General features: G+C 66.5%; 213 protein-coding genes, 2 tRNA genes, 5 pseudogenes and 3 riboswitches (1 of these 223 running past the window's edge). Of the genes and pseudogenes, 91 read left to right on the top strand and 129 right to left on the bottom strand.

What is annotated here, in order from left to right; translation table 11 throughout:
* The 3 genes from G8760_RS02875 to G8760_RS02865 all read left to right on the top strand — a co-directional run.
* Positions 1–1,031, top strand: partial view of a CocE/NonD family hydrolase gene (locus tag G8760_RS02875; RefSeq protein ID WP_166346334.1) — the 3' portion only. Its footprint begins 610 nt before the window's first position; the window shows 1,031 of its 1,641 coding nt (coding positions 611–1,641); its start codon lies off the left edge, out of view; it ends in the stop codon at positions 1,029–1,031.
* Complete coding sequence (locus tag G8760_RS02870) at positions 1,028–1,687, top strand: GntR family transcriptional regulator (protein WP_166346331.1); 660 nt, start codon at positions 1,028–1,030, stop codon at positions 1,685–1,687. Before G8760_RS02875 ends, G8760_RS02870 begins: the two co-directional genes overlap by 4 nt.
* Before the next feature lie 152 nt (positions 1,688–1,839).
* Entirely contained in the window at positions 1,840–3,279 is a 1,440-nt protein-coding gene (locus tag G8760_RS02865) for an amidohydrolase family protein (protein ID WP_207781953.1), read from the top strand.
* A 163-nt stretch (positions 3,280–3,442) separates the two neighbouring features.
* Here the strand turns inward: G8760_RS02865 and G8760_RS02860 are convergent, their stop codons facing one another.
* Positions 3,443–3,802 (bottom strand): VOC family protein, encoded by a 360-nt coding sequence (locus G8760_RS02860; RefSeq protein ID WP_166346328.1) that lies wholly within the window; start codon positions 3,800–3,802, stop codon positions 3,443–3,445.
* Between the two features lie 82 nt (positions 3,803–3,884).
* Between G8760_RS02860 and G8760_RS02855 the strand changes: the two genes are divergently transcribed.
* Complete coding sequence (locus tag G8760_RS02855; protein WP_166346325.1) at positions 3,885–4,208, top strand: ArsR/SmtB family transcription factor; 324 nt, start codon at positions 3,885–3,887, stop codon at positions 4,206–4,208.
* Positions 4,205–4,591: pseudogene (locus tag G8760_RS30160) on the top strand (SRPBCC family protein); the annotation flags it as partial. The gene G8760_RS02855 and the pseudogene G8760_RS30160, both read left to right, overlap by 4 nt.
* Positions 4,592–4,615: 24 nt before the next feature.
* Here G8760_RS30160 and G8760_RS02845 read toward each other — a convergent pair.
* From G8760_RS02845 to G8760_RS02820, 6 genes are all read right to left on the bottom strand, one after another.
* Complete coding sequence (locus G8760_RS02845; RefSeq protein ID WP_166346322.1) at positions 4,616–7,006, bottom strand: ATP-binding cassette domain-containing protein; 2,391 nt, start codon at positions 7,004–7,006, stop codon at positions 4,616–4,618.
* Between the two features lie 49 nt (positions 7,007–7,055).
* Positions 7,056–7,466 carry a VOC family protein gene (locus G8760_RS02840; protein WP_166346319.1) on the bottom strand — a complete coding sequence of 137 codons (411 nt, stop codon included), beginning with the start codon at positions 7,464–7,466 and terminating at the stop codon, positions 7,056–7,058.
* 5 nt (positions 7,467–7,471) lie between these two features.
* Complete coding sequence (locus tag G8760_RS02835; RefSeq protein WP_207781952.1) at positions 7,472–7,921, bottom strand: helix-turn-helix transcriptional regulator; 450 nt, start codon at positions 7,919–7,921, stop codon at positions 7,472–7,474.
* Between the two features lie 96 nt (positions 7,922–8,017).
* On the bottom strand, positions 8,018–9,190 hold the full coding sequence (locus tag G8760_RS02830; protein WP_166346313.1) for an RNA polymerase sigma factor: 1,173 nt from the start codon (positions 9,188–9,190) through the stop codon (positions 8,018–8,020).
* On the bottom strand, positions 9,187–9,600 hold the full coding sequence (locus G8760_RS02825; RefSeq protein ID WP_166346310.1) for a YciI family protein: 414 nt from the start codon (positions 9,598–9,600) through the stop codon (positions 9,187–9,189). Before G8760_RS02825 ends, G8760_RS02830 begins: the two co-directional genes overlap by 4 nt.
* Before the next feature lie 156 nt (positions 9,601–9,756).
* Positions 9,757–10,188 (bottom strand): PPOX class F420-dependent oxidoreductase, encoded by a 432-nt coding sequence (locus tag G8760_RS02820; protein WP_166346307.1) that lies wholly within the window; start codon positions 10,186–10,188, stop codon positions 9,757–9,759.
* A 151-nt stretch (positions 10,189–10,339) separates the two neighbouring features.
* Here G8760_RS02820 and G8760_RS02815 point away from each other — a divergent pair, with 151 nt between their 5' ends.
* From G8760_RS02815 to G8760_RS02795, 5 genes are all read left to right on the top strand, one after another.
* Positions 10,340–11,278: an ABC transporter ATP-binding protein gene (locus G8760_RS02815; RefSeq protein ID WP_166346304.1), complete on the top strand. Its 939-nt coding sequence runs from the start codon at positions 10,340–10,342 to the stop codon at positions 11,276–11,278.
* Positions 11,275–12,921: an ABC transporter permease gene (locus G8760_RS02810; protein ID WP_207781951.1), complete on the top strand. Its 1,647-nt coding sequence runs from the start codon at positions 11,275–11,277 to the stop codon at positions 12,919–12,921. Before G8760_RS02815 ends, G8760_RS02810 begins: the two co-directional genes overlap by 4 nt.
* A gap of 14 nt (positions 12,922–12,935) precedes the next feature.
* Positions 12,936–13,880, top strand: coding sequence for an NAD-dependent epimerase/dehydratase family protein (locus G8760_RS02805; RefSeq protein ID WP_166346301.1), 945 nt, complete (start codon positions 12,936–12,938; stop codon positions 13,878–13,880).
* A gap of 6 nt (positions 13,881–13,886) precedes the next feature.
* Positions 13,887–14,810, top strand: coding sequence for an RNA polymerase sigma-70 factor (locus tag G8760_RS02800; RefSeq protein ID WP_166346298.1), 924 nt, complete (start codon positions 13,887–13,889; stop codon positions 14,808–14,810).
* A 72-nt stretch (positions 14,811–14,882) separates the two neighbouring features.
* The gene (locus G8760_RS02795; protein WP_166346295.1) at positions 14,883–15,185 is read left to right on the top strand and encodes a DUF1905 domain-containing protein; all 303 of its coding nucleotides are present in this window, start codon (positions 14,883–14,885) and stop codon (positions 15,183–15,185) included.
* 40 nt (positions 15,186–15,225) lie between these two features.
* On the opposite strand, the gene G8760_RS02790 is transcribed toward G8760_RS02795, so the two are convergent.
* Positions 15,226–16,125, bottom strand: a complete 900-nt coding sequence (locus tag G8760_RS02790; protein ID WP_166346292.1) for a LysR family transcriptional regulator — start codon at positions 16,123–16,125, stop codon at positions 15,226–15,228.
* Between the two features lie 208 nt (positions 16,126–16,333).
* Here G8760_RS02790 and G8760_RS02785 point away from each other — a divergent pair, with 208 nt between their 5' ends.
* The 5 genes from G8760_RS02785 to G8760_RS02765 all read left to right on the top strand — a co-directional run bounded on the left by G8760_RS02785 (position 16,334) and on the right by G8760_RS02765 (position 19,806).
* Positions 16,334–17,032, top strand: a complete 699-nt coding sequence (locus tag G8760_RS02785; protein ID WP_166346289.1) for an alpha/beta fold hydrolase — start codon at positions 16,334–16,336, stop codon at positions 17,030–17,032.
* The gene (locus tag G8760_RS02780; RefSeq protein WP_166346286.1) at positions 17,029–17,856 is read left to right on the top strand and encodes an LLM class flavin-dependent oxidoreductase; all 828 of its coding nucleotides are present in this window, start codon (positions 17,029–17,031) and stop codon (positions 17,854–17,856) included. Before G8760_RS02785 ends, G8760_RS02780 begins: the two co-directional genes overlap by 4 nt.
* 1 nt (position 17,857) lies before the next feature.
* Positions 17,858–18,625, top strand: a complete 768-nt coding sequence (locus G8760_RS02775) for a class I SAM-dependent methyltransferase (RefSeq protein WP_246222405.1) — start codon at positions 17,858–17,860, stop codon at positions 18,623–18,625.
* 138 nt (positions 18,626–18,763) lie between these two features.
* Entirely contained in the window at positions 18,764–19,309 is a 546-nt protein-coding gene (locus G8760_RS02770) for a pyridoxamine 5'-phosphate oxidase family protein (protein WP_166346283.1), read from the top strand.
* A 71-nt stretch (positions 19,310–19,380) separates the two neighbouring features.
* Positions 19,381–19,806, top strand: a complete 426-nt coding sequence (locus G8760_RS02765) for a PPOX class F420-dependent oxidoreductase (protein ID WP_207781950.1) — start codon at positions 19,381–19,383, stop codon at positions 19,804–19,806.
* Between the two features lie 91 nt (positions 19,807–19,897).
* Here the strand turns inward: G8760_RS02765 and G8760_RS02760 are convergent, their stop codons facing one another.
* The 4 genes from G8760_RS02760 to G8760_RS02745 form a co-directional block, all read right to left on the bottom strand.
* On the bottom strand, positions 19,898–20,419 hold the full coding sequence (locus G8760_RS02760) for a SigE family RNA polymerase sigma factor (protein ID WP_166346280.1): 522 nt from the start codon (positions 20,417–20,419) through the stop codon (positions 19,898–19,900).
* The gene (locus tag G8760_RS02755; protein WP_166346277.1) at positions 20,409–21,716 is read right to left on the bottom strand and encodes a hypothetical protein; all 1,308 of its coding nucleotides are present in this window, start codon (positions 21,714–21,716) and stop codon (positions 20,409–20,411) included. The genes G8760_RS02760 and G8760_RS02755 overlap by 11 nt, the downstream gene beginning before the upstream one ends.
* Positions 21,717–21,815: 99 nt before the next feature.
* Positions 21,816–22,781, bottom strand: coding sequence for a GlxA family transcriptional regulator (locus tag G8760_RS02750; RefSeq protein WP_166346274.1), 966 nt, complete (start codon positions 22,779–22,781; stop codon positions 21,816–21,818).
* A gap of 124 nt (positions 22,782–22,905) precedes the next feature.
* A complete protein-coding gene (locus G8760_RS02745; RefSeq protein ID WP_166346271.1) occupies positions 22,906–23,049 on the bottom strand; it encodes a hypothetical protein in 144 nt (47 codons plus the stop codon).
* Positions 23,050–23,471: 422 nt separating this feature from the next.
* On the opposite strand from G8760_RS02745, the gene G8760_RS02740 reads away from it, so the two are divergent.
* On the top strand, positions 23,472–24,212 hold the full coding sequence (locus G8760_RS02740) for a hypothetical protein (protein ID WP_166346269.1): 741 nt from the start codon (positions 23,472–23,474) through the stop codon (positions 24,210–24,212).
* Here G8760_RS02740 and G8760_RS02735 read toward each other — a convergent pair.
* The 5 genes from G8760_RS02735 to G8760_RS02715 all read right to left on the bottom strand — a co-directional run bounded on the left by G8760_RS02735 (position 24,209) and on the right by G8760_RS02715 (position 30,835).
* On the bottom strand, positions 24,209–26,377 hold the full coding sequence (locus G8760_RS02735; RefSeq protein ID WP_207781949.1) for an MMPL family transporter: 2,169 nt from the start codon (positions 26,375–26,377) through the stop codon (positions 24,209–24,211). The two genes, G8760_RS02740 and G8760_RS02735, sit on opposite strands and share 4 nt — an antisense overlap.
* 299 nt (positions 26,378–26,676) lie before the next feature.
* Positions 26,677–27,417, bottom strand: a complete 741-nt coding sequence (locus G8760_RS02730) for a maleylpyruvate isomerase family mycothiol-dependent enzyme (RefSeq protein WP_166346266.1) — start codon at positions 27,415–27,417, stop codon at positions 26,677–26,679.
* A 154-nt stretch (positions 27,418–27,571) separates the two neighbouring features.
* Positions 27,572–28,474: an SMP-30/gluconolactonase/LRE family protein gene (locus G8760_RS02725; RefSeq protein WP_166346263.1), complete on the bottom strand. Its 903-nt coding sequence runs from the start codon at positions 28,472–28,474 to the stop codon at positions 27,572–27,574.
* Between the two features lie 700 nt (positions 28,475–29,174).
* Positions 29,175–30,215, bottom strand: coding sequence for a glycoside hydrolase family 113 protein (locus G8760_RS02720; protein WP_166346260.1), 1,041 nt, complete (start codon positions 30,213–30,215; stop codon positions 29,175–29,177).
* Positions 30,215–30,835, bottom strand: a complete 621-nt coding sequence (locus G8760_RS02715; RefSeq protein WP_207781948.1) for a TetR/AcrR family transcriptional regulator — start codon at positions 30,833–30,835, stop codon at positions 30,215–30,217. Before G8760_RS02715 ends, G8760_RS02720 begins: the two co-directional genes overlap by 1 nt.
* A gap of 531 nt (positions 30,836–31,366) precedes the next feature.
* Between G8760_RS02715 and G8760_RS31065 the strand changes: the two are divergent.
* Positions 31,367–31,519 (top strand): annotated as a pseudogene (locus tag G8760_RS31065) (type IV toxin-antitoxin system AbiEi family antitoxin domain-containing protein); the annotation flags it as partial.
* A 72-nt stretch (positions 31,520–31,591) separates the two neighbouring features.
* Here G8760_RS31065 and G8760_RS30155 read toward each other — a convergent pair.
* Positions 31,592–31,930, bottom strand: coding sequence for a hypothetical protein (locus G8760_RS30155; RefSeq protein WP_246222404.1), 339 nt, complete (start codon positions 31,928–31,930; stop codon positions 31,592–31,594).
* A gap of 143 nt (positions 31,931–32,073) precedes the next feature.
* On the opposite strand from G8760_RS30155, the gene G8760_RS02705 reads away from it, so the two are divergent.
* Entirely contained in the window at positions 32,074–32,967 is an 894-nt protein-coding gene (locus G8760_RS02705; RefSeq protein ID WP_166346251.1) for a nucleotidyl transferase AbiEii/AbiGii toxin family protein, read from the top strand.
* Between the two features lie 830 nt (positions 32,968–33,797).
* Here the strand turns inward: G8760_RS02705 and G8760_RS02700 are convergent.
* The 5 genes and pseudogenes from G8760_RS02700 to G8760_RS31060 form a co-directional block, all read right to left on the bottom strand.
* On the bottom strand, positions 33,798–34,694 hold the full coding sequence (locus G8760_RS02700; protein ID WP_207781947.1) for a nucleotidyl transferase AbiEii/AbiGii toxin family protein: 897 nt from the start codon (positions 34,692–34,694) through the stop codon (positions 33,798–33,800).
* Positions 34,691–35,269, bottom strand: a complete 579-nt coding sequence (locus G8760_RS02695) for a hypothetical protein (protein ID WP_166347914.1) — start codon at positions 35,267–35,269, stop codon at positions 34,691–34,693. The genes G8760_RS02700 and G8760_RS02695 overlap by 4 nt, the downstream gene beginning before the upstream one ends.
* A gap of 311 nt (positions 35,270–35,580) precedes the next feature.
* A pseudogene (locus G8760_RS02690) lies at positions 35,581–35,844 on the bottom strand (helix-turn-helix domain-containing protein); the annotation flags it as partial.
* A gap of 40 nt (positions 35,845–35,884) precedes the next feature.
* Positions 35,885–36,298 (bottom strand): DUF433 domain-containing protein, encoded by a 414-nt coding sequence (locus G8760_RS02685; RefSeq protein WP_166346245.1) that lies wholly within the window; start codon positions 36,296–36,298, stop codon positions 35,885–35,887.
* A gap of 30 nt (positions 36,299–36,328) precedes the next feature.
* Positions 36,329–36,505 (bottom strand): hypothetical protein, encoded by a 177-nt coding sequence (locus tag G8760_RS31060; protein WP_425502260.1) that lies wholly within the window; start codon positions 36,503–36,505, stop codon positions 36,329–36,331.
* An 80-nt stretch (positions 36,506–36,585) separates the two neighbouring features.
* Here G8760_RS31060 and G8760_RS02680 point away from each other — a divergent pair, with 80 nt between their 5' ends.
* From G8760_RS02680 to G8760_RS02670, 3 genes and pseudogenes are all read left to right on the top strand, one after another.
* Positions 36,586–37,008: a CopG family transcriptional regulator gene (locus tag G8760_RS02680; RefSeq protein WP_166346242.1), complete on the top strand. Its 423-nt coding sequence runs from the start codon at positions 36,586–36,588 to the stop codon at positions 37,006–37,008.
* A gap of 70 nt (positions 37,009–37,078) precedes the next feature.
* Complete coding sequence (locus G8760_RS02675) at positions 37,079–37,450, top strand: DUF5615 family PIN-like protein (protein ID WP_166346239.1); 372 nt, start codon at positions 37,079–37,081, stop codon at positions 37,448–37,450.
* Between the two features lie 38 nt (positions 37,451–37,488).
* Positions 37,489–38,208 (top strand): annotated as a pseudogene (locus G8760_RS02670) (tyrosine-type recombinase/integrase); the annotation flags it as partial.
* A 76-nt stretch (positions 38,209–38,284) separates the two neighbouring features.
* On the opposite strand, the gene G8760_RS02665 reads toward G8760_RS02670, so the two are convergent.
* The 4 genes from G8760_RS02665 to G8760_RS02650 all read right to left on the bottom strand — a co-directional run bounded on the left by G8760_RS02665 (position 38,285) and on the right by G8760_RS02650 (position 39,902).
* Positions 38,285–38,360, bottom strand: a tRNA-Ala gene (locus tag G8760_RS02665).
* 183 nt (positions 38,361–38,543) lie between these two features.
* Complete coding sequence (locus G8760_RS02660) at positions 38,544–39,293, bottom strand: MerR family transcriptional regulator (protein ID WP_166346233.1); 750 nt, start codon at positions 39,291–39,293, stop codon at positions 38,544–38,546.
* Between the two features lie 116 nt (positions 39,294–39,409).
* Entirely contained in the window at positions 39,410–39,550 is a 141-nt protein-coding gene (locus G8760_RS02655; protein WP_166346230.1) for a DLW-39 family protein, read from the bottom strand.
* Between the two features lie 112 nt (positions 39,551–39,662).
* Entirely contained in the window at positions 39,663–39,902 is a 240-nt protein-coding gene (locus G8760_RS02650; RefSeq protein WP_166346227.1) for a helix-turn-helix domain-containing protein, read from the bottom strand.
* 156 nt (positions 39,903–40,058) lie between these two features.
* On the opposite strand from G8760_RS02650, the gene G8760_RS02645 reads away from it, so the two are divergent.
* The 3 genes from G8760_RS02645 to G8760_RS02635 are packed head-to-tail and all read left to right on the top strand — an operon-like array spanning position 40,059 to position 41,246.
* The gene (locus tag G8760_RS02645; protein ID WP_166346224.1) at positions 40,059–40,391 is read left to right on the top strand and encodes an ArsR/SmtB family transcription factor; all 333 of its coding nucleotides are present in this window, start codon (positions 40,059–40,061) and stop codon (positions 40,389–40,391) included.
* Positions 40,375–40,914 (top strand): SRPBCC family protein, encoded by a 540-nt coding sequence (locus tag G8760_RS02640; protein ID WP_166346221.1) that lies wholly within the window; start codon positions 40,375–40,377, stop codon positions 40,912–40,914. The genes G8760_RS02645 and G8760_RS02640 overlap by 17 nt, the downstream gene beginning before the upstream one ends.
* 26 nt (positions 40,915–40,940) lie before the next feature.
* Positions 40,941–41,246: a thiamine-binding protein gene (locus G8760_RS02635; RefSeq protein ID WP_166346218.1), complete on the top strand. Its 306-nt coding sequence runs from the start codon at positions 40,941–40,943 to the stop codon at positions 41,244–41,246.
* On the opposite strand, the gene G8760_RS02630 is transcribed toward G8760_RS02635, so the two are convergent.
* Entirely contained in the window at positions 41,237–41,731 is a 495-nt protein-coding gene (locus G8760_RS02630) for a YbaK/EbsC family protein (RefSeq protein ID WP_207781944.1), read from the bottom strand. The two genes, G8760_RS02635 and G8760_RS02630, sit on opposite strands and share 10 nt — an antisense overlap.
* 130 nt (positions 41,732–41,861) lie before the next feature.
* Between G8760_RS02630 and G8760_RS02625 the strand changes: the two genes are divergently transcribed.
* The gene (locus G8760_RS02625; RefSeq protein WP_166346215.1) at positions 41,862–42,638 is read left to right on the top strand and encodes an AIM24 family protein; all 777 of its coding nucleotides are present in this window, start codon (positions 41,862–41,864) and stop codon (positions 42,636–42,638) included.
* 27 nt (positions 42,639–42,665) lie between these two features.
* On the opposite strand, the gene G8760_RS02620 is transcribed toward G8760_RS02625, so the two are convergent.
* From G8760_RS02620 to G8760_RS02610, 3 genes are all read right to left on the bottom strand, one after another.
* Positions 42,666–43,322 carry a hypothetical protein gene (locus tag G8760_RS02620; protein ID WP_166346212.1) on the bottom strand — a complete coding sequence of 219 codons (657 nt, stop codon included), beginning with the start codon at positions 43,320–43,322 and terminating at the stop codon, positions 42,666–42,668.
* Positions 43,319–45,382, bottom strand: a complete 2,064-nt coding sequence (locus G8760_RS02615) for a DUF6571 family protein (RefSeq protein WP_166346209.1) — start codon at positions 45,380–45,382, stop codon at positions 43,319–43,321. Before G8760_RS02615 ends, G8760_RS02620 begins: the two co-directional genes overlap by 4 nt.
* Before the next feature lie 63 nt (positions 45,383–45,445).
* Positions 45,446–45,796: a hypothetical protein gene (locus G8760_RS02610; RefSeq protein ID WP_166346206.1), complete on the bottom strand. Its 351-nt coding sequence runs from the start codon at positions 45,794–45,796 to the stop codon at positions 45,446–45,448.
* A gap of 66 nt (positions 45,797–45,862) precedes the next feature.
* Between G8760_RS02610 and cds1 the strand changes: the two genes are divergently transcribed.
* Positions 45,863–46,975 carry an L-cysteine desulfhydrase Cds1 gene (gene cds1, locus G8760_RS02605; protein ID WP_166346203.1) on the top strand — a complete coding sequence of 371 codons (1,113 nt, stop codon included), beginning with the start codon at positions 45,863–45,865 and terminating at the stop codon, positions 46,973–46,975.
* A gap of 46 nt (positions 46,976–47,021) precedes the next feature.
* Here the strand turns inward: cds1 and G8760_RS02600 are convergent.
* The 9 genes from G8760_RS02600 to dnaA form a co-directional block, all read right to left on the bottom strand.
* Positions 47,022–47,095: transfer RNA gene (locus G8760_RS02600), tRNA-Ile, on the bottom strand.
* Between the two features lie 82 nt (positions 47,096–47,177).
* A complete protein-coding gene (locus tag G8760_RS30105; protein ID WP_211198931.1) occupies positions 47,178–48,164 on the bottom strand; it encodes a DUF3566 domain-containing protein in 987 nt (328 codons plus the stop codon).
* Positions 48,161–50,704 carry a DNA gyrase subunit A gene (gene gyrA, locus G8760_RS02590; RefSeq protein ID WP_246222403.1) on the bottom strand — a complete coding sequence of 848 codons (2,544 nt, stop codon included), beginning with the start codon at positions 50,702–50,704 and terminating at the stop codon, positions 48,161–48,163. The genes G8760_RS30105 and gyrA overlap by 4 nt, the downstream gene beginning before the upstream one ends.
* A gap of 25 nt (positions 50,705–50,729) precedes the next feature.
* Complete coding sequence (gene gyrB / locus G8760_RS02585) at positions 50,730–52,733, bottom strand: DNA topoisomerase (ATP-hydrolyzing) subunit B (protein ID WP_207781943.1); 2,004 nt, start codon at positions 52,731–52,733, stop codon at positions 50,730–50,732.
* A gap of 399 nt (positions 52,734–53,132) precedes the next feature.
* Positions 53,133–53,663, bottom strand: a complete 531-nt coding sequence (locus G8760_RS02580; protein WP_166346200.1) for a DciA family protein — start codon at positions 53,661–53,663, stop codon at positions 53,133–53,135.
* Positions 53,660–54,829 carry a DNA replication/repair protein RecF gene (gene recF / locus G8760_RS02575; protein WP_166346197.1) on the bottom strand — a complete coding sequence of 390 codons (1,170 nt, stop codon included), beginning with the start codon at positions 54,827–54,829 and terminating at the stop codon, positions 53,660–53,662. Before recF ends, G8760_RS02580 begins: the two co-directional genes overlap by 4 nt.
* Positions 54,830–54,832: 3 nt before the next feature.
* Positions 54,833–55,753 (bottom strand): phosphogluconate dehydrogenase (NAD(+)-dependent, decarboxylating), encoded by a 921-nt coding sequence (gene gnd, locus G8760_RS02570; RefSeq protein WP_166346194.1) that lies wholly within the window; start codon positions 55,751–55,753, stop codon positions 54,833–54,835.
* Positions 55,754–55,765: 12 nt separating this feature from the next.
* Positions 55,766–56,899, bottom strand: coding sequence for a DNA polymerase III subunit beta (gene dnaN, locus G8760_RS02565; protein WP_166347899.1), 1,134 nt, complete (start codon positions 56,897–56,899; stop codon positions 55,766–55,768).
* Positions 56,900–57,347: 448 nt separating this feature from the next.
* On the bottom strand, positions 57,348–58,853 hold the full coding sequence (gene dnaA / locus G8760_RS02560; RefSeq protein ID WP_207781942.1) for a chromosomal replication initiator protein DnaA: 1,506 nt from the start codon (positions 58,851–58,853) through the stop codon (positions 57,348–57,350).
* A 494-nt stretch (positions 58,854–59,347) separates the two neighbouring features.
* On the opposite strand from dnaA, the gene rpmH reads away from it, so the two are divergent.
* The 9 genes from rpmH (at position 59,348) to G8760_RS02515 (ending at position 66,190) form a co-directional block, all read left to right on the top strand.
* Positions 59,348–59,482, top strand: a complete 135-nt coding sequence (gene rpmH / locus G8760_RS02555; protein ID WP_166346191.1) for a 50S ribosomal protein L34 — start codon at positions 59,348–59,350, stop codon at positions 59,480–59,482.
* 15 nt (positions 59,483–59,497) lie between these two features.
* Positions 59,498–59,848, top strand: a complete 351-nt coding sequence (gene rnpA, locus G8760_RS02550) for a ribonuclease P protein component (RefSeq protein WP_166346188.1) — start codon at positions 59,498–59,500, stop codon at positions 59,846–59,848.
* Positions 59,849–60,175 carry a membrane protein insertion efficiency factor YidD gene (yidD, locus tag G8760_RS02545; RefSeq protein WP_166346185.1) on the top strand — a complete coding sequence of 109 codons (327 nt, stop codon included), beginning with the start codon at positions 59,849–59,851 and terminating at the stop codon, positions 60,173–60,175.
* Between the two features lie 6 nt (positions 60,176–60,181).
* Positions 60,182–61,120, top strand: coding sequence for a membrane protein insertase YidC (gene yidC, locus G8760_RS02540; protein WP_207781941.1), 939 nt, complete (start codon positions 60,182–60,184; stop codon positions 61,118–61,120).
* A gap of 56 nt (positions 61,121–61,176) precedes the next feature.
* Positions 61,177–61,692 (top strand): Jag family protein, encoded by a 516-nt coding sequence (locus tag G8760_RS02535; RefSeq protein ID WP_207781940.1) that lies wholly within the window; start codon positions 61,177–61,179, stop codon positions 61,690–61,692.
* Positions 61,693–61,730: 38 nt separating this feature from the next.
* Positions 61,731–62,351 (top strand): 16S rRNA (guanine(527)-N(7))-methyltransferase RsmG, encoded by a 621-nt coding sequence (rsmG, locus tag G8760_RS02530; RefSeq protein ID WP_207781939.1) that lies wholly within the window; start codon positions 61,731–61,733, stop codon positions 62,349–62,351.
* A 163-nt stretch (positions 62,352–62,514) separates the two neighbouring features.
* Positions 62,515–63,567 carry a ParA family protein gene (locus G8760_RS02525; RefSeq protein WP_425502273.1) on the top strand — a complete coding sequence of 351 codons (1,053 nt, stop codon included), beginning with the start codon at positions 62,515–62,517 and terminating at the stop codon, positions 63,565–63,567.
* Positions 63,564–64,583: a ParB/RepB/Spo0J family partition protein gene (locus tag G8760_RS02520; RefSeq protein ID WP_166346178.1), complete on the top strand. Its 1,020-nt coding sequence runs from the start codon at positions 63,564–63,566 to the stop codon at positions 64,581–64,583. The genes G8760_RS02525 and G8760_RS02520 overlap by 4 nt, the downstream gene beginning before the upstream one ends.
* Positions 64,584–64,777: 194 nt before the next feature.
* Positions 64,778–66,190, top strand: coding sequence for a S1 family peptidase (locus tag G8760_RS02515; protein ID WP_166346175.1), 1,413 nt, complete (start codon positions 64,778–64,780; stop codon positions 66,188–66,190).
* Between the two features lie 119 nt (positions 66,191–66,309).
* On the opposite strand, the gene G8760_RS02510 is transcribed toward G8760_RS02515, so the two are convergent.
* The 10 genes from G8760_RS02510 to G8760_RS02465 form a co-directional block, all read right to left on the bottom strand.
* The gene (locus tag G8760_RS02510; protein WP_166346172.1) at positions 66,310–67,266 is read right to left on the bottom strand and encodes a D-alanine--D-alanine ligase family protein; all 957 of its coding nucleotides are present in this window, start codon (positions 67,264–67,266) and stop codon (positions 66,310–66,312) included.
* A 51-nt stretch (positions 67,267–67,317) separates the two neighbouring features.
* Positions 67,318–68,655, bottom strand: a complete 1,338-nt coding sequence (locus G8760_RS02505) for an aminotransferase-like domain-containing protein (protein ID WP_166346170.1) — start codon at positions 68,653–68,655, stop codon at positions 67,318–67,320.
* A gap of 191 nt (positions 68,656–68,846) precedes the next feature.
* On the bottom strand, positions 68,847–69,248 hold the full coding sequence (locus G8760_RS02500; RefSeq protein WP_166346167.1) for a cupin domain-containing protein: 402 nt from the start codon (positions 69,246–69,248) through the stop codon (positions 68,847–68,849).
* A 119-nt stretch (positions 69,249–69,367) separates the two neighbouring features.
* Positions 69,368–70,504 carry an N-acetylmuramoyl-L-alanine amidase gene (locus tag G8760_RS02495; protein ID WP_166346164.1) on the bottom strand — a complete coding sequence of 379 codons (1,137 nt, stop codon included), beginning with the start codon at positions 70,502–70,504 and terminating at the stop codon, positions 69,368–69,370.
* A gap of 9 nt (positions 70,505–70,513) precedes the next feature.
* Positions 70,514–70,837 carry a thioredoxin gene (gene trxA / locus G8760_RS02490; RefSeq protein ID WP_166346161.1) on the bottom strand — a complete coding sequence of 108 codons (324 nt, stop codon included), beginning with the start codon at positions 70,835–70,837 and terminating at the stop codon, positions 70,514–70,516.
* Between the two features lie 78 nt (positions 70,838–70,915).
* Positions 70,916–71,893 carry a thioredoxin-disulfide reductase gene (gene trxB, locus G8760_RS02485; RefSeq protein WP_166346158.1) on the bottom strand — a complete coding sequence of 326 codons (978 nt, stop codon included), beginning with the start codon at positions 71,891–71,893 and terminating at the stop codon, positions 70,916–70,918.
* Positions 71,894–72,072: 179 nt separating this feature from the next.
* Complete coding sequence (locus G8760_RS02480) at positions 72,073–72,939, bottom strand: anti-sigma factor (RefSeq protein WP_166346155.1); 867 nt, start codon at positions 72,937–72,939, stop codon at positions 72,073–72,075.
* Positions 72,936–73,598 (bottom strand): RNA polymerase sigma factor SigM, encoded by a 663-nt coding sequence (gene sigM, locus G8760_RS02475; protein WP_166346152.1) that lies wholly within the window; start codon positions 73,596–73,598, stop codon positions 72,936–72,938. Before sigM ends, G8760_RS02480 begins: the two co-directional genes overlap by 4 nt.
* Positions 73,595–77,173 carry a murein biosynthesis integral membrane protein MurJ gene (murJ, locus tag G8760_RS02470; protein ID WP_166346150.1) on the bottom strand — a complete coding sequence of 1,193 codons (3,579 nt, stop codon included), beginning with the start codon at positions 77,171–77,173 and terminating at the stop codon, positions 73,595–73,597. The genes sigM and murJ overlap by 4 nt, the downstream gene beginning before the upstream one ends.
* Positions 77,170–79,296: a DUF6049 family protein gene (locus G8760_RS02465; RefSeq protein WP_166346147.1), complete on the bottom strand. Its 2,127-nt coding sequence runs from the start codon at positions 79,294–79,296 to the stop codon at positions 77,170–77,172. Before G8760_RS02465 ends, murJ begins: the two co-directional genes overlap by 4 nt.
* A 258-nt stretch (positions 79,297–79,554) precedes the next feature.
* Between G8760_RS02465 and G8760_RS02460 the strand changes: the two genes are divergently transcribed.
* Positions 79,555–81,078, top strand: a complete 1,524-nt coding sequence (locus G8760_RS02460) for a CCA tRNA nucleotidyltransferase (protein ID WP_166347884.1) — start codon at positions 79,555–79,557, stop codon at positions 81,076–81,078.
* 82 nt (positions 81,079–81,160) lie between these two features.
* On the opposite strand, the gene G8760_RS02455 is transcribed toward G8760_RS02460, so the two are convergent.
* The 7 genes from G8760_RS02455 to G8760_RS02425 form a co-directional block, all read right to left on the bottom strand.
* A complete protein-coding gene (locus tag G8760_RS02455) occupies positions 81,161–82,051 on the bottom strand; it encodes a hypothetical protein (protein WP_166346144.1) in 891 nt (296 codons plus the stop codon).
* Between the two features lie 83 nt (positions 82,052–82,134).
* Positions 82,135–82,731 carry a GTP-binding protein gene (locus G8760_RS02450; protein WP_207781938.1) on the bottom strand — a complete coding sequence of 199 codons (597 nt, stop codon included), beginning with the start codon at positions 82,729–82,731 and terminating at the stop codon, positions 82,135–82,137.
* A complete protein-coding gene (locus G8760_RS30715; protein WP_166346138.1) occupies positions 82,712–83,074 on the bottom strand; it encodes a DUF742 domain-containing protein in 363 nt (120 codons plus the stop codon). Before G8760_RS30715 ends, G8760_RS02450 begins: the two co-directional genes overlap by 20 nt.
* Positions 83,075–83,139: 65 nt before the next feature.
* Entirely contained in the window at positions 83,140–83,535 is a 396-nt protein-coding gene (locus G8760_RS02440) for a roadblock/LC7 domain-containing protein (RefSeq protein ID WP_166346135.1), read from the bottom strand.
* A complete protein-coding gene (locus G8760_RS02435) occupies positions 83,532–86,510 on the bottom strand; it encodes a sensor histidine kinase (protein ID WP_166346132.1) in 2,979 nt (992 codons plus the stop codon). The genes G8760_RS02440 and G8760_RS02435 overlap by 4 nt, the downstream gene beginning before the upstream one ends.
* A gap of 427 nt (positions 86,511–86,937) precedes the next feature.
* A complete protein-coding gene (locus G8760_RS02430) occupies positions 86,938–88,017 on the bottom strand; it encodes an inositol-3-phosphate synthase (protein WP_166346129.1) in 1,080 nt (359 codons plus the stop codon).
* Positions 88,017–88,664 carry a PadR family transcriptional regulator gene (locus G8760_RS02425; protein ID WP_166346126.1) on the bottom strand — a complete coding sequence of 216 codons (648 nt, stop codon included), beginning with the start codon at positions 88,662–88,664 and terminating at the stop codon, positions 88,017–88,019. The genes G8760_RS02430 and G8760_RS02425 overlap by 1 nt, the downstream gene beginning before the upstream one ends.
* A gap of 185 nt (positions 88,665–88,849) precedes the next feature.
* Here G8760_RS02425 and G8760_RS02420 point away from each other — a divergent pair, with 185 nt between their 5' ends.
* From G8760_RS02420 to G8760_RS02400, 5 genes are all read left to right on the top strand, one after another.
* Positions 88,850–91,492 carry a transglycosylase domain-containing protein gene (locus tag G8760_RS02420; protein ID WP_166346123.1) on the top strand — a complete coding sequence of 881 codons (2,643 nt, stop codon included), beginning with the start codon at positions 88,850–88,852 and terminating at the stop codon, positions 91,490–91,492.
* Positions 91,493–91,588: 96 nt separating this feature from the next.
* The gene (locus G8760_RS02415) at positions 91,589–93,013 is read left to right on the top strand and encodes a glycosyltransferase family 87 protein (protein ID WP_166346120.1); all 1,425 of its coding nucleotides are present in this window, start codon (positions 91,589–91,591) and stop codon (positions 93,011–93,013) included.
* Complete coding sequence (locus G8760_RS02410; protein WP_207781936.1) at positions 93,010–94,194, top strand: hypothetical protein; 1,185 nt, start codon at positions 93,010–93,012, stop codon at positions 94,192–94,194. Before G8760_RS02415 ends, G8760_RS02410 begins: the two co-directional genes overlap by 4 nt.
* A 202-nt stretch (positions 94,195–94,396) precedes the next feature.
* Complete coding sequence (locus G8760_RS02405) at positions 94,397–94,897, top strand: GNAT family N-acetyltransferase (RefSeq protein ID WP_166346117.1); 501 nt, start codon at positions 94,397–94,399, stop codon at positions 94,895–94,897.
* Positions 94,898–94,992: 95 nt separating this feature from the next.
* A complete protein-coding gene (locus G8760_RS02400; RefSeq protein WP_166346114.1) occupies positions 94,993–95,478 on the top strand; it encodes a general stress protein in 486 nt (161 codons plus the stop codon).
* A gap of 46 nt (positions 95,479–95,524) precedes the next feature.
* Here the strand turns inward: G8760_RS02400 and G8760_RS02395 are convergent, their stop codons facing one another.
* From G8760_RS02395 to G8760_RS02380, 4 genes are all read right to left on the bottom strand, one after another.
* Positions 95,525–96,556 (bottom strand): alanine racemase, encoded by a 1,032-nt coding sequence (locus G8760_RS02395; RefSeq protein ID WP_166346111.1) that lies wholly within the window; start codon positions 96,554–96,556, stop codon positions 95,525–95,527.
* A gap of 3 nt (positions 96,557–96,559) precedes the next feature.
* Positions 96,560–97,699, bottom strand: coding sequence for a lipid II:glycine glycyltransferase FemX (locus G8760_RS02390; RefSeq protein WP_166346106.1), 1,140 nt, complete (start codon positions 97,697–97,699; stop codon positions 96,560–96,562).
* Between the two features lie 87 nt (positions 97,700–97,786).
* On the bottom strand, positions 97,787–98,578 hold the full coding sequence (locus G8760_RS02385; RefSeq protein WP_166346103.1) for a deoxyribonuclease IV: 792 nt from the start codon (positions 98,576–98,578) through the stop codon (positions 97,787–97,789).
* Between the two features lie 10 nt (positions 98,579–98,588).
* On the bottom strand, positions 98,589–99,866 hold the full coding sequence (locus G8760_RS02380) for an MFS transporter (protein WP_207781935.1): 1,278 nt from the start codon (positions 99,864–99,866) through the stop codon (positions 98,589–98,591).
* A gap of 283 nt (positions 99,867–100,149) precedes the next feature.
* On the opposite strand from G8760_RS02380, the gene rpsF reads away from it, so the two are divergent.
* The 6 genes from rpsF to G8760_RS02350 all read left to right on the top strand — a co-directional run bounded on the left by rpsF (position 100,150) and on the right by G8760_RS02350 (position 104,005).
* Positions 100,150–100,440 (top strand): 30S ribosomal protein S6, encoded by a 291-nt coding sequence (gene rpsF, locus G8760_RS02375; RefSeq protein WP_166346099.1) that lies wholly within the window; start codon positions 100,150–100,152, stop codon positions 100,438–100,440.
* Between the two features lie 62 nt (positions 100,441–100,502).
* The gene (locus G8760_RS02370) at positions 100,503–101,018 is read left to right on the top strand and encodes a single-stranded DNA-binding protein (RefSeq protein ID WP_166346096.1); all 516 of its coding nucleotides are present in this window, start codon (positions 100,503–100,505) and stop codon (positions 101,016–101,018) included.
* A 92-nt stretch (positions 101,019–101,110) separates the two neighbouring features.
* Positions 101,111–101,347 carry a 30S ribosomal protein S18 gene (gene rpsR / locus G8760_RS02365; RefSeq protein ID WP_166346093.1) on the top strand — a complete coding sequence of 79 codons (237 nt, stop codon included), beginning with the start codon at positions 101,111–101,113 and terminating at the stop codon, positions 101,345–101,347.
* 14 nt (positions 101,348–101,361) lie between these two features.
* A complete protein-coding gene (gene rplI, locus G8760_RS02360; protein ID WP_166346090.1) occupies positions 101,362–101,808 on the top strand; it encodes a 50S ribosomal protein L9 in 447 nt (148 codons plus the stop codon).
* Positions 101,809–101,967: 159 nt separating this feature from the next.
* A complete protein-coding gene (locus tag G8760_RS02355) occupies positions 101,968–103,332 on the top strand; it encodes a sensor histidine kinase (RefSeq protein WP_166346087.1) in 1,365 nt (454 codons plus the stop codon).
* Positions 103,319–104,005, top strand: coding sequence for a response regulator (locus G8760_RS02350; RefSeq protein WP_166346084.1), 687 nt, complete (start codon positions 103,319–103,321; stop codon positions 104,003–104,005). Before G8760_RS02355 ends, G8760_RS02350 begins: the two co-directional genes overlap by 14 nt.
* 2,225 nt (positions 104,006–106,230) lie before the next feature.
* On the opposite strand, the gene G8760_RS02345 is transcribed toward G8760_RS02350, so the two are convergent.
* Both G8760_RS02345 and G8760_RS02340 read right to left on the bottom strand, forming a co-directional pair.
* A complete protein-coding gene (locus G8760_RS02345; protein ID WP_207781934.1) occupies positions 106,231–108,213 on the bottom strand; it encodes an ABC1 kinase family protein in 1,983 nt (660 codons plus the stop codon).
* A 152-nt stretch (positions 108,214–108,365) separates the two neighbouring features.
* Entirely contained in the window at positions 108,366–109,709 is a 1,344-nt protein-coding gene (locus G8760_RS02340) for an MATE family efflux transporter (RefSeq protein ID WP_166346081.1), read from the bottom strand.
* A 411-nt stretch (positions 109,710–110,120) separates the two neighbouring features.
* On the opposite strand from G8760_RS02340, the gene dnaB reads away from it, so the two are divergent.
* Entirely contained in the window at positions 110,121–111,482 is a 1,362-nt protein-coding gene (gene dnaB, locus G8760_RS02335; protein ID WP_246222399.1) for a replicative DNA helicase, read from the top strand.
* Positions 111,483–111,503: 21 nt separating this feature from the next.
* On the opposite strand, the gene G8760_RS02330 is transcribed toward dnaB, so the two are convergent.
* Together G8760_RS02330 and G8760_RS02325 are read right to left on the bottom strand one after the other, a co-directional pair.
* Positions 111,504–113,027: an L-lactate permease gene (locus tag G8760_RS02330; protein WP_207781933.1), complete on the bottom strand. Its 1,524-nt coding sequence runs from the start codon at positions 113,025–113,027 to the stop codon at positions 111,504–111,506.
* A 28-nt stretch (positions 113,028–113,055) separates the two neighbouring features.
* Entirely contained in the window at positions 113,056–114,060 is a 1,005-nt protein-coding gene (locus G8760_RS02325) for a 2-hydroxyacid dehydrogenase (RefSeq protein WP_166346078.1), read from the bottom strand.
* Between the two features lie 188 nt (positions 114,061–114,248).
* Here G8760_RS02325 and G8760_RS02320 point away from each other — a divergent pair, with 188 nt between their 5' ends.
* The gene (locus tag G8760_RS02320) at positions 114,249–117,422 is read left to right on the top strand and encodes an AfsR/SARP family transcriptional regulator (protein WP_166346075.1); all 3,174 of its coding nucleotides are present in this window, start codon (positions 114,249–114,251) and stop codon (positions 117,420–117,422) included.
* A gap of 41 nt (positions 117,423–117,463) precedes the next feature.
* Here the strand turns inward: G8760_RS02320 and G8760_RS02315 are convergent, their stop codons facing one another.
* On the bottom strand, positions 117,464–118,252 hold the full coding sequence (locus G8760_RS02315) for an ABC transporter permease (RefSeq protein WP_166346072.1): 789 nt from the start codon (positions 118,250–118,252) through the stop codon (positions 117,464–117,466).
* Positions 118,249–119,193 carry an ATP-binding cassette domain-containing protein gene (locus G8760_RS02310; protein ID WP_166346067.1) on the bottom strand — a complete coding sequence of 315 codons (945 nt, stop codon included), beginning with the start codon at positions 119,191–119,193 and terminating at the stop codon, positions 118,249–118,251. Before G8760_RS02310 ends, G8760_RS02315 begins: the two co-directional genes overlap by 4 nt.
* A gap of 312 nt (positions 119,194–119,505) precedes the next feature.
* Between G8760_RS02310 and G8760_RS02305 the strand changes: the two genes are divergently transcribed.
* On the top strand, positions 119,506–120,282 hold the full coding sequence (locus G8760_RS02305; protein ID WP_343074358.1) for an SAM-dependent methyltransferase: 777 nt from the start codon (positions 119,506–119,508) through the stop codon (positions 120,280–120,282).
* A 67-nt stretch (positions 120,283–120,349) separates the two neighbouring features.
* Here G8760_RS02305 and G8760_RS02300 read toward each other — a convergent pair whose 3' ends face one another.
* Positions 120,350–121,153, bottom strand: coding sequence for an SDR family oxidoreductase (locus G8760_RS02300; protein WP_166346061.1), 804 nt, complete (start codon positions 121,151–121,153; stop codon positions 120,350–120,352).
* Between the two features lie 119 nt (positions 121,154–121,272).
* On the opposite strand from G8760_RS02300, the gene G8760_RS02295 reads away from it, so the two are divergent.
* Positions 121,273–122,388: a winged helix DNA-binding domain-containing protein gene (locus G8760_RS02295; RefSeq protein WP_166346058.1), complete on the top strand. Its 1,116-nt coding sequence runs from the start codon at positions 121,273–121,275 to the stop codon at positions 122,386–122,388.
* An 86-nt stretch (positions 122,389–122,474) separates the two neighbouring features.
* On the opposite strand, the gene G8760_RS02290 is transcribed toward G8760_RS02295, so the two are convergent.
* Positions 122,475–124,454: a beta-propeller domain-containing protein gene (locus G8760_RS02290; protein WP_166346056.1), complete on the bottom strand. Its 1,980-nt coding sequence runs from the start codon at positions 124,452–124,454 to the stop codon at positions 122,475–122,477.
* Positions 124,455–124,681: 227 nt separating this feature from the next.
* Positions 124,682–125,509, bottom strand: a complete 828-nt coding sequence (locus G8760_RS02285; protein ID WP_166346053.1) for a class I SAM-dependent methyltransferase — start codon at positions 125,507–125,509, stop codon at positions 124,682–124,684.
* A gap of 133 nt (positions 125,510–125,642) precedes the next feature.
* On the opposite strand from G8760_RS02285, the gene G8760_RS02280 reads away from it, so the two are divergent.
* Entirely contained in the window at positions 125,643–126,092 is a 450-nt protein-coding gene (locus G8760_RS02280; RefSeq protein WP_166346050.1) for a peroxiredoxin, read from the top strand.
* A gap of 55 nt (positions 126,093–126,147) precedes the next feature.
* On the opposite strand, the gene G8760_RS02275 is transcribed toward G8760_RS02280, so the two are convergent.
* Both G8760_RS02275 and G8760_RS02270 read right to left on the bottom strand, forming a co-directional pair.
* Complete coding sequence (locus G8760_RS02275; protein WP_166346047.1) at positions 126,148–127,071, bottom strand: AEC family transporter; 924 nt, start codon at positions 127,069–127,071, stop codon at positions 126,148–126,150.
* A 71-nt stretch (positions 127,072–127,142) separates the two neighbouring features.
* On the bottom strand, positions 127,143–129,548 hold the full coding sequence (locus tag G8760_RS02270; RefSeq protein WP_166346044.1) for a phosphoketolase family protein: 2,406 nt from the start codon (positions 129,546–129,548) through the stop codon (positions 127,143–127,145).
* Between the two features lie 224 nt (positions 129,549–129,772).
* On the opposite strand from G8760_RS02270, the gene G8760_RS02265 reads away from it, so the two are divergent.
* Complete coding sequence (locus tag G8760_RS02265) at positions 129,773–130,729, top strand: LppM family (lipo)protein (protein WP_166346041.1); 957 nt, start codon at positions 129,773–129,775, stop codon at positions 130,727–130,729.
* Positions 130,730–130,847: 118 nt separating this feature from the next.
* Here G8760_RS02265 and G8760_RS02260 read toward each other — a convergent pair whose 3' ends face one another.
* Positions 130,848–131,549, bottom strand: coding sequence for a YceI family protein (locus G8760_RS02260; RefSeq protein ID WP_166346038.1), 702 nt, complete (start codon positions 131,547–131,549; stop codon positions 130,848–130,850).
* Positions 131,550–131,985: 436 nt separating this feature from the next.
* On the opposite strand from G8760_RS02260, the gene G8760_RS30505 reads away from it, so the two are divergent.
* A complete protein-coding gene (locus tag G8760_RS30505) occupies positions 131,986–132,738 on the top strand; it encodes a D-Ala-D-Ala carboxypeptidase family metallohydrolase (protein ID WP_166346035.1) in 753 nt (250 codons plus the stop codon).
* Between the two features lie 131 nt (positions 132,739–132,869).
* Here the strand turns inward: G8760_RS30505 and G8760_RS02250 are convergent, their stop codons facing one another.
* The 7 genes from G8760_RS02250 to G8760_RS02220 all read right to left on the bottom strand — a co-directional run bounded on the left by G8760_RS02250 (position 132,870) and on the right by G8760_RS02220 (position 139,250).
* Positions 132,870–133,496, bottom strand: a complete 627-nt coding sequence (locus tag G8760_RS02250) for a hypothetical protein (protein WP_166344811.1) — start codon at positions 133,494–133,496, stop codon at positions 132,870–132,872.
* A gap of 549 nt (positions 133,497–134,045) precedes the next feature.
* Positions 134,046–134,672: a superoxide dismutase gene (locus tag G8760_RS02245; protein ID WP_166346032.1), complete on the bottom strand. Its 627-nt coding sequence runs from the start codon at positions 134,670–134,672 to the stop codon at positions 134,046–134,048.
* Between the two features lie 166 nt (positions 134,673–134,838).
* Positions 134,839–135,474, bottom strand: a complete 636-nt coding sequence (locus G8760_RS02240; RefSeq protein ID WP_166346029.1) for an acVLRF1 family peptidyl-tRNA hydrolase — start codon at positions 135,472–135,474, stop codon at positions 134,839–134,841.
* 186 nt (positions 135,475–135,660) lie between these two features.
* Positions 135,661–135,882, bottom strand: coding sequence for a hypothetical protein (locus tag G8760_RS02235; protein ID WP_166346026.1), 222 nt, complete (start codon positions 135,880–135,882; stop codon positions 135,661–135,663).
* 40 nt (positions 135,883–135,922) lie between these two features.
* A complete protein-coding gene (locus G8760_RS02230; RefSeq protein WP_166346023.1) occupies positions 135,923–136,840 on the bottom strand; it encodes a phosphatase PAP2 family protein in 918 nt (305 codons plus the stop codon).
* A gap of 222 nt (positions 136,841–137,062) precedes the next feature.
* Positions 137,063–137,575: a DUF1990 domain-containing protein gene (locus G8760_RS02225; protein WP_166346020.1), complete on the bottom strand. Its 513-nt coding sequence runs from the start codon at positions 137,573–137,575 to the stop codon at positions 137,063–137,065.
* Between the two features lie 130 nt (positions 137,576–137,705).
* Positions 137,706–139,250, bottom strand: coding sequence for an MFS transporter (locus G8760_RS02220; RefSeq protein ID WP_166346017.1), 1,545 nt, complete (start codon positions 139,248–139,250; stop codon positions 137,706–137,708).
* Positions 139,251–139,311: 61 nt separating this feature from the next.
* Between G8760_RS02220 and G8760_RS02215 the strand changes: the two genes are divergently transcribed.
* Both G8760_RS02215 and G8760_RS02210 read left to right on the top strand, forming a co-directional pair.
* Positions 139,312–139,689: a MarR family winged helix-turn-helix transcriptional regulator gene (locus tag G8760_RS02215; RefSeq protein ID WP_166346014.1), complete on the top strand. Its 378-nt coding sequence runs from the start codon at positions 139,312–139,314 to the stop codon at positions 139,687–139,689.
* 56 nt (positions 139,690–139,745) lie between these two features.
* On the top strand, positions 139,746–140,516 hold the full coding sequence (locus tag G8760_RS02210) for an arginase family protein (protein ID WP_166346011.1): 771 nt from the start codon (positions 139,746–139,748) through the stop codon (positions 140,514–140,516).
* Here G8760_RS02210 and G8760_RS02205 read toward each other — a convergent pair.
* Positions 140,502–141,155: a sigma factor-like helix-turn-helix DNA-binding protein gene (locus G8760_RS02205; RefSeq protein ID WP_166346008.1), complete on the bottom strand. Its 654-nt coding sequence runs from the start codon at positions 141,153–141,155 to the stop codon at positions 140,502–140,504. The two genes, G8760_RS02210 and G8760_RS02205, sit on opposite strands and share 15 nt — an antisense overlap.
* 88 nt (positions 141,156–141,243) lie before the next feature.
* Between G8760_RS02205 and G8760_RS02200 the strand changes: the two genes are divergently transcribed.
* The gene (locus G8760_RS02200) at positions 141,244–141,528 is read left to right on the top strand and encodes a hypothetical protein (protein ID WP_166346005.1); all 285 of its coding nucleotides are present in this window, start codon (positions 141,244–141,246) and stop codon (positions 141,526–141,528) included.
* A 135-nt stretch (positions 141,529–141,663) separates the two neighbouring features.
* Here the strand turns inward: G8760_RS02200 and cobC are convergent, their stop codons facing one another.
* The 9 genes from cobC to G8760_RS02155 form a co-directional block, all read right to left on the bottom strand.
* Positions 141,664–142,839, bottom strand: a complete 1,176-nt coding sequence (gene cobC, locus G8760_RS02195; protein WP_166346002.1) for an Rv2231c family histidinol phosphate aminotransferase CobC — start codon at positions 142,837–142,839, stop codon at positions 141,664–141,666.
* Positions 142,802–143,416, bottom strand: a complete 615-nt coding sequence (cobO, locus tag G8760_RS02190; RefSeq protein WP_166345999.1) for a cob(I)yrinic acid a,c-diamide adenosyltransferase — start codon at positions 143,414–143,416, stop codon at positions 142,802–142,804. The genes cobC and cobO overlap by 38 nt, the downstream gene beginning before the upstream one ends.
* 1 nt (position 143,417) lies before the next feature.
* Complete coding sequence (locus tag G8760_RS02185; RefSeq protein WP_166345996.1) at positions 143,418–145,556, bottom strand: magnesium chelatase subunit D family protein; 2,139 nt, start codon at positions 145,554–145,556, stop codon at positions 143,418–143,420.
* The gene (locus tag G8760_RS29730; protein WP_207781929.1) at positions 145,553–146,320 is read right to left on the bottom strand and encodes a (2Fe-2S) ferredoxin domain-containing protein; all 768 of its coding nucleotides are present in this window, start codon (positions 146,318–146,320) and stop codon (positions 145,553–145,555) included. Before G8760_RS29730 ends, G8760_RS02185 begins: the two co-directional genes overlap by 4 nt.
* Positions 146,317–147,165: an ABC transporter ATP-binding protein gene (locus tag G8760_RS02175; RefSeq protein WP_166345993.1), complete on the bottom strand. Its 849-nt coding sequence runs from the start codon at positions 147,163–147,165 to the stop codon at positions 146,317–146,319. The genes G8760_RS29730 and G8760_RS02175 overlap by 4 nt, the downstream gene beginning before the upstream one ends.
* Complete coding sequence (locus tag G8760_RS02170) at positions 147,162–148,301, bottom strand: FecCD family ABC transporter permease (RefSeq protein WP_166345989.1); 1,140 nt, start codon at positions 148,299–148,301, stop codon at positions 147,162–147,164. The genes G8760_RS02175 and G8760_RS02170 overlap by 4 nt, the downstream gene beginning before the upstream one ends.
* A complete protein-coding gene (locus tag G8760_RS02165; RefSeq protein WP_166345986.1) occupies positions 148,298–149,344 on the bottom strand; it encodes an ABC transporter substrate-binding protein in 1,047 nt (348 codons plus the stop codon). The genes G8760_RS02170 and G8760_RS02165 overlap by 4 nt, the downstream gene beginning before the upstream one ends.
* Entirely contained in the window at positions 149,341–150,399 is a 1,059-nt protein-coding gene (locus G8760_RS02160; RefSeq protein ID WP_166345983.1) for an ABC transporter substrate-binding protein, read from the bottom strand. The genes G8760_RS02165 and G8760_RS02160 overlap by 4 nt, the downstream gene beginning before the upstream one ends.
* A 29-nt stretch (positions 150,400–150,428) precedes the next feature.
* A riboswitch (cobalamin riboswitch) is annotated at positions 150,429–150,614 on the bottom strand.
* A 79-nt stretch (positions 150,615–150,693) separates the two neighbouring features.
* On the bottom strand, positions 150,694–152,076 hold the full coding sequence (locus G8760_RS02155; protein ID WP_166347863.1) for a cobyrinic acid a,c-diamide synthase CobB: 1,383 nt from the start codon (positions 152,074–152,076) through the stop codon (positions 150,694–150,696).
* Between the two features lie 209 nt (positions 152,077–152,285).
* On the opposite strand from G8760_RS02155, the gene cbiE reads away from it, so the two are divergent.
* Positions 152,286–153,491 (top strand): precorrin-6y C5,15-methyltransferase (decarboxylating) subunit CbiE, encoded by a 1,206-nt coding sequence (gene cbiE / locus G8760_RS02150; RefSeq protein ID WP_166347860.1) that lies wholly within the window; start codon positions 152,286–152,288, stop codon positions 153,489–153,491.
* Positions 153,488–154,249, top strand: a complete 762-nt coding sequence (gene cobM, locus G8760_RS02145) for a precorrin-4 C(11)-methyltransferase (protein WP_166345980.1) — start codon at positions 153,488–153,490, stop codon at positions 154,247–154,249. Before cbiE ends, cobM begins: the two co-directional genes overlap by 4 nt.
* A gap of 17 nt (positions 154,250–154,266) precedes the next feature.
* Here cobM and G8760_RS02140 read toward each other — a convergent pair whose 3' ends face one another.
* Entirely contained in the window at positions 154,267–155,349 is a 1,083-nt protein-coding gene (locus tag G8760_RS02140; RefSeq protein ID WP_166345977.1) for a cobalt-precorrin-5B (C(1))-methyltransferase, read from the bottom strand.
* Between the two features lie 92 nt (positions 155,350–155,441).
* On the opposite strand from G8760_RS02140, the gene G8760_RS02135 reads away from it, so the two are divergent.
* Genes G8760_RS02135 through G8760_RS02125 form a run of 3 tightly spaced genes read left to right on the top strand, consistent with a single transcriptional unit; the run spans position 155,442 to position 157,083 of the window.
* Positions 155,442–156,209: a cobalt-precorrin-6A reductase gene (locus tag G8760_RS02135; protein WP_246222397.1), complete on the top strand. Its 768-nt coding sequence runs from the start codon at positions 155,442–155,444 to the stop codon at positions 156,207–156,209.
* A 34-nt stretch (positions 156,210–156,243) separates the two neighbouring features.
* Positions 156,244–156,888 (top strand): 5,6-dimethylbenzimidazole synthase, encoded by a 645-nt coding sequence (bluB, locus tag G8760_RS02130; protein ID WP_166345974.1) that lies wholly within the window; start codon positions 156,244–156,246, stop codon positions 156,886–156,888.
* A gap of 51 nt (positions 156,889–156,939) precedes the next feature.
* Complete coding sequence (locus tag G8760_RS02125) at positions 156,940–157,083, top strand: hypothetical protein (protein WP_166345971.1); 144 nt, start codon at positions 156,940–156,942, stop codon at positions 157,081–157,083.
* Positions 157,084–157,102: 19 nt separating this feature from the next.
* On the opposite strand, the gene G8760_RS02120 is transcribed toward G8760_RS02125, so the two are convergent.
* Positions 157,103–157,444, bottom strand: a complete 342-nt coding sequence (locus G8760_RS02120; RefSeq protein ID WP_166345968.1) for a DUF1330 domain-containing protein — start codon at positions 157,442–157,444, stop codon at positions 157,103–157,105.
* Positions 157,441–157,806: a nuclear transport factor 2 family protein gene (locus tag G8760_RS02115; protein ID WP_166345965.1), complete on the bottom strand. Its 366-nt coding sequence runs from the start codon at positions 157,804–157,806 to the stop codon at positions 157,441–157,443. The genes G8760_RS02120 and G8760_RS02115 overlap by 4 nt, the downstream gene beginning before the upstream one ends.
* 143 nt (positions 157,807–157,949) lie before the next feature.
* Between G8760_RS02115 and G8760_RS02110 the strand changes: the two genes are divergently transcribed.
* Entirely contained in the window at positions 157,950–158,711 is a 762-nt protein-coding gene (locus tag G8760_RS02110) for a helix-turn-helix transcriptional regulator (RefSeq protein ID WP_207781926.1), read from the top strand.
* Between the two features lie 18 nt (positions 158,712–158,729).
* Here the strand turns inward: G8760_RS02110 and G8760_RS02105 are convergent, their stop codons facing one another.
* The 5 genes from G8760_RS02105 to G8760_RS02085 all read right to left on the bottom strand — a co-directional run bounded on the left by G8760_RS02105 (position 158,730) and on the right by G8760_RS02085 (position 163,445).
* Positions 158,730–160,301, bottom strand: a complete 1,572-nt coding sequence (locus G8760_RS02105; RefSeq protein WP_166345959.1) for a precorrin-2 C(20)-methyltransferase — start codon at positions 160,299–160,301, stop codon at positions 158,730–158,732.
* Positions 160,298–160,921 (bottom strand): precorrin-8X methylmutase, encoded by a 624-nt coding sequence (locus tag G8760_RS02100; protein ID WP_166345956.1) that lies wholly within the window; start codon positions 160,919–160,921, stop codon positions 160,298–160,300. The genes G8760_RS02105 and G8760_RS02100 overlap by 4 nt, the downstream gene beginning before the upstream one ends.
* Position 160,922: 1 nt before the next feature.
* Positions 160,923–162,182 carry a precorrin-3B synthase gene (gene cobG, locus G8760_RS02095; RefSeq protein ID WP_166345953.1) on the bottom strand — a complete coding sequence of 420 codons (1,260 nt, stop codon included), beginning with the start codon at positions 162,180–162,182 and terminating at the stop codon, positions 160,923–160,925.
* Between the two features lie 31 nt (positions 162,183–162,213).
* Positions 162,214–162,402, bottom strand: a riboswitch (cobalamin riboswitch).
* Positions 162,403–162,489: 87 nt separating this feature from the next.
* Positions 162,490–163,041 carry a DUF6036 family nucleotidyltransferase gene (locus tag G8760_RS02090; RefSeq protein WP_166345950.1) on the bottom strand — a complete coding sequence of 184 codons (552 nt, stop codon included), beginning with the start codon at positions 163,039–163,041 and terminating at the stop codon, positions 162,490–162,492.
* Complete coding sequence (locus G8760_RS02085) at positions 163,038–163,445, bottom strand: hypothetical protein (protein WP_207781925.1); 408 nt, start codon at positions 163,443–163,445, stop codon at positions 163,038–163,040. The genes G8760_RS02090 and G8760_RS02085 overlap by 4 nt, the downstream gene beginning before the upstream one ends.
* 247 nt (positions 163,446–163,692) lie before the next feature.
* Here G8760_RS02085 and G8760_RS02080 point away from each other — a divergent pair, with 247 nt between their 5' ends.
* Positions 163,693–164,214: a COG4315 family predicted lipoprotein gene (locus tag G8760_RS02080; protein ID WP_166345947.1), complete on the top strand. Its 522-nt coding sequence runs from the start codon at positions 163,693–163,695 to the stop codon at positions 164,212–164,214.
* A gap of 155 nt (positions 164,215–164,369) precedes the next feature.
* Here G8760_RS02080 and G8760_RS02075 read toward each other — a convergent pair whose 3' ends face one another.
* Complete coding sequence (locus tag G8760_RS02075; RefSeq protein ID WP_166345944.1) at positions 164,370–164,513, bottom strand: hypothetical protein; 144 nt, start codon at positions 164,511–164,513, stop codon at positions 164,370–164,372.
* A gap of 91 nt (positions 164,514–164,604) precedes the next feature.
* On the opposite strand from G8760_RS02075, the gene G8760_RS02070 reads away from it, so the two are divergent.
* Complete coding sequence (locus G8760_RS02070; protein WP_166345941.1) at positions 164,605–165,552, top strand: threonine/serine dehydratase; 948 nt, start codon at positions 164,605–164,607, stop codon at positions 165,550–165,552.
* 925 nt (positions 165,553–166,477) lie between these two features.
* Here the strand turns inward: G8760_RS02070 and G8760_RS02065 are convergent.
* Positions 166,478–167,842, bottom strand: coding sequence for a dihydrolipoamide acetyltransferase family protein (locus tag G8760_RS02065; RefSeq protein WP_166345938.1), 1,365 nt, complete (start codon positions 167,840–167,842; stop codon positions 166,478–166,480).
* A 3-nt stretch (positions 167,843–167,845) separates the two neighbouring features.
* Entirely contained in the window at positions 167,846–170,026 is a 2,181-nt protein-coding gene (locus G8760_RS02060) for an alpha-ketoacid dehydrogenase subunit alpha/beta (protein ID WP_166345935.1), read from the bottom strand.
* Between the two features lie 116 nt (positions 170,027–170,142).
* Here G8760_RS02060 and G8760_RS02055 point away from each other — a divergent pair, with 116 nt between their 5' ends.
* Positions 170,143–170,631, top strand: a complete 489-nt coding sequence (locus G8760_RS02055; protein WP_166345932.1) for a VOC family protein — start codon at positions 170,143–170,145, stop codon at positions 170,629–170,631.
* On the opposite strand, the gene G8760_RS02050 is transcribed toward G8760_RS02055, so the two are convergent.
* The 3 genes from G8760_RS02050 to G8760_RS02040 form a co-directional block, all read right to left on the bottom strand.
* Positions 170,628–171,248 carry a pyridoxamine 5'-phosphate oxidase family protein gene (locus G8760_RS02050; protein WP_166345929.1) on the bottom strand — a complete coding sequence of 207 codons (621 nt, stop codon included), beginning with the start codon at positions 171,246–171,248 and terminating at the stop codon, positions 170,628–170,630. The genes G8760_RS02055 and G8760_RS02050 overlap by 4 nt on opposite strands.
* On the bottom strand, positions 171,245–171,667 hold the full coding sequence (locus G8760_RS02045; RefSeq protein WP_166345886.1) for a nuclear transport factor 2 family protein: 423 nt from the start codon (positions 171,665–171,667) through the stop codon (positions 171,245–171,247). The genes G8760_RS02050 and G8760_RS02045 overlap by 4 nt, the downstream gene beginning before the upstream one ends.
* 68 nt (positions 171,668–171,735) lie before the next feature.
* Positions 171,736–172,278 carry a carboxymuconolactone decarboxylase family protein gene (locus tag G8760_RS02040; RefSeq protein WP_166345883.1) on the bottom strand — a complete coding sequence of 181 codons (543 nt, stop codon included), beginning with the start codon at positions 172,276–172,278 and terminating at the stop codon, positions 171,736–171,738.
* Between the two features lie 223 nt (positions 172,279–172,501).
* Between G8760_RS02040 and G8760_RS02035 the strand changes: the two genes are divergently transcribed.
* The 4 genes from G8760_RS02035 (at position 172,502) to G8760_RS02020 (ending at position 174,162) form a co-directional block, all read left to right on the top strand.
* The gene (locus G8760_RS02035; RefSeq protein ID WP_207781924.1) at positions 172,502–173,020 is read left to right on the top strand and encodes a helix-turn-helix domain-containing protein; all 519 of its coding nucleotides are present in this window, start codon (positions 172,502–172,504) and stop codon (positions 173,018–173,020) included.
* Positions 173,017–173,355, top strand: coding sequence for a HepT-like ribonuclease domain-containing protein (locus G8760_RS02030; RefSeq protein ID WP_166345880.1), 339 nt, complete (start codon positions 173,017–173,019; stop codon positions 173,353–173,355). The genes G8760_RS02035 and G8760_RS02030 overlap by 4 nt, the downstream gene beginning before the upstream one ends.
* Before the next feature lie 110 nt (positions 173,356–173,465).
* Positions 173,466–173,741, top strand: coding sequence for a ribbon-helix-helix protein, CopG family (locus G8760_RS02025; protein ID WP_166345877.1), 276 nt, complete (start codon positions 173,466–173,468; stop codon positions 173,739–173,741).
* Positions 173,728–174,162 carry a type II toxin-antitoxin system VapC family toxin gene (locus tag G8760_RS02020; RefSeq protein WP_207781923.1) on the top strand — a complete coding sequence of 145 codons (435 nt, stop codon included), beginning with the start codon at positions 173,728–173,730 and terminating at the stop codon, positions 174,160–174,162. The genes G8760_RS02025 and G8760_RS02020 overlap by 14 nt, the downstream gene beginning before the upstream one ends.
* A 48-nt stretch (positions 174,163–174,210) precedes the next feature.
* On the opposite strand, the gene G8760_RS02015 is transcribed toward G8760_RS02020, so the two are convergent.
* From G8760_RS02015 to G8760_RS02005, 3 genes are read right to left on the bottom strand one after another with little or no spacing between them, the layout of a single operon-like run.
* Complete coding sequence (locus G8760_RS02015) at positions 174,211–175,671, bottom strand: NAD-dependent succinate-semialdehyde dehydrogenase (RefSeq protein WP_166345874.1); 1,461 nt, start codon at positions 175,669–175,671, stop codon at positions 174,211–174,213.
* A gap of 35 nt (positions 175,672–175,706) precedes the next feature.
* Positions 175,707–176,951, bottom strand: a complete 1,245-nt coding sequence (locus G8760_RS02010) for a M24 family metallopeptidase (protein WP_166345871.1) — start codon at positions 176,949–176,951, stop codon at positions 175,707–175,709.
* A complete protein-coding gene (locus tag G8760_RS02005; protein WP_166345868.1) occupies positions 176,948–177,916 on the bottom strand; it encodes an NAD(P)-dependent oxidoreductase in 969 nt (322 codons plus the stop codon). The genes G8760_RS02010 and G8760_RS02005 overlap by 4 nt, the downstream gene beginning before the upstream one ends.
* Before the next feature lie 304 nt (positions 177,917–178,220).
* Between G8760_RS02005 and G8760_RS02000 the strand changes: the two genes are divergently transcribed.
* Positions 178,221–178,700 carry an OsmC family protein gene (locus G8760_RS02000; protein ID WP_166345865.1) on the top strand — a complete coding sequence of 160 codons (480 nt, stop codon included), beginning with the start codon at positions 178,221–178,223 and terminating at the stop codon, positions 178,698–178,700.
* 105 nt (positions 178,701–178,805) lie between these two features.
* On the opposite strand, the gene G8760_RS01995 is transcribed toward G8760_RS02000, so the two are convergent.
* Both G8760_RS01995 and cobN read right to left on the bottom strand, forming a co-directional pair.
* The gene (locus G8760_RS01995; RefSeq protein ID WP_166345862.1) at positions 178,806–179,912 is read right to left on the bottom strand and encodes a S1 family peptidase; all 1,107 of its coding nucleotides are present in this window, start codon (positions 179,910–179,912) and stop codon (positions 178,806–178,808) included.
* A gap of 218 nt (positions 179,913–180,130) precedes the next feature.
* Complete coding sequence (gene cobN / locus G8760_RS01990) at positions 180,131–183,940, bottom strand: cobaltochelatase subunit CobN (RefSeq protein ID WP_166345859.1); 3,810 nt, start codon at positions 183,938–183,940, stop codon at positions 180,131–180,133.
* A 51-nt stretch (positions 183,941–183,991) separates the two neighbouring features.
* A riboswitch (cobalamin riboswitch) is annotated at positions 183,992–184,151 on the bottom strand.
* A gap of 237 nt (positions 184,152–184,388) precedes the next feature.
* On the opposite strand from cobN, the gene G8760_RS01985 reads away from it, so the two are divergent.
* Positions 184,389–185,297, top strand: coding sequence for a hypothetical protein (locus G8760_RS01985; protein WP_207781922.1), 909 nt, complete (start codon positions 184,389–184,391; stop codon positions 185,295–185,297).
* Positions 185,298–185,441: 144 nt separating this feature from the next.
* Here the strand turns inward: G8760_RS01985 and G8760_RS01980 are convergent, their stop codons facing one another.
* Positions 185,442–185,888, bottom strand: a complete 447-nt coding sequence (locus G8760_RS01980; RefSeq protein WP_246222395.1) for a GNAT family N-acetyltransferase — start codon at positions 185,886–185,888, stop codon at positions 185,442–185,444.
* A gap of 150 nt (positions 185,889–186,038) precedes the next feature.
* Here G8760_RS01980 and G8760_RS30710 point away from each other — a divergent pair.
* The 3 genes and pseudogenes from G8760_RS30710 to G8760_RS01965 form a co-directional block, all read left to right on the top strand.
* Positions 186,039–186,230, top strand: a pseudogene (locus tag G8760_RS30710) (response regulator transcription factor); the annotation flags it as partial.
* A gap of 70 nt (positions 186,231–186,300) precedes the next feature.
* Positions 186,301–187,899, top strand: coding sequence for an MFS transporter (locus G8760_RS01970; RefSeq protein ID WP_166345853.1), 1,599 nt, complete (start codon positions 186,301–186,303; stop codon positions 187,897–187,899).
* Complete coding sequence (locus G8760_RS01965; protein ID WP_166345850.1) at positions 187,899–188,492, top strand: DsbA family oxidoreductase; 594 nt, start codon at positions 187,899–187,901, stop codon at positions 188,490–188,492. The genes G8760_RS01970 and G8760_RS01965 overlap by 1 nt, the downstream gene beginning before the upstream one ends.
* Before the next feature lie 141 nt (positions 188,493–188,633).
* On the opposite strand, the gene G8760_RS01960 is transcribed toward G8760_RS01965, so the two are convergent.
* Complete coding sequence (locus G8760_RS01960; protein ID WP_166345847.1) at positions 188,634–189,671, bottom strand: SDR family oxidoreductase; 1,038 nt, start codon at positions 189,669–189,671, stop codon at positions 188,634–188,636.
* A gap of 85 nt (positions 189,672–189,756) precedes the next feature.
* On the opposite strand from G8760_RS01960, the gene G8760_RS01955 reads away from it, so the two are divergent.
* From G8760_RS01955 to G8760_RS01945, 3 genes are all read left to right on the top strand, one after another.
* Positions 189,757–190,215, top strand: a complete 459-nt coding sequence (locus tag G8760_RS01955; RefSeq protein ID WP_166345844.1) for a MarR family winged helix-turn-helix transcriptional regulator — start codon at positions 189,757–189,759, stop codon at positions 190,213–190,215.
* A 367-nt stretch (positions 190,216–190,582) separates the two neighbouring features.
* The gene (gene speB, locus G8760_RS01950; RefSeq protein ID WP_166345841.1) at positions 190,583–191,554 is read left to right on the top strand and encodes an agmatinase; all 972 of its coding nucleotides are present in this window, start codon (positions 190,583–190,585) and stop codon (positions 191,552–191,554) included.
* Between the two features lie 55 nt (positions 191,555–191,609).
* Positions 191,610–193,082, top strand: coding sequence for a PucR family transcriptional regulator (locus G8760_RS01945; RefSeq protein WP_207781920.1), 1,473 nt, complete (start codon positions 191,610–191,612; stop codon positions 193,080–193,082).
* Here the strand turns inward: G8760_RS01945 and G8760_RS01940 are convergent, their stop codons facing one another.
* Both G8760_RS01940 and G8760_RS01935 read right to left on the bottom strand, forming a co-directional pair.
* Positions 193,083–193,520 (bottom strand): hypothetical protein, encoded by a 438-nt coding sequence (locus G8760_RS01940; RefSeq protein ID WP_166345835.1) that lies wholly within the window; start codon positions 193,518–193,520, stop codon positions 193,083–193,085.
* Positions 193,521–193,636: 116 nt separating this feature from the next.
* Positions 193,637–193,921, bottom strand: coding sequence for a hypothetical protein (locus G8760_RS01935; RefSeq protein ID WP_166345832.1), 285 nt, complete (start codon positions 193,919–193,921; stop codon positions 193,637–193,639).
* A 264-nt stretch (positions 193,922–194,185) separates the two neighbouring features.
* Between G8760_RS01935 and G8760_RS01930 the strand changes: the two genes are divergently transcribed.
* From G8760_RS01930 to G8760_RS01920, 3 genes are all read left to right on the top strand, one after another.
* The gene (locus G8760_RS01930; protein ID WP_166345829.1) at positions 194,186–194,569 is read left to right on the top strand and encodes a VOC family protein; all 384 of its coding nucleotides are present in this window, start codon (positions 194,186–194,188) and stop codon (positions 194,567–194,569) included.
* Between the two features lie 30 nt (positions 194,570–194,599).
* The gene (locus G8760_RS01925) at positions 194,600–195,058 is read left to right on the top strand and encodes a DoxX family protein (RefSeq protein ID WP_166345826.1); all 459 of its coding nucleotides are present in this window, start codon (positions 194,600–194,602) and stop codon (positions 195,056–195,058) included.
* A 76-nt stretch (positions 195,059–195,134) separates the two neighbouring features.
* On the top strand, positions 195,135–195,653 hold the full coding sequence (locus G8760_RS01920; RefSeq protein ID WP_166345823.1) for a P-loop nucleotide/nucleoside kinase family protein: 519 nt from the start codon (positions 195,135–195,137) through the stop codon (positions 195,651–195,653).
* 38 nt (positions 195,654–195,691) lie between these two features.
* Here the strand turns inward: G8760_RS01920 and G8760_RS30705 are convergent, their stop codons facing one another.
* The 7 genes from G8760_RS30705 to G8760_RS01885 all read right to left on the bottom strand — a co-directional run bounded on the left by G8760_RS30705 (position 195,692) and on the right by G8760_RS01885 (position 205,197).
* Entirely contained in the window at positions 195,692–195,970 is a 279-nt protein-coding gene (locus tag G8760_RS30705) for a helix-turn-helix domain-containing protein (RefSeq protein WP_166345820.1), read from the bottom strand.
* 130 nt (positions 195,971–196,100) lie between these two features.
* Positions 196,101–196,622 (bottom strand): GNAT family N-acetyltransferase, encoded by a 522-nt coding sequence (locus G8760_RS01910; RefSeq protein ID WP_166345817.1) that lies wholly within the window; start codon positions 196,620–196,622, stop codon positions 196,101–196,103.
* A 39-nt stretch (positions 196,623–196,661) separates the two neighbouring features.
* Positions 196,662–200,051, bottom strand: coding sequence for an ATP-binding protein (locus G8760_RS01905; RefSeq protein ID WP_166345814.1), 3,390 nt, complete (start codon positions 200,049–200,051; stop codon positions 196,662–196,664).
* A complete protein-coding gene (locus G8760_RS01900; protein WP_166345811.1) occupies positions 200,041–200,808 on the bottom strand; it encodes a DUF4194 domain-containing protein in 768 nt (255 codons plus the stop codon). The genes G8760_RS01905 and G8760_RS01900 overlap by 11 nt, the downstream gene beginning before the upstream one ends.
* Positions 200,801–202,351 carry a DUF3375 family protein gene (locus G8760_RS01895; RefSeq protein WP_166345807.1) on the bottom strand — a complete coding sequence of 517 codons (1,551 nt, stop codon included), beginning with the start codon at positions 202,349–202,351 and terminating at the stop codon, positions 200,801–200,803. The genes G8760_RS01900 and G8760_RS01895 overlap by 8 nt, the downstream gene beginning before the upstream one ends.
* Before the next feature lie 207 nt (positions 202,352–202,558).
* Positions 202,559–204,151 (bottom strand): cobyric acid synthase, encoded by a 1,593-nt coding sequence (locus tag G8760_RS01890; RefSeq protein ID WP_166345804.1) that lies wholly within the window; start codon positions 204,149–204,151, stop codon positions 202,559–202,561.
* Positions 204,148–205,197: a cobalamin biosynthesis protein gene (locus G8760_RS01885; protein ID WP_166345801.1), complete on the bottom strand. Its 1,050-nt coding sequence runs from the start codon at positions 205,195–205,197 to the stop codon at positions 204,148–204,150. Before G8760_RS01885 ends, G8760_RS01890 begins: the two co-directional genes overlap by 4 nt.
* A gap of 267 nt (positions 205,198–205,464) precedes the next feature.
* Here G8760_RS01885 and cobT point away from each other — a divergent pair, with 267 nt between their 5' ends.
* Positions 205,465–207,093, top strand: a complete 1,629-nt coding sequence (gene cobT / locus G8760_RS01880) for a nicotinate-nucleotide--dimethylbenzimidazole phosphoribosyltransferase (RefSeq protein ID WP_166345798.1) — start codon at positions 205,465–205,467, stop codon at positions 207,091–207,093.
* A gap of 9 nt (positions 207,094–207,102) precedes the next feature.
* A complete protein-coding gene (locus G8760_RS01875; RefSeq protein ID WP_207781918.1) occupies positions 207,103–207,894 on the top strand; it encodes an adenosylcobinamide-GDP ribazoletransferase in 792 nt (263 codons plus the stop codon).
* Positions 207,895–207,951: 57 nt separating this feature from the next.
* Here G8760_RS01875 and G8760_RS01870 read toward each other — a convergent pair whose 3' ends face one another.
* Complete coding sequence (locus G8760_RS01870) at positions 207,952–208,749, bottom strand: SDR family NAD(P)-dependent oxidoreductase (RefSeq protein WP_166345795.1); 798 nt, start codon at positions 208,747–208,749, stop codon at positions 207,952–207,954.
* A 92-nt stretch (positions 208,750–208,841) separates the two neighbouring features.
* Between G8760_RS01870 and G8760_RS01865 the strand changes: the two genes are divergently transcribed.
* A complete protein-coding gene (locus G8760_RS01865) occupies positions 208,842–209,909 on the top strand; it encodes a phosphotransferase family protein (protein ID WP_166345792.1) in 1,068 nt (355 codons plus the stop codon).
* Positions 209,906–211,177: a phosphopyruvate hydratase gene (gene eno, locus G8760_RS01860; protein WP_166345789.1), complete on the top strand. Its 1,272-nt coding sequence runs from the start codon at positions 209,906–209,908 to the stop codon at positions 211,175–211,177. Before G8760_RS01865 ends, eno begins: the two co-directional genes overlap by 4 nt.
* Before the next feature lie 508 nt (positions 211,178–211,685).
* Here the strand turns inward: eno and G8760_RS01855 are convergent.
* The 3 genes from G8760_RS01855 to G8760_RS01845 are packed head-to-tail and all read right to left on the bottom strand — an operon-like array spanning position 211,686 to position 218,487.
* Positions 211,686–214,778 carry an alpha-mannosidase gene (locus tag G8760_RS01855; RefSeq protein WP_166345786.1) on the bottom strand — a complete coding sequence of 1,031 codons (3,093 nt, stop codon included), beginning with the start codon at positions 214,776–214,778 and terminating at the stop codon, positions 211,686–211,688.
* Between the two features lie 13 nt (positions 214,779–214,791).
* Positions 214,792–217,317: a glycoside hydrolase family 172 protein gene (locus G8760_RS01850; RefSeq protein WP_246222443.1), complete on the bottom strand. Its 2,526-nt coding sequence runs from the start codon at positions 217,315–217,317 to the stop codon at positions 214,792–214,794.
* Positions 217,318–217,326: 9 nt separating this feature from the next.
* On the bottom strand, positions 217,327–218,487 hold the full coding sequence (locus G8760_RS01845) for a DUF4185 domain-containing protein (protein ID WP_166345780.1): 1,161 nt from the start codon (positions 218,485–218,487) through the stop codon (positions 217,327–217,329).
* Positions 218,488–218,599: 112 nt separating this feature from the next.
* On the opposite strand from G8760_RS01845, the gene G8760_RS01840 reads away from it, so the two are divergent.
* From G8760_RS01840 to G8760_RS01825, 4 genes are all read left to right on the top strand, one after another.
* Positions 218,600–219,688 (top strand): glycoside hydrolase family 172 protein, encoded by a 1,089-nt coding sequence (locus G8760_RS01840; protein ID WP_166345777.1) that lies wholly within the window; start codon positions 218,600–218,602, stop codon positions 219,686–219,688.
* A gap of 21 nt (positions 219,689–219,709) precedes the next feature.
* Complete coding sequence (locus G8760_RS01835; protein WP_166345774.1) at positions 219,710–220,945, top strand: ABC transporter substrate-binding protein; 1,236 nt, start codon at positions 219,710–219,712, stop codon at positions 220,943–220,945.
* 69 nt (positions 220,946–221,014) lie between these two features.
* On the top strand, positions 221,015–221,860 hold the full coding sequence (locus tag G8760_RS01830; RefSeq protein WP_343074357.1) for a carbohydrate ABC transporter permease: 846 nt from the start codon (positions 221,015–221,017) through the stop codon (positions 221,858–221,860).
* The gene (locus G8760_RS01825) at positions 221,857–222,714 is read left to right on the top strand and encodes a carbohydrate ABC transporter permease (protein WP_166345768.1); all 858 of its coding nucleotides are present in this window, start codon (positions 221,857–221,859) and stop codon (positions 222,712–222,714) included. Before G8760_RS01830 ends, G8760_RS01825 begins: the two co-directional genes overlap by 4 nt.
* 11 nt (positions 222,715–222,725) lie before the next feature.
* Here the strand turns inward: G8760_RS01825 and G8760_RS01820 are convergent, their stop codons facing one another.
* Entirely contained in the window at positions 222,726–223,751 is a 1,026-nt protein-coding gene (locus G8760_RS01820) for a mannonate dehydratase (protein ID WP_166345765.1), read from the bottom strand.
* A 135-nt stretch (positions 223,752–223,886) separates the two neighbouring features.
* On the opposite strand from G8760_RS01820, the gene G8760_RS01815 reads away from it, so the two are divergent.
* Both G8760_RS01815 and G8760_RS01810 read left to right on the top strand, forming a co-directional pair.
* A complete protein-coding gene (locus G8760_RS01815) occupies positions 223,887–224,600 on the top strand; it encodes a GntR family transcriptional regulator (RefSeq protein ID WP_166345762.1) in 714 nt (237 codons plus the stop codon).
* A 51-nt stretch (positions 224,601–224,651) separates the two neighbouring features.
* Positions 224,652–225,617, top strand: coding sequence for a threonine ammonia-lyase (locus tag G8760_RS01810; RefSeq protein WP_166345759.1), 966 nt, complete (start codon positions 224,652–224,654; stop codon positions 225,615–225,617).
* Between the two features lie 63 nt (positions 225,618–225,680).
* On the opposite strand, the gene G8760_RS01805 is transcribed toward G8760_RS01810, so the two are convergent.
* The 4 genes from G8760_RS01805 to G8760_RS01790 all read right to left on the bottom strand — a co-directional run bounded on the left by G8760_RS01805 (position 225,681) and on the right by G8760_RS01790 (position 230,512).
* Complete coding sequence (locus G8760_RS01805; protein WP_166345756.1) at positions 225,681–226,934, bottom strand: Gfo/Idh/MocA family protein; 1,254 nt, start codon at positions 226,932–226,934, stop codon at positions 225,681–225,683.
* Positions 226,935–227,028: 94 nt separating this feature from the next.
* Positions 227,029–228,003, bottom strand: a complete 975-nt coding sequence (locus G8760_RS01800; RefSeq protein WP_166345753.1) for an ABC transporter permease — start codon at positions 228,001–228,003, stop codon at positions 227,029–227,031.
* Positions 228,000–229,004 (bottom strand): ABC transporter permease, encoded by a 1,005-nt coding sequence (locus G8760_RS01795; RefSeq protein WP_166345750.1) that lies wholly within the window; start codon positions 229,002–229,004, stop codon positions 228,000–228,002. The genes G8760_RS01800 and G8760_RS01795 overlap by 4 nt, the downstream gene beginning before the upstream one ends.
* Complete coding sequence (locus G8760_RS01790; RefSeq protein ID WP_166345747.1) at positions 229,001–230,512, bottom strand: sugar ABC transporter ATP-binding protein; 1,512 nt, start codon at positions 230,510–230,512, stop codon at positions 229,001–229,003. The genes G8760_RS01795 and G8760_RS01790 overlap by 4 nt, the downstream gene beginning before the upstream one ends.
* Positions 230,513–230,686: the final 174 nt, after the last annotated feature.

The following is a 230,686-nucleotide window of genomic DNA, read 5'->3' as shown; positions in this document are numbered from 1 at the left end:
CGTTGGGTGGCCGCCCACGGCCGGCCTTCCTCGATGACGCGGCCAAGGACCGGCTGGGGACCATCGCCCAGATTCCGGTCCGTGGCGACCTTCCCGCTCTCCATCTCGGCGGGTGGTGGGACATGACCCGCCGGGGCCAGATCAACACCTGGCGGCAGAGCGCCGCGGCTCGTCGAGCCCCGCAACACCTCGTGATGGACGCCACCGACCACGGCTGGACTCCCGTGCGCGACCAGGGTGAGCCGTTCGTCGATCCCATGGCCGACGAGGCCACCATGGTGAGCTTCCTCGACACCTACCTCGCCCCTATGGCACCCTTCTTCGACGCCACCCTGCGCGAACGGAGCTGGCCCGATGCCGCACCCGTGCGGTGGCGCATCGCGCACGGCCCCTGGGAGCAGAGCGCGGATTGGCCGCCCCCGCGGAGCCGGCCGGCCGAGTGGTTCCTGGTTGGTGACTCCCGCGGCGGCGCCCTCCACACGGTGGCCGACGACGCCGAGCGCCCCGCACGGTGGTTACACGACCCACACAACCCGGTACCCGGACTCGCACACGCGTATCATCCGTTGATCAAACCCTCGGACGAAAGCGCCACGGCTCAACGAGACGACGTGCTGGTGTTCCAGACTGAACCCCTGCGTGAGCCCATGGACCTCGCCGGTCCCGCCGACGTCACATTGTGGCTCGGCGCTACCGGATCGTCCACCTACATCATGGCGAGGCTGATCGATGTGGCACCAGACGGAACGGGCATGAGGATCCTCGACGGCGCGGCGTCGGCGGCGCCCCCCTGGCCGGCCGCGGTCACCGTCGATCTCGGCAGCACGGGCTACCGCCTGCGGCCGGGCCACCAGCTACGACTTGAGCTCAGCTCGTCGGAGTTTCCGCGGTACCCGATCCATCCGGGCACCGATGCCGACCCGTGGTACCAATGGGACGTCCGGCCCACCGAGCAGCACGTGATCCTCGGCGGCCAGCGAGCCGCGCGCCTGCGATGCTTCGTCGCGCCCGGTGGTGGGACAGCCGCATGAAAGGATTCCGTCCCGAGCCGGCCAGATCGGCCGCCCCAGACAAGACCCCCACCAGCAAACGGGTATACGAGCAGTTGCGCCGCGCCATCCTGCACGGAGAGTTTCAGCCAGGAACGAGTCTCGGGGAGACCCAGATCGGCACGATGCTGGGCGTCTCCCGCACTCCGGTCCGGGAGGCCTTCGCCGAGCTGCTCAACCAGGGAATCCTCGAGGAGGGGGCGCGGCGCCAGGTGGTCATCGCCAACCCCACGGACGGGCTGCTTGCCGAAGTGGTCATGATGCGTGACGCACTGGAGCCGGTGTTCGCCTCCCAAGCCGCACTCAGCATGGACGTCTCCGACGTCGACCAGTTGCGACTGATCATGATCCGCGCTCGACGAGCGATCCGGGCGCGCGACGTCAACGCCTACCTCGACTGCGACGACGATTTCCATCTACACATTCCCCATGCCGTGGGACATCACCTCGCCGAGGATGCTCTGCGCCGCCTCCGCGGCCTGACCCGCCTGGCCACCCGGGAGATCTCGTGGGAAGACGAGACCTTAGACCGGATCGCCGCCGAACACGAGGCGATCATCGAAGCGCTGGCCGATAACGATCCACAGGGGGCCGCCGCCGCTATGGCAGCCCATCTCGCGTCGTCGACGCCGTATTAGAACCCGCGCGGGTTCTTAGTCCGCCACAACCGTCACTCCTCGCCGGGCCGGCCGTCGCCGTGGCCCGGGTTATCCGGCTATGCAAGGTTGACGTTGACCAATTCGAGGATATGGTATCCCAAAAGTGTCGGCTCTACCGTAAGGAGTGTCGCATGGGGATGAACAAGCACATCAATCGCCGAACAGCGATCGGCGGTGCGATCGCCGCGGCAACCGGCATCGTCGCGGCCCAGCCAGCATCTGCCCGCCAAGGGTATCCCAAGAAGCCACCACGTCGCGGAGAGTACGTCATCCGAGGCGGGCACGTCGTGTCCGTCGACCAAGAGATCGGTGACATTCCACGCGCCGACGTCCACGTCAAGAACGGCCGGATCGTCGCGGTCGGCGAGAAGCTGTCCGTTCGAGGAGCGGCCGAGATCGACGCGCGCGGCAAGATCGTCATGCCGGGTTTCGTCGACACCCACTGGCACCTGTGGAACAGCGCGATGCGCCCGTTCATGCTCAACGGCGATCCCGACCGGGGCTATTTCAACGTCACCAATGTGCTCGGCCCCCACTTCACGCCGACCGACACCTATCGGGCCACCCGGCTCGCCCTCGCCGAGGGCATCTCGGCCGGCATCACCACGGTGCATGACTGGTCACACAACGTCCGCTCACCGGAGTTCGCCGACGCGTCACTCCGGGCACTCGTCGAAACTGGGATCAGGGGCCGTTTCTCCTACGGATGGGCACAACGTGGACCGCTGGACGTACCGATGGACGTCGAGGGGATCGCCCGCACCAAACAACGATGGTTCGCCGACGCTGACACCACCAACGGCCTCCTCCATCTGGGAGTGGCATCACGCAACGTCGTCCCAGGTCAGAGTCCTAGGGGTGCCATCTCCATCGAACTCGCCCATGAAGATTGGGGTTCGGCGCGCGAGATGGGGCTACCCATCACGTTGCACGCGTCGCCGGCCGGTCTCGTGACACTCTTGGAGGAAGAGCAACTCCTCGGCCCGGACGTGCAACTGGTGCACCCGACTCTGACAACCGCTGCCGAGAACGACATCGTCGCCGAGCGCGGCACGGTATGGAGCATGTCGTCGATCGGTGAGGCTGGGCGTGGACCGGCCGAGCAGATCCAGTACTACGAGCTGCTTCAGGCCGGCGCGCTCCTCGGGTTGTCCGTCGACAGCAGTTCGATCGACAGCGCCGACATGTTCAGCGCGATGCGGATCCTGTACAAGATGACCACCAACCGCCTCGGTCCGGACACCGGCATCACCCATCGCCATCTGCTCGAGCTGGCCACGATCGACAGCGCCCGCAGCCTGGGGCTCGGCGACGAAGTAGGCTCGCTGACTCCCGGGAAGCGGGCGGACATCATTCTGGTCAACCAGCTCGACCCCAACATGGCTCCGCCCGGGGATCCCGCTACCCAGTTGGTGTCGCTCGCCCAGCCCGCCAACGTCGACACCGTGCTGGTGGACGGACGGATTCTCCTGTGGCGCGGCGAACTCGTCGACGTCGACACCGAGAAGGTCGTCCGGGACGCCCAGCAATCCGCGGCTGAGATCAGCGCGCGAGCCGGCTGGCCCGCCTAACCCCGGTGATCGTTGCCGGTTTCGAGCCCTCCCCACCCGTGATCAAAATCAAGATCAGGGCGCCCTGGCGACCCGAAACCGGCAACGATCACCGGTGGGTTGCGACCCGAAACCGGCAACGATCACGACGGCGTCGGTGTACTCGACGACGTCGTCCGGACGCTCAGGTAGCGGTCTGCAAGACGAGCTGGTTGCCGTCCGGATCGGCGAACTGTGCGGCGCGCGCCCAGGGCATGTCCTGGATTCCGCTCGGGAACTCGACTCCGCGTTGACGGAGAGCGGCAACGTCGGCGTCGATGTCGTCGCTGGTAAAGACCAGACCGGAGACGCTGCCAGCCTGATCACCGGCACCTGTTAAGGCCAGTGTTGTTGTTCCGGACTTGGCTGCTACCTGCAACCAGCGCCCGTGTGGCCCACCCTCCTGGTCGGCCACCACTCGTAGACCCAGGGTGTCGACGTAGAACCGATACGCGACGTCCTGATCCGATACCGGGACGTTTACCACCTGGATGTCACTGATCATTCTGTGCTCCTCCACCTAATAGGTAGGAAATTTCCTACTCATTTCAATAAGTAGGGTAACGCCTACCGATAAGCTGGGCAACATGGGCGACACTGATGTCTTCACCGCGCTGGCCAACCCAACTCGGCGCGCGCTGCTCGATCTGCTCCGTGACCGAGCACAGCCGGTCAACGAGTTGGCCGACCGCTTCGCCATGACCCGCCCCAGCGTGTCCGAGCACCTCAAGGTTCTCCGCGACGCGGGCCTCGTCACCACCGAGCAGCTGGGCCGGCAGCGGATCTACCACGTCGCGCCCCAACGATTGCGGGAGATCGCCGACTGGTTGCACCCCTACGAGCGGTTCTGGCGGGGCCGGCTCACTGACCTGCGGCACCACCTAGATGCGCAGGAGGACATCGAACAATGACTGCGCGCGCCTCGATCGAGGTCGACGAATTCCTCCCGCACCCCCCGGAAGCCGTCTGGGCCGCGCTCATCGAACCCGACCAGCTCGCCGAGTGGTTCATGGCCACCAACTTCCAGCCCGAACCGGGCCACGAGTTCACGCTCGACACCGGGCAGTGGGGCGTCACGTCCTGCGTCGTACTCGACGTCGAGCCACTGCGGCTACTGCGCTACTCGTGGCGGAATGGACCACTAGACACCGAGGTCACCTGGCGGCTTGTCCCCGAAGGTCGTGGAACCCGGCTGTTGATCGAACACCGAGGCTTCGATCTCGACCATCCCGTGCAGCGCAGAGCACACGACGGTATGCAGGGCGGATGGCCATCGATTGTGGTGTCCCGCCTCCACCAACACCTGGCGGCCGTCGCTCTACGAACCGATGTAGGCCGCGAGATGCTCGCCGGTGAGCGTGGAGCGGGCGGCGACGAGATCGGCGGGGGTGCCCTCGAAGACAACGGTGCCGCCATCATGGCCGGCGCCCGGCCCGAGGTCGATGATCCAGTCGGCATGGGCCATAACCGCCTGATGGTGCTCCACGACGATGACCGACGTGCCGGCGTCGACCAAGCGGTCGAGGAGTCCGAGTAGTTGCTCGACGTCAGCGAGATGCAGCCCGGTGGTCGGCTCGTCCAGGACGTAGACAGAACCATTGCTGCCCATGTTGGCGGCCAGTTTGAGCCGCTGCCGCTCACCACCGGACAACGTCGTAAGGGGCTGCCCCAGGCTGAGATACCCCAACCCGACCTCGGCCAGCCGACTGAGGATCTTGTAGGCCGCCGGTGTCTTGGTGTCGCCCTCAGCGAAGAATGCCTGTGCCTCGGTGACCGGCATCGCCAGCACCTGGCTGATGTCACGTCCCCCGAAGGTGTACTCGAGGACCGACGCCTCGAAGCGCTTACCCTCGCACACCTCGCAGGTGATGGCGGCCCCGGCCATCATCGCCAGGTCGGTGTAGATGACGCCGGCGCCCTTGCAGTTCAGGCACGCACCCTCGGAGTTGGCGCTGAACAGCGCCGGTTTAACCCCGTTCGCCTTGGCGAACGCCTTGCGGATCGGGTCGAGCAGTCCGGTGTAGGTGGCCGGGTTGCTGCGCCGCGAACCGCGGATAGGTGTCTGGTCGACCGAGACCACGCCGGCGCCGGCCGGGATGGAACCGTGCACGAGCGAACTCTTGCCGGAACCGGCCACACCGGTGACAACAACCAACACTCCGAGGGGGATGTCGACGTTCACGTCGCGCAGGTTGTGCGCCGTGGCGCCGCGGATCTCCAGGGTGCCGGTCGGTTTCCGCACGGTCTCCTTAAGCGCCGCGCGGTCGTCGAGATGGTTGCCGGTGACGGTGCCGCTGGAGCGCAGATCCTGGAGGCTGCCCTCGAAGCAGATGCTGCCGCCGTCCGTGCCTGCGCCAGGACCAAGATCGACGACGTGGTCGGCTATCGCGATCGTCTCCGGCTCGTGTTCGACGACGAGCACCGTGTTGCCTTTGTCGCGCAGCCGCAGCAACAGGTTGTTCATCCGTTGGATGTCATGGGGATGCAGACCCGTCGTGGGCTCGTCGAACACGTACGTGACGTCGGTGAGCGACGAGCCGAGATGGCGGATCATTTTGGTGCGCTGCGCCTCACCGCCGGACAGGGTGCCGGACGGCCGATCCAGCGAGAGGTAGCCGAGTCCGATCTCCACGAACGAGTCGAGGGTGTTGCCCAGCGATATCAGCAGCGGTTCTACCGACGGCTCATCCAGCGCTCGCACCCACTCGGCGAGATCGCTGATCTGCATCGCGCAGACGTCGGCGATGCTGAGATCTGAGATCTTCGACGATCGCGCCGTCTCGCTGAGCCGGGTGCCTTCACATTCAGGGCATTCGGCGAAAGTCACCGCTCGGTCCACGAAAGCCCGCACGTGTGGTTGCAGCGACTCTCTGTCCTTGGACAACATCGACTTCTGGATCCGCGGGATCAAACCCTCGTACCAGACGTTGACCCCCTCGACCTTGATTCGAGTCTGCTCCTTGTAGAGGAGGTCATTCAGCTCGCGTTTGGTGTATTTGCGGATCGGCTTGTCCGGGTCGTGGAAGCCGGACTTCCGGAAGATGGTGCCGTACCAGCTGTCGCCGGCGTAGTTGGGGATGAGCAACGCACCCTCGTTGAGCGACTTGGTGTCGTCATACAACTGGGTGAGATCGACGTCGGAGACCCGCCCCATCCCCTCACAACGCGGGCACATACCACCAACGATGTTGAAGTCGCGACGTTCTTTGATGGTCCGGCCGCCGCGCTCGAACTTCACCGCGCCGGCTCCGCTGATCGAAGCGACGTTGAAGGAGAACGCCTGCGGTGAACCGATATGTGGCTGGCCGAGCCGGCTGAAGAGAATACGTAGCATCGCCCCGGTGTCGGTGATGGTTGCGACGGTGGAGCGTGGATCCGCGCCGACCCGTTCCTGATCGACGATCATGACCGTGGTCAGTCCGTCGAGCACGTCGACCTCTGGCCGCGGCAGCGTCGGCATAAAACCCTGCACGAAGGTGCTATATGTCTCGTTGACCATCCGCTGTGATTCGGCGGCGATAGTGCTGAACACCAGTGAGCTCTTGCCTGAGCCAGACACTCCGGTAAACACGGTCAGCCGGCGCTTCGGGATCTCGACGCTGACATCTTTGAGATTGTTCTCCCGCGCACCGTGCACACGGATCAGATCGTGGCTGTCGGCCGGGTGTGCCGCGGTCGACGTCCGCTCTGACCTCGCGTCGATGCTCATCGGGTTCCCTCCTGTGGTGCGCGACGCTTCCGTCGGGATTCTTGCTCGCTCAGCGGACCTCGAAAATACGGATCATGTTGCCCGCGGGGTCGCGTAGGGCGCAGTCGCGAACGCCCCACGGCTGGTCGGTCGGCTCTTGGACGACGTCGGCATCGCCGGACTGTAGCTGCTCGAACGTGCGGTCGACGTCGGGCGTCGCCAGATTGATGCTGGCGAAGGTACCTTTGGCCATCATCTCGGCGACGACGCGTTGTTCCTCGTCGGTGATACCTGGGTCGGCGAACGGCGGATGCAGGACGATGGACGTTCCCGGTTGATCAGCGGGGCCGACGGTGATCCAGTGCATGCCGCCGTACTCCACGTCATTGCGGACCTCGAAACCCAACGTGTCGCGATAGAACGCCAACGACGCGGCGGGGTCGTTGTGTGGGAGGAAGGCCTGGTAAATGCTGATGTCCATGGCGACTAGGTTAGGTGCGGCTCGACAACCCGCGCTTCTCGATTCCTGATCGGTCTGCTGATCTTTTTCGCCACGCACGGTGGCATCCCCATCATCGCGCCCGCTTCCCGGCGTCGGTATTCGCTGGGCGACATACCCACCAGCTCGGTGAAGCGGGTGCTGAAGGTTCCCAGCGACGAACAGCCCACCGCGAAACACACCTCGGTCACGCTGAGGTCACCCTGCCGCAGCAGCGCCATGGCCCGCTCGATCCGCCGCGTCATCAGGTAGGAATAGGGGGATTCGCCATAGGCGAGCCGGAATTGGCGGCTCAGGTGTCCAGCAGACATGTTCGCGCCGCGGGCGAGCGCCTCGACGTCCAGCGGTTGTGCGTACTCCCGATCCATCCGGTCGCGGACCCGACGCAGCCGTGCGAGGTCATTCAGCCGCTGGACCGAAACAGGTGTGCTGGTCACATGCAGAATCGTACGTGGCACCGGGTGGTTTGGACACCGATCGCTGTGCCCTCGGCCTGTCCCGCCCCTCGGTCCGGATGACATGGCAGCGGCCCGTCAGTCCGCCCGAGGCTCGTCCGAGCCGGTGCTCCGACCGCTCCGTGTGTTCAGGTGCGCCGCACGGGTGATGAGGTGGTCACGTTCGGCCGCGGTGGGTGCCTTCTGCGCAGCGACGGCATAGAGTCGGGCCGCCTCCGCCGGGTTCCCCGCACGTTCGTGAAGGTAGGCCGCGACGGCGTCACGACGGGGTACCGCAACGTCGACGTCGGCGAGAGCTCGGAGTCCAGCCAGCGAACCATCGACGTGCCCGACGGCGACCGCGCGGTTGAGCGCGACCACTGGGCTGTCGGAGAGCCGCATCAGTTCGTCGTACCACTCCAGGATCTGCGGCCAGTCGGTCTCGTCGGACGTGGCGGCGTCGTCGTGCAGCGCGGCGATCGCGGCCTGTGCCTGATACTCACCGAGCCGGTCCTGGGCGAGCGCACGCTGCAGGATCTCGACGCCCTCGGCGATCAGCGCGGTATCCCACGTGGACCGGTCCTGTTCGTCGAGCGGCACGAGGGCGCCGGACTCCGTCTGGCGCGCTTCCCGCCGGGCGTGGTGAAGAAGCATGAGTGCCAGGAGGCCCGCTACCTCGGGGTCGCCCGTCGAGGCGGCGAGCTGGCGAGTCAGCCGGATCGCCTCGACGGCCAGGTCGACCTCGCCACTGAATCCCTCGTTGAAGATCAGATAGAGGACCCTCAGCACTGCGTGGATGTCACCGGGCTGGTCGAACCGGGCACCGGTCACCGTCCGTTTGGCCCGGGAGATCCGCTGCGCCATCGTCGACTCCGGCACGAAGAAGGCCCGGGCGATCTGCGCCGTCGTCAGCCCACCTACCGCACGCAGGGTGAGGGCTATGGCCGAAGCAGAGCTCAGCGACGGGTGGCAGCATCGGCTGAGCAGCAGAAGTGTGTCGTCGGCCTGCTCCGTTGGTCCGGGTTGTGGTTCCCGATGCACCCGCTCTTCCCGCCGACGACGGGCGATCTCCGAGCGGTGCGCGTCGACCAGCTTGCGGCTGGCGACCCGCACCAGCCAGCCTTTGGGGTCCTCCGGCACCGTGCCGGTCCATCGGCGTACCGCTTCGATCAGCGCCTCCTGCACGGCATCCTCGGCCGCCGCGAAGTCGGCTCCGCGGCGGACGAGAATACCGAGAACCTGCGGGGTCAGGTCCTTCAGCAGGTCGTTCATTCGGAAACCACAGGCGGCTCGCTCAGGAACGGCCGCACCTCGATCCACTCGTGTATCGACCGGCCGCCCGGCCCCGGCGCCGACGACAGGAACGATGCGGCCTCGTAAGCCCGCTCCTGAGAGTCGACGTCGATGACCATCCAGCCGGCGATGAGGTCCTTGGTCTCCGCGAACGGGCCGTCGGTGACCGGTGGTTTGCCCTCGCCGTCGTACCGCACGAAGGTACCCTCCGGCGACAGCGCCTGGCCGTCGACGTATTCGCCTCGCTCCCGGAACACGTCCGCGACGTGTTGCATGAAGGCGATGTGCGCCTTGACCTCGTCGGGTGTCCACTGATCCATCGGAACATCGGTACCGGGTACCGGCTCCGGACCGCCGCGGTAGTGCTTGAGCAACAGGTACTTCGCCATCGTGTCCTCCTCAGGTCCGCCGACGACCATTGTGGCCGTCGGTACCCCTACAACGGAGCCGGAGACACTTTCTCGACATCGCACGCTCACCGGCCTTAGCTTGTCGTTTAACCCGGTAAGTGTGCAGGGGTCACTCGACGACGCGGTCCGGAGCCGTCAGCGAATCTTCGCGCCGTACACGTGCTCGACCGCCATCACCATGAGTACACGCCGGTCGGACACCATGACCGACCGATACTCGTCCCAATCGGGGTGATCGCCAGCGGCTCTGCGGTAGTAGTCGACCAACGCCTCGACTTCGGGGCCCTGCGGGTCGGTTCCGGGGCCGGTGAGTTCAACGGTTCCCTCGGCTGTCGCCCATGCCCAGCCGTCCGGACTAGTGACCTCCAGCGCCGCCCGCGGATCCCGGCGGAGATTCGCCGTCTTGGCGAGGCCCTCTCTCATCGACACATAGATGACCTCGGTCTCCTGATCGTAGAAGGGTGTCACCGGCGACAGCTGTGGGCGCCCGTCCGACTTGATGGTGGCGAGGACACCGAGCCGGCTCTCGGCGAGCAGAACGCGCGGGTCGAAAGATGTAGTGGTCATGTCCGGTACAAGGCGGACAGGCCGGCCGGCCATTCCAGGCGTCGCCGAGGTTCGGGTGGTGTCGTACGCCGTTGCGTGACCTGAGTCACCGCCGGTCATGAGCTGCTGAGGTGTCTCGTCTGTAGGTCGTGAGCAAACGAACGGAGACGCCATGACTGCCGCGATCGCAACCTCCGGGCTGGTGAAGACCTTCGGCCAGACCCGGGCTCTGAACCACCTCGACTTGACCGTGGAGACCGGCGAGGTGCATGGATTCCTCGGCCCGAACGGCGCGGGCAAATCGACCACCATCCGGGTGCTGCTCGGACTGCTGCGGGCCGACTCCGGCCGGGCGGAAGTGCTCGGCAGCGACCCATGGCACAGTGCGGTCGCCCTGCACCGCCGGATGGCGTACGTGCCTGGGGACGTCGAGCTTTGGCCGAATCTCACCGGCGGTGAGGCGATCGACCTCCTCGGCCGCCTCCGGGGTGGCCTCAACCAGGCCCGCCGGGCCGACCTGATCGACCGGTTCGACCTCGACCCCACGAAGAAGGGCCGCACCTACTCCAAAGGAAACCGGCAGAAGGTGGCGATCGTCGCGGCGCTTGCCTCCGACGCGGAACTGCTGCTGCTCGACGAGCCCACCGCCGGGCTGGATCCGCTGATGGAAGTGGTATTCCAGGATGTGATCAACCAGGTCAAGGCTGAGGGGCGCACCGTGCTGCTCTCCAGCCACATCCTGGCTCAGGTGGAGGAACTCGCCGACAAGGTCAGCATCATTCGGCACGGCGAGATCGTGCAGTCCGGCACCCTCACCGAGATGCGGCATCTGACCCGGACCTCCATCGAAGCCGACACCAACAAGCCGGTGACCGGCCTGGATCAGATACCCGGGATCCACGACCTGGACGCCACGGACGGCCGGGTGCGGTTCGCGGTCGATGGTGCCCACCTCAATGACGCCGTCCGGGCGCTGAGCCAGTTCGAGATCCGCACGCTGATCAGCCACCCGCCGACGCTGGAGGAACTCATGCTGCGGCACTACGGCGACGAACTCGCTGCGGTCGGCGGCGGCCAGAAGTCCGGAGACGATGACGGGGAGGGTCGATGACAGCGACCGCCGTCCGGGAATCGACCCGGGCGCCAGCCAACACCTCGCCGGGCGACGTGCTCGCCGGCACCGGCACGCTGATCCGGTTCATCCTGCGCCGGGATCGGATCAAGCTACCCGCCTGGCTCCTGGGCATCTGTGTGCTGCTCCTCCAACTCACCACGGCGGCGAGCAACCTCACCGAGACAGAAGAACAGCAAGCAGATGTCCGCCGGTTCATGGAAGGCGCGGTCGGGGCGATCTTCGGCCCCGGTTATGGCCGCGATGACATTTCCGCGGACCTGTACGTCGCTGGCGTCTACGGGCTGGTGTTCTTCGTCCTTGCCGCGCTGATGAGCATTCAGCTCGTTTCCCGGCACACCCGTGTCGAGGAGCAGAACGGCCGGGCAGAGCTTCTCCGCTCCACCGTCGTGGGGAGATACGCTCAGCTCACCGCGGTGCTGACGGTCGCCGTGGGCGCGAACGCCGCGTTGGCGCTGATGATCAGCGGCACCATGGCGGCCCGCGACTTCGGCGGTGACGGACTGCTGTTCGGCGCGAGCGTCGGGGCTGTGGGGCTGGTGTTCGCGGGTGTCACGTCGCTCACCGTACAGATCACCGAGTACGCCCGGACCGCCACCAGCATCGCCGGCGCGGTGCTCGGCGGGGCGTGGGTGGTGCGGGTGGCGGGCGACATGATGAACGACTACGGCAGCTCGTTGTCGTGGTTCTCGCCGCTGGCTTGGTCGAATCAGACCCGACCGTACGTGGACGGCCGGTGGTGGCCGCTGGTGTTGTCGGTTGGCCTCGCGGCTGTCGCCGCCGCGGCCGGATACGCGCTGTCTGACCGCCGGGACGTGGGGGCGGGGTTGGTCGCCGCCCGCGCCGGAACACCAGCGGCGGCGGGATGGCTCAGGTCTCCGTTCGCCGTGGCGTTCAGGCTGCAACGGACCGCGTTGATCTGGTGGACGGTGGCGCTGTCGATGTTCGGTTTTATGTTCGGTGGCTTCGCCGATCAGATCACCGACACCGATGGCATCAGCGAGGACCGAATCGAGATGTTCGGTGGCTCCGTGGACACCCTCACCGAGGGCTTCCTCGGGGTGATCACGCTGTTCACTGCTTCGCTCGCGGGCGTCATGCTGATCCATGGCATCCAGGCGGTGCGGAGCGAGGAGACCAAGGGCCGCGCGGAGCCCGTGTTGGCGACGGCGACCAGCCGCTGGACCTGGTTCGGCAGCTACCTGGCGGTGCTGGCGATCGGTCTGGTAGCGGCGCTGCTCGTGGCTGGTTTCAGCAGCGGGGTCGGCGCGGCCATCTCGGTGGGCGATGGCTCCTACGTCTGGGACGTGACTGCCGCACACCTGGCCCACGTTCCGGGCCTGCTGGTCATCCTCGGCATCGGTGCGCTGCTGTTCGGTGTCTTCCCGCGAGCGATCGCCGCGACCTGGGTAGTGCTCGGTCTGGGTCTGTTCACCGGTGTCTTCGGAACACTCATGGACATTCCTTCATGGCTGCGCAACGTCCTACCAATGGAACATGCCGGGCAACCGCCACTGGATGACGTCGCCTGGCCAGCGATGATCATTCTTCTGGTGGTCGCTGGTGGGCTGGTTGCGGGCGGCCTCACCGCCTTCCGCCGCCGCGACCTGGAGACCAAGTGAAGCGTGGAGACGTCATGAAGATCTTTATCGCCGGAGCCTCCGGCGCCATCGGCGGTCATCTCGTTCCACTTTTGGTGCAGCGCGGCCACGACGTCGTGGGCACCACCCGATCACCAGCGAAGACTGGTCTGCTGCGTGCGCTGGGCGCGGAACCGGCCGTCATCGACGCGCTCGATCCCGACTCGGTGGCCGACGCGGTGGCCAAGGCCGAGCCCGAGGTGATCGTCCATCAACTCACCGCGCTGACTGGGCCGATGAAGACGGGGCCCGCGAAGCGGATGGCAGTCGCCACGAACCGGCTACGCGTCGAAGGCACCGACCATCTGCTGGCGGCCGCCCGCGCCGTCGGCGTGCGCACCTTCGTGGCCCAGAGCAACGCGCTGTGGATGGAACGGGCCGGCGGGCCGGTCGCCGACGAGAACGGACACCTCGAGCCGAATCCACCCACGGATGCCAGCGAGGTGGTCGCCGCGTTACGTCACGTGGAAGATTCGGTGACCGCCATTACCTGGGCCGACGGCATCGTGCTTCGCTACGGTGGCTTCTATGGCCCTGGCACCGGCATCAGCGCAGCCCCGGACGCCGTCATGGCCGAGCAAGTCCGCAAGCGCAAGATTCCCATCGTCGGTGGGGGTGGTGGCGTGTGGTCGCTGGTGCACATCGCTGACGCCGCGTCGGCCACGGTGGCCGCCATCGAGAAGGGCAGGCCCGGGATCTATAACGTCGCCGACGACGAACCGGCACCGGTGCACGAGTTCATGCCGGTCCTGGCGCGCGCCCTGGGTGCCAAACCACCGCGCCGAGTGCCAGCCTGGCTCGCCCGATTGCTGGCCGGCAAGGGCGCAGTAGACATGATGACGCGGGCCCGCGGAATCTCCTCCGAGAAAGCCAAACGCGAACTGGCATGGACGCCGCTCTACCCGAGTTGGCGCACCGGTTTCACCGACGGATTGAGTTAGGCCGATATGTCTACCTCGGAGCTTTACAGCGAGCTACGGCCACGAGCGTTCGCCATCGCCTACCAGATGCTCGGTAGCGTCGGCGAAGCCGAAGACGTCGTGCAGGAAGCGTTCCTTCGGATGCACCAGATCGCGCAACGGGGGGAGCAGATCAACTCGCCGCGGGCGTATGTCGCAACGCTGGTCACTCGGCTGGCCATCGACCATCTACGCTCGGCGCGGGCGCGACGAGAGCGATACGTCGGAGAATGGCTCCCGGAACCGCTGGCCACTGCCTCAACACCAGCCGAGCGAGCCGAGGCCAGCGACTCCCTCTCGCTGGCGTTCCTGGTGTTGCTGGAGAGCTTGACGCCCCAGCAGCGGGCCGCTTTTCTCCTCCGCGAGGTCTTCGAGTATTCGTACGCCGAGGTCGCCGAGTTCATCGGCACCACGGTGGACAGCACCCGACACCTGGTGGCCCGGGCGCGTACCCACGTGCGGGAGCGCCGGCCCCGCCAGTACGCCACGCGTCGACAGCGCGACGAGCTGGCGCAACGCTTCTTCGCCGCCGCCCAGCAGGGCGACCTGCCGGCCCTGGAAGAGCTGCTGGCGCAGGACGTGGCGCTCCATGCCGACGGCGGCGGCAAGGTCCCAGCACAACGGCGGCCGGTCAACGGTCGCACCCGGGTGGCGCGAGCGTTGTCCGGAGGGATCCCCACGCTGGTCGGCATGGGTGTACACATCCAGTTGACCGAGATCAACGGCCAATCCGGAGGATTCGCGGTCGACGAGCACGGCAAGCTGTTCGGGGTGATGGTGCTCGATATCGCCGACGGTCGGATCCAGGCGATTCATTCCATCGCCAACCCCGACAAGCTCCAACACCTCGGTGAGGTCGGCGAGCTGGCCACCCTGCTGCGGACAGCTCGCCGGTCGCGCGACAACGGCTGAACGGCTGGCCGGGGCGGAACCTGGTGACCACGGCTGAGCGACTCTGTCCGTCGCCTATGCGATGCTCAGGTTGTGGTCATCGTGTTCGATGCGGAGTTATGGGAGTGGGATGCTCGCCGCGACGAAAGCTGGACGTTCGTCAGCCTGCCGATCGATGAGTCCGAAGACGTCCGGCAGATGACGGCCGGCCTGCACCGTGGTTTCGGCTCCCGGCGAGTGCAGGTCACGGTGGGTGGCACCACGTGGTCGACGTCGATCTTTCCCGACAGCAAGAACAACTGCTACGTACTACCCATCAAACGTTCGGTCCGCGCGGCCGAGTCCATCGACGTGGGCGACATCGTGACCGTCACCGTCGAACTCACCGACGTTTAGTGGCCGCGCGGAATGGGGCGTCGGACGACGCCGGCCGAACTCAGAGTTGCTCGGACAGCTCCGTCACCGCGTCGATGGCGATCTCGATCGTGCGCGCCGTGATCGGGGAATGGGTACGTCCGGCGCGCCAGTGCAGGTAGATCTCGCGGGGCGGGAGCTTTGGCAGCAGGTCGTGGACACGGAGCCGTTCGTCGTGTTTGACGTCTGCGGCGTGGACGACGAGTGAGGGCAGCACCGCCGATCCCATCCCGGCCCGCACCATCGACAAGAGGGTGTCGTCGCCGCCGCTTCGGAACACAACCCGCGGGTGCGCGCCGCCATCCGCCAGCGCCTGCTCCATACGGGGCTGGTCGCAGGCGAGCGGGTAGGCGACCAACGGTTCGTCGTCGAGCTGTTCTATCCGGACCGGACCGTCGGGGAAACCACCCGGGCGGGCCACCAGCACGTAGGGGTCGTCGAACAGCTTGAGGTGCTCGACCTCGCCCTCGAGGACGCCGTCGTAGAACAGCAGGTCGAGGTCGCGGATCGCGGGTAACTGGCCAGGCACCTCCTCGGTCAGTCTGATGTCGCATCGTGGACGCTCGTCGCGCAGACGGCGCACGAGGGTCGGCAAGATTACGTTGGACATACTCTGAAAGATGCCGATGTCGATCCGGCCGTCACCGGCATGGAAGCGGTCCACCGCGTCGGCGAGGGTCGCCGCCCGTGACAGCAGCTCGCGTCCCTGGTCAAGCACGACCAAACCGAGCGGAGTGATCCGCACCGCCTTCGGCCCACCGGGCCGATCGAACACCGGGCCACCGACGGCCTTCTCCAACGTGGCGATCTGTTGGCTCACGGTCGACTGGGTGTAGCCGAGCCGGATCGCCGCCCGGCCGAACGAGCCCTCGTCGACCACGGCGGCCATCGCGGCCAAGTGCCGCAGCTCGACGTCGACCATATGTCCGAGTGTACACCAGACGATTTCTATCAGCGATCAACTCGATTGGAAATTATCGCTTTTCACGATATTCGATCGCTCCTAGAGTCAGTGCCATAACCGCGAACACGACCACCACCGTCGTCGATCGCCCCACCGCGGAGCCAGCCATCGCGGCCGCCACGCGCTCCGAAGACCGCCGATGAGCCGCTGAAAGGAACGATCCACCATGAGCACCTTTGTGTTGATCCACGGCGCCGGAGACAGCGCCTGGGCCTGGCACCTCGTGGAACCGGAGCTTCGCGCGCGCGGACACGACGTGGTCGCCCCCGACCTTCCCGCCGATGACGACTCCGCGACGCTCGATGACTATGTCGACGTCGTCGTCGAGGCGGTCCGGGGAAAACGAGACCTGGTCGTCGTAGGGCACTCCTTCGGCGCGTTCACCGCCCCGCTCGTCGCCGACCGGCTACCTGTCGACATGCTGGTGCTGCTGGCAGGTATGGTGCCGTCGCCCGGTGAGCCGCCGGATGCGTGGTGGGAGAACACGAGCTACAGCAGCGCGGTGACAGAGCAGGCCGAACGCGATGGAGGGTTGACCGGGAACGCCGACCCATACGTCAGCTTCTACAACGACGTACCCCGAGAGCTGGCCGACGAGGCGCTGCGTCGCGAGCGTGCGCATCCTTCCGCTGCCGCGATGGCCGCTGCCTGGCCGCTGGAGGCATGGCCGGACGTACCAACGCGGTTCCTGCTCTGCCGTGAAGACCGCTTCTTCCCGCCCGAGTTCTTCCGCCGCCTGGTGCCGGCGCGGTTGGGGATCGTGCCCGACGAGATCGCCGGCGGTCACTGCGTCGTGCTCAGCCGGCCCGGTGAGCTGGCGGACTGGCTGGACAGATACACCCTCGAGCCAGGCGTGACCACATGACGACATCCCGCCTGCGCTCAGCGTTGTGGCTGCCGCTGTTCGGCGACCTCGCCGATCCGCTCGTGCTTGCGCGGCTGGCCGCGGATGCCGAGGCGGCCGGCTGGGACGGACTGTTCGTCTGGGACCAGATGTGCTGGCGGGAGCCGATCCGGCAGATCGCCGACCCATGGATCGGGCTGGCCGCGGTGGCGACCGCCACGCAGCGGCTTCGGTTGGGTCCGATGGTCACGCCACTTCCTCGGCGCCGACCGGCGAAGGTCGCCCGCGAGACCGCGACCCTGGACCGGCTCAGCGGCGGGCGTCTCACCCTCGGGGTCGGCATCGGCAGCGACCGGTTCGCAGCCGAGATGTCGAAGACCGCCGAGGAACTCAACGGCCGCCGCCGAGGCCGGATGCTCGACGAAGCGTTGACCGTCCTGGCCGGCGCCTGGTCCGGGGAGCCGGTCCGCCACCACGGCGAGCACTACACCATCGACAACATCCGGTTCCTGCCCCGACCGGTGCAACGACCCGGCGTCCCCATCTGGGCCGCCGGAATGCCCGGACATACCAAGCCGATCCTCCGGGCCGCCAGGCTCGACGGGTTCTTCCCCGCCAACCTCGAGCACCCGGATCAGGTAGCCGAGATCACCGCCATGCTCACCGACCTGCGCGGCGGGCTCGACGGATACGACCTCGTCGTCGGCCTGAGCCCCGGCACGGATCCCGAGCCGTACCAGAAAGCGGGAGCCACCTGGTGGCTCCCGGAAGTTGACCCCGAAGCCAGTCTCGACGCCGTGCGTGGTCTGCTTCGCGACGGCCCGGCCGACCCCGGAGGTGTGTGACGTGTTCGACTACGACGCCGAGCTGGTGCGCTACCACGCCCGCCTGATGGGCGCTGTCGACATCAAACCCGATGCGCGGGTTCTCGACGTCGGCTGCGGCACCGGGCAGACCACCCGCGCGGCGGCCCGGGCCGCCTACGCCGGGGACGTCATCGGCGTCGACGTCTCCACCGCCATGGTGGCGCGCGCACGGCGGCTCAGCACGGACGAAGGTCTCACCAACGTGGCCTTCGAGTGTGGCGATGCCGAATCGCATTGGCTGCCGCCTGGACGGTTCACCCTGGCGATCAGCCGGTTCGGGACGATGTTCTTCACCGACCCGACGGCCGCGTTCACGAACATCGCCCGCTCACTACGTCCCGGTGCGCCGCTCGTTCAACTGGTCTGGCAGCCCGCCGAACGCCAGGAATGGGCTACCGCGATCCGGGCCGCGCTGACCCCCGGCGGGTCGGCGCCGATCGGCGGACCGGACGCCTTCTCTCTCGGCCATCCCGACACCATCCAGGCCGTTCTGACCGCGGCGGGTTTCACCAACGTCAACCTGATCGCTCTCCACGAGGCGATCTACTACGGCCCGGACGTCGTCGCCGCGCGCGACAACCTGCTCGCACTGCCCGCGGTCACAGCGATGCTCCCCGACGCTCCGGCCGCGCGAGATCGCACCCTTCAACGGCTTGAGGCGCAACTACGGGACCACCAGACCAGTGACGGGGTGTGGTTCGACTCGTGCGCCTGGCTCGTCACCGCCCATCGGGCCTCCGGTCAATGAGGCCCATTCAAAACCAGGAGACGACGACGCGATCGAGGCCCACTCCTGCATCCACCACCCTGAATATTGACTGAAGCGATCACAATCATCGAAAACAATCGCTTTTACTTATTGGGAGACGAACATAGCGTGGTCGACATGACGACGGACGGCACAGTCGAAGCGGACACCGCGGCAGGCGCACCGGAGCCCACTCCCGAGCAGCTGTCGAGCCCGCGCGGCGCCCCCCTGACCTCCCTGAGCTGGACGGACGTCCAGACTCGGGTCGCCGAGGCGGGCGACTTCCTGCTGGCCACAACCGGCCCGGATGGACGGCCTCATGTCGTCCCGGTGCTGGCTGTGTGGCTCGAGGGAGCAGTCTATTTCGCCACGTTCCGGCATTCCCGCAAAGCCCGCAACGTCGCGCGGAACAACGGTTGCGTGGTCACGGTGCCCGGCCATGATGTCGACCTGGTTCTCGAAGGCACCGCCGAGCTCGTACGGAACGCGGCCCGATTGCGAGAAGTCGCGGACCTGTTTCCGGCCAAGTATCCGTGGTGGTCTCCGTTCGTCCGAGGCGGCGAGTTCTACGATCCGGGCGACACCGGCCTCAACGATCCTCGGCACGTCTACGGGGTCGAGCCGGCGCGGGTATTCGCGTTCGGCAAGGAAGCCGGGTTCAGCGCCACCCGCTGGCGCTTCTAGTGTCACCGGCCGGACGTCCGCGGGCACGAGTTCTAGTTATCGGGCGAGAAACGAATGAAAGGAATACCCCAATGACAGCAATGACCGACAAGGAGTGGCGGTCCTTCCTTACGGCGGACACAAGACTTGCCCACGTTGCCCTCACCCGCGCCGACGGGAGTCCCCACGTCACCCCGGTCTGCTTCATCCTCGACGACGATGAACTGGCCTTTGCCCTATCGCCCGGGAGCGTCAAAGGCAAACTACTAGCCGACAACCGGCGCATCGCGGTCTGCGTCAGCGATGAACAGCAACCGTACAGTTTCGTCACCATCGAAGGACACGCACGAACCTCTACCGATCCGGCCCAGGTCACCCATGTCGCGGCAGGCATCGCGGCCCGTTACTACCCCGCGCAGCCCGCACAGGATCTCGCCGAAGCATTCGTGCAGGAAGGCTTCACCGCAGTTCACATCACCATCACCAACGTCATCGCACGGTCCGGCCTAGGCGGCTGAAGCCGCCGGAGGTGGACGAACCTCAATTCCACTCGGCGGCCGGATCAGGGGCTCGATCCTCGTCGGCCACTCGCCCCAGAACGCAGGGTGGCTATGTGGCTTCTCGCTCGGTCACTTCGTTGTCGGGTATCAGCTCGGGCGCCAGACGGCGGATCCGCTTCAGTGCGTCGAACGATTGCCGCTTAACCGTCCCGGGTGAGCAATTCATCAGGGTCGCCGTTTCGGCCACGGAGATGTCTTCGTAGTAGCGCAGGTAGATGATTGCGCGCTGGCGCGGTGATAGGTGTTTAAGGACGTTCGCCATGTCGATTCGATGGACGACGTCGTAGTCGGTGGTGTCGGTCGCGGCTAATTCCGGTACGTCGTCGGTGACTACCTCTTGCCGCCGAACGCGGCGGCGCCACTGCGATCGGGTCTCGTTGAGCATGATCGCCCGGATGTATCTCTCCGGATCGCCGTCGCGGACCAGCTTTCCCCAACGGCCCACGGCGCGGGTCAGTGCTTCCTGAACCAGATCTTCGGCCAACGCGCGATCCGCGGTCAGGGCCAGCGCCATCCGCAACAAGGCTGGCCCGCGGTTGGCCACGAACTCGGTGAATCCGTCAGTGTCCATGTGCGCCCACCGCCACCACGGCGCCGGGCATGATGACCTCCGCGTCAAAGGGCAGCGTGTGCAGCAGCCGAGGATCGCCGCCGTCAGCGGGCAGGACGAACACGTCTGTCGCGTCGTCGACGGTGGACTTTCTAGACACGGCAACCCCGTCGTGAATCAGGGCCAGGTACTCCCACGTCTCCTCTGGCGTCGGCTCCGGAAGATCAAACCGCGTGTACTCCGGCCCTACGTGGTAGCCACGCACGATGACCCCGGTCATTCTCAGCTCGTCGCCATTCGGGGTAAACACCTTGAAACCCCGCTGCCCGTGGTAATCGCCGCCGACCTGGGAACCCGGATACCAGATGCCCTCGTGCACCCCGCGCGGACCGGCGAGCGTCTCACCATCACGCAGAGCCCCGGTGGTTTCCCAATCGTAATCCCCCCAGTCGACTACCGTCCCCGCCGGCACGTCGTCGATCCATTCGTTGACAGCCACCCGAGTAGCGTCGAGCGGCTCAGTGATGCGCTGCCGCTTCTCTGGTGCAACAGCCGTATCGATCGGCTCAGCGAGCGCCCCGCACCCGGCGGATTCCGACCCCACAGGAATCGGTGGCAGGCCGGCGTCATCCTCAAGCTCATGGATGACTAGATTGAGACTTAACGCCGTCGCCTGCCCGTCAACGGTCTGGGCGAGACACAACTGCGCTGATCCAACACCCCAGCCGATAACCTCCCACCGGGATCCGGCTGGACCACGCGGCCATGTACTAAGGAAGTCGTCGTACCCGATCCTGAACACCTCGAACCCCTCGTCCAGCCGAATACCCATCTGCTTGCCGTCGTGGGAGAGGGCCGCCCCGTCAAGCCCGTACTTCTCAATCTTCGCCACCAGGTCCGGGTTGATCTCGGCCAGCGGATACTCCGCCCCGTCCGGAGTGAGCAGAGTGACGACGCAGGCATCATCGACACACGTCCGGTAGATCAACGTGCCCACCTCCGGCGGTGTACCCCGCATGGGCTCCTCAGGCAGCCAGTCCGTCACGCTGAGGGGCGCGCCCCGTTCGGTCTGCGTCGGCACCGGCAACGGCTCTTCGGAGCCGGCAGGCCTGGGATCATCCGAAGGCGCGTCTCCACCAAAACCGGCCACAGCGGCGGTCACCGCCACCCCACCGACCACCAACACCGCGGCGGCACCAACAACGGCTGCCACTCGACGGGTGCGGCGCCGCCGAGCAGCCGCGACAGCCAGACTGGCATCAACATCTCCTAGCGGCTGATCCAGAAAACTCTCAAGTTCACGCCGAAAACGATCCATCCGTTCCGCCTGCCCTCATTCGATGCGCTCTCGTTCCCCTTACACGCCCTGGCGCTCGATCAGGTTGTGTCGGCGGAGAAATGACGATCGGCCTGGGGACTATTCGGCAATGGATCTGATGTTGAAGGTGCTCCGGTAGGCGGCTGGGGTGGTGCCCGCGAGCCGAATGAAGTGTCGCCGCATCCCGGGGGCGCTGCCGAATCCAGCCCGGATGGCGATCTGCTCGATCGGCAGGTTGGTCGTTTCGAGCAATCGCTGCGCCTGCGCGATCCGCTGCCTGAGCAGCCACTGCAGCGGCGAGAGTCCAGTCTGCTCGCGGAAGCGGCGGCTGAGTGTGCGGGAGCTGGTATATGCCTGTTGGGCGATGTCGCTCAATGTGATCGGTTGATGCAGGTTCTCGATCATCCACTCCATGACCGATGCCATCGTGGGGTCGGAACCGGGATCAGACGCGTCGTAAGCGATGAACTGGGCTTGACCGCCTGCCCGGTGGGGTGCCGTGACAACCCAGCGCGCTGTGCGGGCGGCGACGTCTGCCCCGTAATCGCACCGGATCAGGTGGAAGCACAGGTCGATTCCCGCCGCGAGGCCAGCGGCGGTCAGGATTTGGCCGTCGTCGACGTAGAGCACTGCGGGGTCGACTCGCAGCTGCGGGTAACGTGCGGCGAGTTCGTCGGCGAACGCCCAGTGTGTGGTGGCCGGCCGACCGTCGAGCAGTCCGGCAGCCGCGAGCACGAAAGCTCCGCCGCAGATCGAGGCGATCCGCGCGCCACGGGCGTGTGCAGTACGCAATAGCTCGTGCACCTCGGGCTGTTCGGTACCGTCACCGGTGACGGCGGGAACGATGATCGTGTCGGCACGGCTTGCTTCTTCCATCGGGTACGGCGGGTGGACGGCGAACATCGGTTCACCTCGCGCGCCCGCCATAACCGGCCGGTCACCGCAGACTCTGACGTCGTAGAGCCGCTCGCCGGAGGCAGTCTGGGCCGATCCGAGAATCTGTGGCGGGACCGACAGCTCGAACCCGACGACGTCGTCGAGCGCTAGGACCGCAACGGTGCGCATGGCGTGAATCTACCCAATCGCATTGTTCTCGCCAGGCTACGCGGATTGCTGCTCACGCTCGCTCGCCGGTGCTGCGCCGAAAATGGCGCTGCCTCCCGGCGCCCAGCGGCCGTAGAACCGTGGCTCAATCACGCCCCCAACGCTTCGCGAACTCTTGATCCGGTAGCCGCTTGCCGGGCGGATGCAGCACTTTGTCGAAAAGCCAGCCAGCACCGATGAGCGCGACGAGTGCCACCGGGTAGACAACAAGCTGGACCAGGACAGTCATACAGAAGATCCTCGTCAGGCCCAGACAACTCCAACAGTTGCCAGCTGGCCGGGTTTCGACCAATTCTCGCCACGGATCGCGTCAAGGCTGAGCGCGCTCCCGCAGTCGGCTACCGCCTGATTGGACGCGGTGGAGGAACAGCTCTCACCCGCCGCGCGCCGAACCCGTGCAACGGGCTCTCAGCGTTCCGATGGCGGTTCGGCCGTAGCGATCTGGACCTGCGCCTCAACACCTATCGCGGCCCGCCGTCCGATCCGGCCGCCGCACTCAACTCCTGAGAGACGATGCCCGTTTGCGCGGAGCCAGGGTGACTGTCAGGAAGACGGTGGATCTTGGTCTTGCTGCCCCGAACTCACCATGCCGTACTGGAACCGAACGACCGGTCGGTGCGTCACAAAGGAACAGGAACAAGGGAGGCCGACGTGAACGTACGGACCGGTGTACTCGCCATTGCCCTCATCGGCATGATCACCATGGGAGCTTGTGCGAACGACGCCGCCCCAGCCGGACAGGATGAAGCCATCCCAGCCGAACAGAGTAGTGCAGAGCTAGCCGAGCAGAGTGAAGCAGCATCGATGGACCCTCAAGCCGCACAAGCGTCGCAGCCCGAATCGGCCGAGGAGTTCACCTATTTGCTGAGCGGCGGGGCACAGGTCGACTACGAGCCGCTGGCGTCCCCCGCCGAAGCGCTCGAGTTCGCTGACGTGATTGTCACCGGGACGATCACCGACGTGATACCGGACGGCAGCGACCGGGTTCAGATCGAAATAGCCGTCGACGACGTTCTCTATGGCAGCCAGCCGGACGGCGGCGTCCTCTACGTCACCCACGGATTCGAGGGCTGGGTGGCGGGCACCGGCGGAACAACCAAGGTCACGGTCAAGGATCTGGCCGAATCCGGCATCGGGCTGGATGTCGTAGCAGTCGCGGAAGATGTCACCGAGGTCGCGGCCGGAACGGAGAGTCCCGCCGGGCATCGTGTGTTCACGGTGGCCATCGACGGCTTCTGGCTGGAGGGCAGTGGCGACCACCATATGTCCGGCGTGTACGTGCAGGCAGACGACCTCAGCGGTGAGCGCTGGGGCCAGGTCACCACCATCGAGCAGTTCACCGGCGCGATCCGGGACGAGGTTGCGGCCTCTTCAAGTAGCCCGACGCCCTAGCCTCCGACGACCCGCAGCCGGTTCAGCCGGTTGAGTGGACGCGGCAGCCACCAGTTGCGCTCGCCCAGCAGCCGCATCGCCGCGGGCAGGACGATGGCACGGACGATCGTCGCGTCGATCAGAATGGCCGCAGCCATACCAACGCCCATCTGCTTGAACTCGATCATCGACAGCGTCGTGAAGATCGAGAATACGGCGACCATAACGAACGCGGCGCTCGACACCACTCCGGCAGAGGCGGTGATACCGTGCTCGATCGCCTGTCGGGTCGGCATCCCCAGCGCGCGTCCCTCACGGATCCGGCTCACCACGAAGATGTGGTAGTCCATCGACAGCCCGAACAGGATCACGAACAGGAACAACGGCACCCAGGTGACGATCGCTCCCGTCGAAGTGAAGCCGAGCAGCCCTTCGGCCCAGGTGTTCTGGAACACCAGCACCAGCAGTCCGTAGGCGGCTCCGACCGACAGCAGGTTCAGCCCAGCGGCGGTTAGTGCGATGGTTAGCGACCGGAAGGCCAGGATGAGCACCACCACGCTGAGCAGAAGGACGAAGCCGATGACGTAGGGCAGTCGTTCGCCGAGTTGGCCACGGAAGTCGGCATCCCAGGCGATCGGCCCAGTGACGCCAGCGGCGATGCCGGCGAACGAGGCGACAGTCTCGTCGACCAGGGCACGCAGCGTCTCCAGCGACTCCGCTTCCTGGGCATCGTCCAACCCGCCGGCCACCGGGACCGGGAGTTGCGCCACGTTTCCCTCCGTGGCCACCTCGAGGACAGACGCCTCGGCGTCGGCGAACAACGAGTCCGCCGACGTGGATCGGGTTAGCTCGGAGACAGCCGATTCGACCGAGGCGACGTCGAGCGCCGAGCCATCCTCTGTCCATATCGCGACGGTGTGAACCGTACCTTCCCGCGGGTAGGCCTCCGAGAGCCGGTTCAACGTGTCCACCTCGACGATCGATCCCGGCAAGTCCTCCAAATCGGGCTCCCCAAGCGTCATCGACACCGCAGGGGCGGCCAGCGCGCCAAGCCCGACGACGCCGATGGTGAACGCGGCCGCCGGGCGACGAAGCACCGGCCGCAAGACGGCGGGCCAGAACCTGGCGCCACCCTCGCGCCGCGTCAGTCTCCACAACACCGGGATCCGCGGACGATCCACCCACCGGCCGAGCAATGACAGCAGAGCAGGCAGCACCGTCAGCGACCCGACGACCGCGACCCCGATCACCAGAATGGTTCCGATGGCGAACGAGTCGAAGACGGCGAGCCCCGCCAAGAACATGCCGGCCATCGCCACCACCGTCGTCAACCCGGAGATCACGACCGCACGCCCGGACGTCGCCGCGGCGACCTCGATGGCTCGGCCCACGGCATCTCCGTTGTTGCGCTGCTCACGCGCGCGGCGGATGTAGAACAGCGAGTAGTCGACACCGACGGCCATCCCGATCAGCAGGACAACCGACGCCAGGAGCTCCGAGGTCGGAACGAGGTACGAGGCAAACGTCGACAGACCAAGGGCAGCACCGACCGACGAGAACGCCAGCAGGACGGGAACGCCGGCCGCGATGAGCGCGCCGAACACGACCGCCAGGATGGCTAGCGTCACCGGAAGCGACAACATCTCGGCCAACCGGAAGTCGTCCGCGACCACCTGGTCGATGGCGGAGCTCAACGAGGCGTTGCCGACCTGACCGATCCACAGCTCCGGGTACTCGGACGCGACCGGCTCGACGGCCTCCTGGAGGTCGGCGGCGACCTGGGCAAGAACCCGGTGTTCCGCGTCACCGTTGCCGTCGGGTTCGACCAGCGACACCTGCACTAGTAGCGAGCTTCCGTCGGCGGACGGGGCAGGCTCAACAACCGATGCCACTCCCGGCACAGCGGCGGCTGCGGCCGAGAGTGCCTGCGCCGCCTCAGAGGCCGATGCGGAGTCGAGGGTCCCACCGTCCGCGGCCTGGATCAAGATCGACTCGTTCGGTACGTCGCCGAAATCCGCGTCGGCCATCGCGGTGTCGGCCGCACCGGACGCACCGACGGTCATCGTGCTCTCGTCCAGGTCATTGCCGCTGACCGCAGCACCGCCGACCACAGCGGCGACCACGAAGGCGATCCACAGCAGCAGCGCGGTCCAGCGATGACGGGCGCTCCACGTGGCAACAGCCACAATGGGTCCTCGCCGTACAGGCGGGCTCGACAACCTTTCGCGGTCGAGCTCGATAGCGGTCGGTGCGGACATCGTCGCCCCCGGCTTCCGGATCGTGAAATGCACTGGCACTTCGAGAGTTCCAGACAGCACGCACGCCCCATATCGGGGAACAGCCTGCAAAGTCTCAGGGGCACCCCTGGGTCTCCCCCGGGACACGATCATCTTCACCACATCGCGACAGACCCAAAGACCCGACTCCAGCTACCACCAACGCCCGTCCTACCACCAATGCCCGTCGAAGCCGGCCTGGTGATTGCTCACAGGGTTGCCAGGCGCATCCGCGCGTCCAGATGTGCCACGGCAGTAGGGTCTCCATCGGAGGCAAGTGTCCGGTCTGGGCCGCGGCCCCACAGCCAGAGGTAGAGGGCTTCGGCGTCACCGGTCACGGTCGCGTCGACCGGCTCGTCGGATGATCGGTCGACGTGGACAACGACGGCCATCGGTTCCATCACCGCGCGCCAGGCCACGTCACCGCACCGAACGCGGACAATGGCCGGCGGCAGATCGCGGTACGGTTCGTCGCTCCAGTCCTCGGCCAGCATCAGGCGCAGGACTTCGTCGGCACCGTCGAGGGCGAGTGCGGCGTCGACCGGGGTGACGTCATCGTGGGCGAGTTCAGCATCGATTCGATGGATGGCGCTCTCATGCGCCATCCGACGGCCCCAGAAGCCGACGGTGCGTTCGTCCCACCACCATGTCTCGGCGAATTCGAGAGGATCGCGGCTGGTGAGTTCAGTGAGCAGATCCTCGGTAGCGCGTGCGAAGTAGTCGAGGGCCGGCTCGTCGTCGCGCTCCGGGGGCCACGGCTCCGGGAATGCCTTCTCCTGCATACAGGCGATCTTGTGCCGGTAGACCTCAGCCGTGTGTTCGACGAGGTCGCGCACCGTCCAGCCGGGGCACGAGGGGACGTCGACCTCCAGACCCCGCTGTGCCACCGCGGCGATCCGGGCGGCCTCTGAACGGACGTGCTCGACGTAGCTGTCGTGGCTCAATCTCATGGTGGCGATCGTGTCACCGGTGTTGACAGACCGCACCCAAGTTTCCGGACCGGTGATGTCGCCGCGCGATGACACACCTCCGGCTCGACACGGTGCACCATCGGCGAGCCGAAGGCGATCATCAGCGTCCACCTGCGGATTGCCTCCCTGCGGATCATCTGGTTGCCCCCGGCCGCGCGCCAGCAAAAGTGACCCGGATCGAGTAGAGATCCCCGGCGGAGTTGGTGATGAACAGGTTGTTGCGCTTGGCGGCGCCGAAGGTGAGATTCGAAGCCGCTTCCGGCAGTCTCAGCTTTCCGATGAGGGTGCCGTCCGGGTCGTAGCAGTGCAGACCGTCCAGCGCCGCCGCCCAAATGCGCCCGAGGTGGTCCAGCCGGATCCCATCGAACCAGGCCTCGGCGAACACGTCACCACCGGATAGTTCGCCGTCGTCGCTCACCTCGAAGACCCGCATATGCCGCCGACGGGTGTCGACGATGTACAGCTGGCTCTCGTCGGCTGAGAAGGCCAAGCCGTTGGGGCGAACGAAGTCGTCAGCGACGATCTCGACCTGACCGGTAGCCGGATCGATCCGGTAGACATGGTCGGCGCCGATCTCGCTCTCGGCCTCGGTTCCTTCGTAGTACCCGGTGATGCCATACCGGGGATCGGTGAACCAGATCGACCCGTCGGAGCGGACTACGATGTCGTTCGGGCTGTTCAGCCGCTTTCCGTCGTATCGGTCTGCCAGTACGGTGACCGAGCCGTCGTGTTCGGTACGGGTTACCCGTCGGGCGCCCTGCTCACACGTCAGCAGCCGGCCCTGCCGATCGATGGTATTGCCGTTCGCGTTTCCCGACGGCTCCCGGAAAACACCGATGTTTCCCGTCGTCTCATCCCAGCGCAACAGCCGATCATTCGGAATGTCGCTCCACACGAGGTAGCGGCCCGCTGGGAAATATACGGGGCCTTCGGTCTTTCGACTGCCGGAATGAAGGATCTCGACGTATTCATCTCCTCCGTAGGAAGCGAAACGGTCATCCAGGCTCTCGAAATGGGCCTTGAATCTTTCGGTCATTCGATGCTCCGACTGTTACGTGCTGCCCGATATGTATGCATCAACATCGGTGATCTTGACGCCACACACTAGCGGGCGAACCCACCTCGTGAGCACTCGCCCCACGGCCGATCTCATCCGCGCCGCCTGCGCAGAGCTGCCGCGCTCCCGTATGGCGCCGGTCCGTCACGTAGATGTCTGCGTCAGCGCTCTTTCAGGCCCAGCCGGAGATCGAGCACCGACATGACCGTGACGTGGCATCTCTGGTGGCGGGTATGACTCAAGCGCTCCTTCTGAACTATGAACGCATCTTGATTGACTGGGATCGAATCCCTCGAATTTCGAGAACGCAGATAGGTGCCTCTTATTGGTTCCCCATGCGGAGCATTAGATCTATGCCCGTATCAGGTTCTTCTCTCGTAGGCTGCCCAATCGGCACCTCCATTCTCCCTCACCGGGACCCGTGCCCTCGACCTGCACGAGGCGTGGCAGCTCCGAGGTTGGACATGACGAGACCTGGACTGGTCGACGAGCGGCGTTACATGCTTCGTAGGGGCTTCCGTCTACCTGTTGAAGAGCGTGCGCACGACTGCCTGCGCATACGATCGGTCCGAGTTCTCGCCGTCTGCAAGTGCTCCCGTTAGGCCAGATGGTGAAAGCAGTTCCAGATACACGTAGTGCAGGCCGATAAGCCACAGCAGGCGCCGTTGTACCACCCGTTTCATTCCGAAGGTGGAGTGTCGCTGGCCTCCGCGGCTTGGGCGTAGCGTGTGGCGACGGTGTCGAACGCCTTCTTCGGCTGCCACCGATAAGGTTGCGCTGCCGTGCGGGGTAGTACTTTGACCAGTCCATACCCAGCCATATCCAGGTCATAGCGAGCGTCAGCTGAATGCGGATAGCTGGGCTCGATGAACTCGAAGACAAAGGCACCATGCACGCCCTCGGCCTCATAGATATCGAGCAACTCGGCGAGCTGGTCCGCCTGGACCTGTTCGTCTCGGACGTGTCCGCCGGTGATATGTGGGACTGGGGAATCGTGATCGATGATCTCGTGGCCGGAGGGCCCCTTTTCCTCGGCTCCGCGGTAGCTGCCGCAGCCGAACTCAGTTATGACGATCGGCTTGCCGTGCCGGTGATGTTTGCGGAGGTTCGTGGCGTAGGTGGCGTGGTTGTATGGGAGGCGGTAGTAGTCGAGCCCGACCATGTCGAACCGCTCCCAATTCACTCTCTCCCACATCCCGGCGCTGTAAGTGATTGCTCCGTCGAAACCAGCTCGTGCGACCTTGGCTGCGGAGGCGAGCAGTGTGTTGAGTTTGCGGTTGTACCAGGGCATCAGTGGCCAGTGCCGCGGAGAGGCAAGCTTGGCGCTGCGCTGCTCGTAGTCGGCACCTGGAATGATGCCTTCGGCGAAGATACTCAGCTCACATCCGACGTTGAGCGTCACGTTGTGGTACCGGCACCGTAGTTCTTCGGCTACCCGGGTTGCTTTCGCGATGTGATCAAGGGTCTGCTGCGCGTTTGCGTCGACGAGCCTCGGCTGCAGCCACACATTGAGCCCGTCTTCCAACGCCATGGTGGCCGCTTCGGCGAGGCGGTCGAGATCGGTCCCGTAGAGGCCGACAGCATTGCAGTGCAGGTCTTCGCGGATGGCACGCAGTTCCTGGCTGACCAGGTCGGGTTCCCACACCTCCCGTGACAGCGTGTCGCCGTGATCGTTATTGGTGCCAGTGTCGTAGGCGACACCTCGATAGTTCAGGTTCATCATGACTCTTTCTGCGGCTTTCGGGTGGCCAGGTCGAACAGGGTCGTCAGCTCGGTGGCGTAGGCGCCCAGGTCGAGCGATGGTTCTGTCACCCACCGACCCAGGGCCCCGTCGAGGGCTCGGTTGACGGTCACGGCGAGGACCTGTGGATCGAAATTTCGGAACTCCCCGGCGCGCTGACCGCGCCTGAGGATGTCTGTCAGTACCCCGAGGCCTAAACCCTCGGCTCCCTGGGATCCTTCGGCGTCAGGGGTGAAGCGCAGCGAACCATCCGCCGTTCGGTGGTTGGCGACGATGTCTGCCACCGCGAGCAGACGAGCGCGATGCTCTCGCATGTAGTCGAGTTCAGCGGTGATGTAGGCGCCAAGCTGGCCGGCCGCTGTGGTCTCGGCTTCTACCCGGGGTTCCATGAAGGCCCAGGTGTCGGCGTAGATCTGCAGAACGACCTGTTCCAACAGGTCGTCCTTACCAGGGAAATGGTACGAGATCACGCTCTTGCTGGTCTGGGCCCGCTCAGCGATTCGCGCCAACGTGGTGCCCGGGTAACCGACCTCCGCCACGGTGTCGATGGCGGCCTCGATGATCTGTTCGCGACGGGCTGCCTGAATGATCGGATTCACTTTTCGACCAGGCGGCCTAACAGTAGGCTGCATGGCCTAATGTTGCGTAGAATGAGCCGAGGGAGGCAAAGCAGCTGCTCATCGCGATCGTGACCTGGATCGAGCGGACCTACCACCACCGCCGACGCCAACCCCGCCCGGCCGTTTGACCCCATCGAGTTCGACACCATCATTTACCCGCCAGCTGACCCGGCAGCATGACTAGGAACTGTCACCTATCCGTGCAGCAGATCCCAAGCCGAAAGTCCAGGCGCTATTGCGGCTACTAGAGACTTCGCGTCGGGCCGGTGTCAGGCCAGACTCGGTCCAGGCGTTCGGCGGCTCGATCTCGTTGCGGCTGCACACCTGAGCTGCTCGTGTGGCTCTCTTTCGGTCAGCGCCCCCACCGAAAGCTGTGCCGGGGTGTGGCTGAAGAGGGTCGACAACTAACCACGTTGCACTACTGCAATATATAGCGGAATCGCGCGAGAACGCATGGATGCAGAGGATTTCGACTGCGAAATGTAGCGGATTCGCTATAGAGTGAAGGACATGTCTAGCTCGGCTTCGTGGCCTACGGTGTTGTCCATTGCGGAAGAGCAGTGGGGTCTGGTGACCAAGCGGCAAGTCGAGAACGCCGGCGTTGCGTGGTCAACGCTTGTTCGGCAGGTCCGCTCGGGCTCTGTTGAGCGCGTGGCTCACAGCGTGTACCGAATACGTGGTGCTGGTGAACCTGAGCACTCTGAGCTTCGGGCCGCATGGCTGCAGCTCAGCCCTTCAACCCCAGCATGGGAACGTACTCGGGAGCAAGGCGTCGTATCTCATCGTTCTGCGGCTGCACTCTACGGTCTCGGCCTTCTCCCGGCCGATGTCCATGAGTTCACGCTCCCTGTCCGTAGACAGACTCGTCGCGACGACGTACGGCTTCATCGCCGGGTGCTCTCTGACAGCGATTGGCAGAATGTAGGCGGACTTCCGGTCACGCGGCCACATCGGATCGCGGCTGACCTTCTCTCGGAGAAAGAGGATCCCGGAGCTGTCGGCGAGCTTGTCGCCGATGCTCTCCGTGCGGGTTACGACTATCCCGGCGTTATCGCCCGCACGGTTGCTCCGCATGCGGCTGCGCATGGTCTGCGCCGCGGTGACGGCGTTGGTCTATTTCGTTGGCTCCTTGACCTCACCGCAGACCCAGAACGCGAGACGTGGCTGGAACAAGCCGTTTCCGATGCCACTAACGGCAGCGTAGGTGGTGTCACCACGTGACCAGCGATGAGCAGCGCTACAAAACTCCTGAAGCGGCCCGGCGCGCGGTTACTGACAAGCTCAAGGTCGAGGCGGCCGCAAGCTCGTGGCGACTGGGTGACCTTCTGCGTCAGTATGCCTATGATCAACTCGTTGAGCGGCTTTATCGTGTCGACGATGCTTGGGTGATCAAAGGCGCAACTGCCTTGCTCGCTCGGAGGCTCTCCGTTCGCCACACTGTCGACATCGACGTCTACCGTGCGGGAGCGATCACCGACGTCGAGCGTCAGGTCCGTGAGGCCGCTGCGGCCGACATCGGCGATTGGATGCGCTTTGAGGTTGGCGCCGGCTTGAAGATCACGGCCAATGGGGCTCAGGGGGCCCGGGTCAAGGTCCAGTCGTTCATCGGCGCGAAGCTATGGGCTGCGTTCCAGATCGACATCGTTGCCGACGGCGTTGTGATGACCGGCGCACCGGAACCGGTGCCGCCCTTGACCGATGCCCATATCGTCGACCGTAAGAAAGCAATGTGGATGGCCTACCCTCTGGTGGATCACATTGCTGACAAGGTGTGCGCGATCCTTGAGCGACACAATGGCAGGCCGTCGACCCGATACAAGGATCTCGTTGACCTCGTCGCAATCACTCGCCGCGCGACCGTGGAAGCTGATCTCCAGCGACGGGCTCTGGTGAACGAAGCTGCCCGGCGAGACCTCCCGCTGCCAGCTACGTTCCACGTTCCCGACGATGCGCTCTGGAAACGCGGCTATAGCGCCGAGGCTCGCCGAACAATCGGTTTCGACGCAGTCGATCTTGAGACAGCGCTGATCGCAGTCCAGCCCTTCCTTGACCCACTACTCGCCGACACCGCCACAGGCTCTTGGGACCCGCACGCCCAAGGCTGGGAGTAGTAACACCGCCCGTCGGCCGTTTTGATCACGCACGAGAGGACGTTCGGCCCCAAGGCGTAGTCACCGACGATCGGGCCATCTTGATGGCTGCCATGCCGCATGCCTTGGACGAGGCAGCGAGGCGAGTCCGGCCCGTATGGGCAAACGAGGCCCGGGCATGCAAACGGTCACGGCCAAATCGGCCATGAATTGCGATGATGCTGGCGGTCCTGACGGGACTTGAACCCCGCGGCCTCCGCCTTGACAGGGCGATCGTTGTGCCTGCTCTGGGCACGTTCAAGCGACGGATGTCCTTCAACTAAGGACAATCGTCCCTCTCTGGAGGACACAACAAATCCATAGTCGTGCTGACAGACCATGAGGGACGCTCAACGCCCGCCACGACCTCGCTCCAACGATTCGCTGCTACCTCGGACGTGGACTCTTCGAGGAAGGACGAGAGCACCAGGCCACCTTCATCGACGGCAAATGGCAGGACGAGGTAATCATGGGCATCCTTGACCACGACTTCGCAGCCGACCCCCAAGTTGGGGAAAGGTAATCACCTTGCGGACCATTTGCGGACTGATCTTGCTATGTCGGCCAGGCCAACGAGATCAGATATCGATCTGACCTGCACTCTTATGGGTGGAGACGAGGGGACTCGAACCCCTAACCCCTGCCTTGCAAATGCGATCAAGAGGACTTCTGACCTGCCCTGATGTAGATCAACATCACTCTGGTCAGGTTATTCAACTACCTTCGCAGATAGCCAACGGTGGCTGGTTTTGAGCCCCTTGCGGACTATCTGCGGACTAAATGATCTTCATCTCTTTGGCTCGGATGGTGAGCTACTTCCACTGTCTGCTGCCTGGTTCCCAGGTGCGCTCGCCGGCCTCGCGAGCGAGCGCAGGATCGGCGAAGGTGATGACGGCGTCGAGGACGGTGTCGAACGTGGCCGGCAGGTGGTCATGACCGTGACGTCGCCGCCATGCCGCCCACTTGTTCTGGGCGATGTCGGCGTATCCGTCGAGCGCGTCCCGCAGGAGTCCCAACTCTGCGCGCCGGTACTGCGCGACCTCGTTGAGCGCATTCTGCAAATCCGCCCCGTTGACTGGGTGGTGGTTCGACAACGTCCACAGGTCAGCGAAGTCGCGCCAGCGGGTGTTCACCGTTCCTCGCTGAACGGCAGTCACGATCTTCTCCGCGTGGACCATGTGCAGCGGGTAGCCAGTCACTTCAATGGGATCGCCACCTCGAAGTCTCGGGACGGAGACCACCGTGGGTTCCGGCCAGATCGGGTCTCCCACATTCACGTCCACATGGAACCGCGGCTTGGCCCGTGCCAATCGGGCTTCAATGCTAATGCGGACGCCGGGGTAGGCATCCTCTTCACGGATGATTTCCGCCGTAGCCGTGTCAGGGACGAATTCGATGCCGTCGTCCTCTGCTGTGGCCACGGCAAGCACGTCGCGCACCAAGACGAGGATGGTGTCGGCGTCGTTACGGAGATCCTGCCCGGCAAGGTCGACATCGCGGGTGGGGCGGCGATTACCGAACGCTGCGAGCAGCACACCACCTTTGAGGACGAACTTGTCCCGGACCGGGCTCACGGCGAGTCGAGCGAGGAAACCTTCCAGGACGTACAGCTGGATCAGCTCGTCGGTTGGGCGCCCCGATGCCCGCGCTTGCCGCTGTAGATCCAGGTACGCAGCCCCGCCAGGGCTATCTCGCGAGACAGGGCTCACAGCAGGATCTCCAATGTCTGACGTAGCGGCGTCTTTGCTCGTGGGAAGGCGTTGGCTGTGCGCAGCAGCGTGGAGGGCTGCCCGCCCTTGCGTAGCCACCGCTTCAGGGCTTCATTCGCCAGATCTGCGCCTTCAAGATGGCGCATCCGGAAGGCGTCGATGATGCTGCGCTCAGCCGAGTAGAGGCCGATACTGCGGTCAGCGTCGATCGTGAGAGCCTCTCGGCCGATCTCGAACGTCGCCGAGTCGAAATGGTGCCACCGGACGGCGATAGTGATCTCCGGTGTCCATGCCCCACGGGGAATGGCAATGTCGACGGCGGCGGGGATGTCGTCGATCAGGTCATGCCGAGCCAGCGCCGAGCGCAGGCAGATCGTCGCACGGGACGACCTGGCCGCGATCTCGATCAGATCCTCGTCACCATGCCAGTCACGCTTGCGATACAAGCCACGTGCGAGCCCAATGACATGTCCAGCACCGATGAGATTCCGGAGCTGACGCTCACCAATCCGCCGCTTGCCCTCCGAATAACGGAACGTCTCCGGCAGCTCAGACAGCAACGCGGCAGCATTCATACTCACGCCACCACCTCCGTCGGAAAACCTCAACAGCAATGCCTCTAGTGTAGAGGATTAACGACGGCCCGCCGAGCCCTTGCATGACGAGGGGTTGATTTTCCCCATCAGATGCAGCCACAACTTCCCTGGGCGCCCGAGTCGACGGCCTTCGCCTTGGCAATTCGATCTTAGTGGCTACCGGGAGTCGCCAATTCGGTTCTGACCTGCATGTTCACCGTTGGGCAGCGATGACAGCCTACGACCGTCGCGGGGCAGACAAAGGTGAGCGCGGCTAGGGACGTTGGCGTCGTAGACGACTACGAAAGCCATCAGGTCAAACCCATCTCCTGCGTGAGGGCGGCTAGCTCGTCGGCGGCGTTCCGGCGTTTCGCGTCGTCGCGGCGCATGTAGTCCAACAGAGACGAGGCTTTGATGCGACGGTGGGTGCCGACGGTGCGGTACTCGATTTCATCCTGGTCAAGTAGTCCGATCAGGAACGGTCGCGAGACGTTCAAAAGCGACGCCGCCTGCTGTGTGGTCAGCTCGGCGTGGGCGGGAACCAGCGTCACCCCCTGCCCGGCAGCCATGTTCGCCGGGATGGCAACAGCTCCAAGGCTGGAGTCGATGTAAAACCTAAGCGGCGCGTCTGAGGTGGACTCGGACGAGCTCATCGACGATCCGCTCATCGACCCCGAACTCCTCCGAGACGACAGAGATCGGTTCGCCAGCCTCGAACAAGTCGACAATGTCCTCGACCCGTACGCCCGAACTGTCCTCGATGGGTTGACCGAAACCGAACCGCGGATCGATGATCACATCGGCCCGCTGATAGCCCGTCAGTTTGATGCGCTCCGGGTAGCCGTCGGCGGCGAACTTGATCGGCTCGATACCCAATTCGATGACGCCCCGAATGCCGCCCTGCCTGACCCGCGCGCGCCTCCATTCGTCCCCCTCCGCCACCTTGACCAGGACATCGACGCCATCAGTCGCAATCGCCTCGCTGGCGAGGATGTACTCATCACCGAGGTCTCGGCGAAGCGAGGTCACCGCCTCGACGATGGCAGGCAGCCTAACGCCCTAAGCGCGCAATGCGCGCAACAACAGGGCCTCGCCCAGTGCAACGAATGGGATCGCCGCGCCGTGACGCACCTCCGGCTCGACACGGTGCACCAGGGGAGCTTCAAGGGCAGTCTTCAGCGTCCAGCTACGGATTGTCTCCCGAGGAATCCCTAGGTGCATGGCCGCCTCGGACACAGTGAACAGTGGAGTCGTGAACCTCGTGTCATCCACGCACACCTAGCAATGTTCGGGCGCTGGTTGCTACATTGTAGTGTATGACGTCGCCAACGAATGTGCGGTTTCCTGACCAGGTCGATCGCAACCTGGCCGACTATGCGCGCCGGTCTGGCACTAAGAAGTCGAGCGTGGTAGTCGGTGCGGTGCGTGAATGGCTGCGAATGGAGGCACATCCGGGGATCGTGTTCGTGACCACCGTCACTGGTGAGCGACGCGCCGCGCTGGCTGTGGGGCCTCAGGTGTGGACGGTGGCCGAGTCGTGGCTACAGCACGACAAAGACGAGCGTTCGCCCGCGGTGGTGGCGGATGCACTCGGGTTGTCGATACCCGATGTCGAGGCTGCGTTGGCGTACTGGGCGGATTTCCGCGGCGAGATCGATGAGTTGATCGAGCGGGAACACGCAAGTCAGGACGAAGCATTATCGGCCTGGGAGCGTCGACGTGCGCTCGACTCGGCATGACATCACGAATTAGAGCAAACGGGAGGTCGCTGGCGCTTGGGCCGGACCAAGACAAGAAAGATCCGGAGAGATGAGCCTGCGATTCCTGCTTGACGAGCACTATCCGCCTTGGTTGGCCGACGACCTGCATGCTGACGGCATCGACGCCGTCGCGCTGATCGCACATCGGCCGCAACTCCGCGGCTTAGACGATCGGCAGGTCCTGGAAGCAGCCGTGGCTGAGGGCCGGATTGTTGTGACTGAGGACGTCAACACATTCAGCGCCGCGATAGCCGTGATACCGGGACACGTCGGAGTCGTGTATTGCCACCATGTCCGTTTCCCGCGTACCCGTCCGGGCTTGAACAGGCTGCGCAAAGCTCTCGTCGCGTTGGCAGGCAATCCGCCAGAAGGTCTGGGCGAACACCCGCTTGTCTGGTGGCTCGGAGATCCGGACGGCTGAATCTTCCGGCTTGCCTGGTCGGCCTTGGCCGTGCATAGGCGTACCGGCTGTTGCGGGCGATGATGAACACCGCCGTCGAAGACGGGTTGATCCGTCGCAATCCGTGCCGAATCAAGGGTGCCGGTGACGACCGAAGCCCTGAGCGCCCTACCCTCACAGTCGCCGAGATCGCGGCCGTGCTCGCCAAGATTGACCGCCGACACCGGGTCCTGGTCCTGCTGGCGGCGTTTACCACGCTCCGGCTGGGAGAGTTGGCCGCGCTCCGGCGCCGGGATCTAGACCTCGATCACGGATGGATCACCGTTCGGCGTGGCCAGGTCGAACTGAAGACCGGCGAACTGGTGGTCAAGGGGCCGAAGTCGGACGCGGGAAAGCGCCGCGTCGCGGTGCCGTCTGACCTGCTTCCGGCGCTGCGGTCGCACGTGTCGGCTTTCGCTCAGCCCGGACCCGATGGGCGCGTGTTCGCCGGACCTCAAGGCGGCTACATCAGGCGGCAGAACTTCCGCCGCATCTGGATCAAGGCGTGCAAGGCGGCCGGGATCAGCGGCGTTCACTTCCACGACCTCCGGCACACCGGAAACACATTGGCCGCTGCCAGCGGGGCGAACCTGCGGGAGTTGATGGAGCGCATGGGCCACTCCAGCACTCGCGCCGCCGTGATCTACCTGCACGCGGCCAACGACCGTGACCGCGTGATCGCCGACGCCATGAACACCCACATCGCCACAACGATCACACCGGACGGAGAACAGTCATGACGCACCACCCGACGCGCCTCTGGCACGTGAATGGCACGCGGGCCGACATCGCGGCCGAGATTCTCTCTACACGTGCTGGTGGAGACGAGGGGACTCGAACCCCTAACCCCTGCCTTGCAAAGGCAGTGCTCTGCCAGTTGAGCTACGCCCCCTGGGGTGGTTCAGCTCGAGCATAAGCAGGCGAACCGCGACCAAGAGTAGCGCGTCCTGCGGCTCAACGCCGAATCGTGACACTTCTGGCCGCGTTTTGCACTCACTCCCGCCCGCCGATGCCCGCGTGGACCTGGTGAGATCTGCAGCTCTCACCAGGATCCGAGTCCGCCACAAGCCAAGTACTAGCTCAGGCGGGTCTCGGCGTACACCTTCATCGCGTCACGCAGGTACGCCGCCAAACCGGTACGCACGGACTCGTAGTTCTGAGCGAATCGCTCATCGTCGACGTACATCTGTCCTAAACCGGTGTACGACTCGCGGTCTGGGGTCCAGAACAGGGTCATGCCGTTGTAGTGGCGGTCGATGATGTCCTGAACCCGCTGGTCAGTGACAGCGACGCCGTCGTCCATCAGCTGAGCCAACTCTTGGTTCTGCGAGTTGAACTCGGCTTTGGCGTCCTGCCACTGCTGGGGAGTCCACTCCGCAACGACGGCGTTGCCGCGGTCGACGGCCTCGTCACCCCACCGTTGCCGCGCCTCGGCTTCGTACTCATTGTGGCTGAAGCCTTGGTAGATCTCGCTCGGGTTCATCGTCCCTCCTTCCTCGAAGGTGGCGATGGTGTCCTCCACGGTTTTGACCAGCTGACCGAGTCGTCGTCGTTCCCGCAGCAACCAGGTGCGGTGCTGGCGCAAGACCTCCACTGCACTGTGGTGATCTTGCGCGGCCAGAACATCCCCGATGGCGTCGAGGCCCAGGCCCAGGTCGCGCAGCAACAGGATTCGCTGCAACCGGAACAGTTGCTCCTGTTCGTAATGACGACGGCCGCCAGGTGCGGTCCAAGCCGGCGGAAGCAAGCCGATCGCGTCGTAGTGCCGCAGCGTCCGGGAGGTAACTCCAGACAGCTGGGCTACTTCGTTGATCGACCAGCTCACGCCATTTTCTCCGTGTTGTTCACCGGGCCGGTATCTCCGACCCACCCTGAACGGTAGGAGATGACGCTACGTCAACTTCAAGTCGCTTTTTGCCCCAACCGAGCCCGGCTGTGAACTCAGCGCTCCTGCGGTGGAGGAACGGGGTCTGTGGCCTCAGCCCAGAGGTCGCGTTCATCCTGCCCGGACTGATACTTGCGGTAGCCGAGGTACCCGGCGATAGCGACAAATGCGGTAAAAAGAATCTTCTTCTTGGACACGGGTGTTCCGCCCCTCCAAGGGTAGTTGGTTAGTCCTGAAGCGAGGCTAACTCACCCGAGATCATCCCGCCCACCGGTTCGTAACCTCCCGTTGCCGCCATGAGCCACTCGGTCAGGTGCTGCTGCCCTCACTCACGTCTTCACGCAGCGGATTCTGCTTAACCCATTCGGCCGTGCTCTGGTGCGCCGTCTCGATGTACTGCGCCAGGCGATCAGGGTGGACGCGCCACTGACCTCGACCACCCATTTTCATCGCGGGCAGTTCGCCACTGCGCACCAAGGCGTAGACCTGAGCGGAGGACGTGTTCAGCAGCTCGGCTACGTCGGCGAGTGTCAGCAGTTTCTGCTCCATGACGTTAGCTTAGGCGCTACATGCCCGGACGGCTCATAGGTGTGACGCCCTCGACCGGCACGAGTGCCCAAGCGTCCCAATCGCACCATGAAGCAGATGGACACGACGCCATTATGTAACTTGTCTTCTACGTAACTCGCATGTTACAAACCAGGCATGGAAGTCACCGTCTTCGAGGCGCTTGCTGATCCGGTCCGGCGCCGCCTGTTAGAACTCGTCGCAGAACGAGAACGCCCGGCCGGCGAACTGGCGGCACAGTTCGGAGTCAGTCGCCCGGCCATCTCACGTCATCTACGAGTACTGCACGAAGCGGGACTCGTGAGCTGGCGCAGCCGCGCCCAACAACGGATCTATCGCCTCGAACCAGGACCTCTGGACGAGGCTGGCGCATGGATTGAACGCACCCGTAACAACTGGGCCAACCGCCTCGACGCACTCGAACGACACCTCGACGACGTATGGAAGGACTCCGATGACGAAGAACTCTGACAGCCAGGCCGACCAGGCACCGGCCCTCGACGACCGTCGGGGCACGCTCGGGCTGGGACCCGACGGTGAATGGCAGATCCGCTTCGAGCGACGCCTCGCCCACTCGCCCGAGCGGGTGTGGGCAGCACTCACCGAACCTGGCCAGCAAGCCCGCTGGTTGCCCGGAGTGACCATTGAACCGGAGGTGGGCGGATCGGCAGTCTTCGACTTCGGTGACGAAGGACGAGCCGCGGGAGAAGTGACGGAGGTAGAGCCGCGTCGTCACCTCGTGCACACCTGGATCTGGCCGGGCGAACCCGTCTCCACCGTCAGGTGGGAGATCTTCTCCGACGGCGACGGAACCGTGCTCACGCTGCTGCAGCGCCCGTTGCGGCCGGAGCCGGCCGTCAGCTTCTGCACTGGGTGGCATGCCATGCTCGACAGCCTCGATGTCCACCTCGACGGCGGGAACCCATCAGACCTGGAGCCCGACTATGGCCTGCTCTTCGACATCTACAGCAAGGTCGCCACGGAGAGCTCCTAAGTCGCAACCCGTGGCACCATGGCGACATGCTTGTTGCGTTCTCCGTTGCTCCCACCGGCGCCGGTGAGTCGGTATCCGAGGCGGTCGCCGACGCCGTTGAAGTGGTCCGCGAATCCGGCCTGCCGAACAGCACCGACGCAATGTTCACCACCATCGAAGGGGAGTGGGACGAGTGTTTTGACGTCGTCCGCCGAGCCTGCGAAGCAGCTGGCCGGCATGGCGGGCGCGTCAGCCTCGTCCTGAAGGCCGACATCCGCCCGGGACACGTTGGAGAGCTGACGGGCAAGGTAGACCGGCTGGAAGCGCGGCTACAGCAGCGCAATCAGGGCTGAACGTCGACAACCGTCCCGCCGGTGATCGCCAGCAACTCGTCGAACGTCGTCGGGAACACGGTGTACGGGTGCCCAGCGGCTGCCCAGACTTCGTCGTACCTGGCCAGCCATCTGTCCACGAAGGTGCGAACCGGTTGACCATGCCCGACGGGTGCGACACCGCCGATCGGCTGACCGGTGTGCTCGCGCACGAACTCCGCGTCCGCACGTCCCACCCGCGAACCCGCAGCCGCACTGAGCAACTTGGTGTCGGCCCGGTGCGCCCCGCTGGTGAGGACAAGCAACGGCGCCCCGTCGCACGTGAAGATCAGCGAGTTCGCGATCGCGCCGACGTCACACCCAAGCTGCTGCGCAGCCGCCGCAGCCGTAGGTGCTGACTCTGGGAGAACGACAATGTCGCGTTCGACCCCAGCGGCCTGAAGAGCGCTGCGCACGCGCTGGACGTTGGGGTGAGCCCCGATGCCTTCGGTTGCCGCTTCAGTCACGGCAGACGAGCTTACGACAGCGCACCAACGGCCCGCACTCTTATTAGGCCCCGCGCACCGGACCTCATGCCGACCTGGTTCAGCGGTTCAAGGGGCTACACAACATGGTCATGCTTGTTAACGTAGCGGCATGTCGCTTCAGAGGCTGGAGGGCGGCTGCGACCGCATGTTCCACGCGGCATCACACGTTCTTGGTGTCCGCGTTGCCCCTGAACGGCCGATGCGCATCCGGCGCAACCGGATACTTGCGGAACGCGGAACCATCACCTACCGCCACGAAGGTGACGACCTCGACGACGAGCTTCGCCAGCTGGTCGAGCGCAAAGGGCTGCGCCGGGCGGCCCGTGACAAGAAGTTCCGAGACATGGCCGCGAAACGCGTGGACGTTGATGTTGCCGGCGGCATTGTGCTGACCGGGAATCTCAAGGCGCACCGCGGCTCCGGAGACGGGGAGGTCTGGCTCGGCTATCAGGGTGGCGACGTGTCGATATTGGAGATTGTCGACGACTCGGTCGTGGTCCTATCTCAGCAGGAAGTACTGGCATTCGACGACGACCTATCGGTCACCCTTGAGGAAACCATCCCACTCCAGCTAGCAGCCGTACGTGACACCACGTTCGCATGGGTCGTGCGTGGCACTGGTCTGATCGCGACCGCAACGCCCGGTCAGACGGTAGTTCTCAAGGTCACCGAAGATGCTCCATTAAGGGTCGAAGCAGAAGCGGTACTTGCCTTCACCGCCGGAGTCGAGTTCGCCGCACCCGCCGACTACAACCGCCGCGCGACGTTGCGGGGAGTCAAGTGGCTCCTCCAGTTCATTCCTCGGGTGAACATCAAACCCGGCCGCGAACGTGTCTGGATGACGGCCAGTGGTGAGGGCACGGTCGTCATCCGCTCAAGTGACTGACGAGCACGGAGCCCGTGGTCGGGGACACTAGTCAACAGAACTACTGCCGAGTCGACTGGGCGGGTCGTCATCCAGCGTCCACTGATCAGGAAGATTCAACGACTCGACCATCTCCAACACAATCGCCGTACCGCTCTCTTTCGGATCAGTCCCCTCAGCAGGAAGATTAATCACCGCTGACACGATGACATCTCCATACGCCAGCTGGGCGCCGCCAATCAGGCCCTCAGACCCGTCAGGACGCGGACGATCATCCCGCGTCCACGCATAACCCAACCCCACCTCATCCGGGAACCGGCCGGCGGCCTCATTCTTCAGCCCCAACTCGAAATCGTCCCGCCGCTCGTCCAGGTTCCAATCCACCCGGACGCGCACCGCACCTCCGCGATCGGTTTCACCTGAACGACGAACCCAGCAGGTGCCACGCCGCACCACCGAGGTAGCCTGATCGGCGGTGCGAGCCAGTGGGCGGAATTCGATCAGTGTTCCGTCACCTTCTAAGTCATCAAGTCCCAGGGCATTTTGCACATGTTCCCAGGGAACGAACTCACACAGTCCATCTGCGCTGGTCACTCCGTCACCGTTAGCATCGTCGTCCGCCGAGGCGTCATCCCCCGATGTACACCCCGCTACTGTCACCGCCAGCGCCGCGATAACAACGTATCGGCTCGTCACCTTCATCACGGACTCAGCTCAAATCCATGCTCGAGGGCCTGCTTGAACGAAATGGTGATCAACGAGTTCACCCACTTCTGGAGCGGTCTGTCGTCCAGCCGCCACTCGTCCCAGGCTTCGCTGCCGAATAGGATCTCTGGCGGATCCACCGTGCGATCGATTGCATCTTCCGGCGGCGCTGAGAAGCGCGTGCTCTCAGGACCACCGTTCGCCTCGTCGACATACTGTTGATCGAAATAGCCGTGTGCAAGCAGCAGGTTGAACAAGTTACGCTCAAGTTGCTGCACTTGATCAGGCGTTAGGTTGGCGATGTTTTCAGCGTTACCCGTGGCGCCGCTATTCCTGATGCTGTTCAGCGTCTCGCGCTTGATCTGGTCGAAGACGAACTTCGACCATCGTCCTCCAGGGGCCACACCGGGGACGACGGTGAGGACGTCCAGACCCTGAGCAAGCAGGTCAGCATGCTGCTGAGCAATCCGGTCCGCTTGTTCGGCGCCGTAGAACGCACTGTTAAGCAACCATCCCAGCGCCTCTGCACCTTGATGCTGAGCATTCTCAAGGGCAGGTGGAACCGCTGTATTGGTCAAGATGGCCGCCGGGGCCGACAACTCGTGCCCGTCGGTCAGGCCGTTCTCCAGAGCGACGGACATACGTAGCTGGGACGCACCTACAACACCGGCCATTACGATCTCGATGTGCTCGGCATCGTGGCCGAGGGTACCCAGCAACTGTTCCATCAGCTCCCGGTTCATCGTCGCGCCGTACGGGGCATCTTCGCCGAACCGGTCGGTTGTGCCCGTCCATCCTCGTTCCGCGATGGAATTCAACCGACCGTTTTGACCTGCTGTTTGAATCAGATCGGGTGCGTAGTCGGCGAGCATGTTCGCGACGTTCTCACGCATGCCTTCCCACATGTGCCAGCCGGGGCTGTCCGGGATGGGGCCCAAGCGATTGCTCGCTCCCTCACCCGTCTGCGAACCGATTAAAGCGAACGTCTGCGAGGCGATCCGGGCCGAGATCCGGCCCTGTGACGACCGGTCCCGGAACGTGGTCGTCGCCGTCTCCAATGCGATGCCCAGCCCGGCGCCGCCGTCGGACCCAGCGCCGGGGCGCCATGTACGTTCCTGGATCATGTACTGGAGACGTGCGTTGACGTACTGCTCCTGATCGCCGATCTCGACCTTGATGTTGCCACCCTGGTTGAAGAAGTTCTGCGCCGCCTCGGGATTGTTGCCGAGCGCTTGCATCAGATACGGCATGACGTCGACCGCGATGTTGCCGGCACTGTCCCAGACATGCATCGTGTCCCGACTACTCGAACCGTTGTCGGCACGGGGCCGCCAGACCGGATCGCCGCCGAACGACCGCTCGAAGTCGTAAAGCTCGGCGGCGACGTGGTCCAGGAAGTCCGTCGAGTACACACCTTGCGCCAGCAGGATCGCCAATGCCTGCGAGCGTCCGCCCGGCTCGGCTTCTCCAGGCTCGGGACCGGTGATGACATCGACCCATCCTTGGGCGTAACCATCCGGCAGCGCCAATCGGCCGGTGCTGCGGGTGCCCGTGCCCAAGGTCCCGGACAGGGACGCCAACAGTTGTTCGTAATCGCTGGTCTGACCGTGATAGTTGTTGTTAAGTCCCCAGATGACGTCGGCGAGTTCATCCGGACTGATCGTTGTGGCAAAGCCTTCGGCGAAGTAGGGGTCGTTCTGGTGCTCTTGGAGTAGGGTGGCCAGCTCCTCGTCTATCTCGTTGTCGCTGTCCCGCAGCTGTTCTGCTACATCCTTGCCAAGTTGCTTGGCTTCGTCGGGGGAGAGGTCACTGATGTGGTCCTCGTTGATCGTTACTGTCGCGCCCGCCAACTCTGGCTCATGCTGCTCGATGGCCTCGGCCAGTGCGAGCCGACGGCGCACGCCCGGCAGCTCGTCGTCTGCCCAGTCGATGGCGCGCTGAACCTGGTCGCCGAACGAGTGGTCGATCCGGTAGTTGGGAATGTAGGTGCTTTTGAGCAGGATCTGGGCACCCCATAGTTCCCAGCGCCCTTCTTCTAGGCTCGTCACTAGCTTGTGCATCTCGGGTATAACGATCTGTGCCAGGTTTCCCATTGTCGTTCTTGCCTCGTCTATCCGGTTCGATCACTGGTATCCGTAGCGCGGATACGGATCGAACCGAGCCCGCCAGTCGTCGTCGGGGACCTTGTCGGGTTCGGCTGCCTCCGCGTTCTCAAAAGCGGCCTGGCAATCGTCGCCAGCCGCCTCGGCCCCGTCCTTCCGGGCTCGGAGTTCCTCCTCGAAGGCCTGCTGGGCCGTGCTCTGCCAAGCCCCGTTCTCCAAAGCCCTGGTCACGCGTTCAAAGGCCGTACGACACGCCGCTGCTTGCTCCCGCACCTTGGGAAGCGCGTCCTGGAGCTCGACCTTGTATCTGTTCTCGACGTCCTCGATCTCGTCGCCGTTCATGAGGCCAGTGCAACACAGTACGTCCGCCATTCTCTAGATCATCTGGGGTGGCAATCCAAACTCGATGGCTACCTTGGTCCAGGTACGCTGACTTGCATGCCGACGCCGGAACCATGGGTGGACCGCTCATGCACGAAGACACGAGCATGGGTCGACGAGGCGGTGCGACGGGTCGAGGCCGACGCCAACCGCTCCGCCGACACCCACCTGCACGTGTTTCCACTACCGGCCGACTGGGGCATCGACCTCTACCTCAAAGACGAATCAGTTCATCCGACCGGCAGCCTCAAACACCGCCTAGCGCGATCATTATTCCTCTACGCCCTGGCCAACGGGTGGATCACCGAAGGAACCACCGTCGTTGAGGCGAGTTCCGGCTCAACTGCCGTATCCGAGGCGTACTTCGCGCGGCTCATCGGCGTCGACTTCGTCGCGGTGATGCCCCGCAAAACCAGCCCGGAGAAGATCGCCCTGATCGAGCGCTACGGCGCCACCTGCCATTTCGTCGACCGCCCGCCGGACATCTACCCCGAGGCAGAGCGCATCGCGGCCGAAACCCAAGGCCACTACATGGACCAGTTCACCTTCGCCGAACGGGCTACAGACTGGCGAGGGAACAACAACATCGCCGAATCGATCTTCGATCAGCTGTCGGCTGAGCGCTATCCCGTGCCGGACTGGATCGTCATGGGCGCTGGAACCGGCGGGACGTCCGCCACCATCGGTCGTTACATTCGATACCGGCGCCACCACACCCGCCTGGCTGTGGTCGACCCGGAGAACTCAGCGTTCTTGCCCGGCTGGGTCACCAACACCTCCGACTTCGCCACCGGCATGCCGTCGCGAATCGAAGGTATCGGGCGCCCTCGGATGGAACCCAGCTTCATCCCATCGGTCATCGACTTGATGATTCCGGTTCCCGACGCCGCCAGCGTCGCCGCCATGCGCCACCTCCATCAGGTCAGTGGACTGACCGCGGGTGGCTCCACCGGCACCAACCTGTGGGGTGTGTGGCAGTTGATCGCCCAGATGCTCGCGGCCGGGAAACGAGGAAGCGTCGTGACGTTGATCTGTGACGGTGGAGAACGCTATCGGCACAGCTACTACTCCGACGAGTGGGTCGCCGACAGAGAATGGGATCTCACGCCATATCTGGCAACCATCGAGAAGTTCCTCGCCACGGGCGAATGGGAACCACCTGCGTCATGACCAGGTGCCGGGCGGATCCCGACCGGCGTCGAACAGAAACCAGAAGTGGGCCTAACTGGATTTGAACCAGTGACCTCATCCTTATCAGGGATGCGCTCTAACCAACTGAGCTATAGGCCCGCGTGCACCATGTGCGTTCAGCAGATTACCGCAGAGTGGCCGGCCGACCCAAACCGGCCCTACGCCCGCGGACCACCGCCGGTCAGTCGTCTTCGGCCAGTGTCAGTTCCAAACCACCGAGCAGGCTGGCCGACAAGTTGTACAAGAACGCACCCAGTGTTGCCAGCGCGGTGATCAGGACCACGTTCACGACCGCTATCAGAGTGGTGAACCCGAGCACCCGAGACAGCTCGACATACTGGTTGACGTCGACGCCTTCGCTCGTGCTCGACGCGGTGAAGTCCGTCACCAGGTCGCTGATCGAGGCGAAGACACCCGCGGCGTCCATGACGGACCACAGCACCGCCACGGCCACGAACAGCGCGATACCCAACGCCACCGACAACAGGAAAGCCGTCTTCATGACCGACCACGGATCCACCCGGACCAGCCGCAAACGGGCCTTACGCACCCGCGGCGGGCGGCGGCCGGTCTGACCACGCGGTGCCGGCGCGGAGCGCTCGGCGACCACCCGAGGGTCTTCGTGAACCTGCGGGCGGGCATCCAAGCTCGACTGGGTGTCGTCGGGCAGCGGCCGCGGCGCCGCGGGCGCCACCGGAGCGGCCGGCGCGGGTGCGGCGTACGTGGGGACCGCCGACGGCGGAGGAACCGGCTCCGGGCGTGGACCGCGCGCCGGACCCGGCGGCTTCGGCGCCGGATGCCGAGACCGGTTCTGCGTGGCCTCGGCCGCCTGCACGACGGCCGGCGGCGAGTACGCCGGTCCTTCGTTGTTGACAGGCTGGGCCGGCTGCTGTTGCTGCGGAGGTGGGGGAGAGACCTCCGGAGGCGACGGTGGCGACGCCTGGGCCGACTTGGGTCGCGTCTTGCGCCGGTTGGGCGTGGCCGTCCGAGCCGCCGCAGCCCCTCGAGGACCCGCCACCGGACCGTTCGACGACGGCCGCCGAGCCTGCACCGCAGGGTCCGGGCCGGCACCGGTAGTGGCGCCGCCCGACGGGTTGGCGGAAGTCCCGGAGGGCGCTTCTGTCGCCTCTTCAGCCGCGGGACGTCCGGTCCCGCCGGTGCTCGTCACAAGCCATCACCTTCCGAATTGGTCTCGGTCTCCAGCGCTTCGGCGACCTCGGCCGCTTCGTCTTCCTCGCCTATTCCTCGCGCGATAGCGACGATGGTGTCGTCGCTACCCAACGAAACGTATTTAACGCCCATAGTGTCACGTCCCTTGGCCGGAACGTCACTCACGGCGCTACGGGTGACCCCTCCGCTCGCGCGGATAGCAAGTACTTGGTCGTCCTCGCCGACCACCAGAGCACCCACCAGGGAACCTCGATCCTCGTTGATCTTCATTGCCTTGATGCCGAGTCCGCCACGGCCCTGCACCCGATACTCCTCGACAGCGCTGCGTTTTGCGAACCCACCATCTGTGACGGTGAAGACGTACGATTCGGTTCCGTCCTGGACGACCGACATCGACAACAACTCGTCACCGTCCCGGAATTTCATCCCCACCACACCGCTGGTTGGGCGCCCCATCGGACGCAACTGCTCGTCGGTGGCGGTGAAGCGGATGGACTGCGCCTTACGCGACACCAGAAGGATGTCATCCTCGGAGCTCACCAGCTCGGCGCCGATCAGCTCGTCATCATCATGCCGGAACATGAGCGCGATGACACCTCCAGATCGGTTGGAGTCGTATTCGGTGAGCCGAGTCTTCTTGATCATGCCGGACTTCGTGGCCAGCACCAAGTACGGCGCTTGCTCGTAGTCGCGCAGCGTCATCACCCGGGCGATCTTCTCGTCCGGTTGGAAAGCAAGCAGGTTGGCGACGTGCTGGCCCTTGGAGTCGCGAGCCGACTCGGGCAGCTCATACGCCTTGGCCCGATACACCCGACCCCGGTTGGTGAAGAACAACACCCAGTGGTGAGTAGTGGTCACGAAGAACTGGTCGACGACGTCGTCCTCGCGTAGTTGTGCCCCACGGACCCCTTTGCCACCGCGCTTCTGCACCCGGTAAAGGTCGGCCTTGGTCCGTTTGGCGTACCCGCCGCGGGTGATCGTGACGACCACCGGCTCCTCGGTGATGAGATCTTCGGCCGTCAGGTCACCCTCAGCCGGGATGATGTGGGTGCGTCGTTCATCACCGTATTTGTCGACGATCTCGGCCAGTTCGTCGCGGATGATCTGATATTTCCGGGCGTCCGACGCCAGAATGCCTTCGAGGTCGGCGATCTCTTCGAGAAGCGTGTCATGTTCGGTTTGCAGCTCGTCGCGCGACAACGCGGTCAATCGGCGCAGCTGCATGTCGAGGATGGCCGTAGCCTGCACCTCATCGATGTCCAGCAGCTGCATCAATCCGGTGCGGGCTTCCTCGACGTCGACCGAACGCCGGATGAGGGCGATGACCTCGTCGATCGCGTCGATCGCCTTGAGCAGGCCACGGACGATGTGCAGCCGGTCCCGGCGCTTGCGGAGCCGGAACTCCGTACGCCGGCGGATCACCTCGACCTGATGGGTGACCCAGTGCCGGACGAAGGCGTCCAACGACAGCGTCCGCGGCACACCGTCCACCAACGCCACCATGTTGCAGCCGAAGTTGTCCTGCAGCTGAGTGTGTTTGTACAGGTTGTTCCGGACAACCGTGGCCACGGCGTCGCGCTTCAACACGACGACGAGCCGCATACCGGTCCGCGACGAGGAGTCGTCCCGCAGGTCGGCGATCCCAGGAACCCTGCCAGAGTCAGCCAGATCGGCGATCTTGCGCGCTAGTGCGTCCGGGTTCACCTGGTACGGCAGTTCGCTGATGATCAGACAGGTGCGTCCCCGGCTGTCCTCTTCGACTTCGACGACGGCGCGCATGGTGACCGATCCGCGCCCGGTCCGATACGCCTGCTCGATCCCGCTGGTGCCGACGATGAGCCCGCTGGTAGGGAAGTCCGGGCCCTTGATCCGCTCGAGCAGAGCCTCCAACAGCTCTTCACTAGAAGCATCCGGGTGCTCGAGATACCAATCGACGCCAGCGGCCACTTCACGCAAGTTGTGCGGCGGAATGTTGGTGGCCATCCCGACAGCGATCCCGCCGGACCCATTAACCAACAGGTTGGGGAACCGGCTCGGCAGGACGTTCGGTTCAGCACCCCTCCCGTCGTAGTTGGGGGAGAAGTCGACGGTGTCTTCCTCGATGTCGCGGACCATCTCCATGGCCAACGGCGCCATCCGGCACTCGGTGTAACGCATGGCGGCCTGTTTGTCGTCGCCACGCGAACCGAAGTTGCCCTGGCCCTGCACCAGCAGGTATCGCATCGACCACCATTGGCCCAACCGGACCAGGGTGTCGTAGATCGCGGAGTCGCCATGCGGGTGGTAGTTGCCCATGACGTCGCCCACGACGCGCGAACACTTCGAGAATCCACGCTCGGGCCGGTAACCGCCGTCGAACATCGCGTAGAGAACCCGGCGGTGGACCGGCTTGAGGCCGTCGCGGACGTCTGGCAGGGCTCGCCCCACGATGACCGTCATCGCGTAGTCGAGATAGCTGCGTTGCATCTCGACCTGAAGGTCGACGGGCTCGATCCGGCTACCGCCAGGCTCTTCGGCGGTGGTGATGTCGTCAGTCACAGAATGGTCCTCTTAAGATCGCTGCTTAGATGTCCAGGAAACGAACGTCCCGGGCATTACGCTGGATGAACTTGCGACGGCTCTCGACGTCCTCGCCCATGAGTGTGCTGAACACGTCGTCGGCCTGTGCGGCGTCGTCGAGCGTCACCTGCAGCAAGAGCCGCTGGTCTGGGTCCATCGTCGTGTCCCACAGCTCGTCGTCGTTCATCTCGCCGAGACCCTTGTACCGCTGGATGCCGTCGTCCTTCGGCAGCCGTTTTCCGGCTTCTCTACCTGCCGTAATCAACGCGTCGCGCTCACGGTCGGAGTAGGCGTACTCGGACGGTGCATCCCGCCCGGACCACTTCAGCTTGTACAGCGGGGGCTGGGCCAGGAATACGTGGCCATGCTCAACCACCGGCCGCATGAACCGGAACAGCAGTGTCAGCAGCAGCGTGCGGATGTGCTGGCCGTCGACATCGGCGTCCGCCATCAACACGATCTTGTGGTAGCGCAGCCGGTTGATGTCGAAGTCTTCGTGAATACCGGTACCGAGGCCGTTGATGATGGCCTGGACCTCTTGGTTCTGAAGGATCTTGTCGATGCGGGCTTTCTCGACGTTCAGGATCTTCCCGCGAATCGGCAGGATCGCCTGGATCCGCGGATCGCGGCCCTGCTTGGCCGGACCACCCGCCGAGTCTCCTTCGACGATGAAGAGCTCGCACTCTTCCGGGTTGGTCGACTGGCAGTCGGCCAACTTGCCCGGCAGTCCAGCCCCACCCATGAGTCCTTTACGGCTACGCGCCGCGTCCCGCGCCTTGCGCGCCGCGACCCGCGCCACCGCTGCGCTTTGCGCCTTGCGGGCGATGAGTTTGCCCTCCGCCGGGTTCTGCTCGAACCATGCGCCCAATTGCTCGTTGACGATGCGCTGGACGAAGCCCTTCGCCTCGGTGTTGCCGAGCTTGGTCTTCGTCTGCCCCTCGAACTGTGGTTCGGCAAGTTTGATGCTCACGATGGCGGTCAAACCCTCACGGACGTCGTCACCGGTGAGGTTCGGGTCTTTCTCCTTGAGCACCGCCCAGTCCCGGGCGAACCGGTTGACCAGGGTGGTCAACGCCGCTCGGAAACCCTCTTCATGGGTGCCGCCCTCGTGGGTGTTGATGGTGTTGGCGAAGGTGTGCACCGACTCGGTGAATTGGTCGTTCCACTGCATCGCCATCTCGAGGCTCATCGGCTGGCCGTCGCCGTCCTCCGACTCGGCCTCGAACGAGATGATGCTGCGGTGGACCGGACTCTTGGCGGAGTTCAGGTGCTGGACGTAGTCGACCAGGCCGTCGGTGTACCTGTAACGGGCCTCGCGCGGGCCACCGGCGTCGTCGGTTTCGACGTCTTCCTCAGCACCTTCGTCACGGCCCTGCGGGCGCTCGTCCCGCAACACGAGGGCCAGGCCCTTGTTGAGGAACGCCATCTCCCGGAACCGATTGGACAACGTCTCGAAGTCATAGACCGTCGTCTCGAAGATCTCGGAACTGGCCCAGAAGGTAACGGTGGTGCCATGGTGATCAGTGGGTTCGTGCCGCTGCAGGGGCGCCTCGGGCACTCCAACCACGAACGCCTGCGTCCAGCGGTAGCCGTCTCGAAAGATCTCCACCTCGAGGCGGGCGGAGAGGGCGTTGACAACCGAGACACCCACACCGTGCAATCCACCTGAGACCTTGTACCCACCGCCACCGAACTTGCCACCCGCGTGTAGCTGTGTGAGGACGAGTTCGACGGCCGGCTTCTTCTCGATCGGATGTTCCGCGACGGGAATGCCGCGGCCATTGTCGAAGACGCGAACACCGCCGTCAGCCAGCAAGACCACCTCGATGGTGTCGCACACCCCGGCGAGCGCTTCGTCGACGGAGTTGTCGACGACCTCATAGACGAGATGGTGTAATCCGCGCTCACCGGTTGAGCCGATGTACATGCCGGGGCGTTTGCGGACTGCCTCGAGACCCTCGAGAACGGTGATGTCACTGGCATCGTAGGACGCGATATCGTCCGTCACGAACGGAGACCTCCTGCCGAGATTGCACAGCGCGCCCTACTCACCTGTAGGCCGCTGAGAGCCCCAGGAGACCAAGCGGCCTGTTTGGACCCGCCCAGTCTACCCTGTAGAGGCCTCTGAATGCTGCCTCAGCAGCCCAGAATTGCTGTTTGCGCGCCATAGATCACCATCTGTTACTCCCCATACGCAAGACGGACTTTCGTACACGTCAGGGCCGGCCCTTGGCTCTCTGGAAGCGCCTCCGAATGCCGCGGCAGACTAGCAACAGGTGCCGAGGATGAGGTCGATTTCACCGCATCGACCCGCGACGAGACTGCGGCGACGCACCACCTGGGCGGCGGATCCGGGCGACACGACGACGTCCCATGCAGGGTATGGGCAGCTCGCAGGCCCAACGGTTCAGCCATAGGTGTCTCGAGGCCCCCGGCCCGGAACAGTGCGCGGCCCCTTGCTCCAACTGCGGCCCTGAGGGCCGAGCACCTCGACTCGGGTGAGCGTGCCGTGACCGACGACCACATTGATCTTCCGCACCAACTCACCAGCAAGCAAGCGAACCTGTGTCGCCCACGCGGTGGAGTCGGCACGCACCGTCAGAACTGTGTCTTCATACCGCTCCGGTGTGACGTGTGCGGCCACGTCCGAGCCAACCAACGAGTCCCATCGGGCCATGACCCCGTGTACGGCCAGATCTTCCTCCCAACCGTGCTCACTGGCCAGCTTCTCCACAGCCGCCCCCAGCAGTTGTGGATCGCGATCGTCGTGCGCCGGACCACTCCATCCGGCACCTGGCGACGAGCGGCCCCGTGCACCGGGCCGACGACGAGTGCCCCGGCGGCCGGCCTGGTTCGGTGTGTTCCTGCCATTGGCCTTGGCCCGCGCGAGCATCGCCTTGGCGAGGTCGACGCCATCGGGATCCCACTGATCGGTCATGCTGCCCTCCGAACCACCCCGTCGGACACGTCCACCCGTACACCGCTGAGCGCTGCCGGGACGTCGGCTGGCACCGCCGCGGTGACCAGCACCTGGTCCGCTTGGCTGACCAACTCTGCCAGCCGGTGTCGACGGCCCGCGTCGAGTTCGGCGAAGACGTCGTCGAGGATGAGTACAGGGTCACCACCCATGGTACGGAGCAACTCGTACGACGCCAGACGCAACGCCAACGCGAACGACCAGGACTCACCATGGCTGGCATACCCCTTCGCCGGCATGGGGCCAAGGCTGAGCACCATATCGTCGCGGTGTGGACCGATAAGCGACACACCACGTTCGAGTTCGTCCTTCCGCATCCGCGCGGCGGCGTCGGTCAACGCGGCGGCCAGATGTTCCCGATCCGCGGCGAGATGGACATCCGGGCCGAGAGAAGACTTGTAATCCAGCCGGATGTCGACGTTGCTGGTGCCTGACTCCGTGGCCGCCACCGACTCATAGGCCTTCGCCACCAGCGGGCGTAGTGCCTCGATCAGCTCCAGCCGAGCGGCCAGCAACTCGGACCCGGCCCGGGCCAGGTGGGTGTCCCACACGTCCAGCGTGCTCAGATCCGGAGTACCGGCTCCGCCGCGCCTGGCGCGCATCGCGGCGGACGCGGACTTCAGCAACGCATTACGCTGCTTGAGGACCCGCTCGTAGTCCGACCGAACCCCGGCGAACCGCGGTGCTCGAGCGACCAACAACTCGTCGAGATAACGGCGCCGGTCGCTGGGATCCCCCTTGACGAGGGCCAGATCCTCCGGCGCGAACAAGACGGTCCGGAGTACCCCCAGGATGTCCCGGGGGCGGCTCGCGGGGGCCCGGTTGATCCGCGCTCGGTTGGTTTTGCCCGGCGTGATCTCGATCTCGAGCAAGGCCGCCCGCGCGTCCGGTTCCGACCCGGCTACGACATTGGCGCGGACGACGGCACGCTCCGCGCCGAGCCGGACCAACGGTGCGTCTTGGGCCACCCGGTGGCTACCCAGTGTGGCGAGATACCCGACGGCTTCGATCAGATTGGTCTTCCCTTGGCCGTTCGGACCGATGAAGGCCGTCACCCCACGGTCGAGAGGGAGCTCGACCTCGGCATACGAGCGGAAGTCGACGAGCGAGAGGTGGCTGACATGCATCGGTCAACCGGTCGTGCCGGGATTCTCCGGGGATCCGGTTGCCTCGGCCGCCCTGACCGCGTGCCCACCGAACTGCTGGCGCAGCGCGGCCACTGCCCGCATGGCGGGGGAGTTCTCCTGCCGCGACGAGAACCGAGCGAACAGGGCCGCGGTGATCACCGGCGCTGGAACGGAGTTGTTGATGGCTTCCTCGACCGTCCACCGTCCCTCGCCGGAGTCTTCGACGTAGCCACTCAGAGCAGCCAGGCCGGGATCGGCGTCGAGCGCTTCTACCAGGAGGTCGAGCAGCCAGGACCGGACGACAGTACCTCGGGACCAAGCTTTGAGCACCCCCGACACGTCATCGACCACGTCGGAGGCGGCGAGCAGCTCGTATCCCTCGGCATAGGCCTGCATCAAGCCGTATTCGATGCCGTTGTGGACCATCTTGGCGTAGTGCCCGGCGCCCACCCCTCCAGCATGGACGAAACCCTCGGCACGTGGACCCTCTGGACGCAGCGCATCGAAGACCGGCATAAGCCGTTCGACGTGGTCGGCATCGCCCCCGACCATCAGCCCGTAGCCGTTCTCGCCGCCCCAGACACCTCCCGAGACACCACAATCGACATATCCGATGCCATGCTCTCGCAAGGTCTGGGCATGGGTGATGTCGTCGGTGAATCGGGAGTTTCCGCCCTCGACGACGATGTCCCCCTCACTCAACAATCCAGCTAGCTCGGCAATGGTGGAACGGGTGGGCTCGCCGGCCGGCACCATCACCCAGATCGCGCGCGGCGCGGCCAGTTGCTTGACCATCTCGGCCAGGCTGGTGACATCGGTGGTGGCCGGATCGAGCGCGTACCCGACGACCGTATGGCCAGCGGCACGCAGGCGGTCTCGCATGTTGCCGCCCATGCGGCCGAGTCCGACAAGCCCAAGTTCCACGTATGAGTCCTCTCAGCTGGATAGACGGATCGGCATGGCGAGGTAACGGTAGCCAGATGTCGGCTGGGCCTCGAGACTGTCGATGCCCTCGACAACCACCGGTTTGAGCGGGGTGTCGGTGAACGACATGTGCACGAAGGGGGTGCCAAGCGCCTGGAGACCGTCGAGCAGGTAGGTCGGGTTGAAGCCGGTGGCGATAGCCGGGCCGTCGACATGTGCCTGTAGTGCTTCCGAAGCCTGTGCGTCTTCGCCGCTACCGGCCTCCAGCACGACCTGATTGTCGTCGAAGGCGAGCCGGACTGGGGTATTCCTCTCGGCGACCAGCGCGACTCGTTTGACGGAGTCGATCAACGCATCGATCTCGATCTTGGCGACGGTGGCCGTCTCGGCTGGGAAGAGGCGGCGATAGTTGGGCACCCACTCACCGTCGATCAGCCGGCTGGTGGTGTGCCGGCCACCCGCGGCCAGGCCGATGAGACTGTCGTCGGCCTCGCCACCGAGGGCCAGCGTGATCTCACCTGCTGGCGCGAGTGTCTTGGCCGCGTCGACGAGTGTCCGGGCGGGAACCAGCGCGAGCGCCGAGATGTCCGGCCGCCCAGGGTTCCAGGTGAGTTCACGCACGGCTAGGCGGTAGCGGTCAGTGGCGCCGAGGGTGACCATCTCGCCCTCGATCTCGATCCGGATACCGGTCAGGGTCGGCAGCATGTCGTCTCGCCCAGCAGCGACGGCCACCTGTGTGACGGCTTCAGCGAAGACTGTTCCGTCGACCGTGCCGGACGCCGCCGGAAGGGCCGGGAGGTTCGGATACTCCTCGACGGGCAGGGTGACCAGGGTAAACCTGGCGTTCCCGCAGGTGATAACCACCTTGGAACTATCCGCGGAGAATTCCACCGGCTTGCCGGGGAGGGATCGGGCGATGTCGGCGAGCAGCTTGCCCGAGACGAGGACGGTACCGGGATCAGCGACCTCGGCGTCGACCGTCACCTTCCCGGAAACCTCGTAGTCGAACGAAGAGAACGACACCTCGCCCTCTGAGGCATCGAGGCGTAGGCCGGCCAGGACGGGCACCGTGGGCCGGTTGGGCAACGACCGGGCCGTCCAGGCGACGGCATCGGCAAGCGTGTCGCGATCGAGCCGGAACTTCACCGGTTTCACCGTCCTCCCCGCAGGACTAGCCCGCCGGATGTGTCGTGTGTGATGTGTGGGTCGTGAGAGTTGCTGGCGTTCATCCTTACACGCGGAGCTGACACGTGGGCGTCGTACCCGGTGACATGAGATGACGCGAACCCGGTTTCCACAGAATCGGGACGGGACGGGAGTTGTGGGTCTTCATGCCTCATAGAGAGTCTCGTCTGGGTAATAGCGTCGGTGGATACTGTGGAAAAGCGGTATCGGCCCTCGTCGGTACGGGGATTTCTGTCCACTCCACTTGTGGGCAGCGAACGTGCACGACGTGGACGGCGCACGGTTGTCCACGAGCGCGGTGTGGATGTCCCCCGGCGATCCACCGCTCGACCGACGTGATCCACAGGGTTGTCCACATCCTGTGAGCAATGGATCAGTTGCTCACTGTGTAGTTCCGGAGCCATGGTGGTCACGCCTGCCGAGCCTGCTGCTTGATCCGGTTGGTGAGCTCCGTCACCTGGTTGAACACGCTGCGGCGCTCGGCCATGAGTGTTCGGATCTTGCGTTCGGCGTGCATGACCGTCGTGTGATCGCGTCCGCCGAAGTGCTGTCCGATCTTCGGAAGCGACAGCTCGGTGAGCTCTCGGCAGAGGTACATGGCGATCTGGCGAGCGGTGACGAGCACCCGGCTGCGGCTGGTGCCCTGGATGTCCTCGATAGTCAGACCGAAGTATCCCGCCGTCTGAGCCATGATGGTGGCGGCGGTGATCTCCGGCCCGGTGTCGGTCGGCACGAGGTCGCGCAACACGACCTCGGCGAGATTGACGTCGACCGGTTGTCGGTTGAGGCTGGCGAACGCGGTGACCCGGATCAGGGCACCCTCAAGCTCGCGAATGTTGGTCGCGATCCGGCTGGCGATGTACTCGAGAACATCGGGCGGGGCATTGAGGTTGTCCTGGGCGGCCTTCTTCGACAGGATCGCGATCCGCGTCTCTAGGTCCGGGGGCTGCACATCACAGATCAGGCCCCACTCGAACCGGTTGCGCAGGCGGTCTTCGAGTGCCGACAGCTGTTTAGGTGGCCGGTCTGAGGTGATGACGATCTGTTTGCTGGCGTTGTGCAGCGTGTTGAACGTGTGGAAGAACTCTTCCTGGGTCTGGATCTTGCCCTCGAGGAACTGGATGTCGTCGATGAGCAGGACGTCAACGTCGCGGTAGCGGCGCTGGAACGCGGACGCTTTGTCATCCCGGATGGAGTTGATGAAGTCGTTGGTGAACTCTTCCGAGCTGACGTAGCGGACCCGGGTTCCGGGATACATGTCATGGGCGTAGTGGCCGATGGCGTGGAGCAGGTGGGTCTTGCCCAATCCGGACTCGCCGTACACCAGCAGCGGGTTGTAGGCCTTGCCCGGTGCTTCGGCGACCGCCACCGCGGCAGCGTGTGCGAACCGGTTGCTGGATCCGATGACGAACGAGTCGAAGCTGTACCGCGAGTTGAGATGTGGTGCCTCGGCGTCGGCGCGATTCTGGGCGGCGCCAGAGGTCGAGGCGCCACGGGCCGGACCAGACTGGCCGTCGAAGGTGCGGGTGGGTGTGGCCGGCGCGAGTTCACCGTCGGGAGGTGCTTCGCGTCGGTAAGCCGCGCCCGTATCGCTCGGTGGCGAGAGGTCGGCGGCTTCAGCGGGTGCGGGGCCGTTGCCGTGTGGCTCCGATGGTGAGGTGACGCTGATGGCGAGGGCGATCGGTTGACCGAGGACGACGGTGAGCGCCTCGATGATCGGCGCCCGTAGCCTCTGTTCCACTTGTGATCGGGCGAACTCGCTTGGCACGGCGATGACCGCGGTGCCTTCGACCAGCGTGACCGGGCGGGCTTGCGCGAGAAAAGCGCGCTGCTGGGGCCCGATGTGCTCGTGGTCAAGCGCATCTAGAGCCTTGGCCCAGGCGACGGCGAAATCGCCGAGCGGCTGATCCGTCACTCCGTACTCCAAACTGGCAGCGCTTGTGGCACTGCCCCCCGTAATATGTTGTCCACATCGTCCTCCACAGGGTGTGGAAGGACATCTGAGACGCTTCAGTCGACCGATGCAATCATCCTTGACCTGCAACGATGTTGTCGTCCGAAGATCACGTCACGTCCTGCGGGGTCGGGCTATAGAACACGTGACGGTAACAACATGCGGCCGTGCGTTCAACCGATGTCCACAGGTTCGGTCCAGTTAGGTGGGCGTGTCGTAATCGTGTCGACGCGCGAGCAGATGAGACGCTAGCAGGTTTGCGTGGCTCCAGGTGCTGGTACGAGGGCAGTTTGACCTGAGCAACCCTCAACACGTACCGTTGATCGGTCCGACGGGGGCTCTGTTCAGTGTGCCTAAGACACAAGTGCACGGTGTGCTGGCTGAGTGTGGCGTCGGTCGCCTGATCTATCGTGTACGTAAAGACAGCCAGTCTCTCGATCACCAGGAGCCCGGACGTGAAGCGCACCTTTCAGCCGAACAACCGCCGTCGTGCCCGAACCCACGGCTTCCGGCTGCGCATGCGCACCCGCGCCGGCCGTGCCATCGTCTCCACCCGGCGGCGTAAGGGTCGAGCGCGGCTGTCGGCATGACACGACGGCACGAGAGTGCTGAAGCCTGAGCATCGGCTGCGACGGTCGCGTGAATTCACGACGGCGGTCCGGCAGGGCTCCGCGGCGCGAGCGGCTTCGGTGGTCGTGCATGTGGCGGTAACGGAAGAACCGATCCCGGCAAAGGTTGGCTTTGTTGTGGGACGTGCAGTAGGAGGCGCAGTGGTCCGAAACACCGTGCGCCGCCGGTTGCGTCATCTGATGGCCGACAAGGTCGATCACCTGCCGGCCGGCTCCACCCTGGTGGTGCGCGCGTTGCCGCGGGCGGCCGGTGCCTCGTCGTCCCAGCTAGCCGGCGAGCTGGACAGAGCACTTTCCGGTGCGCTTCGTCGAGTTCGGAGCCGCTAGATGACCAAGCTCATCGTCGCCGTCCTGAAGCTCTATCGGTTGGTGGTCAGCCAGCTGTACGGCCAGACGTGCCGTTATTACCCATCTTGTTCGGCCTACGCACTTGGTGCGGTCGAGACGCATAGAGCGGTTCGAGGCTCATGGCTGGCGCTTCGACGGCTCGCGCGATGCCATCCGTGGTGTGCGGGGGGCGTCGACCTCGTGCCGACGACGGACAATTACCTGTGGTGGGGACGGGCCGCCGGGACGGACGGCGAAGACGAGCCGTCCGCTGGTCACCGGCAGCCCGAGTCCATCTCCGCCATCCCTGCTTGTCGAGGAGCCTGAGCACCCGTGGATACCGTTCTCGCGCCGCTTTTGTGGCTGGTCAGCTACATCATGATGGGTTGGCATTGGGTCTTTGCGGAGCTGCTCGGTATTAATCACGACGGCGTCAACTGGGCGTTGTCGATCATCGGCCTGGTGATCGTCATCCGTACGCTGCTCATCCCGCTGTTCGTGCGCCAGATTCGGTCGCAGCGAAAGATGCAGCTTCTGCAGCCGCAGCTGCGGGAGTTGCAGAAGAAGTACAAAGGCGACCGTGAGCGTCTCCAACAGGAGATGATGAAGCTCTACAAGAAGACGGGGACGAACCCGTTTGCTTCGTGCTTGCCGATCCTGCTTCAAGCGCCGTTCTTGTTCTCGCTGTTCCGGGTGCTGGATGGCATCGCCCGAGACAGGCCCCGTGGTGCCTTCCCGAACCACGAGGACCTGTTCGAGTCGGCCGGACGAGCCGAGGTATTCGGTGCGAAGCTAGCCGACTCGTTCCTGACCACCGACGTCATGCAGACCAGAGTGCTCGCGATGATCATGGTCGTGGGTATGGTGGTGTCGCAGTACGTGACGCAGCGGCAGATCATGCGCAAGAACATGCCCAAGGAAGCGCTGGAAGGCCCGTTCGCGCAACAGCAGAAGATCCTTCTGTACGTTCTACCGCTGGTGTTCCTGTTCTCGGGTGTCTACTTCCCGCTCGGCACCGTGCTTTACTGGCTGACTTCCAATTTCTGGACGATGGGACAACAGCTCTATGTGATCCGGCGGATGCCGGCTCCAGGGAGTGATGCCGAGAAGGCACAACAGCGCCGGCAGGCGGAGAAAGCGCGCCGTAAGGGGTTGACGGTGGCCGATCCGGAGGAGAAGCCAGAGGTAGAGCCGGGCCAGGAGAACGGTGAAGCCCGACGCCAGCAACCGAAGCGCACGAGTAGGTCGCAGCGTAAGAAGAAGCGTAGGTGAGTTCCGGGCCAAGGGACGGCCAGGTCGGTACGAGGTCAGTTGTTGAGGAGTCATTGGTGAGTGAAGCGGAATCGGGTACAGCCACACCAGACACCGAGGGTGCGGCGGGACGAGACGTGAGCCAGTTGGAGCACGAGGGTGATGTCGCGGCCGATTACCTGGAAGGACTGCTCGACATCGCCGATCTCGACGGTGACATCGACTTGGACGTCGAGAACGACCGGGCTGTGGTCTCGGTAGTTGGTGATGGCCTGGAGACGCTGACCGGCTCTAACGGTGAAGTGCTTGAGGCGCTTCAAGAGTTGACCCGCCTTGCGGTGCTCCGTGAAACGGGAGAACGCAGTCGGTTGATGCTGGATGTGGGTCAGTTCCGGGCACAACGTAAGAGTGAGCTGATCGACCTTGCCAAACAGGCCGTCGAGACCGTCCGTTCGACCGGCGAGCCAGAGTCGCTTGGCGCGATGACCCCGTTTGAACGCAAGGTGATCCATGACGCCGTTGGAGCGGCGGGACTCAGAAGCGAGTCCGAGGGCGTTGAGCCGCGACGGTACGTGGTGGTACTTCCGGCGTGACCGAGGAAAGCGGGCAGCCGGTTTCACGTGAAACTGACGTGAGGCCGCCCGCTGCTGCGGCTGAGATCTACGGTGAGCGGCTGCCGATCGCTCAACGGTATGCGGAGTGGCTGGCGGTTGCCGGCATTGAGCGGGGGCTTCTCGGCCCACGAGAAGTCTCGCGGCTGTGGGATCGCCATCTCCTGAACTGTGTGGTCATCAGCGAGCTGATAGGCCGGAGCAAACTCGTCGCGGACGTCGGAGCGGGAGCAGGCTTGCCGGGCATCGCGCTCGCCATCGCCCGCCCTGACCTGCGGCTAGTGCTGATCGAGCCGATGTTGAGGCGGGCTGACTTTCTCCGAGAGACAGTGGCGCTACTCGGCCTCCAATCGGTTGACGTTGTCCGATCGCGGGCTGAGGAATACCGGGCGCCGGAGCCTTTCGACGTGGTGACCGCACGTGCCGTGGCCAAGATAGGCCAACTGTTCCGCTGGAGTGTTCCGCTCCTGAGGCCAGGTGGGCGCCTGCTGGCGCTGAAGGGTGAGTCGGTGCGTGACGAGCTACGGACGGCGGCTGATGATCTACGTAAGGCCGGCGCATCGTCTTGGAGCGTGGAAAGCGTCGGGAGGAATGTCGTCGATCCGGCTACCTTGGTGGCAGTGGTAACACTCGGACGCTGAACGGGGGCGCCGGTGACTAATGGTATGAACCGTGGCAGGCGCGACGGGGGCAAAGGTGGCCTGGAAGGACGACCTTGAGAGTATGACGACGGTGGTGCGTGGACTTGGCTGGCCACAGATGGACGGTGGCAGCAGGGGTCCGGGGGACGGACCAGTGGGATGGATGGCGATCACCCGGTCGCCAGCGTCTGTCGTGGCGGAACGACCTCCGGAGGATGACCCGGTGAGCGGTGAAGAACCAAACGTGGAGAACAGCGACGTTCCTACGGTGCGTACGGCGGCTGAGTTCGCCGACATCGGAGGCCCTGGATCGTTGATGGACGTCGACACCCCGATCGCCCGCGAGGCGGCGGCCGCGTTGATCGCGGCCGGGCGCACTCGTATGCCAATGCCTCGGCCAAGTGCGCCGCGGGTGATGGTGGTGGCTAACCAGAAGGGCGGCGTGGGCAAGACCACCACAGCGGTCAACGTGGCTGCGGCCATGGCGGTCAGTGGACTACGGGTGCTTGTCGTCGATCTCGATCCGCAGGGAAACGCGTCTACGGCCCTGGGCATCGATCACCACGCGGAGATACCGAGTATCTACGATGTCGTGATCGATCAGCGTCCGATGGGCGAGGTCGTGCAGGCGGTGGAAGGTTTCGAGACGTTGTGGTGTGTGCCCGCCACTATCGACCTCGCAGGCTCGGAGATCGAGCTTGTGTCCACCGTGGCTCGTGAAGCGCGCCTACGCAACGCGATTGCCGAGCATGTGAAGGCCGACCCGGAACGTTATGACTACGTCTTCATCGACTGCCCTCCATCACTCGGCCTGCTGACGGTGAACGCGCTGGTCGGTGGCGACGAGGTGTTGATCCCGATCCAGTGCGAGTATTACGCCCTGGAGGGTTTGAGCCAGCTCCTCAAGAACATCGATATGGTGCGCGCCCATTTGAACCAGGATCTCGCGGTGTCGACCATTCTGCTCACGATGTACGACGGACGTACCCGGCTCGCGTCTCAGGTGGCGGAAGAGGTACGTCGCTACTTCGGAGACACCGTACTGAAGAGCGCGATCCCCCGTTCGGTCCGGATCAGTGAGGCTCCCAGCTATGGGCAGACAGTCATGACCTACGATGCTGGCTCCAGCGGTGCGTTGTCGTATCTGGAGGCAGCGCGGGAGATTGCGGAACGCGGCGTCGGAAACTTCGAGTCGAGGACGGGGGACCACCAATGACGGAGCGGCGCAGGGGGCTCGGTCGCGGACTGGGAGCGCTGATCCCTACGGCGCCAGTGGACGGTAATGGAGCTCCGCCCGGTGTCGATGTTGACGGGGACAGATCGTCGGCTCCGGCTGTGCCGAGTGTGTACCCGTCGAGCACTGTTTCACGTGAAACAACGGACAGCGTCGACGATCTCGTGCCCGTCGACGGCGCGACATTCGCCGAGATCCCGGTCGCAGCGATCGCCCCGAACTCCAAACAGCCACGTCAAGACTTCGACGAGGAAGCGATGGAGGAGCTGGCCTTCTCCATCCGGGAGATCGGCCTACTCCAACCAATCGTGGTACGGCGCCTCGACGGTGACCGATACGAGCTCGTCATGGGAGAACGCCGCTGGCGAGCGTCACAGCGCGCCGGTCTGACGGCCATCCCAGCGATCGTCCGTTCAACGTCCGACGACGACATGCTGCGGGACGCGCTGCTGGAGAACCTGCACCGCAGTCAGCTCAACCCACTAGAGGAAGCCGCCGCATATCAGCAGCTACTGGACGACTTCTCGTGTACCCATGACGAGTTAGCTGGGCGGATCGGCCGCAGCCGACCACAGATATCGAACACACTGCGACTCCTCCGGCTCCCGCCTCTGGTTCAGCGTCGTGTCGCCGCGGGTATTCTCTCGGCCGGACATGCGCGTGCTCTACTTGGCCTTAGTGACGGAGGTGCGCAGGAGCGGCTTGCGCAGCGGATCGTCGCCGAGGGGCTGAGTGTACGTTCCGTCGAAGAGATCGTGGCCATCGGCGACGATGCCACACCGTCAACCAAGCCGCGCCGCGGTCCCAAACCGGTGGCTCCACGGCTGACGGACATCGCAGATGCCCTTTCTGAACGGCTAGAGACACGTGTGAAGGTGGACCTAGGCAGAAACAAGGGGAAGGTCACCATCGAGTTCGCCAGCATTGACGATCTCGATCGTATCGTCGGTGCCATCGACCCCTCTTTGACGCCTCCCAAGGACACGAGCGCCCCTTAGGCCCCATGATCATTGGCTTTTAACTACCGGATCCGGTAGTTAGAAGCCAATGATCATGGGGAAAGTGGGACATAACTCAGTGTTAGGGGGAATCTGACAGCTCCTTCGGACCGGGAATTGGCAGTTATGTTTTCAGTAACTGTCCCGTTGAGGTGCGCGCCCTCAGCTCCGTAGCCGTCAAGGAGACCCATCCCATGACTTTTCGCCTCAAACCGATCGGAGCGGTGCTCGCGTGTTCCGCTCTGGCGCTGGTGCCGCTCTCGGCTGCCGGCGCTGCCGGCGACACGACGGCGCCGGCCGAAGAACGGGCCGCGCCCGTGGCCGACGCCAAGGCTGACGCAGAGTACGAGGCAAGTCTGACCGCAGAAGCGCTAGAAGTGGCGCTCGGCGACGACTATGCCGGTGCATGGATCGACGGAGATGTGCTCAAGGTTGCCGCGACCACCACCGGCCACGCGGTCCTCAGCGCCGTCCCATCAGACGTGGAGATCGTCCACGCGGACCGTCCGCTATCCGACCTGGAAGACATCACAGCCGATCTCGCCGATGCCGCCGACCCGCCGGATGCGGTGGCCTCGTGGGGGCCAGACGCCCCAACCAACAGCGTAGTGGTGTTCACCTCTGACACCGATGCCGCGGCCGAGTGGGTCGAGTCCAGCGGCGTCGATGCCGATGTGGTGCGATACGAATACTCCAATGAGGAGCCTCAACTACTACAGGACATCCGCGGCGGCGACGCGTACTACTTTGGCCAGGGGAGGTGTTCGGTCGGCTTCTCAGTGACCGGCGCCGTCCACGGATACGTGTCCGCTGGCCACTGTGGTTCGCTCAACCAGGCCGTGCGTGGACACAACCAGCAACCCCAAGGAACCATCGTCCGACGCAGCTTCCCGGGCAACGACTACAACGCTGTGCAGATCAACCAGAACTGGACAGTTCGTCCTTGGGTCAACACCTACCCAGGCACCATGGACGTGCGCGGGAGCACGGTAGCCCCGGTGGGCTCGCAGCTGTGCCGATCGGGTTCGACCAGCCGGTTCACGTGCCAGGGGCAGGTGTTGCAGTTCAACACCTGCGTCACGTATCCGCAGGGCACCATCTGTGGATTGACCCGCACCAACGTGCCAGCCGCACCCGGCGACTCGGGCGGGTCGATCATCACCCGGGCCGGGCAAGCCCAGGGAATGACCTCTGGTGGTGGCGGCGGCATTATGTACTTCCAGCCGCTCAACCCGGTGCTCAGCGCCCTGAACCTCAACCTCGTCACCACCGACAATGGTGGTGGGCCCGAACCCGAGCCGCCCGAGGGGTGCGAGGACTACAACAACACCTACACCGGATCGCTATCGCTGCAGGGCAGCGCCTACCACCCGGCCGGCGGCTACACCGCCCCCGCAGGGGTGCACGAGATCTGCCTGGCCGCTCCAGCCGGATTCATCGTGTTCCTCGAACGCCAGTTCGGTAACCAGTGGCACTTCGTCTACTATGCCGCAGGCTCGGAGACGGAGAAACGCATCACCTATAACGGTGCCCCGGGTACGTACCGGGTGCACGTCCAAGCGTGGAGCGAGGGTGGGGAGTACACCCTCGGCGTGTCCGGGCCCTAGCGGCTGACACGTTCCTTCACGACGCTGCCCGGCGGTCATCCCTGTGTGGCCGCCGGGTGTGCTGCGTGCGAATCTCTATAGCTCGAGGACCGAGAGCTTGAGGACCGGCGAAGACCGGATCACGGACCGGGGCGTCGGGTAGCCGCGACCAATAGGTCGCGTGCCAACTCACCAAGTCCGATACCCGCCGCCTGGACTGCCTGTGGCAGCAACGAGGTCTCCGTCATGCCCGGTGCGACGTTGACGTCGAGCAGCCACGGCCGGCCGGTACCGTCGACGATCATGTCAGTCCGGGAGAGATCTCGAAGCCCCAGCACGCGATGTGAAGTGACGGCGGCCTGCGCGACCATCGCCGCGACGTCAGTGCTGAGCCGAGCGGGGACGAAGTACTCGGTGGCGCCGGCGGTGTAGCGGGCGTGGTAATCATATGTACCGGACTCGGCGACGATTTCGACGGGTGGCAGCGCAACCGGGCCATCGCCGGTATCCACAACCGATACGGCGATCTCGACGCCTTCGATCATGTGCTCGATCAGTGCGGCCTCACCATAGGCGAAACACTCGACCATCGCGGATGGCAGGACCGCCACGTCAGTCACCACCGACGTACCGAGTGAGGATCCTCCCCGAGCCGGTTTGACGACCAGAGGGAGCCCGAGTTTAGTGACGATGGCATCCAAGAGTGCCGCGGCGCCCAACTCGCGGAACGTTGACTGGGACAGCACCGCGCTCGGCGGCGTGGCCAGCCCGGCCTTCTCCACCAACGCCTTGGCTACCGGCTTGTCGAACGTCTGCCGGCAGGCACCCGGGGGTGAGCCGACGTACGGGATACCCGCCAGAGTGAGAACCTCTTGGATGGCGCCATCCTCACCCTGCGTTCCGTGGAGCAGTGGGAAGACCACGTCTGGTGGATCCGCGGCAAGAGTGGCTAGGAGATCGGCATCGGCGTCGCGCTGGGTGACGTCGACACCGATCTCCCGAAGTGCCTCGGCCACCCGCCGGCCGGAGCGCAAGGAGACGTCTCGTTCATGCGACAGGCCACCGGCTAACACGAGCACATGCCCGAGGTCGCTCATCTGATCGCCTTCTTTCGTCATGAGATACCAGCCGGTCGAGTGCCGCAGGCGTCAGTGCTGGTCAGGTGCCGGAGCATCGAGTCCGGGCCGACGCGACGACGAGGAAGCACCAAAGGCGGCCCGTAGCTCCATCTCCTGCTCCACCACTTGAGCCAGGCGGCGGACCCCCTCCCGGATACGTTCAGGGGTGGGGTAACAGTAGGAAAGCCGCATGGAGCGGCTGCCAAAGCCGTCGGAGTAGAACGCGGTGCCCGGGACATACGCCACTCGATTGGTGACCGCCCTGGGCAGCATGGCCTTGGCGTCCAAGCCGTCGGGCAACGTCAGCCAGACGTAGAAGCCACCGTTGGGTCGGGTCCAATACGTGCCATCGGGCATGAGGTCGTCGAGGGCGTCGAGCATCGCGTCGCGACGTTCGCGGTAGAGCTCACGGAAGGCCTTGACCTGGCCCCGCCAGTCGAATGCCGACAGGTACTGTGACACCGCCAGCTGGCTGAAGGCGGGCGGGCACAGCACGCTGCTCTCGGCGGCCAGGACCAGCTTCTCGCGCACCGCGTGTGGCGCCAGCGTCCAGCCCACCCGGAATCCCGGTGCGAACGTTTTGGAGAAGGAGCCCAGGTAGACCACGCCGTCGTCGCCGTCGGCCCGGATAGCACGGGGCACCGCGCCATCGAAACCCAGGAGACCATAAGGGTCGTCCTCGATGATCAGCACATCGGCGTCGCGGCAGATCTGGAGGACCTCGGCCCGGCGCTCCGGTGTGAGTGTCACCCCGGCGGGGTTGTGGAAGCTCGGGATGGTGTACAAGAACTTGATCCGACGCTCACTGGCCGTCACGGTGGTGATGGCCTCCCGCAGCCGCTCCGGCACCAATCCGTCGTCGTCCATCTCGACGTGGACGACGTCAGCTTGATAGGACCGGAAGGTGCTCAATGCGCCTACGTAGGACGGCGCCTCGGCCAGGATCACGTCGCCGGGATCGATGAAGATGCGGGTGACGAGGTCGAGCGCCTGTTGTGAGCCGACGGTGACGGTGACGTCGTCGGGATGACCGCGGACCCCGGTGGCCTGCATGACCTCGCAGATCTGCTCACGCAGGCCAGGATCACCCTGACCGGAGCCATACTGCAGGGCGGTTTGGCCCCGGGTGCTGACGAGGTCACTGAGCAGGGAGCCGACGATGTCCAGCGGGAGACCGGAGATGTTCGGCATTCCCCCCGCGAGGGACACGACCTCAGGCCTGGACGCGACCGCGAACAGCGAACGCACCTCGGAGGCGGTCATGCCGTGGGTTCGGGTGGCGTACCGATCGACGTAAGCGTCGAGGCGGGAGCCGGTGGCGGGTGCTGCGGCGGTTATCCTCTGCGTCGCGTCGGGATCCTGGCCCATCTCACACCTCCACCTTCGCTCATCGCATACGCGGGCACCGCTCGCTGCGGTGCCAACCTCTAACAATGCCTCAAATTGGCCGCCTGCGCACATCACCAGGGCCCAGTCGAGCCGGGAGACCCTGGCCGGATGTTTGAACCCGCGTGAATAAGGCGTCGCCGGGCACGCGTGCTCCCATCCGTGCGGGCTGCTTAGCTTCCGTATTGTGTCGTCTCAGGCTTCTCAACCATCAAGACGTGCGCAGGCTCATCGGCCACCGGCCGATGCCTGACTCTACGTGGGACGACGAAGATGTCACCCGGGTTCAGCTCCGCGGGCTCGCGACCCTCGAGTTCGATCCGGAAATGTCCGTCCCAGCACAAGAACAGCTCGTCCTCGTCATGATGATGCCAAGGGAACTCACCTTCGAACCGGGCCAGGCGGACCACCGCGTCGTTGACGAGGGCCAGCTCACGTTGCTGCCACGGACCGGGCAGCGACGCGATCACCTCGGAGATCGATACTGGTGGGGTACCGGCGGTGGGTGTCTCTGCCGAAGCCGATGTGGTGGTGGTTGGTACCGACTCGGTAGACGGGTTCGATGCTGTGGACATATCGCCCATTGTCTCAGGTGTGCAGCTGGACCACACAGGGCCAATGAGCAGGAGCTGGCCCGTCCTGGAGGGCGTGGAAACGTGATGTGATCTGCGCGGGCGGGCCCTGTCGCACGACACTAAGCCTGGGCGAGGTCACGCAGATTGAGCACACCCGTGGGTGCGTCTTCCCCGGTGGGGAGGTATACCCGCTGGACGGCGACGACGATCGCCTCGGCGACCACGTCACGGAAGTCTGGATCGGCCAACCGCGCCGCGTCACGTTCGTTCGTGATGTAACCCAGCTCCACCCGGACGGTGGCCATCTTGGTGTGGCGGAGCAGATCCCACGTCTTGGCGTGGCTGCGGCAGCTGACCAGGTCGGTCCGGGCAACGATCTCACGCTGGATGAGCCCGGCGAACTGCTCTCCGATGGCGCTGGTGGTGCCAGGGCGGTCTCCGCCGTAGTAGTAGGTGGAGACACCTGAGGCCGCCGGATTCGGATGGGCATCGACGTGTAAGGACACCATGAGGTTGGCGCCCGTTTCATTGGCGAATGACGCTCGCGCGGCTTCATCGAGCTCGGTGTCGGAGCCTGGGCCGCGGGTCAGGTATGCCTGGACGCCGGTGGCCGCCAGCCGGCCCTCGATCCGGACCGCGAGATCCTCGACGATCGCGGCCTCTTCCAAACCTTGTCCGGTATTGCCGCGGTCGCTTCCACCATGTCCGGGATCTATCACGACGACCTTGCCGGGCAGCCGTTTGCCGGCCTGCCGGAGCTTCTCCGATGCGCGCAGGCTGTCCGGCCGGCCCCCGGTGACGATCGGCGCGAGCCGATCCAGGGCTTTGAACGTACTCGGGCCGCAGGTACCGTCCGGCGACAGTCCGACATTACGCTGCAACTCACGGACACCCTCGCCGGTGCGCGGACCGAACACCCCGTCCACCTGGCCGACATCGAAGCCGAGCTCGGACAGCCGGCGCTGCAACGCCAGGACGTCGTCACCGGTTTGAGGGTTGGCGACCACGTACGACAGCAGCCGGTCACCCAGCCGCCAACGAGCCTCGTCAAGGACCCGGTACGTGGTGGCGTCGACCACGCCGGTGACCGTCAGCCCCCGCTCCTGCTGAAACTGCCGGACAGCGCGGTCCACATCCTCGTCGAAGGTGTGTGGCCCGGGCGCCGTGTCGTCCAGCAGCCCCAGCAGGGTCAGCTTGGTGCGAATCTCGGAGATGGCGGGTCCGGTGTCGCCCAGCCGGTAACGAACCGTGGTCATCGAACGAGACTAGCCGACGTAGTCGGAGAGCTCGTTCAACAGGAGGGACTTCGGCTTGGCGCCGATGATCTGCTTGACGACCTCACCACCGGAGTAGACGTTCAGGGCCGGGATCGAGGTGATGCGGTTGGCCGCGGCCGTGGCCGGATTCTCGTCGATGTTGAGCTTGACGATCTGTAGCTTGTCCTGCGACTGCGCGATTTCCTCGAGCACCGGAGCGATCATCAAGCAAGGCCGGCACCACTCCGCCCAGAAGTCGACGAGGACCGGCTTGTCGCTCTTCAGCACCTTCTCCTCGAAGTCGGCATCGGTGACGTGCTGGATGGTTCCCATGGGTACTCCTCATCTATAAATGGTGCGGTACGTCGCGGCTGGCCAAGGACCCCTTAGGAGCCCTTGAGGCCATCGACATCAGGACGGCACGAGTTCGGATTCGCCGATCTGGGCCGTGGGCGTCAACCTGAGCTCGCTCAGATAACGTTCGGCGTCAAGCGCCGCCGCGCAACCGGTTCCGGCCGCGGTGACAGCCTGTCGGTAGATGTGGTCCACCAGGTCTCCAGCAGCGAACACCCCCGCCAGGTTGGTGCGCGTGGACGGAGCGTCGACCACAACATAACCATTCGGGTCGAGATCGACCTGATCCTGGACGAGCTCGGACCGGGGATCGTGACCGATGGCCACGAACAGTCCAGTGACGTCCAGAGTGCTCTCCTGACCGGTAGAGGTATTGCGTAGTTGCAGGCCAGACACCTTTTCTTCGCCCAGGACGTCAAGGACCTCGGTGTTCCAGACGAACTCGATCTTCTCGTCGGCGAACGCGCGCTCCTGCATCACCTTCGAGGCGCGCAGCTCGTCACGGCGGTGGACGAGATACACCTTGCTGGCGAACCGGGTGAGGAAGGTCGCCTCTTCGACCGCGGAGTCGCCCCCGCCGACGACGGCGATCTGCTGTTCGCGGAAGAAGAACCCGTCACAGGTGGCGCACCACGATACGCCGTGTCCGGATAGGCGAGACTCATTGACCAGCCCGAGCTTGCGATAACCGGAACCCATGGCAAGGATGACCGCGTGCGCCCGGTACTCGTTGCCGTCGCTGTCCTTGACGAACTTGACCGGGCCGCTCAAGTCGACCTCCACGGCGTCCCGGGTGACGAGCTGCGCCCCGAACCGCTCGGCCTGGGCCCGCATCTCCTCCATCAGGGCCGGCCCCATGATGCCATCGCGGTAGCCGGGGTAGTTCTCTACCTCCGTGGTGTTCATCAAGGCGCCGCCCCAGTCGATCTCACCCTCGAGGACGATCGGATCGAGGCGGGCCCGCGCAGCGTAGACCGCAGCTGTATAACCGGCTGGGCCAGAACCGATGATGATCACCTGTCGAATGTCGGTCACGTTGGAGCCTTCCGCGGGACGAGTGATGAATCCATCTGGCCCAACGGATCCTAGGCGCCGAGAATTCCCGGCGCCGAACCGCCACGCCGGGGCCGCTCAGGAGCGCCGCGTCCCGGGCGACTAACCGGCCGGTGGGAGCCAGATTGAGGGTCGCCACGGCCAGCGGCGAGCGGTGGCCGTCAGTCCTGCGGCTCGGGCACCGCTACGACCGGCTCACCGGTGGTGGGCCCGGACTCACAGTCCGGGAGCATCCATCCGAACAGCTCACCACCATCGGCGAAGACCACCAGCACCTCATCGGCCACCTCCGCACTGCCGACCAGGGGGTACTGGAGGTCGTCGGCCAGGATGTCGCCACAGCCCGGAGAGACCTCGGATCCCGTCGCCCAGATGTCAAGGGCGATGTCGGCGAGTAGATCCTCGTCCTCGGCCGAGATGTTGTCGTCTCCGTCGCGTTCCGGCGCGTCGGCCAGCCGCGGAGCGTCGTCGTCAAGATCTTCGTCGGCGGCGTCGCCCGCGTAGTCCTCGTCTTCATCGGCGGCCGTCATCTCCGCGGACTCAGCGGCATCGTCCGGGTTCTGGCCAGCGGCCGGCACCGAAGGATCGTTGTCGGAGAAGACGGCGTACCCGGCGAACCCAACGACGGCGGCGGCCGCGGCGGCCGCGACCAGTTGGGGTAGTCGTTTGCGGAACCAGGCGACCGGGCGGTCGTCAAAGGGGACGATCACGGCGTCGTGCTCGTCGGTGGTTGCCGCCGATGATGTCGCCCCAGCCGTGGCGGCTCCGCCGGCCGCCTCGGCCGTCGACGCTGCTGCCTCGGCCGTCAGGGCGGCCCCGATGCGGGCCGAGACGTGGGCTGGCATGCTGATCTCGGCTGGTGCCTCCCGCAGCGCACGGGTGACGTGTGCGAGCCGGTCCAGCGTTACCGAACAGGCCTGGCAGGTACTCGTGTGCTCGCGCACCCCGGCCGCATCGTGAGCATCGAGAACTCCCTCGGCCAGCTCAGCGAGAACATGGTCAGGAGGATGTGCCCCGGTGTAGCTCACCGACGCTCACCTCCTCCCGTTTCACTGGTTGCTGCTGGTGGGACGCGGCCGTGGTCCGGATGGTTCCGCCCGGATGACCGCGGATCGTCCGATGTCAACAGAGGCAGCAACCGGGCCCGCCCGCGAGCGCACCGGCTCTTGACGGTTCCCGAGGGAAGGCCCAGCATCTCGGCTACCTCCGCCACGCGGTATCCCTCGACGTCCACGAGCACCAGCGGGACCCGTTGCTCGGGCGGGAGAGTGGCGAGGGCCGCCTCGAGGTCGAGCCGGAGCGGCGTCATGTCCGCCGGATCCGCGCCCGGCGCGGCCGCGGCGGTGACGGCCGGCGACTCGGTGCCATCGAAGGCAACCGGATCGGACGGGCGGGCCGCGGTGTGCCTGACCCGGTCGAGGCAGGCGTTGACCACCACCCGATGCAGCCAGGTGGTCACCGCAGACTCCGACCGGAACGATGATGCCCGACGGAACGCGTTGACCAGGGCGTCTTGCAGAGCGTCGGCGGCGTCGTCGGGATCGCCGAGGGTACGTAGCGCTACCGCCCAGAGCCGATCCTGATGGCGCCGGACCAGCTCGCCGAACGCGTCGTGCTCACCATCGACGTGCCGCCGGAGCAGCTCTTCGTCGTCGAACTCGAGGTAGCCCGAGGACCCGCTGGTCAATCCGAACCTCCCTCGGTGCCCAACACGGTGACGTCAGCAATACCACTGCGATATTCCCCCTGGTACAGCGGTAGCCGCGTGAACCACACCAAGACATAGCGTGTTGTGACCGATTCCTCAAGTGTATGAGCGAAGCTGACGTCGGCTTCTTCTTCGGTGTGAACCTGGGTCCAGCCCTCGAGCGCGCCTGGTGGGGTGTCGGCGTCGGGTGGAGCGACGAGCAGTTCGATGTCGGTGTCCTCGTTCATCAGAGTCAGCTCGAAACCCCACACCTCACGGCTTTCGCCGAGGTCGATCCACAACCCCACACCGGGTTTCTGGTCTTCGAGTGGGCTGTAATACCGCAGGGTGGGCCAGATCGTCTCGGCGTCGCCGTCGATGGCGTTGCCGACGACTTCCGGGCTCTCCGGTGTGGAGCCGAAGGGGTCGAAGTAGTCGGAACTGGTCCGACTCAGGGGAACGAGTTCGATGTCGTCGTCCGGCGACGGCGACGTGGTGTCGGTGCCCGGCTCGGTGGCGCTGGGCTGTTCAGGGGGCGGACGGTCGGGATCGTCGAAGGCGCTGAGCATCAGCTGGAGGCCGACGAGGGTGGCGCCAACCAGGAGCAGGGCGGCACCGAACACACCGAGGAACCGGTTGAGCCGGCTCGGCTTCCGTCGCTCGCGCCGGGATCGAACCGCACCGGACGCCGCACCGGAGCCTCCATTGCCGTGACTGCCGCCGACGGCGTCCAACAACGCGCCTCCACCAGCGGCGTGGGCGACCGGCCGGACGATCTCGAACTGGTCGGTTCCTGGGCCGGCGCCAAGTTCGGAGGCCACCTCGAACGGGGACCGGAGTGGGACGGCGTGATGACGTCCGGCGTTGCCGATGGCGCGGTCGGTGATGGTGTCCAGCGCCGTCGGGACACCCGGGCGGACCTGACGGGCGGAGGCCAGCCGGCCGTCGATCAGCGGGGCAGCATCGAGCCCGCCGCTGCTGCCGTTGGGCCACCGCGCGGTGAGGCAGGCATACAGGATCCCGCCCACCCCCGCGGCGTCCAGCATGGCTGGATCGGTAACCGGTGGCTGTGTGCTGTCCGGGGCCAGGCTGGCTGGACCATAGAGTACGGCCTCGGTCTCCAGCCCGGCGATCTTGATGGAGCCCTCCGCGGTGAGGAACACCAACGTGGGCACGAGCCGTCGATGTGACAGTCTTTGGCCGTGGGCCAGGGCAAGAGCATCTGCTACCTCACGGCCGATCGCCGAGGCGTGCTCGGGATGCAGCGGGCCGTCGGAGAGCAGTCCGGCCAGGCTGCGACCAGGTGTCCACTCCCGGACGAGATACGACCACTCTTCGGTACCGATGTCGAGGATCCGCAGGAACCGGGGGTCCTCTGCCGTGGACGCTTTACGGGCGGCCCGGACGAACTCGTCGGCGCGGGTGTCGTCGGCGGGGATGGTCTGGACGAACACCGGCCGCTGCAAGACGTTGTCGAACCCGTACCACGAACGCACCCCGGCGGTGTCGTCGAGGAGATTGTCGACGCGATACCGGCCGGCGAGGGTGCGTGTCTGGCCGGCCGGCGGTGGGGCGGACGTGCCCCCCGGCGTGACCGGCAGTTCTGGTTGGGTGTCGACGTCGAGGTGGTGGTGTCGACGCCCGATCCGGCCCTCCTCCAGGATGCTTGGAGTCCGCGGGCGGTCCGCCGCGCCGGCCACGCTGGGCATGCCGTGCATCGTGGCGCCGTGCATGGTCTCGTCGAGGAAGAACTCCATCGTGACGTCTGGGTCGAACGTGGGCCGGAAGAGGCTGAGGGTTCCGGTCTCGACCACAGGCGGGATGTAGTCGGCGGTTTCCTCCAGCATGTCGTCCGGGACGCTCGTCGCCTCCGCGCCCGCGGGAGTGTCGACGCCGGTAGTCCGGCCCCGTAGCCGGGCTAGGACCATTTCCATGGCCCGTCGAACCTCGGTGATGCGGAAGGCATAGGCAAGGGCGACGAAGGTCGCGGCGCCGACCGACGCGCTGACAGCGAGTTCGACGAGACGCTCGATGAGTGATGGGAGGAAGCTGAGCAGGCCAAGCTCGGACCAGCCCCGCCAGATGAGCCATGCGACGACGGCCGCGATACCGGTGGGGATCACCAGGCGGACGAGATGCTGCACCAGTGGGGCGAACTGCACTGAGCCGATCTCTCGCTGCAGCCGGATCACACTAACCGTCGCGCCGACCAGATAGGCCGCGCTGTATCCGGTGGCCAGCGTCATCGTCACGATATGCGGGCTTGGAGAGATCACGCTGAGCCCGACCGCCCACACGATCATGACACCCGCGATCCACAACTGGGTGAAGAACGGTGTCCGGGTGTCTTTCAGGGCGTAGAAGCCGCGCAGACACAGGTAGTGCACCGTGAACGCGAGCAGACCGGGTAGCAACGCGATGAGGGTGCGGGCGAGCATGCCCGTTTGGCCTCGTGCCTCGCCGTAGTCGAAGATCATCGCGGTGAGCGGGAAGGCCAGCACCGCCATCAGCGCGGCAAGCGGCAAGATGATCGCCAGGCAGATCCGGACAACCGAGACGAGCTTCTCCCGGACCTCGTCGAGGTAGCCATCGGCGGCGAGGTCGGCCAGGCGCGGAAGCATCGCGGTGGCCAGCGACACCGTGATGATCGCGTGCGGCACCATCATGATCAACGTCGCGTTCTGGTAGACCGTGTAACCGGCCCCGTCGGCTCCCGCGGTGGCGCTGGCGCCCGTCGCCACGTTGACGAAGAACATGTAGGCGATCTGGTTGACGATGACGAACCCGACGCTCCACAACCCCATGCGGATTGGCTCACGCAACCCGGAACCACGCCAGTCGGTCCGGAAGCGTAATGAGAAGCCGGTCTTGCGGAGCACCGGAATGAGGATCAGGGCTTGCGCCACCACCCCGGCGGTAGAACCGAGCCCAAGCAACAACATCTCGGACATCTCGAAGGCGCCCGGCGACTTGGTGCCGAACATCACCAGGTACAGCGCGAAGACAGCGATCGCGACGACGTTGTTCAGGATCGGCGCCCACATCATCGGCCCGAACCTGCCCTTGGCGTTCAGGATCTGGCCGATCAGCACGTAGAGCCCGTAGAAGAAGATCTGCGGCAGGCAGAACCGGGCGAACATGACCATGTTGTCGTAGTACGGTCGCATATCCGGTTCAAGGAACCGGGAGTCGGCGATCGCCCTGATGATCCATGGCGCGGCCAGCACCGCTACAACGGTCGCGACCGCCAGCACGGTCACGGTGAGGCTGAAGAGCCGCTGCGAATACGCCGCTCCGCCATCGGCGTCGTTCTTGATGGCGCGGACGAGGACCGGCACGAGAACCGAGTTGAGAACACCACCACCCACCAAGATGTAGATCATGTTGGGGATGACGTTGGGTACGTTGAAGACGTCGGCTGTGGTGACCGTGAGGCCGAGGGCAGCCGCGATGATGGCGGCCCGCCCGAACCCGGTCAGCCGGGACACCACCGTGCCCGCGGCCATCACCGCGCTCGACCCTAGAAGACTGGGCCGCCGTGGTTCCGGCGACTCCGTGCTGGACGTGGTCGTCACCGGCTGACCTCCGGCGTATGGGCGGTCATCGGCCGGTCGGCGGGTGCGTAGCTCGTCGGTTCGTTGGGCTGGGCCGGCTCGGGAACGTCCTCATGGCCTTGGTCGGGTTCGTCGTCGGAAGCATTGCGCCGGCGCAGCATAGCCCGGATCATGGCCGCGCCGAACAGAGCTCCGGCACCCGCGATGATGATCCAGCCGATGGCGCCGTAGTCGGTGGCGTGAACCACAGCTTGCGTCGCCGGTCCGAGGGCGGCGCCACTGGGGGTGACGAGCTGCACCGTGATGGGTACTCGGCCGTTCGTCGCGGCTTCGGCCTTGATCTCGATGGTTTCACGTGAACCCGCGTCGACCCACTGCTCGGGCACGTCGTCGATACGCAGGCGGTCGGGGTTGGCCGCCTGTATGGCGAGCTTGACGGTCACCGGCTCGTCGAGGTCGTTGGTGACGGTGAGCGGGAAGATACCGGTCCGGCTGGACAGGGTGACCGACTCGGGCACCGTGACGTGCACGCCGTCGAGCCGCTCGGTGAGTTCGTCGGAGATCTCCGAGGCGTAATCGAGTCCAGCGGCCGGATCGTCCCGCCAGCCCGTGGAGGCGGCACGCAGCGCGGCTAGGCCGAGGGCGCGGCTCTGTGCCGGGTCAGGCTCGGCGAGCAGATCGGTATACCTGCGGACGGCCTCGTCGAGCTCGCCGGCGGCGGTGATGTTCTCCGCTGGGAGCGTATTCACCGGATCCCCGGGGTTCGGCGCAACCATGGCGCGCTGTGCCGGGGCGTCGAGTTCATCGACGGTGACCGGATCCACCCATGGGAGCGACGTCCAGACGTCCACGATGGCAGAGGTGAGTTCCTCGTCGGGTGTCCACCTGGCCGGCGGGGCGGCCACCATCGGCACCACCGACCCGCCGCGTACATCGGCCTGAAGCGTCGCCATAGCCGTCTCCGCCGCCCAGCGCTGGCGAAGTTCCAGCAACCCAGCCTCGGTGTTGGTGGAGTTATAGGCGTCGGTGATGGTGCCGTCCAGGCCCGGATCGGTGAGCACGACGTCGAGCTCACCTTCCGGGGTGTCCAGCTGAGCGAGCGGATGGTTGGCTGGTGTGGCGGCAGTCGCCGACATCACGATGGTCCGAACCCCAGCCTCGGCGAGGATCGCCAGGATGCCCGGGTCGGCGCTGGCATCAGGCCGAGCCACGCCGGTCCGGGCGCCGGACTGCGAGGCGACCGCTTGCCGCGCTGCGTCCACCGACTCGGTGGCGAGACGTGCCGCCAATGGGGGGTCCACTGCTCGCAGCGCCGCCAGGTCCGGCCGGGCATACGGCAGGACGTAGAGGTGACCACCAGTGGCCGCGTCGAACGTCGACCGCCAACTCTGTGCCGCGGCTGCGGCGTCGCCGTCCGAGTTGGTGCTCATGGCATCGACGGTGTCGAGTACGTCCGGGTCCACCAGCCAGGTGACCGGACTCGAGCCCGCACCATCGACCATCGCATCGAGCGAGCCCCCCGGGGAAATCCTGGCGGCCAGCGCATCGTTGCCGAGCCCGCCGTCGGGAAGCAAGGACGGTGGTGCCTCGACCGGCCAGAACAGCGCTACCTGGACGGTGCTGGACGGCTCCTCAGGGATCCAGGGCAGCACCGTGCGACTGGTATCAAGGGTGAGCCGCTCGCCGTCGGAGGCCGACCCGCGGATGTCCACGCCCACCGCGTAGACGCCGGGGCTGCCGAACGAGAGCTGCTCGGCATCGATGTCGAGTCGGTACTCCGCACTCTGGCCCGGGCCTAACCGCTCGGCTACCACCTGGAACGGATCGTCGTACCGGAAGCCCCAGCGCACGCTGGGGTCGTCGGCTATGAGTGGGATCTCGTCGCGGGTCTCAAGCTGTACGGTGTTCCAGCGTGGGAGCGCCTGAACGTTGTATAACGGCTCGTCACCGGTGTTCTCGATGACGCCGGCGAGGGTCAGGGTGTCACCCGGGCGGAGCACGGACGGCTCGACCGTGTGCAGGTAGCTTGAACCCGCTGCGCCACTGTCGCGAGCGTCGGGCCGGTCAGCCGCCGGGGCCGTAGCTGTGAAGATCACTGTGACTGCGGCCACCGCGGCGAGGGTCAGGACTGTCCGGCCGGGCATACGTCCAGGGTAGAGGGCGGGCCGAGGTATTGGCGGGAATGACCCCTGGGAACCGTCCGCGGCCAGCCTCGAAAGGCGGCATGAGGGTGCGTCAAGGCGGTGGTCATCGAGCCCGGATCCGTGCCTTCGCCTCGAACAACAGGATGGGTGCCGGCGGGGTATCGGGGCGGCATAGGCCGCCGACACGATCATGGATCGACGGACCGGCGATCGCACCGGCGTGGCCGAGTGGAGTCTGCTGCCGTGCGACACCGCGGTATGGACCGCGACCCATCCCGAGCCGCCGAAGCGAACGTCGTACGCTGGTGGGTCGTGACAGGCTCTGAGTTGACCGACCAGCAGCAGGCGCTCAATGCGGCCCAGCGCCGTGCCGTACGCCAGTTGCTCCGCATCGCACCGGTGGCCGACGACCTCGCCGCGCGCTTCAGCGCCGCCGGGCACGAACTGGCCTTGGTCGGCGGCTCGGTCCGCGACGCACTGTTGGACCGGCTCGGCCAGGACCTGGACTTCACCACGTCGGCGCGGCCCGCGGAGACCAAACGGCTGCTCGCCGATTGGGCTGACAACATGTGGGACGTCGGCCAAGCTTTCGGCACCATCGGCGCCATCAAGTCGGGGTTCCAGATCGAGATCACCACGTACAGGTCGGAGAACTACGACCGCACCAGCCGGAAGCCGGCGGTTGCCTACGGCGAGACCATCGACGACGACCTCGTCCGCCGCGACTTCACCATCAACGCGATGGCGGTGAAACTCCCGGGGCGGGAGTTCATCGATCCGCACGGTGGTCTGCCGGACCTCGGGCGCAAGATCATCCGCACGCCGGGGACCCCCGAGGCGTCGTTCTCCGACGACCCGCTGCGCATGATGCGCGCCGCCCGGTTCTCCGCCCAGCTCGGCTTCGACGTCGCACCGGAGGTCGTCTCGGCGATGCGGGATATGGCCGAACGTCTCGACATCGTGTCCGCCGAGCGGATCCGGGACGAACTCACCAAATTGCTGCTTACCCGGCGGCCGCGGGCCGGGCTGCGGCTGCTGGTAGACACCGGCCTGGCCGACCGGATGCTGCCCGAGCTGCCCGCGCTCAAGTTGGAGATCGACGAGCATCACCGGCACAAGGACGTGTACGAGCATTCGCTGACCGTCCTGGACCAAGCCATCGAGCTGGAGGACCGGCTTCCCGAGGGTGGCCCGGATCTGGTGATCCGACTGGCCGCTCTGCTGCACGACATCGGCAAACCCAAGACCCGCCGGTTCGAGCCGGGTGGTGGTGTGAGCTTCCACCATCACGACGTGGTTGGTGCCAAACTCGTGCGCAAGCGCCTCACCGCGCTGCGATTCCCATCGGCCGTGGTGGACGGCGTCGCCAACCTCACCGAGCTGCACCTACGCTTCCACGGCTACGGCGGCGGCCAGTGGACCGACTCCGCGGTGCGTCGGTATGTACGTGACGCCGGTGACTTGCTCGACCGGCTGCACGTTTTGACCCGTTCCGACTGCACCACCCGGAATCCACGGAAAGCGGAGACACTTCGGCGCGCCTATGACGACCTCGAGGCCCGTATCGAGCGGTTGGCCGGTGAGGAAGAGCTGGCCGCCATCCGGCCGGACCTCGACGGCAACGAGATCATGCAGATCCTCGGACTCGGACCCGGGCCGGTGGTCGGCCGGGCCTATCGGTATCTGCTCGAGCTGCGAATGGACCGGGGGCCCCTCGGCCCTGACGCAGCCGCGGCTGAACTGCTCGAATGGTGGAAGAGCCAACCGGAAAACTCCACCTGACCCGGCCGGGCCCGACCAGCGAGGCCCGGCCGAGGGCCGGTGGTCATAGGGTGTGGTGGTGGTTGGAGCCGACGTGCTGGACCTATGACGTCACCTCGGTCAACGCCGAGTAGACCTTGACCTTGCCGGTGCCGTACTGCTCGTCCAACTGCTGCTGTAGGCCGTCGTCGAGGATGACGCTGACCTCGAGTGCACCGGACTTCACGTCAACCCCGGAGCTGAGCATCCCCGGGACATCGAGGCTCTCCTGGATCTCTCGCAGCTCGGCCTCCGTGTTCTCCGCCTGGCTGACGCAGAGAGAACCGCCCCATAGCTCGCGAAGCTCGGTCTCATGCCGGTCGAGATCGCCGGTGAACCGCACGTTGAGGATCATCATCGTCGGGTCGTTCATGGCCAGTTCGTCGTCATCGTCGAGACCGTCGTCCATAGCCGGGTTGATCGACTGGTCAACCCAGGCTCCGGCGTAGTCGGCCTCGGCGCTGGCCCGTTCGAGCGTCTCGTCCAGGGCAGCTTGAGTAGCCTTCGACTCGTCGACGACGGTCCACCCCCCGGCTGGCTCAGGGCACGGGGTGCTGAAATCCGGCTCGGGTGGCTGATCGCCCGGCACGGGGGTGGTGTCAGCCGCGGCCGCCGCCTGCTCGGTTAGGGTGAACCGGGCGCCGTCGTAGTGGCCGGTCACCACGTACGTCCCCCAGGTGGTGCCATTGGCCGTCTCGTGGCCGTCGACATCCTCCCAGGACCAGCCCTCGATGTCCGGGCCGCCACACTGAGGCGGGTAGGACGTCGCGATCCCACCGAGACACAACTGTGGACCATGCTGAGGGCTCTCCAGCACGGTCCCGACACCGGTGTAGATCTTCTTCTCGCCGTCGGGGTCAGGATCGCTGCTCGCGACGGGCGCCTCGTCGTCCCCTCCACCACAGGCGGCCAGCACCAGTGCGAGGGGGAGAACCAACCACAGGGAAGTACGCATACCGCTTGGACGCGCCCCGACGATCATCCGTTCCGGTGCGGCCGAGCGGTAGGTGCCCGGCCATGGAGCCGGGCACCGGGTGGTCAGGTGCGCTGAACGAGCGCCATGGCGTGTTCGACGAGGGTCACCAGAACGGTCTTCACCGACTCGCGGTCTCGGGCATCGGTGATAACGAACGGAACCTCGGGCCCGATCTGCAGGGCGTCGCGGACCTCTTCCACCGAGTGCTGTTGAACACCGTCGAAGGCGTTCAACGCAACCAGGAACGGGATGCCGCGTTGCTCGACGTAGTCGATCGCGCCGAAGCAGTCGGCCAGCCGCCGGGTGTCGACCAGCACCACCGCACCAATGGCTCCGCGGGTGATGTCATCCCACATGAACCAGAAGCGGTTCTGCCCGGGGGTGCCGAACAGATACAGCACTAGGTCCTCGGCCAGTGTGATCCGGCCGAAGTCCATCGCCACCGTGGTGGTGCGTTTCTCCGGCAACATCGTGAGATCGTCGACACTCGACGAGGCGTCGGTCATCAGCGCTTCGGTTCGCAGCGGTTCGATCTCGCTCACCGAACCGACGAACGTCGTCTTGCCGACGCCGAATCCGCCGGCGACCACGATCTTCACCGACAGCGCGTCCTGCGAGGCGTGTGTCCCGCGAGACATTTCAGAGTCGACGGAGGCCATCCCTCACCCTTTCCAGCACACTCAGATCGCGAGCCGGCTCAGCCGACCCGTGGAACGCCGCGTGCGGATCTGCGACGCGGGTGAGGCCTTCGGCCTCAAGATCGGCGACAAGCACCCTAGCAACGCCCAAAGGCGTGGAGACAAGCGAGGCTATCTCAGCCACCGATCGCGGTGAATGGCACAACCGCAGGATCCGGTCTCGCTCCGGCTCCGGGTCGATCCCATGATTCCGGCCGGCGTGAGTCGTTGAGACGAGGGCTTCGATAGCGATGTCCTGCACCGGTCTGGTGCGCCCGCGCGTGGCAAGATACGGCCGAATTCGGCCGGAGTCAGGTATCGGCATGGTCGTCCCCGTGTTCTCTTCCGATCACGTCGGCTGACCCCCCGGATCCCTCGGCACCTTAGCCGTCACCCCACGCGGACGGCCGGGTTCAACGTGGCGCCAACCCGCTCGACCAGCAACGCCATCTCGTACCCGACTTGGCCGAGGTCGCAGCCGGCAGCGGCGAGGACGGCCAGGTGTGCACCTGAGGCGACCGCCATCACCAGCAGAAAGCCGTCGGCCATCTCGACAAGGGTCTGCTGGACCTCGCCGGCGTTGAGAATCAGCGACGCGCCGACCGTCAGGCTGGCCAGCCCAGAGACCACTGCCGCTAGCTGCTCGCCCCGATCTTGGGGAAGACCGGACGAGCCGGCCAGTTGAAGGCCGTCGGCTGAGACCACCACAGCGTGCGCGGCACCGGTCGTGCGTTCGACGAAGCGATCGAGGAGCCAACTGAGCTCATCGTTCGTACCGTTCGTCACTGCCTGCTCCTCTCGGGGTCACTGGGCCGCTTTGGGACCCAGCCACCGGTTTCCTGACGCCCGCGACCAACACCGCGCTGCAAGCTTGCCAGTGTGGATGATACGGAGTCCGCGCTCTTTGTGGGAGGCGTGGGCCGCCGAGTTTTTGCCTGAGATTCTGGTTGCTCGGAAATCGACCCGGGTACGAGCGACGCTCCGCGTCGGCGAACCGGCAATCCGGCTGCGTTGACCGCCGGATTCTCGGCCGTGCCGGCGACACCGGCGGTGCCGACGGGAGTGCCGGCGGGGGCGCTGGCGTCGACCCGCGTGGGTTCGGCCGGACTGGACGGGCTGGGGCTGGCCGGCCACTCGGTGCCCGCGGCGGGCGGGCGGGCCCGGCGGTGGCTCGGTGGACGGGTGGATGGTTGCGCGGGAAGCTGCCCCGGCTGCTGGGTGGGCTGCTGGGCCGGTGGCTGGCTCCAGCGCGCCGCGGCTGCCTCTTCGGCACTGCGGAGGACCTCGGCGGCGCGCTTCCAGCCCGCGTCGGCCGGGCTCGACCAGTCGGAACTCTTGTCGCCGCCGAACCAGGCCGAGCGGACCGACTCGAAGATCGGCGAATCTCCCTGTGCTTGGTCGGAGCTCGCCGAGGGGAACATGGGCCCGGTGCTTTCGGCCGGGCTGGTGGCCGGACTGAAGGCCTGCGTGCTCTCCGGGGTCAAGGCCTGCGTGCTCTCCGGGGTGAACGCCTGTGCGCTGTGGAGTGGCTCGGGTGCCGGCCGGGCCGATGGCGCCGCGGGCGAGAAACGTGTGGGCTCAGGGGTGGGTGCCGCGGCTGGCCGGCCCAATGGGTCCGTGGTGGGCTCCGGCGGTGGGTAGGCCGGACGTGACGGCGTGGACAGGTGGTCATGGGCCGGAGCGGTGAGTGGGTCGTACTGATTGGTGGCCGGCGCGCCCGGGAGGTCGACCTCGGAGTCGAGCGGTGAGTGGATGAGGTTGGCCGGGAGGTCGACCTGGGCGACCATGCCTCCGGAAGCACCTGGTTCGAGACGCACTCGGATGCCGTGTTTGGCCGACAACCGCGCGACGACGTACAGGCCGAGGGTGCGGGACGTGGCGACGTCGATGTCGCTGACGTCCGCCAGCCGCTGGTTGAGCATCTCCAGCTGGTCCGCGGGGACTCCTAGGCCACTGTCCGTGACCTGGATGCGTAGACCTCCGCCCAGCAGGGGCTGGCTGGTGACGCGTACCGGCGTAGACGGTGCGGAGAACTCGGTGGCGTTGTCGATGAGCTCGGCCAGCAAGTGGGCGATGTCGTCGACGGCGTTGGCCGACACCAGATCGGTGGGCATAACACCGAACTTCACCCTGGGATACTGCTCGACCTCTCCCACGGCGGTCCGGACGACGTCCAATACCGGTGCCGACGACGTCTGCTTGCGCATTTCCTGTACGCCGGCCAGCACCAGCAGGCTCTCGGCGTGCCGGCGGACGCGGGTGGCCATGTGGTCGATCCGGAACAGGGCGCTGAGCTGATCAGGATCACGCTCACGCTGCTCGAGTCCTTCGAGCTCGCCCAACTGCCGGTCGACGAGCGACTGGGTCCGGCGAGACAGGTTGACCACGATGGTGTCGAGGTTCTGGCGCAGCAGCGCTTGGTCGCCGGCGATCCGCACGGCCATCGCGTGGACGTCGTTGAATGCCTTCGCGACCGCGCCGATCTCGTCGTCGCCCTCCGCGGTGATGACCTCACTCGACGAGTCCAGATCGGTCGCGGCGGCGGGGCCATCTCGTTGGATCCGCTCGACGACGGTCGGGAGGTCGTGGGTGGCCGTCTGCTCGGCGGCTCCTCGCAGGCGGCGTAGCGGGCCGACGATGGAGCGGGCGACCACGACGGTGAGGAAGACGGTGAGACCTAGGACTAGAAGCACCGCGACGGCGCTCAGGATGGCCGTCATCCGAGCACCGTTGGCGGCGCTGGAAGCCTCGCTGACGACGTTCTCGGCGGCCTCGTTCTCGACGGAGCGGAGCGTATCGAGGCGGTCGGTGGCGGCGGCGAACCATTCGTCGTGAGACTGCCCGACGTCATCGCCGGCGCGGATCGCGTCCAAGGTGTCGGTGGTGAGGTCGTCGGCCCCGGCCAGCCGGCTGGCGACGGAGTCGGCCACGGCGGGGTCGTCGATGCTGGTCAGGTAACGTCCGAGCAGGAGATCCTGCTGGCCGCGATAGACGACGGCGCTGGTGGTGAGTGCGGACGACGCCGACTCTCCGGGGTCCAGGTGGTACGCGACGAGCGCGCGTTCCATGGACGCGGCTTCGACGGCTTGGGAGATGTTGTCCAGACCGCTGATGAGCCTCGTGGTCTCGCCGTCGTCGACCACCAGGCCGGAGGCGGTGACGATAGCCCGGACCGACTCGGCTACTTCGTGGTAGGCCGCGGCTCCACCGGCGTCGAAGGCCGGTTCTGCCGCGTCACGCTCCGAGCGGTAGTCCTGGAGCTGGGCGATGTCTTGTTCGAACGCGTCGGCCAGTACGGCTGCCCCACCGCCGGCGGACCGGACGTCTCCGAGCTGCTCCCGGAACCGCTGGACCGCGCTGTCAGTGTTGTCCCGCGCCTCCGCCACCGCGCTGACCCCGGTCGCGTCGGCCTCGGCCATACCACTGATGTCGCGCTCGTCCTGGATCCGGTGGAGGAGATCGGTGGCGGCTATGCCGACCGAGGCGAGCCGCTCGACCTCGGCGGCGGATCCGGCGTCGTCCAACGCGTTCTTGAAGAACAAGGTGCCCAGGATGAGTGTGCCCAGCAGCGGCACGATCACGAGGGCAGCGACACGAGAACGGACGCTGCGGTCATGGAGCAGGGTGTGCCAGAACGTCGGACGGGAGTCTTCGCGGCCACCCGCCTGTGGCGGTTGGGCACGCTCGGAGGAGTCCTGGGTGGTACGCGCTCTTTTCGGGTCGGCGCTTGTCCCCCGGCGGCCTCGCGCGGTCCGCGTCATCGAACTTATCCTCCCTTGGTCTGGCGTCCCCGGACCTCACGCGTGGATCGCGCGAGATCCCTCACGGCCGCCGACCAACATGGCGACAGGACACGGGACAATAGTCGACGCTGGCTGTCTCGTACCCGCTCTGTCAATAGACGACCGATAAGCCGGACAATCGAATGGTAGTCGAGTGGGCCAAACGCTCGATGCCACGTGCCAGTAACTGGGGCGAACTACGCATTTGCTGATGACGGCGTACGTGGTGGGCCGACCACGGCTCAACCTACCCCAGCCCCAGTGATCGTTGCCGGATTTCTGCCCAACCTCCCGGTGATCGTCGCCAGCTTCAGGTCGCTATAGCGACCCCATCTGGGCGACGATCACCGGGGCTGGGGGCAGAAATCCGGCAACGATCACTGGGCCGGAGGGTTGAACGGCCGGGCTAGCGCTCGATCTCGCCAGCGATGAAGCTCTCGACGAGATCCCGCGCGACACTGTCGGCGTACTGTTCGGGCGGCGACTTCATGAAGTACGAGGACGCCGACAGGATCGGCCCGCCGATTCCGCGGTCCTTGGCGATCTTGGCCGCGCGGATCGCGTCGATGATGATGCCAGCGGAGTTGGGGGAGTCCCAGACCTCCAGCTTGTACTCCAGGCTGAGTGGCGCATCACCGAAATTGCGGCCTTCGAGCCTGATGAATGCCCACTTGCGGTCGTCCAGCCAGGCGACGTAGTCAGACGGGCCGATGTGGACGTTTCGGTCTTCCAGGCCGTTGGCCAGCTGGGAGGTGACCGACTGCGTCTTGGAGACCTTCTTGGACTCCAGGCGATCGCGCTCGAGCATGTTCTTGAAGTCCATGTTGCCGCCGACGTTCAGCTGGTAAGTGCGGTCGACGGTTACGCCGCGGTCCTCGAACAGGCGAGCCAGCACACGGTGGGTGATGGTGGCACCGATCTGCGACTTGATGTCGTCGCCGACGATTGGCACTCCGGCCTCGGTGAACTTGTCGGCCCACTCTTTCGTGCCGGCGATGAACACCGGGAGGGCGTTGACGAAGGCGACACCGGCATCGAGGGCGCACTGGGCGTAGAACTTCGCGGCCTGCTCGGAGCCGACCGGCAGGTAGCACACCAGCACGTCGGCGCGGGTGGCCTTCAACGTCTCGACGATGTCGACCGCATCACCGTCGGCTTCGGTGATGGTTTCGCGGTAGTACTTGCCGAGCCCGTCGAGGGTGGGCCCGCGCTGAACGGTAATGCCGGTGGGGGGAACGTCGCAGATCTTGATGGTGTTGTTCTCGCTGGCGCCGATGGCGTCGGCGAGATCTTGTCCGACCTTCTTGGCGTCGACATCGAACGCCGCGACGAACTCGATGTCGCGGACGTGGTAGTCGCCGAACTGCACATGCATCAGGCCCGGAACCTTGGCGGCCGGGTCGGCGTCGCGGTAGTAATGAACGCCCTGAACGAGCGAGGCGGCGCAGTTCCCGACGCCGATGATGGCTACCCGAAGCGAGCTCATCAGCTCTTCTCCTTTTCTTGGTGACTGGGGTTATCCGGCCCCGAACCGGTGTTCGAGCGGGGATCCTGTCCCCGCGCATGATCAACTTCTGGTGTGGTGGTGCGCTGCTCCGCGCTGATGAGGCCGTCGAGCCACTTGACCTCGCGCTCGACCGACTCCAAGCCGTGTCGTTGCAGCTCGAGCGTGTAAGTGTCAAGCCGTTCGCGGGTGCGATTCAGAGCAGAGCGAAACTGCTCCAGGCGCTCCTGGAGCCTAGACCGGCGGCCGACGAGGATTCGCATCCTGGTGTCGGCATCGGCCCGGCCGAAGAAGGCGAAGTGGACGCCGAAGCGTTCGTCGTCCCACGACGATGGACCCGCCTCGCTGAGTAGCTCGACGAAGTGTTCTTTACCTTCTGGAGTGAGCTTGTAGACGATCCGGCTGCGTCGGCCGCTGCGGGCCGCTCCCGGACTATCCACAGTCTCGTCCTCGGCCAGATGTCCGCGCCGAACCATGTCTTTCAACGTGGGGTACAGCGTGCCGTAGGAGAACGCTCTACCCCAGCCGAGCAGGGAGTTCACCTGCTTTCGGAGTTCGTAGCCGTGCAGCGGGCCGTCGTGAAGCAGGCCGAGGACGGCGAGCTCCAAGGCTTCGGCACGCTTACCCACGACTACACTCCCGTCTCGGTACTGACGTCTCGATGTATCGAAATGATACATCGAGATAGTACATCCATGACCCTTGAGTGTCACCGGGTCCGGAGGTGACCATGTACCGTGGCCCATTGACATAGATCTGTAAGTGATCACGCTGTCAGCGACGGACCGGCCCGGAGACCAGACGAGACGCGAACGTGACGGACGCAGAACGCACCACAGACGCCGCACGCGGAGGCACCCGCCGGCGCTACGCGGCGCATTCCAAAAAAGGCCGTAGTGGTGCCACCAATGACGGTGGTCGTGGCAGCGGCCCCCAAGGTGGCAGCCGCTCTGGAGGTAGTCGGAGCGGCCCGAGCCGAGGTGCTGGAAGTGCCGGTGGTGCTGGTCAAGGCGGCGCCGGGCGTGGTGCCCTGGAACGCGGCGGTAGCGGGACGGGTGGTCCCGGGCGCAACGGTGGTGCTGGCCGCAATGGCGGTTCTGGCCGTAGCGGCGGTGGCCGTAATGGCAAGGCGCGTAAACGGGGCTGGCGGAAGTTCCTCGGCATCAAGGCGCTGTTCCTCTACTTCCTAGGGTTCTGTTTCCTCGGAATCATCGGGATCGGCATCGTCTACGCCAGAACAGAGATCCCGGAGCCCAACGACTTCGCGCTGTCCGAGACCACGATCGTGTATTACAGCGACGGTGAGACCGAACTCGGCCGGTTCAGTTCGGAGAACCGAGAAAGCGTCGATCTCTCCCAGATCCCCGTCCACGTCCGCGACGCGGTGATCGCGGCCGAAGACCGCGGCTTCTACAGCAACCCTGGGTTCGACATGGCCGGCATCGCCCGTGCCGGGCTGAACTTCGTCCGGTCCGGCGGCGAGATCGATGGTGGAGGCTCCACCATCACCCAGCAGTACGTCAAGAACTACTACCTGACCCAGGACCAAAACTGGAGCCGTAAACTCAACGAGCTCTTCGTCTCCATCAAGATCGACCGGCAGTTGGAGAAGGACGACATTCTGGCGGCCTACCTCAACACGTCATGGTTCGGCCGGAACGGTCTGCATGGGGTCCAGACCGCGGCGAGATCGTACTTCCACAAGCCGATCAGCGATGTCTCCGTGGAGGAGGGTATTGCTCTGGCCGTGTTGCTGCCATCGCCGAGCCGGTACGACCCCACACTCGGACCGGAGAGCACCGAGCGGTTCGAGCGTCGCTTCGAGTACGTGGTTAATGGCATGGTGGCGACGGGCGCGCTCGACCCGGGCGAGGCGGCCAGCATCGAGCCGCCAGAGATCCAACCCGAGCAGCGAACCAACCGGTATGCCGGCGCCAAGGGTTATCTACTCCAGCAGGTTCGCCGAGAGCTGCTAGCGCTCGGGCTGGACGAGGCCGAGATCGACACCGGTGGACTGCGCGTCGTCACCACGTTCGACAAAGACGCTCAGGACGCGGCCGTCAAGGCGGTGGAAGAGGAGCGCCCCACGGAGGACGCCGACGGCGTTCGGATCGGACTCGCCGCGGTAATACCTAACGACGGCGCGGTCATCGCGATGTACGGCGGACCCGACGCCGTTGAGCAACCGTTCAACGACGCCGTCGATGGAAAACAGCAAGCCGGGTCCGCGTTCAAGCCGTTCACGCTGATAGCAGCCCTCGAAGAAGGTATCTCGCTGGAGAGCCGGTACTGGGGGAACTCACCGTTCGACCCACCGGAGCTCGGCCCGCCGGTCAACAACCAGAACGATGCCGACTACGGCGAAGCTGTCGACCTTGTCGAGTCGATGGAAAGGTCGGTCAACACCGCGTTCGTCGACTTGACGATGCAGATGGGTCCCAGCCGGGTGGTCGACGCGTTGGTCCGGGCCGGAGTGCCAGAAGGTGCCGAGGACTTGGAGAACAACGCTCGGGTCACGTTGGGAATCGGCAAGGTTTCTACCGTCGAGATGGCCGAGATCTACGCCACGCTGGCCGCCGGCGGCCGACAGGCTGACTGGTACACGGTGCGCCGGGTCACCGACCGCGGTGGAAATGTTCTGCACGCTGCCCAGCCAGAGCCGAAGACGGTGTTCGACGCCGACGTCGTCGCCGACACCACCTACTCGCTGACCCAGGTCGTCGAGGGTGAGAACGGCACCGGGCACGCCGCCCGGGAATTGGGCCGTCCTTCGGCGGGCAAGACCGGGACCCATGAGCGATTGACCGCCTGGTACGCGGGGTACACCCCGCAGTTGGCGGCAGCGGTCTCTTTCATTCGCGGTGAAGGCGAAGCCGGTGGTACGGAGTCGCTGCAAGGTGTTGGTGGCCAGAGCACCTTCCCCGGCGGGGCGTATCCGGCCCGGATCTGGACTGCGTTTATGGCCGCCGCGCTCGAGGGTGAAGAGGTGATGGAGTTCGCCGAACGGGCGGACGTCGGCGAGCCGATCAACCCGGAACCCACCGAGGAGCCCACACCTGATCCGCCACGAGACCCCGACCCGCCACGCGACGACGACGACGGTGACGAAGGCGGAGGCGATCAGGACGGCGGCAACGACGGTGGGGGCCCCGGTGGCGGGAACGACGGTGGCGGTAACGACGGCGGCGGCCCTGGTGGGGGCCCCGGTGGCGGCAACGACGGTGGCGGTAACGACGGCGGCGGAGACATCTGGGGTGAAGGTGGCGATGACGGCACCGATGACGGCGGCGGCCCCGGTGGCGGCCCTGGTGGCGGTCCCGGTGGCGGCCCTGGTGGCGGTCCCGGCGGCGACACCGGTGGTGGCCCTGGCGGCGATGACGGCACGGATAGTGGAGAGGGTGACGACGGCACGGACGATGGTGGCGACGAGGACGATGGTGGCGACGGCTGGGACTAACGTCGGTCCTGAGCGGTCGACGGGCGGCCAGCGGCAGACCCAGTCACCATGGAGACCCACCGGCGCCCACGCTCCCGGACCTGCCCGCACAGCCCCGTGAGCCCGCGCATCGCCCAGCCGAGCCGCGAAGACCCGGTCGTGGCCACGGCCAGCGAGTGGGTCGGCGGGCCGGTCGGGCGGTACGCACTGGTCGGTGGGGGATGGTGGAGCCCGGTTCGGGTAGCCGTGGCGGTGGCGTGTCTCGTTCTGGCGGTTGGATTCGTCACCAACCAGCCGTGCCACGAGAAGTCGTGGGAGAGCCGCGAGGACCCTAGCGTCTGGACGTCGCTGTGTTACAGCGACGTGCCCTTCTTGTACCGGGAGCGTGGCCTGGCCGACGGCGAGGTCGTGTACGTCGACCGCGAGCTTGAGTATCCGGTGCTCACTGGGGCGGTGATGCAAGGGTCCGCGGTGCTTGCCCGGGCCATCCAGTCGGTGACCGGACCGGATTCACCAGACCGGCCGCTGGCCGAGAGTGTCCGCTTCTACGAGATCACTGTCATCCTGATGGGACTGTCGGCGATTGTCATCGTCGTCGCTACCGCGCGGACGGTGCCGCGCCGGCCATGGGACGCGATGGTGGTGGCGGCCTCGCCGGTACTGTTGCTCAGTTTCGCGATCAACTGGGATCTGCTGGCCGTCGCCTGTACGAGCCTGGCCATACTGGCGTGGACGAGGGAAAGACCAGGGTGGGCGGGCATCCTGCTCGGGCTTGGTGCGGCGGCCAAACTTTATCCGGTGCTGATCCTGGGCGCGTTATTGCTCGTGGCTATGCGTGACCCGGACCGGGCGCGGGCGTTGCGCCGCCTGGGTGGCACGGTGGTGGCGGCCGTTGTGTCGTGGTCGACCGTCAATCTGCCGGTGGCCATGCACTCTCCCCAAGGATGGTCGACCTTCTTCGAGTTCAACGTCGAGCGTGCGGCCGAGTTCGGCTCGGTCTGGTATGCGCTTGGCATTCTGGACGGCAGCCTCGGCATCTCGATGCCGGCCGGTGACGACATCAATCGGCTGGCGATTGGTGCCGGCCTCATCTTGCTGGGCCTGATCATCGTCCTCACCATGACCGCACCCGAGCCGCCGCGACTGGCCCAGCTGGCGTTTTTGGCGGTGGCCGCTTTCCTACTGATCAACAAGGTGTGGTCGCCGCAGTACACGCTGTGGCTGCTGCCGCTGGCCGCGTTGGCCCGGCCGCGTTGGCGCGAGCTGCTGATCTGGCAGGCCACGGAGGTGCTCTACTTCATCGCGGTCTGGCTGTACCTGGCTGGCTTCTACGGAGACCAGGTGATCTCCGCGGAGGTGTACGCGTTGTCGATCCTCATCCGTACGACGGCGTTGATTTGGCTGATGATCCTCGTCGTCCGCGATATCCAGGCGCCTGGCCACGATCCCGTGCGGGCATACGTGACTGGGCCGGCGCCGCCGTTGTCCCATGGTCGTGCCGGTGCCGGTGCCGGTGCCAGCCAGCGGCGGGCACGCCGGTGAGCCGCGACGGGGCCGAAGTGGTGGCCGCGACAGCCAGTTCACCAGCGGCAGGGGGCCGCGCGACGCTCGGTGGTTGGCTGAGTAACCGCCCCGAGGATCGTGACGCTCTGGCCATCTGGCTACTCAGCCGGGTCTCGATTGTCGTGATCGCGTCAGCGACCGGCCTGTTGTTCGCCGTCAACGGGCAGGACGTCGTCGGATGGCTGGACCGGTGGGTCCAGTGGGACTTCCATCACTACCGTGGCATCGCAACACACGGCTACGGGGGCGAACCGACGGGCGTGCCCAACGAGGCGTTCTTCCCCGGGCTGCCGGGACTGCTGTGGTTCGGAGCCCAGCTAGGCATCTCCCACGTGGTGACCGGCCTGCTCGTCTCACTGGTCACAGGTGGCGTCGCGGCCGTCGCGCTCAGCCGGCTGGCCACACTCGACGGTGGTCCGCGGGCCGGGCGGCTGGCCGTGCTGGCGTGGGTGTGCGCCCCACCCGCTGTCTTTCTCGCCGCGCCCTACACCGAGGCTTTGTTCGTCGCGTGCGCCTTACCGGCATGGTTGGCCGCCCGCCGTGGGCACTGGTTGGCTGCCGGGGTACTGGCCGGGTTGGCCTGCACGGTCCGGGTCAGTGGCATCTTTCTGGTGGTTGCGGTTGGTGTGCATTGGCTGGCCACCCGCCGGACCACCCGTGACTGGTCCGGCTTCGGATGGCTGTTCCTGCCGCTGGTTCCGCTTGGCGCCTGGATGATCTATCTGAAGAACCTCACCGGAAACTGGCTGGCCTGGCTGGACGCGCAAGCCCAGGAGTGGAACCGCGAGTTCACCTGGCCCTGGGACGCGTGGGCCAACACCTGGCGGGCGGCGTTCGGTGGAGGTCAGTCACCGGGATTCGCCTGGATGTTCGCCGCCGAGATCGTCGCCATCCTGGTCGGCGCCGCATTAACGGTGGGTTTGGTGTGGTGGCGGCGCTGGGGCGAGGCGACGTGGGTTGGACTTCAGGTGATCGCGTTCGCGACGTCGTACTGGTTCTTCTCGGTTCCGAGAGCCACCCTGCTGTGGTGGCCGCTGTGGATCGCGGTGGGGGTGGCGGCGGCCCGCCGGCGATGGGTGCTGTGGGTCTATTTGGCGGTGAGCGCACCCCTCATGTGTGTCTGGGTGGTGGTTTTCCTCACCGGTCGATGGGCCGGCTGACCCGGATCGGGTGGTTCAGCTCAGTCCACCACCAATGTCCTGCTCAGGACCCCAAGCTCCACGGTCCCTCCCACCCTCCGCCCTGTTGTAGCCCCGTGATCTCCTTGGTGGCGAGCCGGACACCGAGCGGCTATCGTGGCGCCGGAATACCGGCCGCGCCAGCAGACCGGGGGCCGCTATGACCGCCTCGTCCGGAGGGTTGATGATGCCGAATCGGGTACGGCTCGCCGAGCCCGGGCGGCAGCGCGTCGTCGAAGCGATCGTGCAGGATGCGTACCAACCGTGGGTGGCTATCGTGGGTGGCCGGCCGGCGCCGCTGGACGCGGACTATGGTGCCCTAATCGCCGCAGGTCGGGTCTACGTCACGGGCGAGCCCGAGCCGGTCGGCGTGTTGGTGTTGACCGCCGAGGCCACAACCCTTCTGGTTGAGAACGTCGCCGTCCGACCGTCGTCGCAGGGACGTGGCATCGGGCGGCAGCTCCTCGCCTTCGCCGAGGCGCGGGCCCGTGAGCTCGGCCTGAACCAGGTCCGGCTGTTCACCCACGAGAAGATGGTGCGCAACCTGCGCTTCTACGCGGAGCTGGGATACGACGTGACCGGGGTCGAGATGATCGTGGGAGGCCGTCTCGTCCATCTCGCAAAACCGCTTGGTCCGGATGCCGGGGCACAGGACCAACGCCGCGCCGCACCTGACGGTGATTGAGCGTCGACCTTCTTGGGTAATTCACAGGTGGTGCACAGGGGTGTTTCAGGTCAGTAGGCGATGATTCTGGGGAGTCTTCACCCGAGGAGGTCACCATGACACATGCGGAGACGTCCCAGTACGACCCCATCAAGGCCGCGTGGAACACCGTGGCATCGTTCCCCGTGTACGACGACGCCCGGGCCGCGGTTGGCCACCTGTCCAAGACTGGGTTCCCCGTGGAGAACCTCGACATCATCGGCTCCGACCTTCGGTTGGTCGAGCGGGTGACGGGGCGGATGACTCGTACCCGGGCGGTACTGAACGGCGCATTCACCGGGGCGGGGATCGGTCTCTTCTTCGGATTGCTGTTGGGTCTGTTCTCACCTGGCTTTGCCTGGCTCGGTCTCGTGATGGCAGGGGCGGCGGTGGGTGCGACGTGGGGGGCGGCGTTCGGGTTCGCGTCGTCCGTCTCCGTGGCGGGACGGCAGGAATTCTCCTCGACCAAGAATCTCGTGGCACAGCGCTACGACCTCGTCGCCCGCGGTGGATACACGGACCGGGCCCGTATCGAGCTGGGGCAGGCCGGGCTACTCCCATAACGATCATGGGGTTGAGAGCTGAGATCCGGCAACGATCATTCGGTGGTTAAGACCAGGCGATCCGATCGAATGTGGTCGTCGTGAACCGGACGTCGACGTCGAGTTCATCACCCGGTGCCGGCGGCGTGACCCCACTCGGTAGCCAGATCATCGAACACTGCATGTGTGGAGGTTCAGCGAACCAACGCTGCTGGCCGGCCACGTGAAACGGCGACAGCACCCGGCCAGTCGCCTGCAGACCACCCTTGGCCACCGACACCATGCGCTGGCGTGCACTCACCGCCGGCGACGGCGCCTCAAGCGCGACGCCATGGGCCGTGCCGCCCGCGACGACGACCAGTGTGCCGTCGCGCCGGGCCCGGCGTTGCCGGTAGCCATAACGCTCCCCGCGGCGCACCACATGGACGTCGAGCACGGTGCCCCGGGCGTGCAACGCACCACGTTCACCAAGCCACAACGCCGAGCCGACCCGGAGCCGGACCTCGCCGCCTACCTGGCTGGCCAGGGTCGCCGCGGTGGGTGGGGCCAGATGACTGACCCAGAGCTGCCGGGGTACGTCGGGCACCGCAGCAAACGCCGCGGTCGCCAATACGCGGGCCTCGTCGGCGTGATCGCCGGCGAGCGGCAGATGCAGAGCGAATCCCTCGAACCGGACACCGGCCAACAATTCGACGAGGGAGTCGAGCTGTGCGGCCTCGATGCCGTGGCGGCGCATGCTTGTGATGATCTCCACTACCACCCGCGGCCGGCCACCCCGTTCCACCAGTGCCTGGAGATCAGCGATCCGGGAGACGGTGTGGATCACGTGCTCGTCGGCCGGAGCTTCCGACCAGGGCCGCCACGGCGTGAGGACGAGCAGATCGCCGGCGAACCCGGGGCCGACGTCGGGCAGCTCCTCGTACGTCCCCACCGCCAGCGTGGAGGTGCCTAGCTTAGCCGCCTCGGCGGCGAGTACGGCGTTGCCGAATCCGTAGCCATTGCCCTTCGCGACCGGCACGATGTCGGGAGTCGCGGACTCGGTGAAAGCGCGGAGATGATCGCGCCAACGAGCGGTGTCGACATGCAAGGTCAGCGGCATAGGTTAGCTCCGGCGCTTCATGTAGAGATCGAACGCACTGTAGAGAAGCTTCGAGATGGGGAGATCCCACTCACCCACGTACTCCACTGCCCGGCCACCAGTGCCCAGCTTGAAGCGGATCAGGCCGGCGTGCGGGTCGGCCTCGTCCAGTGTGTCGGTGATGCCACGCAGGTCGTACACGTCGCAGCCGTCGGCCAGAGCGTCGCGGATCATCCGCCACTGCACCGCGTTGGACCCGCGGACGTCGCGCTTGGCCGTCGACGACGCGCCGTACGAATACCACGCGTGGGTGCCAACGCGGACCATGGTGGTCGCGGCAACGAGGTCGCCTTCGTGGTGCGCCAGATATAGCCGCAGCCGGTCCGGTGACTCGGTGCGCATCGCCTCCCACATACCCCGGAAGTAGCTCAGGGGGCGCGGCGTGAAGCCATCGCGCCCGGCCGTCTCGGTGTAGAGCTCGTGAAATGCGGGTAGGTCGTCGACATCGCCGTACGACACGACGACCCCGGACTTGTCGGCCTTCTTGATGTTGCGCCGCCACAACTGGTTGAAGCCGCGCAGCACGTCGTCCTCGGCGTCGGTGTCCAGCGGTAGCTGAAAGACGTACCGGGGTTGTCCGGCCGCGAATCCGTCGCCGTCCGGCGGTGGTCGCCACCCGGCGTCTCGGAGCTGCCGGGCAACGGCGTCGCCGATCTCGGTGGTTTCGTCCGCCGGAACGTCGCGCAACCGTTTGACGGTGCCGTCGGCCAGTGCCGCTTTGAGAGTGGTGTTCTGCCAGATCCGAGCGACGACCCCCGGGCCCATTCGGAGCCCAAACGCCCCGTACTCCTTGACATGAGCGATGAGTGGCTCCAGCCAGCGCGAGAGATCACCGTCCTTGGCGGCAGACTCCCAGTCGATGGCTGGACCTTCCGGCACGTATGCCAGGTACCGGCGCACCTTGGGGGCTTGCCGGTAGAGGACGAGAGCACAACCGACGATGGTGTCGCCGTCGAACCAGCCGATCGACTCGGCCTTCCAGTCGCGTTTGACCTGCGCCCAGGCCGGCGTTTGCAGGAAGCTGACGGACGGGCGGTCGGCGATGGCGGCGAGATGGGCCTCGCGGGTGATCTTCCGAACGGTGAGGGCTGGCGCTTTCGTCACGGCCCGAGCGTACCTGTTGGGCAGGGCGGGAGCCGAGTTGCACGATCGGCCACCATGCAGCGCCACGGACGCTCAGAGGTGCCGCCGCTAAGTCGCCAGGTATCGCCGCAGCGCACCGATCTCGTCGGCGTTGCCGTTCTTCGCGCCCGGGGTCTCGAGGATGACGGGTGCCCCCGCGGCACGGACGACCTCCCCGATGGGCTCTAGTCCGATGGTGCCCTCGCCGAGGTTGGCGTGCCGATCTGCGCCGGAGTTGAACTCGTCCCGGCTGTCGTTGGCATGGACCAGGTCGATACGGCCAGTGATCGCCATGATCTTGTCGACCGCTTCCGCTAGGTCGAGGCCGGCCGAGAAGGCGTGGCAGGTGTCGAAACAGAAGCCCATGCCGTGCTCACCCACCGCGTCCCACAGCTGGGTCATGCGCTCGAGGGTGCGCGCCATAGCGTGGTCTCCGCCAGCGGTGTTCTCGATGAGCACCGGCACTTTCGCGTCGAGCCTCTCGGCACACTTGCGCCAGTTGTCGATGCCAACCTCGGGTGCGTCGTCCTTCAGGACGTGGCCGCCGTGAATGACCAGCCCTTGGGCCCCGATCTCGGCGGCGAGATCCACCTGTTGTTGGAGGATCTTGCGGCTCGGGATGCGGATACGGTTGTTGGTGGTGGCGACGTTGAGGACATACGGCGCGTGGACGTACAGCGCGACGTCGGCGTCGGCAGCGGCCTGGCGCAATGCGCTAGCACCGCCGGGATACGAGACGGTGGGTGCCTTCCAGCCCTGAGGGTCGCCAAGGAAGAGCTGGACGGCGTTGGCGCCGACGGCCACCGCGGCGGCGATCGGATCGTCCTGCTTGACGTGGGGACCGATACGTAGCTCGACCATGCGCCGAACGTTATCGCGCCGGACCGACAGGAACGTCGTCGCGGTGCCGCCGTCGACGCATGACCTCGATGACGATGAGTACGAGGGTGGGCACGACCAGAATGGCCGCGACGGCGTTGAGCACCCCGAAGCTCGTCGCGCCCAGCACCACGCCGGACATCCCACCACCAGCTGCACCGACGAGGCTCATACACACGTCCGAGGTTCCCTGTACCCGGGTCCGGGCTTCGTCCGGCACCGACTCGGTGAGCAGCGTCGATCCGGCGACGAGACCGGCTGACCAGCCGAGACCGAGGAGGATCAGACCGGCCATCAGTTGTGGTGTGGAGTGGCCGGCGGTTCCAGCGAGAACGGCGGAGACCACCAGAATGATGTGTCCGGCCACGATGACGGGACGGCGGCCGAGCCGGTCCGCGAGCCAGCCGACCACCGGCGATAGTGCGTACATGCCGGCGATGTGGAGGCTGATGGTCAGGCCAACGATGCGGAGCTCGGCGCCGTGATGGTCCATGTGCACGGGTGTCATGGTCATGACCGCGACCATGATTCCCTGGCTGAGCACCATGGCACTGAGCCCGACCAGCGCGGCTGGGCGGCGCCGGATGATCGCGAGTGCCGATCCAGGCGCGGGAGGTGTGGCGGCGGCGGTGACGACGGCGGCCTGTCGTCGGGAGTGTGCCAGGCGCAACGGGTCGGGCCGCATCCAGCCGGCGATCACTACGGCGGCCAACACGAACCCGACGACGGAGAAGACGAATGGCCCAGCGACGGGCGGGATGGAGAGCCAGTCGGCGACAACCTCGCCGGGGCCGGTGAGATTGGGGCCGAGCACCGAACCGACGGTGGTCGACCAGACGACGATCGAAAGGTCGCGGGCCCGGTTGCTGGGCTCGGCGAGGTCGGTGGCGGCGTAGCGAGACTGAAGGTTGGTGGCTGTCCCTGATCCGATCAGCAGAAGGCCCAGAAGAAGCAGCGGGAATGACGACACCGTGGCCGCGATGAGGGTGACGAACGCACCGGACCCAGCCACGATCCACCCCAGACTGAGGCCCACCCGGCGGCCGCGGGCGGCGGCCAGACGGGAGAGCGGGAGGGCGATGGCGCCAGCGCCAAGGGTGATCATGGTGCCGGCCAGCCCGGACCACTGTTCCGATCCGGAGAGGCGGAGCGCGAGGATGGCCCCGACCGAGATGGCCGAGCCAATGCCGAGGCCGCCCAATATCTGAGCGGTGACGAGCAGGATGAGAGTGCGGCGTTGGATAGCCGCGACAGTGTCCGTCGCGGTCACCGGCGGGGCCGGATGATCACGGTGATGATCATGATGGTGGGTTCCTCGAACGTCGACGGGTGGCTGAAGCTCCAAAAGGTATGGTATGGCACCGACAAACCCGCCGAACGTGATCATTCGCGGCCTGTGGACGAACGAATCGAACAATGACGGGGTTCGCTGGTACGCTTGCTCGCGGCCTGGTGAATCACTGTCGTCGACGGTGGCAATACCCGGGCTGGACGACATCGCCCTCCTGCCGCGGAGAGACCGCGGCCGCGAAGACCACAGGAGGTGAACCGGCATGCGTCACTACGAGGTCATGGTGATCCTCGACCCGGAGGCCGAGGAACGTACCGTCGGCCCGACCCTCGAGCAGTATCTCGGGGTAGTGCGCGACGCTGGCGGCTCGGTCGAGAAAGTCGACATCTGGGGCCGCCGCAAGCTCGCGTACGAGATCAACAAGAAAAGCGAGGGCATCTACGCGGTGCTCGACGTCACCTGTGAAGCCGACACCGTCGCTGAGCTAGACCGCCAGCTCGGGCTGTCGGAAACCATCCTGCGCACCAAGGTCGTCCGGCCAGAAGCGCACTGAACGGGCTCACGGGTCGGTGTCCTCGACGAAGCAACTGACCTACCCGACCTAGGGAGCAAGACATGGCAGGCGAGACCGTCATCACCATTGTCGGCAACTTGACCGACGACCCCGAGCTCCGCTTCACGCCTAGCGGTGCAGCAGTGGCCAGCTTCACGGTCGCATCGACACCGCGCACGTTCAACCGGCAGACCGGCGCTTGGGAAGACGGCGAGACCCTCTTCATGCGTTGCTCGGTGTGGCGGCAGGTGGCGGAGAACGCCGCCGAGTCGCTACAACGAGGCATGCGGGTGATCGTCACTGGTCGGCTCAAGCAGCGCTCGTTCGAAACCCGCGAGGGCGAGAAACGAACGGTTGTCGAGATGGACGTCGACGAGGTCGGTCCCAGCCTGCGGTACGCCACCGCCAAGGTCACCAAGACCCAGCGGCAGGGCGGCGGGTTCGGTGGTGGAGCTCCGCAAGGCGGCGCTGACCCCTGGGCCAGCCAAGGACAACCACAGGGTCAGGGTGGCCAGCCGGCCGCCAACGACCCCTGGGCCAGCAACGCTCCGGCCGCCGCTGAGGAGCCGCCGTTCTGACCCGAGGCACCCGCCTCGCTTATCCGACCGAACCAACCCCATCCCGGTCCGCCACCTGAGGTGACCGGGCTCTTCGAAGGGAGAGCACCACGATGGCCAATCCCGCAGTGCGCAAGCCAAAGAAGAAAGTCTGCGCGTTCTGTAAGGACGAATCGGGCTACGTCGACTACAAAGACACGGCGCTGCTCCGCAAGTACATCTCCGATCGCGGCAAGATCCGGGCTCGCCGGGTCACCGGGAACTGCACGCGGCACCAGCGTGACGTCGCCACCGCGATCAAGAACGCCCGCGAGGTTGCGCTCTTGCCGTACACCTCGACGGCTCGCTGAGGAAGGCTGTAGACATGAAGCTCATCCTCACCCAGGAGGTCTCCGGCCTCGGTGCCGCTGGCGACGTCGTGGAGGTCAAGGACGGCTACGGCCGTAACTACCTTGTGCCGCGCGGCTATGCCATCCCGTGGACCAAGGGTGGCCAGAAGCAGATCGACACAATCCAGCGGGCTCGCTCCACTCGGGAGATCGCTGACCTCGACACTGCCCGGTCGGTGAAAGCCCGGCTTGAGCAGAGCCCCATCCGGCTGGCCGCGAAGGCTGGCGACACCGGGCGACTGTTCGGCGCCATCACACCTGCCGACATCGTCTCGGCCGTGGTCTCGGCCGGCGGACCGGACGTCGACAAACGTCGAATCGAGGTCGGTTCGCCGATCAAGACCATCGGCGAACACACCGTGACCGTCCGGTTGCACCCTGAGGTGTCGGCCGATGTCCGGCTGAATATCGTCGCCTCCTGAAGGTACCGCTGAGGTCCTGTCGACCAGACTCGGCCCTGGCCCACCGGGCTGGATCCGATGCAGTCTGGTCCACGGGACCTTAGAGGCGCGGGCCTCTTAGCCATGTCGGTTCGTCGGCCCTGACCGGCCGACGAGCCGATGTAGGGAACAATCACCTACGTGAGCCTGCGCTGGATCCTGACCCCGCTGGTCAGCCGGTCCACCTTTCGCCGAGGTGTGCACCTGCTGCTGGGTGGCGTGATCCTGCTGCCGTACGTTCTGCTGGCGTTCGGATTCGTGCAGATGTTCGCGGACCCCGAGACACCGTTGATTCCGGTGGCTGTGCTCGCTGCTGTCACGGTCGCCATCGGCACGATTCCCGCGTTTCTACCGGTGACACGTGCTCTGGAGATCGCCGCAGCCCGCAGCTTGCTGGATGTGCCGCTTCCGGAGCCGGAACGGAATCCGCCCTGGGAGACCAGATGGCGCGGTGCCAGCTGGTACGGACTCCACCTGATCTGCGGTGGCGGAATAATGCTGGCGATGCTCTTCGTGGCGCCAGTGGTCGCCATGCTGGTCACCAAGGGTATCGGCGCCGAAGACGGCTGGCTCGCCGACGTTGACCTCGCGCCGTTCCACCTGTTCGACGGGGTGCCAGCGGTGATCGTCGGGATCGGTCTTACCGTCGCTCTGATCTACGTCGTCTCCATCACCGGGCGGGTCCTGGCGACGGTGGCGCCAGTGCTGCTCGAGCCCTCGTCGTTGGAGCAGATCCGGGCGTTGGAAGCCGAAGCCCAGCGATTGACCGAACGCAACCGGCTCGCCCGAGAACTGCACGACTCCGTCGGGCATGCCCTCACGGTCACGACTCTCCAGGCAGCGGCAGCCCGGCAGGTCCTCGATTCCGATACCGAACTCGTCCGGCGTGCTCTACAGGCCATCGAAGACGCCGGGCGGTCCGCTATGGACGATCTTGATCATGTCCTCGGCTTGCTGCGCGAGCACGACCCGGTGCACGACGGGCCCGCCCAGGGTGACAGACGTACCAAGGGTGACGGACGCTCCGAGGTGACGGTGTCCACCGCAGCCCGTCAGCGTCGGCAGATCACACCGCAGCGCAGGTTGGACGACATCGGCCGCCTAGTGGACGAGATGCGGGTGGCCGGACTAGAGGTCGACGCCATGATCGAGGTGGATGCCACACGAGTGCCGGCGGTGACGTCACGGGAGGCGTATCGCATCGCCCAGGAAGGTCTCACCAATGCGCTACGGCATGCCGGTGGGGTGGCTGTCACGCTGCGCGTCGTGGGCGATGCCGATGGCGTGGACATCGAGATGATCAACCCCCTCGACGTCGCACATCATGGCCAGCCTGGCGGCACGAAGAGCACGGGTCAGTGGGAGAATCCGGCAGGTGGTGGCCGAGGGCTCCTGGGTATGCGCGAACGGGTGAACGTCCTGGGCGGTTCTTTCGTCGCTGGACCTGATGCCGACGTGTGGGTGGTGCGGGCCCACCTGCCGGGAGCCAACGATGAACGGACCTGACATGAATGGTGCTCCCATCTCGGTGTTGCTCGTAGACGACGAGGAACTCGTCCGTGCGGGTCTGCGGGTGATCATCGACGCGCGGCCCGACCTCACCGTCGTTGGCGAAGCGGGCGACGGCGCGGAGGTGGGGCCGCTGGCGGCGCGGCTACGCCCGGATGTTGTGCTGATGGACGTCCGGATGCCGGCCGTCGACGGGATTCAAGCCACTCGGCTGTTGATGGCGCGCCCCAATCCGCCGCGAATCGTCGTGATTACGACATTCGAGAACGATGATTACGTGTACGACGCCCTTCAGGCCGGTGCCCATGGATTCGTGCTCAAACGCACTCCACCGGATCAGATCGTGCAGGCGATCCGGCTGGTGGTCAAGGGGGACTCGCTGCTGTTTCCGGATGCCATCCGGCAACTGGCCGCGCGGCATGCCAGCCGGAGTCCAGCCGACACCGCCGGCGCTTTGGCCGAGTCCGGGCTCACCGAGCGTGAGGGTGAGGTATTGCGTTTGATGGCCGCAGGCAAGTCCAACCTCGAGATCGCCGCCGACCTCTACCTCGGCGTCGAGACCGTCAAGACACATGTGGGCAACGTGCTCGCCAAACTCGGAGTCCGGGACCGGACGCAGGCGGTTATCGCCGCCTATGAATCCGGCTTCGTCCGTCCCACAATGCCGTAACGCCACCCGGTCCTTGATCCTCGGTGAATGTCCTCACCTCGGTCGGATCTGGGATAGCAGGTAGGCGAAGGAAGCGGGCCCCGTGGCCTCCGCGGCCCCCGCGCATCTCGTGTCGCGCACCTGATCGTCTCCACTATGTGGACGGAAGCTGATCAGATGCACGACCGCGCCATCGGCGGCGTTTTCTGCACCTGATCGTCTCCACATACTGGAGACGATCAGGTGCTGGAGCGCGCGTCCGTTGGCGTCACACGTTGTGCTCGGACGCCTGACGTTTCTGGGGCGACGATCAGATGCACGGGCTATGGCGACGCTCCTGGTCAACCCGCGGTAGCAGCGTCCGGCGCCGACCAAGATACGGACAGCTCGACGATCAGATGCACCAACGGGCCCGGCGGGGCCGTTCATACATCTGATCGCCCGCGCATCCGTCGCACCGTCGCGTTCGCCACACCCGTTCATGCATCTGATCGCCCGCGCATCCGTCGCACCGTCGCGTTCGCCACACCCGTCGCCGGACGTCGGTGTCGGTGTCGCGGATGTCGGCGTCGCGTACGTTGTGGCGACCCCCACCCCTCGGACGGCCGCAACAAGGTTCCTTACGGCGCGTTGCCGTGTGCAATAAGCCTCCTTGTTGTTGCCCTGGCGACAGTAAGCGTCCTTGTGCCGGGGTGGATGTGGGCAGTAAGCGTCCTTGTTGTGGCCCGGGCAAAGCATCACGCGTCCCTCACTGCGATGACGGTGCGGCCCAGCCCCGGACTTCGCTACCGCCAGATGGGGTTAAAGGCCAGATTCGGGCGTTAACACCATCTGGCGGTAGCGAAGTGCACGATGAAGCACCGGGAATCTGCCCTCATCCGGTCCGACATCGCCACACTCACAGATCGTTTCGTGGCGACGATCAGGTGTACAAACGGAGATCAGGTGCACAACGGGGTGGGAGATGGCCGGGGGTCCCCCGAAGGAGGGAGTTGGTTCACGGTCTCGGGGGATCTCCGCGAACCGCCACCAAGCGCAGGCTAAACGACATGGCGCACACGACTACCACCCCGGCGGCCGACTCCGCACCACGCTCCTCGCATCGCCTGCACTGGGTGACGTACGCGGTCGCGGCCTGGTCTTTCGCGTACGGCCTGCTGGCGCTTGGCTGGACGATCACCGGACGGGGTTATCCGCTTGGCGAGAACGATCCGGACGGTGCGTTGTCGATGCTGGACAACGTGCCCGCCGACGTCGGTGCTCCGCTGTTCGCGGCGACCGCCCTGGCTGGTGCCGGCATGGCCTTCTTGATGGCCCGATGGCCGTCTCCCGCCCAGGCGGCGTCGGTCGGTCGGGCCGCCCGGCGGCACAACCGCGCCGATCTGGCCAGGAGTCAGTTGCGCGCCTGGTGGCGAGTGACGTTGATCGTCATCGGTACACTCACGGCACTCGGCTGGCTGCTTGTGGTGCCCGACGGTCGGGTGTTGGCGATAGTCGGATATTTACCTATGGTGCTCGTGGCCGCACCGTTCGACGCCGAACTGCGTGAGTCGTTTATGGAGGCGCTCGGGCCGATCTATCTGAACCACCTGGCCGTTCTCGTGGGCGGATTCCTGTGGGCAGTGGCAACGGTGGTCTTCGCCAGGCGTACATCGGGGGCCTGCGTGAGTTGTGGCCGGGGTATGAGGCGGCGTAGGTGGACACATCCGGCGGCCGCGGCGCGGTGGGGCGGGTGGGCCGTCGGCATCGCGGTCGCCATTCCCGCCATCTACGCCGTGACCAGGTGGGTCTGGGTGGCGGGATATCCGCTCGGGATCGACAGCGAGGTATTCGCCGACGGCTCGGCGGACGGGTCGCTGTGGGGCGGCGCCTGGCTCGGGACGTTCGCTCTGGTCGGAGCGGCGCTGACGATTGGACTAGTGCGGCCTTGGGGTGAGGTGTTCCCGCGTTGGGTCATCGGGCTCCGCGGCCGGCCGGTGCCGATCAAAGCGGCGGTCATCCCGGCGTCGTTCGTGTCGGTGGTTGTTGTTTCCGCGGGTATGAGCTTGATCAAGATCGGATTCGAGGACGACTCCCTGGCGCTGTCCGCGGACGACTGGGCAGCTATCGGTCCGGCCCTGCTCTGGCCTCTGTGGGGCGTGGCGCTGGCCGCGGCTACGTATGCCTACTACCTCCGTCGTCGGGGCGGGTGCGACACCTGTGGCCGGTCGGACGGCGAACACCCGCCGGCGGCGTTCACCGAGGGGTCAGGAGCGGCGGAACACCCGCACGAGCACCCGCAACGCCAGGATGGCGCTGACGGCCAGCAGGTTGTATCCGATCAGCTCGAAGAGACTGACCGCATCAGTCACGGACGGACCACCGTTGGTGCCGAGTAGGAGAACGGCCATGACGCCGGTGGTAGCGGCGAGGAAGGCCACGAGGACCTCGTGCAAGAGGTCGGTGACCACCGCGCGATCACGTTCGTCGGCCAGCAGCCGAACGTTGAGTCCGAGCCGGCCGTGTTCGGCGGCATTGGCGATGCGTTCGATCCGGCGGGGGAGCCGACGCAGCACCGGCAGCAGAGCAGTCAGCTCCTCGGTGGCGGATTGCCTGAGCCGGTCCGGCCCGAACTGTTCGTTCATGTACTGTCCGGCCAGGGCACGTGTCTCGGTGACGAGATCGAAGCCGGGAGCGAGATCGACGAGTGTGCCCTCGGCCGTCCCAAGCGTACGGAACACCGCCGCGACTTCGGGGGGAATGGCGAGGCCATGGTTGGCCACGATCCGGAAGAGGTCGCCGAACATCCGCACCCCGGACGATGCGGCGCCGTTGACGTGGCGGGCCATGAAACGTCCGAGGTCGCGCTCCAGCCGTTGTTCGTCGACCTCGTCCGGACGGGGGACGAGCTCGAGTAGGGCATCGGTGACGGCCAGCGGGTCGCCGTGGTCGACCCCCATCAGGAGACGTTGGAGCGCCTCGCGCAGCGAACCGTCGAGCCGCCCCACCGAGCCGAAGTCGAGCAACCCGATCCGGCCGTCGTCGAGGATCAACACGTTGCCGCCATGCGGGTCGGCGTGGAAAACGCCGGAGTCCACGATCTGCCGGAACAACACGTCGAGCAGCGATCTGGCGATGGTGGCCGGATCTAAGCCGAGGGCTTCGATGGTGGGGCCGGCCTCGCGCAGCGACCTACCGCGCAGGCGTTCCATGACGAGCACGCGTGGCGTGCACAATTCCTGATACACGTGGGGCACCCGGACGTCGCTGTCGGCGGGATGGGCGTGGGTCACCGCCAGGATGTTCTCCGCCTCGATCCGGTAGTCGAGTTCTTCGCGGATGGCCGCCGCCATTCCGTCGGCGAGGGTCGTCAGGCCCATTCCCCGCGCCCAGCGGGTGCCAGCCTCCAGCCGGACGGCCAGTCGGCCGGCGATGTCGAGGTCGCGTTCGACGACGGGCCGGATGCCGGGCCGTTGTATCTTCACCACCACCTCGTCGCCGGAGCGCAGCTGGGCTACGTGGACCTGACCGACCGAGGCGGCTCCGAGGGGTTCGGGGTCGATACTGGCGAACACTTCATCGATGGGTCCCCCCAGCTCCTGAAGCAGGACGGCCTCGATGTCGGCCCAGGGCACCGGCGTGGCGTCGTCCTGGAGGCGGCTGAGTTCGGAGACGATCTCGGGGGAGAGCACGTCGCGGCGGGTGGCCAGCAGTTGGCCCATCTTCACGAACGTGACGCCGCCGCGGTTGAGAGTGGCGGCCAGGGCTCGGCCGAACTCTGCGCGGCCGCTGGGCACGGCGAGTGCGCGGTCGCGTCCGCCCCGGATATACGGACCAAGCCCGTGCCGGATCGCCAGGCCGATGATCTGCCAGTATCTGCGGGCGCGCTTGATCCGTCCACGTAGGCCGCGCCCCCAGACGAGCGCAGGTGGAATGGACCCGAGCGGCGCGAAGGCCTCGATGACGACGATGAACGCCATGGCGGCGAGGATCGTGCAGACGACCGCCAGCAGCAGGAACCAGAAGGCGGCGGCCTCGGGGATGGCATCGTGGTCGTCCGTTGGTAGGCCGAGCGGCCGCATGATGCCGAGCATGATGAGTGGACCGACGGCCAAGGCGAACGCGCCGGTGACGAGCAGCCGCACCGGGCCGAGCCGGATGCCGAGGAGCCGTTGGGCGGCGAGCCCGGCGATCAGGGCGCCGATCATCGAGAACACGACGACGAACGGAAGGGTCACGATATCCGTCACACCCGCTCCGTTCAGGTCTCTCGGGGGCGGTCCCGGCACGGGACCGTCGATGGTGTTCGGTGGGGTCGCCGATACGAAAGCGCACCAACGTCCGACTCAGGACACAAGTGTCCTATACCGTCCGCCGGTTCCGACGCAAGACACGGGTCGGGTCATCGCACCGCGCCGGTGACGGCCCACGCACCCCGGCGTTCCCGGAGGTGGAGGGTGATCAGCCGGACGAGGGTCCAGAGCCCAATGGCCGCCCAGAGCGCGACGATACCGACCGTTCCGGACAGATCGAGCAGCAGAACGGCGAAGGCGGCGGGCAGGAAGGCGGCGACGGACACCACTGACGCCCACGCCAAGTACCGGCCGTCGCCCGCGCCGATGAGCACACCGTCGAGGACGAAGACCCATCCGGCTAGCGGCTGTAGCAAGGCGGCCACGACGAGGGCGGCGACAAGCAGGGCACGCACCTCTGGGTCTGACGTGAACAGCGGTGCGTAGATCGACGCCACCGCCAGGACGACGACGGTCAGCACCAGCCCGCAGAGTACTCCCCACTGGATCATCCGCTGGGTGATGGCTCTGGCCGCCGTCGCGTCGTCGGCCCCCAGAGCCCGGCCGACGAGTGCCTGGGCAGCGATCGCTACGGCGTCGAGGATGAGGGCGAGCAATGTCCACGTGGTGAAAGCGACTTGGTGCGCGGCGAGTTCGGCGGTCCCGAGATCGGCGGCGACGACGGTGGTCACGATTAATGCGACCCGCATGGCCACGGTGCGTACGATCAGCGGCACGCCGGCCCCGAACGACCGCCCGACGCCCGGCCACGACGGGCGAAGCGACACCGCGTGCCGGCGGGCCGCGCGGGCGACGACGGTCACGAAGACCGCCGCCATGGCGACCTGCGCGATAACGGTGCCGATGGCTGACCCGGCGATGCCGAGACCGGCCCCGTGGACTAGAGCGATGTTGAGGCCGACGTTGCCGGCGGCCCCGCCGGCGGCGACGTAGAGCGGGGTGCGGGTGTCCTGTAGACCGCGGAGCACCCCGATGGCCGCGAGGACCAGCAGCATGGCGGGGATCCCCAGCAGGCTGATCCGCAGGTAGGTTTCCGCATGTTCGGCGACATCGGGTCGCGGGCCGAAACGTTCGACGATCCAAGGTGTGAGTGGCCAGCCCGCGGCGAGGGTTCCGGTGCCGAGCAGGATGGCCAGCCAGCATCCGTCGATGCCGGCGCGGAGTGCGCCGGCGAGGTCGCCGGCGCCGAGCATTCTGGCTACGGCGGCTGTCGTGCCGTAGGCGAGGAAGATCGAAACGTTGACCAACGTCGACAGGACGGCGGCGGCGATGCCGAGGCCGGCGAGTTCGGGTGTACCCAGTTGGCCGACGATGGCGGAGTCGGCGATCAGGAACAGCGGCTCCGCGACCAGCGCACCGAGTGCGGGTAGTGCAAGCCGGAAGATCTCCCGGTCGGCAGGGTGTCGGCGGAGCGCGGCAGGTCGTCGTGTCATGGCAGTAGTGACCGTATGACTTGCACCTGACACGTACCGTCGCTGTCTCGAATCATGAGATGTCACCCGTTGTTTTCTCATCCACAGCCGGTGGATGACTGAATGTGCAGTTGAGGCACCCGCGAGTCAGCCAGTGTCTAAGGGGGACCAACAGTTGTCCCCAGGTTTGTCCACACCTGGGGATGATCGTTTGGCCGGGGTAGACGGGATGCGAGCCTGAGTTGTCCACACTTCATGCACAGGGGGTGTGGGTGTCGGGCTTGGTTGGGCTGACATTGCGGCTTACGGTCAGTGGGCCGGTAACCGTCGGTCGGCGGCATCCGATCGAGCGTGGGCTGTCGGTGCCGGGTGGTAGAACGTGTGTATGAACGTCGCGGGCATCAACAAGCCGGCGAGACAAGGGGGTACGGGGTGAGCGTCACCGAGCTGCCGAACCGTGACGATGTACCGGTGGGTGCACGTGGACTCACCCCACCGCAAGACATCGCCGCGGAGCAGTCGGTGCTCGGTGCCATGCTGCTGTCCAAGGATGCCGTCGCGGACGTGGTGGAGGTATTACGCGGTGTCGACTTCTACCGCCCTGCCCACGAGCTGATCTATGAGGCGGTGCTCGACCTCTACGGACGGGGCGAGCCGGCCGACGCCGTAACGGTGGCGGCTGTCCTGCAGAAAGCCGGCGAGATCGGCCGGGTCGGAGGCGCCCCTTACCTGCACACCCTGGTGTCATCCGTCCCGTCGGCGGCTAATGCCGGGTACTACGCCAACATCGTGCGGGAGCGGGCCATTCTGCGTCGGCTGGTCGAGGCCGGCACCCGGATCACGCAGATGGGTTACGGCGGCGACGGCGACGCGGATGACGTCGTCGACCGAGCCCAGGCCGAGGTCTACGCGGTCACGGATCGCCGTGCCTCGGAGGACTACGCGCCGCTATCGGAGATCATGGAAGGCGCACTCGACGAGATCGAGGCGATCGGCTCGCGGGGCGGTGAGATGGTCGGGGTGCCGACGGGATTCGCTGACCTCGACACGCTGACCAATGGGTTACACCCAGGGCAGATGGTGATCCTGGCGGCCCGGCCGGCCGTCGGTAAGTCGACGCTGGGATTGGATATCGCCCGCGCGGCGTCGATCAAGAACCAGTTGACCTCGGTGATCTTCTCACTGGAGATGGGGCGCAACGAGATCACGATGCGGTTGTTGTCGGCCGAGGCCAAGGTCGCGTTGCACCATATGCGCGCCGGCCAGATGACCGATGACGACTGGAACCGGATCGCCCGCTGTACTGGTGAGGTCACGAGCGCACCGCTGTTCATCGACGACTCGCCGAACATGACCATGATGGAGATCCGGGCCAAATGCCGGCGGCTAAAGCAGCGGCACAATCTTCGGCTCGTCATCGTGGACTACTTGCAGCTGATGACCAGCGGAAAAAAGGTGGAGAGCCGCCAGCAGGAGGTGTCGGAGTTCTCCCGTTCGCTCAAGCTGTTGGCGAAAGAACTCGAAGTTCCCGTCGTCGCCATCTGTCAGCTCAACCGCGGACCTGAACAGCGGACGGACAAGAAACCCATGTTGTCCGACCTCCGCGAATCGGGAAGCTTGGAGCAAGACGCCGACATGGTCGTCCTGTTGCACCGGGAGGACGCCTATGAGAAGGAATCCCCCCGGGCCGGCGAGGCAGACTTCATCGTGGCCAAACACCGCAACGGCCCCACCGCGTCCATCACGGTCGCCTTCCAGGGCCACTACAGCCGGTTCGTCGATATGGCCCAGTAAGGCCCGGCTGACACTCCGACGTCACCACCAGGTGACGAACAACGACGCGAACACGCCACCCAGGGCGGCATAGGTGAGGGCGACCGGCATGGTGACGCGAAGGACACGGCCCTCTTGTCCAGATAGGCCAACCGTCGCAGCAGCGGCGACGATGTTGTGCGGGCAGATGATGTTGCCCACCGCAGCCCCGAATCCCTGGGCACCGAGCATCGGTATCGTCGGCAGGCCGGTCGCCTGTGCCGTCGTCTGCTGGAACTCGGTGAAAAGCACGTTCGACGCGGTGGCGGAGCCGGTCACGAACGTACCCAGGACCCCAACGGCGGGGGCGAGCAGAGGCCACCACCGGCCGGTAGCAGCGGCGCTGTCGGCGAGTTCAGTGGTCATGCCGGAGTGCGACATGGTGAACGCGATGGTCACCATGGCGACGAGTGCCACGAAAACCCACCGCAACTGGTGAGTCGCGGTGCCGAACGCGCGGCGCACGTCTGGTCCGGGCGCTCGCTGTGCCCACCATCCGACGACGAATGCCATGGTCAGGAGGAGAGCGGGGTGGTACAAGGGGCGCACGTCGCCGGCGAAGGTGTCGAAGATCTGCCAGCGGACCTCGACACCGACGAGGGCGTCGCGTATCGGCGGAACCATTCTGGTGACGAGTACGGTGCCGACCAGCGCGAGGTAGGGAGCGCCAGCCCGCACGAGGCTCATGGAGCCGATGTCCAGCGGCGCCGTCCCGGCACCGGTGCCGCCGTCGTCGCGGCGACGGACCACTGACACGACAGCGACGAACCCAACGGCACCGACCAGCGCGCCGGCCAAGGTCGGCAGCTCCGGCCCCACGAACCATGCGATGAGGCCGTAAGGCACGAAAAACAGTACTGCGGCCAATGCGCCCCACGGCCATGGCGGTGAACCGTTGCCGGCTCGGCCGACGATGACGACGACGGCACCGACCAGGAGCGCACCGAGCGCGACGTGATACGGGGCGGTCGCCCGGGACAGCTCGATGCCCGTGACATCCACGATGGCGACCTGCGCCAGGACCGGGGTGCCGACGGCGCCGAACGACACACCAGCGGCGTGCCCGATCATCGCTGCGCAGACGGCAGACAATGGCCGGAAGCCGGCCGCGACGAGGAACGGAGCTGCAAGCGCGACTGGTGTCCCGAAGCCCGCCGCACCCTCGAGGAAAAGAGTGAAGAACCAGGCGATCAGTAGGGCCGCTAGCCGTGGATCCGGAGTGATCTGAGCTAGCCCCGCACGGAGCCGGTCGGTTGCGCCGGTGTACTGCTGCAGATGGTGAATTCCCAGTGCCGGTCCGATGATGGCGATCACGGTCAACGCGACGAATCCTGCCTCCGCCACGATGCCGCCCACACCCTGGCCGAAGCTGTAGGGCTGCGTCTGGCCGCCGAACTCGAAGACCGATCCCGCAAAGAGGATGGTGCCGAGGGCCGCGACGACTCCTGCCCGGGCCGCGGACCATCGAACCGCCAGCATGAGGACGAGCACCACCAGGATGGGCAGCGCAGCCACGAGCGTCAGCACGGGAGGCTCTCTTCGTGCGTCGGACGCGCTAGGCGAGCGAGTCGACGGTGACCTGATGGATGGCGCCCTCACCCCGCTCGAACGCACTGAGGTTCGTGATAGTGGTTCGGGCGATGTTCGACAGTGCTTCGCGGGTGAAGAACGCCTGATGACCGGTGATGAGCACGTTGGGAAAGGTCAGGAGCCGGGAGAAGACATCGTCATTTAGGAGCTGATCGGACAGATCCTCGAAGAAGAGGTCGGCTTCCTCCTCGTAGACGTCGAGGCCTAGATAGCCGATCTTGCCGCTTTTGAGTCCGGAGATAACCGCGGTGGTGTCCACCAGCGCGCCGCGGCTGGTGTTGATCAGCATGACGCCATCTCGCATCAGTTCGATCCTGGAAAGGTCGATCAAGTGGTATGTCTCTGGTGTAAGTGGGCAATGCAGGGTAACGATGTGGGATTCGGCGAGTAGCTCGGTCAGATCGACGTATTCCGCACCCGCCAGCCTGGTGTCGTCGTTGGGATAGGGATCGGCTGCGAGAACCCGGCAGCCGAACCCCGCCATGATCCGAACGAAGCGGCTGCCGATCTGTCCGGTGCCGATGACGCCAACGGTCTTGCCGTGGAGGTCGAATCCGAGGAGCCCGGCCAGGGCGAAGTTGTTTTCGCGTACGCGGTTGTGAGCGCGGTGGATTTTGCGGTTGAGAGCAAGGATGAGGCCTGCGCAGTGTTCGGCCACGGCGTGTGGCGAGTACCCCGGAACACGAGCGATGGTCAACCTGAGGTCGGCCGCGGCGGCCAGGTCGACGTGGTTGAATCCGGCCGAGCGCAGAGCCAGCATCCGCACTCCATTGGTCGCGAGGATACGCAGTACCTCACTGCCAAGATCGTCGTTGACGAATGCGCACACAGCGTCGCAGCCGGCCGCGAGAGACGCCGTCGCGCGGGACAGACGGGGCTCCAGGAACACGAGGTCATGCTGGTCCGAAGCATTGGCCTCCAGTAGGAACTCTTCGTCGTACGGCTTCGTGCTGAATACGGCTACACGCATCATCGACCTCCGATAACGACACTGGTGTGTCGCACACTAGATGTCCTGAAGCGTTGCCTGTAGGAGCATGTGGCCCGGCGGGAAGTCCCGATCATCGAGGCCCATCGGCTCTGGTCCCGCTGGAAGAACATGGGTGGGCTGTGGGTTCCGGTCGGCCATGACCAACCCAGACCAGGCAGAATTGAGATGTGCAGATTGCCGTGCTGGGACCCTTGGAGGTCCGCGCCCACACCAACAGCGAGGTGGTGTTGTCCGGCGCCCGGCTACGCACACTGCTCATCGGGCTAGCGCTGGAGCCGGGGCGGGTGGTGTCCACACCGCGGCTGATCGAGGCGATCTGGGACGAAGAACCACCAACTGGGGCGGTCAACGCGCTCCAGGCACTCGTGTCTAGGCTGCGCCGAGCCTTGCCGGATGTCCAGATCGACGCCCATCCAGCTGGTTACCGCTTGTTGATAGATCCCGACGCGGTCGACGTCGCGCGGTTCGAGAAGTTGGCCGCCGCCGGCCGATCGAGGCTGGCCACGAACCCTGCGGAAGGGGCACAACTGCTGCGGGAGGCACTCGCGTTGTGGCGCGGCAGCGCGCTGCTGGATGTCGCGGAGCTGGCTTATTTCCACGCGGCGGCGGCGCATCTGACGGAATCGCGACTCGCGGTGCTCGAGGATCGGATCTCGGCCGACCTTCGGCTGGGGCTCGGTGGCGAGTTGCTTGGGGAGTTGACGGCCCTCGTGGCCGAGCATCCGCGGCGGGAGCGGCTTGTCGCCGCTCTCATTCAGGCGTTGGCGGCGGCGGGCCGACCGGCGGAAGCTTTGGAAGTGTACGAGCGGACACGAGTAGATCTTGCCGAGACACTGGGCGCCGACCCTTCGCCGGAGTTGGCCGCCGTACACACCGCGGTGCTGCGCGGTGAGCTGAGTTCGACGACGCGAGACCTGCCGGCCGCCCCACCTGATCCGGACCGGTCTCCACGCACCAATCTGCGGGCTGGCCTGACCAGCTTCGTCGGTCGAGATCAGGATGTCGACGAGGTCCAGAAGTTGGTCGACGAGTACCGACTGGTCACGCTCATCGGGCCTGGTGGTGCGGGCAAAACTCGGCTATCGGTCGAGGTCGGCCACACCCTCGCGGACCGGGCGCCTGATGGGGTCTGGCTGGTGGAGCTTGCTTCGCTGAACGATGAAACCGGGGTGCCGCAGGCGATCCTGACCGCTCTGAACGTCCGCGATCAGGCATTGCTGGGCCGGGCCGCGGAGAGCGAGCCGATCGACCGTCTCGTCAGCGCACTGCGCAGCCGAAAAGCGGTCCTGGTGCTGGACAACTGCGAACATCTGATCGACGCTGTGGCCGCATCCGCCGAACGGCTGCTGGGCGAGTGCCCGCAGCTGCGGATCCTCGCCACCAGCCGGGAACCATTGGGTATCACGGGTGAGGCGGTGCGGCAGGTAGAACCACTGGAGTTGCCTCCACCCGACGTCGCCACGGCCAGGGCGTTGTCCTATCCGGCCGTGCGGCTGCTCGCCGATCGTGCGCGGGCGGCCAGCGCGGCGTTCGCGGTGACCGACGAGATCGCGCCGGCGGTCATCCGGGTCTGCCGAGCCTTGGACGGAATGCCGCTGGCCATCGAGCTGGCGGCAGCCCGGCTGCGCACCATGACCATGCAGCAACTCGCCGATCGGATCGACGACCGGTTCCGGCTGCTGACGAGTGGTAGCCGTACGGCGTTGGCGCGGCACAAGACGCTCCGGGCGGTGATCGACTGGAGTTGGGAGTTGCTGACTGACGACGAGCGGACACTGCTACGCCGGCTCGCGGTGTTCTCTGGAGGTTCTACGGCGACAGCTGCCGCGCGGGTATGTGCCGACGACCAGCTGTCACGGGATCAGATTCCCGATCTCCTGGCCGCACTCGTCGACAAGTCGCTGCTGCAGCCGGGTGGCGACGCCGAATCGCGCTACCACATGCTGGACACGATCAAGGCTTATGGCCTGGAACGCCTGGAAGGCGCCGGTGAACAGGACCGGATCCGGCTGGCGCACGCAGCGCATTTCGTCGAGCTAGTCGAAACCGCTGACCCATACCTTCGCGGCGCCGACCAGCTCGAATGGCTCCGCCGGCTGGACGCCGATCACGCCAACATCGTCGCCGCGATACGGGATGCGATGGTCGCCCGTGATACCGACACCGCCGTCCGCATGGTGGCTTCAGCCGGGTGGTACTGGTGGTTGCGTGGCTACCGGGCCGAGGCGACCAGGCTGGCCGCCGAGGCGTTGGCCATGCCGGGCGCGACCGATCGTGAGGCACAAACCACCGCCTATGCGGTAGCGGGTCTGTACGCCGCAGCTGGTTTGGGAGACACCTCGCTGGCGGCCGTCTGGGCCACCAAGGTCGAGGAGGCCACCGGGGAGTTGGGTCGACGCCATCCACTAGTGCGCTTGATTCAGGTGATGCGTGTACAGAGGGGTGTCGCCCCGGAGTTGCTCGCCAACGAGGATCCGTGGGTACGCGGCCTGGTTCTGATCAACTGGGCCGAGGCCATGGTGTATGCCGGCCGGCAGCATGATGACGCCGAGGCGGCTATTCGGGCAGCCGTGTCCACGTTCCGCGACCTCGGCGAACGCTGGGGGATCTCGTTCTCACTTACCGCCCTGGCCGACATGGTGGCCCGCCGCGGAGACCTGGTCGCCGCCCAGGCTCACTACGGCGAGGCGGTGGCCGCCCTCCGGGCCATGGGTGCTGTGGAGGACGTGCCCTACCTCCGCTCCAAACAGGCCCAGCTGCTGTGGATGGTCGGCGATCACGCCGGCAGCACCGCCTTGATGGCTGAGGCTCAGCAGGAGGCCGAGGAGGTCAGCGCGCCCGACGCGCTGGCGATGGTCGCCTTCGGCAAGGCCGAGCTGGCCTGTTGGGCGGGTGACGTCGCGGAGGCCAAACATCAGCTGGCGCGCTTCTCGACGATCTCGCTGCGTATCGACATGGCGCCGGAGATCGCCGCGATGGTGCTCAACGCCCGGGCCACGGTGGCCGCCCTTGACGGTGACGTCAGTGTGGCCCGCGATCATCTAGCACAGGCATTCAGCTCGGCTTTGATGTCGACGAACGCACTCAGCATCGGCCAAGTACTGGTCGGAGCAGCCGGCGTCGCGCTGCGCGACGGGCAGCCCTACCAGGCGGCGCAGCTGCTGGCCGCGAGCACCGCTATCCAGGGTGCGCCGAACCTGTCCCGGCCGGATGCGGGCCAGGTCGAGAACGCCGCGCGGGCCGCGCTCGGCGAGGAACAATTCGCCGAGGCGACCCAGCGCGGTCGAGCGGTCACTCTGTCGACAGTGCCCGAGCTGGTGGCCACCGCCCTCGACCAGTGATCGTGTTGGTTGGGCGCCTGAGGTCGTGGCCGTGCTCGTGACTACAGAGTTTTGCGGTTGAAGGTACGCGTCGCCCAGACGAAGCAGACGAGCGTGATGCCGACACACCAGGCGACCGCGATCCACGCGTTGTTGCCGATCGGCGCGTCGAACAACAGGCCCCGCAGCGTTTCGATGACCGGGGTGAACGGCTGGTGGTCGGCGAACGACTTCAGCCAACCGGGCATCGACTCCGTGGGCACGAAGCCGCTGCCGAGGAACGGCAGGAGGATCAGCGGTGTGGGGAGGTTGCTGGCGGTCTCGGCGCTGTCAGCGACCATGCCGAGGCCCACGGCCAGCCAGGTGATCGCCAGGGCGAGCAGGGTGAGCAGGCCGGCAGCGGCGAACCATTCCACCACACCTGCGGTGGGCCGGAAGCCGATCAGCAGCGCCGCCCCGATCACGATGGCGAGGCTGATGAGGGCCTGCAGCACGGAGCCGATGACGTGGCCGGTCAGGATGGAAGGGCGGAAGATGGCCATGGTGCGGAACCGGGCGATGATGCCCTCGGTCATGTCCGTCGCCACCGACACCGCGGTGGCGGTGGCCGTCGCTGCCACCGCCAGCAGGATGACGCCCGGCGTCACGTAGTTGACGTATTCGGACCGGCCACCGGAGAAGCCACCTAGTCCGTCGCCGAGGGTCCCGCCGAAGACGTAGACGAACAGGAGCAGGAAGATGATCGGAATGGCGGCGAGCTGCAAGGTCATCGACGGGTACCGCAGCATGTGCTTGAACTTGCGGCGCAACATGGTGGACGAGTCGCGCATGGTGTGGGTGGCGGCGCTCATTTCTGGTTCTCCTTCTCAGCTCGCGGCCGGCCGGTGAGGGCGAGGAAGACGTCGTCGAGGTCGGGTGTGTGGATGGAGAGGCCTTCCACCGTGATCGATTCCCGGTCAAGGCCGTCGAGGACGGCTCGGAGGGATCGGACGCCTCCGTCGCTGGGGAGTTGCAGGGTCATCGCGTCGTCGTCGCGGGCTACCTCGCCGAATGTCTTGGCTGCGGCGACAAGTTGGTCGTGTTCGCCGAATTGCAGGCTGATATGACCGCCCGGAACGAGCCGTTTGAGCTCGTCAGGGGTTCCTTCGGCGACGATGACGCCGGTGTCGAGCACCGCGATGCGGTCGGCCAGTTGGTCGGCCTCCTCCAGATACTGGGTGGTGAGGAAGATGGTGACTCCGTCGGCGACGAGGTCCCGGATGACCTGCCACATGGCTCGTCGGCTGCGCGGGTCCAGTCCGGTGGTGGGCTCGTCGAGGAAGATGACTCGCGGTTCACCCACGAGCGTCATGGCGATGTCCAGCCGGCGACGCATCCCGCCGGAGTACGTCGATGCCGGCTTCTTGGCCGCGGCCTCCAGGTCGAACTGTTCGAGCAGTTGAGCCGTCCGGCGCCGGCCGTCCTTGCGGCCGTAATGGTGCAGGTCCGCCATCAGCCGAAGGTTCTCGGCGCCGGTGAGCCGGCCGTCCACGGCAGCGAACTGACCGGTGACGCCGATGGCGGCGCGGACGGCGTCCGCCTGGCCGACCACGTCATAGCCGGCCACTCGGGCCGTGCCGCTGTCGGCCACGGCCAGGGTCGAGAGGATGTTGACCATGGTGGTCTTGCCGGCGCCGTTGGGGCCGAGCAACGAGTAGATCGTGCCGCTGGCGACGGCGATGTCGATGCCGCGAAGGACCGTGTGATCTCCGAACGACTTGTGTATGCCGGTCGTCTCTATCGCGTTTGTCATTGGCGGGCTCCTTTCGAGTAGGTCGGATTCGACGATTCCCTGAAGCCCTGATCCGGTGTTGAGCCGGCGCTGACATGGCGCTGACGCGGTGGGTGGTGGTGCTGTGGACGACGATCGAGAAGGCGCCGCGGATAGACCTCGACAGGTACCGCTTGCAAGATCCACACTGGGGGTGTCCAGGTGATAATGTCGCCGTCTATCGTCGCGAGCTCCTGCTGCATACCTCGATGTGGAGAATCCACCGTGACCAACAATTACGAGCCGCCCTCGATACCCACTGACGTCCCTACCTCGGCCCGGGCCTATGGCTGGATGTTGGGGGGCAAAGACAACTTCGACATCGATCGACGCTTCCTGCTCGACCTGTTGCCGGCTTTTCCGGAATGTGTGGATATCGCCCGGCAGAACCGCCTGTTCCTCTACCGGGCGGTGCGTTTCCTCGCCGAGGAGGCCGGGATCCGCCAGTTCATCGACATGGGCTGCGGGTTGCCCACGGACAACAACGTCCACCAGGTTGCGCAGGCGTTCTCGCCTGACTGTCGGGTGGTGTACGTCGACATCGACCCCATCGTGCTTGCGCACGGCCGGGCTTTACTGGCGTCGAACCACAACACCACGGTCATCACCGCTGACATGCGGGATCAGCAGGACATTCTCAAGCGGCCGGAGGTGGATCAGCTGATCGATTTCTCCGAGCCGGTGGCGGTGCTCTTCCTGTCCGTGGTGCATCATCTGGCCGATGACGACGATCCGCGGCGGGTGCTACGGACGATCATCGATAGAGCGGTTCCGGGGAGCTACCTAGCGCTGTCGCAGGTCGTCACCGACGATCCACAGCGGGGTGCGGAGATGACCGCACGGATCAACGCGAGCGGCATCCCCTGGCGCACCCGTCAACCGGCCGACATCGACGCACTGCTCGACGGACTCGAGGTGGTTGAGCCCGGACTGCTGGATATCCAGCGCTGGCGTCCGGATCCCGATCAGCCGTCGCTGCAGCCGACCGACCCCGCACTGGTTCCCTATGTCGGCGCCACCAACCGCGGCAAAGGTATCTATGAGTACGGCGGAGTGGTGCGCAAGCCGTGATGTCCGTCCGTAGGGACTTCGGGGCTGTTGTCAGCACGTGAACCATGCACCGAGGTGACTTGGTCGGTCAGCGGAACAGGTGGACATGGTCGTGGGCCCATTGGGCGAAGGTACAGCCGGGCCGGCCCATGACCTGCTCAAACGTCGGCGAGACCGGTTGGGTGCTATGGCTGTTCTCCTCCTGGCCGTTGACATACCACTCCGCGTATTCACCCATGTCCGGCTCCAGTAGCCGCACTGACTCCGCTTTGCTGACCTCGATCACGGGAATGTCCTGGTCGAGTGCGGCGCCGATGCGCTGGATCTTCTCCCGGGTGGTGAGGGTCTCCGGGCCGGTCAGGAGGTAGGCCTGGCCATCGTGGTGCTCCCCGAGCAGGGCTTCGGCGGCGATGGCCGCGACGTCGTCCATAGCGATCATCGCGTTGGCGGCTTCCGGGAACGCGTCACGTACGGTGCCAGTGGTCCGGATCTGGCTGGCCCAGATCTCGGCGTTCTCCATGAACTCGCCCGGCCATAGATGAGTCCACGCGGTACCGGCGGATTCGACGTCTTGGACGATGGAGTACCACCAGCTTCCTTCGGGCCCGGAGAGGTCGACGATACGTTCGACGCCGTGCTCGGCGGCCATCCGTGCCACCTCGTGGGTGGTCTCTGGCGCCGAGGGGAGGTACATCCGGTCTACCCCCTGCAGGGCGTCCTTCAGGGTGTCCGGCTTGAGGACGGAGCCGACGGTGATCTCCACGCCGGTGGGCAGTGCGGCTTTGGCAGGGTTGGCGGTGAGGGCCCGGACGTCGTCGGCGCCGGCGGCGAGGAGGTGGTCGACGACCATCCGGCCCACGCTGCCGGTTGCTCCGGTCACTAAGATCTTCATGGCGAGAGCGTACAACGTACGCAGCTGTGCGTACAAGATACGCAATACGAGTGTCTTCGGTTCCACGTGGAACCGAGGACAGTCGGTGGGTGTCGGTCGTGACCGATAAAGTCTCAGGCGTGAGCCATGTGGGTGCCCCAGGGGACGTCATCGATGTCGCGTCTGCTCGGATGCACGCTACGGGCCTGGCCGGGCAGCCTTGGTCGGATGTCGATGACGTCGTACGACGGTTGGGTGCCGTTCAGGCGCAAGACTTCGGGCCGGCCATCTGGTCCCTCGGTCAACGTCTCGACGCTGTGACCGAAGGACAGGTGCTGGCCGCGGTTGATGCCGGTGTCTTGATCCGCACCCACGTGCTCAGGCCCACCTGGCATTTCGTCCGTCCGGACGACGTCCGTTGGATGCTCGAGCTCACTGCGCCAAGGGTGCACGCGTTCAACGCCTATTACTACCGAACACACGAACTCGATGCCCGGACGCTCGAGGCGTGCACCACGCTGATCGTCGAGGCCCTGCACGGGGGCGCCGAGCTCACCCGCGGCGAGCTAGCCACGGTTCTGGAGCGCGGCGGAGTGGCGGCCAACAGTCTCCGGCTCGGCCTCATCCTCATGTATGCGGAGCTGGAACAGGCCATCTGCAGCGGGGTCCGGCGAGGTAAACAGCAGACCTATACGCTCCTCGATGAGCGGGTGCCCACGGCTCGCCGTCTATCGCGTGACGAACAGCTGGCCGAGTTGACCCGGCGCTACTTCACCAGCCACGGTCCGGCCACGGCTCGAGACTTCCACTGGTGGTCCAGTCTCACCATGGCCGAGATCCGGTCCGGGCTGGACCTCGTGGCAGACACCCTCGAGCGGGCCGTCGTCGACGACGTCACCTATTACTGGTCCGGCGGAGGAGCTGGCGCTCCGGCGGACCCGCCCGCCACGGTCCACCTGCTGCAGCCGTATGACGAGTATGTCGTCGCCTACACCGAGAGCCGCGCGGTCTATGACATCGCCGGCCTGGACGCCGCGAAGCGGCCGGAGCGTGGTGCCTACAACGGTGTGGTCCTGCTCGACACCCAGGTGGCCGGCAACTGGAAGCGCACCATCAAAAGCAAGGACGTTGTTGTCGATCTTCAGTTATACCGCCCGTTCGACGACGGGGCGCACGCAGCGTTGCAGGCCGCGGCTGATCGGCACGCGGCGTTCCTGAACAGGAAGGCCGTCGTCAACTCGCCAGATGTGCTCTGAACTGGGGTTCGGGATCGGCAAGAGGCTCAACGCCGGACATCCGGCACGGGGCCACCAGCCCCCCGCGCCGGATGTCCGGCTACCCCTCACCAATCGGTATCGATGGGTAGCCAGCTCTGGAACTCGAGGTCGTCGAGGTTGTTGACCTGAAGCCCGTCATCCCACAGCGTGTACAACGAGTCGCCGATCACCAACGAGCGGGTGATCGTCGTCCAGTAGTGGTCCTCGGTGGGACCGCGCCGGGTGACGACTCCTTGCTCCTGAAGCGCATCACCGGTGAGTTTCAACACGAGGGCGCCGGAGTCTTCGGCCGCTATCAGGTCTCGTCCACCGAGGTCCATCCCGGACACCGGAATGACGAGCTGGCCGGTTGGTTGCCAGAAGAGGAACGCGTGTGGGTTGTGTTCCGCGTCGCTCCACGCGTTCTCCATGACATGGCCGTCGAGCTTCCGCGGATCCACGGGGTTGCCGACGTCGAACAGCGAGACTTGGGAGCCGACGGTGCGGCCGGTGTCGGTAGCCTCCTGGCCAATGCCAACAAGCCGATCGTCACCGACCCGGTGTAGGTACGACGAGTACCCGGTGATCTTGAGCTCACCGTCGACCGTCGGTGTCGCCGGATCGGAGAGGTCGAGCACGTAGAGCGGGTCGATCTGTCGGAACGTCACCACGTAGCCGGTATCGCCGAAGTAGCGCACCGCGTAGATACGTTCTCCCGCACCGAGGCCACCCACGTGACCGAGACGCACCAGGTCGCGGCCTTGGCGCCCCAGGGTGTAGAGGTGGCTCTCGCTGGTCTTGGCATCGTTGGCGTCCGTGGTGGTGGCCACCCGGAGCACACCCTCGTGTTCGGACATCGCGTAGCGGCCAATGATCGCACCGTCCACCTCACCCGAGGCCAGGTATTCGGCTGGGTCGTCGCCACGGATGTCGAAGGCGTGGATTCCGGTGCTCTCGACCTGCGGCCACGGCATGATCATCGGGTCGATGTCGATCATGGTCTCGTCGTCGGTCACCGCGTCGTCGCCGGTACCCCATGATGTCGTCGGCTCTATCGGATCGCCCCACTTGGCCGTCGCCACGTAGAGCAGGTCGGCGCTGGCGTAGACGGTGTCGCCGTCGGTCAGGACACCCACCGCCGATCCGTCGCTCAGCTCGTCGAAGCCGAGCGTCAAGACACTCACCGTCGAGTATCCAGCGAAGTCGCCGGGATGGTTGAGCTGGTCGCATTCGACGAGCAGGCCGCCGGTCTCCGTGCCATCGGCGGCGGTCAGGCTGTACGACGGCAGCCAGTCCTCGACCGTCGACTCATCGATCGTGTCGCGCATGGTGTCGCGCATCTGATCCTCGTCACGGGCGTAGTCCATGACGGGGAACCGGAGCGTCGGCGGAGAGCTGATCACCACTCGAACGGTGTCGTCGATCAGGCGCGCGTCGAGGTAGTTGCCGTCCACCCGAAGGGACGACTCGATGACTGGTGCGGTGGGCTCGGACAGGTCGACTAGGTGAATGGCGGTACGCATCGGGTCCCATGCCGGGTAGGACGCATCGTCGTCCATGATCATGGCGTGTTCCCAGGCGAAAACAAGGGCGCGGTCGCCGGAGAGGAGCACACGTGTTTCGGCCCAGTCGTCGCTGATGCTGAGTTCGCCGAGTTGCTCTGGTTCGGAGCCGGTGACATCAATGACACGAAGGGTCGATCCCGACGTCGTCACGATCAACCGCCCGTCGGTTTTGACGACGTCGGGTTCATCTACCCCCACTTCCTGCACGTTGGTGGTGGAGTGGGAGGGTGAGCCGCCCGGCGCGGCGCCGGAGAGGGCGTCGTCGCTTGCGGCCTCGGTGCCGTCGGACTCCATGGCGATCGCGGCATCGTTCCAGTGGTGGAGACCCCACGGACCGACTCGCTCTCGAGCCTCGCCGCGAAGGTGGTCTAGAGCCTCTGAACAGGTGCCGAACGAGATCAGGCCAGTAGCCGCCGCCTCGTTGGCCGGAAGGACGTTGATGACGCCCAGCGTGCCCACTGCGATTCCACACCCGAGTACAAACGCCAGTCGCTTCCGCATGCCACTTCGACGCCGTGTTTGGCCGAACGGTTCCCTAGCGCAACACTGTGCGCTGCGACGGCGCGGAATACAGGGGGTGTCGTGCTCCACTCCGGTGATCGTTGCCGGCATCGTGTCGCTCCGCCGCGGTGATCAAACCCGCGATGAGGTCGCTATAGCGACACGAATGCAGCAACGATCACCGGAGTGGAGGGCGGAGATCCGGCAACGATCACCGATGGTGGGTGTTAGCGTCGAGTCGTGACGGTGTAGCGCACGGCTGTGGGCATGTGGAGCTGGCCGTCCGGCGCGCGGAGTTGATCCAGTGCGGTGATGGCATCGGCGCGCGCGGATGCGACTCGGTCCGGCGGGATGGCCTCCCAGAACGCGACGGCGCCGTGGGTACGCGTCCATTGCAACCATTGCTCGGCATCCTGGTACACGACGTCGTAGGTGGTTGTCTCGTGGTGGATGTCATCGAAACCGGCGCCCTGGAGCAACTCGGCGATGTGCTGGTCGGACTTGAAGGTGTCGCCCGACGGGGTCAGCCGGGGCGCCGCACCCTCAGGGATATAACCGAACAACGCCCGGTAGACCGGCGCCCAGTCTGGATCGTCCGGCCCCCAGGTAGAGAAGGCCAGCACGCCGCCGGGCCGTAGGAGTTCGTGGAACCTGACCACGGCCTGCTCCGGAGCAGGCAGGAAGAACAGCACTTGAGCCGCCAGGATGCGATCCCATCCGGCCGGATCAGCTGGTGGATCCTCGGCGTCGCCCAGCTGTGCCGACACGTGTGACCAACCGCGGCCGTCGATCACCTCCGTGAGCCGACGCACCATACCCGGTGCTAGGTCGATGCCGAGCACCCGGCCGGATGGACCGGTGGCCGTCGCGGCCGGGATCAGCGCCGCACCGGCGCCGCTGCCCACGTCCAGGACCCGCATGCCGGGCCGGACGTCGGCATACTCGACCAGCTGGTGGCCGAACAGGTCGAAGAATCGCGGGCCGATGCGTTCATAGTTTGTCGACGCGGTGTGGAACGCCGCGGCCACGGTGGTTTTGGTGTCGGGTTGGGGCACGTCGTCACCTCGGATATGGACATCATCTACGCCGATAAGAATGATAATCGATTACGCCTCCTCATTGGGCACCTCGTCGATCCACCACTGTCCTGCTGGGTGGCCAGCACCCACCTCCCGGCATGATGGAACGATGGACAAGGGTGATCTAGTCGACGACTTCGAGCTGCTCGACCACCAGGGAAACCCGCGCCGGCTCAGCGTCATGCTGCAGGACGGTCCCGTGGTGCTCTTCTTCTATCCGGCCGCGATGAGTAAGGGATGCACCGCTGAGGTATGCCATTTCCGGGATCTCGCCGCCGAGTTTCAGGCCGTCGGTGGTCAGCCGGTGGGCATCAGCGCCGACCCGGTTGATCGCCAACACCAGTTCGCCGACGGCAACGACGTTCCGTTCCCCCTGCTCAGTGATACCGAGCGACGAGTGGCGAAGCAGTTCGGGGTGAGCCGCCGGCTCCTCCCCGTCCCAGTCAAGCGGCACACGTTCGTCATCGGCACCGATGCACGAGTGCGTGCGGTGATCCGTAGCGAGCTGAACATGACGGCACATGCCGACCGTGCGCTGGAGGTGCTCCGCGGGCACTGACCACAGAGCAGGGTGTCGTGGTGGTGGCTCAACCACGATTGAGGTCACCGTGGTGTTAGGCAAGCAGGGCCGCGATGGTGAGCACGGAGATCCCGGACAGCATGGTGGTGACGAAGATCGAGTCGCGGGCGAGCGCCACGCCGGTCTGGTAGCGCAGTGCGTAGACGTACACGTTCTGCGCCGTGGGGAGTGCCGCCGCGATGGTCACGGCGAGAAGCCAGTCGTCGGAGAGTCCGAACAAGAACCGGCCCACCATGTAGACCACGAGGGGCTGAACGACGAGCTTGAGGACGCCGATCAACGTCACTTCCCGGGCCGACCCACCGGAGCCGGGCCGCGGCGCTCCGTGCAGCGACGCGCCGTAGACGATCAGTGCGGCTGGAATCGCCAGTCCGGCGACCAGCTCGGCCGGACGTTCGATGACGTTCGGTAGGTCCCAGCCGACCGCGGCCACCGTCACACCCAGAACCGAGGCGATGGTGACGGGGTTCCGCAGCGGCAGCGCAAGCACCGACCGCCACGTGGGAGGTCGACCCGATGTGGCGGTGTCCAGGATGGCGAACGCGATCGGTGCCATCACGACCAACTGCAACAGCATCACTGGCGCCACGTAGGATCCGTCGCCCAGCACGTACACCGCGATCGGGATGCCGAGGTTCCCGCCGTTGACGTAGCTGCTGCTCAGCGCCCCGATGGTGAGGGCACCGACCCGTCGTCGCCAGCGCAGCCGGGCGACGAGTACGTAGCTTCCTACCACCACGAGGACACCGGAGACGAGGGCGAGGAGTGCCGCGGAGAAGATGGTGGCGAGGTCGGCGCTCGCCAAGGTGACGAACAACAGTGCCGGAACACCCACATTGAAGACGATCCGCGACAACACCACCTGTGCGTCGCGGTCCACGATGTGAATGCGCCCAAGAACGTAGCCAAGGGCGATGACCACGGCGATGACGCCGAAACCCTCGAAGACGCCCTGCAAACCGGATCCTCCCGTCGACGTCTCACCATATCGCCGTGGACGGGAGGATCCTGATCGACCCAGATGGATGGTTATCCGGCGCTAGACGGACCCGGCCAGGTCCAATCGCGGACGTCCGGGATATCGGTGCCGTGTGTGCGCGTGTACTGGCGCGCCCGCAACCGGCTGTCCACCATCCGCTGTCGAACTCCGGCCGCATGCCGGCCCAACCCCGGTACCCGATCGATAGCGTCGATGACCAGGTGATAGCGGTCGAGGTCATTGAGCATGACCATGTCGAACGGCGTCGTCGTCGTGCCCTCCTCCTTGTACCCCCGGACGTGGAGATTGTGGTGGTTGGCCCGACGATAAGTCAGCCGGTGGATCAGCCAGGGGTAGCCGTGGTAGGCGAAGATGATCGGGCGGTCGGTAGTGAACAGGGCGTCGAACTCCGTGTCCGGGAGGCCGTGTGGATGCTCGCGAGCATCCTGCAAACGCATCAGGTCGACGACGTTGACGACCCTGATCTTGAGATCGGGGAAATACTGGTGGAGCAGATCAGCGGCAGCCAGCGTCTCGACCGTGGGAACGTCGCCAGCGCAGGCGAGGACCACGTCGGGGTCGACGTCGCCGCCGTTGGTGCTCGCCCAGTCCCAGATGCCGATGCCGCGAGCACAGTGTGCGATCGCCTGGTCCATAGTCAGCCACTGCGCCTGCTCTTGTTTGCCTGCGACGACGACGTTGACGAGGTCATGGCTGCGTAGACACTGGTCATACGTGACCAGCAGCGTATTCGCGTCCGGCGGCAGATACACCCGGATGACATCGGCCTTCTTGTTGACGACGTGATCGATGAAGCCGGGATCCTGGTGGGTGAACCCGTTGTGGTCCTGCCGCCAGACATGCGACGAGAGCAGATAGTTCAGCGAGGGAATCGGTGCCCGCCATGGGATCTGCCGGGTGACCTTCAGCCACTTGGCATGCTGGTTGAACATCGCGTCGACGATGTGGATAAACGCCTCGTAGCTGTTGAACACGCCGTGCCGGCCGGTGAGCACATAACCCTCGAGCCAGCCCTGACACTGATGCTCCGACAGCATCTCGGTCACCCGCCCAGTGCGAGACAGATGCTGGTCAGTGGGGAGGATCTCCGCGTTCCACGTCTTGCCGCCGGCCTCCACCGCCCCGTGCAGCCGATTGGACAACGTCTCGTCGGGGCCGAACACCCGGAAGTTGGTCGGGTTGTCCTCGACGATGCCACCGAGCCAGTTGCCGAGCACGCGGGTCGCCTCGGCGGTCACCGCACCCGGCGATGGAACCTGGACGGCGTGGGGGCGGTGATCTGGCAGAGCGAGATCACGGCTGAGGAGTCCACCATTGGCATGGGGGTTGGCGCTCATACGCCGCCGGCCGGCGGGATTGAGGAGGGCCACCTCGGCGCGGAGCGCACCGGCCTCGTCGAACAGCTCCTCGGGCCGATAGGACAGCATCCACTCCTCCAACAGTTTGCGGTGCTGCTCGTTCTCCCGAACCCCGGCCATCGGTACCTGGTGTGAACGCCACGTGTCCGCGACCGGCTGCCCGTCCACCTCCGTAGGGCCGGTCCACCCCTTAGGTGTCTTGAACACGATCATCGGCCACGCCGGGCGTTCATCGTCCACGCCCCGCCGCGCCCGATCCTGGATGTCGGCGATCTCGTCCAGCACGGTGTCGAGCATGGTCGCGAAACGCCGATGGATGTCGACCGGTGCCTCGTGATCGAATCCGGCCTCGAACCAGTACGGCCGGTGACCGTAGCCGACGAGCAAGGACTCCAACTCGGCACGCGGGATTCGGGCGAGGAACGACGGGTTGGCGATCTTGTAGCCGTTGAGGTGCAAAATCGGCAGGACCGCGCCGTCCTGGGCAGGGTTGATGAACTTGTTGCTGTGCCATGACGTCGCCAGTGGTCCGGTCTCCGCCTCGCCGTCGCCGATGACGGCTGCCACGACGAGCCCCGGATTGTCGAACGCGGCACCGTAGGCGTGGGACAACGCGTAGCCGAGTTCGCCGCCTTCGTGGATGGAACCTGGTGTTTCCGGGGCTACGTGGCTGGGCACGCCCCCTGGGTAAGAGAACTGGTGGAACAGCTCGCGCAGGCCGTCTTCGTCGGTTCCGATGTGAGAGTAGACCTCGCTGTAGGTTCCCTCGAGCCAGGCGGCGGCGACGAGCGCTGGCCCGCCGTGACCGGGCCCGCAGATGTAGATCATGTCGGCGTCGCGGTCGATGATCGTCCGGTTGAGATGTGCGTACAGGAAACTCAATCCCGGGCAGGTTCCCCAGTGGCCGAGCAGCCGTGGCTTGATGTGTTCTGCTTCCAGCGGCACCCGCAGGAGCGGATTGTCGAGCAAGTAGATCTGTCCGATGGACAGGTAGTTGGCCGCTCGCCACCACGCGTCGATGCCGTTGAGAGTGTCGTCGTCGATGGGCCGGGAGGGGTGGCTGCTCGGACTGGACATGGATGTAGCTCCTTCACGGGTTGCCAGTACTCACCTACGAGAGTCGCGTGGCCGGTACTGATCGTCTACCCTCGATAGTCCCTTTCAGTCAGGACCTTCGAGCCTGTCATCGCAGAAGTTGTGGTCCGGTTTGTGCCTTCCTGCCCAAATGTTTGGTTACAGCTCGAATCCGGTCTTGTCCCGGACTTAGTGGAAGCCACTCAGGTATGACAGGCTGTGCGCCCATGAAGCGAACACGGACATTGCGAGCGATCGGTGCGGCGGGCCTTGCCCTGGCACTGACCGGCTGCATGAAGATGGACATGAACTTGACCGTCCATGCGGATGACACGGTCGACGGCACCATAATCTTCGCCATAGACAAAGAGTTCGCCGACGGGATGGGCGGCGAGTTCGGCGAGCTCGACGGAATGATGGACGAGTTCTTCGGCGGGGACCTGGGGGCCGACGCCCCCGACAACGTCGATGTGCAGGCCTACGAGGACGGCCAGTATGTCGGCCAGGAGATGACCTTCGAGAACATGCCTATTGAGGAGTTCTCGGACGACGGTGGGTCGGGCGAGTTCGATCTGAGCCGGGATGGCGACGAGTTCGTCTTCTCGGGTGAGATGGACATGTCCGATGACGGGGACATGGGGGAGATCCCGCCGGGCATGCTCGGCGCGATGGATTTCGATTTTAAGGTCAGTATCACGTTCCCGGGTGAGGTTCTCGAGCACAACGGCGACCTCAGTGGCACCACGGTGACCTGGGAGCCGCAGATTGGCGAGAGCAACGACATGTTCGCGCGGGCCAGCGAGAGCGGCGGTGGCGGCGACGGTCTGCCCGTTTGGCTGTGGATTCTGATCGCCGTGGTGGTCCTGGGTGCATTGATTGGCCTGCTGTTTATGTTCTCCCGAAACCGCAGCGGTGGCGAGCCAGCCGTCGCCGGCGACCAGCCCGTTCCGCCGCCCGGGCCCGTCGGCACGCCGGCCCCCGGCGAACCCCCGGCCGGTACCGCATCCGCTGCTGCCACCGCGCCGGTAGACACCCCGGCCGAGGACGTGGCGCCGGAGCCCGTCGTGGCGCCGGAGCCGGACGTGGCGCCGGAGCCCGATGTGGCGCCGGAGCCCGATGTGGCGCCGGGCACGGACCCAGGCGAAGGCCCGGATCCCGACGAGCCCACTGGGGGGCGCGCTTAGAAGTTGCGCACCTCACCGGCGCTGACATCCAGCCGCTGGCTGTCGCGCCGGGTGTTCCGCGAATGGCGGATGTGTGGTCCCGGCACCGTGATGGTGCCGGGACCGCCGCATGTGGGCGTCATTCCTGGATGAAGGTGATGAGGAACTCGACGAGCCCGTCTCCCTCGACCCGGACGAATGCGAGGTTCGGCGGCTCCACGTCGAAGTCGGTGAAGGTGATGGGGATCGACCCGGCTACCTGGACGGTGTCACCGGAGCGTTGCATTTGGAGTTCGGCGCGGACGTCGCGGGTGACGTCGCGCAGTGTCAGCTGACCGTCCGCGGTGAGGGTCACCGGGGCAGGTGCGTCGTGCACCTCCGCCACCGAGACGGGTTCGGCCAGGGTGAACGTGGCGGTGGGGTACTCGTCGGTGTTCATGATCGGACCGCGGAATTGGCCATCGCGGCTATTGCTGTCCGTGGTCACGGTGGTCATGTCCAGCACGACTTCACCGCTGGTCGCGACTCCTGACTCGACGACGATCTCGCCCGACACGTCGGTGGTGCGGCCCACCACGGTGTTGTCCAGCCCGTTGAGGACCTCGTCGACGCGGTAGCCGGCCTCGGAATCGGGACCGACGCTCCAGGTGCCATCGAGGGTGGCGAGTTCGCCGTCCGACTCGGCGGTGGGGCCATCCGGGTCGAGCGAGAACGGGTCGGGGGCGTCGCCACTGAAGACGTTGATGTAGATCCACGTGCCGCCGAGCACGAGGGCGACGGCGCCGACCACCGCGCCGGCCGCGATGAGCAGCCTGCGTTTGAGTCTCGACGGCTTGGTCATGGGTGCGCTCCTTGGTCCGGGACGTGGGTGATGGTGCGGCCGTAGGTATCGGTAGGACACCAGTGTCGTGTGCGGGCACTCTCATGTGCTACGGATCCGGCTAGCTAGGTGGATTGTTCGGATGTGAGGGCGGGCCCATTCGGCGGATCGATCCGGCGAAGAGGTCGCGCACACTCGTGATCCCGCATGACACCAGCCACCAGGGTTCTCGCTGAATGGCGGGGCGACAACTCGAATCAGCTCGTCCGCTCATCAGATGACTAAACGGAAAGTCCTGCAAACAACTGATGCCAACGGTGTTCTTGCTTCACGTGTGACTAACTGCGAGAAAATTTTCTGCAACGAGTCGAGACAAGATGGCAACTTCCTGTCATGCTGTCGCCAGATCGCGTGGTCTTCTACCCCCGGAAGATCACAGCCACCTGGAGGTGTCGTGATGTCCGAAACACCAGCCCCCCGACCCATCAGCCGGCGTGGCGCCATCGGTGGACTTGCCGCCACCGTTGGGGCCGTCGCCGTGAGCAGCGTCGTCACAGCCGCACCCGCACACGCCTACAACTGGACGCGCACTATGCGGAGGGGCGACAGCGGTGCCGATGTCCGCGAACTACAGATCAGGGTGGCCGGATGGGCGGCCGCGAGTCCATCGCGGACGTTCATCGCCATCGATGGGTCGTTCGGCCCGGCCACCGAAGGAGCGGTCCGACGTTTCCAGTCCGCCTATGGCCTGGGAGTCGACGGCATCGCCGGGCCCCAGACCCACACCCAGCTCAACTGGCTCGAGTCTTCCGACGGTTCCACCCGCCACTTCGCGTGGAGCGAGTTCCACTCGCGTGACGGCAGTGGGTTCGGCGGCGGCCGGGTCGGCACCGCAACGGTGCGGGAGAACGTGCGGCGGCTCATGTACAAGCTGGAGGCCGTACGCCGCAAGGGTGGCAACAACGCCTGCATCATCAACTCCGGCTTCCGGAGCATCCGACACAACAGCAATGTTGGCGGCTCATCGAACAGCCAGCACATGTACGGGATCGCGGCGGACATCAGGATCAACAACCGCTCGGTGTCGCAGGTGATCTCCTACAGCCAGACCAGCGGCTTCAGCGGGATCATCCGGTACAACACCCACACTCATGTCGACAGCAGGGTGGAGTACGCATATGGCGCTCAGTCCTGGTACTGGGCCGTCTGAGGTGTTGCCGGGCCGGCCTTAGCGTCCGGCGCAGGGCACTGACCGTCGTTTGTCGCCGCCTGTTCGCGGGCCTACCGCCTACCCTCACCGCCCGGGGCCAGGCGGCGGCAGACCGGAAACGAGCACCGCGGTTAGGGTGCGCCGAGCCGGCGGCGTTGGCCGAGCCAGCCCAGTAACCCGGCCGCGGTGAGCAGCGCGCCTACACCCAGCGCCGCACCGAGCATGATCCACGCCGCGAAGAAGTCGGATATGGGTCCATCGGCCAACATCTCGTAGATCTCTTCGAGCATGTCCCGCGAGAGCATGCCGGCCAGCGCGATCACCATCAACAGGAGACCGGGCACGAGGGGGGTCGCCGGAGCCCAGTGGGCTGCCACGGCGACGGCGACGACCACCACCACACCCAGGAGGGCCAGGATGAGGCCGACGCCGTCCGCGGCCCCGCTCCAGACCTGCTCCTCGGCGATCCGTTCGGCGCCGTTGGCCAGCAGGGCTAGGCCGAGTACGGTGCCGGCCAAGCCGACGATCGCACCCAGCAGATTCGCGGCGCCGGGTGCCGGGCTGGAACCGGCATAGGGCGCGGCAGCCGGGACCGTGTGGTGGTACGTGTGCTGTTGCTCAGGGGCGTTGAATGGCGAGTGCGTGTAGGGAGGCGGTGTGGTGGGAGGCGGTGACGTGGTGGGAGGCGGTGACGTGGTGGGAGGCGGCGGAAGTGATCGCCCGTCGGGTTCACCGGAAGGCTCATTCGGCATGGACACGTACCTAGTGTGCCGCACCGGAGATCACGCCGGTGATCGTCGCCGTTTTTCTGCCCTTTCGCTCGGTGATCGTCGCCGTAACTTGGTCGCTATAGCGACCAAATCCCAGCGACGATCACCGAGCGAAGGGGCGCGAATCGGGCGACGATCACCGCTGGGATGGTGCGACGCACTAGCCGGGCGGTCCGGGCAGGCCTTGGCTAGTTCCCACGTAGGGCACTGGTGGTACGAACTTCTGATCCACTTCACCAGAGCACTGCGGCGCGGAGACTCCAGTGGCGCCGGCTCGAGGCGCGCTCAGAGCATGAGGAGCCAGCCGGTCACGACGGCGAGGAAACCGACGGCGAGAGCGGCCATGGCGACGACGTACGCGGTGTCGCGCCGCTGGGGTGGATGCCGAAACATAGTCACCGCCGATGGACTAGAAGTTCGGTAGCCCGAACTTTCTTCTTCGCCTCCCATAATAGTGCCACAGCCGCGGGCAGACACAATGACGGGGCGTGCCCCCTCGGGCACGCCCCGTCATGACGGTGGCGACAAGCGCCGTGATCAGCTCGGTGTGATCAGCCCGTTGGTCTTCGCGCGGGCGTTGGTGAAACGTTCGGTGACGTCGGCCCAGTTGATGATGTTCCAGAAGGCCTTCACGTACTCCGGCTTCACGTTCTTGTACTGAAGGTAGAAGGCGTGCTCCCACATGTCCAGCATGAGCAACGGAACGGTACCGACCGCGAGATTGCCCTGGTGATCGTACAACTGCTCGATCACCAGACGCTCACCCAGACTTTCCCAGGCGAGGATGGACCAGCCAGAACCCTGGATGCCGAGCGCCGCGGCCGTGAAGTGGGCGCGGAAGCCGTCGAACGATCCGAAGAACTCGTCGATGGCCGCACCGAGTTCGCCATCCGGCTTGTCGCCACCCTCCGGAGACATGTTGTTCCAGAAGACGGTGTGGTTGACGTGCCCGGCAAGGTTGAAGGCGAGGTTCTTCTGCAAAAGGTTGACGGTCTCGAGCTTTTCGGCCGCCCGCGCCTCGGCCATCTGCTCCAACGCACTGTTGGTGCCGTTGACGTAGGTCTGGTGGTGTTTGGAGTGATGCAACTCCATGATCTGCCCGGAGATGTGTGGCTCCAGTGCGCCGTAATCGTACGGAAGATCGGGGAGGGAGTAAGTAGCCATGCGCAGAGTCCTCTCATCGATGAGCGCGCGTACACCATGCTCATGCTCAAACCTACGCCTGAATATTCCCGCGTCACGCAGGTGGTGGCAGTTTGTGTAGCGGATCACGGTGAACCGAGGGCCCGGACGCTGTTTGTGCCCGATCGGGCGCCACCGGTCGTTGTGGTCAGTCCGGCTCGGTGAGGGAGATCCGGACCGCCCGGAACATGTCGGGGGTGCGCCGGAGGACGGCAAGCTTCGGGTCAGGTACGTCGATATGTGGTGAAACCACCAGCTCGTTGAGAGGTGTCAGCCGTGGGTCGGAGAGAACCTGACGGGTGGCGGTGCGGTCACCGCCGCAGACCATAGCGTCCAGATCGCGCACGTGCGGCAGGATGATGCGGGCAGCGATGTCGGCGGCGGCGGCGAACGCTTCGCGGGCCTGCTTCTCCCGACGTCGGGCAAAACGCTGCTGAGATTGTCCGCCCGCGGCGGTACGTCCCTGAACATGCCGCGACCCGACCTTCGACTCCACGAGTGTCGAGCCGTCGAAGATCCCGGCGGCGTGCCCACCGCGCCGGACCAGCAACACACCCACGCGGCGGGTCCGCCGGACGTGCGCAAGCAGGCCCGAGTACGGTGCGTCGGCGTCGATGTCCAACGGACCGAATGGCACCTGGCACTGTGCCTGGGCACCGTCGGCCGCGTGAATGGTGACGGCGTCCGGTGTGGCCCCATGGGTGACGGGGCCGTGCCGTTCGGTGAACCCCACCAGCCACCGCTCCATGCGCTCGGGCGACACCACGATATGTCTCGTCGGCATCCCACGAGCATGCCTGATCGGTGGCTCGGGTCTTGATCCGCATGGGTACGGCACCCAAGGTATGGGGCCACACTCACCTGTCGCCAGATTCCGGCCGGACCATTGGGGAAGTATGTGAGGATTTGACGTGCGGTCGGAAACGTGGCGCCGACGGATGTGCTCTGTGTGTCTCGGTGACGAGAACGTTCAGAGACGAGTGACCTTGGCGTTGGGCAGCGTGATGGTCTGCACACCCCCGCCGAAGTCGACATGAACTTTGTTGCCGGTTCCGAGCCCGATCACCCGCCCGACACCATGGCGGTCATGGGTCAGGAGGTCGTTGACGGCGAACTGCTCCACCGGTTCTGGAGCGACGGGTTGGAAGGGACTCGAAGGCAAGACTCGTCGATTGGCCGTGCTAGAGGTCATTCCCACAGTGTGCGCTACGACACACCCCGATGTGTAGTCCTCAGTTGTAAGAACTTTGCTGAGCTGTGCGTTTGCCGCTCAACTTGTCCGGACCAGGGCGAGTGGCGAACTGGTGCATGACGAGGATCAGGGCGAACAGCGCAGCCGTGACGGCCACGACTCCGAAGGCACCGCCGGTGTAGGCCCGGATGAGATCTCCCCGATCGATGCTCCCGCCGGAGGTCAGCAGGTCGCCGGTGCTGGACAGGGCTGAGAAGGCCAGCAAGCCGGTGATGAACGCGACGACCGCCATCAGTCCGCTCACGAAGGCGGTCGGGACGATCGCGGAGTCTGGCGGCCGTACCCGCTCCGAACTACCGATCGCGGTCACGATCATGGCCAGTCCGGCCCACGCCATCACCACGGTCATCGCGGCGACCACGTCAGAAGGCCGGTGCCATCCCCCGATCATGGTCGCCACGCCAGTGGCCGCGGCATACGTGGCTGCCAGCACGGCGACCATTGGGCGAGTGTGACGGGGGACGACGAGGACCAGCGCGGCCGCGACACTGGCGGCGACCGTGGTGTGGCCGCTAGGCAGCGAGTTGGCCGCTGCGCCCGACGTCTCGGCCAGATCGGGCCGATCGAAGACGACGTACTTCAACAATTGGGTGGTGACGTTGGCGCCACCCACGAGTACGGCCACCTCCAGGGCCAGCAGCGGGCGTCGCCGGATGATGGCGATGAGGGCGGCCGCGCCGAGGACAACAACGATGAAGGGGATGGACACGATGTCCAGCACAGGTTCGGCGGCGTTCCACAGGGCGCTCTGCCCAATCTCAGAGCCCCGGAACGCGACGTCGTCGATGCGTTGACCAGTGGTGGTTTTGACGAAGTACTGCCAGGTCAGGGCGGTGCCGACCACCCCGGCGGCGAACATGAACAACCCGAGCACGGCGGTGCCGATGCGGGGGGACATTTCTTGCACGGTCAGTGCTCCCGGCCCTTAGTTTCTTAGCGCACTGATGTGCTGAGCGGTGGGACGTTGTGGGTCAGGGAGATGGGCGTGGTCGAGCCGGTCAGCCAACCTGAGCCGGACGGTGGTGGCGCGTCCGCGGCGCATGTGATGTCCTCCTCCCCGTGTACCCGCGGCACGGGTGGTACCGACGGGTACAACCGAGACTATGCGATCGGGCGCGGCTCAGCGGGCAGCGCCGAGCCGACGCGCTGAGCGGACGTATCGCCGAATAGCGCCGTGCTGGACGGTCCGGTTGAGTGGACCGGCCAGGCGGGTGTACCACCGGCCCGGCCGGCTGAAGGCGGTGACCGCGAACCAGACGTCGCCGGCGTCGTCGATTTCGGTGACGAATGCTTCCTCGCCAGCTTCAGGATGCCCAGGCAGGGTGCCATAGGCGAAGCCGGCCCGGTGGTCTTCCTCCACCGTCCACACCACCCGGCACGGAAACCACAGTCGGACCGGTCCGGCCCCGGCCCCGCAGGTGACCTCGACACCGGGGGCGGCCCGTTCGGCGGAGGCCCGGACGATCAGGCCGGACCCTCGATGGACCTCCCACGACATGACACTTCGGGCCACGGCGGCGAAGGTGGCGGCGCCCCGCCCGACGTGTTCCCTGAGCTGCACGTGGTGGTAGCCGGGCGGCAGCGGCAGCTCGCCGGTTGCGCCGACCTCGGCGTAGGTGAAATCGCGGGTCACCTTCTCCACGGTACTCGCGGGCGGGCCGGCTGGTGATCACCGACGATGCCTGCGTCGGGGCCGGCCCGCGCAGCCACATGTTTCCTTACTGTCGCCGGGCCGACAGTAAGGAAACATGTGGTCGCCGCAGTCAGCCGTGCGGACGTCCGGTGCGAGCCATTCGAGGCTCCGCTCGGACGTCGTCGTCCTCGGTGGCGGAGATCTTTCCGGAGCCGCCGCGAACCAGCGGGATCACCATCACCGCGAGGCCGGCGAGGGCCACGACGGTGACGAGCACCAGTCCGGGACGGAACTGGTCGAGTACCTCCGCAGCGGATGCGTCGGCGTGAGCACCGGCGTGGTGGCTGCCCGCCGTGACCAGGGCCGTGGTGACCGCCAGCACCAGCGCGGCTCCGACCTGCATGGACGTCTGTACCAGACCGGCGGCCAGACCCTGCTCGTCGTCGGACACCCCGGACGTGGCTTGGACGTTGATGGCGGGAAATCCCAGGGCGAAGCCCGCACCGAGGAGCAGCACAGTCGGGAGGATCACACCGACATATCCGAGCTCGGGTTCGGCGCGGAGAAGGAACCACACGTAGCCGACGCTGAGTGCACCCAGCGCGATGATGATCAGCCGCGGGGTACCCAGCCGGTCGATCATCCGGCCGGCGTGCGGTGCGGTCAGGACGACCAGGATGCCGGTGGGCAGCAAGGCCAATGCCATCCGCAGGGGGCTCCAGCCGAGGACGTCTTGCAGATAGATGGTCATCATGAACTGGAAGCTCAGGTAGGAGCCGAACAGTGCGACGATCGCGAGGCTGGCCCGGACGATGTGCCCGATGCGCAGGATGCTCAGCCGTACCAACGGTTGGCGCACCCGTTGCTCGACGACCACGAACACGGCCAGCAGGACCAGCGCGAGGACGAGCGAGGCGATCGTGGTGGGGTGGGTGAAGCCGGTTTCGGGTGCGGAGACCACCGTGTACACGAGCAGGACCATGCCGCCGGTGAGGGTGACCGCGCCGCCGATGTCGTAACCGCCGGAGCTCGCCGGCCGGTCGCGGGGGATCAGGAGGATCCCGGCTACGAGCGCGGCGAGTGCGATCGGCACGGGGAAGAGGAAGGTCCACCGCCATCCGAAGCCGGTCAGCAGTCCACCGAAGATCAAGCCGGATGAGAAGCCGCTGGCGCCGAAGACTGTGTAGATGGCCAGCGCGCGGTTGCGGGCCCGGCCTTCGGCGAACGTGGTGGTGATGATGGACAGCCCGGTTGGTGCGGTGAAGGCCGCCGCGACGCCTTTGATCAGGCGGGTGGCGATGAGGAGCGCGCCGTCGTCGACCATCCCGCCGAGTAAGGACGCAACCGCGAACACGGCGAGGGCGACGAGGAAGACCACCCGCCGGCCGAGCAGGTCCGCCGTGCGCCCGCCGAGGAGCAGCAGGCCGCCGAAACCGAGGACGTATCCGCTGACGATCCACTGGAGGGACGTCGTGGACAGCCCGAGTTCCGCGCCGATGGACGGAAGGGCGACCCCGACCATCGACACGTCGAGTCCGTCGAGGAACAAGGCGAGGCACACCACGGCGAGGATGCCCCACAGCCGCGGGGTCCACCGCTGCTGCTCCGGGGCGGAGACGGGAGAAGGGGATGTTGCTGTAGAAGTCACGAGGAACGACGGTACATGCACATGCATTCAATGCACAAGCACATAATGCGAGTGCATCTATCGTTCATGTGATGTTAGAATTCGCAGCGTGGTGCCGACGAAGGAACGCCAGCTGGTTGCCCAGTGGCGTGACCTGCTCTCGTCGTACAACGAGATCGCAAGTGCTCTCGACCGCCACCTCCAAGAGCGGCACGGCATCGGCCGCAGCGAGTTCGAGACCCTCGACCGGCTGGTCGACTCCGGCGCCGAGAAATCCCGCATGCTCGACCTCGCCGCTGACATGTACCTGAGCCAGAGCGCACTGTCGCGAACGGTCGACCGGCTCGAACGGGCCGGGCTGGTTCAGCGGGTTATGTGCCCGGAAGATCGCCGCGGTGTCTTCGTCAAACCCACCCCGACGGGGCGGGAACTGCACGCCGAGGCGAGCGCCACCCATCGCCAGGTGCTGGCCAGTCACCTCGCCTGACCCCCCCCAGCGCGGCCCGGACAGTCGGCCAACGGTGTGCGCAGTAGCCTGAGCTGATGACCCGATATGTCGTTCCCTACCACCTCGACGAGCACCTGCCTGACATCGAGGTACCGTTGGCGCCAGACCTGACCATCAGCGCGGACCTTTCCCAGGCCGGCCCATGGCAACGGATGGCCCACCTGCACCGCGAGGTGGCGGCGGCGGTGGCTGAGGACATCGGCAGCGGCGGTCTACCGGTTGTCCAGTCCGGGGACTGCATGGTGGCCATCGGGGTCGTGGCAGGTGCGCAACGAGCCGTCGACGCCAAGGCCGGGGGTTCGTCGGGTCCGACGATAGGTGTCGTGTGGTTCGACGCGCACGGTGATGTGCAGACTCTCGAGACCACCACCTCGGGTTACCTCGGTGGTATGCCGCTCAGCATCCTCACTGGCTACCGTCCCGAACTCCTCGCTGAGCCGCTCGGTCTGCGCCCGGTGCGGGAGGATCACGTGACGCTGGTGGACGCCCGCGACCTCGACCCCGCGGAAGCTGAGTATCTGTCCCGATCAGAGGTCCGCCACTGCCTCGTCGACGAGGTCGGGGACGCAACGGTGCCATCAGGCCCGTTGGTCATGCACATCGACGTCGACGTCATCAGCCCGGACCACCTCCGGGGCCTGCTGTTCCCCGTGCCGGGCGGCCCGTCGGTGGATGCGGTCGCCCGTGCGGCCGGCCGGGTGATGGCGACCGGACGGGTGGTGGCGGTCAGCGTCGGCTGTACCTGGCAAGCCGGTCACGGCGCTGCCGACCAGATACGACCACATCTGGAATCACTCGTCTCGTAGGGCCGGGTCTGGAACCGGTGTCTGGTCGGGTTCGCGCGCCGAGGCATCCTGCAGATCATGGTTCCGGCGGTGGCCGGGCCGGGCGTTGCGCGGCCGGGAGGGACGAGTTTCGACGGTCAGATCGAACACGGCGGCGACGCGGCGCAGCTTGTCGGGGTTCACGATGCCGTAGATGGCGCGTACCCGCTCGCCGTTCTCGTCGAGGTCGAGTAGTCCCACCGCGCGCAGCTGATCCCCTGCACAGAGGATGGCGGCGGCGTCGCCGTTGATGGTGACGTAACGCACGGTGACCGTGGATAGGTCGTCGATGAAGGGCTTCGCCGTGAATAGCCGGGCGATCTTCTCCCGGCCGACGATGACCCGCAGCGCCGCCTTCGCCTGCCCGCCGCCGTCGGTACAGAACGTGACGTCAGGCGCGAGGACCTCCATCAGTGCACTGATGTTTCCACCAACCGCGGCCGCCATGAATCGCTCGGTGACGGCTTGACGGTCTTTCTGGTCCACGTCGACCCGTGGCCGGCGCGCCTGCACGTGTTCACGTGCCCGGTGGGCGAGCTGACGTACGGCCTCTGGTGTCCGGTCGAGCACGGCAGCGATCTCGCCGTAGCGGTAGCCGAACGCCTCCCGCAGGACGAACACCTTCGGTCAGGAGGGTTTCTTTCCTGTTACGACGCCTGGCGCGAGCGAGTCGACCCTGGGTGGCCCGGTAGGAGAGGTTGGGGTCACGGTGGTCAATGACAGCTCAGGGAAGACGCAGTACGAAGTCGACGTCGTTGCACTGGCTGCGGGTCGGCGACGGCAGGACCGCGGGCCGGTCGTCCGGGCAATCGGTGAGGCCAAAGACTCCGACCGGGTTCGAGGTATTGCGGACCTGGTTCGGCTTGACCGCGTTCGAAGCTTGCTGACCGGCCGCGGCGTCGACGGTTCCATGAAGCTCTTGTTGTTCGGCCGGTCGGGGTTCGACTCCGCTCTGCGGTCGGTGTCCGCCAGCGACATGACGTCGAGCTGGTAGACCTTGAGCGCATCAGGTATGGCAGCCCCCATCCCATGATCATGAACACTTTGCCGTGCCATGGCACGGCAAAGTGTTCATGATCATGGGATGGGGGCGGTTCTCGCACGACCGGCTCGCCGAGTCGGCCAGACACTAGTGGACGACGTTCCTGCCGTGACCAAGAACACCTTGAGACACGATCCCGGCGGTTGTGTCGAGGAACCGGCGCATGGTGGCCTCGTCCCGGATCGCGATCCGCAGCCAATCCGGGCCGAGGCCAGGAAAGGTGTCTCCCCGCCGGACGGCCCAGCCGAGTTCCCGCAGGCGGATCCGGATCTTGTCGGCCCCGGCCAACCTCAGTAGCACGAACGGAGCACGCGGTGGAGTCACGACGTGGGCGCCCATACCCTGCAACTCGGTCGCCACCAGTTGACGCACGGGCTCGTCGGCCCGGGCCAGCCGGTCGGACTCCTGCTGAGCGGCTGGTCGGAGGCAGGCTTCGGTGGCGGCGATGGCGAGGCTGGACACCGACCAGGGAGGTTGTACCGCCCGTAGCCGGGCGATCACCTCCGCGGCTCCGACGGCATAACCCGCCCGGACCCCGGCCAGGCCCCACGTCTTCGTCAAACTGCGCAGGACGAGCAGACCGGGGAAGTCCCGGCGGGCCGCGAGGGATTCCGGCTCACCGGGGATGGCGTCCATGAACGCCTCGTCGACGACGAGCAGCCGGCCTGGGCGGGCTAGCTGCTCGAGGACCGCGGCCGGGTGGAGGACCGACGTCGGGTTCGTGGGATTCCCGACGACGACGAGATCGGCGGCGGCGGGGACGGCGGACGGCTCCAACCGGAACCCGTCGTCGGCGGAGAGCAGCACCCGGTGAACCGAGTGTCCGGCGGCCGTCAGGGCCACCTCCGGTTCGGTGAACTGGGGGTGGACGACAACCGCGTGGCGAACCTCGAGCCCCGGCCGGAACGCGCGGGCCACCAGCGTGAACGCCTCGGCACCGCCCGCGGTCGGGAGCACCTCGGCCACGGGACGGTCGTGCCGGGTGGCGATCGCCGCGGCGGCCGGCTGCGGGTCGGGGTAGGTGGCGACGTCGTCGATGGCGTCGACCAAACGTTCACGCAGCCACGCCGGCGGCATACCAGCTCGGACGTTGACAGCGAGGTCGACGAGCCAGGGCTGCTGGTCGCCGTCGGGTGAGCGGAGCTCTGCGTCGCCGTGATGGTGCAGATCGACTTCGTGCGCCGGTGTCACCGGGGCAGGGCGCCGGCCCGAGCCACCACGCCGATCACCATTCGATGCCACGTTGGCCTTTCTGGCCCGCATCCATCGGATGTTTGATCTTAGTTGTCTCCATGACCAGGTCAGCGGCCTCGATCAGTCGGGGATGGGCGTTGCGGCCGGTGATGATCACATGCTGGTGGCCGGGTCGCTGGGTGAGGACGTCGACCACCTCGTCGACGTCCACCCATCCCCAGTGGATCGGATAGGTGAACTCGTCGAGTACGTAGAGTGTGTGTCGCTCCGCGGCGATGCGGCTGGCGATCTCGCGCCAGCCATCGGCCGCCGCGGCCGCGTGGTCCTCCTCGGACCCCTTCTTCCGCGACCACGACCACCCTTCACCCATCTTGTGCCACTCCACCGGTCCACCGTCACCGGTCTGCTCGTGCAGCCGGCCGAGCGCCCGGAACGCTTCCTCTTCGCCGACCCGCCACTTCGCCGACTTCACGAACTGGAACACGCCGATGTCCCAACCCTGATTCCACCCCCGCAGGGCCATCCCGAACGCCGCCGTCGACTTCCCTTTCATCTCGCCGGTGTGGACAACGACCAGCGGCCGGTTGCGTCGCTGCCGAGTGGTCATACCGTCGGAGGGGACCGCCGTGGGTTGTCCTTTAGGCATGTCAGGCCGCCCTTCGTTGGCTAGAAGTGACATGGGTGCGTACCGCCGAGGTCAGGGCACCAGCGGTGGAGCCGGCGGCGAGGCCGTCGAGCACCACGTGTTCCGCGCCGAGATGACCCGCCATGGTCGCGGCCAGCCCGAGCCGGATCGGGCCGGTCTCGCAGTCGACCACAACGGCGCCGCCGCGGGCCCGGTGCACTTCGCGGGCGAGCAGCCCCGCCGCGGCGCGGGATCGCGGCACCGCGTCGGAACCAAAGGTGGCTCGGCCATCGGTCACGACCACCACGAGCGGCCGGCGGCGCGGATCGCGGACTCCTTCCAGCGCGACGACGCGGGCGGTCTCCGCCAGCCCTTCGGCCAGCGGTGTCCGGCCACCCGTCGGGAGGGTCTCGAGGCGGGCGGCGGCGGCGTCGACACTGGATGTAGGGGGTAGCGCCAGGGTCGCCTCGTTCGCCCGGAAGAGCACCAGGCCGACCTTGTCGCGCCGTTGGTAGGCGTCGATAAGCAACGAGAGCACGGCGGTTTTGACCTCGCGCATCCGCTGCCGGGCCCCCATCGATCCCGAGGCGTCGACGCAGAACAGCACCAGGTTGCCTTCTCGGCCTTCACGGACGGCGACCCGGAGGTCGTCCCTGCCCGGCCGCACGATGGGCCGGCCGGTGGTGCCGGACCGGACGCCGTCGGTGGTCAGTGCCCCGGGCCCCCGGCCAGCCGCCCCGGCCGCCTGGTGAACGGCGGCGGCCCGCAGAGTCGCGACGAGATGGATACCGCCGCTCGTGTCCTCGGCCGCCCGGCGGGCACCGATGGTTCGCCCGTTGCTCGTGATGGCGCGGGAACGACGCCCGTCGGCACCGGAGCCATATCCGGGCACGGTCAGCAACCGGGCCCGGAACGGAATGCTGGCCTGCTGGACGTCGCTGTCCGGTGCGGGCCGGGCCGGGTGCTGCTGGGTGGTCGGCGGTGGGTCCGATGGACTATCCGTAGACTCCGGCGACTGGTCGAGGGGGGTGTCGGCGTCAGATGCGGCGTCCGGCTGCTGCGGTGTGTCGTCGGGCGGCGAACCGGGGCCGGTTCCGGGGTCGTTGCCAGGGCCGGAGTCGTCGGGGTCGTCGGGTCCGGGGTCGTCGGGGGTGGCGTCCTGTAGCGCCTGTTCGAGCTGGTCGTCGTCGATACCGGGGGCGTCGAACGGGTTGCGACGTCGCCGGTGCGGCAACGCCAGGCGGGCCGCCGCCCGCACATCCTCGGTCTCGACGACGGTCCGGCCGGACCACGCCGCGTGGGCGATGGCGGCCTGCGCGGTGACCAGGTCGGCGCGCAACCCGTCTACCTCGAACGCCGCACATACCTCGGTGATCTGGCGCAACGCGGCGTCGGTGAGGATTACGTCGGCCAGCCGTTCGCGGGCGGCGACGATCCGCTCCGACAACTCGCGCTCCGTGGCGGCGTAACGTGCGGCGAACCCGGCCGGGTCGGCTTCGTAGGCCAGGCGAGCACGGACCACGTCGGCCCGAAGTTCCGGATCGCGGCTGGCGGCGACCTCAACTGTCAGGCCGAAGCGATCGAGGAGCTGCGGCCTGAGCTCACCCTCCTCCGGGTTCATGGTGCCGACCATGACGAAACGCGCGGCGTGTGACACCGACACGTTCTCCCGCTCCACCTTGGCCCGGCCCATGGCGGCGGCGTCCAGCAGGACATCCACCAGGTGGTCGTGGAGGAGGTTGACCTCGTCGACGTACAGGATGCCGCGGTTGGCGCCGGCGAGTAGACCGGGTTCGTACGCGGTGACGCCCTCGGTGAGAGCACGCTCCAGGTGGATCGAGCCCAGCACGCGATCTTCGGAGGCACCCACCGGCAGTTCTATCAGCCGCGCGGGTCGGTTCAGGGTGTCTTCGGCGTCGGTGTGGGGCCCATCCGGGCAGTCCGGATCCGGGTCTTTCGGGGCACACGAGAACCGGCAGCCCGCCACCACACTGACCGGAGGAAGCAGCCCGGCCAGCGCCCGGACCATCGTCGACTTGGCGGTGCCCTTCTCGCCGCGGACCAGCACTCCACCGGTGGCCGGTGACACTGCCGACAGCACCAGGGCGAGACGGAGATCATCCATGCCGACGATCGCGGTGAACGGGTAGCCGGGACTCATGTGTCCTCCGGGGGTTGCGGGGGCGGGGCCTGAGGTTCAGGTGCACCCGCCGGTGCTGGGCGGGGCGTGCGTAGCTCGTCGACCACCATGCCATCGCATAGGTGCTCGTCGACGACGCGTCTGACTGCTTCGTCGTCGAGATGGGTGTACCAGACGTCGTCGGGATGGACGACGACCATGGGCCCGAGGTTGCACGGCACCAGGCATCCGGTGTTGGTGACGAGGACGGCGTCGTCGTCCTGACCGCGCTCCCGCAGATGTGCGGACAGGGTCTTGGCGATGCCCGCCGCCCCGTAGGCGGAGCAGCGCGGGCCTCGGCAGACGAAGACGTGCCGGCGGTGTGCGGTGATCTCGGACCAGCTCGGACTGCGGAACGCGTCGGGTGATTCGTTGATCGGGCGGGTCGGTCCGCTGACCGCCGCGACCAGCGCGTCGACCACTTCGTTCGTCTCGCTGACCCCCGCGGCGACCCGGACCCCAGTGTCCATACCCGCCTTCTGGATCCAGTGTGCGGTGGCCTTGCGGGACCACGTCTCCAGGTACCGGTCTCGTGGCACCTGTGCAGGTACGAGCAGGATGTCGGTGGCGCCGTCGGCGAGGCACTGATCGAGCGCTCCATGCACGGACCGTTCGCCGTGGTCGAGCAGCGCCGGCCGCACCGGGTGTCCCAGCCGTTCGGCCAGCCGGCCGGCCAGCGACGCCAGGGTCTGCTCCGCCGTCGGCGCACCAAGCGCCCGGCCGACGAGGACGATCTGCCGGCTCACGTGGCCACCCCCGGCGTGGTGTGCCCGGTGCCGTTGGAGCGTGGGGACGGCGGGTGGAAGGTGAGGAGCGGCCGGCCAGTCTGTGGATGCCGGCTGACGTCCGCGTCGACCTCGTAGACCTCGCGTAACAGGTCCGGGGTGAGCACCTCCGCGGGTGCGCCGGCAGCCACGAGCCGGCCCCGGTTCAGGACGACCAGGTGGTCGCAGAACATCGCCGCGAGGTTGAGATCGTGCAGCGCTGCGATGGTGGTCAGGCCGGCATGGCGGACCAACGCCAGCAACGACAGCGCGTGCGCGATGTCCAGATGGTTGGTCGGCTCGTCCAACACCAACAGGGCGGGTTGCTGAGTGAGCGCCCGGGCCAACTGCACCCGCTGCTTCTCGCCGCCGGACAGGGTGGTCCATTTCCGCCCGGCCAGGTCGAGCATGTCGACCTGGTCGAGGGCGTCGAGGGCGAGGACGCGGTCGTGTTCGGAGTCACCCTGCAACGCCGACCGGTACGGCGTGCGGCCCAGCAACACGACGTCGAGCACGGTGACGTCGAGGTCGGTACCGGAGTGCTGCTCGACGACGGCGAGCTTGCGGGCAAGGTCGCGCCGACGCAGCGAGGACAGGTCGGTACCGCCGAGCAGGACGACGCCGCGATCGGGCCGGGTCAGGCGGGCGATGGCGCGCAGGAGTGTCGTTTTGCCTGAGCCGTTCGGCCCGAGCAGCCCGGTGATCTCGCCGGGGCGTCCTTGCAGCTCGATCCCGTCGACGATGACGGTGCCTTTGACCGACCAGCTCACGTCGTCGACCCGTAGTCCACCCGAGGTGGCGGTGGGTGGTTCGGCTGTGGTTGTCATCCGCGCACCTGCTTCTTACGGAGCACCCAGATGAACGCGGGGACGCCGACGATGGCTGTCACGACGCCGACGGGCAGCTCGCGGGGGTCGAACACGGTCCGGGCGACGGTATCCACCCACAGCAGGAACACCCCGCCCAGTAGAGCCGACAGCGGCAGCACCAGCCGGTGGTCCGGCCCGACGAGGAACCGCACCGCGTGTGGCAACAGCAACCCGACGAACCCGATGGAGCCGCTGACCGCTACCAGCACGCCGGTCAGGAGCGCACACGCGACCAGGAGAAGCCATCGGATCCGGTTGACGTCCACGCCCAGCGAGGCCGCGGCATCATCACCGAAGGTGAACGCGTTGAGGGTCCGGGCGTTCCAGAGGAACAGCAGCAACGCGGCGACGAAGACCACCGAGGCGATCTGCAGTGACGACCAGCGCGACGCCGCCAACGACCCGGACAACCAGAACTGCACGTCCTGAGTGGCGTGTGGATCGGCCACCCACAGGATGACGAACGACGTCAGCGCGCTACACAGCGCACCGATAGCCACCCCGGCGAGGATCATCCGGACCGGGGTGAGGGTGCCCGAGGACTGGCCGATGATCAGGACCAGCATGAACGCACCCAACGCGCCGCCGAACGCACCGAGCGACACCCCGAACAGACCGCCACCAATCCCGGCCACGATCACCATCACCGCACCGAACGAGGCACCGGAGGAGATACCGAGCAGGTACGGATCCGCCATCGGGTTGCGGGTCAGGGTCTGCATGATCGCGCCGACCACCGCCAGGCCGGCGCCGATCAGGGCGGCACTCAGCGTCCGGGGCAGGCGCATGTTCCAAATTACGTCGGCGCGGATATCGCTCGGATGCTGAGCGCCCAACCCCAGCGTGTCGACCTGGAGGAAGGACAGTCCCAGCCGGTCGGTCATGACGGTCCACACCTCGCGCACCGAGATGCCGGCCTGGCCCAGGGTGACCGCGACGAGGATCGAGCCGGTCAGGATCAGAACCGCGGCGGCGACGATCGCGCCGCTGCCGAGCATCCGCCGCCGCGACCGGGGAAGGGGGGACGGCGTGCTGCCGGCCGGCGGTGTCGTGGTGCGGTCCGCCGCCACCCCGGGTGCCGGCGCGGAGTTCATCGTGCCTCCGCGGCGTCCCTAGCCGCGTCAGCCAGGGCACCCACCGTCGTGACGGTCTGGATCCCCGGCGTCGTGGCGGCGAACGGCAGGGTCAAGACCGCGCCGTCCTGAACGGCACGCAATTTGCTGAGGGTGGGATCGGAGTTCAGGAAATCGAGTTTGGTGTCGATGTCGCCGTTGCCGAAGTCGGCCACCACGATCAGGTCGGGGTCGCGCTCGATGACCTGTTCCCAGCTGGTATCCGCCCAGTGCCCACCGATGTCGCTGAAGACGTTCTCGAAGCCGAGCGCCTCGATGATCATGGCTGGCGCGCCGCAACACGCGCCGACGAAGGGGGCATCGGTGTTCATGTCCCACCAGAACACCGACTGCTGGGGGAGGTCGCCGATAGACTCCAGCGTCGCCTCTAGCTGCTGTTTCTGTTCCGCGATGAGCTCGGCGGCGCGATCTTCGACGTTGAAGATGCTGGCGATCAGTTCGATCTCGAACCAGATGTCCTCGATGCTCATCGGTTCGTCGTCGGGTTCGTTCTCACACCGGCCCACCGACAGGAACGTGGGGATGCCGAGGTCGGCGAAGTTGTCCCGGCTGCCCAGGTTCTCGTCCCGGTACGCACTCGGATAGGAGGCGTAGACGAAGTCCGGCTCGACGTCGAGCAACGCCTCGAGGCTCGGATAGTCGCGGTCGACGAGCACCTCGACGTCGGCGAAGTCGTCCGCGACCAGCGGTGCCACGTACTCGTCCGGTTCGCCGGCCACCGCCAGGAGCTGGTCTTTCAAACCCAGCGCCAGCATGATCTCGGTCACCGGCTTGTTCAGCGTGACGGCCCGCTCCGGTGGTGCCTCGACGGTGACCTCGACGCCGCAGTTCTCGATGGTGATCGGATGGCCATGGGTGTCGGCCCGTTCGGCCGGGTCGGTCGGATCGGCCTGGCCGGCCGGCGGCGCCGCGACCGGGGCCGCGTCGTCGTTGCCGCAGGCGGCCAGCGCCAGCGTGGAGAGCACCAGGCCGGTGGCGGCCACGAGGCGAGTCGGCGTCGTCATCGCAGCACCTCCAAGCCCTCGGCGAGGGCGACCACGGCGCTCACGTTGCGGATGCCAGGCGTGGTGGCGGAGAACGGGATCACCACGTACTGCTCGTTGCGGACGGCCCGCAGGCCGTCGACCGCGGGCGTCGACTCGATCGCCGAACGTTTGTCCTCTGCCGTGCTCCAGTCCGAGTCGACCAGCACAATCACATCCGGGTCACGCTCGACGACTTGTTCCCAGCTCACCGCTGCCCAGGAGCCGGCTTCGTCGGCGAACGCGTTCCGAACCCCGGCCGCGTCCATGATCATGCCGGGTGCGCCGCAGCACACCCCAACGCTTGGTGCATCCGTGCTGTTGTCCCACCACATCACCGTGGTGCTGGAATGGTCGGCGGTCACGTCGAGTGCTTCCTGGAGCTCGGCGCGTTGGGCGGCGACGAGGTCGTCGGCGGCGTCGGCAACCCCGAACCGGGCGCCGATCTCCTCGATCTCCTGCCACACCGCCTCGATGTCGAGCGGTTCGTCATCCGACCGCCCCGGGCATGCAGCTGGCGAGAGGTACGTGGCGATACCCAACTCGGCGAGGTCAGCGCGCTCACCCGCGTTCTCCGGCTGGAACGCACTCGGATACGACGCGTAGATGAGGTCCGGCTCGGTGTCGAGCACCGTCTCCGACGACGGGTACCTGTCCGACAACACGGGGACCTCGGCGTATACCTCCGCCAACTCGGGCAGGATCTCGTCGTCCAGGTACGCCGTGCCGACCATCCGGTCCTGCAAGCCCAGGGCCAGCATCACCTCGGTGGCGGCCTGGTTCATGGTGACCGTCCGCTCCGGGGGTGCCTCGATGCTCACCTCGATCCCGCAGTTGGTGCTGGATGTTGATTCGTTGGCGGTATCGGCGAGTGGCGTCGTGGTCGAATCGTCCGATTCTCGTTGCTCGGTGGTGGTGTCGTCGTCGCTCCCGCAGGCGGCGAGTAGGACGCCGCCGAGCGTGAGACACGCGAGCACTGGCACGAATCGGCGCCGGTGTAGTCGGGATCGGTGGGGCACGTGCGTTGATACGGTCATTGGGACCGCCTTCCATCACCTCGTGGAATCTGGCTTCCAATGCCGTGGCCGGTCTCCTGGCTGACGGGCGACGCCGCCCGGCCTACCTTCCCAGGCAGCATGCTGCCCAGTGGCTCCCCGTTGTGGGGTACGGCCGGGAAACTTCCCGATCACAGTGGCGAGGGCCGCTCCGGTTCTACACCGGATTCCCGTGCACCACGGCGAGTCCACCCTACCGTGCGATTCGGTCTCCGGTTCCGCTGGTCCGCTGGAGTATCTGCGAGTTGTCCGGGGCGGTGGGCGTTACCCCACAGGTCACAGATCTGTCCGGCCTGACAGAGCGGCATAGGCGGCGTGGGTTGCGGTGGCGAAGCGGGCGGCCAACCGCGGATGCCCAGCCCAGTGCACGTGTAGATACGACGCGTGTAGCAGCCGACCGGCGAAGCCCTCGGTGCTCTCGCCCCAGGTCCATGCCGGCTGTGCACCGTGCGCCGGGGTGACCTGAGTGCGGTGGAACTCGTGCGCGGTGACCTGCTCACCTTCGCCGCTGAGCACGTTGGTGGCGGGGGCGGTCGCGGTCCGATAGCCGAGGGTACGTCGGGATGTCATCCGGGCGGTGGCGTCCAGAACCCCCACCATCGGCTGATCATCCAACTCGCGGCACAGGTAGGTGAGCCCGGCGCACTCGGCGACCATGGGCACCGATCCGGCTAGCCCGGCCACCGCCGCGCGGAGCGGTGCGTTCGCGCTGAGCGCGTCGGCGTGCACCTCGGGGAACCCGCCACCGAAATAGAGTCCAGCGCAGCCGTCCGGGAGAGACTCGTCGGCGAGCGGGTCGACGTCGACCACCTCGACCCCAGCCGCGGCCAGCAGTTCGACGTTCTCGGTGTAGCGGAAGGTGAACGCCGGTCCGCCGGCCGCGGCGATCACTGGCAGTGGCCGGCGCACCGGAGAGGGAGCGCCATGCGCGCCCAGCGCGGCGACGGGATCCCACGCGGGCCGGTCGAGGTCGGGCGCGGTCCGGGCTACCCGTAGTACGGCGTCCAGGTCGACCCCGGTGGTGATCCACGACCGCAACGCGTCGAGGACGGTCGCGGACTCGGCGCGGCGCTCCGCGGCTGGGATCAGGCCGAGATGCCGGCTCGGCACTTCGACGTGGTCGCTGCGGTGTAGTGCCCCCAGGACGGGTACGCCGATGCCGTCGAGGGCGCCGCGGAGCTCGGTCTCGTGCCGTGGTGAACCGAGCTTGTTGAGGATCACGCCGGCCAGCGTGATGCCGGGGTCGAACGTCGCGAACCCGTGCACCATCGCGGCGACGCTACGGCCGGCGGCGCTTCCGTCGACCACGAGGACGACGGGGGTGTTGGTGAGCCGGGCCACGTGCGCCGTCGACGCGAACCCGCCGGTGCCGAGGGCGCCGTCGAACAGGCCCATGACACCTTCGATCACGGCGATGTCAGCCTGGGTCGGGACGGTGGCGCCGTGCCGTAACAGCGCGGCGATGTGGTGTTCACCTTGCAGGTGGGGATCGAGGTTGCGGCCGGGTCGACCGGTGGCGAGGGCGTGATAGCTCGGGTCGATGTAGTCGGGTCCGACCTTGTGCCCGGACACCGTGAGCCCGCGCCCGGCAAGCGCCGCCATCAGACCGCTGGCGACCGTGGTCTTGCCGTGCCCCGAGGCTGGTGCGGCGATGATCAGCCGGGGCAGGACCAGCCGTGTGGCAGGGGTTCCCGGCACGGATGCCCTCCTCTTCTCGCCCCATGATCATGAACACTTTGCCGTGCCATAGCACGGCAAAGTGTTCATGATCATGGGTGTGGTGTGGCCGCCGGCATCATCGCACGGACACCTGGGTTACGGTGAAAAGCGTGACTCGTCCGCCTGCCGCCGCAGCCGCCTCACCTGCCATGATCACCGTGGTGGGTATTGGCGCCGATGGCTTGAGCGGCCTAGGCGAGCAGGCGAGAGACGTGATCGCCAACGCTGAGGTGCTGGTGGGCGGCCAACGTCATCTGGACATGGTCCCGGGCGACGCTGTGATGAAGCTCTCCTGGCCATCGCCGTTCAAACCAGGCGTCGAACGGATCGTCCGCGAACATGGCGCGCGCCGCCTGGTGGTGTTGGCCAGCGGGGACCCCCTGCTCAGGGGGGTCGCCACGCTGCTGGTGGGCCTCTTCGGAACGGATGGGGTCCGGATCCTGCCTGGTGTCTCGTCGGTAGCCCTGGCCCGGGCACGGCTCGGCTGGTCCAGCGAGAGCACCGAGGTGGTCAGATTGACTAGTGACCACGCCCACGAGGTGGCCCGGGTGCTGGTTCCGGAACAACGCATCCTGGTGCTCAGCGCGTATGCGTCGACGCCGCCGGCCGTCGCGGAGGTGCTAACCTCCCGCGGCTACGGATCCAGCCGCATGAGGGTCTTGGAGAACCTCGGTGGCCCGGACGAACAGCTGATCGACGGGGTGGCGCGGGACTGGAGTCACCCGCCCGGCGCACCGCTGAACATCGTCGCCGTCGAATGTGAACCCGATCCCGGCACGGTGCCACGGCCGATCGTGCCCGGCCTACCCGACGACGCCTTCGAGCACGACGGCCAACTCACCAAACGTGACCTGCGGGCTAGCTGCCTGGCACGGCTGATGCCGCTGCCCGGACACTACCTGTGGGACGTGGGGGCCGGGTCCGGCAGCATCGCCATCGAATGGATGCGCGTGCACCCCGCCAACCAGGCGGTGGCGGTCGAGGCCGATCCGGAGCGGGCCGCGCGGATCGGCCGGAACGCGAACTACCTCGGTGTACCGGAACTCTTCGTCGTCCACGGACGGGCACCACGAAGCTTGGCTGAGCTCGTTCCGCCCGACGCCGTGTTTATTGGTGGCGGCGTCAGTACCCCGGGTGTGGTCGAGACGTGCCTGCGTGCGCTGCGTCGAGGCGGCCGGCTCGTCGCGCACGGCGTCACGCTGGAGGCGGAGGCCGTGCTGACCGATGCGTACACCAAACATGGCGGCGAGTTGATCCGGCACGCCATTGAGCGTGCCGCCCCGCTTGGTGGGTATACCAGCTGGCAGCCCGCCCGGACGCTCACTCAGTGGAGCATCACCAAGGAGAACCGTTGACTGTTCATTTCATCGGCGCCGGACCCGGCGCGGCCGACCTGATCACGGTGCGCGGCCAGACGCTGCTCGGGCACTGTCAGGTGTGCCTGTACCCCGGCAGTCTGACCCCGACGGAACTGCTCGCACACTGCCCGGACGACGCGCGGTTGGTCGACACCGCCGACCTCACCCTCGACCAGATCGTCGACGAGCTGATCGCCGCACATGAGCGGGGCGACGACGTGGCCCGCCTGTGCTCCGGCGACCCGTCCATCTACAGCGCGGTGGCCGAACAGATGCGCCGCTTGGATGCGGCCGGCGTGCCGTATGACGTTGTCCCCGGAGTGCCCGCGTTCGCGGCCGCGGCCGCCGTTCTGGGGCGGGAGCTGACGGTTCCGACGGTGGGGCAGAGTGTCATCCTCACCCGCACCCAGGCCCGCTCGACTTCCATGCCGGACGGTGAGAACTTGGCCACGTTCGGCGCCAGCGGTGCCACCTTGGCCCTACATCTGGCCATCAACCGGATCGAGCAGGTGGTCGACGAGCTGGTGCCGCATTACGGCGCGGACTGCCCGGTGGCCGTGGTGGCCCGGGCCAGCCAGCCCGGGGAGCAGGTGGTCCGTGGCACGCTGGGCGACATCGTTGGCCAGGTCCGCGCGGCGGGTATCACGAGGGCCGCGATGATCTTCGTCGGCGCGGTGCTCGCCGCGGAGAACTTCCCCGACAGCTTCCTCTACTCGGCCACCCGGGACCGCTCCAAGCAGCCGGCATCGCTGTGACGCCCGGGCGCCTCCGGTCAGCTTCTCCCGACGATGGTCCCGGAGCGGTTCACGACGACGACGTCCGTGGTCACCGGCGCGCCCCGGAGCACGTCGTCGGCGGTCTCGCGGGCCTTGACCGCTACCAAGGCGCCGAGATCCAGTCCGGCCGCCTGAGAGATCTCCAGGGCGTGGATCGCCGTGTTGGCCGTTTCGATCGGGCCGGCCAGCTCAGGGTGGCCCGCCTCGGCGGCCATCCGCGACAGCAAGCCGAAGTCCACTTGCGAACGTTTGGAATGCAGGTCGAGGAAGCCGGCGGCCAGCTTGGACATCTTGGCGAACCCACCGGCCACGGTCAACCGCGGTATCGGGTGTCGGCGCAGGTACTTGAGCACGGCTCCGGCGAAGTCACCCATGTCCAGCAATGCGCTGTCCGGCAGCTGGTACAGCTCTTGAGCGACCCGCTCCGAGGTGCTGCCCACGGCGGCCGCGACATGCTGATGGCCCATGGCGCGGGCGACGTCCACGCCGCGCCGGATGCTGTCGATCCACGCCGAGCAGGAGTAGGGGACGACAACACCGGTGGTGCCGAGCACCGACAGCCCGCCGACGATTCCCAGCCGCGGGTTCCACGTGTGCCGGGCCATCTCCTCGCCGTGCGGAATCGAGATCTCCACGACGACGTCACCGGCGCCGTCGTACTGAGCGGCCACGCGGTTGATGGCGTCGCGCATCATCTGCCGGGGGACCGGGTTGATCGCCGGCTCCCCGACGTCCAACGGCAGGCCCGGGCGGGTGACGGTGCCGACACCATGTCCCGCGCGGAAGGTCACTCCGCTGCCGGGTTCTCCGGTGCTGACGGTGGAGACGATGAGTGCGCCGTGGGTGACGTCCGGGTCGTCGCCGGCGTCCTTGACCACTCCGGCGCTCGCGCTAGCGGCGTCGAGCCGTTCGGTCGCCAGCGCGAAACTTGGCCGCTTGCCTTTCGGCAGCGGCACTTCCACCGGGTCCGGGAACTCGCCGGTCAGCAGCGCGGTGTAGGCGGCGGTGGTGGCTGCGGTGGCGCAGGCGCCGGTGGTCCAGCCGTAGCGCAACCCGTCGCTAGTCCGTTCCGTCGTCACCGATTCGACCCCGTATGCCGGCCCATCAGGTGGCGGATGTCAGTGCGGTGTCACCGGTGGGCATCTCGTGTGCAGTCTCCAAGGAGTATGACGTGAGTGCACCGGACGGTGATCCGGGTGGTCCGGTTCTGGTGCTGGGCGGCACGGCGGAGGGCCGCGAGGTCGCGGCCGAGCTGAACGTGCTCGGCATGCGGGTGGTGTCGTCACTGGCCGGGCGGGTATCGAAGCCGAGGCTACCGGTGGGTGAGGTCCGGGTGGGTGGGTTCGGGGGTGTCGACGGGTTGGCGGAGTGGCTCCGGGAGCAGCGAGCCGCCGCCGTCGTCGACGCCACTCACCCGTTCGCGGAGCGGATCAGCGCGTCGGCGGTCACCGCGGCAGAGCAGGCCGGCGTCCCGCACCTGCGGCTGGAGCGGCCAGGCTGGCAGGCCGGACCGGGTGACGAGTGGCACTGGGCCGATTCGCTGACCCACGCCGCCGAGCTGATCGCCCGGCTGGGCCGCCGAGTGTTCCTCACCACCGGTCGGCAGGGGCTTGCCGCGTTCGCCCGCCTTGACAAGCAATGGTTCCTGATCCGCTGTGTCGACATGCCGGAGCCACCGATGCCGCTCGAGTCGTTGGTGGTGCTCGACCGCGGCCCGTACACGGTGGACAAAGAGCTGACCCTGATGCGTCGGCACCGGATCGACCTGCTGGTGACCAAAGACAGCGGCGGGACGATGACGACGGCCAAACTCACCGCGGCCCGGCGGTTGGGCCGGCCGGTCGTCGTTGTCCGCCGACCGCCCCATCCGGCCGCGGATCGGGTAGTGGAAACGCCGGCCGCGGCGGTCCGGTGGGTGCTGGAAGCAACCGGTAGATGATCATGAATGGCACGATGGCACGCGACAAGGGGTAGTGATGGAAGCGTTCTACGACGTGGTGCAGCGACGGCGAGACGTTCGTGGTGAGTTCACGGGTGAGCCAATCCCGCCCGACGTGCTGGACCGGATACTCGGTGCCGCGCACGCCGCTCCCAGCGTCGGGCTGAGCCAACCCTGGGATTTCGTCCTGGTGGAGGACGGCGGCACCCGCGCTGCGTTCCGCGACCACGTGCTGGCCGAACGTGAGGTGTTCGCCGAGACGTTGAACGGGGAACGGGGCGGAACCTTCAGCAAGCTCAAGATCGAAGGCATTCTGGAGGCCAGCCTCGGCATCGTCGTCACCTACGATCCCTCCCGTGGTTCACCCGCGGTGTTGGGTCGGCACGCGATCGCCGACGCCGGGTTGTACTCGGTGTGTCTGGCCATCCAGAACCTCTGGCTGGCCGCCACCTCCGAAGGACTCGGGGTGGGCTGGGTCAGCTTCTACCGGGAACCGTTCCTGGCCGAGCTGGTCGGTCTGCCGGACGGGATCCGCCCGGTGGCCTGGCTGTGCGTCGGGCCGGTGACGCAGCTGGCGACGGTCCCGGACCTGGAGCGGCACGGCTGGCGTCGGCGGCGCCCACTGGCGGAGGCCATCCACCGAGAGAAATATGTGGTGAAACCTGCCGAGACCAACTGACACACTGAGCGGACGTCCCATCCAGACGGCGACGGGACGACGCTGGTGCCGGTGCCCGGCTCAGCCACGATCACCCGGATCCACCACGCCAACGGCTGGCCCGACGAGTCGTCCGCCGGCAGGTTCGTGGGGTATGCGGTGGATCTCGACGTCGCCGAGCGTCCACCACATACCGTGCGCGACCCGCGGAACTGACGTTTCGGCAGCCTGGAGATCAGCCGAGGACGTCGGTGGCGACATGGTCCGCGCCCACCCCGTCGATGATCATGCCGTAGCCCGTGGAGTTCGCCAGCCGTAGGGGCAGGATGCGCTGATAGTCGTCGGACTGATACCAGGCCAGTGCGCTGGCGCGGTCGGGGAACTCGATGACGATGAGATCGCCGGTCCACGTCCCTTCCAGCACGGTCGGGACACCACCGTGGATCACGAAGCGCCCGCCGAAGGGCTCCAGCGTGGCATCGATGCCGCGTAGGTACTCGACGATCCCTTCGCCGAGATGAACATCGTGTAGATGGGCGACGGCGTAGGCCGGGACATTGTCGGCGCCGGTGCTCATGCGCTCGGCACCTGGTCGAGGAAGCCGAGGACAGTCGCGACGCGCCCGTCGCTGTCGAGCTGGATGACGTCGAAGCCGATGACGAGCGGTTCCGCTCCAGCCGGCCCCAGAGTCCACTGGAACCGGGCTTGGTTGTGGTGGCCGTCGACCGAGCCATGCAGGCCGAATCGCATACCTTGGAACTGCCCGCGCACCGCCCCGATTAGGGCGGTCAGCTCCTGAGCGCTGGCCGCCGTCGCCATGGGGTCGATGTAGGTCACCGCGGGCGCGAACACCTCGTCGGCGAGCTTCTGCCGGGCGTCGGCGTCGGCCTCGTTCCAGACGTCGATGTATCGGGCCACTACGGCTGCGAAGTCAGTCATGTCTTGTCCTTTCGTTCCGTCCGGTGTGGACGTGTTCAATCTTCGGCCGCCTTTTCCGGTCGGTCGATTACGTCCGAGGTAATGGGCTGGCGTCGGTGGCCGCGTAGATTGGCGCCGTGACCGTGACTAGTACCACTCCTTCCGTGGGTGAATCCTTGCGCTGGTGGCGGGAGCGGCGACGCCTCACCCAGCTGGACCTATCCGCCCAGGCCGGAGTATCGACGAGGCACATCAGCTTTCTGGAGACCGGCCGCTCGGCACCGACCGCGGCGATGATCGTCCGGCTAGCCGAGTGCCTCGACATCCCGCTGCGAGAACAGAACACGTTGCTGCTGAGAGCCGGGTTCGCTCCTTCATTCACGCAGCGCGATCTGGCGGAGCCGCCGCTGTCGATGGTCAACGACGCGATCAACCGCGTCTTGGACGCACACGCGCCGTTTCCCGCCCTGGTAGTCGACCGGCAATGGAATCTCGTCGCCGCCAACGACGCCGTCGTCGCGTTGATCGAGGGTTCCGCCGACTTCTTGGTCGAACCGCCCGCCAACGTATTGCGGCTGACCTTCCACCCGGAGGGTATGGCTCCCCGGATCGTCAACCTGTCCGAATGGGCCGCACACATCCTGGCGCGGCTCCAGCAGGAGTGCGACCGCACCGCCGACGCGCAGCTTGAGCAGCTGCTCGCCGAACTGCGCGACTACCCGATCCGGCGTTCCGCCGCCGGCGGCAGGCATCCGGCCATCGTGATCCCGTTGCGGCTGCGCACCGACGACGGGATCGTCTCGTTGTTCAGCATGACGACGGTTTTTGGCACACCCACCGACGTCACCGTGTCGGAGCTGGCGATCGAGACGTTCTACCCGGAGGACGAGTTCTCGGCCGACTATTTTCGCCGCATCGCCGGCTGAGTTTGAGGCCGAGACCGCCTAGTAGGTGCGAGGCGTCCACACGGTGGCGGATCCGTCCGGGCGCTCGCTCACCTGGGTCCGCGACGAGCCGATGATCAGCAGGCAGCGCATGTCGACGTCGTCGGCGTCGAAACTCCCGAGCGTGGTCACGGTCACCGATTCCTCCGCGCCGCCGACGTCTCGGGCGATCACCACCGGTGTCTCTGCCGCGCGATGCCGCAACAGGGTTGCCCGCACCCGCTCAAGGTGGTCGCGGCGGCTGCGGGAAGCCGGGTTGTACAACGCCAGGGCCAGATCGGCCGCTCCGGCCGCGTCCAGCCGACGTTCGACGACATCCCATGGTTTGAGCCGGTCGGACAGGGACAACACACAATAGTCGTGGCCCAGCGGGGCACCCACTCGAGACGCGGCCGCTTGTGCCGCCGTCAGGCCGGGCACCACCCGGATGTCGATACCGGCCCAGCGTGGATCACCGGCCTGCTCCAGCACCGCCGACGCCATCGCGAACACACCTGGATCCCCGGAGGACACCACCGCCACCCGGGCGCCCGCGGAGGCCAGCTCCAACGCCTGGACGGCGCGGTCCGCCTCGACCCGGTTGCCGGAACTGTGTCGCTGCTGGCCAGGACGGACCGGAACACGTGCGACGTAGGGACCGTAGCCGACGACGTGGTCGGCGGCGGTCAACTCCGCGGTGGCCTCCGGGGTGCGCCAGTCCGGCCCGGCCGGTCCGAGGCCGACGATCACGACCTCGCCGCCTGGTTGTGTCGGACGCTGGGCAGTGGGGTCGGCCGCATCGTCGGTGCTACGGACCGCCGCGGTGGTGCCGTCGACACGAGCCGTGTATCCGGGGCTCGGCACGATCGCCAACGAGAAGTAGGGAACGCTGGCCGGGTCTACCCCCGCCAAAGGTTGAACGCGCTGTTCACCCCACGTGGCGCGCTCGACGTAGTAGGCGTCGGCCAACCGGCCGGCCTCGGCGAGGGCGTCGCGCACCGCGGTGAACGTGCGGCCCAGTTTGAGGATGGCGACCGCGTCGGCTTCGGCTAGCCGCATCGCCAGCTGAGGTGCCGGCAGGGTCCCCGGCAGGACGGTCAACGTCTCCTCATGTTGGACCAACGGCTGGCCGAGCGCCGCGGCCGCCGCCGTCATCGACGTCACACCGGGCACCGCGTGTGCTTCGTACCGCTCACACAGGCGTTCGTGCATGTACATGTAGGAGCCGTAGAAGAACGGATCACCCGCGCACAGCACCGCTACGTGGCGTCCGGCGTCGAGATGTTCGGCGAGCCGTTTGGCGGCGTGTTCGTAGAACTCGGCCATGGCGCCGTCGTAACCGCCCGGATGTTGGGTGCCTTCGGTGGTCACCGGATAGACGAGTGCCTCCTCGATCTGGTCACCCCGCAGGTAGGGTTCGGCGATCGAGCGGGCGATGCTGCGTCCGTGCCGGGCACTGTGGTAGGCGATAACGTCGGCACGTTCGATGATCCGGGCCGCCTTGACCGTGATGAGCTCGGGATCGCCTGGACCGAGCCCGACACCCCACAAGACTCCCGGTTTCGACGTGGTGTTCGTCTGCGCGTTCGTCATTCGACCTCCGTGGCCAGCGCGTTCACGGCGGCGGTGGCGATCGCACTGCCCCCGCGGCGACCGTGGACGGTCAGATAGGGTGCCGGGGCCCGTTTCACCAGCTCCTCCTTGGACTCCACCGCCCCGACGAAACCGACCGGCACGCCGACGATGGCCGCGGGGGCCGGGACACCCTCGTCGAGTAGCTCGAACAGCCGGAACAGCGCGGTGGGTGCGTTGCCGATGGCGACGACGGAGCCGGGCAGGCGGTCGCGCCACAACTCCAAGGCCGCGGCGCTGCGGGTGGTGCCGAGTTCGGCGGCCAGCGCGGGCACCCGAGGGTCGGCGAGGGTGCAGACGACGTCGTTGTCGGCGGGCAGACGAGACCGGGTGACGCCGCTGGCGATCATCTTCGCGTCGGTCAGGATGGGGGCGCCGGCTCGTAAGGCGGATCGCGCGGCGGCCACGACGTCGTCGGAGTAGTCCACGTCCGTGGGGAGGTCGACCATGCCGCAGGCGTGAATCATGCGGACCACCACCGTCGCGACGTCGGACGGCAGGTGGTCCAGGTCGGCCTCCGCCCGGATGGTGGCGAACGAGCGGCGATAGATCTCGGCGCCGTCGCGGATGTAGTGGTCCATGTCAGTCCTTCCCGGCCAGTGTGGTCGCGGTCCCGACCGCTTCGGAAGTCACCTGTGACGCGGCTTTCGGCACGGCGATGGCCAGTTCGTCTCGTGCCACGCGGATGCCGTCGACGACGTAGCCGTCCATGGCGGCTACGGCGTCCACGTGTGGGCCGCGTGGGCGGCCACAGCGTCGCTCACACCCCGAGACATGCAGCGTGATCCCAGGGGGGAGCGTCGTGAGGAGCGGGAGAGTGTCGGCACGGACATCGGCCCGAGACGATGCACAGCCGGGATGTCCGATACACGCGGTCACCCCGGCCGAGGGCGACTCGGGGTCGAGAACGTATCCGGCGGCGACCAGCGTGTCGACGGCGCGCCCCGCGGCACCCGGCGGCAGACCGGGCAGCACTACTGAACGCCACGGCGTCAGCACCGCCCCGCGCGGGCTCAGCCCGGCCAGTGTCCGCAGCTGGGCAGCCGTGAACGTGCCAAGGGGAATCGCGGCCACAACGGCGTAGTCCGGGCCGGATCGGTGCTGGTGCGGCCCGACGGCCGGCGGTGGCGACGTGGTGAGAGCGGCCGTTGGTGCCGTCCGGACGTCTGGGCCGAGCGTGTCGGCCACCACTGCTGTGAGCTGCTCCTGGCTGTTCAGCTCACGGATATGCCACGCCGTGCCGCTGGTCCTGGCACGGACGTCGAGGAACGCGTGGGCGGCTGCGACGAGAGCCGCGGATGCCCGCCGGGCCGGGATTCGCAGGCCGGTGTCCGCGCCGCCGAGCAGGAGCGCACCCTGCTGGCTGTCGGTGGCCCGCCATCCGGCGTCGAGCATGGCCGGCGGCAGGTCGCCCCGGCCGTCGTCGAGCCCGAACTGGAACCTGCCCGGCAGCCGGGCGAGAGCCGGTTCGGCGCGTAGCGCATGGTCCAGTTCGATGACGAGTGTGCGTACGTCGACCAGGCCGCCGGTGATGCCGCTCAGTGGTGACGCCACGATGTTGCGGACCCGCTCATGGCTGGCCGACGGCAACAGCCCAGCTCTGGTGAGCCGTTCGGCCAGCGCACTAACGTCGGCGACGGCGCGTAGTTGGACATTGGCACGCGAGGTCAGGTGTACTTCGCCGTCCCCGAGATGTTCGGCGCAGTCGGCCAGCGTGACGAGCTGCGAGGCATCGAGGCGTCCGCCAGGGGTGCGGATCCGGGCCAACGGTCCGTCAGCCGCTTGATGAGTGGTGAGGGCGCCTGGGCAGGCATCGACTCGGTCCCGCACCGTCGGAGCCATCGCCGACCGCCTTCCATCACCTCGTGGAATCTGGCTTCCTGACGCCGTGGCCGGTCTCCTGGCTGACGGGTATGGCGCCGTCCGGCCGACCTTCCCAGCCGATGTTGCTGGCCAGTGGCTCCCCGCACGCGGGGAACAGCCGGGGGCTTCCCGATCACAGTGGCGAGGGCCGCGCCGGTACTACACCGGCTTCCCGTTCACCACGGCTCGCCGTCCACTGTACCGGCCTGCCCGCCGACCGCCCCGGTTGCGTCCCGCACCGCCGGCGCCGCAGGCACTCCGACTGCACGACGCTGGGTCCTGATGTTTACGACGGGTCGCCTTCGTCAGCGGTCAGCGTCTCGACGATCTCGGCGAGCAGATACTGCGTCTTGGGTTCGATGACGGCGGCCGGATAGGAGCGTTGCAGAAGTTCGAGGCCGTCCTCGACCGTGTTGAACCCGCACTCGCGCATGAGGAACCGAATGTCGTCTACGTCGGTGTCTACGCGGGAGGCCCGCAGCTTCATCGCGAGCAGGTATCGCGGAGAGGCGACGGAGACCCGCAGATACCGCGTTTCGAAGAAGAGACGGGGATCTGGATCGGGGCCCGGGAGAAAGCCTTTCACCGCATCGTTGAGCCAGTCTTCTTCGAGCCCGTGGTCCTCCGCAACCGCTGCCGCTGCCTGCCGCACCGCCGCCGTGGGGGCGAAGACTCCGTCGAGATCGCGGGTAGCGCGCCTGGCGTCGTAGGCAAGCGCCATCGCGGCGCCGCCGACGAGGAAGATGTCCGCCTGCGTCGCGCGCTGGGCAAGTTCGTCTGACAGAGACTCGAGGAGGGAGACGATGCCAGCCCGGTCTAGTGCGGTTGGGGTGTTCACACCCGCTCCAGGCCGTTTGCCGCGATGAAGATCCCACGGCGGCGAAATGACAGCGGGGATTCACGCAAGGACCACGGATGCATACCGCGGAGCTCGGTGACGAACCACCAGTCGTCGGTGAAACGCCGCTCATTCAGTGCCCATCGAGGCACCTGCCAGTCGTCCCGTCGGGCGAGATGTTCGGCGAGCGCGGCAAAGGCGGCGTCGACCCGGCCATCGCCGGTGGGCTTCGGTTCCTTCGAGAACAGCGCGGCCGCCGCTTCGACTCCCTGATGGCGTTTCCGCGACTCGTACACGTCCAGCAGTTGCAGAATGGCATGCCGCCACACGACGGTGAGAGGCTCATCGCGACGCATCAGCTGCTGGGCATCAGCGGCAGCCCTTGCTGCGTCGTAGCCGGCCACGGCACCTCTCCCTCCGGTTCGGCTTCATTATCCCCGAACTGCGGCGTGAATGCCGGTTCTCAAGCCGTCTCCGAATCTCGGTTGCGTCCCGCGCCGCCGGCGCCGCGGGCCCCCGACCGCATGACGCGGTAGCAAATCCGCGCGGGGGCAATCCGATAGTGGTACCTCGACCGTAGATAAGGAGACCGGACCGATTCCGGGCGGGCGCGGGGTGAGCGCCGCGCCCGTCGTGACATGTGGAGGTCTCATGAACCGACGAACTCGGGCCATGCCGTTGGTGGTGGTCGGCGCCCTTGCGCTCGTGGTCGCTGCCTGCGGCTCGGACGACGACGGTGATGGCGACGTCGCAGCGCCCCCCGGCAACGGCGATCGGGTCGATCTAACTGGGTCGCCCCTCGGTGAGATTCTCGTCGACGGGGACGGCATGGTTCTGTATCTGTTCACGGTCGACGAGCCGGGGACGAGCAACTGCCATGACGAATGCCTGGAGGCGTGGCCGCCGTTGGCGGGTGAGCCGGAGGCCGGTTCCGGTGTCGACGCGTCGCTACTTGGCAGTATCGAACGCGACGACGGCACCGTCCAGGCCACCTACGGCGATTGGCCGCTGTACTACTACGCGGGGGATAGCAGTGCTGGCGACCTGCACGGTCAGGGCTTGAACGACGTCTGGTACGTGCTCGACGCCGGCGGCAACGCCATCGAGGACGCGGTACCGGACGACATGTCCGACGATGACGATGACAACGGCGGGGGCCGTTCCGACTACTGACGTGCGCTAGTGCACGGCGAAGTTCGGTCACACCACGTGGGATCGGTCGGCTCCCAACCAGCCGTCCAGACGTTCCTGGAGGTAGACCACCTGAGGCGTGCCGTCCGGCGCTGATTTCGGGTTCCTGCCATGATCGCCGGTGTGCCGTGACCACGTCAGCTCGAGGGGCGGGCGGTACGTGATCCGGCTGGTGTCCGCGGCACGTTCCACGGCACGGGGGTCACGACGAGCACCTGTTTGCCAGCGGCGTTGAGCTCCAGGTCCGGTTCGAGCCAGCGCAGCTGGTCCGGCTCGCGCAACCCGCGGTAGTTCTCCAGGATCGCGAAGTGGGTGAGGCCAGCTCCTCGGGGGGCGCACGGTGCTGACGTCCGCCTGGGGGACCATGGTGTGGTGATCGACGCAAACGACGTGCAGGCGGCGCGGAGCCGCATCGGCCAGTTCATCCGGCGCACCCCGTTGTTCGAGGTCGAAGCCGGACCGTGGGCTCCGTCGGCCCCCCTGTGGTTCAAACTGGAGCAGGCCCAGCACACTGGATCGTTCAAAGTACGCGGTGCCTTCAACCGCGTCCGCGCCGCCCTCGAGCGCGGCGAGCTGGCAACCGGCGAGGGCCGCGTCGTGGCAGCTTCGGGCGGAAACGCCGGCTTGGCCGTTGCTTATGCAGCGGCCTCCCACTCGCTGCCCGCTGAGGTGTACGTGCCGGAGACGGCACCGCCGGTCAAGGTGAGGAAGCTGCGTTCGTTGGGGGCCGACGTCCGGCAGGTGGGGCGTAAGTATGCCGATGCCTACGCCGCCGCCCTCATCCGCGCCGACGAAACCGGCGCGTTGTTCTGCCACGCGTATGACCAGCCGGAGATTTGCGCCGGCCAGGGCACGCTGGGCCTGGAGGTCCTGGAGCAGGCCGGTCAGCCGGTGGACACCATCGTGGTGGCCGTCGGCGGTGGTGGACTGCTGGCCGGGGTGGCCGCGGCGGTCGAGGGTCGAGCCCGGGTGGTCGGCGTCGAGCCGGCCGCGATCCCGACCCTGCACACTGCCCTCGCTGCTGGTGGCCCGGTGGATGTCGACGTCTCGGGGGTCGCCGCCGACTCACTCGGCGCCACCCGCCTAGGTGACATCGCCTACAACGTTGCGGTACGCACCGGTGTTGGCTCGGTTCTGGTGGACGACGCGGTGATCGTCGACACCCGCCGTCGGCTGTGGGAGCGATACCGCCTGGCCGTCGAGCACGGTCCGGCGACCGCCGCCGCTGCCCTGTTCAGCGGCGCGTATCGCCCGGCGGAAGGGGAGCGTGTCGTCGTCGTGCTGTCCGGCGCCAACACGGACCCGTCCGACCTCGTCTGACCTCGATCAACCCCGTGGATGGCGGCGCCGGCGTTAGGGCCGCGGTTACGTCGCGCCGCACGACGATCAGACGCTCCGGTGATCCGCCGCAGCTTTCCAACCCGGGCTGGGGCTGCACCTGATCTCCGTTTGGTCACCTGATCGTTTTCTGTGGGGCGATCAGGTGTGCCAACGGCGGTGGGCGGCGCGGTGTGGTGCATCTGATCGCGTCTTTGAGTGTGGACGCGTGGCGATCAGATGCGTCGCAAACGTGTGCGGTAGCTGTGCATACATCTGATCGACCGCGCGCCCATCGCGCTCGCCGCGCCCGTCGCGGGTGTCGGTGTCGGCGTACATTGCGACGACTCCCACCCCTCGGTTGGTTGCAGTAAGTCTGCTTGTTGTTGCCCTGGTGACAGTAAGCGTCCTTGTGCCCGGGGTGGATGCCGCGGTGAGCCTCCTTGTTGTTGCCCGGACACTCACCACGCTTTCCTTGCGACGTGGGGCCGTGTTGCCCTGGCCCCGTACTCCGCTACCGCCAGATGGCGTTAAGGCCCGAATCCGGCTCTTAACGCCATCTGGCGGTAGCGCAGTGCGCGATAGCGCGTCGGGACCTGGCACCCATCCGGCCCGACGTCGCCACAGTGCGGCCGTTCGCGGTATATATCGCGCAGCCCGACGCCTATGTTTCGCCTGGCGGCAATCCCAGCCAGCACCACCGAGTCCACACCCACAGAGCGTTATCTCAATATGTGGATGGCGGGTGATCAGATGCACCTTCCGCCCCGTCGTGTCGGTTTGCGCATCTGATCGTTTGTCGTTCACATCGCAAGCCATGACCGGACGACGCCACCACACGTCTATCAGCAACGTCGCCATCGCTTGTGCGCCTGATCGTCGCCGGACAAACGATCAGGCGCACAAACGGAGATCAGGTGCACAACGGCTAGTGGGCGACGAGGGTGAGGGGATTCTCCAGGGTGGCGACGAGGACCTGGAGCCAGCGGGCGGCTACGACGCCGTCCAGCGGGCGATGGTCGACCGACGCCGTGACCCGCATGACCGTCCCGACGCTCAGTTTGCCATCGTCGACGACGGGCTCCGACCGTGCGGCGCCGACGGCCAGGATGGCTGACTGTGGCGGGTTGATGATCGCCGAGAACTCTTCCACACCGTACATACCGAGGTTGGTCACGGTGATGGTGCCGCCGGTGAGTTCGTCCTGCCGGAGCGTCCCGGCGCGGGCGCGTTCGGTCACATCCCGGCTCGCGGCGGCGATCGCACCCACTGACATCGTGTCGACGCCGCGCAGCACGGGGGTCACGAGACCACGGTCGGTGGCGACGGCGACAGCGACGTCGGTGGCCGAGAACGTCTCGACGGCGTCGGGGGTCCAGATGACGTTCATCTCGGGAACCCTGGAATGCGCCACGGCGACCGCCTTGATCACCAGGTCGTTCAGCGAGATCCGGACGGAGCTGACCTCGTTGAGCCGGGTCCGCAACGTGATCAGCTCATCGACCCGAGCTGAGGCGCGTACATAGAAATGTGGCGCTTCGCGTTTGCTTTCCGCGAGACGGGTGGCGGTCGCCCGCCGGATCCGACTGTGCGGGACACGGGTGCTGGCCGGCTGATCCCGGGGAGCCGACGTGCTGGCCTCCACCTCCGGGCCAGGTGCGTCGCTGGTCGTCGACGAACTGGTGCCCGCCGCTGGATCCGGGGGTGCTTGCGGGGCGTCCAGTACCTGGCGCTGGGTGATGGCGGATTCGACGTCGCGCCGGACGATCCGTCCGCGTGGCCCGGTTCCGGTGATGTCGTCGAGGGACAGGCCGGCCTCCCTGGCCAACCGTCTAGCCAAGGGGCTGCTGAAGATACGTCGGTTGCCGGGGTCCTCTGGTTCCGGATCCGACCCGTTGGTGGCCGGTGGTGCCGCGGTCGATGTGGCTCCATCCGGGGCGGCGGCTGGTTCTGGAGCCGGCTCGGTGAGGTCGCGACGTTCGGCGGCCCGGGCTGGTCGATCGATGTCGACACCGAGGTCGGCGAGCAGAGTATTGAGGTCGTCGACCTGCTCGCCGGGCTCGCCGAGGACCGCGATCGGTGCTCCGACCTCGACGACGGAACCGGCCGGCACCAGCGTCTTGAGGACAACACCGTCCGCCTCGGCCTCGACCTCCACCAGGGCCTTGTCGGTCTCAACCGTCGCGATCACGTCGAGGGCGGTGAACGCCTGGTGCTCGTTCACCGACCAGTCCTGGAGGACCGCCTCGGTCGATCCGGCGGCGACAGCCGGTAGGCGCAGCAACGTGGCCATCGGTTAGAACCTCGTCATTTCCGTGAGGGCGGTGGCGACCTCGTCGCGGCCGGCGACGGCGGCTCGTTCCAGAATTTTGCTGATGCTTGGTGACGCCTCACCACCGGTGACCCGTTGGACCGGATGATCGAGCCAGTCGAACAGCCGCCGGTTGATCTCGTCGGCCAGCCACCCGCCGTACGACGTGCCGGGAGGGCCCTGCTCGGCGATCAACACCCGGTTGGTCTTGCGCACGCTGGTCGAGAGCGTCTCCCAGTCGAGGCTCGCCCGGTCGAGCCAGCGCAGGTCGATCACCTCGGCGTCGACGTCGTCCAGCGAATCGACGGCGTGGAGGACTTCGGCGACCATGGCCAGATATGAGATGACGGTGACGGCCGAACCTCGGCGGCGGACGGCGGCACGGCCAACCGGAAGGTAGTAGTCGAGATCGTCCACCGGCGCCGGTCCGGTCGTGGTGTAGAGGTCGACGTGTTCCAGGATCACCACCGGGTCCTTGCATCGAAGGGCGGTGTTCAGCACCCCGATGTAGTCGAACGGCGTCGTGGGTGCGGCGATACGCCAGCCGGGGGCGGTGGCGAAGACGCCGGCGGGATCCATGGAGTGCTGTGATCCGTAGCCGGTGCCCATCGCGACCTTGGAGCGCAAGACAAAGGGGACGTCACTAGTACCGCCGTACATGTGGCGGACCTTGCCGATCTGGTTGAACAGCTGGTCGGCGGCGACCCACATGAAGTCGGCGTACATGAACTCCACCACCGGCGTGAACCGGCCGTCCATGGCGATCCCGCCGCCGAGGCCGGCAAAGGCGTTCTCGCTGATCGGGGTGCCGAGCACGCGGTCGGGGAAACGTTCGGCCAGACCCTTGGTGGCGCCGTTCGTGCCGCCGCCGAGCCGGTGGACGTCCTCGCCGAGGACGAGTACGGACTCGTCGGTCTCCATGCGGCGGCCGAGCACTCGGGCGATGCTTTCCACTAGCTTCTGCTCGGTCAGCGCCCCGGTGAACGTCTCGGCGTCGGCCACCCGGACTCCGTCGAGCTCGTGCAGGTCGCTGCGGATCCCGACGTCCACGAATGCGGGATCGGGCCACTCGGCTTCCTTGATCCGTCGTTGTCCGGACTTGCCGCCGGGGAGTGGCTCGAACAGCTCGGCACCGATAGCGGCCAGCGACTCTTTGGTCCGGGCCTGGGTGGCCTCGATCTCGTCGGTGGTCATGAGGCCGCGGCGGTCCAGGTGACCGGCCAGCTGAGCGATCGGATCGCGCTGCCGCCACTGCTTCTCCTCGTCCTTCGGCCGGTATCCGAAGGCGCTGCCCGGGAACGGCCCGTTCTGGTGGAAGTACCGGTAGGTGTCGGCCTCGACGATGGTGGGTCCGGCGCCGGAACGCATATGCGCCACCGCCTCGGTCATGGCGGCATGGACTGCGAGCGGGTCCATGCCGTCCACCTTCCAGCTGGGAATGTTGAAACCCAGGCCCCTAGCGGACAGCCGGGGCTCGCCGGTGGCTTCGGCGACGGTGGTGGCGACGGCGTACTGGTTGTTCTCGATGAAGAAGCAGAGTGGCAGTCGCCAGGCGGCGGCGAGGTTGAACGTCTCCAGGGTGGATCCGATGTTCACCGCGCCATCGCCGAAATAGGTGACCGCGACCGCGTCGGTCCCGGCCTGGCGGTGTGCCCACGCGAAGCCCGCCGCTTGGGGGACTCCGCCGCCCACGATCGCGTTGGTGCCGATCGCACCGGCGGCGGTCCAGCGCAGATGCATGGATCCGCCCCGGCCATGGCTGAACCCTCGGTCGAGGCCGCAGATCTCGGCCACTGTGCGCAACAGGAGTTCGCGGACGTCGGCGGGCAGCTCGGCGTTGGGGTCGAGGCCTTTGGGTGCGAGGTGGTGCAGCGCTTTGGCCAAGAACTGATGGTGCCCCCGGTGGGAGCCGTTGACGACGTCCCCGGGGGCGAGCGCCAGAACCGAGCCCACCGCACCGCCTTCCTGGCCGATGCTGGAGTGGGCCGGTCCGTGGACTAGCCCGGCGCCGGCCAGGTCGAGGACGTACTCCTCGAACGTCCTGATGATGATCAGCTGGCTGAGCATCCCCGTCAGCAGTGCGGGTTCGGCGTTGTCCCAGTCTGTGGTGTCGACGGTCAGCCGCACCCAGGGCGAGGCCGGTTCTAAACGCTGGTGCTTGGTCACCAACAACCTCCAGCGGCATAAATTGGATCCATATACTCATCTAACCGTACCTATAGACGTAGTGCAATCGTTTGTGGTTGGATCTTAGGATCCATAACGACGATTTGGAGGCGGCGATGGCTTTGCCAGGGCTGCGCGGTGTCGATCACATCGGGTTCACCGTGCCCGACCTCGAACAGGCCCGTCGGTTCCTCACCGAAGTGCTCGGCTGCGAGTACATGTACACCCTGGGTCCGTATCGCGACGACGACACCTGGATGCGGGACCACCTTGGTGTCCATCCGCGGGCGGTCATGCGTCAGCTGCACTTCTTCCGTTGTGGAGATCAGGCGATCTTCGAGGTCTTCGAGTACGAATCGCCGGACCAGAACCGCACCCAGCCGAAGAACAGCGATATCGGTGGTCACCACGTCGCCCTCTATGTCGACGACCTCGACGTCGCCGTCGCACATCTGGAGCGGCACGGTGTCACCCTCATGGGAGCGCCTACCGCCAGCAAGGGGCCGAGCGAGGGGCAGCGGTGGGTCTACTTCTTGGCACCGTGGGGGATGCAGTTCGAGCTGGTCTCATACCCCGGTGGCAAGGCGTTCGACCGTGCCACCTAGTCCACCGGCCTGACACGAGCGCTAGTGGCGGCGGCTCGTAGCTGTGTGTTCTCCCGGACCAACGCGTCGACGCGATCCTGGAGCTGCCCGAGCGTGGATTCGACGGCGTCGCGCGGGAACAGCTGCGGAATGTGCTGCTGGCAGTTCCAGTCGAACCCTTCGACGCTAATGAGCACCTCCCGCTCCACCTTCGCCCGGTAATCCGGAACCGCCAACCCCCGCTCGCCGTCGGCCACTCGAGCCCGGCCGAGAATCTTCAGCCGGGTCTGCCGGGCGTAGTCCATCAGGAACAACGAGACCCGGTCGTCGTGATCCAGGTTCCCCAGGGTGATGTACTGCCGGTTCCCACGGAAGTCGGCGAAGCCGAGGGTGTGATCGTCCATGACCCGCAGGAATCCGCGCGGGCCGCCCCGATGCTGGATGTACGGCCAGCCGGTTTCGCCAACGGTGGCCAGGTAGAAGCTGTCCCGTTCGGCGATGAAGGCTCGTTCATGGGGGCCGAGCCGATCGGGTCCGCCGGTGTCGTCCAACGCCCGGCGATAGGCGCGGTCGCTGCCGTGTGCCTTCTGCTGGGCCCGGACACCGTCGGTGAAGGCAAGTTGGGCGAAACGGCTCATGAGCGTGGCCCGAAGATGCTGCGGTCAGTCGCGTCGATCTCGAGGTCGTTGATACTGGCCTCGCGTCGCACCATGAGCCCGTCGGCGTCGAATTCCCACAGCTCATTGCCGTGGCTGCGCCACCACTGTCCGTCGGCATCGTGCCACTCATAGGTGAACCGGACGGCGATGCGGTTGTCGGTGTACGCCCACAGCTCTTTACGTAGGGCGTAGTCGCGTTCTTTGGCCCACTTTCGGGTCAAGAAGGCGGCAATCTCCGCGCGGCCGGTGAGGAACTCGGATCTGTTGCGCCACACCGAGTCGGGGGAATAGGCCAGCGCGACCCGTTCGGGGTCGCGGCTGTTCCACGCGTCCTCGGCGAGCTGCACCTTCTGTTGTGCGGTTTCGGCGGTGAACGGGGGAAGCGGCGGGCGGGTCATGTCTGCTCCTGTGAGGGGTGTCCGGGGCGGCCGCGACCTTATCGGTTGCGGGCCGCCCCGGGGATTCATCAGTGGTGGTGGTGGACGACCGGCCAGTCGATGTCGGTGTCGGCGGCCTTGTTGATGTAGTTGGTGAAGACGTTCAGCGCGACGTGCGCGATCACCTCGGTGATCTCACCGTCGGACAACCCGGCCTCCTGGGCGGCCTTCAGCTCGGCGTCGTCGACTCCACCTCGGCTGCGTAGAGTCGCAGCGGCAAAGCTCAGTACCGCCTGAGCCTTCGCGTCGCCGGCCTGGCCGGTACGCGCCCGGGTCGCCTCGGCCTCGTCGAGTCCGGCCAGTTTCGTAGCGATGTAGGTGTGCGCCGACAAGCAGTAGTCGCAGCCGTTCTCCTGTGCGACCAGGATCGCGATCCGCTCCCGCAGGGCGGCGGGCAGGCTCCCACCGTTCAGCGCGGCGGAGAAGTCCAGGTACGCCTTGAGCGCGGCGGGGCTGTTCGCTAGCACCTTGGTCATGTTCGGAGTGACCCCTAGCGCCTTGTTCACGGCGGCGAGCAGCTCGGCGGTGGTGCCGGTGGCGGCCTCGGGCTGGATCAGGGGGAGACGGGACATAGCCCTTCCTTTCGGTGGTGAGACGACGACAGGCCGGCAACCAGAGGCGCCATCTGACCGGCGGAATCGACGCCTGACTAATGGATTCAAGGGTCTTCAACCATTAGGCACTAGCTTCGATTCCCGCCCATCTGAATTTCTTGCGAGACGGTGGAGCGTCGGGCCATTCCGCAAGCCGACAAGGGCGAAGGTGCACTATCGACAATCCGCTATAGTTTGGGTTATGGACACGCTGCGCTCGGCGGGGACTATCCTGCGCGAGGCCCGACGGCAGGCTGGCCTCACGCAGGTGGAGCTGGCCCGGCTCGCCGGTGTCACTCAAAGTGTCGTCAGCGCGTATGAATCCGGTCGGCGCCAGCCGGCGTTGGCGACGCTGACGCGGCTGATCGAGGCGACTGGCCAAGATGTCGACATGGTTCTGCGGCCGCGCCGAGCTGCGCCGGAGCAGCAACGTGGACTGGGGAGCAAGGTGCTGCGCCACCGCGCCGAGCTCCGCCGGGCCGCAGCGGCCTACGGTGCATCCAACCTGCGTATGTTCGGCAGCGCGGCCCGTGGTGAGGACACCCACAGCAGCGATGTCGACCTACTAGCTGACTTCTCGGCTGGTCCTAGCCTGTTCACCTTGGCCCGACTCCAGCGAGAGCTCGAAGCCATCCTCGGCGTTCCGGTCGACGTGATCCCCGCCAGTGAGCTGAAGCCCATGGTGCGGGCCGAGATCGAGCAAGACCTCGTGCCGCTATGACCCGTCGTGACCAGCAACGCCTGAACGACATCAGCACGGCCATCCACACCATCCGCCAGCACCTGACCCGGGGCGGACTCGACGATGGACTGGTCTTCGACGCGGTCCGGGTGCGGCTCATCGAGATCGGGGAAGCCGTCAAGGCGCTGCCGAGCACGCTACTCGACCATCAACCCGGTATCCCGTGGAAAGAAGTTGCCGGGATGCGTGATCGTCTCGCCCACCACTACTTCGACACCTCACATGCCATCCTTCAGGCAACCGTCGAGTACGACCTCCCCGAACTCGAAGAAGCCGTCCATGATCTCCGTAGGCACGCCACTCGCGACAGCTGAGATGAGCGCAGGACAGTAGGGTGCGAACCCCCTCTCGCGAGGACTGACATCGCTGCCGCACCGAACGATGATCGGTACCGCACCTGGTACCGCGCTGGTACCATTTTCTTATGGCGACGAATCTCCGTCTCCGCGCCGACGCGGAGGAAGCCGTCCGTGGTGAGGCCGCCCGGTCGGGGCGCTCCCAGCAGGAGGTGATCCGTGCGGCGATCGACCGGTATCTCGGCCTGCCGGACGGGAAGGAACAGATGAGCGAGTTGGACCGCCTGGTCGCCACCGGCGCGGTAGGTCCGCCGCGGTCGCCTTACCGGCGGGCCCTTCGCCGGCTGCGACTGCCCAGGGGAATCACCAGCGCGGACCTCCTCGACCGCGATGACCGCGTGTGACATGCGGGTCTACGTCGACAGCAGCGCCCTGATCAAACGGTCGGTGGAAGAACCGGAGTCGGATGCGCTGGACGCCACCCTGGCCGAGCATTTCGACCATGGTGATGTCGTGGTGACGTCGTCGCTGGCCTGGATCGAGGTCAGCAGAGCCCTACAGTCGCGGCTGGAAGAGCTTGCGATCACCGCCGACGAGGTGAACGAAGCATTCGACGTCGCGTTGTCCGGAGTCGCAGAGCGCCAGATCACCACCGATGTCGTCAGCCTGGCCCGACGATTAGCGCCCAAGGTGTTGCGCACTCTCGATGCCGTTCATCTGGCCACGGCTATTCTGCTCGACGCCGATACGGTGATCACGTATGACAACCGGCTCGGAGCGGCCTGCCGCACCAACGCTCTGGCCGTGGTGGCACCGGGAGGGTAGCGCCGGTGGCGTACGCAGCGCCCCCAGGAACGCACCCGGCGCCGGGAATCACCAGTCGACGGCGAGGTACTTGGGCTCCAGGTAGTCGAGCATGCCGTCGTGGCCACCTTCTCGGCCAATTCCACTCTCCTTGACCCCACCGAACGGTGCTGCCGGGTCGCTGACCACACCACGGTTGATGCCGACCATGCCCGACTCCAACGCCTCGCCGACGCGCAGTCCCCGGGCGAGGTCACCGGTGTGGACGTAGGAGACCAGGCCGTACTCGGTGGCGTTGGCCAGGCGGATGGCCTCGTCTTCGGCGTCGAAGGCGACGACGGGAGCCACCGGTCCGAAGATCTCGGTGCCGAGGATGGCCGCGTCCGGTGGAACGTCGGCCAGCACGGTTGGTTGGAAGTAGGAGCCGGGCCGGTCGATCCGCGCTCCGCCGGTGACCAGCTGTGCGCCAGCTGCGACGGCGTCGTCGACCAGCGTGGCGACCTTGTCCACCGCTGGTTCGTTGATCAATGGACCTAGTTGGCTCCGTTCGTCCAGGCCGGGGCCGACGTGCAGGGCGGCCATCCGGGAGCCGAGCCGGGCGGCGAACTCCGCGGCGATCGGCGATTCCACGTAGAAGCGGTTGGCCGCGGTGCATGCCTCCCCGCCGTTACGCATCTTGGCCACCATCGCTGCGTCGACCGCGGCGTCGAGGTCGGTGTCGGCGAAGACGAGGAACGGGGCGTTGCCGCCAAGCTCCATCGACGTGTTGACGACGTGGTCGGCGGCCTCCTTGAGCAACACCCGGCCCACCTCGGTGCTGCCAGTGAAGGAGAGTTTGCGGACCCGCGGGTCGTGCAGCATCGCGGACACCACGGCGCCGGAGCGACGCGCCGGTAGGACGTTCACCGTGCCGGGAGGAACCCCTGCCTCGTCGAGAATGGCGGCGATCGCCAGCGCGGTCAGCGGGGTGTCGCTGGCCGGCTTGAGCACCATGGTGCAACCGGCCGCGAGCGCCGGCCCGATTTTCCGGGTGGCCATCGCCGCCGGGAAGTTCCACGGCGTCACCAGCACACAGATCCCGACCGGCTGGGGGACGACCAGGATCCGGTTGGCCCCCGACGGTGCCGTCTGAACAGTGCCGGACGCGCGGACCGCCTCTTCGGAGTACCAGCGGAAGAACTCCGCGGCGTAGGCAACCTCGCCGCGGGCATCCGCCAGCGCCTTGCCGTTCTCCGCGGTGATCAGGCGGGCTAACTGCTCGGCGCGGTCGGTCATCAGCTCGAAGGTGCGCCGCAGTACTTCGGCCCGTTGGCGTGGGGGTGTCTGTGCCCATCCCGCGGCGGCCCGGTCCGCTGCGTCGACCGCGGTCCGGGCGTCGTCGACGGTGCCGTCAGCAACAGAGGTGATGATCTCACCGGTCGACGGGTCGGTGACGTCGAATCTGCCGGTGTCGCTGGCCGGCACCCAGCGACCGTCGAGATAGAGATCGGTAGGTAGATCGCGGGTGGTCATGGCGGCTCCGGTGGTCATCGCGGATTCGTCGAGGGTCTGAGACGCGGCACTGCTCAGTACGGGTTGGTGATGAACAGTTCTTGCGCGGGGAAGAGCGTGAGCAGGCGAGGCCCGTCGGGGGTCACGACGACCTCCTCCTCGATCCGGGCCGCGGAGAAGCCGTCGTCGGCCGGGCAGTACGTCTCCAGTGCGAACACCATGCCGGCCTGCAACTCGACCGGCTCGGTCATGCTGTTCAAGCGGGAGATGATCGGCCGTTCGTGAAGCCCCAGACCGAGACCGTGGCCGAACTGCAGGCCGAACGCGGCCATCTCGTTCTCGAAGCCGAACTCCGGCGCGGCCGGCCACACCTGTGCGATCTCGTCGGTACCGACGCCAGGCCGGACCATCGCGATCGAGGCATCCATCCACTCCCTCGCCTTGGTGTAGGCAGCACGCTGGCTGGGGGTCGCGCTGCCGACGCTGAACGTGCGGTAGTAGCAGGTGCGGTAGCCGTTGAACGAGTGGATGATGTCGAAGAACGCCTGATCGCCCGGCCGGATCAACCGGTCGGAGAAGTTGTGCGGGTGGGGGTTACAGCGCTCTCCGGAGACCGCGTTGATCGCCTCCACCTGGTCCGAGCCCATCTCGTAGAGCCGCTTGTTCGCCAGTGCGACGATCTCGTTCTCCCGGATGCCGGGTTTGAGCACGTCGACGATGTCCTGGTACACACCGTCGACCATGGCGGCGGCCTGGGTCAGCAGCATGATCTCGTCGGCTGATTTGATCTGGCGGGCGTCGAGCATGAACTGCTGGGCGTCGACGACGTGTAGCCCTTGGCGTTGCATCTCGAACAGGAACGCGGGTTCGACGATGTCTACCCCGACCGGCTCGTCGGCGACTCCGGCATCGTCGAGCAGGGCCTTGATCTCGCGTACGGCCGACTCCATGAGCCCCGCGGACGGAGCGATGGCACCACGTAATCCCAGCATGCCGGCGTGGCAGCGTTCCGGCTGGAGCCAGGGGGAGTACAGCCGGTGATGCCGCGCGGCCGAGCCGAAGTCCCACAGCCGCGGCTCTTCACCCCGGGTGAGCAGCGCATATCGCGTCATCTTGTCCCCGAGTGCACCACCGATCCAGGTCTGGGTGGTGTACCGGATGTTGTAGAAGTCGAAGAGAAGGAACGCTCCACATCCGCTGGTGTCCAGCGATGCGCGTGCCCGGCCCAGCCGATAGCGGCGGAGTCGATCGAAGTCGACCCGTTGCTCGAAATCGACACCCATGTGTCCGGGGGCGGCCAGGGGAGCGGCGTCACTCATGACGGCACCACCTCGTCAGCGGCGCTTAGTCCGTCGTCGACCACGACACCTTCCGGCTCCAGGTGGAGCCCTGAGCTGGCCGCCTGTAGGTCGAGCAGGATCGCGAAGTCCTCGTCGACGCGACCGCTGCTGACGCTGGACTGCACGAGTTCCGCGGTGACCGCGGTGACCGGCATCGGAACGTCGTGGGTGCGGCCGGCCGCCAAGCCGAGGTCGAAGTCTTTGCGCAGCAGGACCGGGGTGAATGTGGGTGTGTAGTCGAGATTGACGAACGCCGGCGTCTTGTAGCGGGTGAACACCGAGCCCATCACGCTGTTGTTCAGGAAGTCGAGGAACGCCGCCCGGGAGACGCCGCCCCGCTCCGCCAGCACGGTGATCTCGGCCATGGCCTGGGTGACGACACCGAGCATGAGGTTGTGGCAGATCTTTACCAACCGCGCTACGTCGCCGTCGCCGACGTAGGTGCTGGATCGGGCGATGTGGGTGAGTAAGGGTTCGACGCGGGAGTAGGTGTCGGCCGGGCCGGATACGACCATGCTGAGATCTCCGGCCTCGACCACCCGCGGATTGCCGCTCACGGGGGCGGCGAGGAATGCGACGCCGCGCCGCTCGCACTCTTGCCGGATCGCCGCCGACGACTCGACGGAGACCGTGGATGAGTCCACGACGATGCCGGGTGTGTGGTCCGTATCGCTGAGCAGTCCGCTGGGACCAAGGAGGACCTGTTCGAGGTCGTCAGGTGTAGCGACCATGGTGAAGACCACGTCGAGTCGGCGGAGTTCGGGGATGCCGGCGGCGACGGCGCAGCCCAACTCGGCCAGCGGGCGGGTCTTGGCCTGGGTGCGGTTCCAGACCGTCAGTGGCACCCCGGCCTTGGCTAGCCGGGCCGCCATCGCCGCGCCCATCCGGCCGGTGCCGATCCAGCCCACCGACGGGGGCGGGCTGTCCATGTTCGACTCACTCATGTGTCTCACCGTACTGCAATCGATTGTATTTGCCAAGATGGTGCGGAGTGGCGATATTTGACACCTTTCACCTGTAAAGACGTAGCATCGTCGGGCGGCACTTAGCAGCAATCATCCGATTGACCAAGAAGAAAGGACAATCGATTGCAGTTCATGGCCGCCGGTCGGGCAGTGCCGTAGCGGGTGTGAGACACCCGTGTCCCGCACCCACCGACGTAGAGTGACGAGCCGGGCTGGATGGACCGCACTCACGCCGGCGCGATGTGCCGGGCGGGTTACCCCCACACGTAAGGAGAAACGGCTGATGTCGACCGAGCATCACTATGAACTCACCGTCGAGTGGACCGGTAACCGCGGGGCGGGCACCGCCAACTACCGCGCCTACGGCCGTGATCACGACGTACGGCGAGACGGCAAGCCGACGACCATCGCGGGAACCGCCGATCCCACGTTCCGGGGTGACCCCGAGCGGTGGAACCCGGAGGAGTTGCTCGTGGCATCGCTATCGCAGTGCCACATGTTGTGGTTCCTGCACCTGGCGGCGGTCGCGGACGTCGTCGTCACCGAGTACGTCGATACCCCGGTGGGCACCCTCACGCTGGACAAGAGCGACGGCTCCGGTCAGTTCACCGAGGTGGTGTTACGGCCGTCGATCACCGTGACCGACGAGTCCATGATCACCAAGATCGAGCGCCTGCACGAGCGGGCCGCCGAGAAGTGTTTCATCGCCCGGTCCGTGAACTTCCCGGTCGGCCACCAGGCCGAGACCCGCGTCGCATCCTGATCAAGCGACACGTACGAGTGTGCCGCCGGCCCGACGACGCAGCCGGCGGCACACTAGGAACGCGCGGGTTCTAGGTCCGTAGGACAGACCGTAGTCCGGTCCGTGCTAGTACACCTTCAGGCCGTAGTAGTTGAGTGCGGGCTGCACTGGCTGGAACCACGTGCGGTAATCACTGACCGCAGAGTTGCATTTGGCGGCTCTCGGTGTGTTGCCGGCCGAGAGCAGACCCAGTGCGGTCGTGCCGGTGAACAGGGGACCACCGCTGTCACCGGACTTGGAACACAGGGTGGTGTAGGTCATATTGGTCAGGCGCACGTTCTCGCCGAGATTCGGGTCATAGGCGTTGGTCGTCACGCCAGTGGCGATCACCTTGCCGATCAGATCCGAGCTGACGGTTCCCACCCGCTTCACCTTCTCGTTCACCCTGGGGTTGCGTGAGTTGGTGATCTGTTGTTCGGCGCCGTTGACCCAGACGGTGCCGAGCGGTCGGGTGCTGTCGGTGTAGCGGATCCGGCCGAAGTCGCGACCAGGGTACTGAGATCCAGAACTCCAGCCGATGTAAACCCCGTTCGCACGGCGGTTCCACAGGTGTGTGTACCTCGTGCAGTGTCCCGCCGTCAGGCCCCATTTGCGCCCGTTGTTGTCCTGGACGTTGAAGCCGAGGGAGCAGTACGCACCGGGAGCGTCTCGATCGCTGATGCCCATTCCGCCGACGATCGAGGTCATGATCTGAATCTCGCCCGCGATGCGCTCGATGCGGACCGCGTCCCCGTGGGGAGCGGTGGCCGCCTTGATCTTGGCCAGGTCGGTGTCGGAGACGGTGCCGTCGACGGACACAACCAGCTGATTGTCGGGAACGTTGGTACCCCACGCGGTGCCACCGATCACCGGTAGCTCGTCGAGTCCGGCGTGGATGGCGTTCAGTTCGGCCGTGCTATAGGCGACCACTTCTGGGATGGCTCCCGCTGCGCTGACGGCCGCCGACGTGGCCTTGTCCGTCACGGTGACAACGATCTCCCCGTCGCTGTTCTCGTAGATCCCGCCGGTTCGGTCATCGCCTAGTGTCGTGACCAGGGTGGTCGCGGTCAGGTGTTCGGCCGACGTGCCGTCGGGCGGAACCAGCGGAGCGGACGAGGGGTCCGGGTCCGCCTGGGCCCCGGAAGGCAGCAGCAGCGTGGCCAGCATCGCCGTGCCGGCCGCGGTGGCCAGCACAGTCCGCCAGTTTGGAGATCGCCGGGATGGTGGTTGGGTTGTTGGCACTGCTGAGTCCTCTCCGTTGAGGAACGGCCCGGAGCGTTGCACCGCACTAGGCACTGTGTCTATTGAGAGGAAAGTTAGCTATTCGGTATGAACAGCCGGTGACGCTGAGATGTCATAAAAGATCATGACCGTCCCCGCTACCCGCACCCTGGCTTAGAACGCGCGGGTTTCTACTCTTCGAGGTCACCTTCGGTCTCGAGGACAGCCTGCTGGAGCGCTTCGAGGGCGTCGGCCGACGGTTCTGCCCACAACCCCCGCTGGGCGGCCTCCAACAAACGTTCGGCCATTCCCTTGCGAGCCCAGGGGTTGGACTGCCGGAAGAACTCGGCCACCTCAGGGTCGTTGATGTACTCCTTGGTCAGAGTCTCGTACATCCAGTCTTCGACGACTCCGGCCGTGGCGTCGTACCCGAAGAGATAGTCCACCGTCGCAGCCATCTCGAACGCACCCTTGTAGCCGTGCCGCTGCATGGCCGCGATCCACTTCGGGTTGACCACGCGGGCCCGGAACACGCGGGCGGTCTCCTCGGACAGTGAGCGGGTGCGCACGTGTTCGGGTACCGCGGAGTCGCCCACGTAGGCCGCGGGAGCGGTTCCGGTGAGGTTGCGCACCATGGCCACCATTCCGCCGTGGTACTGGTAGTAGTCGTCGGAGTCGACGATGTCGTGTTCGCGGGTGTCCTGGTTCTTCACGGCCACCTGGATACGCGAGTACGCCTTCTCCATGTCGGCACGGGCCTCCACGCCGTCCAGACCGCGGCCGTAGGCGTAACCGCCCCACACCGCGTAGACCTCGGCGAGGTCGGCGTCGGTGCGCCAGTTCCGTGCGTCGACGAGCGGCAGCATCCCGGCACCGTAGGCGCCCGGCTTCGACCCGAAGATGCGGGTGGTCGCCCGACGGGTGTCGGTGCCGGCGGCGACGTCGTCGACGACATGCTGACGTAGGTGGTTGACGGCAGCCGGCTCGTCGAGTTCCGCGACCGTCCGGATGGCGTCGTCGAGTAAGCCGATGACGTGGGGGAACGCGTCGCGGAAGAAACCCGAGATGCGGATGGTGACATCCACCCGTGGCCGGGGTTCACCGTCCAGCGATAGCTCATCGGCCGGGACGACCTCGAACCCGGTGACGCGGCGCGACGCGTCGTCCCACACCGGGCGTACCCCGATCAGCCACAGTGCTTCGGCGAGGTCGTCACCCTGGGTGCGCATCGCCGCGGTACCCCAGATGGTGAGACCCACCGACGTGGGCACCGCACCGGTGTCCGCCTTGTGCCGACGCAGCAGAGAGTCGCCCAGAGCGACCCCGACATCCCAGGCGTTGCGCGACGGGATTGCCTTGGGGTCGACGGCGTACATATTGCGCCCGGTGGGAAGCACGTTGACCAGGCCACGGGTGGGCGATCCGGACGGTCCGGGGGCGACATACCGGTTGTCGAGGGCATTGATCGTGTTCGTGATCTCGTCGGTGGTCCGGGCCAACCGGGGGATCAACTGCTCGGCACCGAAGCGCAACACGTCGGCGACCTCGGCCACGTCTGCCCCCAGGACGTCGGCGACTACGGCCTTGCTCTCCTCCGGCCGCCACTCTCGTCGGGCCAGTTCGGTGACCAGCCCGCGCGCAACGTCCTCGAGGAGGTCGACGATGTCGGACGCCGTGCGGTGGGCCTTGCGTCCTGCAACGGGAGCGTCGGAGCCCTCGTCGCGCAGGACGCTAGCGGCAGCAGCGGCGAGTGCGTCCACCCCGGGGCCGGCGTCTACAGCGGCGCCCGGTTCGGCCAGCAGCACCTGCTCGTCCAGCCCGGCCCACGCGGCCAATGCCCCGCGTAAGCCACGGTGCGCCGTCTCGCCACCGAATACCTGCCTCGCCCGCAGCACCGCCAGCACGTCGTTGACCAGCTCCGGGCCCTCCGGCGCCCGGCCGAGTACGTGCAGCCCGTCCCGGATCTGCACGTCTTTGATCTCGCACAGGTAGCCGTCGATGTGCAGAACGAAGTCGTCGAAGTCGTCCTCACCGGGCATGTGCTCGGCGTGGAGGTCGTGGTGGAGCTGCGCCTGGGTCACCAGCTCCCAGATCTGGGTCTGGACCGTGGGTGCTTTGGCCGGGTCGAGTTCGGCCACCGTGGCGTACTCGTCGAGGAGTTGCTCCAGCTTGGCGAGATCGCCGTAGGTGTCGGCGCGGGCCATGGGTGGGATCATGTGGTCGATCAACACCGAATGTGCCCGGCGCTTGGCCTGCGTCGCCTCACCGGGGTCGTTGACGATGAACGGGTAGACCAGCGGCAGGTCGCCGAGCACAGCGTCCGGCGCGCATCCGTCGGACAGCCCCAGCCCCTTACCCGGGAGCCACTCCAGCGTGCCATGTTTGCCGAGGTGAACCACGGCATGGGCGCCGAAACCGCCCTGCTCGACCGGCTCCTGCAGCCACCGGTAGGCGGCTACGTAGTGGTGCGACGGTGCGAGGTTCGGATCGTGGTAGATGGCCACGGGGTTCTCGCCGAATCCCCGCGGTGGCTGGATCATGAGCACGACGTTGCCGAACACCAGACCGGCGATCGCGATCGCCGGCTCGCCGCCCGTGGTATCCACGTACAGCTCACCCGGCGGCTCACCCCATGCCTCGGTGATCCCCTCGCGCAGCGACTCCGGAAGGGTGGCGAACCACCGGCTGTACCGCGACGTGGGGACACTGGCGACGGCGCGGGTCAGCTGTTCCTCGGTGAGCCATTCGACGTCGTGGCCGCCCGCGGCGATCAGTTGATGCACCAGCGCATCTCCGGGCGGCTGGTCCGCGCCGTCGCTACCCGTCCCGCGCCCGAGGGCGTCGAGGTCGAGGTCACCGATGTCGTAACCGGCATCGCTCAGGCTGCGCAGCAGTTCGACCGCGCTGGCTGGGGTGTCGAGCCCGACGGCATTGCCGACCCGGGCATGTTTGGTTGGGTAGTTCGACAGCACCAGCGCCAGCCGCTTGTCCGCGTTCGGCGTGTGCCGCAGCCGGGCCGTCCGGACCGCGATGCCGGCCAGCCGCCGGGCACGTTCCGGGTCGGCGACGTAACGCGGCACGCCGTCGGAGCCGACCTCTTTGAACGAGAACGGGACGCCGATGATCCGGCCGTCGAACTCCGGCAGCGCGATCTGGGTGGCGGCGTCGAGCGGGTTCATCGCGCCGTCGCTTTCGTGCCAGGCGTCTCGCGAACTCGTCAAGGTGAGCCCCTGGATGACGGTGACGCCGAGCTCTTCGAAGATCGCGGTGCTCCAGGCATCGTCTTCCGCACCCGCGGTGGCCGTGCTGGCCACCAGTCCGCCGCTGGCCAACACCGTGGTGATCAGCACATCGGCCCGAGCCAGCAACTGGCGTAGCTCGGCGTAGTTCTCATGATCCGCGCCGCGAAGGGTGTCGGTGAAGACCGGCAGCGGTGTGCCGCCCGCGGCGTGGATCTGCTCGCAGAGAACGTCGACGAACGCGGTGTTGCCGGACAGCTCGTGGGAACGGTAGTACACGATTCCCACCACTGGCCGCTCTTCAGCGTCCCGTGCACCCTCACCGGGCCAGCTGTGGACGCCGTAGCGGGGCTGCTCGGCCGGGGGCTCGAAGCCCTCACCGGTGAGCAGGACGGTGTCGCTGAGGAAAGCGGCCAGCTGACGGAGGTTGGCCGGCCCGCCGGCGACGAGGTAGCGCTGGGTTTCCGTGGCGACCCCGGACGGCACCGTGGACAGTGCGTGGAGTTGAGCATCCGGGCTGGACTCGCCGCTGACCACCACGGTGGGGACTCCGGAGGCGCGGACCGCGTCGAGCCCGTCCGGCCAGGCCTCGCGGCCGCCGAGCAGCCGCACGACCACGGCGCCCACCCCTTCCAGCAGGGCGGGAACGTCCTCCGCGGCTGTACGGGCCGGGTTGGCCACCACCCAACGACCGTCGGCGCGGATAGCGGTGAGCAAGTCGGTGTCGGCGGTAGACAGCAGCAGAAGGCGGGGCTGGCTCATGGCGTCCTCTCTCGGGTGTTTCCCGCACCCGGATCGGTGGACGACGCTGGGCAGTGTCCTGGCTCCCGGATCGGCACGGGTCCTCAAGCCTTCCCAGAGGCGGGTCGAGGTGGTGACCCACTCCAGTGGCCATGCGGTGAGGACCTGCTCCCCGGTCACAGTGGCGGGACCGCCCCGGAGTTGGGCGCATGCGCCCTCACCGGTGTTCCTGCCGTGACGTCGGTGGTCGGTGTCGATCCTAGCTGCCGGACTCTACGTAGCGTCCTGCAGGCTGCGGGTGGGGACGCACACCTCGCAGGACGCAACGCGACAGCGGCGGGGCGGCGCCCCGTTGCGACCTGCCCGCTGCGGCCGTGAGCGCTCGCCGTGCAGGACGCAACGCCGAGGTTTTCCACAGATGCACAACGGCATCTTGATCTGGGGTTGGCCGACGGGAAGGGTCGCGAACATGCGCTACCCAGCCGTTGAGGAACTCGCAGCTAGCCAGTCGGGCGTTGTCAGCCGTCGGCAGCTATATGCCCTCAGGCTGACCCGCTGGCAAGTTAAGGCCCAGCTGCAAGCCGGCCGGTGGCGCTCGCACGGTCGGCAGACCATTGGTGTCCATACCGGCCCCCTGGACGGCGCGGCGCAATGGTGGCGGGCCGTTTGGGAGGTTGGTGCGGACGCGGCGTTGGACGGAGCATCCGCTCTGCAGGCCGCGGGGTTGACGGGCTTCGAGACATCGTTGATCCAAGTTTCGGTCTCCCGAGGTACTCGTTACCGACGCCTGGCCGGCGTGCGCGTTTACGAGACACGACGCAGGAAACCGGACGACGTGCTCGACGGTGGCCTGCCGCGGGTCCGCCCGGAGATCGCCGCCGTGCGAGCTGCCCTGTGGGCGGTGTCGAACCGGCAGGCGGCCCTGTTGTGGCTGATGCCGATCCAGCAGCGGATTCTTCGCCCAGACGCGTTGAATGAGGCGTTCTCGTCGGTCAAACGGCACCGTCGGCGCTCGTTCCTCCGAACTGTTCTGGCTGATCTGGTGAATGGCGTCCAGTCAATGGGTGAGTTGGACTTCGCCCGCATGTGTCGGGTCCGTGGCTTGCCCGAACCCACCCGGCAGGTCGTGCGACGGGGTCCGGATGGGCGCATTTACCTCGACGTCTACTGGGATCAGTGGGGTGTTGTCGTGGAGATCGAGGGGGCGCAGCACCTGGATCCTGGTATGGCGATCAGCGACGCGCTGCGCCAGAATCACCTGTTTGTCCACGGCGACGGGGTGCTGCGCATCCCGGTTGTCGGGCTTCGACTCGAGCCAGACGCGTTCATGAATCAGGTTGCGCACCTGTTGGCTCGCTGCCGCCGCGCGGCCGCATGACCGGGGGCGTTGCGTGACGTCCCGTCGGCAGGGGCAGGGGCAGGGGCGGGGTGCACGCCGTGCAGGACACTTCGCAACGTCCTGCAGCGCGTGTGCTCCGGACCTCGGGTTGCAGGACGCTACGCAGCGTCCCGCACCCCGCCGTCAGGTCGAGTCCGCTCTACGCTCGGCCCGCTCCATGTATTTGTTGTGCTCGGGCGTGGTGAACCCGAACTTGGCGTAGAGCTCGTGCCCATCGACGGTGTGCAACATCCATCGGAAGTCAGCGCCGCCCCCGTCCTCGATCATCGCCGCGACAAGCGAAACACCAACACCTTTGCCGCGATGGGGGAAGTCGACGAACACGTCGGCCAAGTAGGCGAGGGAAACGCCATCGGATAGTGCTCGCGCGAAACCGACCATGTCTCCGCTAGCCGAGTGATAGGCACCGACGACGCGCCATGCACCGTCGATCTGTACTTCTACGATCTCCCGGCTGCGCCACCGCCCCCAGTAGGCGTGTTCGGACATGAAGTTCCAGATCACATCGCGATCGATCCGGGAGGCGTCGTCGTCGAACTCGTAGCCAGCAAGTGTGCGTGTGACCGTCACGTGACGATCTTCGCAGCCGAGAGCTCCACGATGTTGCACTACGTCCTGCCACCTGAGGGCTGGGGCGCACGCTCTGCAGGACGCAACGCGACATCGTCTCCGGTGGTTCAGACCCTCGGCCGTATTGTGATGACCATGCTGGGCCGGGAACTGACTCCGCAGGAGCTGCAGGTGGTCAAGTTGGCCTCTCAGGGTCTGACTAATCGGCAGATCGGTGAGCAACTATTCCTCAGTCCCCGCACGGTGGGTTATCACCTCTACAAGGCGTATCCCAAGCTGGGCGTGGCCACTCGTGCCGAGTTAGGTCGGTTTCACCAGCTGCTCAACCAGTCAGATGACTGAGGCTATGCGACCTTGAGCGCCCATAGCGTCGGTGGCACTTCATTCCATCGACGTGACTGGGAGAAATCACATGTCCATTGCCGCGCCGGCGAAAGCCGGGCCTAGGGAGTGGATCGGGTTAGCCGTGCTGGCGCTTCCCGCGATGCTGCTCACTATGGATCTGACCGTGCTGCACTTCGCCGTGCCGCACCTCAGTGCTGACCTACAGCCGGGGGCGTCCCAGCTCTTGTGGATCATCGACGTCTACGGCTTCCTTATCGCCGGGTTCCTCATCACCATGGGAGCGCTCGGTGACCGAATCGGCCGCCGCCGGCTGCTGCTCATTGGAGCGGTTGTTTTTGGTGCGATGTCGCTGTTGGCGGCGTTCTCTACGAGTGCCGAGATGCTGATTGTGTCCCGCGCGCTGCTCGGGATCGCTGGGGCCACGTTGATGCCGTCGACGTTGTCGTTGATCCGCAGCATGTTCGCCGATGAGAAGCAGCGTGGATTCGCGCTGGCGGTGTGGATGATGTCGTTTATCGTCGGCGGTGCTCTGGGGCCCGTCGTCGGCGGTGTACTGCTCGAGTGGTTCTGGTGGGGATCGGTCTTTCTGCTCGCGGTGCCCGTGATGGCACTGTTGCTGCTGGCAGGGCCGGTCCTGCTCCCAGAATCCCGTAACCCGGATGCTGGACGGATCGATCTGCTCAGCGTCGCACAATCGCTCACGGCGATGCTGCTGATGGTCTACGGGCTCAAGGAGGTCGCCAAAGACGGCCTCAGCGCGTCGGCGGCGGGTGCGTTGTTGCTTGGCCTGGCCATAGGTGTGTTGTTCGTTCGCCGCCAAAACCGGTTGGAGAACCCGCTGCTGTACCTGGCGCTGTTCTCGCGTAAATCGTTCAATGCGGCCCTCGGCGCCCAGACGTTCGTCCTGTTCGCTATTGGTGGCGTCCAACTGTTCTTCGTGCAATACCTGCAGCTCGTGTTGGATTTGTCGCCGCTGCGGGCGGGCCTGTGGGTGTTGCCGACCACCGCCGTGAACATCGTGGCCACGATGATGGCTCCGGCGATTGCCAGTCGCGTCCGTCCGGCCTGGGTCATCAGCGTGGGCCTAGCGATAACGACGGTTGGTATCGGCATGCTGACTCAGGTCGACGCGGACTCGGGGGTCGGTCTGGCAGTTGTCGCCTTCGCTATCGTCAGTGCCGGGTTTGGCCCGACTATGGCGTTGGGCGCGGGTCTGGTGGTGGGCAGCGCGCCGGTGGAACGCGCCGGCGCCGCGTCCGCCATTCAGGAAACCGGAGGCGAGCTCGGTATGGCGCTTGGCCTGGCTGGGCTGGGCAGTGTCGGAATGGCGGTCTACCGCAATCGCATCGACGAACTGTTGCCGGGCGGTATTCCGGCGGAACAAGCTGACCAGGCGCGGGAAACACTGGGCGCGGCGGTAGCCGCCGCCGATCAGCTACCCGTGACACAAGCGGGCCCCATGGTGTCCGCCGCTCAGGAAGCGTTCATTGAAGGTTTGCATGCGGTGGCGTTCACCTCGGCTGGCATCGTCGCCGTGCTCGCGGTCGCCGTTGGCTTCTTCCTCCGGCACGTGCCTCCGCTGAGCGGTGACGAGCATGGCGGGCACGACGGTGGCGATGAACACGAATTGGTGGCGGCGACGACACAGGTGAACGAGGAGAAATAATGAGAGTTGAAGTGACGATCGATCTGGTTTGCGTGTGGTCTTACCTGTCCTACGCCCGGTTTCAGCGGGTGGCTGGCGAATATCGTGACGGCGGAGGTGAGCTCGATGTCGTCTTCCGGCCCTTCCAACTGGACCCCACTGCCACCAGCGAAGGAGTACCCAAACACGAGGTTGAACGCCGGTACTTTGGCGCCGACTTCGACGCGGAGGCTGCGGTGGCCGAGCTGAATGTCCTAGGAGCTGACGTAGGTGTCAGTTTCGGGCGGCACACGATCTGGACGAACACGTTCGAGGCGCACCGTCTGATCTCGGTGGCTAGTGACCAGGGCCTCGGGGAGCAGATGGTTGAGCGGTTGTTTCGTGCCCAGAACACTGACGAGGTCAACATCGCTGATCGTTCGGTTCTGACCAGGCTGGCAGCCGAGGTAGGGGTGCGGTGGAGCGATGCTGGTGCGAACGCCGTCCGAGCCGAACTGGACAAGGTGCGACGCAGCGGTATCCGGGGAGTACCAGTCTTTGCCTTCGACGGCGCGGTGCCGCTTGTTGGCAGCCAGTCTGAGCGGGCGTTTAGGCAGGCTCTCGGAGGGAGCTAACCGCCAGCGTCCTGCACCGCGTGGCCGGAAGCGCTCGCGGTGCAGGACGCTACGCTGCGCCCCGCACACTGCGTCCTGCAAGGTGAGGGCGGGAGCGCTCGCGGTGCAGGACGCTGGCGGATGGGCAAGGGCGGTTAGCGGTCACGATCCGGTGTCCAGCTCCAGCAGGTCGTCCCACCCGCGCCCGGTCATGGCGCCCCGGGCGACGCCTTCGGTCAGCTCGTTCAGCTCGTCGAGGAACGGCTCCATGCCAGGGCCGACGAGGCGTAGTGGGCGCTCTCCGCGTGGCGCTCGGACGACGGAGGCGATGGCGTCGGCGATCTCGTGCGAGTCCAATGAATCGCGGCCCAGGGCCAGGTGGGCTTCGGCCCGCTCGGCTAGCTCGCCGTATTCACTGCGCCGGCGCGCGTTGTCTCGGGACAGGCTACGCAGATATTCGTCGTAGTACCTCTGCCCGTTAGGTTCCAGGAAGTTCGTGCGATAGGCACCTGGTTCAACGATGACGAATTCCACGCCGAAGCGCGATAACTCGTACCGGCTGCTTTCGGTCATCGCTTCCAGCGCCCATTTGGCCCCGACGTAGGGCCCCATAAACGGCAGCACGAACCGGCCGAGCGCGGTGGTCATCTGCACGACGAGCCCTTCCCGCTGTTCCCGCATCGCCGGTAAGACCGCGCGGTTGAGCCGGAGGTGACCGAAGAGGTTGGTCTCGAACGACTCCTTGATGTCGTCGATGGTGAGTGTCTCCAACACCGCTGGGGAGAACGTGCCCGCGTTGTTGTACAGGACGTCGATCCGCCGTGCCCGGCGTAACACCCTGCTCACGGCCTGGTTGACCGACTGCTCGCGGCGGACGTCGAGATCGATGACTTCCAGGTCGAGATCTTCTTTGCCGGCGACGGTCAGGAGTTCTCGCCGGGCCGCGGCGTTGCTGGTGCGCGTGTTCCGCATTGAGGCGAACACCCAATGGCCGGCGCGGGCGAGCGTGAGTGCGGTCAGGTAACCGAACCCGCTGCTGCTACCCGTGATGAGGACCACCTTGCGGTCTGGATGTGGCCGGCCCGCCGCGCGTTCGCTGGCTGCGGCCTGGGTGATGGGGACAGCTCCCAGCCCAGCGGCGACCCCAAGCCCAAGGGCACCACCAAGCACGGAGCGCCGGGTCACATCATGTGCGGACATGTCGATCGCTCTCCTTAAGACGTCCATCAGTTGACGACGCTGATAGTAGCAAACTGCAACGAATTGCCTAGGCTACGATATTCGCATGAGTCCAAGCCGACGTCCGCCCACGCTGCTGACGCAACCGTCATACCTGGCCTCGCAGGTTTCGAAGTACGGTCGACGGCTCATCGAGAATGCGCTGGCGGAGCGCAACCTGGCGCTCGTTCACTACGCGGCGCTGACCGCGCTAGACGAGCTCGGTCCGCTGTCGCAGCAGGAGCTAGCTGCGGCGCTGGACTTTGACAAGAGCCACCTTGTTGCGCACATCGACCTACTTGAGGAGCGGGGGCTGGTCAAGCGGGTGAGGGACCCGGGTGACCGGCGTCGTAATCAGCTCCACATCACTAATGCCGGCCAGGTACTCGTCGCGGAGCTGCATCCCGTCGGCGCTCGATCCCAGGAAGGGCTACTCGACGTCCTCACCCCGGATGAACAGGCGATGCTGGTGTCGCTGCTGCGGCGGGTGCTGGAATCCAACGACGCCGCCCGTGCGTCCCGCTAGTCGCCGCCGACGTGCTGCTGCGAGGTGGACGCCGTGGGGCGGGCACCGGGCGGGGTGTGCAACTGCCATTTGGTGGACCGCGGATCAGGTGAGTTGTCGAGCGGGAGCCGCGCTGGCCTTCTGCGTGCCGCAGGTAGCCGACTGGCGTTACCTGCTGCGCCCGGAACGGCAGTCGCCAACGAACGCTGCACCCGTGGGGTGGGGAGCGGCCACCCGTCGTAGCGGCGACTTGCGTCCTGCAGAGTGTGCGGAGCGTACAACGGCACGCGGTTCAGTGGCGTATTCGTCTAGCTGCGCGGAGGCGACTGTGTCTCTTAGGGTCGTGGTGTAGCCTCCGCCGCCCGCATGATCCCGCAGGAGTCGCACCATGACCGACACCCCGCCGCCGGAACACAGTTCGCCGGTCGGACCCGTGGACGCGACCCGCACCCCCCGGTACACCGAACCAGGCACGTTCGCCCGGTTGCCCCGCGTAGACCAGGTCGAACGGGTGGACGTCGCCGTGGTGGGGGTGCCTTTCGACAGCGGGGTGTCCTACCGGCCGGGCGCCCGGTTCGGTCCTGGGCACGTCCGCACGTCGTCGAAGCTGCTGCGGCCTTATCACCCTGGTCTGGACATCGAGCCGTTCCACCGCCAGCAGGTCGCCGACGCCGGTGACATCGCGGTCAACCCGTTCGACCTGCACGACGCCATCACCACCATCGAACGCAGCGCCGACGCGCTCCGGGCCGACGGCGCTCAGCTGCTGACGATCGGCGGCGACCACACCATCGCCCTGCCGCTGTTGCGGTCGATGTTCCGCGACCACGGGCCGATCGCGGTGGTGCATTTCGACGCGCACCTGGATACCTGGGACACCTATTTCGGCGCCCCGTACACCCACGGCACTCCGTTCCGCCGGGCGAGCGAGGAGGGCTTGCTGGACCTTGAACACTGCCTGCACATCGGGATCCGTGGCCCGCTCTACTCACGGCAGGACCTCACCGACGACGCCGTCCTCGGCTTCCAGACCATCCACGCCGACGACTACGAAACCGCCGGGACGGCCGCGGTGATCGAGCGGATGCGGGCGCGGCTGGGCAACCGTCCCGTCTACGTGTCGGTCGACATCGACGTCCTCGATCCAGCTCACGCACCGGGCACGGGGACACCGGAGGCCGGTGGTCTCACCAGCCGGGAGCTTCTGACGACCCTGCGCGGGCTGGTCGGGATCGACGTGGTCGGAGCTGACATCGTCGAGGTCGCTCCGGCCTATGACCATGCCGAGATCACCGGGATCGCCGCGGCGCACGTCGGCTTCGAGCTCCTCGGAGTGCTGGCCGCCAACCGAGGTGCCTGACCACCGTCACGGCACCCCCGGCCGGTGGGGTGCCTGCGCGGCCTAGAGTGACATGGTGGTGTCGCTCCAGCTCTTCGTCGAGCGGCTCGGCCTCACCGTGCGCGGCTCGGCCAAGCCGCATAACCACCGGGTGCGGTGGGTGCACATCAGCGAGCTACCCGATCCATCGCCGTACCTGCGCGGCGGCGAGTTCCTGCTGCTGGCCGGCACCAGCTACCGGCCCGAGGAGAGCGTCGACTATGTGGAGCGGCTGGTCCGCGCTGGTGTGACGGCGGTTGGTTTCGGTGTCACGCCGGTGTTCGACACCGTTCCCGCCGAACTGGTGGCCGCCTGTGACCGGCAGGATCTCGTGCTGCTGGAAGTGCCACCGGAGGTGCCGTTCTCGGCCGTGGTGGAGATGCACCACATGGAGCTGACCCGCGCGGAGACACGCGACCTGCGACGGCTGGCGGACGGGCAGTCCGTCCTGATTCGGGCCGCGAGTGGACCGGCGCCGGTGCAGACGGTGGTGGATCGGCTGGCGGAACTGCTGGAGGCGGGTGTGGTGGTGGTCGATCACCACCGGGGGCGCCGCTGGACAGCCGGGACGATGAGCCACGACCGCGAGGTGGCGACGGCGCTGCGCCGGGTGTGTACCAGTCGGACTCCGATGAGTGCCGCGGTCGCCTCGGCGGGCGGACACGCGGAGGTGCAGCGTTTGATCGGCCCTGCCCCAGCCGGGTACGGCATGGCGGTGGTGCGGCCGCGTCCGTTCTCGATCGCCGACCGTGGGCTGACCGGTGTAGCGGCGAGTGCGCTGTCGTTGCTGTTCACCGATGCCGAGGCGGATGCCAGCCAGGACGTGTTGGGTGCGGCCGTGGTCAGTGGGCTGTTGCGGCTGCCGACGCTGAGCCGTGACCTGGCGGTTGTGGTTGATCGTTCCGACGACGTGCTGTTGCGGGTCGTCAGGGGGCGAGCGAAGGTGGGGCGGGAGGGCCCGGATGAGCGGTTCGCCGCGCTTCTTGGCACCCCGTTGGTGCAGCGTAGCGACGACGGGTTCGTTGCTCTTATCCCGGCCGACCGGCCCGTCGACGAGGTGTGCGACATCATCGACGAGGCAGGGTTGATCGCCGGGATCAGCCGACCACATTCCGCCCCGGACATCGAAGGAGCGTGGGCGGATGCCGGCGTGGCCCTGAACGGTGCACTGCTGAGCGGCGCGAGCGCTGTCGCCGGGGCACGACCGGCCGGGGTGCTGGGGCTGGTGGACGGCGGACGGGCCGATCGTTATACCGACGACGTCCTCGCCGTCCTGGACGGCCGGCCCGGTGGTGCCCCAGGCCCACTGCTGACCACCCTGATGAGCTGGCTCACCCACCACGGCAACTGGGACCGCACCGCTGCTGACCTAGGCGTCCACCGCAATACGGTGCGGAATCGCATCAACCACGCGGCCCGGCTACTCGACCGTGACCTGAACGACCCGGATGTGCGGATGGAGCTGTGGTTCGCCCTGCGCTGGCGCAGCCACTCCGGTGCGCGACACTAGCTAACGGTTCTCCAACCCACGTCGGGTGCGTTCGGCCCGGATCGCGTCGGCGTCGCGGAGGAACGTGTCGCGTAGCGCAGTCAGCCCGCCACGGACGTTCTCCCATTCCGTCCGATGATCCTCGCGAGAGGTGAAATTGTTGGGTGTGGTGGTGTCCCATTCGAGCACCGCGTCTATCTGCGCGACCAAGGCGTCGACGTCTCCGACGGCGTAGAGGTTCAGGGGCGCGCCGACACTCTGCGACAGCGCCGCGAAGAGTGCTGGATCCTCATCCCGCGGTAGGTCCGGGTTGGCCATGAGATGAAACCGGAATCGCAGCTGCCCTGCGTAGAACCAGAAGACCGCATCGTCCTTGTGCCCGTCCTCGAACAGGCGGGCGGCGTGCTGGTAATACGCGGCGGGGTGAGCATCGACGAGGTCAGCACCGGGTGTTTCCACCGAATGAGTGTATGGTCCGCCAGCCGGTTCCTGCCGTGCGGGATGCATCGCCGACGTTGCCCACAGCTCCGCACGGCGGTGTCCCCGGCCTGGCAATCGGAGGCCGACGCGATGTGTCACTGGAGGTCGAAGCAGGTAGTGAGGTGGGCGCGGAAGTTGGACGCCGCTAGTTCCTGTTGGGCGGCGTCCACCGCGGCTGACGCGGTGGCCCACTCTTCCTCGACGGCCGTGGCCACCGCGTCGGCTGCGGTCAGCGCTCGAGTACAGGGGTCTGGGAGGCTGGTGTCGGCGCCGCCCCGACCAACCGGGACACCGATGGCAAACCCCACGAGTAATCCCGCGAGGCAGGTGAGTATCGCGACGACGAACGGGCGGCGACCGTGGCGGGTGGAAGTGTCCATGATGGCCGTTCCTTTCGGAACGAACGAATAGAACCTCTCTCCAGTGTCCGCCGAATGTGTCCTCAATGCGGCGAAAGTTTGGATTCGGGGCCTTCCACGTCGGTGGCCGAGGGCGTCAACGCGGAGTCCGCACGTTGTCGCCGCAGGGCACTAGGGATGTGTTCGGAACGGTCAGGAATCAAGAAGCGCCCATCACGGATGCACGCCTAGCGTGATTTCCGTAGACAGGCACATCACCTGAATCCATCGGAAGAGGAGAGAACAATGCCCCTGCAGGCGACCACCATCATGATCGGTGTTTCGGATCTGGCCCGTGCCAAGCAGTTCTATGTCAATCTGGGCGCCACCGTCAGCCAGGACTACCCCGGCTTCGTCAACCTTGATCTCGGCAAGGACTCGTCTTCGCTGGCCCTGTACCCGTGGGGTGAGGTAGCCGACGATGCTGGCGTGCCCGCTGAGGGATCCGGATTCCGGGGTTTCTCGCTCCACTACATCGTCGACTCGCCCGAGGCCGTCGAGCAGGCCATGCGCGACGCGGTGGCGGCCGGTGCCACCGTCATCAAGGAAGCCACCGCGACGGACTGGGGATGTTTCGGCTACTTCAGCGACCCGGACGGGTACCTGTGGAAGGTCGCGTCCTCGGCGTAGTCGGCTTCTGAGAACGAGACGAGGACAGCTATGTCTGCACACGAGTGGCGCCATCGGCTGGCCACGGCCGGCTACTGGCTGCTGGCCACGAGCTTCTTCTTGGGATTCGTGACCAAGTTCTGGCCTGGCCCGACGTTCTTCGGTCCGGCGTATTCGGAGAAGTTCGCTGAGTGGGGATATCCAATGTGGTTCCGGTTCGTGGTTGGCGGCATCGAGGGTGTCTGCGCGGTGCTGCTCGTCATCCCGCGCCGACGCTCGCGGTTCCTTGGTGCCGTTGCCCTGGTGCTGCTGCTGGTCGGCGCCAATACCACCCACATCATCGCCGGTTCGGAGGTGTCCGACCGGGTGTTCGCCCCCACGTTGCTGCTGGTCTCCGCGGCGATCGCCCTGGCCAACTGGCCAGCCGACTGGCGTGACCTGCTGCGCCCGGAACGGCGGTCCCCAACGAACGCTGCACCCATGGGGGTGGGGAGCGGCCACCCGTCGTAGCGGCGATTTGCGTCCTGCAGAGTGTGGGCCCCGGCCACACCCGCAGGACGTAGGACCCCACCTAGGCTGGTGCCTCATGGCGAAAGACCTGGTATGGCTCAACGGAACGTTCGGTGCCGGCAAGACCACCACCGCCCGGGAGCTGGTGGCAGAGGTAGCCGGGGCGAGGCTGTTCGACCCCGAATACGTCGGCTTCATGCTCCGGCACTTCATCACCGAGCCGGTTCAGGACTTTCAGGACTGGCCGTCGTGGCGGGTCCTCGCGGCCGAGACCGCACACGAACTGTTGCGCCACTACGGCGGCCCGCTGATCGTCCCGATGACGTTGCTCCGCAGGGAGTACGCCGACGAGGTGTTCACCCGCCTGCGTGGCCACGGTGTTGCCGTACAGCACGTCCTCCTGCACGTAGACGAGCCGGAGTTGATCCGGCGGATCGAAGCCGACGAGGTGGAGGCCGGGGCGCGGCAGTGGCGGCTGGACCACCTAGGCGCCTACCGCGGTGCGCAGAACTGGTTGCGCTCCGAGGCTGAGGTCGTCGATACGACGCCACTGACTCCATCCGAGGTGGCCAAGAAGGTCATGACACTACTCTGAAGATCGGTACCGCGTCTTGGCCCGCGCGTCATTCACGATCATTCCTCGCGATCGGTGTATCGATGTCGTTCGAGCAGGTGGTCTAGGTCGATCCCGGCTGGTGGTGGCGGCGCCGCGCGAGCATCAAGGATCAATCCAAGCGCGTTCAGGGTTTGGAGGGCTAGATCTAACTGAGCCGAGCTCTTCCCTGCTTCGAACGCCACGAGCCACCGCCTGCTGACTCCCGCTAAATGAGCCAGTTCGGACTGGGTGAGTCCCGACGCTAGCCGACGATCGCGGATGTAGAGGCCGAGGTCCCGAGCACTTGCGATCCGCACGGCGCCTTCCCTGATCGATGTGCACGTACCTGCCCATTCTAGGCGTGTGCATGAACGTGCGCAATGGAATAATGTGCACGTTCATGCACACGCTTCCAGGAGGTCGGTCCGGCACCCTCAGCGTCGTGACTCAGACTTCGTTGAACGGTGTGGCATAGGTGAAGTCCCCGCGAAGAGCGGCCTGGTAGGCGGAGAGCGCACGCACCTGGAAGTACTCGCCCCACGCGGGTACCGGCGCCCCGATGCCGTAGCCGCTCGCCGGCCGGAATCCGAATCGACGGTAATAGGCTGGCTCCCCAAGCAGCGCTACCAGTGGCTCCTCGAGCGCGTCGGCCGCACCAAGCACGGCGTGCATGAGCGCGCTGCCAATCCCGCGGCCCTGATACCGCGGCAACACACCAAGCGGCCCCAAACCCAGGACGGGAACCGACGCGACCCATCCCCGGGTACACACGACGTGGCCCGCGATCGCGCCCGTGTCGTCGACAGCCACCAGCGACAACGCGGGGATCCACCCTGGGTCCGACCTCAACGCGTCCACCAGGCCGGCCTCAACCGGGGTGGTACCCGGCTCTGCGGTTCGGGCGAACGCGGCACCATGGACAGCGCGGATGGCGTCGACGTCGGCGGGTGCTTCCTGGCGAATCATCATCGCTGCACAAGCATGCCCAGGCCGCCGTGCGCGTTCAACTCAATTCCCGGCGCCGGCAGCTGCGAGCTCCCCGAACGTCGCCGAACTCGCGTTCGACCGGGCTCCATCGGGCGTGACCCGTTTGTCGACCAGGACAACCTGTCCGATGAACGGCTCCAGAATCCCCGACATCCGGATCGGTGCCGCGATGATCATCTGGAAGCCGAACTCGTCGAATGCGGCCAGCGCCTGGTGGGAGAACGCTTCGTCGGACTTGCTGAAGGCTTCGTCGAGCATCAACGGCGCGAAATGCGGCCGGCCGTCGGAGTCCGGATCGGCAAGGTTGTAGCTCAGCGCCGCGGCCAGGCAGAACGCGACGAGTTTTTCCTGCTCGCCGCCGGAACTCGACGCGGTATTGCGGTACGTGGCGACGACGGCGTCCGTGTCGTCCACCTCCGTGCCGTAGAAGAAGTAGCTGGACCGCACGTCCAGTACGGCGTCCCGCCATCGTCGGGCCTCGGCGTCGTCGTCGGTGAAACGGGTCATCAACGCCTGCACCCGGCGGAACTGGGCGAGCAGCTTCTCCGGGTCCCGCCGTGCGGTGGGCGCGTCGCGTAGCAGCGCCTCAACGATGCCGCGGAACTCCTTGACCTCGCTGGGCACGCTGGCTGTGTAGGCGATCTGCAAGTGTGTGCCCGGGTTGAACTCCACCCGGGAGAGACCGGCGTTGACCATGGCGACCCGGCTGTTGATCTCGTCGCCGGCGTTCTCGATCGCGCGTTGCAGAACGCTGATCGACGGGACCATGTCCTCGCTGATCATCTGCTGGAACCGGCCCATGGCGTTGGGCAGCCGGCGGCGGACGATGTCCGCGTGCAGGGCCGCGAAGTCCGCGCCGGAGCGGTCGACGTCGCCGCTGGAATCCGGTGCGGACTCCGGCCACTGTTCCACGAAACGCCCGATGGCCGACGTCAGACCGGCCAGCGCGTACCGACGATCGGCATCGGCTGCGTCGCGGCGTCGCTCCAACTCTTTGCGGAAGGCGATGCGTACCTGACCGATGGTGTCCGGAGTGACCGGCACTTCCAGGTCGGCGAGCACGTCATCGAGGTAACCGCGATGCGTCTCGTCGTCGACCGTCCGCGGCTGACCGGTCTCCTGCTCCAGTGTTTCCTGCCACCCGTCCCGGCGCGTCCGCAGCGTGCTGAGCCGGTTGCGCAGATCCGACCGGGTGTCGGCGACGGACTGCCAGCGCTGCTCGGCCGCGCCCCGGTCGTCTTCGAGCCGCTGCAAGTCGACGTTGTCCGCCTTGAGTTCCTCGATACGCCGGGCGTAGGCCTGCGCGTTGGAGGTGGCCGACCAGTGGTCGAGTTGTGTCCAGCTCGAGTAACCCTGGAGCTGGGTGGCGGCGTCGATGGTCGCCTCGAGCTGACGGTAGCGCTGATCCAGCTCGTCGGCTTCGGCTCGGGCCCGCACTTCGGCTTCGGCCAGGCGAGTGACCTCGGTCTCCAGCGCCGCTCGTTTCACCCCGATGCTGCCGCCCAGCACATACGACGCCGGATCGGTCAGTGCCGTTCGGTCGTCTTTGCGGAAATGTCCACCCGGTAGCTTGACGGTTCCACGGACGGTGACGGCGACGCGATGCTGCTCGAGGTCGGCGGAGGTCTCGACGCACACATGCTCGAACCGCCGGGCCAGCTCGCCAGCGAGCCACGGCCCGCACGGATGGGTGTCGTTGACGGTGAGTTTGCTGGCCAGCGTTCCCGGTTCCGGCTGGGCAACGGTCTCCCGGGCGCTAGGCACGACGCTGTACTCGACGACGCCCCGCATGTCGTGGTTATCGACGAACTGCTGAACGGCCTGCCGGTGCTGCTGCGGAACCAGCAGGCGTAACGCGAAGCTACGCAGCACCTTCTCGGCGGCGGGCCGCCAGCGTTCTTCGTCGCCGGCCACGTCGATCAGCTCAGCCGCGTAAGGGAGCTCGCTCACGGGTACACCGGCGCCGTCGGCGATGCGCTCGCGCCGGTCGGCCTCCCGGCGGGGGACCAGCGAACGCGAGGACTGCAACGCGGAGAGCTCGTTGACCTTGGCCTCGTGCTGTTTGCGGGCCTGGCCCGACGCGGCGAAGAGAGCATGCCGGCGTGGTTCGATCTCCGCGCGGTCGTGGCGGGCCTGCTCGACGATCTGCGGCAGCCGCTCGCGCAAGGCGGTGAACGCCGGCTCGTCCTCCGGGCAGGTTTCCCCCACCCGCTCAGTGAGCTTGGCGTACCCCTGGTAGGTCCGCACCCGCGACTCGACCTCCTGTTCGGCCGCGGCGAGGCGCACCTTCACGTCCTCCAGCACTTGTCCTTCGCGTCGGAGCTGTTCGTCGAGCGACACGTAGGCGGCTTTGGCCTCCTCATAACGGCGTTCCTGCTCGCCGAGGTCAGCGTCGATCGCCTTGACGTCCTGGTCTAGTTCGTCCAGGGCGTCCCGGATCGCCCGGACGTGGACCCCCCGGATGTAGCGCTCGGACGCGGCGCCCAGCAGAACCTCGGCGAGTGACTGCGTTCGGCTCGAGTCGCGGTAGGCGGCCCAACTATCCGGCACCTCGCGCAGCACCTTCTCCTGGGCATGTGCCCGGCGGGCGGTCTCGTACGCTTCGTTGAGTGGTGTGAACGCGTCGAGCATCTTCTGCGCCGCGGCGAAGGTGCCGGGTTCGTCGAGCATGTTCTCGCGGATGAAGAAGTTCAGGTCCCCGACGTTCTTCATCGCCTTGGCCTTGCCCAGCAGGGACAACGCCGTTTTCGACGAACCGAGGCCGATACGTTTGCGCAGCTCACGAAGGTAGGCGGCCTGGGTTTCGGGATAGTGCGCGCCCCGGTGTGCCGCCTTGAACCATCGGGTGTCGAAGTTGCGTTGTGCCCACTCGTCGAGTGCGGTGAGGTCGAACTGACCGTGGTGCAGCTGATACATCGTCTTCAACGACCCGCCGTCGGTCTCCGCGCCGGTGAACCATTTGACGACGACGGCGGTGGTCATGGCGTCGACACCGTCGGCGTACGTGGCCGCGACCGCCGACCAGGTGGGTTTGCCGCCCCGCAGGTACCGCATCTTCGACCGGTGGTGTTCGTCGTTCGTCTCCGACCAGGCGCCGCGCACGTAGTCGGCGACACTGCGAGTGCCCTGTTTGGCCCCGCGGACGGTGAGGTCGGCCGAGGCGTTGAACCGCTGATCGTGGGTGGGCAGCAGCACAGCGGAATGAGCGTCCATGAGTGAGGACTTCCCGGAGCCCGACGGTCCGGTGAACAGCACCCCACGTTCGTCGATAGGGAGGTCCTTGTAACCCTGGAAGGTCCCCCAGTTGATCACTTGCAGCCGGATCAGCCGGAACTGCCCAAGGAAGACGGTGCGCTCGCTCACCGCGGTGTTCGAGCCAAACAGAATGCGCTCGCGGCCGTCATCGCCCATCGGTGTTGGCCCTACCGTTCTCGGATTCCTCGGGGACTGCCTCACCGCGGGCGATCGCCTGGTACCGCTGCGTCAGGGCTTCCACCCGGTCCGCGGTGAGGATGGCCGTGATGGCGCCGTGGATGAGGTAGCGGCTGGTGCCTTTCACCGGCTTGATGATGGCCGCGTCGTCCAGCGAGTTGATCGCGGCGACCACCTTCTTCTGGAACGACGCCTCGTCGGTGTCGTCGGCCCGCTGGTACGCCATCATGTAATCGATCATGTCCGCCGTCTCCACGACAGGGCTGTGGGGCGCGGCCAAATACTGCTGGTAGAGGTAGAGCGCGAGGGTGCTCGCCGCCAGGCTCAGCGTTTTGGTGCGCAGAACACTGCGGCTGTGCGGGCTGGGGTCGTCGGCCTGCCGAGTGAATGCGAAGCGCTGCTCGTGGTTGATCTCCAAGATGAGACCGAGCTCGGACAGGCGGCTGCGTAGCACCTCCTCGTGCTGGAGGATGACCGCCCAGTGCCGGCTGTCTTTTCCGCCGACGTGTGGTGCGGCGACCAGCTCTTGCAACGCCCAGCACACGTCCGGCGGCAGCTGGCTGGTGTCGCCGTCGAACCTCGGTTCGGGTGCGGTGCGAGCCACCCGAGTCCCACGCACCCGCGCGGCTTCGTCGAACACGTCCGTCGGGTCGAGGGTCGACGGCGGGACCGCGCTCTCCTCGGTAAACAAGCCGTCTCCGCCGACCTGGGTGACATCGGATGCGGTCTCAGTCATCAATCGCCTCTTCCAGGAGAAGAGCCTGCATACGCAGGGTTCGGTGTGGGGCGTGTGGTGCCGCGGGATCGGTGACCTGTTCGGTGAACACGGCAGCGGGCACCCGGATGTCGCGGACTCCGTGGCGGGTGTACACGGTGGTCGTGACGTGTACCAGTGGGTCGACCGTGCCCCAGCGCGTCGCCAGCGACCACAAGCCGACTACGTCGCCGGTGCGGGGCCGATCGAACGTGCCCAAGACGTCGGACAGGTGAGCCGGGCCCTCCGCCGCGCTGACCGCGGAGTTCACCGCGGTGCGCAGTTTCGCCCAGTCGATGGATTCCTGGCCGGCAAGCCGGGCCGGGTCGACGGTGAACTCGCCGTTCTCCGCCGCCAGCGGGTCAGGCGGGTCCCCGACGCCCTCATGCAGCCGGAGCCGCCCGATCGACGAGGTGTCGGCGCTACTGAACGGGACGGCGAAGCTCACATCCCGGCTGCCGTGGGTGTGCTGGAACGCTTCCGCGGCGGCCGCCTGGGCTTCGTTGACCAGGACCCGCATGCTGCGGTAGTGCAGGGCGTCGCCCCCGCGGACGAAGTTGTTGATCCGGCGGAACGCCACCGCGCGAGCCTCTTCGACTTCACGTACCCGATCCCACATCGCGTCGATGAAGCTCTCCAGCGCGTGGGTGATGTCCGGAGACAACTCGTCGACATGTTCGATGATGTCGGCGATGTCCGACTCCAGCTGCGTGCGCTGGGACGGCGTAGCGATGAGGGTGGCGAAGGCCCGGAATGCCTGCCCTTCCGCCGCCTCCGAGATCACATCGTGGCCCTCGAACATCCGGTCCAGCGAATCGGCGAACGCGGAGGGGTCGTCGCCGAGGCTCTGCTGGATCAGAGCCGTGGTGTTGGCCTGCATCTGTTCGCCGTACCGAGCGATGTCGGCCGGGATCCGCTCGATCAACTGGGTGAGCGCGGTGACCTTGTCGATCAGGTCGCGCTGGTCGACGGCCGGCTCGGGATCCTCGTCGAGTGCGTCGCGCTGGGCGGTGAGCATGGCGATCTGCTCGTCGATCGCCTGCCGGCGCGCCGCGGGATCCGGACTAGCTTCGGTGGCGATCTGATGGATCTCAGCCATCACCATCGACAACGCCGACTCCGTGGCCAGCGACGTGTGCCGCCGGAGGCTGGCCATCTGCCGTACCGCCTGGCTGGCACCGGAGGTCAGCTGGTACCGCTCCGAACCGGTGTCGGGATCGATGCTGCGCCGCACCCAGCCCTTCTTGGTCCACCTGGTCAGCAGCGTGTCGGCGTCGGGTGCGGGGCTGAATCCGGGTTCGTCGTCGGTAGGTAGGTAGCCGCGCATCGGGCCGGACAGGTCGGCGTCGATGCGGGCGGTGAGGGTTTCGGCGTCGACGACCTGGCCGTGTCCGAGATGAGCGGCCATCAAGGCGAGATGCAGGAACGCGTCCTTGGAGCGGAGCAGGGAGAGGGTGCCGTCCGCGGTGGCGTTGGTGCGAAACTCGTGCCACAGTTGCTCAGCGCTTCGCTCCTTCCCCCTCACGTTTCGACACCATAATCGATGCTGGTGCTCCACGACGACTCGTACGACCGGCCGCGCTCGCCGAGTGCGCCGTCCGTCAGGTGTGGGAGGTGCCGGTGTTGGGCGGTGACGTCCCACGTCGGCGGTGATCATCAGCAGCTTGGTGTTGCTGTGAGGTGATCGTTGGCGGGTTGGTGCCGCGGTTCTGCGACTGCAATCTGCTGATGATCACCTGGAAGGCGACACATCGGTACTGAGGTGTGACGACGTCAGAGTCGGCAAGTCCGGCGCGGCGCCGTGCTCGATCAGGTGGCGCAGGGCGGCGGTGTCGAGATGCTGGTCCACCGCGTCGGCGAGCCGGTCCAGCATCATCTCGCGTTGCACGGCGAACCCCGGTGCGTCCGTCGGCCGCCACGCGTGGCCGATCTGGCCGGCGATCGCCGCGAGCCAGGCCCGCCGGAACCCGTCGTTCTCGAACGTGCCGTGCCAGGTGGTGCCCCAGACGCTGCCGACGTGGCAGCCGTCGAGGAACGTTTCGCCTCCGTTGCGTCCTGCACCGCGAGCGTCGGGGGCCTCACCGTGCAGGACGTTGTGGTCAATGGTGGCGACGCCGTGGTGGATCTCATACGCGTTCACCTCGTGCCCGCGCCACGACCCGACGGGACGGCCCAGTTGCTTCTCCGTCGAGAACACCACCTCCGTCGGCAGCAACCCGAGGCCGTCGACCGTCGAACCGGACTCCACTGGGTCGACGATCCGTCGGGCCAGCATCTGATACCCGCCACAAATGCCCAGGACCGGCCGTTCGGCAGCCGCCCGCGCGGCCACCGCCGCGTCCAGGCCGCGCTGGCGCAGCCAGGCCAGGTCGGACACGGTGGCCCTGCTGCCCGGCAGGACCACGAGGTCGGCGCTGGCCACAACGTCGGGGTCCGCGGTCAAGGTGACGTTGATGCCGGGTTCGGAGGCGAGCGCGTCCACGTCGGTGGCGTTCGAGATGCGGGGGAAGCGGACGACCGCCACGTTCAGGATGCGCGTGTTGCGTCCTGCCGGGCGAGCGTCGGGGCGCTCGCGGTGTAGGACGCTGTGCTGCCAGCCGCCAACGGCGAGCGCATCCTCGGAGTCGATCCACACCCCGTCGAGCCACGGCAACACCCCGTACACCGGGCGACCGGTCAGCTCGGTGATGCGCTCCAGCCCAGGCCGGAGCACCTCGACGTCGCCGCGGAACTTGTTCACCACGAACCCGGCCAGGTGCTGCTGGTCGGCCGGCTCCAGCAGCGCCAGCGTCCCGTACATGGCAGCCAGCGATCCGCCCCGGTCGACGTCGGCCACCACCACCACCGGAAGGTTGGCCCGGCGGGCCAGGCCCATGTTCACGTAGTCCCCGGCGCGCAGGTTGATCTCGGCTGGGCTCCCGGCCCCCTCGCAGACGACGACGTCGAACCGGCGGCGTAGATCATCCAGAGCGGCGAAGGCGGCTTCGGCCAGCCGTCCGCGGCCGGTCGCGTACTCGCCGCTGCGTAGTGTTCCGTCGGCCCGGCCCATGAGCACGATGTGCGACGTGCGGTCGCTGCCCGGCTTCAGCAGCACCGGGTTCATCGCCGCTTCGGGAACAACTCCGGCCGCCATCGCCTGGACCCACTGGGCGCGGCCGATTTCCGCGCCGTCCGCGCACACCATGGAGTTGTTCGACATGTTCTGCGCCTTGAACGGTGCTACCCGCACGCCCTGCCGGGCCAGCCAGCGGCACAATCCGGCCGCCACCAGGCTTTTACCCGCATCCGACGTGGTGCCGGCAACCAACAGTCCGCGGCCGGTCATGGCTGCTTCCGCCGGCGCCGCCGGAGGAGGGTCGTAGCGGCCGCCCGGGCCGCCACGACGGTGACCAGCGCGCCGACCGACACGGCTTGGGAAAGCCGGGTCGCCCGCCGGATGTCGGCCGTGGTCACCTCCGGGCCGGTGCCGAGGGTCGGCCGCTCGTCCACGCCGTATGGATACACGGTGCGTCCGCCGAGGGTGCGGTGTAGCGCACCGGCGAACGCGGCCTCGACCACCCCCGCGTTGGGGCTCGGATGCCGGTGGGCACCGTGCCGCCACGCCCGTAGAGCGTCGCGGGGGCGACCGCCGACGAGCGGAGCGGCCGCCGCGGTCAGGACGCCGGCGAGCCGCGCCGGGACGAGGTTGGCAGCATCGTCCAGGCGGGCCGCGGCCCACCCGAAGTTGCGATACCGCTCGCTACGGTGACCGACCATGGCGTCCAGCGTGTTCACCGCGCGGTAGCCGACCAGGCCGGGCAACCCGGCTACCCCGCCCCAGACCAAAGGAGCGACAACGGCGTCGGAGGTGTTCTCGGCGACCGACTCGACCGTCGCCCGAGCCAGCCCGGCGGTGTCGAGCGGGTGTGGGTCGCGACCACACAGGTGTGGAAGGCGGGCTCGCGCGGCGTCGAGATCACCGGATTCCAGCGACCGGGCCAGCAAGGTGGCCTCGCGGGTCAGACTGCGCCCACCGAGCACCACCCACGTGGCGGCGGCCGTGGTGGCGATCCGAACCGCCACCGGGAGTGCAGTGGCCGGCCGGTCTGATCCGGTTGAGGTGGTGGGCTGTGAAAGCGTCCGCTCAATCAGGGCGCCGACGGCGACCGGCACCGCGACGCAGACGGTGGTGAAGAGCGCACCCCGCGGCTTCGAGTCGGCCCACCACCGTCGCTCGAGGGTGTGGGCCGCCCGGCCGAAGCCGGCGACCGGATGGCCACGCCGCGGATCTCCGCAGGCAGCGTCGACGGTGACACCGGCTACCAGGCCGGTTGTGGTAGTCCAGCTCACGTCGACGGGCCGCCTCCTCGTGGGATTCGTGAGATGTGGCATTCTTCCATGTGGGTGTGCGGCACCGGACGGTCGAGTGCCGGCCGGCATCGTGCACCAGGTGTCCCGCGTGCGGGGGAAGCCGGTCGGATCCCGGCGCTGACCCGCAACCGTAGACCACCCCCGCCTTCGCGGTGGGGCCATGTGGTGAGCCGGATTGCCCGGACGTGTGGACGGCTTTCGAGACTCGTCGAGGACTGCGAGTGGAGCCGAGATCGCGCCCAGGGTCGAGGCGCTGTCTCCCTCCGCTGGTGGCCGAAGGGAACGGTCATGGACAAGCTGCTTGTGCTCGGAGGAGCGCGTTCGGGTAAGTCGGCGCTGGCTGAGGAGTGGGCCCGGGAACGGGCCGGCGCGGCCTCCGTCACGTATGTCGCCACCGCGGGACACCGGCCGGGTGACGCGGAATGGGCCGATCGGGTCGCGCGGCACCAGCAGCGCCGGCCGGCCGGCTGGACGACGGTCGAGACCACCGACGTCGCATCCGTGCTGCGGGCGGCCACCGGTACGGTCGTGGTCGACTGCCTGGCGTTGTGGCTATCGGTGGTGCTCGACGAGGCCGGGGCCTGGGACGATGACGGTCAACCTCCCTTCCTGGCGGTGGAGGCGGCGGTCGATGAGCTGGAGCATGCCTGGCGCACCACCACTGCCAACGTCGTGGCCGTCAGCAACGAGATCGGCTCCGGGGTTGTGCCCGCCACCCGCTCCGGCCGGCTCTTCCGGGACCAACTCGGTCTGCTCAACCAGCGGCTGGCCGCCGTGACGGACCGGGTTGTCCTGTGTGTGGCGGGCCGGGTATTGGAGCTCCCGCCACCATCGGTGCCGCGCTGGCCAGGCGCCGGCGCCGCGTACCCGGCGCCGGTGGGCGGCGTCGCCACCGTCCGGTCCGGTGTCCCTGCTCCCATCGACCATGACGCCGAGACCCGCGCCCGGAGCCTGATCGACGGGCTCGCCAAACCCGTGGGTTCCCTCGGCCGGCTGGAGGAGATCGCTGTCTGGCTCGCCGGACGGCAGGGTCGTGTTCCCCCGGCCGGGCCCTCGCGGGTCGCAGTGACCGTGTTCGCCGGCGATCACGGTGTCGCCGCGGACGTTTCGGCCTACCCACCCGCGGTCACCGGGGCTATGGTTCGCACCGTGGCCGCTGGACAGGCCGGCATCAATGCCCTGGCCGCCGAACACGGCGCCGCGGTGCGGGTGCGCGACCTCGGAGTGGACGCGGAGCTCGCCGACCTCCCGGCCGAGATCGTCGAACACAAAGTGCGCCGGGGGACCGGTCGGATCGATTCCGAGGACGCGCTGAGCTCCGACCACGTCCGGCAGGCCATCGCGGCGGGGCGAGCGCTTGCCGCGGACCAGCAGGCGGATCTGCTGATCGCTGGTGACCTCGGGATCGGCAACACCACCGTGGCCGCGGCGCTGACCGGGGCCGTCCTGGGGCAGGACGCGCAGAAGGTCACCGGCCGCGGCACCGGCATCGACGACACCACCCTGCGCCGCAAGACGGAGATCGTCGCCGCGGCGATCGAACGGGCTCGGACCGTCCGGGACGACCCAGGGGCTTTGCTCGCCCGGATCGGCGGAGCCGATCTCGCCGCGATGGCCGGTTTCCTCGCGGGGGCCGCCGAGCAGGGAACCCCCGTGCTTCTCGACGGCGCCGTCGTCACCTCGGCTGCTCTGGTGGCGGAGTTGCTGACACCGGGCGCAGCCGCCTGGTGGCTGGCCGGGCACCGATCGGTCGAGCCGGCACATTCCCTCGCCCTCGATCACCTCGGCCTGGAGCCCATCGTCGATCTGCGGATGCGCCTCGGTGAAGGGACCGGAGCACTCGCGGCGCTTCCCACCATCCGATCGGCGGTGGCCGTCAGCACCCGGATGGCCGCGCTGGCCGACCTGGAGCTGTGACCACCACCCGTGGGTGATGCCTGGAGGTTGGCCCTCGGCACCCTCACCACGGTTCGGGTGCCGCCGCCGGGGAAGGTGACCCGGGTGGTGGCCGGTCGGGCGATGCTGCTCGCACCGGTAGCCGGCTGCCTGCTCGGGTTGCTCGGCGGGGCAGTGCTGTGGTTGTCGGCGACGGTGGGCACCGGTGGGTGGCTGGCGGCTGCCCTGGCGGTGATGGCGTTGCGGCTCGGCGACCGCGCCTTTCACCTGGACGGGCTGGCCGATACCGCGGACGGCCTGGCTGCCTCCTACGACCGCGAGCGGGCGCTGGCGGTGATGCGCACCGGCGATACCGGCCCGGCCGGGGCCGTGGCGTTGGTGCTGGTCCTGCTGGTCCAGGTGGCGGCAGCCGCCCAGCTCGCGCAGGCGGGTCCGGCACTGGCGGCGGTGGGATTCGGGGTTGCGATCACCGTGTCGCGGGCGATGCTGGCCGTGTGCTGTGTCCGTGGTGTGCCATCGGCGCGGCCCGATGGGCTGGGTGCGGCGGTGGCCGGATCAGTCGGCCGGCTGTCCGCGATCGGTATGTGCATCGTCGTAACTGGGGCTCTCGCCGCGGTGTTGAGTGTGGCCGACCGGGCCCATGTGGTCCCGTGGTGGGCGGTGCCGGTGGCCGTGGTGGCTGCGATCGTGGCCACTGGAGTGGTGCTCCGGCGCTGTGTGCGCCGCTTCGGCGGGGTGACCGGCGACGTTCTGGGCGCTGTCGTCGAAGTGTCCCTGGCGGCCAGTCTCACCGCCCTCGTCCCCATGATCATTGGCTCTTAGCTACCGGATCCGGTAGTCAAAAGCCAATGATCATGGGGACGAGGGGCCGCGCCGGAGTCACGGATCTGGTAGCGCCACGGGTACGGCCGACAGCAGCCCACCATCGACGCGGTGCTCGGCTCCGGTGATGAACGACGCACGGTCGCTGGCCAGGAAGGCAACGACCTCGGCGACCTCGGCCGGCCGCGCCACCCGGCCGATGGGATGGCTGCGGCCCCAGGCGGCGACCAACTCGTCCGCGCCGGCCGCACCGGCATGCAAGCCGGCCGACCACCGCAGCATCGGTGTGTCCACCGAACCGGGGCAGACGGCGTTGACCCGAATGTTGTCGGCGGCGTGGTCGATGGCCAGCGCTCTGGTCATCGACACGATGCCGCCCTTGGATGCCACATAGGCGACGACCCCGCGCTGGGCCACGTGGGCTTGGACCGACGCGATGTTGACGATCGCTCCGCCACCCCGGGCTCGTAGGTGGGGAACGGCGAACCGGGCGACGAGATACACAGACTTCAGGTTGACGTCGAGGACGGCGTCCCATGTCTCCTCCGACGTCTCCTCCGCGGTTCCGTAGCGTTGGATGCCGGCGGCGTTGACGACGATGTCGATGCCGCCATACGCGGCGCCCGTGTCGTCGACGAAGCGCTGCACATCCGCGGCGTTCGCGACGTCGGCGACGACGGCGTGGGCGGATCGGCCCGCCGCGTCCAGTTCGGCCTGTGAACTCGTGGCCTGAGCTGCGTCATTGGTGCAATAGGCGACCGTCGCCCCGCCGTCGACCAGCCGCTCCACGACCGCCCGCCCGATGCCGGAGCTGCCACCGGTGACCAACGCCACCTTGCCGTCGAACTCGGTCATGAGTCGCATCACCCTCTCAGCGCTTCGTGCTTACATGGTAGCGTGCTAGTACCCGATTTCGCGACGTCGACCCAGGCTGGGGAGGTGCTCGGGTGACGCTCACGCCGGCGCAGGCCATCGACTTCGTTCGGACCTTCGGCCTCGTTTCCGGGCCGCAAGTGAGGGCCGCCCCGCTCGGCGGGGGTGTCTCCAATGACACGGTCGTCGTGGACGACGGCTCCACCAGAATCGTCGTCAAACGGGCGCTCGCTCGGCTCCGGACCCCGGTGGAATGGCATGCCTCGGCCGATCGGGCGCTCGCTGAGGCCGAGGTATTGCGGCTGGTCGCGGGCATCACGCCGGAGTACGTCCCGCCTGTGCTGGCCACCGACCCGGACACCGCCACGATGGCGATCGCCGCCGCGCCCGCCGATTGGCGGGACTGGAAGACGGACCTCCTGGCCGGCACCGTCCACCCGGTCGTCGCCGAGACCCTCGGCACGGTGTTGGGCACCTGGCGGCGCGCCTCCTCCATTGCGCCGGCCGGCGCCGGCAGCGCCGCCGACACCGTCGGCGTGTTGCGCCGGCTCGATGGTATGGACCGCATGGAGGCGCTGCGGTTGCGGCCATTCCACGCGGTGGTCGCGCAACGGCATCCCGACCTGGCCGAGACGATCGCAGATGTGGCGACCACTCTACGGTCCGCTCGGCATGGCTTGGTCCACGGTGACTTTTCCCCGAAGAACGTGCTGGTCGGGGCGTCCGGACTGTGGGTGATCGACTTCGAGGTGGCTCATCACGGCCATCCGGTCTTCGACGTCGCGTTCCTCCAGACACACCTGCTGTTGAAGGCCGTGGCGATGCGGCGCATGGCGCATCCGCTGCGGGTGAGCGCCGGTGTTTTTACCGATGCGCACCGCCGAGCCGCCGGGCTGGCGTCGGCCGCGTCCGCGGCCACGGGGGCAGCGGCCGCCGAGCCGGTGGCTGAGCGGGCGGCCGGACCCGCCGTCGAGCTGGCCCGGAACGTCGGCTGCCTCCTGCTGGCGCGGGTCGACGGCACGTCGTGCGTCGACTATCTGGACCCTCCGGCGGTCGAATGGGTGCGCCAGCTCGGCCGCCGGCTGGTCGGCGGCGTGACTGATCTCGACGAGACGTGGGACGAGGTGGTGGACGAACGATGAGTGAGACATCGATAGGCGCCGACGATGCGGTCGCGACCGTCCGGGCGTGGGAGGCGCTCGACTCTCGGGGCACGCCGACCTTGGGTTGCTCCGTCGTCCTCGCCGGAGGAGCCGCTGGCCGGGCGATCGTTCCGTCCGGCGCATCGACCGGCAGCCACGACGCTCGGGAGCGTCGTGACGGTGGCCAGAGCTGGGATGGGCTGGGCGTGGCGGGTGCGGTCCGTGTTGTGATCGAGGAGATCGGGCCCGCCCTGGCCGGTGTACCGGCTAGGGAGGTGGACGCCGTGCTGGAATCCTGGGACCCGAGCACCGATCTGGCGGAGCTGGGGGTGCACGCCGCCTTGGGAGTGTCGGTGGCCGCACACCGGGCCCGCGCGCGGGCAGCCGGCGTCCCGTTGTACGAGCTGCTCGCTGGCGGTCTGCCGCACCGCCTGCCCACCCCGATGGTCAACGTCGTCTCGGGCGGGGCACACGCGGGCGGCGCCGTCGACATCCAGGACGTCCTGGTGATGCCTTTGAGGGCAGGTTCGTTCCGTACCGCCATCGAATGGGCCTGGCGGGTTCGTCGGCAGGCGGCAGCTCTGGCGGAGCGGCGTGGTCTGGTGACTACGCTCGTCGCCGACGAGGGTGGTTTGGGACTTCAGTTGCCTTCCAATGCCGCGGCCCTCGGCCTGGTGACCGAGGCGATCGAGGCCGCGGGATTGGAACCTGGGCACGATGCGGCGCTAGCTGTCGACGTCGCCGCGAACCAGTTGTGGGATGGCTCGTCGTATCGGCTGGCCGCCGAGAGCCGCCGTCTGGACGCGGCCGGCTTGATCGACGAGTTGGCCGGCTGGGTCGCCAAGTATCCAGTGGTCAGTATCGAAGACCCACTCCACGACCAAGACTGGGACGGATGGGCGGAGGCCACCCGGCGGCTGCGCGGCACGCAGCTCGTCGGCGACGACCTGTTCTCTACCGCCGCCGACCGCGTGGCCGAGGCGGCGCGGCGCGGGGTAGGTACGTCCGTGCTGATCAAGCCGAATCAGCGGGGCATCCTCAGCCGGGCCGCGGAAACCGTCGCCACCGCGCGCCGGCTCGGATACCAGGTGGTTGTGTCGGCACGGTCCGGCGACACCGAGGATCACTGGCTGGCCGACCTCGCCGTGGGGTGGCGGGCCGACCAGATCAAGGTCGGCTCCACCACCCGTTCGGAGCGGACGGCGAAGTGGAACCGGCTGCTGGAGATCGAAGCCAGTTGTGCACCTGATCTCCGTTTTGTCACCTGATCTTTTGCGCCGGGGTGATCAGATGCGGGTGGCGACGTGTTGACCGCGGACGACGGCACGGTTGGTGCATCTGATCGCATCTCGGGATGTGGACGGTTGGCGATCAGATGCATGAATGGCCGATTCGGGGCGTGTTGTGCACCTGATCGTCCGGCGCGGTGCCCGTCGGTGTTATGAGCCGCGGTGGTGACCGCGGATGGGGGGCGTGGGTGCGTGCATCTTGGTGCGAGGCTGGCGCACAACGACGGTTGATCGTGTGCCAGCGTCCCGTGCAGGACGACCTCTTGGGAACGGGTTGGTCGTCGCCCACGGTGCGTGGTTACGCGCCTTGAACCTGCTGGCTCAGAATTGCGGATAGGCGGCGTCTGAGCCGTCCATCCGCAATTCTGAGCCAGCAGGTCCACACAGGGGAAAGATCAGATGCGGTATCACCACATCCGATACTGGCGGTCGGCACCGCCGCGCATCTGATCACCCCGGTGCGAAAGATCAGGTGACAAAACGGAGATCAGGTGCACAAGCGGGGTGGGTCAACGACGATGGTGTCGACTTGCCATGGCCGCAACATCAGCGATACCTCCGGCCCGGTGCCAGCGAGCACCCGCCGGTGTTCGGTCACGTCCGCCCGCCAGACCGATGCGCCAGCCGGCAAGCCACGGAGCTGAACCGGGGTCCTCTGGCCGGCGGCTTCGACGAGTCGGATCACCGTACCGCTGCCGTCTCTAGCCACGCGCAGGGCCGTCGTCACCACACCCGTGGTTTCGACGCGGGGCCGCCAGCCACCTCCAGCAGGGGCGTCGGCACGGGACACCAGCCGCACCAGCAAGGGCTGGTTGAACCCGGCGGCCGCGGCCGGAATGCCGGCCTGGCGCCAGTCGCCAAGGTGGGGGACCAGCGAGCAGCGGAACACATACTCACCCTGGTCGCTGCGGGGGTCGGGCTCGTAGGCGGTCCGCAGCAGGGTGAGCCGCAGCCGGGCGCCGAGCGCGTCGTGACCGTATATGGCGTCGTTGAGTACGGCCACTCCGTAGCCTTCATCATCCAAGTCGGCCCACCGTTGCGCCGGCACCTGCTGGCCGTTGGACCGGCGCCGCACGGCGCCGTGCGGGACCTCATACCAGGCTTCCACCTCGTCGAGATCGGGTGCGAACGCGAGTTTGAGGTTGGGCACTCCGTGCTCCGGTCCACCTGGTTCCTGCCAGTCGACCTGGAGGGCGAGGTCCACCCGGGGCAAGTCGCGGTAGAAGGTGATGTCTTCGACGACGGTCGACGCGCGGAAGGTGTGCCGTACTCGGAGCACAACCCGCACCGGTCCAGCCTCAATCAGTTCGGTGCGCGCTCCGTCCACCAGCGTGTGTTCGGCACCCACTTCGGCGTACTGCCACGCCGACAGCGCGTGTGGCCGCTCTTCCACCACCTGCAGCACGTTCAATCCGAGGTCCGGCCGGGCCGCGTCGATGTAGTCGCTCATGCGCTGCATACCGAAAGCCACCAGCTCCCGGTCGGCCCGGCGGTCGACGAACGATGTGATGATCCCGGAGTCGGCGCGGATCGCGGCGGTGAAGTGCGGGGTCTCCACCCGCCAGTAACGGGGCGATCCGGCTGCTCCACCCTCCGGTCGGACCTGCGGTCCGGCCGCTGATTCGGCAGCGCCGGAATCCGCGGTATCCACTGAACTCAGCGTGTACGACGTGGTGCCGAAGGCCGGCACTCGGGCGACGAACGTGACCCCTTCCCCGGTGACCTGACCAGGGGTGGTGGTGCCATCCGCGCCGACGACGGTCACCGCGCGGGCATCACCGGTGTTGAGCCCGGCCACCGTCACCACGTCGGTGCGATCGTGTCCCAGCGGGTTGGTCACGGCGATGGCCCCGGCCGGATGTCCGGCGTGTAGGACGGCCAAGGCGTCCTCGACGACGGCACCTGCGGTCTCGGCCAGCCGGGCGTGGTCGCGTGCGGTGTGTTCGTAGACCTCGTGGATCGCCGAGCCCGGGAGGATGTCGTGGAATTGGTGGAAGCACAGGTCGCGCCAGGCCGAGGTCAGACCAGAAGGTCGATCCAGCCGAGCCAGCGCCGCCACGGTCTCCGCGGTCGTCAGGAGGTTCTCACCGTCCCGGTTGGTCCGTTTGGCATCGGCGTGGGTGGTGTAGCAGCCCTCGAAAATTGGCGGTGATTCGCCGCGGTGCACGGGCAGCTGGTCGGTGCGGACCGCTTCGGCGTAGGCGGAGATGGTTGAGCAGAACGCCGGAGGGAGCCCGCCTGCCCGTCCGATGCGTCGCAGCCGGTCGAGTCCCTCGCGGGTTGGGCCACCGCCGTGGTCGCCGACACCAACGAACAACAATGCCGCCGATACCCCCGCCCGGATCGCCTCCACCGCGGCCTCGGCGACACCCTGGGCGGTGAACTCGCCGTTGTAGGTAACCGTCGACACGGACAGCAGGCGGGTACCGTCGATGCCCTCCCACCAGTAGGCGGGCCATCGACCGTGCCGTCCGCCGGGATTGCCGCGATGGTGGTAGTACACCTGGGCGCCGGCGGATGCGGCGAGCTGTGGAAGGTTCGCGCTGTGCCCGAAGGTGTCCGGTGCGAGGAATACGCGCGGCGATACCCCCAGGTGTTCCTTGGTGTAGGCCACTCCCTCCAGAAGCTGGCTGGCCATGGCTTCACCACCGGCGAGGTGGGTATCACCCTCGACCCATTGGATTGTTGCCGGCTCCCAGCGGCCGTCCTGGACCAGCCGCTGGATCTCGGCGAACAGCTCGGGTTCGTCGTGGCGGACTACTTCGTATCCGGCTGGTTGGCTGTGGGTGAAGGTGGCTTCCGGATAGTCCCGCATGATCCCGACCACGCTGCGCAGGTCCCGTTTGATCACCTCCCTGGTCTCTTCCCACGTCCACAGCCAAGCCAGATCGATGTGACAATGCCCGACGACGTGCACCGGCACCCGGGACGCAGCCGCCGCCAGCGGTGCGAGCGTCTCCGCTAGCCCGGAGAGCACGGCGTGAAGCTCGTGGTCGGCGAGCTCGGCTAGCTGCTCGGGCACCAGCGCGGCGGCCCGTTCGCAATGAGCCAGTTCGGCGGCGTCGGCGGCCACCTCTCGGGCCAGCAGGAGACGGGACCAGGCCACGTCGAGCAGTTCGAACCGCTCCTGCAGCCGGGGCGTTGTGATGTGGACACTGAACCAGTTGGCCCACGCCGGACCCGCACCGTGGCTGGCCGGGCGCAGGATCTCGACCTGGAGGGTGCCGTTGCCGTCGGCGTGCACCTTTCCGGCATCAATGAGCACCGGCCCGGTGGCCAGCGCCGGGCGGCCCTCGTTGACCAGCTGCTCACCGTCGAGGCTGATTCGGATCGGGAAGATACTCTCGGCGCGCACCTGGAGGGTGTCGCCGCTCAGATCGACCCCATGCAGCCGCGATGGAAGGTTCATCGGCGCCCGCACTTCCTGCCAGGTGCCGGGTGCGAGATCGAGATCGGCGAAGCCGGCGATCTCACTCTCGGTGCCGTCCGGCCGGCGCCAGTGCCATCGTGGTGGCGTCCAGCCCGAGCGGATCTGATCGGCCGCCGTGCGAAGGCGGTCGAGTGCGGTATCGATGTCCATCTACCCTCCGTGCCTAAGACAGTGCTTCGTAACGTGCGGCGTGCCAGGATGGTGCGTCGCCTAGCGGCTCCAGGTGCACCTCGATCTCGTGTTGGCCCGCGGTGAAATCGGCCGGCACCATAAACCGGTCCTCCAGCCACCGCTGAGTTCCGTTGCCGAGCGGTTGCCGCCAGATGCCGACGAAGGACTCGTCGACGAACACCCGGGCGGCCTGGTACGCGTGCTCTTGGTCCGACCGTCGGCGCAGGACGACACCGTCGTTGTCGCGTGACACCGCGAGCCGGAACGCTACCGGCGCCGTGGTAGCCCGCCCGACGTCAGTGACCTCGATGTGGTCGGCGTCGCCCTCGAAGACGCTGGTCAACTCCACCGGTTCACCCGGATCGGCTGAGGTGTAGGCGTGGTCGTCCTCGCTGGCGGGAACACCCACGTCGAGCACGTCGGTGACGGTCAGCGCCGGTTCGGGGCGGCCGTACCAGAACGCGGTGGAGCTGTAGACGGCCGGGACGTCGTTGCCGGGGCCGACCTCGATCCCGAAGCGCAAGGACGAACCGAACGGGACCGCGTCGCCGATCATGAGGCGATATGCGCTGTCGCACTCGTTGACGCAGCCGAAGTCGCGTAGCTCGTGGGCGGGCGCACCGTTGAACGGCAGGGAGACCGGGCCGTGCAGGAAGTACCAGCCGCCCTGGTAGAAGTCCTCGGTGCCGGTCCCATGCAGCTGTGGGGTCCGGGTGCCGTCGACGTAGACCCGTTCGTCACCCTCGAGATAGTTGCGCAGCGGAACCTCGGTGGCCAGCCCTTCCATGGTGTGGGTGGCGCCGACGAAGGTGCCGCGGCCGGTGGTGTCGAGGAACACCCAGTCCTCGCCCGGCACCGTCTCACCGTGCCGGGACGTGGCGTGGAAATGTCCGAGCTCGCCCCGGGGGCCCAGCCCGCGGGTGTTGGCCGGCGCGAGCCGCCACCGGAGTGCGGCGTCGAGATCTTCGACGATGTGTTCGGAGTCGTTGACCAACTCGACCACCGCGCGCGAGCGGAACGGCATCGGCCACCACGAGGTGAATGTCCGCTCGACAGGGTCAACGGCGAAGAACAGCGACCGAACGGGATAGAGCCCTAGGCCGGTGCCAAAGAACTCGCCCAGCGGTGCGTCGACGGTCTGCTGACCGTCGAAGCTGATCCGGACCCGGACATCGGCCAGGATCTCGTCGGTGGCCAGTACCGGCTCGAGGTCCTGCTCGGGCGCCGGATATCGGAAGGTCCGCACCCCTTGCCACGACTGCCCGTCGATCTCGTAGCCGTGTGCGGCTTCGTCGGCGAGCGAGCGGATACCCACGGACAGCTCGTCGGTGCGGACCGGGGAACCGCCCACCAGTGAGTCTGCCCAGTAGCTGAACTCGTTGACGTCGCCGTTCGACGACACGAAGGTGTTCTCGATGGTGATCTCGGACTTGCCGGCCGTGGCGGTTGCCGGCAGTTCGACGGTCTGGTCGGCCCACTGGCCCCCGCCGCTCGATGGCAGTGGCTCCCATTCGGCCACCGGTTCACCGTCGACGGAGATCGTTGCCCGCTGTTCACCGACGTTCGCGTCCAGGCGCCGAGTCAGCAGCACGCCGTCGTTGGCGGGATCAATGGCCATGGTGAAGCGGCTGCCGTCGAGGAACGCCCGGCCGTCGTCGGTGACCTGTTGTCCGAGTTCCGGACTGATGAGGTGGGGTAGCCGCAGCTCCAGTTCGTCCACCGTTCCTGGGCCGCGCAGGTCGGCGAGCACAACGGACTCACCCGGTGCGAGTGTGGTAGGGGCCGATTCCGCCGACCGTGACCGGCGTCGGTCCGGCTTGGGATCCGCGGTGCCCCAGTTCTGTAGGACGTCGAGGACGTCGGTGGCCTCGTCGGTCGGATCGAACGTTTCGACACCCGCCGGGTCCCCGAACACACGGTAACTCACGTGGTAGAAGCTGGAATTGTGCTCGGTGCTGATGCGCATTGAGGTCCGGTACGGCATCGGCACCCGCACGTACACTCCACCGGAGGTCTGGTCGGTGTTGGCCACCAGTGGGTGGACGAACGGTGGCCCGAGGACACCGTCGACGACGTCCTGGAACGGCGCGTCCAGGACCACCTCCCCGTCCAGTTCGACACGGATGGTCCCGGTCTCGCTGACGTCGCCGGAGTCGCCGAAGAAGCCGCGCGTGGACCAGATCGATTGCACTTCGCCCGGCCCGGAGTGGTCGGCGATGACACACCGGCCTTCGTTATCGATGTCCAGGCAGGAGTAGGTCCCGAAGAAGCCGTCGTCGTTCCCGCCGGTCCGGTCGAAGCTCGAGAACTGCCGGGTGTCGACGCCGGTGGTCAGTTCCGGGAGCCGGTCGAGCTGTCGGTAGACGTCCCACCCGACCGGACCCTTCGACGCTGGTGTCGGTGAACCCGGCACGTCGGGCGGAGCACTCGTGACGCTGGTGCCTGGTACCGCCGTGAGCGCCGCCACGAGCACCGTCCCGAGGGCGACTGCGGTGGCCGCCGTTCCTCTACGCACCATCACCGGCGCCTAGTGTCGCCAGACGCCGGGTAGGTCGGCCCGGATGAACCGAGCCCGATACCGGTCGGCGTCGTCCCACAACGAGAAGAAGTCCGTGGTGTTGACGTTGTAAGAGATCAGCAACTGGCCGTTCTTGGTGAACTGCGGGTGGGCGTGTGCGTTGTACGGCCACAGTTCTGGGTCGTCGGCTTCGGGGGCCTCGTAGATGACGGTGCGTTTGGTCCACGGACCTTCCGGGCTGCACGAGTAGTAGGCGACGACGTCGCGCCACTCGTCGAGCGGCACCGAGGTGTCCAGCGTGATGAGGACGTACCCTCCGCGCATCGGGGTGACGCTGTACTCGTTGGCGATCGAGTCGCCCAGGAACGGAGCGGTCGCCGCGGGGTCGGCCGACCATCCGCTCCCGGTGAAGTACTCCCACTCGTCCTGGGCGAGTACCTCGCCGCGGGGAGCCCGGGCAACGTGGCCGAGTTTGGGCACGCCACGATCCTCGATGCCGTAGATGTAGGTGTAGTCACGGTGCGGCAGCACGTAGGCGCCGTACTGGATGCCGTTGTCCACCTCGAGTGGCACGAACTCCTGAATCTCGAGGTCGGGCAGCGAGAGCGTCGCGACGTCCGTTCCGGACCATTCCCAGTCCCACATACCGTCGCCGAACCGGGTGAACTTGATGAGGAAGATCTGCAACTCGTCGTCCTCGACCACGCCGTCGTACACCCAGTACCACGATGACCCGTCGGTTGGGATGAACAGCGACTCGGGTTCGTCGAGGGTGCCACCGACCAGAGTGGTCAGTTCGTCGCCGTCCTGGACGACGATCGAGTTGTTGACGAGATGTACGCCGTCGTCCGGGCGGGACCGATCCGGATTGACCGCCCCCAGGAAGGTGTCGGAGAACAGCCATGCGGTGCGGCCGTCCGGAAGTAGCACCGAGTAGGTACTGTCCGCGCCGGTCCAGCCGGGACCGTACTGCTCGAACAGTTCCCAGAACTCCTCGTCCGGCTGCGCCGGCTGGGCCGGCAGCGGGCGGGGGCCGAACCCGCAGCTGAGCTCTTTTGCCGGCGAAGCGGTGTTTCCCGAGGCCGTGGCCGTGATGAGGGATGCGGTGAGGGTGAGAGCGGCCAGGCTGGCCAGCCTGCCGCGGGTCCGTCGTCGTCCCGGGTGAGCCATGTCGAGCGCCTCCTGTGGTCGGAGTCGGTAGGTGAACCGAGGGTTGCGGCTATGTGAGGGAGCTGTTACATACTGGTATGGTAGAACACTAATAGCGCGAGCGGGAGTGGTCATGACAGATGGGCACAGCAGCGGGCTCGGAACTCACCTCGGCAACCTCTATCGGCTGTCGGATGCGCGCTCACGGTCCATCTCGGCGGAGAATCCCACGGGGGAAAAGGGTGGTGGGGCCCGCGCCACCACCGGTATGGGTGCCGACGCCGCTCGTGACCTCGGACCGGGCTGGAAGATCAGCCCCTGTGTGTCGATCAGCCCTGGAGCCACCTTCGAGGTAGCCGATATTGCCGGGCCCGGTTCCATCCAGCAGATCTGGATGACCACAACGGCCCCCACCCGTCTACTTACGTTACGGATCTACTGGGACGGGTCGGATCGGCCGTCGGTAGAAGTGCCGTTGGGCGACTTCTTCGCCTCCGGGTGGGGAACGTTCGCGCAGATCTCGTCGCTGGCGGTGTGCGTCAATCCAGCCAACGGATTCAACGCCTACTGGGAGATGCCGTTCCAAGCCCGGTGCCGGATCACCGTCGAGAACCTCACCAGTGACGACGCGATCTTCTTCTATCAGATCAACTACCAGCTGACCGAGGTCCCAGCCGACGCCGGCTACTTCCACGCCCAGTTCCGGCGGAGCAACCCGTTGCCGTACCGCGAGGTACACACCATCCTCGACGGCGTCACCGGACAGGGCCACTACGTCGGTACCGCGATGGCGTGGGGCGTCCGCAACGACGGCTGGTGGGGTGAGGGGGAGGTCAAGTTCTATCTCGACGGTGATGCCGAGCACCCCACCATCTGTGGAACCGGGACCGAGGACTACTTCGGTGGTGCGTGGTGCTTCCATGTCAACGGCCGGTACCAGGCCTACACCACGCCCTACGCCGGGATGCCCACCGTTCTCCTGCCAGACGGCAGCGACCCCAACCGGACCCAAAGCCGATTCGGTCTGTACCGGTGGCACGTCACCGACCCAGTGCGGTTCTCTTCCGACCTCCGGGTCACCACCCAGGCGCTGGGCTGGCGCCGGGGGAGCCGGTACCTGCCGCTGACCGACGACATCGCGTCGGTCGCGTTCTGGTACCAGACCTTGCCAGCGCCGCAGTTTCCCGATTATCCGGATCCCGACCAACTAGAGGTCATCTGAAGGTGAAGGTGGTTCACGCCCATGAAGCGAACACGCCGCACCATCCCACCGCTTGTGGCAGCCGCAATGCTCCTGGTTGCCTGCGGAGGCGGTGGCGAGACAGACGGTGTCGTCGGTTTTTACCACGACAAAGCGCAGTGGGAGGCTGAGTTCGCCGCGGTCTCCGCCGTGTCCCAGGAAACCCTGGGCACCGAGCTCAACGTCGTTGGATACGCCGACGACGCGGCTTATGACTCGTTCATCCGCTCGTCGTTCCTCACCGACCAACGGCCCGACCTGTTCACCTGGCACACCGGCGGTCCGTTGGCCGAGTTGGTCGAGGAGGGGCTGGTCGCTGAATCCGGCCACCTTTGGGACGCTGCGATAGCCGACGGTGACGTGCCAGCCGACATTAGATCGTTCTTCGAGATCGACGGCGCGACGTACTGTGTGCCTCTGCTCTCTGACTACTGGGTTATGTATTACAGCGTCCCCATCTTCGACGAGTACGGTTTCGAGCCACCACAGACGTGGGACGAGCTGATGCGGATAGCCGATACCCTGCTCGCCGACGGCCAGATCCCCTTCAGCCTGCCCGGCGGGATCTTCTCGTTCGTCTGGTTCCAGCAGCTGATGCTCGGCATGTATCCCGACGTCTACGAGGGGCTGGCCGACGGCACCGCCAACTACACCGACCCCGAGGTGGTCGAGGTGATGGAGCTGTGGCGGGAACTGGCGGCCGGCGGCTACACCATCGAACCCGGTGTGGAGATCGGCCCGGCGGAGATGATGCGGGACGGAGTGGTGGCGATGCAGCCGTTCGGCACCTGGTTCCACGGGCCGCTGAATGGACTGGAGCTGACCTCCGGCGAGGATTACGACGTCTTCGTGATGCCCAGCATCAACCCGGATTTGTCCGAGACCTCCGTCGTCGTGGAACTCGGCCCACTGTGCCAGGCGGAAGCTGCTCGCAACGCCGACGCGGCACAGGAGGTGCTGCGCTGGTGGATGCAGCCCGAAGCGCAGACCGAGTTCACCGTCGCGCGAAACGGCATGTCCTACAACCCGAACGCCGAGGCCGCCGATCCACGGCTGGTTGAGGTGTCCGACCAGATCGCTACTGGTCACCGCATCCACAATCGGTACTTCGAGGCGTCGCCGCCGCAGGTATCAACCGTAGCGATGGAGCAGTTCGACGCGTTCATGGCCGATCTCGGCGACCCGATGGACTACCTCGAACAGATTCAGCGAGTACACGAACAGCACTGGTCCGAGTAGATGAGGGCACCCGCTACCTCAGTGCGTGGCGGCCGCCCGACCACCATCACCAGTCAGGCCACGGCGCGGATGTTTGTCGCGCCCGCGGTGATCGTGGCGGCCGTCCTGCTCTACCTGCCGTTTCTGTGGGCGGCGTTGCTGAGTTTTACCGAGTATCGCGGCCTCGGCGCGCCGGAGTTCGTCGGGCTGGACAACTACGCCGCCATGTTCGACGATCCGAACTTCACCATCTCCCTGCGCAATACCGTCATCTGGGTGCTCGGCACCATCTTGGTGCCGGTTGCGCTGGGTCTGCTGATCGCGGTGCTGACCTACAACCACCGGTTCGGCACCTGGCTGCGGCTGCCGTTCCTGCTGCCGTACGCACTGTCCGGGGTTGGGATCGGTGTTGTCTTCGGTTTCCTGCTCCAGACTCACGGCGCCATCAACCAGATGCTGGACTTCCTCGGCCTTCCCGGTGCGGCTACCCGGTTCATGATCGATGCGCCGATCAACACATTCACGATGATCGCGGCGGCGTCCTGGCAGGCCGTCGGGGTCAACGCGTTGTTGTTCGTGGTGGGGCTGCAGTCGATTCCCAAGTCGGCCCTGGAAGCGGCCCGGATGGACGGGGCCGGGCCGTGGCAGCTGTTCCGGCACATCACCTGGCCCCTACTACGGCCCTTGACCACCGTCGTCGTCGGGTTGTCGATTGTGGCCAGCCTCAAGACCTTCGACATCGTCTGGACCATGACCGAAGGTGGTCCGGGTCGGCGTTCGGAGACGCTGGCGGTGACGATGTACCGGGAGACGTTCTCCATGCAGCGTTTCGGCATGGGGGCCGCGATCGCGGTCTTCCTCACCGCGTTGACCTTCATCGCCGCGATGACCTATCTGCGGCGGCAGCTGTCCGAGCGGCCGGAGAAGGTGCGATGACCAGAGCAGCTGGACTTGTGGTGCGTCCCGGGAGTATCGCCAAGTACACCGTACTCGGTGTGCTGTCCGTGCTCTGGCTGATTCCCACCTACTTGCTGATCATCAATGCGGCCAAGCCGCTGGACGAGTACAGCACCGCGAACGCGTGGGTCCCCAGCCTGCGGATCGGCCTGTTCGACAACATCGCCGACGCCTGGGGCCGGGTGGACCTGGCGTCCGGCGCGGCAAGCACGCTGCTTTATGCCACCGTGGCGCCAGCGCTGGCGATCCTGGTGGGGGCCGCCGCGGGTTTCGCCATCATCGCGCTCCGGCTGAAGTACGGCTTCGTCTGGTTCATGGTCATCTTCGCCGGGACCATTGTGCCGTTGCAGATGCTGTTGGCCCCGCTGTTTCTCGGATACGCGTGGACCGGGATGTTCGATACCAGGGCCGGGATGATCCTCATCCATCTGGCGCTCAACGTGCCGTTCGCGACCTTTGTGATGCGGAACTTCTTCACCGGCGTCGCGTACGAGATGTTCGAGGCCGCCACGATGGACGGCGCCCACGCATTAACTATCTTCTTCCGGATCTACCTGCCACTGGCCAAGGCCGCCCTGGGTGCGATCTTCATCTTGCAGTTTGTCGGAGTGTGGAACGACCTGCTCATGGGGCTGACGCTCACCCAGTCCAGCGGTGTGCGGCCAGCGATGACCGCGCTGGTAGGGCTGCAAGGGATGTACAGCGGGGCGGCGCCCACGGCGGTGCTGGCGGGGGGTCTGATTATGTCCCTGCCGACCATCGTGTTGTTCCTGGTCGCCCAGCGGCTGTTCCGTCAGGGTCTGTCGTTGGGGCAGTTGCGCGACACCACGTGAGCACCTGGTGGTCAGAGCGCGGCCAACAGCCCCTGCAGATAACCCATCGCGTGGGCGCGGCCACGGCTGCAGTAGGCCGCCGACGAGGTGTCTGCCCAGGTGTCGGGGTCACCGAGCATCGCCGGAACATGATCATCGATGAGGAAGCCGTCGAAACCGGTGGCGGCCAGCCGACGCAGGACCGCCGCCGGGTCGAGGTTTCCTTCGCCGAGGAAACATTCCTCGAACTTGGGCACGGTGCCCTGCACGTCGCGGAAGTGCACGTAGCTGATCCGGTTGCGGGGGCCGAAGAAGTCGATGACTCGCTCGACGCTCTGGGCGCCGGCCATCTCCGAGACCGAGCCAAGGCAGAGGGTCAGACCCCAGGCCGGGCTGCCGCCCGAGAGCTCGTACGCCCGCTCCAGCCCCTCAGGGCTGGACAAGATACGGGCGATGCCGCCCAGGGCGAGTGTGGTGGGGGGATCGTCCGGATGCAGCGAGAGTCGCACTCCTACCTCCTCGGCCACTGGGAGGACGGTGGTCAGGAAGACGTGATAGTTCTCCCACATCTGCTCGGCAGTCAGCGGGTGTTCCACCGGTGCCGGTGGAGTCAGCTTGTAACCGGTCAGGGCGTTGCCTTCGGCCACTCGGCTTTCGTCATAGGCCGTGACGAGCGCGCCGCCGCGGCCCGAGGCACGCAGATCTGTGCGCCACACGTATCCGGGAAGGAAGTGGTGGCCAAGTGTGGTGATCCCGGCCGCGGCCATATTGCGGATGGTGCGACAGTAATTCTCCAGCTGTGCGTCCCGGCCAGGCAGGCCGAGCAGCACCTTGTCCCAGTGGGCGTAGGGGACGTTCTCAATAGCCTCCAGCACCAATCCCGCGTCCTCACACCGGTGCCGGAGCCCAAGCAGTTCATCCGCGGTCCAGAATCCGTCCGTGCCGCTGAGATCGCCAGGTGTGTGCAGGTGAACGCTGGTGAGCCCGAGTTGCTGGCCGAAGGTCACCACGTCATCGTCGAGCTGCTCGATATGGCCCAATGCCAACCGGATGCTCACGACACCTCCTCAACCCAGGGAGTGGGGATCGGCGGCGGCGTCCCTAGCGCGTCACATTGATCGTTCATGCTGCCCACCACGTCATGGTATCCTAGCATACAAGCATTCATCGGCATGAACGGTTAGGATCCACCTATGGCGGTACGCGCTCTAGGAGCCTCGCGACGAGCTCAGGTCGGCGCATTACGCGGAGCCAGCACCCGTGCGCAGGTGTACCAGCTGATCAGACGCGCTATCGTCTCGCTGGAGTTGCTTCCCGGTCAGGCACTCTCGGAGAACGAGCTGGCCGCACAATATGCGGTCAGCCGCACACCGGTGCGGGAGGCGCTGATCCGGCTCGCCGATGAGGGGCTGGTTGAGGTGGTTCCCCAATTCGGCACTTTCGTGTCGCGCATCAGCGTGCAGGACGTGATCGAAGTTCGCTTCATCCGGGAAACCCTGGAGCTGGCGTCGTTGCCGCACGCCGTGGAACGTATTGGGCCGGAGGGGGAGCGGAAGTTGCGCCGCATCCTGGCCGAGCAGGAAGATGCCGAACAGCAGGGTGACCTGCAGCAGTGGTTCACCACAGATGAAGACCTGCATCGCACGTTGCTGGAGATCGGCGGGCACCCGAAGATCTGGCCCATCGTGTCATCGGCCAAGGCACACCTGGACCGGGTCCGGATGCTGCCCATGCCCGATCCCGGCCACCTGCAGGAGTTGCGGGCCCAGCACAGCGCCATCGTCGACCACGTCGTGGCCAAAGACCTTCCGGCCGCGGAGCAGGTCTTACGGCACCATCTTCAGCTCGCCCTCGACGCCCTCAAGCCGCTCGAGGAGCGTTTCCCGGACTATTTCAGCGAGGAGTAGAGCGGTACCGGCGCATAGACCTATTGATGGAAGCTTGTCATGGTAGAGGGCATGTACGTACCCACCATCAGTGACGTGTTCCGGGCCCGGCGGGTGCTCAATGGACTGCTACCTCCAACACCTATGTGGTCGTATGCCGCCCTATCCGCGACGGTGACCGCCGCGGAAGTATTCGTCAAACACGAGAACGTGCAGCCCACCGGGGCGTTCAAAGTCCGCGGAGGGCTGACCCTGCTGGCCGGGATGGGGCCCGACGAGCGTGCCCGCGGCATTGTCGGGTACTCCACCGGCAACCACGCACAATCGCTGGCCTACGCCGCGGCCTGGGCCGGTGCCACCTGCCTCATCGTGATGCCGGAGAACCCCAACCCCGCCAAGGCGGCGGCCGTCCGGGCGCTGGGGGCCGAAGTCGTGGAAGCTGGTGCCACCTTCGAGGGTGCCTGGGAAGCCGCCGATAAGATCGCTGCCGAGCGTGGTGCCCGCCTGGTCAGCGCGGCTAATGAACCGGAGCTGATCGCGGGCGTTGGCACCGCGTACCTGGAAGTCTTCGAGCAAAACCCAGATCTCGACGTCGTCGTCGTGCCGGTGGGTGGCGGCAGCGGCGCCGCCGCGGCATGCCTGGTGGCAGCGGCCGTCGCCCCTGGTTGTGAGATTGTCGCCGTGCAGGCGGCCGGATCACCGGGCGCCCACGACTCCTGGAGATCCGGTGAGATCGTCAACCGCCCCAACCAGACCAGCGCGGAAGGTCTTGCCACCGGCTCTGGATTCGAGCTCACCCAGCAGATCATGCGGAGCCAGCTGGCCGACTTCCTGCTGGTCGACGACGACACCATCAGACACGCTCAGTGGCTGCTGCTGCGTGATGCGCACACGTTGGCCGAAGGCGCCGGAGCTGCGGCCGTTGCTGCGCTGCTGGCATTTCCTCAGCGGTTCGCCGGCCGCCGGGTGGCGGTGATGTGTACTGGCGCCAACGCCAGTGAGATGGAGCTGAGCCGGGTGGTCGCGCATCGGAGCTGACGACGTCGTGACGGTGGCAACGCCCGGGCCCGTCGATCGCCTACAGCCCCGAGGTCAGCCTGATCAACGCGGCTTCCAGGTTCCCTTCGCCACGTCGGGTATGAACGACTCGAGGTCGTCTACCGGCCACCGCACCGTCTCACCCGATTGTGCGGACAGGTAAGCGGCCATCAATAGCTCTGTGACCTCAACGCCGTGCCGGAGGTTCTCCCGTGGCTGACGACCAGCGAGGAAATCGGCGCTGACCTCGCGGTTCTCCGCTGTGTAGCCGTAGGTCATCGATTCGTCCGACACCAGCGGCATGAGCCCCTGCTCGGCACTCTGTTTCTCGACCAGATCTTCCCCTTCCGGGGTAATCAGCCTCCGGCCGAGGAACAGCTGGGCCTCGGTGTTCAGCGTGTTCGCACTCATCGAGTACTCGGGCCCAAGCAGCTCGAATGTCAGCCGTAGTCCGGCACCAACGAAGCTCCACGACGTGGTCGCCTCGACGATGACCTCGTCGCCGTCGCCGTTCTCGAAGCTGATGGTGGCGTGGGCGTAGTCCTCGGACGGCGTTCGGGTGTAGTCGACCGCACCCGCGTACCGGTAGGCGAGCTCGGCAGCGTACCGGCGGCGCGACCACTTCAATGAAGCGATCTGAGCGGATACCGCTTTCGGCGTCAGCCAGGACGAATGATCCCGATCGGGTGGGGTCAGCAGGTACCGCCCGGCCTCCACCGAATGGCACAACATGTCGCTGAGCACTCCGCCGCCCTGTTGTGTCCCGTCCCAGAACCACGCGGCGTGCGGACCGCTGTGTTCCTCGGCGCATCGAGCCAGGTAAGGACTGCCGGCCAGGGCCGCTCCTCGGGTCCACAATAGATCGTGCGAGCGGGTCACGGAGGGGGCGTAGACCTGGTTCTCCAGATACGCGTGCAGCAGACCTGCATCCTCGACAAGCTGGAGGACCCGGCGGGCCTCGGCGAGGTTGCGTCCCAGCGGCTTCTCCACGGCGATGCCGACAAGGTCGGCGCGCCCGGACGTCACCTCGTCGGTGATCGCCTCGATGACGTCGATCCGGACGTGGTTGGGCACGAGTACCCACACCGCGTCCACGCGTGGGTCGCGGACCAGCTCGCGGACGTCGGCGTAGGCCCGGGCGTCCCCGACCCGAAGGTCACGGCAGCGGCCGGCGAGCTGTTGGGCGGCTTCGAGGGTCCGGCTGCTCACCGCGACGATGTCGGCGTCTCGGACTCCGGTCCACGACGTCGCATGGAAGTTCCCGATGAATCCGGCGCCGACCAGGCCGACACCGAGCCGCTGGCTGTTCTCTACCACTGCTGATCTCTCTTTCCTTGTGTGTCGTGGTGGACGTCGTGAGTGGAGTTGTGGCGAGGCGGGACGACGTCTGGACGGAGCCGTGGGCGCGCCGTCACGTTCGTAGCCGCCGCTGCCGCCCGTACAGCGAGAGCAGGACGATGAGCACCAGTCCGTTGATCACCGTACGCCCGGCGGCGCTGATCTCCAGGGTGATGAGCAGGCTCTGGAGGACGGTCAGCACGACGGCGCCGATGGCGGTTCCGGCGTAGCCACCGATGCCACCCGCCAACAGGGTGCCGCCAATGACGGCAGCCGCGATCGACGGGAGCATGTACTGGTCGGCGAGGTCGAGGAACACCGACTCCGTGTAGCCGAGCAGGAGGATGCCGGCTAGCCCGGCGAACACGCTGGACAGCACATAGGCGAGGATCACCGTGCGGCGCACGGGAATGCCGGACAACCGGGCGGATACCCGGTTGGCGCCGACGGCGAACAGCTGCCAGCCGTACGTGGTGCGGCGGAGCATCCACGTGACGGCGACCGCCAGGAGCAGCCACAGAAACAGCAGCCCGGGCAGATCGAAGATCACCTTGCCGTTGACGAGCGACGTGAGGAACGGCGCCGCCCGGCCGTGTGCCTGACCGCTCGTGTACGCCAGAATGAGCCCTTGGACCACGCCGATCATGCCGAGAGTCATGACGAACGGTGGGATCCGCAGGTACGTGATCCCAAGCCCGTTGCACAACCCGATCGCGGCGGCGACGGTGAGCGCCAAGGTCAACGCGGGCAGCAGTTTGGTGTTGTCGCCGTCCATCACCCGGGAGCCGATGATCGCGGCGAACGTGGCGACCTTGCCGACGGACAGATCGATCCCTTCACCACCGGAGATGATGACGATGGTCTGCCCGATGGCGATGATCCCCAGGAAGGCCGAGACCCGCAGCATGTTCACGATCTGGCCGTGACCGGCGAAGCCGGGGGAGACGATCTCCCCGACGATGAGAAGTGCGATCGCCAACCCTGCGGCCAGCACCACCGGGCTCAGCACCTTCGGGGGGCGCAGCGAGCTGATGACGGGGGTGTTCATGCTGACCTCCGCTTCTGCAGCGCCGGGATTCCGGCCAGCGCCAGAGCCAGGATCACGACCAACCCGTTGGCCAGCTGCCGGTAGGTGGACGGGACGTCGGCGAAGAACACGATGTTCGACACGAGGGCGAGGATGATGGCGCCCAGGATCGAGCCGATCGCGCCCCCACGACCACCGCGCAACGCCGTTCCGCCGATGACCACCGCGGCCACCGACGTGAGTGTGAGTTCGTTGCCGATGAACGGGTCGCCGGCGCCGGTGTTGGCGAGGATGGCGAAGGCGGAGACGCTGGCGAACATCCCGGCGATGACGTACGCGGTGATCCGGGTCCGGGCCACGGGCACGAGAGAGGCGAAAGCCGCCTCGGCGTTGCCACCCACCGCATAGATGTGGCGGGTGACGCGGTGCCGGCGCAGCAGCAACCATCCGGCGGCGATCGCCAGAATGGCGAGTAATGCCACGGGAACGCCGAGAACGGAGTCGCGGTAGCCGGAGGTGAACTCCGACGGCATGGTCCCGCCCGGCCGGGGCAGCACTACCAGTGCTAGTCCGGAGAAGACGAAGCTGGTGGCAAAGGTCGCCACGATCGGCTGGAGCCGGGCCACCACGACGACCAGCCCGTTGAACAGGCCACACGCGACGCCGACGCCGAGGCCCGCGGTCAGCGCCAGCGGCAGATTGCCCAGTTCGCCGTCGGTGAGCTGCACGGTGACCACGCTGGCTAGCGTCACCTGGGCACCGAGCGACAGGTCGATGCCGCCGCTGAGGACGACGATGGTCTGGCCCACCGCGATCGCCACCAGTGGCACGAAGGTGGCGAAGTTCGACGTGAGGGCGTACTGGTCGAAGAAGTTGGGTTGTAGGGCGACGTTGACGGCGATCACCACCACCAGCATCGCCACCGTGGCGGTCCCCGAGACCTGGATGTCCCGTAGCCGGCCCCACCAGTGGGCGAGGGTAGCCGGGGCAGGTTCGCGGGTGCCGGGCGGCGCGGGGTTCATAACGTCTCCCCAGCTTCGAGCCGCAACGCGCTGGCGACGAGGTCCTCCTCAGTCACCTGCGCGTCGGTCAACTCGTCGACGACGCCACCCTCGAACAGGACGAGTACGCGGTCGCTCATCTCCAACAATTCGCGGTTGTCGCTGGAGTTGAACACCACCGCGGCACCGGAGTCGGCCAGTTCCCGGATGATGGCGTATACCTCCTCTTTGGCGGTGATGTCGATACCTTTGGTGGGGTCGTCGAGGAGGACCACCCGAGGTTCATTGAGCAGCCACTTGCCGATGACGACCTTCTGCTGGTTGCCACCGGACAGGGTGGAGATCCGGTCGGCGAGGCCACCGATGACGATGTTGAGCCGCTCGACGATGCCGCGGGCCGCGCGCCGTTCGGCCCGCTGGCTCAGCGCGAGCCGAGCTGTGGCGCGTCGGTGCATACTCGCGATCGACAGGTTCTCCTGGATGGGCCGCACGGCGAACATGCCCTGGCGGCCACGGTCGCCAGGTACCAAAGCCACACCGGCGCGGGCGGCTTTGACCGGTGAGGTGAGCGGCAGCGGTACGCCGTCGTACAGAACCTCACCGGCATGGATCTTCGCGGCGCCGAACATGGCCAACAACAGGTCGGACTGGCCTTGGCCCTGGAGTCCGCCGAGGCCGAGCACCTCCCCCTGGGCGACGGAGAACGAGACGTCGCGCAGCCGCTGCGTGGTGAGGCCACGGACCTGTAGCACGGTCCGATCGGATGCGTGGCTGCGGCGGGCTTCCTCGCGGCGTTCGACGTCGCCCACCATCATGTGGACCAGCTGGTCTTCCGTGGCATCGGCCAGGGCGATAGTGCCGACGGTGCGGCCGTTGCGTAGCACCGTCGCCTGGTCACACAGCGCGAAGACCTCGTCCATCCGATGCGAGGTGAAGACCACGAGCACGCCGCTGTCCCGCAACTCCCGGACCACCTCGAAGAGGACGTGGACCTGTTCCTTGTGCAACGAGGCGGTGGCCTCGTCCAGTACGAGGATGCGTGGGCGGCGGGCCAGCGCCTTGCAGATCTCCACGATCTGCTGCTCACCCGGTGAGAGCGCCCCCACCGCAGCGTCGTAGGGCACCGAGCCGGCGAAGGCCGGAGAAAACCGGGTCAGGACCTCGGCGGCCACCGTGCGGGCAGCACGGCGATCGAGAAGACCGAGCCGTCGGGTGGGTTCCAGACCTAGGACGACGTTCTGGGTGACGGTCAGGTCATCGACCACGCTCAACTGCTGGTACACAGCGGCGACTCCGTGGGCGTGCGCATCCCGCGGGCCGTGGATCGCGACCGGTGAGCCGTCGATGGTGATGCTGGCCCGGTCCGGAACCACCACGCCGGTGAGTGTTTTGTTCAGGGTGCTCTTGCCGGAGCCGTTGGGGCCCAGCAGGGCATGCACCTCTCCACCCGCGGCGGACAACGACGCGTCGTCCAGGGCGAGCACCCCGCCGAACCGTTTGCGCACGCCGTTCATCTCCAGCAACGCCAATCCGGAGCTCCTCTCAACTGGTCACTGCCACCACCCCCGGTGATCGTCGCCGTTTTTCTGCCCTAGCCGTGGGTGATCGTCGCCGGGACTGGGACGCTATAGCGACCGAATCCCGGCGACGATCACCGAGCGGAAGGGCACGAATCGGGCGACGATCACCGCTGGGGGGGGGGG

The sequence above is a fragment of the Phytoactinopolyspora limicola genome, assembly GCF_011320225.1.
In the GTDB taxonomy this organism is placed as follows: domain Bacteria; phylum Actinomycetota; class Actinomycetes; order Jiangellales; family Jiangellaceae; genus Phytoactinopolyspora; species Phytoactinopolyspora limicola.
The sequence above is the reverse complement of the archived record's forward strand: the minus strand, read 5'-3'. Positions and strand labels throughout refer to the sequence as shown.

Excerpts from the sequence above, each read along its gene's own strand:
- G8760_RS01965 (WP_166345850.1), top strand. The coding sequence starts at position 187,899 with ATGAGAGTTGAAGTGACGATCGATCTGGTTTGCGTGTGGTCTTACCTG.
- eno (WP_166345789.1), top strand. The coding sequence starts at position 209,906 with ATGAGTGAGACATCGATAGGCGCCGACGATGCGGTCGCGACCGTCCGG.
- G8760_RS02170 (WP_166345989.1), bottom strand. The coding sequence starts at position 148,301 with ATGAACTCCGCGCCGGCACCCGGGGTGGCGGCGGACCGCACCACGACA.
- G8760_RS02350 (WP_166346084.1), top strand. The coding sequence starts at position 103,319 with ATGAACGGACCTGACATGAATGGTGCTCCCATCTCGGTGTTGCTCGTA.
- G8760_RS02750 (WP_166346274.1), bottom strand. The coding sequence starts at position 22,781 with ATGCGCACCGTTGCGGTCCTAGCGCTCGACGACGTCGTCGGGTTCGAG.
- G8760_RS01840 (WP_166345777.1), top strand. The coding sequence starts at position 218,600 with ATGACAGATGGGCACAGCAGCGGGCTCGGAACTCACCTCGGCAACCTC.
- rpsF (WP_166346099.1), top strand. The coding sequence starts at position 100,150 with ATGCGTCACTACGAGGTCATGGTGATCCTCGACCCGGAGGCCGAGGAA.
- G8760_RS02315 (WP_166346072.1), bottom strand. The coding sequence starts at position 118,252 with ATGAGCGCCGCCACCCACACCATGCGCGACTCGTCCACCATGTTGCGC.
- G8760_RS02720 (WP_166346260.1), bottom strand. The coding sequence starts at position 30,215 with ATGAACCTGAACTATCGAGGTGTCGCCTACGACACTGGCACCAATAAC.
- G8760_RS01870 (WP_166345795.1), bottom strand. The coding sequence starts at position 208,749 with ATGACCGAGTTCGACGGCAAGGTGGCGTTGGTCACCGGTGGCAGCTCC.
- G8760_RS01890 (WP_166345804.1), bottom strand. The coding sequence starts at position 204,151 with ATGACCGGCCGCGGACTGTTGGTTGCCGGCACCACGTCGGATGCGGGT.
- G8760_RS01970 (WP_166345853.1), top strand. The coding sequence starts at position 186,301 with ATGTCCATTGCCGCGCCGGCGAAAGCCGGGCCTAGGGAGTGGATCGGG.
- G8760_RS02300 (WP_166346061.1), bottom strand. The coding sequence starts at position 121,153 with ATGAAGATCTTAGTGACCGGAGCAACCGGCAGCGTGGGCCGGATGGTC.
- cobO (WP_166345999.1), bottom strand. The coding sequence starts at position 143,416 with ATGCCTAAAGGACAACCCACGGCGGTCCCCTCCGACGGTATGACCACT.
- G8760_RS02040 (WP_166345883.1), bottom strand. The coding sequence starts at position 172,278 with ATGTCCCGTCTCCCCCTGATCCAGCCCGAGGCCGCCACCGGCACCACC.
- G8760_RS02435 (WP_166346132.1), bottom strand. The coding sequence starts at position 86,510 with ATGACGCGGACCGCGCGAGGCCGCCGGGGGACAAGCGCCGACCCGAAA.
- G8760_RS01960 (WP_166345847.1), bottom strand. The coding sequence starts at position 189,671 with ATGTCCGCACATGATGTGACCCGGCGCTCCGTGCTTGGTGGTGCCCTT.
- G8760_RS02635 (WP_166346218.1), top strand. The coding sequence starts at position 40,941 with ATGCTTGTTGCGTTCTCCGTTGCTCCCACCGGCGCCGGTGAGTCGGTA.
- cobT (WP_166345798.1), top strand. The coding sequence starts at position 205,465 with ATGGACAAGCTGCTTGTGCTCGGAGGAGCGCGTTCGGGTAAGTCGGCG.
- G8760_RS02860 (WP_166346328.1), bottom strand. The coding sequence starts at position 3,802 with ATGATCAGTGACATCCAGGTGGTAAACGTCCCGGTATCGGATCAGGAC.
- G8760_RS02840 (WP_166346319.1), bottom strand. The coding sequence starts at position 7,466 with ATGGACATCAGCATTTACCAGGCCTTCCTCCCACACAACGACCCCGCC.
- G8760_RS02325 (WP_166346078.1), bottom strand. The coding sequence starts at position 114,060 with ATGCGTGTAGCCGTATTCAGCACGAAGCCGTACGACGAAGAGTTCCTA.
- cobC (WP_166346002.1), bottom strand. The coding sequence starts at position 142,839 with ATGCGGGCCAGAAAGGCCAACGTGGCATCGAATGGTGATCGGCGTGGT.
- G8760_RS01835 (WP_166345774.1), top strand. The coding sequence starts at position 219,710 with ATGAAGCGAACACGCCGCACCATCCCACCGCTTGTGGCAGCCGCAATG.
- G8760_RS02525 (WP_425502273.1), top strand. The coding sequence starts at position 62,515 with ATGGCGATCACCCGGTCGCCAGCGTCTGTCGTGGCGGAACGACCTCCG.
- G8760_RS01800 (WP_166345753.1), bottom strand. The coding sequence starts at position 228,003 with ATGAACACCCCCGTCATCAGCTCGCTGCGCCCCCCGAAGGTGCTGAGC.
- G8760_RS02065 (WP_166345938.1), bottom strand. The coding sequence starts at position 167,842 with ATGGCCACGTTGCTGCGCCTACCGGCTGTCGCCGCCGGATCGACCGAG.
- G8760_RS02400 (WP_166346114.1), top strand. The coding sequence starts at position 94,993 with ATGACACATGCGGAGACGTCCCAGTACGACCCCATCAAGGCCGCGTGG.
- G8760_RS02025 (WP_166345877.1), top strand. The coding sequence starts at position 173,466 with ATGGCGACGAATCTCCGTCTCCGCGCCGACGCGGAGGAAGCCGTCCGT.
- G8760_RS01930 (WP_166345829.1), top strand. The coding sequence starts at position 194,186 with ATGCCCCTGCAGGCGACCACCATCATGATCGGTGTTTCGGATCTGGCC.
- G8760_RS01910 (WP_166345817.1), bottom strand. The coding sequence starts at position 196,622 with ATGATGATTCGCCAGGAAGCACCCGCCGACGTCGACGCCATCCGCGCT.
- G8760_RS02500 (WP_166346167.1), bottom strand. The coding sequence starts at position 69,248 with ATGTCCACAGCATCGAACCCGTCTACCGAGTCGGTACCAACCACCACC.
- G8760_RS02675 (WP_166346239.1), top strand. The coding sequence starts at position 37,079 with ATGAGCCTGCGATTCCTGCTTGACGAGCACTATCCGCCTTGGTTGGCC.
- G8760_RS02855 (WP_166346325.1), top strand. The coding sequence starts at position 3,885 with ATGGGCGACACTGATGTCTTCACCGCGCTGGCCAACCCAACTCGGCGC.
- G8760_RS30505 (WP_166346035.1), top strand. The coding sequence starts at position 131,986 with ATGTCCGAAACACCAGCCCCCCGACCCATCAGCCGGCGTGGCGCCATC.
- cds1 (WP_166346203.1), top strand. The coding sequence starts at position 45,863 with ATGCCGACGCCGGAACCATGGGTGGACCGCTCATGCACGAAGACACGA.
- G8760_RS02230 (WP_166346023.1), bottom strand. The coding sequence starts at position 136,840 with ATGTCCCCCCGCATCGGCACCGCCGTGCTCGGGTTGTTCATGTTCGCC.
- G8760_RS02310 (WP_166346067.1), bottom strand. The coding sequence starts at position 119,193 with ATGACAAACGCGATAGAGACGACCGGCATACACAAGTCGTTCGGAGAT.
- G8760_RS02045 (WP_166345886.1), bottom strand. The coding sequence starts at position 171,667 with ATGACCCGCCCGCCGCTTCCCCCGTTCACCGCCGAAACCGCACAACAG.
- cbiE (WP_166347860.1), top strand. The coding sequence starts at position 152,286 with ATGATCACCGTGGTGGGTATTGGCGCCGATGGCTTGAGCGGCCTAGGC.
- G8760_RS30715 (WP_166346138.1), bottom strand. The coding sequence starts at position 83,074 with ATGCCGATACCTGACTCCGGCCGAATTCGGCCGTATCTTGCCACGCGC.
- G8760_RS02100 (WP_166345956.1), bottom strand. The coding sequence starts at position 160,921 with ATGGACCACTACATCCGCGACGGCGCCGAGATCTATCGCCGCTCGTTC.
- G8760_RS02240 (WP_166346029.1), bottom strand. The coding sequence starts at position 135,474 with ATGCCGACGAGACATATCGTGGTGTCGCCCGAGCGCATGGAGCGGTGG.
- G8760_RS02020 (WP_207781923.1), top strand. The coding sequence starts at position 173,728 with ATGACCGCGTGTGACATGCGGGTCTACGTCGACAGCAGCGCCCTGATC.
- G8760_RS01920 (WP_166345823.1), top strand. The coding sequence starts at position 195,135 with ATGGCGAAAGACCTGGTATGGCTCAACGGAACGTTCGGTGCCGGCAAG.
- yidD (WP_166346185.1), top strand. The coding sequence starts at position 59,849 with ATGACCAAGCTCATCGTCGCCGTCCTGAAGCTCTATCGGTTGGTGGTC.
- G8760_RS02340 (WP_166346081.1), bottom strand. The coding sequence starts at position 109,709 with ATGACACGACGACCTGCCGCGCTCCGCCGACACCCTGCCGACCGGGAG.
- G8760_RS02645 (WP_166346224.1), top strand. The coding sequence starts at position 40,059 with ATGGAAGTCACCGTCTTCGAGGCGCTTGCTGATCCGGTCCGGCGCCGC.
- G8760_RS02405 (WP_166346117.1), top strand. The coding sequence starts at position 94,397 with ATGATGCCGAATCGGGTACGGCTCGCCGAGCCCGGGCGGCAGCGCGTC.
- G8760_RS01830 (WP_343074357.1), top strand. The coding sequence starts at position 221,015 with ATGTTTGTCGCGCCCGCGGTGATCGTGGCGGCCGTCCTGCTCTACCTG.
- G8760_RS02120 (WP_166345968.1), bottom strand. The coding sequence starts at position 157,444 with ATGAGCACCGGCGCCGACAATGTCCCGGCCTACGCCGTCGCCCATCTA.
- G8760_RS01900 (WP_166345811.1), bottom strand. The coding sequence starts at position 200,808 with ATGACTGAGACCGCATCCGATGTCACCCAGGTCGGCGGAGACGGCTTG.
- G8760_RS01855 (WP_166345786.1), bottom strand. The coding sequence starts at position 214,778 with ATGGACATCGATACCGCACTCGACCGCCTTCGCACGGCGGCCGATCAG.
- G8760_RS02290 (WP_166346056.1), bottom strand. The coding sequence starts at position 124,454 with ATGCGGAAGCGACTGGCGTTTGTACTCGGGTGTGGAATCGCAGTGGGC.
- G8760_RS02680 (WP_166346242.1), top strand. The coding sequence starts at position 36,586 with ATGACGTCGCCAACGAATGTGCGGTTTCCTGACCAGGTCGATCGCAAC.
- G8760_RS02780 (WP_166346286.1), top strand. The coding sequence starts at position 17,029 with ATGACGACATCCCGCCTGCGCTCAGCGTTGTGGCTGCCGCTGTTCGGC.
- G8760_RS02610 (WP_166346206.1), bottom strand. The coding sequence starts at position 45,796 with ATGGCGGACGTACTGTGTTGCACTGGCCTCATGAACGGCGACGAGATC.
- G8760_RS02800 (WP_166346298.1), top strand. The coding sequence starts at position 13,887 with ATGTCTACCTCGGAGCTTTACAGCGAGCTACGGCCACGAGCGTTCGCC.
- G8760_RS02305 (WP_343074358.1), top strand. The coding sequence starts at position 119,506 with ATGTTGGGGGGCAAAGACAACTTCGACATCGATCGACGCTTCCTGCTC.
- cobN (WP_166345859.1), bottom strand. The coding sequence starts at position 183,940 with ATGAGCCAGCCCCGCCTTCTGCTGCTGTCTACCGCCGACACCGACTTG.
- G8760_RS02370 (WP_166346096.1), top strand. The coding sequence starts at position 100,503 with ATGGCAGGCGAGACCGTCATCACCATTGTCGGCAACTTGACCGACGAC.
- G8760_RS01850 (WP_246222443.1), bottom strand. The coding sequence starts at position 217,317 with ATGGTGCGTAGAGGAACGGCGGCCACCGCAGTCGCCCTCGGGACGGTG.
- G8760_RS02510 (WP_166346172.1), bottom strand. The coding sequence starts at position 67,266 with ATGAGCGACCTCGGGCATGTGCTCGTGTTAGCCGGTGGCCTGTCGCAT.
- G8760_RS02820 (WP_166346307.1), bottom strand. The coding sequence starts at position 10,188 with ATGACCACTACATCTTTCGACCCGCGCGTTCTGCTCGCCGAGAGCCGG.
- G8760_RS02450 (WP_207781938.1), bottom strand. The coding sequence starts at position 82,731 with ATGGCCTCCGTCGACTCTGAAATGTCTCGCGGGACACACGCCTCGCAG.
- G8760_RS01905 (WP_166345814.1), bottom strand. The coding sequence starts at position 200,051 with ATGGGCGATGACGGCCGCGAGCGCATTCTGTTTGGCTCGAACACCGCG.
- G8760_RS02870 (WP_166346331.1), top strand. The coding sequence starts at position 1,028 with ATGAAAGGATTCCGTCCCGAGCCGGCCAGATCGGCCGCCCCAGACAAG.
- G8760_RS02745 (WP_166346271.1), bottom strand. The coding sequence starts at position 23,049 with ATGACTGTCCTGGTCCAGCTTGTTGTCTACCCGGTGGCACTCGTCGCG.
- G8760_RS02805 (WP_166346301.1), top strand. The coding sequence starts at position 12,936 with ATGAAGATCTTTATCGCCGGAGCCTCCGGCGCCATCGGCGGTCATCTC.
- G8760_RS02160 (WP_166345983.1), bottom strand. The coding sequence starts at position 150,399 with ATGACCGTATCAACGCACGTGCCCCACCGATCCCGACTACACCGGCGC.
- G8760_RS02615 (WP_166346209.1), bottom strand. The coding sequence starts at position 45,382 with ATGCACAAGCTAGTGACGAGCCTAGAAGAAGGGCGCTGGGAACTATGG.
- G8760_RS02640 (WP_166346221.1), top strand. The coding sequence starts at position 40,375 with ATGACGAAGAACTCTGACAGCCAGGCCGACCAGGCACCGGCCCTCGAC.
- G8760_RS01815 (WP_166345762.1), top strand. The coding sequence starts at position 223,887 with ATGGCGGTACGCGCTCTAGGAGCCTCGCGACGAGCTCAGGTCGGCGCA.
- G8760_RS02005 (WP_166345868.1), bottom strand. The coding sequence starts at position 177,916 with ATGAGTGAGTCGAACATGGACAGCCCGCCCCCGTCGGTGGGCTGGATC.
- speB (WP_166345841.1), top strand. The coding sequence starts at position 190,583 with ATGACCGACACCCCGCCGCCGGAACACAGTTCGCCGGTCGGACCCGTG.
- G8760_RS02495 (WP_166346164.1), bottom strand. The coding sequence starts at position 70,504 with ATGACCACGGTTCGTTACCGGCTGGGCGACACCGGACCCGCCATCTCC.
- G8760_RS01825 (WP_166345768.1), top strand. The coding sequence starts at position 221,857 with ATGACCAGAGCAGCTGGACTTGTGGTGCGTCCCGGGAGTATCGCCAAG.
- G8760_RS02270 (WP_166346044.1), bottom strand. The coding sequence starts at position 129,548 with ATGTCCAGTCCGAGCAGCCACCCCTCCCGGCCCATCGACGACGACACT.
- G8760_RS02115 (WP_166345965.1), bottom strand. The coding sequence starts at position 157,806 with ATGACTGACTTCGCAGCCGTAGTGGCCCGATACATCGACGTCTGGAAC.
- rplI (WP_166346090.1), top strand. The coding sequence starts at position 101,362 with ATGAAGCTCATCCTCACCCAGGAGGTCTCCGGCCTCGGTGCCGCTGGC.
- G8760_RS02265 (WP_166346041.1), top strand. The coding sequence starts at position 129,773 with ATGAAGCGAACACGGACATTGCGAGCGATCGGTGCGGCGGGCCTTGCC.
- G8760_RS02515 (WP_166346175.1), top strand. The coding sequence starts at position 64,778 with ATGACTTTTCGCCTCAAACCGATCGGAGCGGTGCTCGCGTGTTCCGCT.
- G8760_RS02220 (WP_166346017.1), bottom strand. The coding sequence starts at position 139,250 with ATGCATGTGCATGTACCGTCGTTCCTCGTGACTTCTACAGCAACATCC.
- G8760_RS01845 (WP_166345780.1), bottom strand. The coding sequence starts at position 218,487 with ATGGCTCACCCGGGACGACGACGGACCCGCGGCAGGCTGGCCAGCCTG.
- G8760_RS02105 (WP_166345959.1), bottom strand. The coding sequence starts at position 160,301 with ATGACGAACGCGCAGACGAACACCACGTCGAAACCGGGAGTCTTGTGG.
- G8760_RS02010 (WP_166345871.1), bottom strand. The coding sequence starts at position 176,951 with ATGAGTGACGCCGCTCCCCTGGCCGCCCCCGGACACATGGGTGTCGAT.
- G8760_RS02810 (WP_207781951.1), top strand. The coding sequence starts at position 11,275 with ATGACAGCGACCGCCGTCCGGGAATCGACCCGGGCGCCAGCCAACACC.
- G8760_RS02460 (WP_166347884.1), top strand. The coding sequence starts at position 79,555 with ATGGACCGCGACCCATCCCGAGCCGCCGAAGCGAACGTCGTACGCTGG.
- G8760_RS02650 (WP_166346227.1), bottom strand. The coding sequence starts at position 39,902 with ATGGAGCAGAAACTGCTGACACTCGCCGACGTAGCCGAGCTGCTGAAC.
- G8760_RS02520 (WP_166346178.1), top strand. The coding sequence starts at position 63,564 with ATGACGGAGCGGCGCAGGGGGCTCGGTCGCGGACTGGGAGCGCTGATC.
- recF (WP_166346197.1), bottom strand. The coding sequence starts at position 54,829 with ATGCATGTCAGCCACCTCTCGCTCGTCGACTTCCGCTCGTATGCCGAG.
- G8760_RS01795 (WP_166345750.1), bottom strand. The coding sequence starts at position 229,004 with ATGAACCCCGCGCCGCCCGGCACCCGCGAACCTGCCCCGGCTACCCTC.
- G8760_RS02245 (WP_166346032.1), bottom strand. The coding sequence starts at position 134,672 with ATGGCTACTTACTCCCTCCCCGATCTTCCGTACGATTACGGCGCACTG.
- G8760_RS02865 (WP_207781953.1), top strand. The coding sequence starts at position 1,840 with ATGGGGATGAACAAGCACATCAATCGCCGAACAGCGATCGGCGGTGCG.
- G8760_RS02035 (WP_207781924.1), top strand. The coding sequence starts at position 172,502 with ATGGACACGCTGCGCTCGGCGGGGACTATCCTGCGCGAGGCCCGACGG.
- G8760_RS02000 (WP_166345865.1), top strand. The coding sequence starts at position 178,221 with ATGTCGACCGAGCATCACTATGAACTCACCGTCGAGTGGACCGGTAAC.
- G8760_RS02815 (WP_166346304.1), top strand. The coding sequence starts at position 10,340 with ATGACTGCCGCGATCGCAACCTCCGGGCTGGTGAAGACCTTCGGCCAG.
- G8760_RS02760 (WP_166346280.1), bottom strand. The coding sequence starts at position 20,419 with ATGGACACTGACGGATTCACCGAGTTCGTGGCCAACCGCGGGCCAGCC.
- rpsR (WP_166346093.1), top strand. The coding sequence starts at position 101,111 with ATGGCCAATCCCGCAGTGCGCAAGCCAAAGAAGAAAGTCTGCGCGTTC.
- cobG (WP_166345953.1), bottom strand. The coding sequence starts at position 162,182 with ATGGCTCCGACGGTGCGGGACCGAGTCGATGCCTGCCCAGGCGCCCTC.
- G8760_RS02175 (WP_166345993.1), bottom strand. The coding sequence starts at position 147,165 with ATGACAACCACAGCCGAACCACCCACCGCCACCTCGGGTGGACTACGG.
- G8760_RS02770 (WP_166346283.1), top strand. The coding sequence starts at position 18,764 with ATGACGACGGACGGCACAGTCGAAGCGGACACCGCGGCAGGCGCACCG.
- G8760_RS01985 (WP_207781922.1), top strand. The coding sequence starts at position 184,389 with ATGCGCTACCCAGCCGTTGAGGAACTCGCAGCTAGCCAGTCGGGCGTT.
- G8760_RS02385 (WP_166346103.1), bottom strand. The coding sequence starts at position 98,578 with ATGGTCGAGCTACGTATCGGTCCCCACGTCAAGCAGGACGATCCGATC.
- G8760_RS02695 (WP_166347914.1), bottom strand. The coding sequence starts at position 35,269 with ATGAATGCTGCCGCGTTGCTGTCTGAGCTGCCGGAGACGTTCCGTTAT.
- G8760_RS02050 (WP_166345929.1), bottom strand. The coding sequence starts at position 171,248 with ATGAGCCGTTTCGCCCAACTTGCCTTCACCGACGGTGTCCGGGCCCAG.
- G8760_RS02765 (WP_207781950.1), top strand. The coding sequence starts at position 19,381 with ATGACAGCAATGACCGACAAGGAGTGGCGGTCCTTCCTTACGGCGGAC.
- G8760_RS01955 (WP_166345844.1), top strand. The coding sequence starts at position 189,757 with ATGAGTCCAAGCCGACGTCCGCCCACGCTGCTGACGCAACCGTCATAC.
- G8760_RS02430 (WP_166346129.1), bottom strand. The coding sequence starts at position 88,017 with ATGAGCTCGCTTCGGGTAGCCATCATCGGCGTCGGGAACTGCGCCGCC.
- G8760_RS02455 (WP_166346144.1), bottom strand. The coding sequence starts at position 82,051 with ATGCGTACTTCCCTGTGGTTGGTTCTCCCCCTCGCACTGGTGCTGGCC.
- G8760_RS02030 (WP_166345880.1), top strand. The coding sequence starts at position 173,017 with ATGACCCGTCGTGACCAGCAACGCCTGAACGACATCAGCACGGCCATC.
- G8760_RS01925 (WP_166345826.1), top strand. The coding sequence starts at position 194,600 with ATGTCTGCACACGAGTGGCGCCATCGGCTGGCCACGGCCGGCTACTGG.
- G8760_RS02165 (WP_166345986.1), bottom strand. The coding sequence starts at position 149,344 with ATGACGACGCCGACTCGCCTCGTGGCCGCCACCGGCCTGGTGCTCTCC.
- G8760_RS02790 (WP_166346292.1), bottom strand. The coding sequence starts at position 16,125 with ATGGTCGACGTCGAGCTGCGGCACTTGGCCGCGATGGCCGCCGTGGTC.
- G8760_RS02260 (WP_166346038.1), bottom strand. The coding sequence starts at position 131,549 with ATGACCAAGCCGTCGAGACTCAAACGCAGGCTGCTCATCGCGGCCGGC.
- G8760_RS02755 (WP_166346277.1), bottom strand. The coding sequence starts at position 21,716 with ATGGATCGTTTTCGGCGTGAACTTGAGAGTTTTCTGGATCAGCCGCTA.
- G8760_RS02825 (WP_166346310.1), bottom strand. The coding sequence starts at position 9,600 with ATGGCGAAGTACCTGTTGCTCAAGCACTACCGCGGCGGTCCGGAGCCG.
- G8760_RS02785 (WP_166346289.1), top strand. The coding sequence starts at position 16,334 with ATGAGCACCTTTGTGTTGATCCACGGCGCCGGAGACAGCGCCTGGGCC.
- G8760_RS02080 (WP_166345947.1), top strand. The coding sequence starts at position 163,693 with ATGAACCGACGAACTCGGGCCATGCCGTTGGTGGTGGTCGGCGCCCTT.
- G8760_RS02210 (WP_166346011.1), top strand. The coding sequence starts at position 139,746 with ATGACCCGATATGTCGTTCCCTACCACCTCGACGAGCACCTGCCTGAC.
- G8760_RS30155 (WP_246222404.1), bottom strand. The coding sequence starts at position 31,930 with ATGCGGAGCAACCGTGCGGGCGATAACGCCGGGATAGTCGTAACCCGC.
- G8760_RS02280 (WP_166346050.1), top strand. The coding sequence starts at position 125,643 with ATGGACAAGGGTGATCTAGTCGACGACTTCGAGCTGCTCGACCACCAG.
- G8760_RS02055 (WP_166345932.1), top strand. The coding sequence starts at position 170,143 with ATGGCTTTGCCAGGGCTGCGCGGTGTCGATCACATCGGGTTCACCGTG.
- G8760_RS02830 (WP_166346313.1), bottom strand. The coding sequence starts at position 9,190 with ATGAACGACCTGCTGAAGGACCTGACCCCGCAGGTTCTCGGTATTCTC.
- G8760_RS02505 (WP_166346170.1), bottom strand. The coding sequence starts at position 68,655 with ATGGGCCAGGATCCCGACGCGACGCAGAGGATAACCGCCGCAGCACCC.
- G8760_RS02465 (WP_166346147.1), bottom strand. The coding sequence starts at position 79,296 with ATGCCCGGCCGGACAGTCCTGACCCTCGCCGCGGTGGCCGCAGTCACA.
- G8760_RS02845 (WP_166346322.1), bottom strand. The coding sequence starts at position 7,006 with ATGAGCATCGACGCGAGGTCAGAGCGGACGTCGACCGCGGCACACCCG.
- G8760_RS02725 (WP_166346263.1), bottom strand. The coding sequence starts at position 28,474 with ATGACCGAAAGATTCAAGGCCCATTTCGAGAGCCTGGATGACCGTTTC.
- trxA (WP_166346161.1), bottom strand. The coding sequence starts at position 70,837 with ATGGGAACCATCCAGCACGTCACCGATGCCGACTTCGAGGAGAAGGTG.
- G8760_RS01810 (WP_166345759.1), top strand. The coding sequence starts at position 224,652 with ATGTACGTACCCACCATCAGTGACGTGTTCCGGGCCCGGCGGGTGCTC.
- G8760_RS01885 (WP_166345801.1), bottom strand. The coding sequence starts at position 205,197 with ATGCCACATCTCACGAATCCCACGAGGAGGCGGCCCGTCGACGTGAGC.
- G8760_RS02235 (WP_166346026.1), bottom strand. The coding sequence starts at position 135,882 with ATGACCTCTAGCACGGCCAATCGACGAGTCTTGCCTTCGAGTCCCTTC.
- G8760_RS02580 (WP_166346200.1), bottom strand. The coding sequence starts at position 53,663 with ATGACCGATCAGTGGGATCCCGATGGCGTCGACCTCGCCAAGGCGATG.
- G8760_RS02625 (WP_166346215.1), top strand. The coding sequence starts at position 41,862 with ATGTCGCTTCAGAGGCTGGAGGGCGGCTGCGACCGCATGTTCCACGCG.
- G8760_RS02730 (WP_166346266.1), bottom strand. The coding sequence starts at position 27,417 with ATGAGATTGAGCCACGACAGCTACGTCGAGCACGTCCGTTCAGAGGCC.
- G8760_RS02395 (WP_166346111.1), bottom strand. The coding sequence starts at position 96,556 with ATGCCGCTGACCTTGCATGTCGACACCGCTCGTTGGCGCGATCATCTC.
- G8760_RS02185 (WP_166345996.1), bottom strand. The coding sequence starts at position 145,556 with ATGAGTCCCGGCTACCCGTTCACCGCGATCGTCGGCATGGATGATCTC.
- G8760_RS01935 (WP_166345832.1), bottom strand. The coding sequence starts at position 193,921 with ATGGACACTTCCACCCGCCACGGTCGCCGCCCGTTCGTCGTCGCGATA.
- G8760_RS02015 (WP_166345874.1), bottom strand. The coding sequence starts at position 175,671 with ATGACCACCGGAGCCGCCATGACCACCCGCGATCTACCTACCGATCTC.